Source organism: Eubacterium sp. 1001713B170207_170306_E7 (genome assembly GCF_015547515.1).
Lineage (GTDB): Bacteria > Bacillota > Clostridia > Eubacteriales > Eubacteriaceae > Eubacterium.
This window is the reverse complement of sequence record NZ_JADMVE010000001.1, coordinates 361014-591699: the sequence shown is the minus strand read 5'-3', so window position 1 is coordinate 591699 and position 230686 is coordinate 361014. Positions and strand designations below refer to the sequence as shown.

The following is a 230686-nucleotide window of genomic DNA, read 5'->3' as shown; positions in this document are numbered from 1 at the left end:
AATATACTATATTGTAACCTTGTATAAACGTCCCTTTCCACAGGGTACCTGTTTTTACAAAAAAAGAAGCAGCATGCATTCAGAGAGAACTTCATATTGTATAAACGTCCCTTTCTACAGGGTACCTGTTCTGACAGCACCCCTCCAGAGCCCGCATAAACAGGGGCCTCAGAGGTGCAAAAAAATGAGCGATTGGCGTTTTTTGTTCATTGGATCGAACAAAATGTAATTATTTATGTAAACTAAAAAGACTCTAATTTATTGTGCTTTTTATCAAATTATCAAATTTAACTTTCATCATTACATCATTAAATTAAGGATCGTCGTAGCTGTTTGAATAATGTTAATTTCACAGTTTGCATACGTTGTATAAAATGAATTATCTAAAGCCTGAATATATCCTTTATTTGTGTAAACAATACAGTATATTCGTTTTTTATCACAATAATTACAAATCAATTTACATAACTCGAAGTCCGCATTTTTAACTTTTTCCAATTCTTCATTATATTTTTTGTCTTTATTTTCTCCGGTTTTACGGTTCGGAATCTCATAGATAACAAGATCATGTCCATCCAGTATTTTCTCAATAGCTTCTTTATATTTGTTTGTAATATCATCTTTTATTTCAAGATCATTTTGCGATGTAATTTCTATACAGTCTTCATAATCGAGTGTCCATGTCTGGGTGTTTTCCTCTTTAACAGGAAGGTGATTTAAAAAGGTATTGACATATAAGTAAGTTTTTTTGGGGTCTTCAAAATAAATTTCCCCAGGATTTTGATTATTTTTATTCGTCATTTTTAATTCTCGATAATTGGTTTGAAGAAAAAGAGTTTGTGCCTTTTGAGCTTTTCGCTCTCTCTCAATGGCTTTTTCAAGATATTGCCGATTTTGATTGCCGCCAATATAGTGATTGATTCCAGACTCTGAAATATCCAACTCCTGCTTAGCAATCGTATCTTGTATTTCAGCTCTCGTTCTAAAACCAAAAAATCCAAGCAGAAAAATGCCGATTGCACCGATCAAGGAGATCAACCACACAAGATGCTGGCGCTGTGTCTCAATGAAATCCTGGTGCCGCACCATCTCGTTTTCTATAAAATTCAAATGGGTTTGCTCCAAAGTTTTATTTTCATCTCCAGAACTTTCGATGGCTGTTATTTTGTTTTGAACAGATTCTATTTCCGATTCCGTTTTTTCCATGGATGTGAGTAGGCTGAAGCCAATCACGATAAATACTGTCAGTAACACCAAGCAAAATACAAAGGTAAGTCTTTCCATATGTTCTGCTGTATCATTTAATTTATTCAACTTCATTTTCATTTCCTTTTAATCAAAATTAATATGTACGCCGCCCATTCCAAGGGTTGTTTTAATACCAATACCGGCAAAGTTCGCGTAGTGTAGCAAAAGATTTCCAAGCCGGACGATGCTGTCTGGGCCATCCAGTTTTAGCACGGCTTCGCCGCTAAACCCTTTTACAAAGCCTTTTCCAATTTGCAAGCGGTTTGTCCGCAGCCGATACTCAATCACCTCTGTGCTTTCGGCCAGCTCATAAATGATCTCCCGATCATAGACTTTTAATGGGCCGGAATAGGCGTCCCAACGGGATGCCAGATTGTGAAAAAGCATGTGCATTTGAGGAAAAAGAATATACTTCTTGTCTGATCGGAAGGCCGTCACAGTTTCAAAGGTAATCTTGACGACTCGCTTTGGCTTTTGTGTTACGAGACACTGATCCAGCAACGCTTCATAAGTGGCTGGCTTGAACTTTTTGACCGACGCCACATCTGCGGTCAGTCCGTTATACTTTAGCTCAATCTGCTCTAAAGATAGCAATGGCTGCAGAAGCTGCTCGTAAGCTAACGCATCAAGGGTTGACACCTGCCACGTAGCTTGCTTGGGATCTCTGTGCATCCGAAAATACTGACTGAAGGGCTTTAACTGGTTCTCGTGCAGAAAAACACCATAGTCGCTGCTCACACGCTCCATTAAGAATCCATGGAACAAAGACCCCATATGATAATTAAAGGGGAGTTCGGACTGTAAATGTAATTCAATATGGTTAAGCATTGTCTCCGACCTCCAGCTCTAATTTACAAATCCCCATCATCTTATCATTTGCCAGTTTAATGGTGTGGGGAGCAAAATCTTCCTCGCCGCGTCTTTTGACCATATCCAAAATATTGTGTGTCACTCTTTGAAAGGCATCATCGTTATTAAAAAGGGCAGCTAACAGAGTTTTCGTATGAAAGCCTGTACCCCCTCCCAAAAATAAGAAAATTAAACTTTTTCGGTTTATTATAGCTGGCGGAATAAATTTTTTTATCTCATCATAAAATTTGGAATAAATCCCATCTTCATCCAACAATAGCTGTTTTTGTATTCTAAGCGCATTTTTTAAATCTTCGAAATTGTCAATTTCTGTGATTCGATCAAAATCAAAGCGCGCTTGAAATGTAAACTCTATTTTTTCACAAAGGCACTCGCGATAAAATGGCAGCCAATTATCTTTTCCATCAAGATTTTCGCTTAGGATATAATCATGCTTCTGATAGATCTCTAACTGGCTTTCTTCTACATGATTGGAGTCACTGATTAAAACAGGCGATGGTAAAAACGACTTCGTGTTAAAACCTGAAAAAAATCGTTGCTCAAGATAAGCGTCCAGATCATCTCCAATTTGGGTTAACGTCTGTTTAATTTTCGTTCCTCTTGCATCACTGTTTTCTTCGAAGACGTTTATTATTTCCTGCCGTTTTTCTTCAAAATAAACTTTATCACTTTTGTTGTCATTGTTTATCAAAAAATGACATTTCAACACATTATTAATTGCGCCTTTCAGGGAAGTGCCTGGGATGTAAGGTTTTCCATATGCGTCGCGGATAAAGGCAGCCACGGAACCTATTCTTCTCGCATTTCCAATATCTGTATTTGCAGTAACTGTTCGGCTTCCCACTATTTGCAAGAATTCGTCCTGCTGTATCTCCTGTTCATTTAACCAGTGATAGAGTAACGCGCTTTTACCTGCTAAATAGTCACTAAAAGTCTTACTCTTTTTATTTTCATAAATCCATTGCTCCAATTTTTTCTGATTCACAAAATTCAGATTGCTGCCTCTGCTATTTGCCATAAAATCCTTGTTTGATGTAAAGCTCTTTCCTGAGCCAATGAACACGGGCGTCACTGTTTTTAACTTAATGGTCGCTGTCATTTCGTTTTTTCCGGATATAATCATATGCCTAAACCTAAGTAAAACCCTTTCCCATAACGATATACTTTCTGAATGCTTCGATCCTCTCCGACCTGATCTGGCGATACATCGGCCAGTGTTCCTTCGATTTTTTCCTTTAGAATTGAGCCGGTTTGTATCATTGTGACGGACTTTCTTTTTAGGCCTATTGGCTGCACAAAGCCCTTTCTTTCAAGCAAGCTGATATAACAATCTTCATCTAAAATTTTCTTAATCTCTTCTGGCTTTGGCAGAACCAGCGAGAGGTTCATGAAGGGCCCTTCTTCTTTGCTGATCCGCCGGTACAGGATCTTTTCAGTTTCTAAAGCAGCGGTTTCAGTTTCGACATGGCGTTCAACGTCAAATTGGCCATACCCAATGCTGCGCTTGCCCCCCAGTCCTGTGGTCTGAAGGCTCTCCATGACTTTTAATAATTCTGCCCTAAGGTTTTCTGGTATATCGACCAAAAAATACAGACCGGCATTTTCCAGAAATTCATAGGCAGAGACCAGATAGGGTCGGGAATGCGTTCCTTTGGTATTGACCTTGGTGTTGCTGTAATCCAAAACGAAGCGCGGTTTGGTGTAGGTAGATAGTGGGTTATCCGCATTAAAAATTTCCCTGAGGTATTGCTCAAAATCTTCCAGTGACAGATAGTCTAATTTCTTTACCTGTTTGAAGGTTTCTGGAGGGATGGTCTTTTTTAAGTACAGGCCCTCTGGCTTTGGCAGATAGCATTTTTTCTCTTTATAAGGCAGCAGGTCGGAGATGCGAAATTGATTATTGTGCACACTGCTGAACAATTTTTCTAATGACGCTTCACCATTGATCTTAATCCATTCATTACAAATCGCACTGAATAGTGTGTCCGAATGGCAGGTAAAGGCTGCACGGTCTAAACTCCCTCGGTCATAATCGCTCCCCCAACGGACAGGGCTTGTAAAACGCAAATAGTATATTTCAACGGACATGGTGTCACCTTCTATTAATCCCGCGATTTTCCATCGAGAATCTCATTTAGCTTTAACTCTATAAGCTCTTCAGCGCTTTTTTTATACGCTTTTATTTCTGTTTGTCTATTTTCGATTGCGAGCTGTCCATAACCTCTTGTCCCTGAACTTCCGAGGTAGTCATATTCCAGCGTATCAAAGGCGTCACATAAAGTCATCATATCCTCATTTATCTCATCAATGTTTTCAATATTATAGATGATTTGAAGGTCAAATTGTGTGCCGGCGGGTACACGCTCAAACTGTCGGGGATTGGCAATACCGGTTACCCGATTAATGGTGTTTTCAAATTTAATTTCCGTTAAGTACAAATCTGTATCCAACTGTTTCAACTGTTCAAGGCTTTCTTTTTTAATAAAGCAATCGGAAAACTGGAGCCGCGCCGCAATGGCCATCTCCTTATCACTTGTCCCAAAAAGGCGTTTTATAACAACGGGCTCGTTTTTCATGAACGCATCATATTTCTGATTAAAACTTTCCTGTTTTTCTTCTGCTTTTTTCCCTTCAGTGTTTTCTGTTTCCAGGTTGCTTTGTAATTCAGTAACTTCTTCTTCGTTGTCCCAGCAGTAACGCCGTTCCAGTAAATGGCGCAGTTTTCCCTTGAGTGTACTTCCTGGAATGATGGGTTCTCTTTTCAAGGGATCTCTTATGACGACCTTATCAACGGTTCCAATGGCTGAAAAGTCTGATCCCCCTCCAATGAGCATTCCTGTCTTGAGCGTTATTGTTCCGCTTATAACTACTTTCCCCAGCAATGTTATATATCGTTTCATGTTCTCTGCACTCATCATTACACCTTCTCTGACTCGTAATATTTATGATAGGCAATCAAGGCCTCAACATAGTTCGCTAGAAGATAAAAATTTTTCGCAATATCTTTGCCGGTTGTATTTTGGCTGCTTGCATCCTCGGCACTCTTTTTTATGATTGTATCAATCAGGTACACCAGATTTGCTTTTTTCATCAAGTTCTTTAGATTTCCATTATTGCGGGCCGCCTGATAGACCAAATGCATCTTCAGACTATCCAGCTTTTTCATCATATCCTTTACTAAAGACCTACTGTTTGCAGTTTTTTTCCCCTCTTCCTGACCCGTTTTGTTAGATTCCAATTGATTTCGAATGGATACCATATCGGTTAAAAAATTTCGAATCTGGTTCGCTGTGGCTTCTTTCTTTTCGTCATTGATGTCTTTTATTACTGCTTCTGCAATGACGCTGATCTGTTCTTTTTCTAATCGTTCAAGGGTTATTGACGTCCCGATTGCGACATTTTGCTTTTTTGAGTTTTCGGACTTTTTCTGGGCTGTTTCACTCATGTTCTTTGTTCCCTCCTCCTTCTGGTTTCTCCCGATGTAAAAAGATAAAGATGGTCACTGCTGTGATAAATTCCTTACGATCCCAATCGTTCTGTATCCACTGGTATATTCTCTCTCTGAAGTCGTAATAGGTATCCCTGAGGGGTTTTGGGGCAGCGGCGGATGGCTTGCGCCTTCCGATCTCATAGGCCAGCCTGGCAATGTTAATATTCTGGGGACTGGCGGTTTCAAATAGATTTTTCAGACGATAGATGAAGCTGTTTCCTGCTTCAAGGGGCTGCCCATTTTTGTCAAGTCCCTGGACAAACCATTCGGTCAGGGCTTTGAATTTATCGGATAGGACATATTGTTCAAAATCGGGCCAGGTGTAAATATGGTTCTGCCGATCCTCTGGGGTTCGCTCTCCGAATAACGCGATGTTGTTCTTGTGTGGAATGCGTTCTCTTTCTTCAGGACGCCGCCAGTGATCCCATTCTTTTGCTTCGCTCTCGAGCACTTCGGTATCCTCGGCCATCCTGGAAACAGGATAGGTGCAGTGAAAGAGTCCGATGCCTGCGGAAAAGCTTAGCTTTCCATGTGTGTAAGCTTCAAAGGCTTTCTGCAGATCCAAACTGAATTCGATGGTGTCTTCCCAGGTACCGATGACAAACATATCATCCCCTCCAGAGTAGACGATAACTAAGCGTCTTTTTTCAGGATTTACTGATTTTCCCGGTAGCTGGGTGGCTGTTTCCGCTTGGCTGTCCTGGCAGAGCGTATTGACTTTTTCTTTGAAGAATACGGACAGCTGCCGCGACAGGGCGGCGTAACGGACAATACTCACCTCACAATGGGGTGTTTGGCCACGCGGTTCTCTGATAAAGCCATTTACAAAGGTGGCTCCAAGGTTATCCACGTCTGCGCGCATCACTGCCAGCCGTTTCGCGCCTTCACTGCGATTGGCCAGCTCTTCAAACTCGATTAAATGGCCTGTTTCGTCCTGTGAGGGGATATTATAGTTGGCGAGCAATAGTCGGTAGCAGTCTTCAATGTTGAGCTGATACGCATTTGCCGCATAGATGTGATGGTAAGTCTTTGGATTTTTCTGATCAATGAAAGATTTCATTGGTTCGATGTCCAGGATGTATTTTTGTTCGGGCTCCAGCGTTGGAAGAAAAATGGCTTCATTATCTTTTTCTGTATCTGGATAGATGACAATCAACGGTGTGCGCGCCTCATCAAACCGCACAATATGATCCCCTAATTGGATAAAGTTGGCGCAGCTTTTGCAGATTTCACCCTCGCCTTCTTCCCACGCTTTCAAATCTTTTGTGGATCGGTGGCATACGTTACACTCTCTGCCATCCTTTTGGTTTGCGTTCAGACTGCTGTCGGGATCAAAAAGGGCTTTGAGGTTTTCTTCAGTATAACGATGAAATTTTGCTTCTGACAGCTTTTTATTGACCCGGTCATAGAGTGCGCCGGTTTGGTTTTTTCTTGCTTCATCTGTAAACCCATTGGCCAATTCGACGGATGAACAGGGCACTGCAGCGATGGCAAGATACATTGACAGGCCATAGCGCTCAAGCAGCTGGTCATTGATGATGGCCTGTGCTTTCTCGATCCATTCATTGGCTTCCTGGGTATTGGGGAGCAACAGGTAAAAATGGCCGCCGCCTGTGTACAGGGCGTTAGCTCTGCATAAGGACAGCTTTTCAAGCAGATCATCGATCAAATTTTCCACGAGGATCTCCAGGAAAAAGGATCGGCCACGGAGTGATTTCATGGCTTTGGTGCTGCTGATGGTATAAATGAATTTCTGTATGCCGAAAATAGTTCCTGACACGAACAGAAACTTATTGACCTGACGCTCATGGTCGTTTGCGAGCTCAGCACACTCCAGTGTCTGACTATCTTCATGGTAGGCGTGTAGTGCTGTCGCGATGGCAGTCGTCATTTTGGTATAGTCATAGACTGAAATATCCTGCTGCCCGGGTGTATTTGTCAGCAACGGCACTTCGGCCGCCACACGTTCTAAAACCTGGAGTAAGCCATTCGGCGGGAGCGCTTGTTTCTGCAAGGTTTCTAAGCCTGATTTAAAAGCTTCGATGAGGGCCGCATAATCCGGCGCTTCTGCTTTTCCCCCTGGAATGGGTTCTCGTTCATTGGCCAATGTATCAAAGACACTTTCAAGTGATGCAGCCGGGTTTTGGACTGACAGATTTTCCTGAAGCAGCGTATCGCTTGCCAGGGCGATCTTTCCCGCTTCGCTGATCAATTGGTAAAGGCTCCTGTCTGGTGACACAGATGCTTCTATTTTCTCATTATTCAAAGCGATTGGCGCCTCGGCCAGCACTCGCAATGACTCCTCGAGTTGTTCATTTAAAAAGGCGATACCGCTCTCAACTGGGGTATGTGTCCCTTCGGCCCGGCTCACCAGCAAACCGATAGTGTGCAACAGAGCCAGCTGAAGGATTCTTTTATTATCTTTTTCCATATATTGGGATGATACCCGTTAGGATATCCTTCCGCACCTCCCCTTTTACCGCTTATGATGTTGCGGATAACTTCTATAATTATTAGAACACGTTTTCATCTATTGCGCAAGGATAAAAATTAGCACCTGACAGGGTGCTTTGTAGAAAAAAAGAAGAACCACCCATTGAATGCCTGGGTGGTTCTTCTGAGTGAATATAAAAAAACTTAAGATGGCGACCCTTTCTACAGGGTACCTGTCCTGACTTTAATTGAATGTTTAGATTCTTTAGAATATTTAATTGTATAAACGCCCCTTTCTACAGGGTACCTGTTCTGACGAATACAATTTTTACACAGTATTAGAAAGACAAATGTATAAACGTCCCTTTCTACAGGGTACCTGTTCTGACAGCACCCTTCCAGAGCCCGCATTAACAGGGGCTTCAGAGATGCAAAAAAATGAGCGATTGTCTTTGGTGTTTTGACGGCCAAAGGTGTCTAACATTTTATAAATAATGGTGCTGTTTTCCAGCACTAACTTTTCTATTAATCAGATTTTAGGAATCAATCTTTCGATCAGTTCGCCCACTATTTGTTCGAACCAGATGATGCACTGGCTGGTTATGAAATGAACCATTGCTGTAACAACAGCCGTGCATCCTGGGATGCGTGTGATCAGCCAAACCAGGGCGAGCAGACCTAAACGTATTCCCCAATGCAGTCCCGACATTTGCTCTTTATCTGCATCAATTGATATTCCGATGCCGCCTGCAAGCTTGAAAGCGATGCGGTACAGCAGCTTATCGGTCCAGCACATCAGGATCGTGGTTAAAATTGTCCCAATAATGTACTCGGAATCGCTTGTGTAGTCAAATTGATAATTGATGTACAGGCTCCATATGAGGTAAACACCCCTTAGAATTTGATTTACGCTTATGCACCCTTTCTTTTTGAGATTACTTGTTCAGTTTTCGAATGCTTTTCTGCCGTCCCTCTCTGCAGGGTACCTGTTCTGACAACTTGAGCCAAGGGCAATGGCTAAAGTTAACGGCTGTATAAACGTCCCTTTTCACAGGGTACCTGTTCTGACGTGAACATTTAGTAGTGGATCCAAGCTTTGCTATCGCAGTATAAACGTCCCTTTTCACAGGGTACCTGTTCTGACCCAGACAAAGATTTTATTCGCGAAAAGGAGAAATGGTATAAACGTCCCTTTTCACAGGGTACCTGTTCTGACAGCAACCTTCCAGTGCCCGCATGAACAGGGGCTTCAGAGGTGCAAAAAAATGAGCGATTGTCTTTTAGCACTCTTTGACCCAAGGTGCCTAACATTTTATAAATAATGATCTTATTTTCTGGTACCGGTCTTTCTGATTATTGACACAGCACTTCACTCTAGGTTTTGATTAAAGGGAATGTTATGGTTAAATTGATGCTTTATTTAAATTATACACTTAAACTATTTTTTTAGCAAATGTATAAGCTTCTACTTCTGGTCTCAATGATTTGTAAAACAGCGATCTGAGAACCGATAAAAAAATCGTTGAATTATTCTACTCTCAGGAAACTGACAGCTGGCAAATAACAGGTAAGAATTCAAATATTTCAAATATTCCTTGATAAATAACATACAACACCATATCCCAATCATACACATTGCCATAATAAGCCTATGTTTACTCGTTAAGCGATTAAATGTATTCTAGACAATATTTATTCAATAAAAAAAATTTAATCGCTAATAACGGCAATTTTAGTCTAAAAAACGGAATCTAATCAGACCTTCCCTTTCTAAATACAGCACATTAGTCGATAGTTTTAGAATCCTCTCCGCTTAAACTCATCTAATCTACTTAATATTTTATTTCCATAAAAAATCTGTGTTATCCATATGAACTTGACGTGTAGTTCTTTTATTAACGCGATACTTCTTCAACGCCTGATCTGCTGCTTCTTTGGAGGTAAATCTTCTGTATAATGCATTCTGATAACCTTTGATCTGAGCCATACAGGATTCCCAATCACGAAACACCCCCCGTTGTCTTCCTTCAAATACAACAAAAAAATCTCTTGTTTGAGAAATCGTCTCTGTCTTTATCTTTATTTCTGCTTTCCTGTAATCCGGATTGTCCCATGTTTTTATACTTGATTTTTGGCTAAAAATGCGATTCAAGATGCTTGATGCCTGGGCTTTAGTTAACTCTTTGGTATCGAATTCCGGATAATTTTTTTTGATCCATTTTATTTGCTTTTCAGATGCAGGTGCCTTCCCCCATGCGTTCACCTTTTTTTGATTCCAAATTGCCTCGTCTTTAGAATACTCGTTAATCAGGCACCGGTGTAAGGAGTCAATCGCTTCCTGAAATGACACTCTTTTCTTTCCGCATAGAACCTGTCCGCATTCGTCCGGCGGTGGAATAAGGTATCGCTCTTTAGGCAGTGTCAGGAGAAGCCCGCCATCTGGCATTCGGAAGAAATTGATGTTCCGAAGGTTAATTTTCTGTTGCTGTGCCCATAAATTAACTAGTTCAGCATTGTCTCGCCATCTTAAAGGTGTATCGGCAAGTCCCAGGGCTTTTTGTGGAAGATCTAACAAATCGCCCTCCAGCAAAATTCTTTCATTTTCTGGAATCTCTTCTAGACTAATGCCCAGAAGTGAAGGTGCTGAGCATAGGTTGAGTTCTCCTGAAACGCCGATCATATCAATGAGGTTCAGGGCTTCTTTACCAGGATACAAACGGGTTCCTCTCCCAACCATTTGAGTATACAAAGTTTCACTCTGTGTTGGCCTGGCAACAATGATCGTCTCGATATTAGGAATATCCGTTCCTTCTGTAAAGATCATGCAGTTTACCATGCAGTTACATTCCGGATCGGTTTGAAACTGATCAATAATTTTCTGCCGATCTTCGGTATCGCCAGTTACGGAAACCGCGCCTGGTATCGCTTCGGCAATGGCTTCAGCATGTTTAACGGAAACTGCGAAGATTAGTGTCTTCCCCTTGGCCATATTGTTATAGACATCCGCAATTTCCTGGATGATTTTTTCACTTGTCATGGCAGCTTCTAAATCGTTTATCTGAAAGTCTCCCATACTGGTGCGCAAATTGCGCAAATCACAGGTCATTTTGGAACGATAGCAGTTAATATTGCTGAGATAGTGGTTTTCAATCCCCCATTTAAGATCACGGTCAAAGACGATTCGTTCATAAATATCATCTAACCGTTGGTGATCCCCTCGGTTCGGCGTTGCGGTTACGCCTACGTGTAACCGCGGTTTAAAGTAATTAAAAATTTTTTTATAGCTTAATGCCGCTGCATGATGCGCTTCATCTGTTACCAGAATATCGAAATCGTCTGGAGAAAATTGATCCAGCCGTCTCACCAATGACTGTACTGACGCAGATACGACTTCCTCACCTTGACTGTGTTCCGGGCCCTGTTCAATTCCAAAAGAACAATCAAAATACTTTTGGGGTTGTCGCACCAGTTCCTTTCGATGTGAAAGAATTAGCATCCTCCCACGGCGGGGAATCTGTGAAAACATAACGGTCTTTCCCAGCCCCGTCGCCATACGGACTAAAACAGCACCTTCTTCCGGTAACACTTCGATGCATTCTTTTTGATAGGGCCTCAATGTGTATCCATTCACTTTTCTCCCTCCCAGCTCTTTCCTCTTTTTCTTTCATTATATCCTATCGATCCCTACTGTAAAGGCTTTTTAGTGGTTTTCTTCCAGGTTTAAGGTTTGTAACAATCTCTGTATACTATGTATATATATACAAAAGCATATAGGATGAAATTTTCGTTTCACTCAAATTTCTCCAATTGGATCATCCCAACAGTGTTTTTTTCCTTCGTCAAAAACACCCCCCCTAAATATCACGAAAAAAAATTAAACTTATATTACTGTGCTAATCAATGATATACATAAGTAATGCTATATGCTTTTTCGTGTTATTTAGGTAAAGTGTCTGGACATTTTTTGTTTTATTAAGTCGAACACCCGCTTTGCTTCAACAGAAAGTATCTCTCCTTCTTTCCTCCACATCAGCAACCCACAAGAGATCCCGCCCATGCTTTTAAATCATTTCAGATTTGGATGCATTCTCCTACGTCATTCTTTGCTTAAAAGAAAACTCATGTCAAAAGATGCTACGTACATAAAAAAGAGAAAACCAATGTACGGACTGAGTGACGGGCAATTCTCTGCATGGGCTTGCCAAACCCCGATGGCTGTTCTTTTTATCTCGGCAACAGCATTGCTCTGGAACCCGGGTTTACCACACAGAAATGCCCGGTGCAAGCCAATTTTCTTAAAATTGGCTTGCACGCTATTGACAGATTTATACATACGCTATATAATAACTATAAGTAACTATAGCGTATTTGTTTTTTTCTGTGTGATAAAACAAATATTAAGTTGTCGCCGCTGTTCCAGCAGCGGCTTTCTTTTTTTAGGTGGTTTTTCTAGTATTTCTAATTCCTATTTGTTCACCTCCATCTATCATTTCCTTCTTATTGATTAACCTTTTCTTGATTAATCGAACAAACCTGAACACCTGCATATTCTAAGGCACCATTCCACGAACCAAACCGTCGAATAATTGTCCAATATCTTGCAACCTCTCGGCATTTTGGCGTTCGACCTAGCTCTTCAGCTTTAAATCTCAAAATATTCAGCAAACATTCGTCACTATACTTTTTTTCTCTCCGCATATTAATCTTTTCCTTAATCAATATTTCATTAACAAGTATCTTATTCGTTTTTCTGCCCAATCTTCTGCCCGAATAATTTTTTTACGCTCAAATTTACGCTGCCTAAATATTGGCATAAAAAGAAGGGCTTCAGAATTATTCTTCTAAAAACCCTTTTAAAACTGCGCTTTTTACGCAGGTTGCTTGTATTATACAATAACTTGTCAATTCAGGAAGGTTTATCAAATAATACATACCACCAAAACATTGACATTTGTATTCCTCCTTGATAACTTATTTCTTTCACTTGTTATCAAGTATACCCATGTTATGCGAAAATGTATGTTGCTTTAGCAACATTTTTGACAAAAACAGTTTTTTAAGGATTTTTATGCAGTGCACTTCCAGGCATTAGAATAAGCTCCCCTTCACGCGGGCAATTTATTATTTTGCCGTGTCGCGAGGAGAGCTTTCTAAATTTATTATTTAGACTGGCTGTTTCTTTTTATCCTTCAAGAAGCATCAAAATAAAATACGCCTGCATGGCTTCAATCTGTTCTTCTGACTCTAAAAATTGCCCCCATACTCTTGTCTTAACCAGCTCCATCAGTTGTTCCATCTCTGTTTGTTTCATTTTTGAGTTTTCCTTTCTACCGTTTTATTTGTATACCGCGTAATCATGAACAAAATCTGTGACTGCTTTTAAATTCTCTGGTTTTCCATCATTGGCGGAAAGCATAACCTTGTCAGCGGCAAAAACATAACCGCCGCCGGGCGCCAGGTCATCAATCAGTGATTTTGCAATATCAATGCACTGCTCCTTGGTTTTATACTGCAGGTCTGTCGTCTTTATACCGCCGCCAATACAGATGGTATCGCCAAAAACTTTCTTGGCCTTTCGGAGATCGTCCTCCTCAAAAAGCCCCAGAATACAGTTTTTAGGCAATTCTGTCAGATATTCATACAAGTGTTCCCAGTTTTTCTCGAACAGGATCATAAATTTATAGCCCTGACCCGCAAAATGCTCAACATAAGCCTTAAAGGAGGGCCAGTAGACTTTTTCGAAATCCTTTGGCTTGAGATATGGCGGCAAATGCAGGAACACGCCGAGGTACCGGTCCTCTGCGGGCTGCGGCAGTACTGCGTAGGTGGCCATAATATCATATTGAACCAGCTTCATGCAGGCTTCTGCCAGCGCGTCAGAATTTCTTCTTACGTCCATCATTGTGCCCTTGAAATCCCTCATATAGTCTAAGAACAGGTCTCCGGGCATAAAGGGAACAGCCGCGGTGCAAACAGGAAGACCGTGGTCAGCCTTATAGCGTTCTGAAAGAGCCTGTCTGCTCTGCCCAAAATTACTAAACTCATTGATTGTATTCATCAATCTGGAGAACTTTTCCTCAACGGTGCCGTCCTGAAAAATTCCGCATTTTCGCGGTAAAATCTTATTGACGATAAACGCCATCGGATCCTTGATAAACTCTGGATATTCATCTGCGCTCATGATCTCCGATTTACTTGTAGCGATCTGGATGGTTTCTGTGTTATTGCTGTAAATACCGCCGCCCAGTGATTCTGCAAATTTCAGGGGAAAGGTAATACCCTGGAACGCGCCCATATCGTACTGAAAATCGGTCAATGCCTTGGAGTATGCCGCGTACTCAATTTCAATATTCTCTTTAGCCTCACTGAGGGTCGTTCCGTAATAAGAAAGCGCCCAGTTGTCAACCAGTCCAAAAATCGGCACCCGGTCATTTTCTTCATGCCGGATGGCTCTTCCCATACGTTTTACCCGTTCATCGTACAATTTTAAATTATCCATTAGCTTTCCTCCTTAAAACGTTTGTATTTCTTAATTGCTATTATATAGATCATGATCTATGAAGTCAATCTTTTTTTGATCATGATCTATATAATCCAGTAGCCATTTAAGAATTAACGTGGTATAATCTGTTGGGAGGCCATATTTATGAAAAAAAGTCAAAAAACAAAAGAGCATATTTTAAACACCGCAAAGCATTTATTTTATACACAGGGTTACCAAAATACAACAACGCGTCAGATTGCCGAGAAATCTCAAATTTCGCAGTCTGTGCTTTTTTATCACTTTAAAAACAAAGAAGACATTCTGCACATTCTGGTTCGTATCTATTACCAAAATCTGAACGCCCAGGTTCTTGATACTGACCCCAGCCTTTCTAAAATGGATCTGCTTCTGGCATATTTCTACGTGCAGTTTTTTTCCCTTTACTATAACCGGCGTTTTAAAGATCTCATTCTTCAGTCTGAGGACACCGTGGTCGATATCCTTTACAATGACTACTGTAAAACGCTTTTTCCTTCGCTAAAGGATACCCCCACTCCGGAGGACCAGCCGCTGATCGACATCACCATTTTCATCGCTTCACAGAACGCTGTTTTGCGTCTGGCGGATAAGGAGGGGCTTAATCTTGGTTTTGAGCGTCTCATTGAAATTCTTTTAAATCTGATGAAATCCTATCTTGCCCTAGATCCCGCCAGCATCGAAAAAGCGCGCCCAAAAATTGAAAATACCGCGAGAAAAATTGATTACAGCAAACTGAATATTTTTTCGGATGATTTCTGGATTTCCTTATGAGCGATAAAGGGGACGCCATCGGCTTCCCTTTATCGCTTTTATTTTTTTGCGTTATCTTTTCCAGGCGCTATTTCATTTCTACTGGCTTTTTTGTTTTGATTGTAAGCAAGGGCTTCAGAAAAATATAAAAACACCAAAATTTTTTGTCGCTTTGTCAGAATTTGGGCATTATAATCGTATTATAGGTAAGTAACGTTACTGAAGCAGGCCAGCCAGGCCCTTATGAAGGAGTTGAGAAACCCATGAAAGCATTTGAAAATGACGAGGCTGAGCGGATTGTACAAGCCTATTCCGACCTGATCCTCCGTCTCAGCTATACTTATCTTAAATCAACACAGGACGCGGAGGATATCTGCCAGACCGTTTTGTTAAAATTTATGACCAGCGGAAAAGTCTTTGAGAGCGCAGAGCACGAACGGGCATGGATCATCCGGGTGACTGCCAATACCTGCAAAGACCATCTACGCAGGCTCCAGTACCGCCACACAGTCTGTCTGGAGGCTGTCGCCGAGCTGCCCGCACCGCCGGCGCCCGAAAGCGATGTCCTGGACGCGGTGATGGCTCTGCCGGTGAAATACCGAGAAGCCATTTATCTCTACTATTTTGAAGGCTACACCACAAAGGAAATCGGAAAAATGCTCGGCCGGAGCATTGCTGCTGTCAACGCACATCTGAGCCGGGGCCGAAAAAAATTGCGAACGCTATTAGGAGGCGAGTATTGTGAAAAAACCATTTGAACATGAAAAAGAGTATAACGACACTTTGCAGGCGCTTCATTTTTCACAGGAAGCAAAGAAACGCATAACAGAAAAACTGATAAATACAAAAGAGCAGCTCCCTGCCAGGCAAAAAAAGCAGCGTGCGCACCGCTTTCCAAAGCTGGCTGCAGCTGGCCTTGCCGCGGCCCTGGTCCTGTTTGTCGGCGTCAACACCTATGGTGTCCTGGATGCCGGTGAGGCGCTTCGCGGTGTCTTTGGCCCGACTGCAAACACCGAGATTATCGATAAGCTCGGCCGTCCCATCGGTGCATCCGATACGGACAACGGCGTCACCATCACCGCGGACGCGATCATGAGCGATGGCTATAATTTTGCGATCACCTACTCGATTGCCCGAGACGATGGAGAGTCCTTTGACATTGATCCTCTGGAGAGATCCGATGGCAGGCTGGACGCCTTTTTCGACCAGGCCAGCACGAACCTAGGCCTGTTTAGCGATGCACATGGCGGATCCTATTTTTATGATGTTAATCCGAATGACCATACCATTCAATACGTTGAAAAATTGTCCTATAACGACCTTATTAAGCCGGGCAGAACCGTTAAAGTTCAGTTCAGTAATCTCACTGCTTCCGAAAATACGGCGGACGGCAGCAGCGGTTACCGCCTGATCGCTGAGGGCACCTGGAACCTGAAGTTTGAGCTGAACTTTGAAACCCTCTCGGCAACCCCGCAGGCCGGTCAGACGCTGACATTAAACGGCATGACCGGAACCATTGATTCAGTCATGGTATCCCCGCTCGGCTACCGCTTTGAGTATACACTCAATGACCCGTCATCCTTTGAAGCTGCCCCGGACGGGCAGTCTCCGGATCAGCATGAACAGGAATGGGCCAGATTTAATACCTCCCCCTCCATTCATCTGGCTGACGGCTCTGTGCTCGACCTGTCTGATGGTGGCGGCAGTATGCACACCCGGGACGGTAAGACGGTCTGTGTCCGCAGCGGTGTATTCGACGAAATTCTTCCGCTTGAAAGCATCACATCCATTGATATCGGCGGTGTGGAAATTCCGGTTCATCCATAAACGAACACCCATATTCTCCATAAAAAGCGGACCGGCCGGAAGGGTAATCCTTCCGGCCGGTCTTATATTCCAGACACAAGCGCTGTCACTCAGCTTCTGCCAAACAGCTCGACTGCTTTCTGGGCAAACTGTTTGCCATATAAAGAAAAAGCTTTTTCATAGCTTTCGAGCGCACTGCCAACCGCTACTGGCCCGAAGTGAACACTTTTGGGCGCATAGACAAGCATATTTTTAACCAGCATATGCTGCAACATCGTTAAAACCGCCATCTCAGCGCCGCCGGAAACACTCTGCTCTGTGGCAAAGGCGCCGCCCAGCTTTCCATCCAGCTTGATACGGATACTGGTATCAAACCACTGCTTCATTTTCCACTGCATATTTCCAAAATAGACAGGCGAACCAAACACCACCGCATCGCTTTCCTGCAAAAAGCGGATGTCATAGGTCGACCTGTCGGTCATATCCATCCGTCGGATTTCAATTTCTGGGCTTACTGTTACCATTCCCTGTTCGATATACTGGGCAACAGTCGCTGTTTTTTCGGTTTCACTGACATATAAAATCGTGATCTTTACTTTTTTCTCAATCACATCTTCCTGGCTGTCTTGCTTCAGACAGCGGATCAGCCGTTCTGTCGCAATGGCTGCCAGCACGCTGACATCCTCAGGATGTGTCCAGTCCTCAATGGTGGATTCAAACAAAATGGTACAGGCTGCAGGGAATTCCTCATCGGCATCATAAAAAACATATTTGAGCGAGATTGCTGGCAGAACAGGTATAATATAGGCCGCGTCACCCTTGCTTTCCGGCTTTCCACCTAACTTCTCACAGGCCTGACGAAAGGCGTCCAGCTTACCGGAGAAGGCTGCCTCTACCGGACGGGCTGCCTGCTTCTGGCAGCTTTGCTCTAAAAGAGATGCCTCCTTCAGCTCTCGGATCGTACACCATTTCCCGCTATGCTGGGCCTCCGCTTTGCTAAAGCACAGATGATGCATGATCAGCAGCTTTTCCTTCACGTTAACGTCAAAGCCCTCTGGCGTAGTAATCTCACCACTCTGCCGGTCGATACGAACCCTCTCGTTAAACCAGGGCACTTCAATGTCCCTACCAGTGATCGTGAGGCCCAGCCGTCCGGCTGTTTCCTCCTGGTCAATTTTCAGAAATTCCTTTCTGTAGTGCTCAAAAACCTCTGGATAATTTTGCTCTTTCATCTTTTCCCCTTAATATATTATATTTTACATTATCTCACTATCTTGTAACCTTATCAGTTACATGCCAGGGTAAAAAAAGACATTCTAGGACTGTGTCTTTTTCAAAATCTCACCCGCAATCGCCGCGAGGGTATACCCGCTCAAGGTCTTCTCCAGGGCAGTTTGCGCCTCCTCCAGAGGCCCCGACAATGCCGAATGAATATTTTTTCCAATCCAGCATTTCTGTGAAGGATTGGGATGCAGGTCAAAAAGCAGCTTATCCTCACTGGTCTGAACCGCACGGTAAATTTCTAAAAGTGTGATCGTCTCAGGCTTTTTGGTCAGCCCTGTTCCCGCTACTCCGGGCTGTGTCGTTACAAGTCCTGCGCTTTTGAGCTGAGAGATCAGGCGTCTGATCACCACTGGATTTGTTCCGACACTTTTGGCAATCAGCTCAGATGTGCTTGGCCTGTCCTCCTCCTTGTTAAGGGCAATTACCGACAACGCATGTACGGCCATCGGAAAACGTGTATTGATTCTCATTTTGTCACCTGCAATGCTTTTCTTTACTGCCAGGCCTGCGCTCTCACGCTAAATCCGCGGTGGTCAGCGCATTTCCCTTTTCCGCCGTGGTAAGCGGATGATCCTGGCGTCCTGGTACCTGGTTTCCTTTGCTTTTCCAGTAACTATTATGGTTACATCTTAGAGGAAACCGGCTGGGATGTCAAGCTTTTATTTATTCTCTGGAAATCTAACCGCACTGCGCCTCTTGACATTACGCTTTGGAATCGGTATGCTTATAAATTGTGGTGTTTGACATTTTGTGAAACATCTGTCAGGAAAAAAGTTATTAAAAGAGGTTTTAGGAAACAATGGAAAAGAAAAAAGAAAAAGCCCAAAAATATGAAATGGATATGTGCAGCGGTTCTATCCTGAAAAAGATGCTGATTTTTGCCGTCCCTTTAATGTGCTCCGGGGTACTGCAGCTGCTTTTTAACGCCGCGGATATCGTGGTGGTTGGTCAGTTTGCCGGCAGCAATTCGCTGGCCGCGGTAGGCGCGAACACCTCGCTCATCAATCTGCTGACCAATCTTTTTCTGGGAATGTCCATCGGGGCAAACGTACTGGTTGCACGCTATTATGGCGCCGGACAGCAGAGCCAGCTGTCCAAAACAGTTCATACTGCCATTGTGCTCAGCATTGGAAGCGGCGTGATCCTGACCTTTCTTGGGATATTCGGCGCAAAGCAGATTCTGATCTGGATGCAGACCCCGGCAGAGGTTCTGGATCTGGCCGTGCTCTATCTGCGCATTTACTTTATCGGCATGACAGGCACCATGCTCTACAATTTCGGCGCGGCCATTCTGCGGGCTGTCGGGGATACCAAACGGCCGCTATATTACCTGATGGGCGCCGGGGTCGTCAATGTTGTCCTGAATCTTATCTTTGTCATTGGGCTCAAAATGGACGTTGCGGGTGTAGCCGTGGCGACAGCCATTGCTGAGTGTATCGCGGCGACACTGGTGATCCGCTGCCTCATGCATGAGCAGAGCGGTATCCGCCTGATACCCAAAAAGCTGCGCATCGACCGAAGCAGCTTCATCAAGATTTTACAGATCGGCCTGCCGGCCGGATTTCAGGGGGTCATCTTTTCCCTCTCCAACGTGGTTATCCAATCCTCCATCAACCTGTTCGGGCCTGTGGTGGTCGCGGGCAATTCGGCATCGGCCAATATTGAGGGCTTTATCTACATTGCCATGAACGCTCTGCACCAGGCAACTATCTCCTTCACCAGTCAAAATCTGGGGGCCGGCCAGTACAAGCGCCTTGACCGCATTGTGGTCACCGGCGAGGCGTGTGTGCTGGTGGTCGGGCTTGTTCTCGGAAATCTGGCCGTATTCTTTGGCAACAGCCTGCTTCGCATCTACTCCTCCAACCCTGAGGTTATTCAGGCCGGTATGCAGCGCCTTCTGGTCATCGGCACTGCCTATGCCATCTGCGGGATGATGGATGTCATGGTGGGCGCGCTGAGGGGGATCGGCTACTCAGTCGTCCCCATGATTATCAGCCTTATCGGGGCCTGTGGCCTGCGGCTTTTATGGATCGCTACGGTCTTTCAGATACCGCAGTTTCATTCGCCCTCGGTCATTTACTACTCCTACCCCATCACCTGGGTCATCACCCTTGCCGCGCTGATTGGCTGTTACGCCTATCTGAGGCGGAAGATGAATCAAAAGCTTGCCTATACTGCTCATCAGACGGCAAAGGAGCCTGCGTTTTAAGTGATAAAACGCAGGCTCTGAATTTTTATGCTCTTATCCTTTTTTCTTTTCTTTCTTTACACGTTCATGCTTATCCTTGTAAAATAACAGCACCGCAAGGGCAAAGACAGAGGCGATGGCCGTGGTCATATAAACCTGCTTAAAACCAGTTTCCATGGTTTTCTGATAGATGGTCTGAATCTCAGGCCCCATGGCCTTTACCTCATCCAGATAGTTCTGGAAGCCCTGGTTTATTGCATTTGGAAGTGCGTTTTTCAATTCTGTCATCTGCGATACCATCGTACCGGCTCCCTGGGCTGCCTGAGCCGGAACATCCGGCGAGGCTGTCAGCCTGGAAAGACCGTCAATACCGCTCTGCACACCTGCTTCAGCTTTTTCGATGACCATGGGCTTCATGGTGTCTGCCAGATAGGCTGTCATATTATCCACAGCCTGATCAATATTCGTGACATCGGCGTCAGAAAGCTCTTTAGTCAGATTTGCGGGCAGCTTCATCTCACCGGTACCGCCGTGGGCATTGAGTGAGATTTTTTCCATGGCCTGAAAATCTGGAAATTGAACCGATGAAAGATAGGTTTTCCCAAAATCAGAATCCTTCAGCGCTGTGGTTTCATCGTCTAACTGCTCAACATAGGGCAGCGGCGGCAGCACCAGTTCCTTTGGCAGCTGTGCGTTGATGTTTGACTCTGCGGTTATACCCGCATGGGCGATGAAGCCGACCATGACTGCCGGGGCGATGGCGGTGCCCACCGAACGGATCAGGGACAGGGTGGCCAGCGCCGAGTTGGAATCGGCTTTTTTTGTATTGTCAAGCATCATGTAGTTGAGCGGTGTTCCCATGGTAAAGCCCATGCCCAGGCCAATGAGAATCAGACAGACAGCGACCGTGAGCAGGTTTGGATAGCTGGTGGTGATAAGCACCAGGAACAACGAGCCGATGATGGAGAGTAAAAATCCCGCGCCCATAATCAGCTTTGGTCCGTATCGGTCAATGAGACGTCCGGAAACCGGCGCGCCGACTCCTGCGAAAATCCCAAGGATCATGACAAAATATCCGCCGCTCCCCTGCTGCATGCGCAGCGCGTTTTCAGCAAACTGCGGTACAAAGACCATCCCCATCATAATAACACCCGTGATAAAGGAAATGATCAGCGTGATGACAATGGGGGCTTCCCTGAAATAGTCGAGGTTCAAAATCGGGTCAGCCGCCTTCTTTTCAGCAAAAATGAAAAAGGGCAGCAGCACAATAAAGATAATCAGGAATGGATAGACATTCGTGCTGGTAAAGGATTTGATAAAGTCAAAGAAATCAATATTGCGCAGCCCGTACAGCAGGGACAGGATCATCAACACCAAAAACAAAGTGCCCCACTTGTCAATCGGTTTTACATCGTCAATCTTGGTATTAGGCAGAAAAATAAAACCACAGATAATGATAAAAAGTGAGATGGGAATATTGATAAAAAAGATAAAGCCCCAGTTCTGAAGGCCAAAGGCGCCTAAAATAGCGCTGCCGAGCGAACCGCCGACAACCGTGGCGATGCCGTAGACCCCGCCGACCATGCCCAGAGCCATGCCGCGCTTATTCTCGGGAAAGGTCGTCCCAAACTCAGCTGAAGCGATTGGCATAATGCCGCCGCCGCCGATGGCCTGAATGGCCCTCGCCATTAAAAAGAATCCAAAATGGCCGATATACTGTGACAGCCCTGCCAGCAGGGAGCCTGTTCCGAATAAAATAATACAGATGAGATAGATGGTTTTACGGCCCAGCCGGTCCGCCAGTTTACCCATAATGGGGATACTGGAGGCATAAGCCAGCGTATAAATGGTGATCATCCAAATGCCCGTCTGATCGCCAACGCCCAGACCGTTCTGAATAACCGTCCGCGCCGGGGTCACCACGCTGGTATCAATGGCGCCCATAAAAATACCGCACAGATAAATGACCATGATCAGCCCAAAATGCAAAGGCTTTGGATTGGTTGCTGTTTTAGCTTGCATTGTCTGCTCCTTTCATTGCAAAATACAACTTTCATTAAACTAGAGAAAGTTATACCCAAAACAGCCGCCTTCAAAGCAATAAAAAGGAGATACGTCGAAACAACGTATCCCACTCATGCTTTAGTTTATTTTGTATTGTCGATGGCATATTTTACACCACTCCAATATACGCGGTCACGCACCACTGCCTTTTCCGGAAGCTCGACATCCTTAAAGGCCCACTTTTTCCACTCCTCAAAGCCGGTACGGTCAATGATATAGCCGATGTGCTCCTTTCCGCCCGGCGCGTCCAGGTCAATGTATTCCTTCACATAGTCATAGGTATTGAGAATAATTTTGATAATGCTTTCCTCATCAGCCCAGATAATGAAATCCTCACCCAGACGGGGATTTTTCTTGCCGGTACGGCCCATAATGGTCAGGCGGTAATACTTCTTTTCACTTCTGCGCCACGCGCCTACCGGGCAGGCCAGCACACATTCACCACAGCCGATACATTTGCTCTCGTCACGGACGATCTTATAGTTTTCCATGCGCAGAGCGCCCGTGGATTTTTTGGTGCATGCCTTGACACAGGCATTACAGGATACACATTTGTCCTTGTTGTACTGCGGCTCAGTCATGCCTATAATCCCAAAGTCATGCATACGGACCTTCATGCAGTCATTTGGACAGCCGGTCAGGGCAACCTTAAAATGCAGATCATTTGGGAAAATGGCTTTTTCGATCTTTTTGGCAAAATTTGTCGTATTGTAACAGGCGTATGGGCACACATTATTCCCAATACAGGCCGATACGTTGCGGGTGCCAGAAGCGGGATAGCCCGTTCCCGGGTCGGTCTGGTTGATATCCAGCTTTTCAATAATAGGCTGGAGCAGAGTGTTGACCTGATCCATGTTTTTCAGGTCGATACCTGGAATTTCAAAGCCCTGACGCGTGGTCAGATGGACAGTGCCATTACCGTAGGTTTGTGCAATCTCCTGAATCTGCGATAGAAGCTCGGCGTTCAGGTAGCCGCCGGGCACACGCACGCGTGATGCGGTTTCACCGCGGTGCTTTGATACACGAAAAGCGTTCTTTTTAAGTTTTTTTGTATTAATATCCATGAAAGCCTCCTAATCCACCAGATTTTTGCCAAAGCTGTAATTAAAAACCGGACCATCCAGACAAACATAGGTGGCGTCAATCTTACAGTGTCCGCATTTTCCCAAACCGCAGCACATTTTGCGCTCCTGGGATATCCAGATCTTATCCTCAGGTACCTCCCGCTTCAGGAATTCCGCCACCGTAAATTTCATCATGATTGGCGGCCCTACGGCGATAACCGCCAGATTATCCTTATCGCCAAGAACAAGGCCCGGGATGTATTCCGTGACAAGGCCCACATTACATACATAATCGTCGCTGTCACAGTCGACGGTCAGCACAACATTAATGGTCTTTTTCCAGCGTTCAATATCATCCTTAAAGAGCACATCCGACGGCGTCTTAAAGCCCGCGATCAGCGTGACCGAAGCCGCTTTGTCTGGGTGTGCGGCAAAATAATCAACCACACCACGCACCGGTGAAAGACCTGTACCGCCTGCGATCACGATAATGTCCTTGCCGCGGTATTCATCAAGGTCAAAGCCGTTGCCATAGGGGCCTCTTAAAAAAAGCTTTGCGCCCACATAATTTTTGAAAATCTCGCCCGTGACCTTCCCAACCTTGCGGATGGTCAGATCCACTGTGTCTTCCCCAATACCGCTGACTGAAATAGGCGCTTCGCCAAATTTGGGCAGGGATACTTCAAAAAACTGTCCGGGCTTTACCTCGCCAGTATAGCGCATCCGAAAGGTATACTCGATTTCGGTGTGTTTAATCACTTCTACAATTTCCGATAAAAACGGGACATACTCATTCTTCATTTTGGGCCTCCTTTTCTTTTACAGCATCGTTCAGCCTGTTAATACAGTTTGAAAAAGAAATATATTCCGGGCAGATATCATCACAGCGTCCGCAGCCAACACACATATGCTCGCCAAACCGTTTTTTATAATCGTTCACCTTATGCATGACCTTAAAGCGCATCCGTTCTGCCTTGCTGTTTCTGAAGCAGTGCCCGCCGGCCATCTCGGTATAGCCATCGACATGGCAGGAAGCCCAGACGCGGCGGCGTTCACCGACCCACCCGTTTTCCTGGTAGAAAATATCCTGCATGGTAAAGCAGGTACAGGTTGGGCAGACAAAATTACAGCGGCCGCACGCAATACAGCGGCTGTTGTATTCTTCCCACATCGGCAGGCCCAGCACCTGCTTCAAATCAATGTCTTCCGAGATTTTAACATGCACAGGATTTTCCATGGCAAACTCCGGCGCAACTGAAACCGCCTTGGATTTATTCTCCAGCCTTTCGTTCAGCTCTTCCCAGCCGCTGTCAACCAATACAAAGTCTTCGTCCGCCTTGACATAAGCGTCATAGGTGTCGCAGGTGTTGGTGCCCATATCCACACAGAAGCAGTTTTCAAAGCTCTGCGGACAGCCCATCAGCACAAATTTTGTCTTTTCACGCAGCCTCGCGTAATAAATATCCTCAAAGCCGTTTTTTAAATAGATTTCGTCAAACCGGCGCACTGCGTGCAGATCACAGCTTCTCAGAAAAATAATATTTCCCTTTGGCTCCTCACTGGCTGTTTTAACCTCATCCTCTGTAAAGTAAAACAATACCTCAGACTGGGGGAACAACACTTCCTTAAATGAAAAATCGCTCTTTTGGTCAAATTCTATGTCCCCAACACTGCCAACCTCACCGTACTCCACACGGTCTGTGTCCGAAAACGCTCCGGCCCCCCGATACAGGCGCGGCGCAAAAATCCGGTAATGCTGAGACAGGTCTTTTAAAACCGCATCAAAATCCTCTGTTTTTATCTGGTAACCCATATTAGCCTCCTTTGGATCAACTCGTTCTTTACGTTAATTTTATAACGAAATCGAAAAAGACACCGTGACGATGATCACGATGTCTTAAATTTATACCCCTATTTTCGATTTCCATCCGCATCAAAGGTATTTTCCAGCGCTTTTTCCACAGAAAAAAACGATAAAATCAACAGCACATCCTGAGAAATCTGGATATAGAGCGACACCTCTGCATACTGTTCTCTGAACAGCAGCAGGGCAAGCCCCAGTACCATCAGCATGACCAGTCCCATAATCAGCCAGATTTTCCCGGCAACTGTATGCGCAAATTTCCAGGTATCTTCGTTCTTCATAGCGCGGGACGTGCGGTAACCATACAGGCCCTTGATATCCTTAGGCGGATGCCATAAAAAGAGGCCGCCGAAAACTGTACAAAGGACCGGTATTAAAAAGGTAAATGGTGTTAGGTTCATTGGTTTGTCCTGCCATTACTATTTAATGAAAAAATTATCAATTTTCATATTTTGATCAAAGCCAATGGTAAATTGTGCGGTGCCACCTGTGTATTCTGCAATGGCTACCACTAAAGCGTTTTTGTTATTTGGCGCTATTTCTGTCTGTTTGACTCTGCTGAACTCACCAAGCTTTGGCATGGTTTGCTCCCAGGCTTCCTTTAAAACATCAGCAGTCAGCTTATCCTTAACATTATCGGCTGCGTCCGCTGCTATGGCGTCAAAATCCTGATTGTTCCATTCCTCAATAACCCTTTCCGCCTCCTGTTTCAGGGTATCCTCATTAAAAGCAGGGTCAAGCTCCTGATTGGAGGCTGATCCTCCCGAACAAGCCGACAATACCGTCAAAAGCATTAAAGTAACCAACCCAATAGCCATCATTTTCTTTTTCATCATAAGTTCTCCTCTCCATATATAAATGCCGGACGTATTTTTATCGTCCAGATCATTAGCCCTGCGGTCGCCAAGAGCAGCACAGCTTCTATCCAGATACTGGATAAACCAAAGGCGCCTGGCAGAATAACAATGGCAGCATCTACAATGGTATGAATGATTAAAGCGTACACCAGATAACGCCATTTTTTCGACCGCACACAATAAAAGACCAGCATCGAAAGGCCGACCTGCAATGCCATGGCAAGGACACGCTCAAAGATTGCTGTAAAAACAGATGCATAGCTCAGTTGTGCAGCAATGACTGGCGCCAAAAAAGACTGCCCGTCCTGCAAAACAATCAAATTTGCGATATTATTCACACCGATAAGCAACATAGCCTCTATGCCGCCATGCCCCAGCCCATAAGCAATGCCGTCTGCATAACGTCGATTCTTTTTAAGCAAAAACCGAACAGCAATATAGCGTCCCAGTTCCTCTGCAATGGCGGCTGTCCCGCCCAGAAACAGGCCATATAGCCATGGATTTTGACTCATCGCTAAAAACCAGGCGGTCTGGGGCAGCGCCAGTTGTATGATGGGCAGGCGGATCACAAACTGAAATACAAAGAAAACCAACATACCAATAATGAAAGGCCTGATAACATGCTTCTTCCTGACACTTAAGTAAATAAGTCCACCAATCGGGATGGCAAAGCACAAAAAAATCAACACGACCATGCTAGCGATAATTCCTGTATCAACCATCATCCTTTACCTCCATTTGAACTGGAATGAACAGGCTGACCTTAAACGCATGATCGCCTGTTTCGATACGCAGATGTCCATTATACTTTTCAAGGGCGCGTTTTACATTTTCAAGTCCATAGCCCTGATGACGCTCTTTGCTTGATCTCAGCCGCCCTTCGTTTAAAGCCAAATTATTTTCCATACTGTTCTCAATGGAAATCACAATGAATTCCCGCACATTATCGGCCCTCAGCTTTGTCCAAGGCTCCTTGGATTCACCGGCGGCCTCAATGGCATTATCCAAAAGATTGGCAAAAATGGTTGTAATATCCATCTCCTTCATAAATGACAGATCAATCTGGTTTAAGGCACAATCTAAGGGAATCCCTAATAATTTGCCACGCTCGGCTTTATCATTGATAACAATATTCAGAACTCGGTTGTCTGTATAATAGTCCTGGCTAAAACTGTTTAAGAGCTGTCTTAAATCATCACCGTATTGTCTGCCTTTTTCTTTTTCACCGGTCTGGTACAGCCGTTCCATGGCCTGCAGATGGTTTTTGATGTCATGAACCGTTTTTCTGGAATCCTCCAGCTTGCTCTCCATTTTCTGGTAGTAGCGGTATTGAAGGTCTGACGCCTGGTCGTACAGGGCCAGCTGCTTTTTCATCTCATTATTTTGGACCACCTTATTAAAAAGATAGAATAAATACAAGTTCAGAAAAGGGATCAAAAGAATATCGCAAAACACACAAAACTTTATAAAAGGCGGCAATAAATAGGTCGATATAAAAATCATCAGGACAATATTAAACACACTAAATACTGGCAATATGATAAAGCTAAACACTCGTACACTGCCATTCAGTATAATTTTTTCTTTATGGAACCGCCATATAACTATACGATAGCAGCTAAAAATAATCACCTGATTAAAAATAATACCCAGTCCATTCTGCCATGGATTAAAAGGAATAATGGCGATAAAGTAACTTATAAGCATTGGGACAAAGGCGTCAAGTAAAAATTCAAATAACCCCAGAAAACAGCTGAAAGCAAATATATAAAATAATTTTACTTTTTTATGTTCTCCGTACAAAACAATGAACAAGGGGGCGCTGAATATAAGCATTGCAAATATTTTAACAAAGGGAAAAACGTAACAGCTGGCCACCACCAAAATAATTTCGTATAAAACACCAACAAGCATGCTGCCCATACGACTCAATTTAAACACTCCAAAAAGCTGTTTCATAAAGTCAAAGGTTATGTAAACCGTAAAAAGATTAAATATGATTGCAAATCCAATATAAATCTGCATGTATTGTCCAGTCATTTTCTGCCACTCCCCCTACCCGATCAAATGCTCCAGATAAACATTCAGCTGCTCTCTGAACATCGCGGATTTCTTTTGTGACAACGGCACCACATCACTGTTTGTCATCTGGATATCGTAGCCCTTGATGGCCTTGACGTGGAAAAGGTTCACACAAAAGCTTTTGTGGGGCTGGCTGAAATCGTAAGGCTTCATCTGTTCCGCAACCTCGCCCATTTTCCGGCGCAGATAGAAGGTACCGTGCTGGGTACACATACGGATTCTGCGGTCAAGATACTCAAAATAAAAAATCTCCTTTACATCAAAGCGCAGAATTCCTTCTTCGGTCATAAATTCAAGAAACAGCGGCTGCTCTGTTTCCTGCTTATATTCCTCCACCTCCCGAAGAACTGCCTCAATATCCTTTTTATTGACGGGCTTCTCAAGATAACCGAAGGCATGAACCCCTAAGGCGTACTTCTGATAGTCGGGCAGGTGGGTTACATAGACAATGTAGACCTGCTTATCCCATCTGCGGATTCTCCGGCCTGTTTCAATTCCATTCATCCCCTTCATGTCAATATCGAGGAGCACCAGGTCGTAATGGCCGCGCTTTTGAAGAAAGGCCTCGCCGCATTCAAAGCAGTCGAGGGCTTCCACACTGGGATGGCCCTTTAAAAACTCACAGAGTGTTTCCCGCATTTCCTTTTCATCGTCACAAATCGCCACCCTCAGCATGATGCATTCTTCTCCCTTCGATGTAATTTTATTATACGTTCTTTCCTGCGCAAAAGCAATAATTTCCGCACAACAGACGGATTTTCAGTCTGAAAGACAGCAAAGGCAGGCCAGGGCCTGCCTTTATTGTTTAAAATAATCCGATAAAGCATCCATATTTACCACGGTGATCCGGCTCTTATCCTGCCGGATAAGCCTTTGTGTCTTTAAAAGCTTTAAAGCCCTTGAGATCGTTTCCCTCGGTGATCCCATCAGATCGGCCAGATAGGTGATACTGATATTCATGTCAATGGTGCGGCCATACGGGGTATCGACGCCGTAATCATTGGCCAGTTTCCACAGCTTGGCGGCCACACGCCTTTCCATTTTCAACACACCGGTCGTGTTTTTAAGCTGACGGTACAGACGCCGAATCTTTCGGTTCGCCGCATCCAGTACAATCTCGGTCAGCGCAAAATCCATTTTCATCCATTCTTTGAGCCTGTCCTTCTCAACACAGAGCACCTCCAAATTTTCAAAGGCCTCACAGCTTACCGAGGAGGTGGTCTCAGGATGGATATCCTCATTGATCAGCTCGCCGGGTCCCAGTATGAAAGCGACCTTTTTCTGCCCGCTCTCTCCAATTTTATAAAGGGACGCCTTCCCGGACAAAATTACAAACACAAAGGGCGTTGCCTCACGGTCTCTGAAAAGATGCTCGCCCTTGCGGTAGCAGCGCAGATTTTCAGACGCGGTCAGGTGCTTCAGCGTATTTTCGCATACCCCCTCAAAAATTCCAGCGATCCTTTCATCCATCAATCTTCTCCCTTCAGCGGTTTTAAAATCACACGGTAGGCCTGCTTTAATTCCTCATATTTGAGGCGGCAGTTGGCCGGGCTGGTGGATGGCAGTAAAATAGACGGCACGCCAGTGACAGGGTAACTGTATTTTTTATAGAGCGCCGTGGCCTTTGCCCCAGTGGTATAAACCGCCTTGATCTTTCCCCTGCCCAAAACCTCTGTAAAATCATTGGGAACAGGGTTTTTGATACTGCTGTCGCTGGCTCCGTCAATATTACAGGAGGCCAGGACATCCCAGAGCGCAATCTTATTTCTTTTCAGAAATTTTTTCTTTTCTTCGTTGGTCTCTGGCCTGGGCTGCTTTAGAATGTCGGACAATACACGCCAGAACCGGTTTTGGGGATGTCCGTAATAAAAGCCAAACTCCCGAGATTTAGGCGATGGTATTGTGCCTAAAATCAATATCCGCGCGTCTGGCGGACAAAAGGGTTCAATGGTATGGGTTACTCGATTATTCATTCAGGCTCACCTTGTTTCTTTAGCATACTGCTATTATACCAAACTTTTATTCCATCGGGTAAAAAAAAGAGCTGTATAAAACAACTCTTTTTCATATCTGTCAAACCTCATGGCAGCGCTGCTTTGGCCCGCAGTCCGCCTTCTGTATTTCTGCTTCATTTTTTTCCAGATGGATATATTTATTTTCTTTAAGGGTTTCCAGAAAACGGATCAGCCGCTCGTAAAGGGGTTCGGCTTTTGCGCCAAAACGCTCCTTCATCAGGCAGGCCAGCGCCATCACATCTCTTTTGCCGTCCATCTGCTCCCAGACATAGCTGCCATAGGCATCCAGACGAATGTAGCTGATTTCCGGCATCCCGAAGAACCGCTGGGCTATCCGGTTGATCCATCCGGTGTTTGGCACTCGGATAGTAACCTGTCCCTGTTTGTTTTTTGTGTAGATATACACAGTATTGCGTACTGGAATGTAATCCAGATAGTTATCTTTTTTATGTGTGTGTCTTTGCTTGATTTTTAAAACCTCCCATTCATTTTTATTGCGGGGCCTTTTTATCCTTGTTCCAGATCGAGAACTTAAAGATGGATAAAATTAAAAGGATGAAAAAGACAATGGACCCGATGCTTCCCAGAGAAAACCGTTCGGAAATGTTCAGAACATCACCAAAATAGCCGGAGCCAAAAGGAATCACGGCAAACACAGCCAGCAAAATGCCCACAAGCCCTTCCCCCGCGATCATGCCTGAGGTATAAAGCAGGCCTTTATTTAAAAATTCCTTGCGTGTGTCTTCGGTCACCTTTTTCTTCTTTTCAAAGAAAAGGCGCACCAGTCCCCCAACCATAATGGCCGCGTTTAAATGGACTGGCAGGTACAGTCCAACCGCAAAGGGCAGTACCGGCACACCGAGGATTTCAACCACCACCGCAATCCCAGCGCCGATAAAGACAAGGGTCCAGGGGAGATTCCCATCCATAACGCCTTCCACCACTAATTTCATCAAGACAGCCTGTGGTGCGGGAAGCTCGGTGGAGCCATAGCCCCAGGCCGAGTTGAGCAGGTAAAGAATGCCGCCGATGGCCAGCGCGGAAATGATTACGCCCAGCAGCTCGCCGATCTGCTGTTTTTGAGGCGTTGATCCGACAATATAGCCTGTTTTTAAATCCTGTGAAGTATCGCCGGAGATGGCTGCGATAATAGCAATGATTGATCCCACGGCGATGGCGCCAGTCATACCCGCCTGCCCGGTCATACCAATGGCCTTAAAGATAACCGTCGCGATAAGCAGAGTGGCAATGGTCATTCCGGAAACAGGATTATTGCTGCTTCCCACCAGGCCAACAATCCGCGAGGCAACCGTCGCAAAGAAAAAGCCAAACACTGTAATGATCAGCGCGCCAAAAATATCAACCGGGATAGCCGGCACCAGCCAGATTACCAGAATAATCACCAAAACCATGGCTGCGACCAGCTTCATATTTAAATCCCGGTCTGTACGGATCTGTACTTCCGGTCCGCTGTTACCCGAGTAGCTTTTCATCGCCTGCTTAAACGTACTGACAATGAGGGGCAATGATTTCACAAGGCTGATGATTCCGCCGGCTGCCACCGCACCCGCGCCGATATAACGGACATAATTACTCCAGATACCAAAGGAATCCAGCGTTGAAATCGGCACTGTCCCCGGGAAAATAACCGCGTCACCAGCAAACATGCTGATAAGGGGCATGATGACCAGCCAGCTTAAAACACCGCCAGAAAACATGTAAGACGCGATCTTCGGGCCGCAGATATAACCGACGCCCAGAAGTGCGGGCAGCACATCACAGCCAAAGGCCGCGCCTTTGTAGCCCTTAATCTCCCATGAGATTTCGGAGGGAAACAGCTTGAGGCCATCGGTGATAAATTTATAAACGCCGGCGATGCCAAGCCCCGCAAACACAATGGACGCCTTAGAGCCACCCTCCTCGCCAGCCAGTAAAACCTCGGCGCAGGCTGTACCCTCCGGATATGGCAGAACGCCATGCTCCTTGACGATCAAGGCGCGCCGTAACGGAATCATGAACAGTATTCCAAGGAAACCGCCGCAGATGGCAATGAGAGCGATCTCAACCAGCGAGGGGCTGGCGGTTCCCCATTCCTGGCTCCACATAAACAGCGCCGGCAGCGTAAAGATAGCGCCCGAGGCTACTGATTCACCCGCCGAGCCAATGGTCTGCACAATATTATTTTCCAGGATAGAGTCTTTCTTCAGAATAAGGCGGATAACCCCCATGGAGATAACCGCCGCAGGAATAGACGCCGAGATGGTCAAACCCACGCGCAGGCCAAGATAGGCGTTGGCAGCACCGAAAACCACAGCCAGAATCAACCCCAGGATAATGGAGGTGGCTGTAAACTCCGGCATCACCCGGTCCGCTGGGATAAAGGGCTTAAATGCTGATTGGTCCTTCATTACAGACCTCTTTTCGATACACCAAGAGCGGCCAGCGCACCCGCAATAATCTGAAGATTGACCATCATATCCTCAACGCTCCAGTATTCATCCACCTGATGGCACATGTCCGGCTCACCCGGAAATAACACGCCAAAAGCTACAGCGTTGTCAAAGGCCCGGGCATAGGTACCGCCGCCAATGGCGATGGGCTCTGTCCGGTCACCGGTTATATCGCGGTACACGCCAAGCAGTGTCTGTACCAGGGGGCTGTCTTTTTTCACATAGAGCGGCGGAACCATCTGCATTATGTCCGCCTCGTAACCGATCGGGTCAACCGACTGGCGGATTCGGTCTATAATATCGTCCACATCTGCGGTTACCGGATAACGGATATCACATTCCAGCCTTGAGCCCTGTTCATCAACTCTGCCAATGGCTGGATTAATGGTCAGCTCACCGGAAACTGTATCGGAAATGGCAATATTGAAGCCCTCCAGATTTGCCTTGTCCAGCAGCTCTAAAAAGGGATGCTGGATACCGGCTTCTTTAAGCTCGCGCCCCAGCTTCAGCAGGGCATTGTCGCCATTTTGTGGTTCCATGGCATGGGCCGGCCTGCCCTTTGCTGTATACCTTTTTCCTTCCACCTCGGCCTCGGCAAAATCGGGCACAATATTGATCTGTTTTCCGGCTTTCAGGGTCATATCCTCCCCGGTAACATCTGTTTTGTTATGGATCTGAACCTTCAGGATACCCTTTTCCGCAAAGATAACCGGATAGGACGCATCGGGTGAAAAAGCATAGTCTGGTATGATCTCGGTTTCCTTATAACGGTCCATACAGCGCCAGGTTCCACTCTCCTCATCACCGCCGATGATGAGCCGGATGCGCTTATTTACAGGCACACCGCTGTCCTTTAACGCCTTCATGGCATACAGGGCCATGATCGCCGGACCTTTGTCATCGTTGGTCCCTCTGCCATAGATTTTTCCATCAATAATGGTTGCGTCAAAGGGATCAACACGCCAGCCGTCACCGACAGGCACCGTATCGATGTGCACAAGCACGCCGATCATTTCCTCGCCCTTTCCCATATCAATAATACCGCAGCAGCCATCCAGATTCTGGGTTTCAAAGCCAAAACGCTTTCCGATGGCCAGCATATAATCAATGGCAGCGTTAATATTTTTGCCCAGCGGCGTCATCTCGTCTATGGGACCGGCATCCCCGTTGGTGCTCGCAATGCGCAGCAAACCCTTCAGGTCACGCAGCATTTGTTCTTGATCAACCTTAAAATTCATTGTCAATACTCCTTCCCATGTATCGTTTATAAAATATTTTTAAAAAAGCTTTAAAATAAATAAAACACCATTTTGTTATACCCAAAACGGTGTTTAAAAAACATAGAGATGACCAAAACGCCATAATCCCATTATATATTTTCTTTAATTGCTGCTATTCTGCCAGCGCACTGCTCAATGGCCCGTGTGTCAATTGACGCCATCGGATGTCCGCTGCCCTGAGACTGGCGCGCCACTGTTGCCGCGATCATCCGGTCTGACCCGGTTAACCGCGCGAGATCCATTTCGCCGCCGAAGTTAAAGCAGCCCAGCGTCCGCTTCCTCAGCTTTTCGGAAATATTATCCTTATAATACTTTTCCTTATTCTCTGGAAAGGCACAGTTAATAAAATAAATCACCTTTTTCTGTTCCAGAATCCCCTCAAACTTTTTAAGGGCCTTGCGCACCGGGCGCGTGTACATTCCCATACGGATCGCGCCGCCGATAACAATAAGATCATAGGCCTCAAAATCTGGTGTCTTTTTCTTAAGGTCAGCCAGTTCTGCCTCTCCCACCTGTTTTAGTAACAGCTGGGCACATTTCTCAGACGTTCCGTTTTTGCTGTGATACGCGATCAATATTTTCAATTCAAGCTCCTCCATCCATATTTCAAAGCACCTCTGCCTCTCTGACCCGGATCATTATAACATATGTTTGATCCAAAAATGTGTTCTGCCTGTAAAATTTGTTTTCTTCCGGCGTAAAAAAGATGCGGCGTAACGCCGCACCTCTCTGTTCTCTGCCTAAATCTTTTCGTTCTTCAGCGTCCCAAACTTTACAGCCGCTGTCGTTTTTCCCAACAACCGGTCATCCAGAAGGCTTAACCCTTTGGTCACCAGCGTTACCAGTCCAATCAAAGCCGGCGCCACAAGCAGCCAGTACCAGGGATAGGGTATCTGGTTTATCACCGGCACACCGTGTGCGCCCAGCATCAGAAGATAGTTTTCATTCAAGGCATGGGACATGATAAACGCGATAACAGCGATGATGGCAAGGCCCACCATCGGCTTCCAGGCTCTACGCACTTCAGGCCTGTAATCCGCCGCGAAGGGCATGGTCAGCGCGATTAAAACCATGAGGCCATGTGACACCATACTCTGTACGGCCATGGTGTGAATGCCGCCGTAATCATAAAAAACCCACAGCGGATAAATCAGAACCATAAGCCCGCCCATTACTGCCAGAACGTCAATATAGGGATATGCTTTTTCCCACTTAAACAATACGATCAGCGGCAGGGCAATACAAACCTGATTGCACCAGTCAAAGCGGACATTTCTGAGGTCAAAGCCAAAATAATAGGTTCTCCAGCTGATTCTGAAGATTTCCAGCGCCAGCATCACGGCTGCCAGAACCCGGATAAGCTTCTGACTGTAGCACCGGTCATGTTTTTTGGTCTGTATGACCATAACTGCCACAATAAAAATCATCAGCAATGATGACAAAATAAGATGCTCTGGTGAAAAAATACGGTTATGCGGCTCAACATTCTGCGGAGCAAAGTAATGTTCGTAAAAATAATCCATGCTGCTTCCTTCTCTATTACATAATGTGCACAGTATAACATACCCCAAAAATAAATTCATTAAAATTTTAATCGGTCTGTATCAGAAAAACCTCCGGTACCTTAGTACCGAAGGTTTTTCTGGTTATGATCTCCTACTCAATCCCATAGGTATGGGCAAGCACATCAGCCATGCTCTTTTTACGGCAGCTCTCACAAAGGGAATTGGTCTCCACACCTGCCCTTTCTCCCGCAAAGCGAAGCTCAGCTTTTGTACTTATAATATTACCACAAGATGTACATTTTGCCAATGCAAAATTTTGTCCCCAAATCCTCCTTGTTTCGCCGTCTTCCGACCACTCGATGGCTCCGGTAGGGCACACCTGGGCACAGCTTGTGCAGCCTATGCAATCAACTGACGGGTTTTCATAGGGCGTCGCAACTTTTTTAGTGACACCGCGGTTAATGGTTGAGATCGCTCCAGTGCCCAGAGCCTCGCAGGCTTTGGTACAAAGCCCGCACAGAATACACTTTTCACCCTCCACGGGCTTCAGCCTTGACGTTTCAAAGGCACCGTACTTATCGCACATCGCCTGTATTTCTGCGCTGGCTGGCGCTCTTGTTTTTAGCAGCATTAAAATAACTGAGCGTTCCTCTTTGATTTTTTCACTGTCCGTATAAACCTCGCAGGGGCGCTCCAGCGGATAAACACAGGAGACGACCACTTTGCTTCTTCCATTTTCCACCACCTCTACAATACAAACCCTGCAGCACCCCTGCTCGGAAAGGCCAGGATGATGACACAGTGTAGGAATATCAAACCCATTACGTTTCGCAACTTCTAACAGGAATTCACCCTTTTCGCAGGTACATTCCTTTCCGTTGATACTAATTTCCATTATGCTTCACCCCTTTTCACTGCGACCACCGCATCAAAATTACAGGCTTCACGACAGCTGCCACACGCGATACATTTAGCCGGATCAATTTGGTGGGGCTTTTTGACCTCGCCGCTCACCGCGCTGGCTGGACATGCCCTGGAACAGCGCATGCAGCCACGGCAGGCTTCCTTATCAATCACAAAGGCTGTCAGCTTCGGACAAACGCCGGCTGGGCAGCGTTTTTCATTGATATGTGCTTCATACTCGTCTCTGAAATATTTGATGGTGGTCAGTACCGGATTCGCCGCACTCTTACCCAGACTGCACAAGGATGCATCCTGCATGGTATGGGCGATTCTTTCCATCAGCTCAATATCGCCCTCCTGGCCCCGTCCCTCACAAATGTCGGTCAGAATGGTCAGCAGATGGCGCAGGCCTTCGCGGCATGGCGTACACTTGCCGCAGGATTCATCGCATAAGAACTCAATGTAATAGCGGGCGACCTCAACCATACAGCTTCGGTCGTCCATGACAATCACACCGCCCGACCCCATCATGGCACCATAGCTGGTGAGGGTATCAAAATCCATGGGCAGGTCTAAAAGCTCCGAGGGAATACACCCTCCTGATGGACCGCCGGTCTGCACAGCCTTAAATGGCCGGTCTCCCGGGATTCCTCCGCCAATGTCATAAATCAAATGCCGCAGGCTGCTCCCCATCGGTATCTCTACCAGTCCCGTACGTTTAACATTGCCGACCAGGGCAAAGACCTTTGTCCCGCTGCTTTTTTCGGTTCCTGATTCTTTGAATTTCACGCCGCCATCCTGGATAATTCTCGGAATGTTGGCCAGGGTTTCAACATTGTTCAAGACAGTTGGTTTATTCCAGAGCCCCCGCTGCACAGAACGGATATATTTTGCCCTGGGCTCACCCACCCGGCCCTCTACCGACGCCATCAGCGCAGTGGACTCGCCGCAGACAAAGGCGCCGCCTCCACGTACTATCTGAATATCGAAAGCTTTGCCGCTTCCCATAACAGAATCGCCCAAAAATCCCTTCTCTCTGGCCTGCTGTAATGCGATTTTGCAGTTTTCCACAGCCAGCCCATATTCGTCACGGATGTACATATAGCCTTCCCCAGCGCCGATGGCGCAGGCGCAGATAATCATTCCCTCAATAACGGAGTGGGGGTCCCCCTCCAGGATTGACCGGTCCATAAAAGCACCCGGGTCGCCTTCATCACCGTTACAGGCCACATATTTTACATCCGAATCATATTTCAATGCCTGCCGCCATTTGGTTCCGGTTGGGAAACCAGCTCCGCCACGACCACGGATTCCTGAGACTTCCACCTCTTTAATGATGCTGTCCGCATCCATAGCCAGCGCTTTTTCCAAAGCTTTGTAGCCGCCTCTGGCGATATAATCATTGATATTCGTCGGGTCGATCTCTCCGATATTATGCAACACCCACTTTTTCTGTGGCGCGTAAAAGGGATTTTCATGCTGTGACCGCACGCGTTTTCCATCATTTCCCTTGTACAGGAGCTTGTCAATGACTTTACCTCCCAGGACGGTATCCTTTATAATACTCTCCGCATCCTCAGGCTTGACTTTATAATAGGAAATATCAGCCGGCTCAATTTTAACGATCGGGCCGTTTTCACAAAAGCCGTTGCAGCCAGTGGATTTGATCAGCGGCGATACCTCTATGTCGGATTTATGCTTCCTGGCAGCTTTTTGCAGAGCTTCTAAAACCAGCAGGCTTCCATTGGCCCGGCACCCGGTACCACAGCAGACTAAAACGGTTTGCTTCATGCTTCTGCGCCCCCTTCCGAAAGCTCCTTATACTGGTTTAAAATTTCCGGCAGCTTTTCGAGCGTTACCTTGCCATAGTACACACCGTCGATCACCATTACCGGTGCCAGCGCACAGGATCCGAGACAGTTCACGGTTTCCAGCGAAAAAAGACCATCCACGGTGGTCTCACCCGGGCCAATATTCAATTCGCGCTTTACGCCGGTAATCAAATTGACCGAGCCCCGAATATGGCACGCGGTTCCGTCACAGAGCTTAATAATATGCCTGCCCTTTGGTTTCAGACTTAACGCCCTGTAAAAGGTCGCCATTGAGTACAAAGCGGATAACGGGCATTCCAGATATTCGGCCAGTGCCTTCATTCCCTCCTCAGGAATATAATTGAAATGATGCTGCATGTCCTGCAGCATTGCCAGAGAATGACGCTGATCTCTGGGATATTCCGATAAGATTTTGTCGATTGATTCTTTTGTTATTTCCTGCATGGGCTCACTCCCCTTCCTCATCCTCCCGCAACAACGGGAAAAATTGCCACAGCACTGTTTTCGTTCAGAGGTGTTCGAAGCCCCTGTAAATGCTCGATATGGCGACCGTTAACCATTAAGATAATCTCATCTCCCGGCGCCTCTCCGTCTGGACTCAGAACGTGATTTCTGAAAGCATCGCCATAAGTTTCAGAGAGGGTATGCAGAAGTGTGTACATATCCTTGCAGACCGGCACATCCGTCTGACGGCAGCCTGTATAATCCCGGATGGTAGCGAAAAATTTTACTTTCATCATATTCTCCTCTTCACGTGATCATGGTTGAAAGGAGACAGGGTTCTGCCCTGTCTCCTTTCTCTGTTATTTAAAGTCCAAGCTCCTGAACTTTTTCCTCGGTGGGCACACCTTCTGTGCTCCAGCCGCGTACTTCATAGTATTCCTTCAGCATGACCTCAAGCTCTGCTACCTTACCCTTTGCCGGGCCTTCCGGCAAGGCTTCACGCAGTAGTCTAGGAGGCAGTGTGTCCTTCTCAACACCTGCTGCGATATTAAACTGCTTTTCAATGTTCCAAATCCGTTCTCCCTTTAACAGGAATTCCTCATCGGTTTCATCTGAACCTACGGCTTCACGGTATTGTGCCGCAATTTCAGGCAGGCCGATACCAAAGGTCGTGAACAGACAGATACCGCTGGAATCCACTGCAGCTGTAAGGTCCTGGAAGGTTTTGAGCAGCGGGGCCTTTCCTTCTGTCAGCAATGGATCTGTCTTCAGCGGGATCCCTAGAACCTCAGGAGAGGTCAGGTAACCGCGGACATGGCAGCCCCCCCGGTTAGAAGTGGCGTATTCAAGAGCCATCCCCTGAACCGCACGTCCATCGTAAGCTGGCATTTCCTGTTTTTTAACCGACATGGACAGTTCCGGCGCGCCGTGCTTTTCTGCCAGACGGTAAGATCCCTGAGCCAGCTCGATACCAAAGCCTTCCATTTTCCCGGTAAGCTCTGTCAGATCAACGATGGCCTGCGCATCGCCAAAGGGCAGCGGACGCCCGATTTCTTCCTCGCTCAGAAGTCCCTTTTCATAGAGCTCCATCGCACAGGCAATGGTGGAACCCAGGGTGATCGGATCCATACCATACTGGTTACACAGGAAATTAGCTTTGCAGATTGCTGCCAGGTCATTGACGCCGCAGTCCGCTCCGTAAGACCAGCCTGCTTCGTATTCAGGGCCTTCTCCCATGGATTTAAACGGCCCGTCCGGTATTCTGGTAACACGGCCGCAGCCAATAGAACAGCCAAAACAGCCTTTGTTTTTGATCAGATAGGAATCGACCAGCGCTTCACCAGAGGTATCGTCCGCTTTCTCATAGACGCCACCGTCACGCCAGTTGCGAAGCGGCAGGCCCCCGACTTCATTGATAAGGTTAACCAAAACCTCTGTCCCGTAGGTGGGCAGGCCCCCGCCGGTAACCGGATGCTCCTTTAGCTTGGCACGGGCGTCAGTTATGGCTTCCATGAAGCCCTCTGGCCTGGCAACCGTTACGCCCCCGCTACCACGGACCACTACAGCCTTCAGCTTTTTACTGCCCATCACTGCACCCATACCGCCGCGTCCTGCCGCACGGTGCTTATCATTCATGATGGCAGAATACAGACAGCCCTGCTCACCAGTCGGGCCGATACAAGCTACCCGTGCGCCTTCTCCGCAGGCCTCCTCGAGTGCTTCGGTCGTCTCATAAACGTCCTTGCCCCAGAGTGCTGAGGCGTCTCTGAGCTCCACCGTGCCGTCATTGATATACAAATACACCGGACGGTCACTCTGGTTCTCAAAGATAATGCCGTCATAGCCTGCAAATTTTAACTCTGGGCCAAAATGCCCGCCTGAATTTGAAGCGCCGATGGTCCCGGTCAGCGGAGCCTTTGCCACGACTTCGTAGCGCCCGCTGCAGGAGGCGGCGGTGCCCGTCAATGGCCCTGTCATAAAGATCATTTTATTATCCGGGCCAAGCGGGTCTACCTGTGGGTCTACCTCGTCGCAGAAATATTTTGTCCCAAGGCCCCGGGCGCCGATAAAATCACGGGCAGCCTGCATGTTAAGCGGTTCCTTCTTAATCATCCCTGCTGCCAGGTCAACGCGAATTAATTGTCCCATCCATCCGTTCATCGTTATCCCTCCAATCCATAAACGTCTTTCAGCTGATCCGCGATGGCCTTTTTGCGTTCCATTTCAACCGCTTCGCCATAGACAATGGCGCCGGAAGGACAGAACTTGGCACATTTTGGATCACCGTCACACAGATCGCATTTAAACACTTTTCTCTTAACCGGATTAAAGCTGATGTTGCCGAGCGGGCAGGCGTTCATACACATCTTACAAACGATACATTTTGCTTCATCCATAACAAACGCACCGTTTTCATTCCTTGAGATCGCACCCACCGGACACACCTTCATGCAAGCTGGTTCCTCACATTGCATACACATCACAGGAATGGTTACGGCTGCTTTTTCATAATCCATCACCGTTACATTCGACAGTTTTGGATTAAACTCCTGATAGTGCCCAAAGGAGCAGACCAGTTCGCAGGTTCTGCAGCTTATACACTTTTCAGGTTTGATCATGAGTTGTTTGCTCATACGCTTCCGGATACCGCTGACGCGGTACCCTTGCACCTCCTTTGTGGTAAGTTTACAAAATGAGAATCGCTTTGTGTCCTGGAATTCAGGAAAACACAAAGCCCGCAGAGACAGACTCATACCGTGTATAAGCTGTTTCTGCGGGCTCCTTTGCAAAGATGGCAGATAACAGGGTTGCCCCTGTTACCCATTGGCTGGAAAGGCCCCTGAGGGGTCTTTTCAGCTTCAGAGCAATTCTATTGTTATTATTATCATAGCATATTTCAGAATCCTTGTAAACGTTCTTAAACTTTTTTAAAGATTTTTTATATTTTATTTGACAAATATTATTGTCAATGTTAAACTATTTTTGACAATAATATTTGTCAAGATGACAAAAATAATATGCAAAGGAGGTCTGAGCATGCCCCTCGAAAACCGACTAAAAGAGTTCCGGGCCCGGCATAAAATCAATCAGTCAGAGCTTGGCAAGCTGGCCGGTGTATCCAGACAGACCATCAGTTTAATCGAACGCGGTGACTACTCACCTTCTGTAACACTGGCGCTTAAAATCGCAAAAATCTTCAACACAACAGTTGAGGATATCTTTACCTATTCAGAAGAGGAGGAAAACTGAAATGAAAGCAAAAGATGGCAAACACATCTATCTTAAATTCTTTACCATGATAATCATATGCGGCTTTTTAGGCGGACTGGTCGGCTTCCTGCTAAACTTTCCGGGCTTTAACGTCGTCGACGCCGTACAGCTGCTTCAAAACAATATCCTGATTCACGGCATTTATATTTCTTCTGCCGGATCGGCGCTTTTAATGCTCATCACCCTGCTGTTTTACCTTTCAGCGAGAAACACCTGTAAACAGCTGGAAACCAACGACTCAGATGAGCTCTATGAAAAAGCCGACCGCCTCTGCGACACAGGGATAATTTTTGCCAATATCACGCTGATTTTTTCCTTTGCCTTTTACGGCATTAATGTGAGCGGCACCGCACAAAATGACAGCTCCACCTCCCTTTTATGGAGTCTCGCGGCCTTTTTGCTGCCAATTATTTTCTGCGTTGTCCTTCAGATTCTCTTTGTGAACCTAACCAAAAGAATAAACCCAGAAAAACAAGGGAATCCGCTGGATTTAAACTTTCAAAAAGTCTGGATGAAAAGCAGTGATGAAGCGGAAAAATTCATTCTGTACAAAGCCGCTTATAAAACCTTCCAAATTATGCAGATGGCCTTTCTCATTGTCATGATGCTGCTTATGTTTGCAGCCCTGACCACCCCCATCGGCGCTTTTCCCTTTATTATTATCGGGTTATTATGGGGATTACAGAGTACCTTGTGCTGTGTTTTTTCCATGAAGCTCCAAAAAAACAGAAAAATCGGCAGTGATGACTGCTAAGATAAAAAGGAGGTACGGCGAAACGACGTATCTCCTTCTTTAATTCCAGTTAAGCTTTCACAGCATTTTTTATGCTCAGGTCCATCCATTTTTTTCGCTTCCAGCGCACTAGAAACATTGCGGCTCTCAAAATCTCATCACAGGCCATGGCGATCCAGATGCCGGCAAGGCCCCAGCCCAGGAAAATGCCTAAAACATAGCATAAAACTACCGAAACAAACCACTGTGAGCCTATCCCAAGTGCGATGGGAAACAGAATATCATTGGCAGCCTGAAGCGAACGGACCATGACCATGTTAACCGCCCGGCCAAGCTCAAGAAAGATATCGATGAACATAACCTGCTTGCCCAAAGCAATGACCGCAGGATCGGATGTGAAAAAGCCAAAGATCTGATCGCTGAATAAAAACAGCAAAAGGGCTACGCAGAAGGAGACCAGCACAGAGGAACGAAGCGTTGCCCGCACACGCCTGTCTGCGCTGTCATAATCTCCGGCGCCGATCAGGTACCCCACTAAAACCTGTGAGGACTGGGAAATCGCATTGCTGTAAAGGTAGGTGATCATGGCAAACATCACCGCGTAGACGCGGGTTGTTATGACCACCGCGCCGCAGAGATTCACAAATCCCATTGTCACAGTCTGGCTCAGAGTCCAGGAAAGGGTCTCACCACCCGAGGGGATCCCGATAAACAAAAGCCTTTTGAGCATTGCGGCCGGGAAAGGCCGAAGTGTTTTCAGTGACATACCCGGCTTAATTTTTCGGATGAACAGTCCAACGACAATCACCACACCAATCAGCTTGGCGATATTGCTGGAAATAGCCGCTCCTGTCACGCCAAGCGGTGCTGGCAGTCCAATGCCATTGATCAGAATATAATTGACGCCGATATTGACCACATTCATAATAATTGAAACAAACATGGTTTCCTTCATCAGCCGGTTACTTCTGAAAATAGCGGAAAAGGTCAGAAATACAGCCTGCAGAAAAAGGCCCGCACCGATGATCCGTGTGTACGTCACGGTTTCAGGCATGATGATGTCTGGCACCTGCAGCATATGGTAGATAGCTTCTGTAAAAAACAGCAGAATCGCGCTGATAATCACCGAAAAAATCAGGTTCACGATCAAAGCCAGCGTATAGATCGTCGAGACATTTTTATAATTTTTTGCACCCATATTCTGAGAAACCAGAATCGTGGTCGCCAGCGAAATGATGCTGAACGAAATCAGCAAAACATTGATAATCTGGTTAGCGTTACCGATGGCGCCCACACCGGTCTGCGATACCTGGCCAACCATCATCTGGTCGGTATTGCCCACGAGCATTTGCAGAAAAAGCTCTACGAAAATGGGCCATGTCAGCTTAAAGAGGGATTCCTTATTTGTATTTTCCGGAAAAGTTGCGGTCATTTTTACTCCTGTCATATAATAAATTGCTTTACTATTATAGCATAAACAAAATTCTGATAAAGCTTTCCGTTTGAAATTGTGCACGTTTACGATTATTAAATTATCAATTTTCAACCGTCATGTTTTTTCTTTTTATTTTTCTTTCATTTCAGCACAAAATATTTTCTTTCTTCTGTCCCTGTAAAAACGCTTTCCCTTTACGGATGAAAACGTTGATAAGATTTTACATTAAAAGAACATTAATCTATCTTGAGAATTTTACGAAAAACAACTAAAATAATGCTAATATTATTTGTTAAGGGAGATTACTATTATGGCAAATCGATTCGTTCTAAATGAAACATCCTATCACGGTAGCGGAGCAATTAATGAAATTGCAGCCGAAGCAAAGGCCCGCGGCTTTAAAAAGGCTTTTGTTTGCTCTGACCCTGATCTGGTAAAATTTAATGTGACAAAAAAAGTGACAGACATTCTTGATGAAGCAGGCCTGGATTACGAGGTTTACTCTGAAATCAAGCCAAATCCCACCATCGAAAATGTACAGACCGGTGTGGCGGCCTTTAAGGCTTCCGGCGCTGACTATCTGATCGCCATTGGCGGCGGCTCCTCTATGGATACCGCAAAGGCCATTGGTATTATCATCACCAATCCTGAATTCGAGGATGTCCGCAGTCTGGAAGGCGTTGCCCCGACCAAGAATCCCTGTGTTCCGATCTTTGCCGTTCCAACCACTGCCGGCACTGCAGCGGAAGTCACCATTAACTACGTGATCACCGATGTTGAAAAGAAACGTAAATTTGTCTGTGTCGACGTCCATGACATTCCGGTCGTTGCTTTTGTGGACCCGGATATGATGTCCAGCATGCCAAAGGGCTTAACCGCCTCTACCGGTATGGATGCCCTGACACATGCCATTGAGGGCTACACCACCCTGGGTGCCTGGGAGCTGTCCGACATGTTCCACCTAAAATCCATTGAGATCATCGCGCGTTCCTTAAGAGGTGCTGTTGAAAACACCCCTGAGGGTCGCGAGGATATGGCTCTTGGCCAGTATGTCGCCGGAATGGGCTTTTCCAATGTTGGCCTCGGCATTGTCCACTCCATGGCCCATGCCTTAGGTGCGGTTTATGATACGCCGCACGGTGTCGCCAACGCGATCCTTCTGCCAACCATTATGGAATACAACGCTCCTGAAACCGGCGAAAAATACCGTTTCATCGCTCAGGCCATGGGTGTTGAGGGTACTGAAAGCATGTCTCAGGAAGAATACCGCAAGGCCGCAGTAGACGCAGTGCGCCAGCTTTCAATCGACGTTGGTATTCCTCAGGATTTAAAAGAAATTGTTAAGGAAGAGGATCTTCCTTTCCTGGCCCAGTCTGCGTTTGACGATGCCTGCAAGCCCGGCAATCCAAGAGATGCCAGCCTTGAAGATATCATTGGATTGTATAAATCTCTGATGTAAATCTGTTTACCATCCTTTCTCCAACATATACCTCATTAAAAGAGCCCGGCGGATCATCCCTCCGCGGGCTCTTTTTTACATTACTTTATTTCTTTTTAAGCCGCGCCAGGCCAAGTCTTAGGGGGCGGTTGCCCCAGCTAAACAGCTTTTCTCTCAGGGTGACCGGCCTTTCTCCATTGAAAAAGATCATATCTCTTGAAATAAACCTGTCGTAAAACAACTCCCGCTGCTCACAACCTGCACAGGGCTGACTGCATCCGGCCAGCAGCTCATGGCATTTATGCTGTTTCGCTTTAGCCTCGTCTACTTTCAGCTCCTTCAATAAAGCAGTATTGCAGTAAATGATGTCATAGGTTTTTGCATTAATGATATAAACAAAGCAGTCCAGCTCATCCAGAATCGCGGTATCCATATTAAAATAAGCGTGCTGCTTCTGGAGCTGTAATGCGTGGTAGACCGCATAAGTATTTTTGCCGCTGCACTTTGCCACATACAGGGCAGCATCGGCGTTTTGGTACAGGGTTTTAAAATCCCTCTGCCCTTCCTCCACAAAGGCAACACCGACCGATACGGTAATGCTTTTGCCATGAGTTTGAAGCCGGTTCATTTTATCACAGAACCTTTGCGCTAAGCCGCAAATATCACTCTCGTAGTCCTCGCCAGTCACATAAATCAGGAATTCATCACCACCCAGGCGGCCTTTAAACGCTTTATCTCCGAAAACCTCCGGGATAATTCGGCCGATTTCCTTTAAAATACGGTCCCCCTCGATATGGCCAAAGCAGTCATTAATCTGCTTGAAATTATCGATATCTGCCATCAGCACAGCAGACACCCCTTTTTTCGAAATATCCTCAAGGTTCTGGCTCACCAAGCCTTCGATGGTTTCCCTGTTGTAAAGTCCTGTTAGAAAATCCTTCTGTGCTTTGAGCATCAGCTTATCAATGCGTTTTTGTTTTCGTTTTTCTTCCTCAATATTTTCTGATGTGCCAATGGCTTTCATCGGCTGGCCGTCCTCATCCCATACGACTGTATAGGTGATGCGGTACCAGCGGTAGCTGCCGTCAGGTTCTTTTATCTGAACCTCTGCCGTTGTCTTTTGCCTGCCGCTGCGCATATTCTCATAGAGACGAAGGTACTCCTCAATGGATTCAGGATGTATATAGCCCATCCTGATGCTTTCATCCGGCATATCACCGTACACAAGGCGCCGGCTGTCAGCCTTATTCCACTTGGGCTCTTTTAGCAGGGTCTTTGTTTTGGTGTCATATTCCCAGATACTGATATCCAGATGCTCGATGGCTGCTTTAAAGCGTTCTTCGGAAAGCCGCAGCTTTTCTTCCTTTTGCTTGAGCTCAGAAATATCCGTAAAAATGCCATGGTAGACTACGGTCGCCTCGTCGGTTCCATAAAATTCCGCTGACAAATTTATCCAGCCGAATCCACCGCTGCTATTTAAAGCTCTGAAATCAATATTGATGGGCCGCTGCTTTGCGGCGCTGTCACAGATCGTATTGAAATAGAGCGCTCTGTCCCTGGCGCAGATCAGTCCAAGGCCATCTTCCCGAGCCAGCAGTCTCTGATATTCGTTTTCTTCATAGCCCAGAACCTTTGCCAGCCCGAAACTCATATACCGGGTCTGTATATTTTTCCCGTTAATCCTGAATACAACAATATCGCCCGGCGTACTGTTAAGTACCGTTTCGAGCTCGTTCTGAAGCTCTACCTGTTCGGTAATATCAATACAGGCGCTTACAATCGCCAGTCTCCCGTCCTCCGCGCGTACAAACCGCCCCCGGTCAATGACCCAGAAACAGCTGCCATCCTTACGCAGCGTACGGTAGCGTACCGTATACTCATCGCCCTCCCTGTTATTCGTTTCAACCACCTGCGAAACATGGGCTAAGTCATCCGGATGAATCGTGTTACTGACTAAACCGTCTGTGCCCTTGATAAAATCATCATAGGACGCATAGCCCATGATTTCAAGCATTTCCTTGTTGATGAAATAAAGTGGAAAGTCTGGCTCGCAGTAGCCTCCGATCAGGCCGCTGGGCGACGCTTCACCCAGCAGTGACAGCACTGCCTGTTGGTTTTCTTTTTTCAGATTGGACAGAGACTTTTCTTTTTGCAGAATCTGGTGCTCCATCTCCTTTTCTTTAGAGATGTCCTCAACCAGCCCCACTGCTCTCACTGGCTTTTGACTAGCGTCAAAAATATTGGTCAGCGTAATCCTGTTCCAGAGATAGCTGTCATCCTTCAGTCTGACCCGGACCTCGCAGCTGGCTTTGGTCATCCCCTCAAAAATGCTGCGGTACATCTTTAAAAAAGGTTCCTTTGAGTCCGGATGAATCACCTTTTCATCCAGCAGACTGTCCGGCACGTTGACTAAATGGGTTGTCAGGCCATATTTTCTTGCAAAATAGTCTGAATAATCAATGGTTCTTTTCTCAATATCGAAATCAAAAATCGCATTATTGGTCGCTTCCATGGCAATTCGGAACCGCTGCTCTGAAAGGCGGAGCGCCGCCTCTGATTCTTTCTGCTTTGTGACATCAATGATCGACGCATAAAACAGCTGCCGTCCTCCCTTATCCGCCAGAAAAAAGAGCCGCATATACATCCACATGTACGTGCCATTGCGGCGCATTCTCCTGAACTGGATGTCAATCCCCTTTTCGGGAAACTGGGGCGCCCGCTGCAGCGCTTCGAGGACAAGGGGTCTGTCCTCATCGGCGATACAGTCTAGAATATGGCGTCCGTTAACTTTCAGGGATGCCTCATCACAGCCCGTAGCCTGGTAATAACCTTCATTGACTCTTAAAACCTCAAGGTTACCCTGAAAATACTCGTAAAAAGCCACGCCGCCAATCAGGTTGTTCAACAGGGAGCGGGTCATGCCATCCGAATGTGCCAGCTCATCATAGCTGATCATATTGCTCTTTTCTTTTTCCATGCCGGAAAAATCAAGATTGTTAGCGTTTTGCAGCAGAAGGGTCTCGAAAGCATCGACCGGCATGGGCTTGTAATAATAGTATCCCTGAGCGTAGTGACAGCCAATATTCAGCAGAAAATCAACCTGATCCTTTGTCTCCACTCCCTCGGCAATCACACCGAGGTCCAGCCATTTTGCCATACGGACAATGGATTCCAGTATATTGCCAGCTCTGCCCTGCAGGTGCTCCATATCTGAGAGAAAGCGCATATCAATTTTCAGCACATCGACATTGATATCCTTCAGAATATTAAGGGACGAATAGCCGCTGCCAAAATCATCCATCAGGATGGTAAAACCCTGGTCACGAAGCTTGTTCACAAGGCTCAACAGCTGGTCAAGGTTTTTAGTATAGGCGCTCTCGGTGATTTCCAGCTCCAGCAGATTGGGCGGAAGCGCATATTTCTTCACCAGGCCAGATAACAGCTCGCTCAATCCCTGATGGTACAGATTTACCCTCGAAACATTCACAGAGGTAGGGATGGGCTGATGTCCTCTGTCCATCCAGTTTCTTATCAGGCGGCAGACCTCCTCCCATACGTAAGCATCCAGCTTCAAAATAAAGCCGTTCCGTTCAAAGACCGGAATAAAGGCCTCAGGGCTGATAATCCCCTTCTCGGGATGAACCCAGCGGACAAGCGCCTCACAGCCTACGATTTTGTTGGTGCGCATGTCGCATTTTGGCTGCATATACACCTGAAACTGGCGGTCTGCCAAAGCATGCGCCATCTCATTGACGATTTCCTGCTCCTCAATCAGAGAGCTGCGCAGATGGTTATCATAAACCGCAACACGTTTCAGATAGTTTCCCTTTACAGAATTAAGCGCCAGGATTGCCCTGTCGCACATCCGGCTGACGGGAAGGCTCAGATCGTCAATATAATACAAACCCGCAGCGACTGATATTTCCATATCCAGCGGGTATTGCTCAAGTCCGCGCGTCAGCCTCTGGACAATGCTGTCCGCAGACCCCTGCACCTCCGGCAGTAAAATCGCAAAAACATCGGCCACAATACGCCCGGCTATGCCGGCCTTTTCCTCGGCCCAGGCATTCAACTCACGACCAATATACTGGAGCAGCCTGTCTCCTGTCTCTGCACCGAATAAATCGTTGATGACCTTGAAGCGTTCTATGTCAAAGCAAAGGATCGTATAGGTTTTATCCAGGTAGCCCATTAAAATTTCATGTACTTTTTTGTAAAAGGTATCCTTATTCAACAGTCCTGTGAGCGAATCGTATTCTTCCAGTGTCTTCAGATTGATTTGAAGCGAAGTATTCCGGACACGCTGTCTGATTATCCTGGGATCAAGAGGTCTGGGCAGAATATCTGTCGCGCCGAGCTTAAGGGCCTGCTCCTCCATGACCGGATTGTCCGCATCTGTCAATACCAGAACCCCTGTACCCCGCGAAGCCTGTACGTTCCACAAAGCAGTGCGGAGCATCGGCGGCATTTTTTCAAATAAATCAAAGCTGAAGATAACCACTGCCACCAGTGACTTGTTTTGCTGCAGCAGCTTCATGGCGGTATCGTTTTCTTTTGAAATAACCACACGGTAGCTTTTATTTAAAACAGTATCCAGCATCGTGCTTTCAGCAGGATTTTCATCGACCACTAAAATTGTATTACCAATCATATGCTTACCCCCGGCGTCAATCATGCCATAAATTTCAAATACTACCTACATTATAGTATAAATATTCTTCAAAATAAAGTTAAAACAGGCTTTATATCTGACATATCTTAATTTTTGCTGTTATTCCCTTATCTGCTGTGTTAAAATAATGTACAGATTTTAATTTCTAATATTGACAGGAGTCTTTTAAATGAAGTCTTTTAAAGCATCTGTGACACTTGATCTTCAGGATCTGTTGCTGCTCAATAAAAAGTACAACCGGTGGAGCATGGGGCCTTCCGAGCTGCTGCGCATTGTAAGCTATTTTGTTCTTATCTATACGGTTTATACCCTTTTCATGGTTTATCTGCAGATCAGGCTCTTTACCGGAGGATATTTTGTCTATCCTGGTCTGTTTGCCTTCCGCCTGATCAGCGGCGTGCTGGGCGCGCTGCTCTTTCTCGGAAAGTTTAATCCGCTGCTCATCCGATTGTCGGCTCATTTCTGGCCAGACCGGTACTTCTCAGAAAGAGCCTTTACCTTTACAACCAAAAAACTTGAAATTTTCTTCCGCGATAAAAAGGTAATCTTTGCCTATGGTGAAATCATTAAATGTGACATCACCGAAAGCCTTGTTACACTGCAGACAAAGCACCAGAACTTTACCATACACGAAAACGACATGACCCAGGGCACCTGGTCCGAGTTCAAAAGCTTTCTGAAGGGCAAGAAGGATCAATTCAACAAAGATCCAAAGCTGTTCCGAAAAGAAGCATTAAAGGATTTATAAAAAAGCCGCTGGTATTTCCGGCGGCTTTTTTACCCCAGCAGCAAGCCAAGCGTGCCGCTTTTCAACAAGATGTAAAGTCCCAGCCCGATGAATACAACGGGTATGAGCACATCCTTATATTTTTCAAGAAACGCCCTGATCAGGGGATACTGGCCTATCTTTATTCCTAAAAAGCACCATACACCAATCAAAATCACAAAAATCACGATGATCGTTACGATCTCCACAGTGCCCAGATTCGTGAACAAGGGGATATAGATGCTCACGTTGTCTGCCCCGTTTGCCAGCGTCAGGAAGTAAACATACAGGATATCTGCCGGGAATATTTTCGTAAGCAGCTGTTTTAGACTTCCAGAGTTCTCCTGCGTTGCTTCAGTCTCTGCTTTTTTGTTATTTTCCTTATTTCTGAGCTGCCACACTGCCCTTAGCCCAAGCAGAATCGGAATCAAACCGAACAGGCCAATATATACGTGAGGCACAAAGGAAATGCTGTAGCCAAAGAAAAGGCTGAAAAAGGTCAGTGTCAGAACCGCCAGATACTGGCCAAGGACAATTCTCCACTTATCCGCCGCTGACCCTGCTTTTGAAAAAAGCAGGGTCAGAATTAAAATATCGTCGATATTCGTCCCCGCAAAGGACAACAGCGCAGTGATAACAATGGACATATTTCCCTCCCTCATCTATAATATCTTTTTATTTCACTATTTTATCCTTTTTCACACACAAATGAAAGTGCTCCTGCTGAAAGGAATATCGTTCAAGCTTTTTTTCTTTTTAAAGTGTACAATAAATTTTAGCAACCAAAAAGGAGACTGAAAATGAACTTGGAAAATGAAAAAAGTGTTATGATTATTGATGAAGAACTCCCTCTGGGTATCATCGCCAATACCGCCGCTATCCTAGGAATCACCCTTGGCAAAAAAAGGCCGGACATTGTGGGCTGTGATGTCACAGACCAAAATGGAAACACGCACCTTGGCATTATCGCCTTCCCCATCCCTGTCTTAAAGGGAACGAAAGACAGTATCCGGGAAATCCGACAAAAGCTCTACGGCGCGGATTTCAGTGATCTGACCGTAGTGGACTTTTCGGATTTGGCCCAGGGCTGTAATGACTACGATGAATTTATCGGTCTTATGGCCAATACACCAGAGTCCGGGCTTCAGTATATGGGCGTTGCCATCTGCGGCCCCAAAAAGAAGGTCAATAAGCTTACTGGCAGTATGCCGCTTTTGAGATAAAGAAAGGCCGTATGGATGTAATCCTTCATCCATACGGCCAATTTTTTTATTCTGCACGGTCTTTTAGTCTGTGTGTACCATTACCTCCCAGAATACCGGCATCCCGGAAAAATGGCCGGTACCTCGGCAATTCGCCGTGCATCCCCGGCAATCGTGCCCACAGGTATTGACACGTCTCAAATAACCAGCCTGTTCCAGAAATTCCATCTGGCGGTAGATATCCTCTGCCTCAGTATTCAGCTGACAGGCCAGCTCTTCTACCGAACGCGCCTGTCCGTCTGACATCAGTTTTAATAGCTTTACCATTTCTATGCCTCTTAAAAAATAAAGATTCCAATATGATAGACTACAAAGGATAACAGCAGCGCCATGCACACGTAGTACAGCGCGATACGGAAAGTCCATTTAGCCGAGTGCGTTTCCTGATAGGTGGATGCCAGCGCGACAACACACGGAATGTTAAAGGTCACCGCAAAAATAAAGGCCAGAGCCTCCGCCGGAGAAATGTTTGCCACCAGAATATCACCCAGATTCGCTGCCTGGCCAACTGCCCCGACCGTTGAAGCGAAAATACTGCCTGTTCCCGCGTAAAGAGAGCTCAGGACTCCAAGCGCGGCTTCCTTGCTGACGGCCGACGATATAAAGGCCAAAAATGTCTGCCATCCCATTCCAAAGAAGCGCGTGACAGGCTCGATAAAGGTTCCAAACCTGTAGATGATACTGTTACTCACATTTCCATCTGACGAGTAGGATAACAGCCAGAATACCAGAGAAATAAGTAATATAACCTTCAACGCGCGGAACAGAATATCCTTTGTACGGCCAAAAACATAGCGCAGCAGGCTTCCCCATTTTGGTTTATGATACGGCGGCAGTTCCATGATCATCCCGGTACGCTCACTGTCCTTGACCAGATGTCTGCCAAAAATTTTTGAGGTAATCCACATGTGCAGCAACGCCACAGCAAAGATCGCCACAATCACAACTGGTGCCCAGAGGCCAAAGAACACGCTGGAGATCATTGGCACGATGGCCCAGGTCGCGGCGCAGGGGACTGCCCAGGCCAGCGCGATGGTCAAAATGCGCTGTCCCCAGTTATCTATGACACGGGTTCCTGCCGCGCCGCCGATGGTACAGCCAAAGCTTACCAGAAAGGGCATGATGGATTTCCCCTGCAATCCGAGCTTAGCCATTGTGTTATCAAAGACATAGGAAATGCGGGCCATATAGCCGATCTCCTCGATGAGCCCGAATACCAGTGTAATACCAAACACAAAGCCGATCATGGAGATGGCAAAATAAACCGCATTGACGCCCACATCGCAGATAAGGCCAACGATAAACGTTGGTATCCCAACACTGCTTAAAGCTGTGTTTAAAATTGGGCTGAGCGACGAAATCATGCCGCCGACAATCATAAAGGGCGCTGCCGGAATAAAGGCAGCCACCAGCCCGAGCAGGATAATCACCACTGCCAGAGGCTTACCCCAGCGCTTGCTCGTGGCGATACGGTCAAATTTGCCAAGCGACGGTGAGCCCTTTTTTCCCTGGACCGCGCCTTCCAAAACCCCGTCGATCCATTCAAATTTACATTCTCCTGTGAGCAGGGCTCCGTTTTGGAACTGCTTAAGCATACTGTTGACAGGCTTCCACGCTGTATCTCCCAGAAGCTCGCATACCTTTACCCCAACGGGCACATCCCCCTCGATCAGCTTGGCCGTTAACCAGAGCGGAGTGTAGTCGTCAATGCTCTTACCGGAAAGATGGTCATAGAGTTCACTGAAGCCTTCAATTTTCCGGTATTTTTCTGCCAGCGTTTGGGTGTTCAGCGTCGGCTTTTTCCTGAGCACATCCTTCAGCACCTGATAAAAAGCATCGTAGCGCTTAACGTCTGTTGCTGAGAAGGGTAAAACCGGAATGCCCAGGCGTTTTTCAAGCTGCCTGACATCAATGCTTTTGCCCTGATCCTTCGCCACATCAATCATGTTAAGCAGCAGAAAGGCCGGTGTTTTTATCCCTGCAAAATCCGCCAGCATGAACAGGCTTCTTTCCAGCTGAGAGGCGTCTGCCAGAATACAGACCGCATCGGCCTGCCCGCTGGCAATGTAGTCTCTTGTAATGATTTCCTCATCCGAATTGGCCGACAGGCTGTAGGTTCCGGGAAGGTCCACCACCGTGTAGCGCGTTCCGTCTTTTGTAAAATAGCCTTCTCTCTGCTCAACCGTTTTACCCGGCCAGTTTCCCACATGCTGCCGTAGGCCGGTCAGTCCATTAAAAAGCGTGGACTTTCCCGAGTTGGGCTGGCCCAGCAGCGCAATGACCGGGGTTTCTTTGTGAACTTCTTTCATAATAAATCTCCTCCAAATTGAATTTTATCGCTTTCCTCCCGGTTTAGAGCAATCATGGTGTCCCGGCTGTAGAGCAGGACCGGTCTCTTTTTCTCGTTTAGTATGACTGTTACCGGACAGCCTGGCGTTAAGCCAATGGATGTGATCCTGCTGAGAAACCGTGTATCGCCGTCTATGGCTTTGATGATTCCCCGTTCTCCACTTTTCGCTTCTGATAGTTTTTTCATTTAATTCTCCTTATACCTGAAATGATGATGGTTCAGCCTTCGGAACTCCAAAGGCGTAGCACCTGTGATTTTCCGGAATGCAGCGCCAAACTTGCCCTGATTTTCATAGCCGACCATCGCCGCAATATCGGCAATGCTTATCTGGGTTGTGCTCAACAATTTTTGCGCCTGCTTCATACGCTTTTCCCGTACATAAACCGAGATGGGCTTTCCGTAGATTTGTGCAAAGTATTTTTTCAAAGCGCTGGGACTCACCCCCTGTTCCTCCGCCAGCTCTGTTATGCGGTGTTTTTTAGAAAGGTCGCTGTTCAACTTCTGCTCCACATGTATTGCGACAGCGCGCTGGCCCTGGGTTAAAAATGCCTGCTCTGCAGCCGGCATAGAGCAGCTGCCCTTTTTAAGCAGATAGAGCAACTCCGCCGTCCAGAAACGGTAATCTTCCAAATCCGAATCGCCTTTTGTAATCCGCTCTGCCAATACCCCTGCTTTCTGTCTCCACTCTGGAGTCGCAAGACCGAGCCAGCTTCCCTTCTGGCCGGAGAGCAGGGCTTCTGCCTGACACAGCTCCAGGCCGTAATCCTTCCAGGCGGCTGGCTGGTTCTCTTTAATCACGGACAGATCAATTAACAGTACCAGTCCATGATACCTGGCTGTGGGAAGTGTCACCCAGCCAAAAGCAGGGTTCAGGTCAACGCTCACCCGGCTATCGCTCAGGTAAACGTACCGGTTGTCCGGCAGCTTTACCTCACAGCGTCCCACTAGGCAGCAGTTCAGCTTTAGATAATGGTAATCCTCTATTTGGGGCATCCAGATTTCCTGCATTTTAAAATCATTAACCCAAAGCTGGACTCCTGGATAGAGCTCTAACAAGAAAATGAAGCCTGTTTCATTTTTGTATTCAAATTCCATACAACGTACCAGCGGTGAAATAGAGCGCTGCCGGACAAAATACCGCGTCATCAGTATTGGATCGACCTGCTGTTCCATAACATTCCTCACCTCCCTCTTAGTTAGACCGACCTAACTACATTTTATAGAATACCACATGGTTTCATACCTTTCTACTCCAAAACGTTAAATTTGCTCCATCGGACACGTAAATTTCATCTAAAACCAAAAATTCATCAAATAAAAAAAGCAGTGCGTTATTACACTGCTTTTTTTAAGTTCAAAAGCTTATCCCTTGGAGACAATGGCGTTTACCGGGCAGTTATGATAACAATTACCGCATTCGTCACACCGGCTGCCGTTGATCTGGTAAGGCTCACCCTTCTCAATCGCGTCAAAGGAACAGATTTCAGCGCATTTTCCGCAGCCTGTGCAGGCGTCTGTGATCGTGAGGCCTGGCTCGATAAAAGACATTCCGCCATAAGCAAATCGTTCGCGCTCCATTTTATGATCCCGGTTTTCCTTGGCGTAATCAAAATCATAGCGCTCACCCCAGGCCCGATAAAGCACAAAAATACGTGTTCGGGGATATTTTTCGATATCATAGACCGCCACGTTAAAGTCCCGGCTGCCTTTGGCCTTTTCCGCCACCTCGTCCATTGTAAGCTCCCGCATGTCACCTGTAATCCGCATGGTATAACCTGGCACAAAAGAGGGCAGGTTATTTTCGTCATGGCTCACCTGACTGCTGGGGTACATACCGCACACGCTGACCTTTCCGGTCTGCTTCAGCTCTTTGTAGAACGGCTTGACATCCATGGTTCTAAAATAAATCCCATCCGCGTCACAGGCAAAAAAATGGGCAATACGGGATTCCACATAGCCATTCTCCGCCAGGGTTGAAAAAGTCACACAGCCGATCCGGTCAAAATATTCATAAATTTCTTTTATTGTCATCATTTCTTTTCTCCATTTCTCTGTAGCGTTTTACAATATAGGCGGCTGTCTCCCGCATCAGATCAAAGCCAAACATCACGGTGTTGTCCTCCGACGCATTGGAGACAGCGTTCACATCAATAATATAAAAATTCTTCTCTGTTTCAATAATGTCAAGACTCCCGAACTCAATGTCGAGAAGCGACAGGACTCTTACTGCCGTTTGCCTGACCTTTTCAGGACAATCGGTATAGTGGGTATAGACAGAACCCAGATGATAGGCCGACAAGCCGTCCGCTGTCACACTGCGTTTTAAAATGAGGCGGCATTCTCCGCCGATTACCTCGACCCGTGTGATATAGCCATGGACAGGAGGGATGTATTCCTCTGCGATCATACGGATTGCTGGTGTCTGCGCCATCGCTTCTGTCAGCTCCCCGGCGTCATGGACAATGTAAGTACAGGTGGTCCTTCCTCCGCAGTCCGGTTTGACGACGCAGGGATAGCTGAAGCTCGCCGGATCAGCCTCCTCAGGAAAAAACACTCCGTATACATCTGGAACCGCAATGCCCTTCCACTTGAGAAAGGCCGTACTGAGCGCTTTACTGGTTTCATAAAAGTGCGCCTGCGGTGGATTAATCATCGGAATGCCTTTATGCGCTGCCTGTCTGATAACCTTCGGCATACGCTCCAGTGACCGCTGGTGCTGTCTGAACTGAGCGCTGGCAAACACCCGGCTGACAAGCAGATCACAGCCGTTGATCGATGCAACGGCATTGTCCTCCTCAAGATTAATAAGCCGGGCTTCAACCCCAAAGGACTGAATTTCCGCAAGAAGCTTGTGGCTTGACCATTCCTCCGACTCGTACAAAATACCAAGCATGTTTTATCCCTCCTTTCTTAAAAAAGCGGCCAGCTTATCTGTCTTGGGTGATTCGAGCAAATCTGTTTGCCCATGCTCAAGGATTTCACCCTGATCCATAAACACAAAATAGTCCGCGAACTGTTTAAGGAAATCAATCTCATGTGTGACAAAGACGCAATCCTTGCCCAGGTGTTTAAGGGCTGTGACTGCTTCAAGAACCTCCCCGGTAAGAATCGGGTCAAGGGCTGCTGTCGGCTCGTCCAGGAAAAGCAGCTCCGGCTCTGTACACAGCGCTCTGGCAATGGATGCCCGCTGTGCCTGGCCGCCTGACACATGGCGCGGCAGCTTATCCGCCTGCTCTGCCAGGTGAAACTGGTCAAGAAGTACGTCTGCTTTCTGCCCCGCCTCCTCTGGATCCATCCGTTTAATCTTTTCAAGAATGAGCAGTAGATTCTTTTTGAGGGAGAGATGTGGAAAAAGATTATGCCTTTGAAACACAACACCGATTTCCCGCTGGTATGCGCGGGCTTTTTTCCGGGTAACCGCTGTTTCGTTTATCATGATGCTTCCCTCTTCCGGAAACTCGATCCCTGCCAGCTGCCGCAGCAGCGTAGACTTACCGCTGCCTGAGGCGCCCATAATGCCAACTGCCTTTTTGTCCTCGATTAAAAGATTCAAATCCTTTAAAACCCTGGTATCATATTTTTTGTCACATGTTTGAGTGCAATTTTCACCGTGACAGCCTCCTTCCAATAAGCTGAGCTAAGAGCGACAGCGGAATCGTGACCGCCAGATAGGCGATCCACATCACCAGATAGCCTTCTACCGATGCCCAGTTTTTAGCCGCGATCACTGTGATTACATAGGCGATTTCCGGAAAGGACACGACCTTCAGCAGGGCGGAGCCCTTGATGATCCCTGAGAGGTGATTGATGAATGCCGGCAATAAGGGCCTTGCCATCTGAGGCAGAATGACGTAAAAATACTTCTGAAAGCCTGTAAAGTGATAGAGCTCCATAACGACATACTGATCCTCATCAATCACCTCCACGGCGCTTTGGTAGGAGTTGGCCACATAGGGCGCTGTGTACAGGGTCAGGGCCGCGATACCCAGCACAAATTTGTTACTGATGTGCACAGCCTCGCCCAAAACATAAACAGCCAGAAACACCATGACCAGAAGCGGCGTCCCCATGACGATCTCTCTGAAAATGATGGCTGTTCCTTTCACAAAGGGCAGACGGCTTTTCATCATCAGGTAGAGCACAAAGCCCAGCACCGCGCTCAGAACAAGAGTAATGGCGCTTACCAGCAGCGTGTAGCCCACGCCGCTTAAAAGCAGAGGCCACTGGTCAAGAATCAGATGATAACGGGGATGCTCCGTGGTGTTGCCCAGAACGTAGAGGATTAAAAGCAAAAACAGGGCCCCGGCAGCCAGATACTGCAATGGTCTGCTGTATTTTCTTACCATATGTTACTACTCCCTTTCCTTTACTGCGGCGGATATATGATAAAATCAAGGCCCAGACGGTCGTCCTTCAGATAATCATGGATGACCTGGTCATATTTATCTCCGGCTGTTTTGTAAAAACCGCCATCCTCATACATGGATTTCACAAAGGCATTGGCCTGATCAAGCAGCGGGGTATTACCCTTTTTAACTGCCATTGCGGACTGGCTGTATTCTTTAATGCCCCAGTAAATTTCGGTGGTGTCGGCATAAGCGTAATGATCGCCAATGATGGTGTTTGCGCCCACCAGCACATCGGCGGTTCCGTTGTTTATCTCCATCAAGCCGCTGGCCACATCGGTAATCTCCCCAACCGGGACCCCGTAGCCCTGGGGAACCGATACGGAGATCGTCCCCGCCAGCCCAACGTATCGAGCGCCCTTGATGGCAAAGAATTCCTCTGGCTTCATTTCTTCTGTGACGTTGTTTTTTTGAGCGAAGTCTTTGCCCACCAGCGCCAGCGTACGGCCGTACAGATAAGGCTCTGAAAAGTCGACCACTTCCTTACGCTCCTCGTTGACGGTCATATCGCAGATGACAATGTCGGCCTCTCCGGTTTCCAGTGCTGGAATAAGCATGGAAAAATCCGTGTTGACGATCTCGACCTCACGTCCGATGTAATCGCCAAAGGCGTTGGCGATATCCACCTCTATCCCTTTGGGATTACCCTTCTCATCCATTTCTGTAAAGGGCGGAAACTTCAGATCCATCGCCACCTTGAGCGGGGCTTCTCCCATTTGGATTTCACCGCCTGGGTTAGAACATCCCACAAAAATCAAGCAAAGCATTAAAACACTCACAAACAGTCCTGTTATTCTTTTCATTGTCTACTCTCCTTACGTTTTTATTTCTTAAAGACGCCAGAGCCTATACCGCCTCAGCGTCAATACCGTCGCAGCTTTTGATTTTCAACAGTATTTTACCAATATCACCGTCAATACAGACGGACCGCTTCGCAATATCCAGAGGACAGATCGCTTTGCCCAGATTGATACTGGCATAAGCTGCATCTGGGTTTTCCCCTGCCATTCTCCAAAATGGATATTTGATAATCATAGGGGTATTGCCGCCAACTCCCAGCTCTAAAAATAAGAGCTTCATGTTTTTATGACGCCGGATAAAATCCTCATATCGGCTGTGCGCCGCGTACCAGCCCGCATCCTGGACAAAGGTGTTGTCACAGCGGAGATTCATCGTCATCGGTGCGCCGCACACAGTGCACCGCGGCACAAGCCCGGATGGAACCCTCCGGTTCCTCTGCACGGCCACCATTCTTTTAACTGCGATCTCGTTGTCCCAGGTTTTATCACAGCAGGGTTTTGAGCACTGCCACAGCCCATAGTCCCCCTGGGTATAGAACAGCTTTTTCTTATCAAAGCCTGACAGCTGGAACTGGTGGTCTACATTGGTGGTTATCACAAAATAATCCTTATGGCTGATAAGCGTTGAAAGTGTCTCGTAGGGCTCACGGCTCTGGGGTTCATAGCGGTTATGGTAAATATACCGGCTCCAGTAGCCCCAATACTCCTCCGGTGTGGCATAAGGATAAAACCCCGCCGAATACATATCCGAAAAGTGGTAAGCCTCGATAAAATCGGGGAAAAGCGTCTCAAAACGCTGGCCCGAGTAGGTCATGCCCGCAGAGGCCGACAAACCTGCTCCAGCTCCAATCAGCACAGCGTCCGCTGTTTCAAGGACTTTTCTCAGCCAACGGATTTGAAGGGCTTCATGGTTTCTTTTTTGGGTTGTGTTTTTTAAAAACATCCGGTCACCTCAATTCATATTGTCTGTTTATTTTTTATGATTTCTTTTTATGCTACTATCATAAATCAAGGTCCATTATCTGTGAAGAAGGCACAATATTGTGGGATAGTTTCCAAAAGGTAACTATTGGGAATTTAAGGGCTTCTCTCTTCAAGATTCCCTTAAGATTTATTTTAATAAGACCAAATAAAAAAGACTTTTCATGATCCTGTTCCAATCATGAAAAGCCTTTTTACCCAGCGTTTCTTGCTATGCTTACAACATGTCAAAAATCCGGATAATTTCTTTTGTTACCTCATCCACAAGCTCAAACTGCTCAGGGGTTAAATCTTTAGTCGAAACTACGCTGTTATTCAGCGCTGTCCTTTTTCCCAGAAGCGTCTCCACATCGACCGCTCCTGCTACCGTACCGCTGTATTTTTCAATGGCGCGTCTGGCACAGCATCTGCTGCAGCCATCCACTGATATGGTCGGATGATTTTGAGCAAAGGCACGTTCCTGCTCACCACCTGCAATGAACAGGGGCAGACACAGGGTGCTGACCTCTCCAGGTCTCAGTTCTTCCATCATTTTGCGGACTGCCAAGCGTGAAAGGGTTCCTCCCAGACATTCCTCACCACTGCATGCGATTATTCCAATAGTCTGCTGACTCATCGCCTATTCTCCTTTCATTACTGCTTTTACTTCTTCTGCCATAATCCGGGCCAGCTCATCGGCAAACCTCCAGCCGTCCTCTGTCAGACGTGTGCCGCTGCCGTGCTCCTCACCCCGGTGCGGCTTTATAAAATCAATCACACGGTGCTGATGACAAATATTTCCTCCAGCGGCTTCCACACTTTTCTGCGCACAGCATTTAGCGCAGCCGTCAAGGGTGATACAAGACTGTCCCTCTATCTTTGCAATCACCTCGTCATCACCAGTGACGATATGGGCCAGACACAGGCTTTCTGTTTCTTCTGGCAGCAATTCACCGGTCACCTCCAAAGCCGCTTCACGGGCAATCAGCCCAAGCACCTTTCCGATCCCGCTACATGGAATAATCTTTACTCTAGAGTTCAATCTCATCCACCTTCCTTTTTATGATTTCATAATACGCCTCATCACGGATGAGCATCTGGGTATCCTCCTCCCAGTGAGTCAATCTTATCTCTGCGATCCAGCCCGCTTCATAGGGGCTTTCGTTGACAAGCTCAGGCGACTGCTCCAGTTCTGTATTAATGGCTGTAACCACACCGCTGACCGGTGAAACCAACTCAAAGATTGATTTTCCAGACTCCACTGAGCCCACATCGTCAAACTGCTCAAGCGCCCGCCCAACCTCTGGAAAATCGACGAACAAAATATCAGACAGGTTCTGCTGGATAAAATCCGTTACACCCACACGGGCGATCCCGTTTTTCACAAGGGCCCAGCAGTCATTCTCGTTAAAATAGTAATGGCTTTCAGGCACCTTAAAAATAAACTTTCCTTTGAAAAAAGTTTTATAATGGATGGGAGCTGGCATTTCAAAGGCCGAGACTTCACCCTCATCAGGCTTTTCCTGAAAACTCTCGGCGAGGGTATTTACAAAAGCCTTGGCGGACTCATCCATTTCCAGATAATCGGTTAACAAGAAGCCCCTTTCCCTGGCGCTGTCACTCACATTGATTCGTTCTGCTACCTTCAAATGCTTCTCGACAGCCAGTTTACTGGCGCATTTCGTACTACAGCCGTCGATGACCAGCAGAGGCTTTTCAGTCAGCGCCTTCCGGTAACGTTTCTCTGCGGCGTGGTAGAGCACCGGGCAGATCAGCTCATGGTCGCCATCCTCCAAAAGCCTGAGGGCGACCTCGCGGGTCAGTGAGCCCGCAAATTTGTCCAGTCCATTACAGGGAAGTACACAAAAATCTTTTTTCATGATTTCTTATCCTCCCTGCGCATGGCTTTTATGGCCTGGATTGTCGCTGCCTTATCTGGAAATATGATGGCGTCCGGGCCACAGGTCTTTCCGCAGGCGCGGCAAAAGACCACGCAGTTGTCCGGATTTTTTACCGCCAGCTGATGGACGCTCTCCTCCTGTTTTTCAAATACCTGATGCGGGCAGAAGTCCATGCAGTCCATACAATCGTTGCATTTGCTGTAATCAATGCGGGGCGACCAGTCAATCCGATTTCGTTCCACTCCCATAAATGTTGTATCATTCATCCTTAAACCTCCAGCCCCATGGCTTCGAGCGCTTTTTCAACTTTTTCAAAGGCCTGCTCATTTGTCATATTGCGAATATCCAGCATAACCGCGTCCTTTTCGATATCGAGCCCAGCCTCCTTAAAGGCCTCTTTAAACATTTTGCGCTGCATATTCGGCGCACAGGCGCCAATCACAAGCTTTCGGTTCGTTTTTAAAAAATCTGCCCAAAAACGGTCTCCATCCTCCTCACACAGCTGCGGATGAATGAGGGCATACTCTACCGGCAGCTCTACACGCACTTGATTAATAAAATCCCATATATCCATCGCCTGGAATCCTGGACATTTTCCTGTGCACACACACATGATAAATCCTGGTCGTTCTCCTCTCATATTAGCACCTCTTTATATAATTATTTAATTATATATTTATAATATTACGTTTCTTTGGGAAAGTCAAGTGGTTTTATGACCAATAAAATGATATTTCCGCTTTTATTAATCCGGTAAGGCACTTGTTTTTTAAACGGACATCTTATATAATCATTATATAACAGATCAATTATATCATTATAGAAAAGAGGCTTATTATGGATATAGAAACATTATCCGTCAAAATATTAAAGGCAATGGGCCACCCAATCCGTTTGAAAATTGTGAAATTTTTACTGGATAAGCCCCATTGTGTCTGTGAACTGAAAGAAAACCTTGAGTTCAGCCAGCCCAATCTTTCCCAGCACTTAAAAATATTGAAAGAAGCGGGTATTATCGAAAGCGAAAAGGTTGGTGTCCAGACACACTACCACGTCGCCTTAAAAAACACCGCAGCGCTGATTGCCGCGGCAGAGGCTATGAGCCAGGAATATCTGGGCCAGTTTAAATAAACAAAAACGCAGCGGGTACACGACGCTAAGTACCCGCTGCGTTTTTTACGTTTTACAAGCTTTCCCTCCACTAAATTCCCGATATACACACCCTGCGTTTCAGCTCATCTGAATAAAACACACAGACTCTTTCCTGATAGAGCTGTGTAAGGGACGGCTCAGTGAGGATATGCTCCGGCTCTCCACAGTGCAGTCTCCCTTGCCGGTCTAATAGCGCAACGAACCCACCAGTATAAAAAACCTGATCGGGATTATGGGTTGTCATGATAATACCAAATCCATTTTCAGACAGCTTTTTGACAAGGCGCATGGTCTTAATCTGGTTGCCAAAATCCAGGTGAGCTGTCGGCTCATCCAAGAGGATAAAATCCGGCTCCTGTACAATGGCTCTGGCAATGGTTACCAGCTGTCGCTCGCCACCGCTGATCTGTGTATAGGGCTTTTCAATGAGATGCGTTATGCCAACCATATCCAGGGCCCGTTCTACCTGCTCATAGTCGGTATCGCCCGGGGAACGCGTCTTTCCAAGATAGGGCGTTCGCCCCATGACCACAAACTCCCTCACGGTGTACTCGTAGGTGGGAACATGTATCTGCGGCACATAGCCAATTCTCTGGGCTACCTTTTTGGGGGGCATTTTATCGACATCCTCGCCATTCAGCCGTATTTTTCCCTTCTGCGGTGTGATCAGATTTCCGATACAGTTCAGCAATGTCGATTTCCCTGCGCCGTTCGGCCCTAAAATGGACAGTATCTGACCTTTTTCAAGCTCAAAATTCACTTGTTCAAAGATAACGCGGCTGTTTAAATATTTAAAACTGAGATTATTGACTTCCAGCTTCATGAGAGGTTCATCCTTTGTTTTTTTAGAAGGTAGAAATAGAAGGGCGCACCGATCAGCCCAGTTAAAATGCTCAGGGGCAGCTCGGCGCTTGTCAGTGTTCGGGCGATGGTATCCACCACCAGCAGAAAAATCCCCCCGACCACAAAGGAAACTGGCAGCAGCTTCATGTTATCCGGCCCGACCAAAAGCCTGCCGAGATGCGGCACCACCAGACCAACCCAGCCAATGGTCCCGCAAATACAGACAGAGCAAGCTGTCAGCAGTGTCGCGCAGACAATCACGATCATCCGTGTGGTTTTAATGGTGATCCCCAGGCTTTTGGCCTCTGTCTCTCCGAGGGACAGCACATTGATCCGCCACCGCATGGCCATCAATACCAATGTAGAGACCAGCACCGCAGGACAGATCATCAGAAGGCTGTTTGGCAGAACTTTTGCGATGCTGCCCATCTGCCAGTAGGTAATTTCCGCCAGCTGTGTCTCGGGGTCGGCAATGTACTTGATGATTCCCATAATGGAGTTCATGAGCCCTGTAACAATAATGCCTGCCAGCACCAGCATCATATTGGAGTTGTTTTTGATTACCCTTGGAATAGCGGTTGTGATCAAAACTGCGATAATGCCGCCGATAAAGGCACCGACCTGCACACCAAAGGTGCCAACGCTGAAAAGAATGGCGAGGGCAGCGCCGATACAGGCTCCGGAGGATACCCCCAGCAGATCCGGCGCCACCAAAGGATTTTGGAAAACACCCTGGTAAACCGCGCCGGACAGAGCCAGAGAGCCGCCCACCAGAATCGCTGCCGCTACACGCGGCAGCCGAAGGGTCATAACGACACTTTCTGTGTTGGTATCCCAGCTTCCCGAAATCGGGAAAATTTTGGACAGAAGCACCTTAAGCACATCTGGAAAGGGTATCCAGTAACGCCCCAAACACAGGGCCAGAAGCCCGAATAAAACCAAAATGAGGGTCAGTCCAGCGAAAACAGCATAACATTTTTGGTTGATTTTCTTTTTAAGTCCCGCTGTATTCATATTCTCTCCCCTTCAAATTTTACTGGTTTACTTTCACATTATAAATGGTGTCAATCTCTTCATCGGTTAAATTGTAATCAAAAAACTTTTTATAAAAATCCTTAATATCACTTCGGATATCATAATCTGAGAAGATTTCCGGCTGCTGGATACTGCCCATCCACTTGAGCATCAGCGGCGTTTCCACACAGGGGGCATCCCAGCGCAGAATCCCCACCGGGGTTTTGTAAACACGGTGGTTTTTGACCGCGTCGATATTGCTCCAGTCCTGGCCCTCGATTTTGTTTTCATACAGGTCCTCTGGCATGGTGTCGTCAAAATTCGAGAGGTAAATAATCTCAGGGTTCCATTCCATAATCTGTTCCATATTTACTTCCGCCCACTTCTTCTCCAAACCTGCGGCAACATTACGGCCGCCTGTCAGCTCAAGCAGGTAGTTATTAATGTTTTTGGAACCTGCGACGCTCAGCTTATTATTTTGCAGATAGAGGACGCTCTTTTGATCTGCCGCAGCAGCCTGATCCTTTTTATTGGTAAAATAGATCTCGGTATCGTCGTGGTAATTGATGAGCTCCCGGGTAAAATCCTCCTTATCCAGAACCTTTCCCACCAGTGTTAAATCCTTTTTCAGATTCTCAAGGTTTTCGGCGTAGTTTAACATAACAGGCGTAATGCCAACCGCCTTCAGCTTTTCGGCCTCAGCCTCCTGGTCATTCCAGATAAACGCTACCTCTGGCGAAAGCTTCATGAGCTCTTCAATATTAATGGAAAAATCCTGGGAAATTTCTCCTGTTGAAATCTCTGCAAATTCCGGCGCCAGCTTGGTCATAAAGCTTTTTTTATACTGGGCCATCGCGCTGGGGTTAATGGACACAATTCTGTCGCTTCCCCCGTCAATCGTCCACACAGCCGATGCCCACGGAATCGGGGTGATGGCCACTTTGGTGATCTTTTCCGGCAGCTCTACCTGGTTACCGCCCTCATCGGTTATGACACGCGCCACAGCTTTGTCGGTACTCTCCGCGGTTTTTCCGCTGCTTGCACAGCCTCCAAAAATCAAACTGACAGCCAGGCACAGGCCTGCTGCTTTTAACCATGTTTTTTTCATTTTAAACTCCTTTATTTTTAATTACTTAAAAAACTGTTTTAAATACTGACGGCCCTCTCGACCGATAATACAGTAGTCCCGCTTCACATAACGGTTTCCGCTGAGGGCCGGGAAGGGTAAGGGCACCTGAACCGCCGCGTTTTCAGGAAGATACTGAAAATACAGAGGGTCCGCGACAACATAATCCATTTCTCCGGCCAGGCCAAGCTCTAAAGGAAGCTTTTCGGCGATGGTGCACTCCACATTAAATTCATTTTTCAGCACCACACTTATCTGGCGGTTCAGCTCATGATCCCCTATCATCACTGCGTTTTTTAGTTCCTGTTTTAACGGCGCTGTATCCTGGGTCTGGAACACGGCGTCCCCAGTTATGCTCTCCAGAGCTTGACAGGCAGCCCTGACGCCGCTCACGCTGACAGGCATCTGATAAAACCACGGCGTGCCATACTGTTTCTCCATCCATTTCGCCAGTTCAAGGCCCGCTGCCGAGATAACCCAGTTGACCCGTGCTTTGGGCGCGTCTCTGAGTTCGGCGCGCTTTCCGCCTCCCAGCCAGCAAACAGCATATCCCAGTCGGGCAAGCTCACACACCAGCGCATCAAACTGCCGTTGATTTCCGAAAACAAAGGGCGTATACCCAACAAGATTGATCTGTTTTTGGGTGAGCTCACAACGCCGCATCTGCTGTCTTGAAGCAATGGACAGCGCCTGCTTTGTTCCCTCAAGGGCGTCCTGAAAGCCGTTGGTCTGGATGAATACTTTTTCGTTAAGCGTGGGAAAAGAGCTGTCGTCGAGGCCTGTCATGGCAGTCAGCGGTGTGCCTACAATGAACGCAGACTGTCTCTTGTCCTCCTGCATGGCGGCATCTATGCCCTTCTCAATGCTCTCAGCCGAGCCAAGTGTCACCTGGAGGTCGTTCATTCTTGAATACCAGAAAGGCTGTTCCCTGAAATCATCAATGGACCGTGGACAGGAGGCACAGCCCGCGCCTGTTACCAGACAGGCGCAGATCGAGTGGTCCCCTTCAAAAGCAGTCAGCGCGCCGCTGTAATCTGCTGCCAGAGGCGGAAGCGGACAGAGGCGCTCCTCTTTTCCTTCTTTGTGGTTTTCCTGAGCGTGTCCAAATCCCTGAATGATTTCTTCAAGCCGTTCCACAGACTTTTTCTTCCGTTTTTCCATAGGACCCCGTCTGAAAACAGCGACCGGCACATTATAAGGATTATCCGCTTCTGATATCAGCGCCTCAAAATCGGTCTGTATCAAAAGATCTGGACAGGAGACATAGAGCACCACGCCTTTTGTCCCCTGGGTCATGAGAAGCTCCTCGATCATCCCGCGGACTCTGTGTGCGTAGCTACCAAGGGTATACTCCAGCCTGGAAACTGGACAGAGCCTCAGACGGCAAAGCGCTTCCTTCTCCATTGCCCTGAAATAAAGAATACGGAGGCAGGCAGGCGGCCCTACTGCCAGAACACGCACACCCCCGGTTTGGAAAAGAAGTCTGGACAGCGCCTCATCTCCCATGCCTGGCTGTGCCTTCTCAATGGTTGCTGTGTCCATGATGGTTCTCCTTCTCGAGCTGATAGAGTGTTTTACCCAGGTTGTCCATCTCCGCATCGGCAAGAGGTTTCGGAAGTGTCCCGGCTTCCTGACGGGCGATGGCTCTGGCCAGTGTCATAAAGCTTTTTTGCAGTGCTTCACCCTCGTCCTGTTCAAAAACAGTTGTTTTCTGATAGTCGGCAAGCCGAAGTGTATCACTTTGGCTGACAGAGGCCGTAATCAGGCTGCCTGTCCGTTCACCAAAGCGCTCGACCGCCTGATGGTCGGTACCGGGCCGGGCCCGGTTATGGATCAGTCCGCCAAACAATGGCTGCGCCCCAGCAGAATACCGTACAATGCTCTTCATAATATTATTGGCGGCATAAAGCGACATCAGCTCAGAGGAGGTGACGATATATACCTGATCCACACACCTTTTTCTCATAGGCATTGAAAACCCGCCGCAGACCACATCGCCTAAGACATCATAGGTGATTAAATCCCAGCGTTCTTCAAATATTCCTAACTTTTCAAGAGTCTCCAGGGTCGTAGCAATCCCCATTCCCGCGCAGCCAATGCCTGCCTCCGGCCCTCCGGCCTCCACACACGCCACACCCGTCTCACCCATAAACAGGATATCCTGTATGGTCACCTGCTCCCCTTTTTCATTCAGCCTTTGAATGACTGTGGGAATCCGCTTTCTCATCAGGCACCGGGTTGAATCGGACTTGGGGTCACAGCCGATGTGAAGCACCCTTTTTCCCATTTTGGCGAACGCGGCGGAAACATTGGCCGCAATGGTCGACTTTCCAATGCCGCCCTTTCCATAAAACGCGATTCTCTTACTGCTCTTTTCCATTATCTCTCCCATTAAAAAAACTCTTCTGACTGATTCATCAGAAGAGTTCCTCAACACAAGCAACACCCTCTCCCAATGATCCGTTAGGTTAGGTATAGACAAGAAATGTTGAAGTATCCTGACTTGGGTTCATTGCCAGCTGTAACAACTTCCCAGAGAATACTCTCCAGTGTTGATAAAACATACAGCGGCTCCCCCTTACAGTGGCGGCACCGTACCGGATTCTCACCGGTTTTCATACAACAAGTCTTCTATGTAATTTTGCTATATTATATCACGATATCTGATAATTCACAACCACTGCAATTAACTCAATTTTTGATTGCCAGCTATCGTATTTTTTGATAGTATATTTAAAACAGAGGAAAGGAATCGTATCAATATGATCTCTATGCAAAACATGAAATACATTGTCGAGATCGCAAAGCACCACTCGATCTCTGCTGCCGCCAAGTCTCTTTTTGTCTCACAGTCAACGCTTTCCACAGCGGTACGCGAGGTAGAGCAGCAGCTTGGCATCGCAATTTTCAGCCGAAATAATCGTGGCATTGAGGTTACCTTTGAAGGACAGGACTTTCTAAACCACGCCAGGGATATTGTGGAGCAAAGCGAATATCTTGAAAGGCGGTACAAGCACCGGAAAACCCTGCCCATGCGTTTTTCCGTTTCCACCCAGCGGCTTCCCTTCTCGGTCATGTCCTTTATACAGATCGTCGGGGACCTTGAGCTCAGGCATTATGACATCGCCATCCGTGAATGCCCAACACATGAAGTCATACACGATGTGGCGTCCAGACGGAGTGAGCTCGGCATTTTATGCATCAACGAGCACTACCTCAACACCATGCAGAAGCTCCTGGATTCCAGCAATCTGACCTTCTACGAGCTGGGTCAGCTCACCACCTATGTTTTCCTGCGGAAAAAGCACCCCCTGAGCGGCAATGCCTCCCTGACACTGGATATGCTCAAAGAATACCCCTTTGTAACCTATGACCAGGGTGAGGACAGCATGCTGCATTTCTCTGAGGAGATCCTGTTCAATGAAATCTGGGATAAAAACATTCATGTCATTGACCGCTGCTCCAAAATCGCCCTTGTCCGCGGCACAAACTGCTTCAGCATTGGTCCAGACCTGACCAACAGCGACGCTGACCGTATGCATTCCAACATGAGCGAGGTGAGGGCTGTGCGTCTTTTGGATAATGACCAGCGTCTCCACGCCGGATACATTCTCAGGAACGAGCACAGCTTGAGCGCCATCGGCGAAAAATACATTAAAGTCCTGACCGAAAAGATCAAAGCCTTTGAGCGATGGGAGTAAAAAAGGCACAATAAAAAGCCGTATCCTGCACAGGGATACGGCTTTGATTTTTATGAAACCCGACGGGCAATTACGGCTAAACGTCCATCGTTCAGACCGACATTAAAGATACAGGTGGACAGCGTAAGAATCTCGTCACCCGGTTGTACATTCACATCGCTCGCGACAATACTCTGGTTCTTTATGTTCTGGTAATAGGCCAGAAAGCTTTCATCATCGGCAAATTCCAGCTGTCTGTAATCATAGTCCTGCTCCTCCACCAGCACGGCAAAGATTTCCCATACGCCGTCACCGCCCAGCTCCGGCGGTCTTCTGTAAACAATTTTGTTATGCTCTTTGATAAAATCAGGATTCTGATAATAATAGAGCAGATCGTCAAACATGACGTGCACGCCGCTGCGCATGGTGCTGTGCCCATAGATCAGAGAATTCTGGCTTCTGGGCTGCCATTTATAATTCATATCGATAAAGGGAACGCCCCTTTCGTCGGACTCGCCATTAAATGAAGTGTACAGATATTTATCATTATCCGTTGTCTGTACCACCGGGGTATCAATATTGGTTCCTTCAATGCTCAGCCAGCCAACAGTTTCCGGGTTCACCTCACGCAGCGCTGCCCAGTCGATGCTGTTATCCTCCCGGTTGGTAACCTGCATTTTGAGGAGCGGCGTATTATTGGGAAAAAACTCCTTGTAGAGCATCCATCCCGCCGCGGCCAAAAGGGAGAGGATGATCAGAATGATGACGATATCTCCCACAACGCGCACGGCGCTTCTTTTCTTCTTCACTTTCTTTTTTGTCATATTTATATTTATGATCCTTCAGGCTTACAGTCCCTGCGTATTTGTAGGACAGTCTGTTTAGTGCTTCCAGGCCCAAAGGCATTACACCTCCTTTTATGGTTATTCATTATATCAAATCTTTCTCAATTGATAAAGACTTAAATGATAACAAAAAGGATTTTATACCGGTCTTAAAAAAGAATAAAGCTAAAATACGTCAGGGTTTCCGGGCCGTGGGTGTAACGCAGACCGGTTTTGACCACAATGTCCATTACGATGATCCCATAGCCCTCCACCGAGGGAAAGAGCTTGTCTGGATATCGGCAGGGCTCGTGGGGGTAGGTGCACACATCGCAGACCAGGCACCCTTCGGTCGATAAAACAAGGCTCTCGGGCCGGTGTGTCCGAAACTGCTGAGCCACCTTTGCCGTCACTGCCTCATGCCGGATACGCGCTTCCTGCCAGCCCCTTGCGTTGTAGCGCCCCTTCAAGTCTGCCACGGTGGAAAAGACCATCACATTTTTATAGGAGAGGCATTTCATCACACAGTGTTCATAGCTTCCCACAGCCGGGGGGCATGCCCAGGTCGCGTTGAACTGCCCGCAGCTGTTACGCTGGCACAAAGTACGCGTCTGGTCTGAAAAAAGCAGCTGGTCGGTCATTGAAAAGGCGCATTCCTCTACGCCGATTTCCTGAAGAGATGGATGCCTGAATACCGAGGGAGGATTCATTGTTTTTTTATCCGCATGACATACTGTTCTCAAATTATCCATTTTTACCTCAAATTTTAAAGCGCCCTACACGCTTATGCTGTCTTGGGCCTCAGAACAGGCCACTGTTTCCAGTGTCTCCTTGCAATGGGCGCTGCAAAAATGACAGAGCGCATCCGGATTTTCCAGCTCTCTGGCCTTCTGCGGACAATAATACTGATCAAACTGCTGCTCCAGAAACTGGCCGTCAAAATGACTTCCCACCGGGTGGAGCGGCTTCTCCTCGATAAACGCCAGATAGGTACACGCAAGCTTGATCATGCTCTTCTGCAGCTCGCCCCCAAGCACGTAATCTTCCAGATATTGATCCAGCAGTGTCTGGAAAGCATACAGCCTTTTCTCATGGATACCTTTTAATGGATTGTCCTCCAGCACCGCTGTCTTAAGACTGATCAGGGCAGTTACATTATAAATGGTATTGAGCATGGTCTGGTGGGCCAGGGTTCCCGGTTTAAACTTTACCTTCTGTACCTCCTCACGTTGCTGCATCAGGACTTCCAGATCAAACTTTTCGGCCTCCTCCTGAAGCTGAAGGACTAAATCATACTTTGTCATTTTTCTCCTTTCCGGCTCCTCTGACCACAAAAAAACCTTCTCTGAATTAGAGAAGGTAAAAAGACATATCATTGCCTGTGGTTTGTCCTATTACTCTAAATCGGAGCTTTAAGAACCTGTTTCTGAGTCGGTCTTCTGGCTTTGCAATATCATCCTTCTCCCTTCCCGCCCGGAGGCAGTGGTTCCTGAGAGGCATTTTGCATTACAGCTGCGATTACAGCAAGGGAGTCACACCCTTTTCCCATTACACAGAACAGTTTCACGATTAAATTTTCTCTATCATATCGCTTTCTGCTGTCTTTGTCAAGAAAAAGCGTTTTAGCTTTTTCGGGTCTTAAACGAATGCTGAAAGCTGTTGATCCAGCTTTTGCCCATGCTCGTCCGAGTCGGCGCTCACAAGCTCCAGTGTCAGGTATTCGGGAGCGATTCTCTGTATCAGCCCATTTACCTCAGGATGGATAAATGGCAAGTGGGCGTCAATATTAAAAATATGCTCCGAGCACTGCCAGAAACGGTCCCAGAAGTCTTGCTTTAAATCCGGCGGGTTTTGAAGAATTTTCTGAACATAGGCCCCTGTGAGTGACTGCTGGAGGTGCATCCCGCAGATATAATCGCAAAGCGCACCGTGGGCGTCAAGCATCTTATGGATATAGTCAATGCCCTCCTTTTCTGTCTGCAGCGCTAAATTAGTGTGCAGTAAATGGCCGGTATCAAACATGATTCCCTTATTCTCCGTATGGATTCCGTTCATGAGCCGTTCTGTCATCTCTGGCCGGGTAAGGGTCAGGCCGGGCCACCAGAGATTTTCGACCAGGAATTTAAAGGTATAATTTTTACCGTCCAAAAGCGTGTTGATCACTTCACAGCTGGCGTCAATCACGGCCTCGTCGCTGTAATGAAAAACTCTGTGGTAAGTTTCCGTAAAACGGCAGTCCGAGACATGGAACACCACATACTCCGCATTCAGCGTCTGTGCTATTTCCAGCTCCTTTTCCAAACGGTTGAGGATACAGGTTCTGTCCTTTCCCTCATAATATACCTCCCAGTTTTCCGGCTTATCAAACTCACTGCGTAAAGCCTTTTCATTATTAAACCAGAGATCCATCCAACTGGGAAACATTCTCAGGTGTATGCCCACCACATCCTGCCGGGGTATCTTCTCTGGAAGACGCTCATTCCACAATACCTGAAGCTCCAGGCCGTCCAGTCCGCGCGATCTGTAAAAATCCTTCAGGCTGCTCCGGTTCTTAAACCGGTCCATATCATGGCTGAACACCGTCATATTGATGAGTTTTTTCATATTATCTGCTCCGCTTTTCCTGTATTTTCAAAATTTTAAAGTGTTTGATTTTTCTTTATCATAGCTTTCACGCTCAGTTTTGTCAATCGTCTCTTAAATTCCGTCAGTTTTAAACCGTTCCTGAACAGGTGAAGGTTTTTTAAGAATTGAATCTTTTGCAGCTGTTCTGTATAATAGTTTTAATAGGAAACGCTCGCATTGATTACTGAAAGGAGGTTTTACAATGAAACAGCACCGTTTTTGGGCTTTTGCCGCACTTTTCTGCTTTGCCATGACCATGCTCACAGGCTATGAAAGAAAATAAATTCACACTGGATGCTCCGGGTTCAATGTGTTATGACTGCTGCAAAAGCATTGACACTCGCTTAAGAATATGATAAAGTTTTGATAGTTATACGACTGACGGAAGTGGAATAAACCACATGAAGTATAATAATCAAGAGCCGACCGTCTGGGCAAAAGAGTCCGGATTTGTCGGCTCTTTTTATATGACATGGAGGATGATAAAAATGAAAGAACTGGAATTAAAGTATGGCTGCAATCCCAATCAAAAGCCTGCCCGAATCTTTATGAAGGACGGCGAGCTTCCCCTTCAGGTGTTAAACGGAAAACCCGGCTTCATCAACCTGCTGGACGCCTTTAACAGCTGGCAGCTCGTGAAGGAATTAAAAGAAGCCACAGGCCTGCCCAGCGCAGCAAGCTTTAAGCATGTCAGCCCTGCCGGCGCCGCTGTGTACGTTCCCCTGACCGATGTCGAAAAGAAAATGTACTTTATCGAGGATATTGAGCTCACGCCTGTTGCCACAGCCTATATCCGGGCGAGAGGCAGCGACCGGATGTCCAGCTACGGCGATTTTATCGCCCTGAGCGACGAATGTGACGCCGCCTGTGCCCGTTACATCTCCATGGAGGTCAGCGACGGCATCATTGCCCCTTCATTCTCAGCGGAGGCCTTAGCCCTGTTATCGGAAAAGAAAAAAGGGAAGTACGTTATTCTCCAGATTGATGAAGGCTATGAACCTGAAGCTCTGGAATATAAGGATGTTTTTGGCATAACCTTTGAACAGTCCAGAAACAATCAGGCTATTACCGAGGCGCTGTTTCAGAAAATTCCGACCAAAAACCAGACCCTCAGCCCATCGGATAAGCTCAATCTCCTGATCGCGCTGGTGACCTTAAAATACACCCAGTCAAATTCCGTCTGCTATGTCAAGGACGGACAGGCCATCGGTATTGGCGCCGGACAGCAGTCCCGTGTTCACTGCACACGGCTTGCGGGTAATAAAGCGGACAACTGGGCGCTTCGCCACCACGAGAAGGTATTGAACCTGCCCTTTAAGGAAAACATGCCGCGGGCCAACCGGGACAATGCCATAGACGTCTATATTTCAGAGGATGCCGAAGACATCCTGAACGATCATGTATGGCCTGAGTTCTTTACAAGCAGGCCAGAGCCTTTTTCCAGAGAGGAAAAGAAAGCCTGGCTGTCCCGGGTAAGCGGCGTCGCCCTGGGCAGCGATGCTTTTTTCCCCTTTGGCGACAATATTGAGCGCGCGCATAAAAGCGGCGTTACCTGCATTGCCCAGTCCGGCGGCTCGATCCGGGACGACCTTGTCATCGAAGCCTGTGATCAATACAATATCGCCATGGCCATGACCGGAATCCGTTTGTTTCATCATTAAAAATAAAGCTGAGCGGCGGCGTCTTTTCGAGACTGCGCTGCTCAGCTTTTTTTCTATTGTCAATAAGATAAATCCTTAACATTTCTCCATTATTGAATTTTAATCATTGACACTTATTTAATTACTGTGCTATCATAGATACGAGGTGATAAAATGCGAGTATCAAAGGACCCGGATATCCGAAAACAGGAAATTTTAGATGTTGCCATGCGTGTTTTCGCGGAAAAAGGCTATGAAACCACAACCATGAAGGATATTGCCAGAGAAGCCGGTGTTGTAGCTGGGTTATGCTACCACTATTTTCAAAATAAACATGCGCTGTATCAGGAGGCCCTCACACAGTATGCCAAAGCTTGCAGCAAGCCCTTTGCAGATATTTTTAAACAGATCGAGCTGCCTTTAAACAAGTGTATCGACATCCTGGATAAAATATCTGAAAATGAAGTGGAAAACTATAAATACCGCGACTTTTTTGACAAAGACGGCAATGAGCTATTTCATGCCCAGCTGGAAGTATATATGTCAAAGGAGATTTTTCCGCATCTCGAAACCTATATTAAAAGTCTGATGGATCGCGGCGAAATCGAAAAAAATGACGCGCATCTGCTGGCGCATTTTATATGGGGCGGCCAGATGGCAGTCACTAACAACGCCGCCGGACCGGTTAAGGAAAAGAATCTTTTTTTAAAGCAGATGCTCACCCTAATCCTAAAATAAACCTGTTCTGATACCCGTCTCTTTGGGCGGGTAAAAAAATACCCATTCATTGAATATCCGTCAATGAATCATGATCAATGGAGGAATCATTTATGAAAAATACCAGAAGCACCAAACAGACAACCATCGACTATTTTAACAGCACCGCGGAGGATTATGATCAAAGCTCTGATGGTAAATTCGTCCGCTGTATGTATGATGATATCGTGGAGCGCGTTCTTGATCTGAAACCAAAAACCGTTTTGGATCTGGGCTGCGGCAATGGTAATATCATCGCCCGCCTGCAAAAGCTTTCAGACGCCGATTATTATGGTTTAGACATCTCAGCGGCCATGATTGCCCAAGCTGAAAAACGACTGACCGGCGTTCATTTTGTGGTAGGTGACGCTGAAAAGCTACCCTACAAAGCTGATAAATTTGACGTAATTGTCTGCAACGCTTCATTTCACCACTATCCCCGTCCAACAGCAGTTATCCGTGAAATACAGCGTGTTTTGAAAAAAGATGGAACGCTCATTTTGGGCGACCCAACAGCCCCTTTTAAACTGCTGACGGGCTTTTTAAACAGCGCTATGGCCCACAGTCATTCCGGTGATCACCACATCTACCATAAATCTGAAATCATCGGTCTCCTCAGCCAAAATGGGTTTAAAGTCAGCAGCTGGACCAAGCCCAGCTATAAAACCTTTATTTTAAACGCAAGGCTTTCGTAGGCAGATTAAAAATGTTTAAAAAATAAAAAGTAAAAATCGAACATTAACAAATCTTTCGTTTTTTACAGGTATGCCATTTACAAATTTAAAGTTGTTTTGGTATTCCTACATTTTTTACTCCTCATCCTCACCGGAGACAGTAATCTTATAGCCTTTTTTCACGGGCTCATCCTCATCATCCAAAGAAAGGCGCACGGGCTTTTTGATCTCTACCAGGCTCATTTGGCTGATCTCGCGTTTGACGGCCCGGTCGATGGCGGCACAGGTTCCTTCAAAATCGGTGTCAATTTCACGGTAGGTGTAGGCAATGCGTTTTAAGCCTAAATCTCTGAGCGCATCGCCCTTTTTCCCCAGTGAGCCGCTGCTGCTGTCCCCAAACTGCTTAAATTTTTCCAGCTCCACCACCAGTCTGGCGGATGGACAGAAGAAAAGAAAGCCATCGAAGCCTGGCAGTGCGCTGCGCTTAAAGGGTTCGGGATAGGTTTTAAGGTACTCGTTCCACAGCTTCTTTTCCTGGGGTGAGGTTCGTTCTTCAAAGTCTTTTAAGGTTGGTTTTTTCTTTTCGGTCTGTTTATAAGCCATGGGTTCCTCCTTTAAAAACGCTGGCCTGTTATAAAATAGCAGGCCAGCGTTTTTGTTAATTCATCATTCTATTTTTCTTTCATCTCCAGTGCAGCCTGCGCAGCGGCTAAGCGCGCGATGGGCACACGGTATGGTGAGCAGGAAACATAGTTAAGGCCCGCACTCTGGAAGAAGTGGATGGACTTGGGATCGCCGCCGTGCTCGCCGCAGACACCGATCTTGAGATCTGGTTTTGTTGTACGGCCAAGCTTGACGCCCATTTCGACCAGCTTGCCAACGCCATTGACATCAATACTCTGGAACGGGTCGTTCGGCAGGATGCCTTTTTCCTTGTATTCGCCAATGAATTTGCCTGCGTCATCTCTGGAGAAGCCGTAGGTCATCTGAGTTAAGTCATTGGTACCAAAGGAGAAGAATTCTGCTCTTTCGGCAATTTCATCTGCGATCAAGGTTGCTCTTGGGATTTCCATCATGGTCCCTACTTTATAGTCAATGTCGGAACCCTTTTCTGCCTTGATCTTTTCAGCGGTTTCCCTTACAACATTTTCGACATAGTCCAGCTCTTCCTTCATACCGATTAACGGGATCATGATTTCTGGGACGATGTTGTAGCCATCTTCTTTTTTCACTTCGATGGCAGCTTCCATAATGGCTCTTGTCTGCATCACCGCAATTTCCGGAAAGGTGACTGCAAGACGGCAGCCCCGGTGTCCGAGCATCGGGTTGAATTCTTCGAGGCCATGGATCGTGCTCATCATTTCATCCATACTCATATCCATATCTCCCGCTAAAGCTTCGATATCTTCCGGTTCAGTTGGCAGGAATTCATGCAGTGGCGGGTCCAGCAGACGGACGGTTACCGGCAGATCCTTCATGGCTTTGTAGATACCCATAAAGTCTTCCTTCTGCATTGGCAGCAGCTCGGCCAGATATTTTTCGCGCTGTTCTTTGGTCTTTGACAAGATCATACGGCGTACACTCGGGATTCTGTCTTCGTTGAAGAACATGTGCTCTGTACGGCAGAGCCCAATCCCTTCTGCACCAAAGCCTACCGCTACAGCGGCGTCTCTCGGGGTGTCGGCGTTTGTGCGCACGTTCATGGTTCTGCAGGCATCGGCCCATTCCATGAGCTGTCCAAAATGTCCGGAAAGCTCAGGTTCCTTTGTGCCGATGCTTCCCTTATAAACCTTACCGGCGGAGCCGTCTAAGGAGATATAATCGCCTTCGTAGATATATTCTGTACCAACTCTGAACTGCTTGGCGTCCTCATCGACCTTGGCTTCTTCACAGCCTGCCACACAGCATTTACCCATACCACGCGCAACAACGGCTGCGTGGGAGGTCATACCACCGCGTGCGGTCAGGATACCATTGGCAGCGTACATGCCTTCGATATCTTCGGGAGAGGTTTCTTTTCTTACGAGGATTACTTCCTCACCGTTTTCTGCCGCGGCTTTTGCTTCTTCTGCCGTAAAGTAGACCTTACCGGTGGCAGCGCCTGGAGAGGCTGGCAGGCCGCTGGCCAGAACGACCGCTTCCTTCAGCGCGGTTTCATCAAAGGTCGGGTGGAGCAGCTGGTCTAAGGATAACGGCTCAATACGCATAACAGCTTCTTCTTTGCTGATGAGGCCTTCTTCTTCCATTTCCACTGCGATTCTGAGCGCAGCCGGGGCGGTTCTTTTACCATTACGGGTCTGGAGCATGTACAGCTGGCCCTTTTCAACGGTAAATTCCATATCCTGCATGTCTTTATAATGTTTTTCAAGGAGTTCTGCGGTATCGTGGAACTGCTTGTAAACTAAAGGCATAATTTTTCGGAGTTCATCGATTTCACGAGGGGTACGGATACCTGCAACAACATCTTCGCCCTGGGCATTTACCAAAAATTCACCGAAGAGCTTGTTTTCGCCTGTGGCCGGGTTTCTTGTGAAAGCAACGCCGGTACCGGAGTCATCGCCCATGTTGCCAAATACCATTGACTGTACGTTGACAGCTGTACCAATGTCATGCGGAATATCATTCATATCCCGATAGACAAACGCACGCGGGTTGTTCCAAGATCTGAATACGGCTTCAACCGCCATTAACAGCTGTACGTTCGGATCCTGTGGGAAGGGCTTGCCGGTTTCCGCCAGAACAATTTCCTTATAGCGTCCTACCACTTCCTGCAGATGATCGGTTGTGAGCTGTGTATCAATCTGGAAGCCTTCACGGTCTTTAATTTCATCCAGAACATTTTCAAATTTATTTTTGTCAATTTCCTGCACAACATCACCGAACATCTGGATAAAACGACGGTAGCTGTCATAGGCGAAACGTTCGTTGGCTGTCTTTTCAGCCAGACCTACAACGGTTTCATCATTAAGGCCGAGGTTTAAGATGGTATCCATCATACCAGGCATTGAGATGCGCGCGCCGGAGCGTACGGATACCAGCAAGGGATTCTCCTTATTGCCGAATTTTTTCTTGGTAATGTCCTCCAAAACCGACATATGGCTGTTGATCTGGCCGATCATTTCATAGGTCAGCTTGTTTTCCTTCAGATACTCGATACACGCTTCGGTTGAAACGGTAAAGCCCTGTGGCACTGGCAGGCCGATTCGCGTCATTTCCGCTAAATTGGCGCCCTTTCCACCTAACAGGTTCCGCATGTCCGCATTGCCATCACTAAATAAATAAACCCATTTTTTATCCATATTGACTACCTCCTCATAATGGTTGCAAGTATGAAATTCGCAATTTCTTCAATTGCTTTGGATGTAACGTCGATAACCGTACACCCTAATTTATCAAAGAGCTCCTGAGCCTTGTCCAGCTCATATTCCACTCTTTTTAAACTGGCATAATTTGAATCTCCGGTAAGCTTCATGGTTTTTAAACGCTCTTCTCTGATGCTGACAAGCTTATTGGGATTTAAAATCAATCCGAATATCTTCTGATTAGATATCTCAAAAAGTTCTCTTGGCGGCTCCACCTCAGGCATGACCGGTATATTGGCGACCTTGAAGTTATTGTTCGCCAGATAAACGCTGATCGGTGTCTTTGAGGTTCGTGAAACCCCCAGCAGAATAATGTCTGCCTTGTTAAGATGATCCATGCGTTTTCCGTCATCATATTTAACGGCAAACTCGATGGCCTCCACCTTTTTAAAATAATCCTCATCCAGCCTGCTTCGGCTGAAGGGGTCAAGGTTCGGTTTAACACCTGTTAAAATCCTCAGCTCATCCATAAAGGGATCCAGCACATCGTAAACCGGCACCTGATTTTCCTTTGCTTTTTCTTTAACACATTTCAATAACTCCGGCGTTGTGATCGTACACACAATCAGGACATTTTTCCCCTTCGCCTCAGCTAAAATCTGATCAATCTCTCTCTTTTCGTGGACGAAGGAAAAAACCCTGACATCCTCAATCGAGTCCTCGAAATGGCCTCTCCCCGCCTTTGCCAGTACCTCGCCCGGTTCACCTAAGGAATCGGAGACCACGTACAGGGTTAAGGGCTTGTTGTCATTCATTCGTATCATCGTCTTTACCTAAGTTCACAACATAACGTGTAATATTGGTACGGGAAACCTTTCCGAGCAAGATTAAACGCAGGTTGTTTTTTTCATCCATTTCTTTTTTTACAATGGGCAGCGATTCGACTTCGTACTCCATGGTTTTAACCGCAGCGTCATAGACTGATTCGTGCTCCTCCAGATAAACAATATTGGGCATTCGGGTCATAATAATCGGAATCGGCAGGGTTTCAACATCCTTCCGGCCGATCATCGACTTGATGAAATCCTTACGCGAGACAATGCCGGACAGGTATTTTCCATTGACCACATAGAGCGTTCCCGCGTCTTTCGTAAACATAGTGATTATTCCGTCATAAATCGTCGTGTCTTCCTCGACAATTGTTGGCTCGGATTGAATGTCCATAACACTGATCGTTTTAATATAGCTGCCCATAACATGCAGCAGCGAACGCCCTGTATAATTATAGCCAACCTTCCGTTTTGCCTCCAGGATGCCCATCATGGTAAGCACCTTTAAATCAGGCCGGATCGTCGCCCGGTTGACGCCGAGCTGCTCTGCAATCTCAACACTTTTTACGGGCTCCCTCGCCTTAACAATTTCTACAATCTGGTTTTGTCTTTCTGATAGCTCCATTCAACCACCTGCCATTAATGTAACTTTTATATTATAAAGTATAACACATATGGCCAAAAAGTAAATAACTAATCCTGATACTTTTCTGTCATTTCATCTTATTATTTTGTTAAAACTTTGTCAACCTTTTCACAAACTCGTAAAAAAAATGATTTTCATATGGTGATGGCGTCCTTCAGCTTCTCAAAAACCTTGTCGCCGATGCGGTCAACCTCCTTTAAATCCTCAAGGGATTTAAAGAGACCGTTTTTTTCCCGGTAATCAATGATATTCTTTCCGATGGCGTCGCCGATTCCGGGCAGTGTTTTAAGATCCTCCAGGCTGGCGGTATTGATATTTATTTTACCCGCCGGCGCCACGCCGCTGACCGTACCGGCTTCTGAAACCTCATCTTTAGTATAAATATGGATTTTATCCTCATCCTCCAGCACTGACGCAAGGTTCACACTGTCGGTATCTGCGTTTTCGGCCAGGCCGCCCAGCTGTTCGATGGCGTCGATCAGTCTTGAGCCCGGGGCCAGCTTGATGACGCCGGGATGATTGACCGCACCGGTAATATGCACGTAGATCTCGCCGGTATTCGCCGCACTGTCCTCCGTATTGGCAGACGCTGTATCCGGAGCTTTCAGAACCGCCTTTTGCCGGCTGTCCTCCTGAAAACAGAGCCACAGGGCAAAAACAATCAAAACCGCTGCCATCACGCCGATATAGCCCCATTTTTTCAGGTCCTTATGTTTCTCATCCATGTCGCTCAGATCCGTTCCTCGGTCCAACTGCCCTTTTTTCGCACCATAATGGCCCTAAAACCGATTTTTTTTATCAATTCTAAAACTTCCTCGTATGCGTAATGAATTCCTTCTGTCGTATGTGAATCGCCGTTTAAGGTGATTGGTATTTTCCGCTCCTGTATTTCCGCCATCAGCCACGCTTCAGGGTAAAGGCACCGGTCACCGTAACGGATCATGCCACCAGTATTTATCTCGATGATTGATCCTGATGCTGTAATTTTGTCAAGACAGTCTTTTACCGCTTCCTGGTACCAGCTCTCCTGATCGTCAAAAAAGCGGTTATCTGTATTGTTTTTTTTGATGATATCCATGTGTCCCACAATGTCCGGCTTAAGCTTGACGGCCATATTTCCAAGCGCCTCATAATAACGCTGGACAAAGGTCTCAACCGAGCCGCCAAAACAGTCTCTGATCCCTGCCTCAAATATCTCGGGGGTGTAGTCAATATCCGCCACCGATCCATCTTTCAGCCTTCCGATGGTGTGGATCGAGCCGATAAAAAAATCCAGTTCCGGAATAAGCGCTCTGGAATCGCTGCTGATGTCCTCGTCCCACATAAAATAGTCGATTTCCATTCCCAGGCTGATGTCGATCTGTTCCCGGTACTTTTCTGCCAGAGCACGGACCTCATCCATATAGCTGCGGACCGTTTCCTTTTTCATCGTCCAATCGTTTTCATAGGGCAGCGGCGCGTGACCTGTAAAGCCAATGCTTGTCAGCCCTGCCTGAATGGCGGCCTGCACCATCTCTTCCAGTGAATTTTTGCCGTCGCAGTAGTTCGAATGAATATGATAATTTGAATGTACCATAACGCCTCCTTTAGAACACAATCTGTGAAACGCAACATCTTTAATATTGTAGCATAAAAAGAAGTATAAAAAAAAGCCCCTGGGGGCATTTTTTGAAATACATTACAACGCTAAAGAATTTTATTCAGGAAGCTCTGTGTCCGTTCTTCCTGTGGATTGAGGATAACCTCCTGAGGGGTACCCTGCTCACAGATCACGCCCTCATCCATAAAGATGACACGGTCTGCCACCTCACGGGCAAAGCCGATCTCGTGGGTTACGATCAGCATGGTCATCCCTTCATTGGCCAGCTGCTGCATGGTGGCGAGCACCTCGCCAACCAGCTCAGGGTCAAGTGCTGAGGTCGGTTCGTCAAAAAGCATAATCTTGGGGTTCATCGCCAGGGCCCGCGCGATGGCAACACGCTGCTGCTGTCCGCCGGACAGGCGCACCGGGTATTCATCCCGCTTATCCGCCAGGCCAACCATGTCCAGGAGCTCCAACGCCCGTTTTTGTGTTTCACCCGAATCGGCCTTGCGCACGATTCTGGGGGCGATTGTAATATTATCAATCACCGATAAATGCGGAAAAAGGTTAAAGTTCTGGAAGACCATCCCCAGGTCGCAGCAGAGGTTCTGCAGTTTTCCGGGATCGATTTTTTCCAGGTCCTTTCCGTTTTGACGCTTTTCCATCAGCTCGTCTTCGATATAGATTTCGCCTTCTGTAATGCGCTCCAGACGGTTCAGGCAGCGCAGCATTGTACTTTTGCCGGAGCCGCTGGGTCCGATAATACAGACTACCTCGCCGGAGGCAACTTCAAAATCGATTCCCTTCAAAACCTCAAGGGAGCCGAAGGATTTTTTTACATTGACTAATTTTACCATACTCATTGTTGTTACCACCTATCTCTTTTCATATACGCCAAGTTTATTTTCCAATTTATCAAATACCACCTGGAGGATGGTTGTCAGGAAAAGATAAATGACGGCCGCATAGATATAGTAGACCCAACTACCCGTGGCACTGGCCATGGTTTTGACTGTCCTCAGCAAATCGAACAAAGCGATTGTGGAGACAAGGGAAGTATCCTTCAGGAGCATGATCAGTTCGTTGCCCACCGGGGCTACCAGCCGTTTAAAGGTCTGGGGAATAATGATCTTACTCATCGCCTGCTTATAGCTCATTCCTAAAGCTTTCGCGGCTTCCATCTGACCATGGTCGATGGATTCGATGGCCGCACGGATAATTTCTGCCAGATAAGCTGTAGAGTTCAGGGAAAACGTAATGAACGCACAGATCATCGGGTCAATCTCAAAGGTTGCTCCGGTCATATCCAGATAAACAATCGGCACCGCATAAAAGATAATGAATAATTGCAGCAGCAGTGGCGTTCCTCTGAAGAACCAGATATAGAACCACGAGAGTCCATTCAGGATTTTATTCTTTGAGATTCTTCCCAGGGCTATAATCACCCCAAAAATTGCACCGAAGATAATCGCGACAACCGCAATCTCAAGGGTTACAATCGTTCCGTCAAAAATCGCCCACATCTGGGTTTGGTTTAACAAATTAATCGCTCCTTCTTAAGTAATAAGTCCGGCAGGCTGTTCTGCCGAACTTATTACCGTTTTTTTCTATGGATTATTCAATGACTTTGATTTCGGAGTTGATATTATTTGTCATATCTTCCCCAAACCATTTCATGGAAATCTCTGTCATTGTACCATTTTCTTGTAATTTTTTCAATGTTTCGTTTAATTTTTCGGTAAACGCATCTTCACCTTTACGTACAGTAACCGCAATTGGTTCATTGGTTAAAACTTCAGATGTTACTTCAAACAGCTCTGGCTTTTGAGCCACATAGTACATGGCTACGCCAACATCGGTCATAACATTGTCAATCTGTTTGCCTTCAAGGGCAGCGAAAGCATCCAGCATACCGTCGTACTGTTTGATCTCAACATTCGTTCCGGTCTGTTCCTTCAGCTTATGAGCGCCGTTGTCCGCGGTGGTCGCCAGCTGAACGCCAACCGTTTTGCCGGCAAGCTCTTCAAAGGTTTTTACAGGTGCGGCATCCTTGCGGGACACGATGACAATCCCGTTGGATACATAAGGATTTGTCTGGTTAAAGCCTTCCTGACGTTCCGGTGTGATACTGGTGCTGGAGATAATGGCATCATACTGTTTAGCGTTTAAGCCATTAAAAATACCATCCCAGGCAACAGTGGTAAAATCAACCTTTACACCAAGGTCTTCGCCAATGGCGTTTGCAAGGTCCACATCAAAACCTACCAGATTGTTCTGGTCATCTCTGAATTCCATCGGAAGATAGGTATCATCAACCGCAACGGATAAGGTACCATCGGCAATCGGATCATCACTCGAGGCTGAACCGCCTTTACCGCCACCGCTGCAACCCGCCAGTGTCACGGAGAACACCAGCATAAATGCCAAAGACAACACCAAAAATTTCTTTTTCATCATTTCCTCCTTTTATATACGAAAATTGATTAAAAGCATTATATCGCATATTGTATACATACACAAGTATTTTTTATAATAATACCTTGTTTTTTTCATTTTCTGCATGTTTATACAATTATTCGGAGGCAGATTGGGATTATCACGAGAATGTTTGTATAAAAATACCAATAATGTTCAGGCTGCCCGTTATGTTTCCAATGGCACAGCCAACATTCGTCAAAATAACCACCAGCAGTATCTTTGTCACCTTATTGTGCCAAAGGCCCTTAAAAGAGCCCAGATCCTTGGGCAGAGACTCAAAATCCTCCACCTTAGGCTTTCTGAAATGGGCTTCCGTGATACCTGAAAACCATCCAGCTGCCAAAACAGGACTCAAAGCGGAAATCGGCGCCGCGACAATGGCCGTGAGAATCGAGAGAATATGCCCTCCAGCCAGAAGCGCGCCAATTCCGGCCAGCGACGTGGTCCACAGAAGCCAGTTGCGCGTTTGCTCCCAGCCGGATCCGGGGTTGACGGTAAAAGTCACCAGCACCAGAAGGACCAGCAGAACCGGGATAGACCAGCCAATGATCTTTCCGGCTTTTGACTTAGGCGGTAAGGCTTCGAGCTCTGTGATGTCCTGCTCTTTGTAGAGCTCCTCTTTGATCCCGGGTACATGTGCTGCCCCCAGAACCGCAACCACCTTATTCCCCGGAGCGTTTTTAATTTTGTAGGCCAGGTACTGGTCCCGCTCATCGACCAGGTACTTCTTTACACCCTTAAAGGAATTGCCAAGCTCAGACAATGCCGCTGAGAGCATATCCTCTGTTTTCAATTCCTCAAGCTCTTCCTCGGTGATTTCTTCATCATCAATGATGCTCATGATGATTGTGGTCAGCAGCTTCATTTTTTCCCACAGGCTGCAGCCCTTCCAGATACGGTTAAAGGTAACCTGGATGCTGCGGTCTGCCAGCACCAGCTGAGCGCCGCAGTTTTTAGCAGATTCTATGCCCTGCATCATCTCCTGGCCGGAGCGGATGTCAAACTGCTCTGCCAGCTTTCTCTGATAATTGGACAAAATGATATTGGCGAACAAAAAGCCCGCCCGTCCATCCTTTATCACCTTTATAATGTCGGCATCTGCCCACTGCTCCTTCTGGTTCATCGACTCATATCTGCCGGCATCCAGCTCGATACAGACCGAATCGGGACACTCGGTCTCGATAAGGTTTTTGACCTCCGCCACACTTGTGGGGGACACATGCGCCGTTCCAATCAAAATGATCTCTTTGCCATTAACCTGGAGGCGCGTTATATTTTCTGATTCCAATCGTCCACACTCCCTAGCAAAGCATCAGATCAATGAATTCATCGTCTGACATACCATTGATATAATCCGACAGGCCGGTATCCCGCAGCACACGGCGCAGAACGCCTTCCTCGGGCTTTAAGCCGATCAGCTGCTCTTCAAGCTTTGTGATGTCGCCATTGCCAAAAAAATCACCATAGAAGTGTATGTCTTTAATAATACCCTTATCGACCGTCATTAAAACAGTTACGAGACCACAAGGGTATTTTCTTTCCCTTCTCAGGTTATACTCCGGAGACTGTCCATAATTCCATTCCCAGGTCGCATACTTTTCTTCCTGAAGCTTTTTAATGGCCGCGATATCGGCTTCGGTGAGGCTCCGTTCCTGAAGCTCCCCGTCCTCAAACATATAACTGACAAGGGCTTTCTTGAAGTCTTCCAGTGTAAAGCCCGGCTCCAGGTAGCTGACGATATTGGTCACCCGGCTTTTAACAGATTTTACACCCTTAGACTCAATTTTATCCTTTTTCACCTTCAGGGCACTCTGGACCGTGTCCAGCTTTGAGTTGAACAGAATCGTTCCGTGGTGGAGCACTCTGCCCCGCTTCGCGTACTGGGAATTGCCCGAAAACTTTTTGCCGTCGATGGTGATGTCATTGCGCCCGTTAAACTCGGCATTGACACCCAGACTCTGCAGGGCCTTGACCACCGGCTTTGTAAAGGACTGAAAATCAAAGGGTTTGCCGGAGTCGTTGTTGACGATAAAGGTAAAATTCAGGTTTCCCAGATCATGGTAAACCGCGCCGCCGCCGGTTAAGCGGCGAACCACCTTGATGCCCTGTGCTCTCACAAAATCCTGGTTGATCTCCTCGATCGTATTCTGGTGCTTGCCCACGATGATGGCATGATCATTCTGCCATAGCATAAAATAAGTTTCATTCTGGTCCATGGATTCAAAGACATATTCTTCAAATGCCAGATTAAACGTCGGGTCTGTGCTGTAGGTATTGTTAATAAAAATCATTTTTATATCCTCAAATACATGGATCGGCTGCCATAAAGACAGCCGAAAGCTCTTTTTTATTCACTTTTTAAATCTTTAACAGAATTGCGCATGAGCATTTCATAAGGAACAAAGACGGTTTTGGTTTCCCGTTCTTCCTTTTCGCACATTTTGATCAGCATTCTTGTGGCGATGGCCCCGATATCGTACATCGGCTGGCCAACAGTTGTGATCTGCGGTCTGGTCCATTCGGCAATCCAGAAATTGTTAAACCCGCAGATGCTCACATCGTCCGGAATAACCTTTCCGTTATCCTCAGCCGCGCGCATGGCGCCCAGAGCAATCTGGTCATTAAAGCAGAAAACATTGGTAAATTCTTTTCCGCCGGCCAGGGCTTCTTCCATCATGTGATAGCCGCCCAGTGTGCTCTGGCTTCCGAAGTAAACGAGGTCGTCGTCCAGCTCAACATTCCATTCGCCAAGGGCTTTTTTAATCCCCTGAAGGCGTTTCTGGTTAATGTAGCCTTCTTTATATTCATCATAGAAAATCGCAAACTTGGTATGGCCCATCTTCAGGCATTCAATGGTCAGGTCATAAGCCGCTGTTTCGTTGTCGATCAGAACGCCGCTCAGCTGTCCAGATTCGTCCGGCACACAGCCCAGGACAATTTCACTCGGCGCGTCAATCAGATCGTCTCTCAGCTCATCGGTCAGATGCTTGCCCACATAGATGATCCCATCACACTGCTTTTCAACAAGAACGCCCAGGGAGTTCTGTTCCTTTTCATGATCAAAGTCTGTATTACTCAGAATGATGTTGTAATTATAAATACCACAGACATCTTCCGCGCCACGCACCATTTCGGTATAGAAAGGGTTGGTAATATCCGGAATCATGATTCCAAGGGTATTGGTTTTCTGGATTTTCAGGCTCCGCGCAATGGCGTTAGGCTTATACCCTGTCTTTTTGATGGCCTCTAACACACGTTCCTTTGTCTCTTCGTTAACCAAAGGAATGTTGTTGACAACACGCGATACGGTTGCCACCGATACATTTGCTTCTTTTGCAACATCAACAATTTTTACTTTCAAAATAACACCTCCGTTTATTTGTTTTTAGCATCCCGCTACTTCTTTAATGGCGTCTAAGATCAGCTGCGGCGATTTGCGGCATTTTTCTTCCGATACGGCACATGGCGCAAAGCGCAGGCCCTTTGCCAGAGCGACAATGAACACATTTTTTTCCATCAGCAGATCGCTGACCGCCTTTGGATCTTCACAGGGGATGCTGATAAAAAATCCATCACAATAATTACAGAGCTTCAGCCCGATTTTTCCGGCTTCGTCTAAGAAGGCCTTTGCGCGCTTTTGTAAAATCGCTTTGTGGAAATCCTGCTCTGCGACAAAGCGGTCGCGCAGATTATCGTCTGTCATGATGTCTGCCAGCGTCTGCATGGCCCCTCTGGTTCCATTGGACCAGGTCCCGCGGTTTGAGTAGGCACAGGCCGCCGCAAATTCCTCGGCGATTTCCTCTGTGGGCGCTACACAGATAATGGCGCCGTTTCGCAGTCCATACATGGTAAAGCCCTTTGAGGCACTGTAGGCATAAAGCGGCAGAACATTTTCCGGCAGTCCGGAAAGCAGCGGCATAAAGGCCCGTGCGTCCTCACCCTTGCCGGCGAAATCGATATACGCGATATCGCAGAGAATGATGATTCGCGCGTCAGGATTGGCTTCTGCCATTTCGGTATAAAACGCGGTCAGTTCTTTCCATTCATCCAGCGAAATACTGTAGCCCGTCGGGTTGTGGGCCGGTGTGTTGAGAATGCTCAGCACTCTGTTCTGCTTTTTTAGCAGCTCTGTGAACGCTGCCTTATAGGCTTCCATATTAAAATTACCCGCCTCGTCAAACAGCTCAAAGGTGGTCGTTTTACGTCTGTTTTCATCGGCGATGGTGCTGTAGGGCGCCCAGTACCAGTCCGGAATCAGAATCTGGTCACCAAACTCGGTATAATTGCACACCGCGTGGCGCACTGCGCCGGTTCCACCCGGTGTCGCTATGGCGCGGATGTGGCCTTCTGGCCGGTAGGACTTAAAGCAGGCGTCCACTACCTTATCTAAAAATTCAGGAATCCCGGGAATGCCTGCGTAATCGCAGATCTGTTCGTCCGGCAGGCCCTTTAAAACGTCAAAAACGGATTTAAAGGCCACCAGATCGCCATGATCATCCATCAAAGCCCCAATCGTCGAGTTGATCACCGCCTCGGTTCCCAACTCCTTTGTTCTCTGCGCAGCTTCACCTGCGACTCTGAAAATCGGATCTGTTCCAGCCTCCCGGACAGAACTTTCAATAACCATACGTGACATTTTCTATTCCTCCTAATCAATAAATTTATTAGCGTATTTTTGACGTTCGGTTTCGTACAGGTTGTTTCCCTTGGAGTCAATGACCACCAGCGCCGGAAAATCCTCTACCACCAGCTTACGCACCGCCTCGGTTCCAAGCTCCTCATATGCCAGAACCTCAACCGATTTTATACAGTCCTGCAGCAGCGCGCCGGCGCCGCCAACACAGCCAAAATAAACACACTGGTGAATCATCATGCTGTTGATGACCAGCTCTCCGCGGTTTCCCTTTCCGATCATGCCGCGCAGACCATTCTCCATCAGTGTGGGCGCGTAAGCGTCCATGCGATGGCTGGTTGTCGGCCCGGCAGAGCCGATAATCTCACCCGGCTTTGCAGGACATGGCCCCACATAGTAAATAATCTGATCGGTAAAATCAACGGGCAGTGTCCCGCCGGCTTCAAGGGTTTCAACCATTCGCTTGTGTGCCGCGTCCCGCGCTGTATAGATAACCCCGGAGATCAAAACCTGGTCGCCGGCTTTTAATTTGGCGGCATCCTCTTTTGAAACCGGCGTTGTTAATCGTATTACACTCATGTAAGCCTCCTACAGTGTCCGTTCCACATGACGGTTAACATAGCAGCAGATATTGACAGCAACCGGCAATCCGGCAATATGCGTTGGGAAAACATCGACATTGACACTCAAAACCGTGTTGATCCCGCCGAGCCCCATGGGCCCGATGCCCAGATTGTTACACCGCTCAATCAGTATTTCCTCGAGGCCCTGGATATGCTGTCTGGCATTGCGCACGCCGATGGGCCGGCTCAGGGCCTCCTTGGCTAAAAGTGCTGCCTTTTCAAAGGTGCCGCCCACTCCCACGCCCACAATAATCGGCGCGCAGGCGTTCGGAGCGCCCTTTTCCACTGTTTCCACCACAAACTCCTCAACACCCTTGATCCCGTCCGATGGCTTGAGCATCTTCATGGCGCTGGTGTTTTCCGAGCCAAAGCCCTTTGGCATTACCTTGAGCTGAAGGGCGTCACCCGGAACTACCTTATAGTGGATAATGGCCGGGGTATTGGTACCGGTATTATTTCTGATAAAGGGGTCATCCACGACCGATTTTCTCAGATAACCCTCGCGGTAGCCCTTTTCGACACCATCCTGAATGGCGTCCTCCAGAGAACCTCCGGCGATCTGCAGGTCCTGCCCCATGGTGACAAAGATAACGGCCATTCCCGTATCCTGACAGATGGGAATCTCCTTCTTCTCCGCCACCTCAAAGTTTTCAATCATCGTTTCCAAAATGGAAATGGCGCTCGGGGATTCTTCCCTTGCCAGCGCAACCTCCATCTCTTTGAGAATATCATCCGTAAGTACCGTGTTTGCTTCAATGCACATTTCTGCGACGGCGTCTCTGATGTACTTAACATCAATTTTCTTCAAATTTATCTCCTTCTTTCGGCTGTTCTTTCGCTTTAAAAGATTCTTCCAGCTCTTCCTGTTTTATAACGTGTTCAATGTCCAGGGCGTCTGTCCGTGTCATTTTTTTGTATTCCCTTTTGCCCATGATGACAGACCGCAGGGAAAGGAAGATCCCACCAAACAAAATGATAAAGTAAAAGGTGATAATCCGCCACAGTATCAACGCCACCGACATGTTAACCGCTCCATAAATCGGCCCGAACAGCAGGGCGAAGCCCGCTTCGGCGCCGCCGGCGGCCCCTGGCGTAGGGATGAAGGCAACTGCCACATAAAGGATCGCCTGCATGGATATGACCAGAAAAGCACTGGAGCCTGTCAGCCCCAGCGAGCAATAGACCCAGTAGTTTATACTGTAAAAAACCAGGATCTGCACAATGGAGACCACGAAAAGCCTGAGCGTTTCCAGCTTGTGCTCCTTGAGCGCCGTGATGGCCTCGGAGTATTCGCCGATAAAATGATCGACCTTGGCATAGTACTTGTCCGGATCTTTAAAAACCCGGATAAACAATAAAAACCGGACGACACCGTTCATGATGCCCCGGGCCATTCTCGGGCTCAGCGCCAGAATAAAAACGAGAATAACACCCGCGATATTGATCAACAGCCCAAAGGCGATCAGCCACCGCGCCGCGGTCAGGCCGCTGTTGATCTTGGCCAGATTCAACAGCGTGGCCAGAATGGCGAGAAGCGTGACCGTCACCTGGTATAACGCGTATTTCTGAACCAGCACCGCGGTTCCTGTGCCCATGCTGTAGCCCCGGCGGGACATCTCGTAGAGCTGGAGCGGCTGGCCCCCGGAGGAACCGGGTGTGATCAGGTTATAATACTGGCCGATAATGGTGACGACCATCGCGAAGGACAGCTTCTCCTCCGGGTAATCGCGCTGCATCAGCTTCAGGAGCATATACCCCTCCAGAAGCCAGTAGATAAAAACGCAAACGATTCCCAACAGAAGAAAACCGATATTCGCCCGGCGCAGCGTATCCGCGAATTCCCTGAGGTTAACCTGCGTCAGGATTACAACGACGGTTGCGCCGATTAAAAAAATAAAAAAGATATAGTTCGAATATTTTTTCCAAAACTCAGAAAAGCGGTGCTTCGCTTTCCCACTGTTGCTGTCATTCATAGTCACCTGCCCGTAAACGTTCCTCAAGACGAATGACGAATCGTTTACTTTTTCATTCAAATATTATAACACAGAATCAATGGATTTTAGAACCCTTTTTGAAAATTTTTTCAGTTTTTTTCATTGTTTTTCATACGCCGCGGCGTTAGGCCTACACCAGCTCCGGGAAGCCCTGCTGCCTGAGCGCTTCGTACAAAACAATATTGACCGAATTTGAAAGGTTAAGCGAGCGGGCCCGCTCATGGTTTTTCATGGGAATTCTGAAACGGTGGTCCGGGTAGGCGCTGTGGATCGCCTCCGGAAGGCCGGCCGTTTCCCGCCCAAACAGCAGGTACGCGTCCTCAGCATACTCGATATCGGCATAGAAGGCCTTTGCGTGGGTGGTGAGGACATAGATTTCGGGATCGGGATTCTGGGCTAAAAAATCCTCAAAATCATCGTAAACCGCCAGATCCAGAAGATCCCAGTAATCCAGTCCGGCCCGTTTCAGATGCTTCTCGTCCAGCGAAAAGCCCAGTGGCCTGATAAGGTGCAGCTTTGTGTTTGTCAGCGCACAGGTTCTCGCGATGTTTCCGGTGTTTTGTGGTATCTCTGGCTGGTAAAGTACAACATTCATTTTAATAATACCCTCTTTCCTTTTTAATGCTCTTTGATTTATGTTAAAACCATAAAAAAAGATAAATCTCATTCCGAACACTCAGAACGTCATGAAATTTATCTTTATAGCTATTTCAAAGTGGTCTTTGGCAGTACAATCGTAAAGGTGCTTCCCTGATCGGGCACACTGTCAATTTTTATTTTGCCGCTATGCTGCTTCACGATCATATCCGCAATGCTCAGCCCCAGACCAACGCCGCCTTTTTCGCGGTTTCGCGCATCGTCCACGCGGTAAAAACGGCTGAATATTTTCTTTTTCGCTTCCTCTGTCAGACCGACACCCGTATCCTTAACCGCGATACAGACATTTCGCTTTGTCACGTTTAGAGAAAGCGTCACGGTTCCTTCGCCAGGCGTGTATTTAATGGCGTTATCGACCAGAATACGGATGGCCTGTTTTATCCGCTCCTCATCGCCTTTATAGTCGATGCCCTCTGCGATATTGCCCTTGAGCGCGATCTCATTCTCTCTGGCGACGTCAAACATCAGGTCGATAATTTCAGCGCAGAGCGCGCTGAGGTCAAAGACTTCCTTCTTCATGATGACCTTTTTGTTGTCCGCCTGGGCAATCAGCAGTAATTCCGACACCAGGTGGGCCATGGTCTCACTCTCAAGGCTGATGTTGTTGAGCCAGCGGATATTATCCTTGAGTACCTCGTCTTCCTTTAGCTTCAGGACCTCCACGTTGGTCTGGATAACCGTCAGCGGCGTTCTGAGCTCGTGGGAAGCGTCCGCGATGAATTTCTTCTGGTTCTCAAAGGTTTCCTTGATCGGCTGTAAAGACTTCCCGGCCAGAAAATAGCTGATCGGGATCAGCAGGAGGATGCCCCCGCTGCCGATAAAGAGCAGGAAGGAAATCACATAGGTAATCATGGAGCGTTCCGTTGTAATCTGCTGAAACACCTCCAAAGTGTGGGATTCATCCCCACGGCTGAACCGTGTCACATAAACTCTGTAATCTGCCCCGTTAAGATTAAAAACCTTAAAATCATTGTTAAAGCTCTGATCCATTGCCAGTTCGTAGCCATGCATGATCAAATCATTATCCTCGACCTTCATACTGACAGTCTGGTTATTCTCATCCCATTCAATGTATTCATAGCCCATTTTGTCATGCATGGAATTATTATTGAAAATACCGTCGCCCTTTTCCGATTCCGCCGAATTATTGATGATGCCCTTGGCAGTATCCATCAGATAGACTTCCCCGGTAAGCCCCAGGCTCCATTGAACAAGAAAGCCCAGCAGTAAGATAAATAAAAAAAGAAAAGCAATGAGAATCAAAGTGTTGAACAGCGTAATCTGCCTCTTGATCTCTTTAAACATTATTTTTTACTCAAAGTGTAACCTACACCACGGATTGTGTCAATCTTAACGTTTGTATTGGCAAGCTTTTTACGGAGATTATGGACATAGATTTCAATGTTATTTTCATTGACTTCCTTATCGAAGCCCCACACCCGGTCTAAAATCTGTTCTCGGGTAAACACCTGATTCGGGCGTTTCAGCAGCATTTCAAGGATTTTCGCTTCCTTCACCGAGAGCTTATACTCGTTTTCCTGCGTCTGCATCATATTCTTCTTGGTGTTAAAGCTGACGTCCTCGAAGGAAATGATCTCACCTTTTATTTCATGGTCGGGGCGTCTGCTCAGCGCGCGGATTCTGGCAAAGAGCTCCTTGGCCGAAAAGGGCTTGATCAGATAATCGTCCGCGCCCAGGTCAAGCCCCTTTACCTTGTCGTCGACTGTGCCCTTGGCGGTCAGCATCAGAACCGGCGTAGTGATGTCCCGGTCCCGGACCTCCTTGAGAATTTCGAGGCCGCTCTTCATGGGCAGCATGATGTCCAGCACAATGACGTCATAAATCGGATTCAGGGCAAAGAGCAGCCCCTCCTCGCCGTCATTCGCCACATCACAATCTATATTTTGGATTTTACACAGCTCCTGAAGAGCGTCTGTAATTTTCACTTCATCTTCTATAAATAATATGCGCATTTTATTCTCCTATTTTTTGGAATTTTATTAATATTAAGTATATAGTCCAATCCTTAAATTTGGATAAATTCAACGGCTAAAGGGCCTGAGCAAGCGAAATTCATTGCATCCAGGGCCCATAATCCTTATAATAAAGAGAGATAACAGAAGGAGGGTTCCCATGGATTGCATACTTATTGTCGAGGATGATAAAAAAATTTCCCGCATCATCGAGCTTCAGCTGAACCACGCAGGCTTCAAAACCGCCAAGGCTTTTAACGGCCGCGAGGCCATTGATGTTTTCAACAATACCCCGGACATCGACCTGGTGCTGCTGGACATCATGCTGCCGCAGCTGAACGGCTACGAGGTTTTAAAATACATCCGCAGCCAGTCCCCTGAACTGCCCGTTATTTTTCTCACGGCCAGGGATGACACCGGCGACGTGGTAAACGGCCTCAATCAGGGCGCGGACGACTATATTACCAAGCCCTTTATTTTCGATGAGCTTCTGGCGCGCATCAAGGCGAACCTCCGCAAAAAAGCTGCTCCTTCGGCCCGAAACAGCGTTGCCTTTGAGGATCTGTCCATCGACCTCGACACCTTTATGGTCACGCGCGGCGGCCAGAGCATTGAGCTCTCAAAGACAGAGTTCGACCTGCTGCATTACCTGGTGCTCAACCACGGGCTGGTACAGTCCAGAGAGCAGATTCTGGACCAGGTGTGGGGCTTTGATTATTTTGGAAACGACAATATCGTGGACGTCTACATCAAATATCTGAGAGATAAGATCGACAAGCCCTTTGAGCGAAAGCTGATCCAGACAGTGAGAGGGCGCGGCTATGTCATTAAATAAGGTTCAGGAACCAAAGCCGATGAAGCTCTACACGCGCATCGTCCTGTTTTTTGTCCTCGCATTCTCCATTCTGCTGATCATTTCCTTTATGATGGTATTTTATTTTTCCCAGCAGATCGTTTTAAACGAAAACCGGAGCAATCTCATAAAGTTCAACAGCTATATCATCAACGTGATCAAGGAAAATGAAGCGGCCCTGCTGTCACTTCCCCCCGACAGCCGTCTGGACTTTATCTCAGAGAAAATATACCCGAATGTCAAGGATAATACCCTGATTTCCTATAAAATTTCGGATAATTACGGCGATGTCTACCTGTCCTCCGAGGGGGTGGAGGACCTGCTGAACCAGGATAACTTTTCAGAATACAACATTGATATCTTCAAGCTGCACATCGACAACCCGGCCGACGAGACCGAGGACAGCGTGGACGTTGACTCCTTCCGCTACCATAAAACCGAGTACTATTACCTTGGCTCAAGCTACCTTGTCAGCGACGACTATACCATCTACATCCAGGTCGTAAAAAATCTGAATGACAGCTTTGTCTATATGACTGCCCTGTTCAGCATTCAGATCGCCATCAGCATTGTCTGCCTTGTGATCATTATCTTCTTGGGCATCTACGGGACCAAGCGCTCCCTGAAGCCGCTGATTCAGATAGCGGAAACAGCCAAAAACATCACCGAGAACAACCTGAACACCCGTATCCGGGAAACCGGAAATAACGACGAGCTGGATCAGCTCATCAAATCCCTTAACCAGATGATCGGCCAGCTTGAGTCCGCCTTTGACGCCCAGAAGCAGTTTGTCTCAGACGCCTCCCACGAGCTTCGGATCCCCCTGACCGTCATTCAGGGCTACGCCGATATTCTCTCCTCCTGGGGCAAGGATAACCCTCAGCTTCTGGAGGAATCGGTCGATTCGATCAATGAAGAAATAAAAAACATGAAAAAACTGGTCGAGGAGCTGCTTCTGATCACCCGCCTCGAGAACAACTACTTTACACAGAAATACGAGCCGGTTGATCTGGGCGGACTGATCACAAAGGTCTACAGCGAATGCGGGATGATCGATACAACACATTCCTTTGAGCTGGCCCGCGCTGACCACTGCATTGTAAAATGCAACGAAGCGCTCATATTGCAGGCTTTAAGGGCACTTGCCGACAACAGCATGAAATATACCCCGGTGCAGGGAAAAATCGCTTTTAGCTGCACTGAGGCCGCAAATCGGTGCATTCTGTCTGTCAGCGATACGGGCATCGGTATTCCCGAGAGCGAACTCGAAAATGTGCGGCGGCGTTTTTTCCGGGTCGACAGCGACCGCTCAAGGGAAACCGGCGGCACTGGCCTGGGCCTCTCCATCATTGAAAGCATTGTAAAGCTGCACCGGGGAGAGCTTGTGATTGAGAGTACCCTGGGGCAGGGCACCACCATGAAAATCTTTCTAAACAAGTAAAATAGAAGAGACGCCAAAAGCTTGAGGGGGTGACAGGGTCACCCTCTCTCTTTGGTTTGGTCTGGTTTGGTCTGGTCTGGTTTGGTTTATATAATGTGTCCGGTTTGCTGTCCGGTTTGCTACCCGGTTTGCTATCCGGAACCATAACCGGAACTGTGTCCGGAACCGTGTCCAAACCTTCATGCATTTAAGCCTGGAAAGTCCGTGTGTTTACTCCGCCACCCGGATCAGCTTACCCTCATAAAAGACACAGAGGCTTCCCCTGCCCGGCTCAGTGTCCAGATACCGCTGGGCAAGGTCGAGGGCATTTTCCTCAAAATACTGAAAAAAGACCTGCTTGATCACCTGCTTGGCCGGCTGTCCCGAAAACATGGGCAGGCAGATGTCCACAAAGGCTTCATCCTTCAGCTGTTCAAAGGCCGCAGTTTTTGAAAGCGTCCGGTTTTCAAAGAAGCCGGGCAGCGAGCGGTATCCCTGCCTGAGATAATCCATTTTGATCAGCTCGCCGAGGGTTTCCCTGTGGGGCGGCTGTATGCCCAGCGCGGTAAAATCCTGTAATACGCTGTAGAGCTGCTCCTTGGATTTTCCAACCTCATAGCAGCCCTTGTCCCGCCAGTGGGCCGATAAAGCCTCAAAAAACTCAAAGGGCGTACCGCAGCACTGGTTTTCAAAAATATATTTCAGGCTCAGAAAAAAGGCGCCGGAGTTGTAATAACGGTCTACGAGCTCCTCGATGTCCTTTAAGCGCAGCAGCTCTTCCGAGGTGATAAAATCATTGCTGATGACCTCGTAGGGCGGAAAGCTCGCGTAGCGGTAGTAGAACTTATCTGCTTCCCGCCGGATTTTAGTGCCCTTCAGCAGCTTTAAAAATCCCAGCTGCAGCATATCCGGCTCAATGGCGATGGTTTCGTTAAAGGATTTTTTGAAAACCGCGTAGGTTTCCTTGGGCAGCCCGGCGATTAAATCGACATGCACATGACAGTTTTTAAACCCAATCAGGCGCTTTACATATTTCCGGATTTTGTCCAAATCGGTCTTTCGGGTGATGGCCTCCAGGGTTTCATCATTGGTGCTCTGGATGCCAATCTCAAACTGCATCAGGCCCTTTGGCGCTTTCGCGATCATTTCCAGAAGCTCGTCGTCCAGCAGGTCCCCCGCAATTTCAAAATGAAAATTCGTATCACATTCTTTCCCTGCCAGATAAGCGATGATGGCCTTGGTGCGCCGGATATCGACATTAAAGGTCCGGTCCACAAATTTCACCTGCTTTACCCGGTGGCTGATGAAAAAGTCCAGCTCCCTGAAAACACGCTCAAGGGGCAGAAACCGCACACTCTGCAGGGTAGATGAGAGGCAGTAGGAGCACTGAAAGGGGCAGCCGCGCATGCTCTCATAATAAATGATTTTATCCGAAACGGACCGGATATTTTCTTCATCATAGGGGAAGGGCAGCGTGTCCAGCGCCTCGACAATGCCGACTTTTTCGCCGCTGGCAGGTGAACGGGACACATCGCGTCCAAACCAGTTTACATTGTCCATCTGCAAAAGCGGGGTTTTGTCTCTGCTCTCCAGCGTTTTAACAAACGCCGGAAAGACCGTCTCCCCCTCACCCGAGATGATGTAATCAACAAAGGGATGGTCCTCCAGAAGGGTGCCGCTGTCATAGGATACCTCTGGGCCGCCCCAGAACACAACGCAGTTGGGCCGGCTCTTTTTCAGCACCTCACTGATTTTTGAAACCATCTCCATATTCCAGATATAGCAGGAAAAGCCATAGTAATCCGCCTGCAGCCGCAAGAGCCTGCCAACCACCAGATTGAGCTGATCGTTGATGGTGACCTCACAGAGCTCCACATCCGCCCCGGGTGCGGCTGCCTTCAGGGACCTTATGGCCAGGTTTGTATGCACATATTTCGCGTTGACGCCCACTAAAACACATTTACTCATTTGCTTCCTCTTTTACAGAAAAATCCCGAAACATGCTGCACCACGTTTCGGGACAATTTTTATTATACATTAAACCGGAAAAACGTTACGTCACCATCCTGCATGATGTAATCCTTACCCTCGATCCGGGTGATTCCAAGTTCTTTGGCCTTCACGTCTGACCCGGCCTCCACCAGCTGCTCATAGGTTGTGATCTCTGCACGGATAAAGCCGCGCTCTATGTCGGAGTGGATCTTTCCCGCGGCCTGGGGCGCCTTTGTGCCCCGCCTGATGGTCCAGGCACGTGTTTCCTCTGGTCCTGCGGTCAGGAAGGTAATCAGCCCCAGCAGCTTGTAACCGGCGCGGATAACCTGATCGAGGCCAGAAGCCTCAAGCCCAAGGTCCTCCAAAAACAAAGCCTTTTCCTCATCGTCCAGCTCCGCGATCTCTTCCTCGATCTTCGCGGAAATCTTGATGACCTCGCGGTTGTCACCCGAGACCTTTTCCTTCAGGGCCTTAACCATGGCGTTGTCCTCAATCAGATCATCCTCAGACACATTGGCAATGTAAAGGACTGGTTTGGTGGAAATCAGCTGTAAGCCAGAAATAAAGCTCCATGCATCTTCTGAAAAATCGGTTTCCAGCGGCATCTTGCCTGCCTCCAGAATGGCCTTCAGCTTTTCAAGAAGCTCAAGATTGGCCCTCTCGGCCTTGTCGCTCTTGGCAGCTTTTCTTGTTTTTTCAACCCGGCGGTCCACCATTTCCAGGTCGGCTAAAATCAGCTCGAGATTGATGGTCTCCAGATCGTCCAGCGGGTCGATCTTTCCCTCAACGTGAACCACATTCTCATCCTCAAAGCAGCGGACCACATGGGCGATGGCGTCGACCTCACGGATGTGGGACAAAAACTTATTTCCCAGCCCCTCGCCCTTGCTTGCACCCTTAACCAGGCCGGCAATGTCCACAAACTCAATGGTGGTGGGCACCACCCGCTTGGACTGATACATCTTTTCAAGCACTTCCAGACGCTCATCCGGTACGGTCACCACGCCCACATTCGGGTCGATGGTACAAAAGGGATAGTTGGCGGATTCTGCGCCAGCTTTTGTTATCGCATTAAAAATTGTACTTTTACCGACGTTTGGTAATCCGACAATTCCAATTTTCATCTGTATACCTCTCTTTACAATTCGGTGTTCGTTAACTTTATAATTATACAATAGGAAAAGCATAATCGCAAGCGGTCAGCCTCATAAACAAAGAAAAAAGGACCGAATAAGTATCCGGCCCTCAGATTGTAAAAAGCCGTGAAGCGAAGCTTTTTACCTAAGGAAAAAAAAAGTGTTCTGCGGGCATTGACCGCGCGCCTGCAGCTTCTTTACTAAAATGGTTTCTATATCCCTCCAGTGTCCGGCAGCGCCGGTAAAGCGCCTCGACTCCCAGCCATTTGCCCAGCGCCTGGACCTTTTGGCTTATCTGGATAAAAGGCGCAGTCTCAAGCTGCGCCACCGCTTCGACAATCTGAGGGGGCAGATAAATATCCGGCCCTTTGCTTATTCAAAGGTAGATGGTCGTGTGCCGTCTTTCCAGAGGCGTTCCAGATTGTAAAACTGGCGTTCCTCCGCGTGGAAAATATGGATGATCACGTCATAATAGTCCAGTAAAATCCAGCGCGCTTCCCGTTCACCCTCGATGCTCTTCGGGGTAATGCCAAGCTGCCCGGCCTCATACTCGATATTATCGGCAATGGCCTTTACCTGGCGCTCCGAGCTGCCGCTGGCAATGACAAAATAATCGCCCAGGGTTGAAACCTCTGAAATATCAATGATTTCAACGTCTGTGCCATTTTTAGCGTCAATCCACTCTTTTACTTTTTCTGCAAATTCTTTTGGTTCGATATCAATCACTCCTTTTGGTTTTTTTCACGATCCATTTTTTCAAGGATCAAATAGTTGCGTGCCGAGACGGTTCTTTCGTGAATCAAACCGCCGATTCCGCTGATATAGCGGATGGTATTCGTCAGCGCCTGGATCATGGCGTCGTCCAGATCTTCAAAAGCCAGCTTTCTGAGCTTGTCGACTCCCGGATAGCTTCGCCCGGGCTCGATAAAATCAGCCAGATAGATAATTTTTTCGAGAACGTTCATGTTTTTCCGACCAGTTGTATGGTATTTGATGGCGCCCAGCACTTCCTTGTCCTCAATGCCATATTCGGTACGCGCCACCAGCGCGCCCACCGGGCCATGCAGCAGCTGCGGCTCACGCCTGGTGATCTCATCAACCTTCAGATAATGCTTTTCGGCTGTTTCCATCAGCTGCGCGTCGCTGTAGTTTTTAGCGCAGTCGTGCAGCAGAGCTGCGTACTGCACCTTGTTGGCGTCGCAGGGGTAGATTTCCGCCAGCTTCATGGCGGAATCGACCACATTCAAGGTGTGCTCGTAGCGCTTGGGCTTCAGTTCTTTTTTTAATTTCTTTTGAATTTCCGCGTATTTCATTCTGCATCTCCCAGGTGCTGTTCTGCTAAATAAAGCCGGTTTTCACCAATATACTGCTCCACCGTTTCCGGCAGAAGGTATTTAATGGAATAACCGTTCTTCACTCTTCCCCGAATATCCGAGGAAGCGATGTCCATTTCCGAGGTAAATAGTTTGTAAATTCTGGCGCCGTAAATTTCCTGAAGCTCCTCAATCCGCGCGTCCAGCTTGTTGTGGGAATAGCCCGGCCTGAAGGTCGTGATGAAATTAACCGCTGCCAGAAGCTCTGGCGCGCCCTTCCAAAGCGTGATTTCAAACATGATATCCGCGCCGGTGATAAAATAAAACTCACTGTCCGGATAGGTTCGTTTGATCTGCTCGATTGTATCGACCGTATAGGTCATTCCCGGCCGGTCGATCTCAATGGACAGCACCTCAAAGTAAGGGTTGGACTGGGTCGCAAGCTCTACCATTTTCAGGCGGTGCCTGCGGTCGATCTCCTTGTCCATCTCCTTAAAAGGATTGTTGCCGGCGGGGATAAACAGCACCTTATCCAGACCATACTGGTCTCTGGCCGACTCTGCCAGCAAAAGGTGCCCGGTATGAATCGGGTTAAAGCTCCCGCCTAATAAGCCTATTTTTTCCATACTTACCTCTTTAAAAGCTACCGTTTATTTTTCTTCTTCAGTGTCTTTGAATTTTTGGACGGCACTTCTATTTTTGTTTTCAAAAGATTCTTTTTATACAATATGAATTTGTTGCCGATGGTGCAGACCACCTCTGCCTTTGCCGCTCCGGCCAGTGTCCGGGCTGCGTCCTCGACCTCTTCCATGGAATTCTGCTGGATTTTTCCCTTTATCAGCTCTCTGGCCACAATGGCGTCCTTTGTCTGCTGGATCACCTCTGGCGTAATCCCGTCCTTACCGATAAAAATAATATCGGGGATATCCATGGCAAGCTTTCTCAAATAGCTTCTCTGTTTACTTGTTAGCATTTTTCTCTCTTTCTATTATAGCATATCTTGCTCAGTTTTATTTAAAATATTCAAATTCAATGTCCTGAAGCCTGACGACCTCTTCGTCCTGAATGCCCATCTCCTCAAGTTTTTTGAATATGCCCTTGTCCTTGAGCACTTTCTGGAAATAACCGATGGAGTCAAAGTCCTCAAAGTTGACCGAATTGATCAGACGTTCAAAGTCCCCTTCCACCACGTAGACCTCGCCTTCCTTATGAACGGTAAAGGGCTCTTCGTCGAAATCAGCCTTGTATACCACGTCCTCGTCGGCTTCCACCTCAAAGATCGGCTCAACCTCGCCGATTTCATCCAGCAGCTGAATCACGCGGCTCAACAGGGCGTCAATGCCCTTTCCTGTCGCTGCGGATATGGGGAACACCTCGTAGCCCATCGCTTCAAATTCCGACACCAGAAGCTCCAGCTCCTCTGGATCAGAGATCAGGTCCACCTTGTTCAGGGCTACTACCTGCATTCTCTGGGCCAGACGTTCATTGTATTCTTTTAATTCCTCATTGATGGCTTTAAAATCTGCCAGAGGATCCCGTCCCTCACTGCCAGAGGCGTCCAGCATATGGATCAGAAGCTTTGTCCGCTCAACATGGCGTAAAAACTGGATTCCCAGACCGGTGCCCTCGTGAGCGCCCTCGATAATCCCGGGAATATCCGCGATGACAAAGGGGTCGTAATCCTTCCATGCTGCCACGCCAAGGTTTGGCACGATGGTTGTGAAATGATAATTCGCAATCTTAGGCTTGGCTGCCGTTACCATGGAAAGAAAGGTTGACTTTCCAACATTCGGGAACCCCAGCAGGCCAACGTCTGCCAAAAGCTTTAATTCCAGCACCAGTGTTCTTTCCTGGCCCTTTACGCCGCCCTGGGCAAACCTCGGAGCCTGTCGGGTGGCTGTCGAGAAATTCATGTTCCCGAGGCCGCCCCGGCCGCCCTGGGCTACGATACAGGATTCGCCGTCCTCGCTCAGGTCACAGAGTATCCGGCCTGTTGTTTTATCCTTGATCACTGTGCCCACCGGTACCTTGATAAGCAGGTCCTCACCGGATTTACCGGTCGAGCGGCCCCCGGTTCCATTGCCGCCGCTCTCTGCCTTGTATTTTTTACGATATTTAAAAGCCAGCAGCGTTCTCAGTCCATTATCGGCCTGAACGATCACATTGCCGCCTCGGCCTCCATTGCCGCCGTCAGGCCCGCCGTTTGGCACGTATTTCTCACGGCGGAAGCTCATTCCGCCATGTCCGCCGTTTCCAGCGGTTACATATATCTGCGCTTGATCAACAAACATTATAGCACCTCATTTCCAATGTTTATATACCCACATATAAGAAAAACCTCTTATCATAAAATTACAATAAGAGGTTTTTGATATTATTCGACTGTCGTCCTAATAGAACTACATTGCTTCTCGAGGATAAATGCTGACCTGTTTCTTGTCTTTGCCTTTACGTTCGAAAGTTACGACACCGTCACACATCGCAAATAAAGTATCATCGCCACCGCGGCCTACGTTCTTGCCGGGATGAATATGAGTTCCTCTCTGTCTTACTAAAATGTTACCAGCCAATACGAACTGACCGTCTCCTCTTTTAACGCCTAGACGTTTGGATTCACTGTCACGACCGTTTCTAGAACTACCTACCCCTTTTTTGTGGGCAAACAGTTGAAGGTTCATTTTAATCATTATTTTCACCTCCTGTTAATTATCAATTATTTTAACATAATCTCTGTAAGCGGCTTCTGTGGCACACAGCCCCAGATGGAACGTATCCATCAAGGCATCTGCCTGAATTTTTTGCACCGGGTCTTTGATCTCGGGGATTTCAAAGGACGTATAGCCTTCATCCACCTGGCGGTTTAAGTCTTTTAAACCGACGATCTCACTCAAGCCATTCAATATGCTGATGGTTAAGATCGAGACCCCTGCGCATACAATATCCTCGCCCGAATCCGCATATTCTCCATGTCCGGATACCTCTACTTTTCGTATCGTATCACGGTCTCTTTCAAAAGTTACTGTAATCATTACGCTTCGATTGCTGTAATTTTAACTTTCATAAACGGCTGTCTGTGGCCCTGTTTTTTACGGTAATCTTTTTTAGATTTGTATTTATAGATAATTACCTTTGAAGATTTAGCAACTTCTAAAACTTCGCCTTTAACCACTGCATTTTCAACAACCGGAGTACCAACGGTTAATTCACCGTCTTTGTTCACTGCTAAAACATCGCTGAAAGAAACTTCTTTCGCGCCGTCTTCAAGATTGAGTTTTTCAATTTCGATTACGTCGTCCTGCTGAACGCGGTACTGCTTACCACCTGTTTTAATGATTGCGTACATAATAAAAACACCTCCTCATACCAGTCTCGCCACGAAAGGTGCATTTCTGACTTATAACCTTACATGTGCGGCTTCATAACTCGTTAATCATAACACATGCCCAAAGTCCTTGTCAATCACAAATAAAATTTTTTTCTTTTAAAAAACAGGGTCTTTCTTTTTAAGCTAATTATGCTAAAATAAAGCCGTTATTATTTTTGACAAAGGAAACCGTAATGAGCCAAAAACCAAAGAACAAAAATGAAAAGACACATAACCGGATCATCAACAGCCTCTGCGTAATCGTCATTATCGCCTCACTGGCCGGTTTAATCTGCTATAGCCTGCCCTATATCCGGAATTCCCTGAAAAAGGAAGAGGTGGCAAGCATGGCCCAGCCAACCGCCGAGGACACCGGAATTGATTTCGACGCCTTAAAGGCCGTTAACCCGGATACTGTGGGCTGGATAAAGATAGAAGGCACCTCGATTGATTATCCGGTGGTCCAGACCGATAATAATGACCGGTATTTATACACCACCTTTGAGGGTGAGGAATCCCAATGGGGCGCTGTTTTCCTGGATTACACCTATAATTTCAACCGTACGCCAAAGGCCCAGAACAGCGTCTTATACGGACACAGCCATAACATACAAAAATCCTCCACCTTTGGAGACCTCCACAATTATCTGGACGAGGGCTTTTTCAACACACACCAGACTGTCGAATACGACCGTGTCGGCGACCCGGGAAAGTGGGAAATCTTCTCGGTTTATAAAACAGAAGCCGATTACGACTACCGGCGGCCAGATTTCGCAGACGAAGCAGATTTTCTTTCTTATTTCCAGCGCATCCAGGAACGGAGCCTCTATAAAACCGACGTGGTTCTTGAGCCTGACGATGAAATCCTGACCCTCTCCACCTGTGTATTTGACATGGATGACGGCCGGCTGGTCATCACCGCCAGAAAAATCAGATAAATAAAAAATCCCGCCGGCAACTGAGTTACCGGCGGGATTTTTGGTGCGTCTATTTCTTTTTAAGCCGTCTGGCTTCCTTCTCCGGAATCAGGATTGTTTTCTGATAGTCAAAGCATTCCTGCGCAATCACCTTGTTAAGCACCAGCAGACAGATAAGATTCGGAATCGCCATCAGCCCATTCATGGTGTCTGAGAAGTCCCACACAATCTGCAACGCTGTTGTCGCGCCAAAAAATGTGACCACGGAAAAGACAAACCGGTAGATTTTAACCGCCACAGTCGACGGAATCAGATATTCCAGCGACTTTTCGCCATAGTATTCCCAGCCCAGTATGGTCGAGAAAGCAAAAAGCATAATCCCGATGGTGACAATCAGAGCCCCGACCGGCCCAATGGCGGACTCAAAGGCCCGGATGGTCAGATTTGCTCCGGTATAGATCTCGCCCGCCGCATTGGTGGTTCCGAGAACACCGGAGGATGCGATTACAAGGCCCGTAATGGTACAGACAACCAGCGTGTCAAAAAAGGTGCCGGTCATGTTAATGTAGCCCTGTCTTGAAGGGTGGTCTGTCTTGGCCGCTGCCGCCGCGATCGGGGCAGAACCGAGACCCGCTTCATTTGAGAATACCCCGCGGGCAACGCCCCAGCGCATGGCCGAAAGCATACTCGCAATGATCGAACCGCCCACACCGCCGGCAACTGCTTCGGGTGAAAAGGCCATGCGGAAGATCTCAACAACTCCCGCCGGGACATTGTTAAAATTAATGATAATTACAATAATTCCAGCCACAAAGTAGAACACTGCCATAATCGGAACGATAAAACCACAGACACGGCCAATGCTTTTGATACCGCCCAGAAGGACGATCAACGCCAAAACAGTCAGGATAACACCAGTCACCCAGGTGGGTACCCCAAAGGTATTTTTCACTGCATCGGAAATGGAGTTCGCCTGCGTCAGGTTACCGATACCAAAGGACGCGATAACCGCAAAAAGTGAAAATAAGAACGCCAGCAGACTTCCCAGCCATTTGATTTTAAAGCCCTTTTTCATGGCATACATCGGCCCGCCGGCCATCTCGCCCGACGAGTTGGTCTCACGGTATTTGACCGCCAGAACGCTCTCGCCATATTTAGTGGAAAGCCCAAACAGCGCGCTGATCCACATCCATACCAGCGCCCCAGGACCGCCCAGCACCATGGCTGTGGCAACGCCGACAATGTTACCGGTACCGATGGTCGCGGCCAGGGCTGTCATCAGAGACTGAAACGGCGAGATATCCCCGCTGTGCTCCTCAGCATTTTCATCCTTAGGCGGCCGGGTAAACACCGATCTCAGCGCGTACCCCAGATTCCGCCACGGCAAAAACTTCAGCCGTATGGTCAAAAAGACACCTGTACCCACCAGCAGCACAAGCATGTATTGTCCCCATACAAAGTCATTGACCACGGCAATAATTTCAGAAAAACTCATTTTCTCCCTCCCTTTTTCTAAATATATTTGTCTATTTTACCACATTTCACGTTAGTGCACAAGTTGCGGGTACAAGTGTCCTCATTGTGCGGTCTTTTTGATTTTTAAAAAAAGATCAGGCGGAATACTCCCAATCTACCTTAGACATTTCGGCCCTGTCCTGGTTTGTGATGGAATGGATATAGAGCTGTAATGTCAGCGCTGCGTTGGAATGTCCCAATATCCTGCTCAAGACAGAGATCTGCATGTTTTTACTGGCCGCGATGGTGGCAAAGGTATGCCGGAGGGCATGGAAATTGACTGCCTTCACCTTCGCCTTTTTTAAAACGACTTTAAAATACTGCTGGTATACTCTCGGATCAATGAAGCTCCCCGACTGATTTTGGAAAACAAAGGTGTTTTCATTGATGTTTCCCCACGACTCAGCTACGACCATGCGGTAATAGCCCTTTAAATACCCGTATTGCCCGTTGTTCATGGGAATATCCCGTACCGAATTGGTCGTTTTTGTCTCTGAAACGACCAGCTTTGTTTTCGGCCCGTCAGGATCAAAGGTTTTAACCCGCTGTACTGAGTGCCTGACATGAATCATCCTGTTGGCGAAATCAACATCCCCCCACTTGAGGGCCGCCAGCTCCCCAAGGCGCATGCCGGTTTTCAAAGCCACCAGAATCGCGACAGATTTAGGGTTGTCATCGGTGTGCAGCAGCACGTACTCCAACCGTTTACACTCATCCGGCTCCAGATAAACCGGCTTATGGAAGCGTTTAGGCGGCAGCGATAGCTTCCTGCAGGGATTTTTGATCATGAGCTCCTGGTCTACTGCCAGCTCCAGCGCGCTTTTTAAAATCATCATATAGCTTCTCACCGTTGCGGGTGACAGGCCTGTGCCATCATTCTTTCCCATTTCACACAGATACTTGATAAATTTCTGGATGATTTCCGGTGTCAGCTCCAGCAGATTATAGCTGCCGATCTGCGGAATGATGTGCTTGTAAATCACATTATAATACCGCATGTACGAGGTTTGACGAATCGTATTTTTCTTGTGCCCCTCCAGCCACTCGACCATCCACTCCTGAAGCGTCAGTGTACGGACCACCTTCAGCATCTCATCGTGGCTGAGGGCTCTCTGCAGAATCCCGGTTGTCTGCTGCTGTGTCTTCTGTCTGCGCAGCAGACGCTGCAGGTCAACCTCCTCCCGCACCCTTTCCTCAGCCTCTTCCAGAACTTCAACCGCTTCCTCATAGGTATGGGCGTAAACCGACCGGTAGATGGCCTTACCATACACCTCTTCGTACCCCACGATGTAACGCCCTTCATAACGATTGTCTTTCCGCTTGTAAATGTTTCTTCTCTGTTCTTTCATGATTTCCTCCATATAAATAAAATTTCTATATCATTTTATATTTGAAGATGAAAATCGGCTGAGATTTTTTGGAACAAACTATGTTTATTTGTTTTAAACCTCTCTTTTATGCAAAAATAAAAAGAACCTGCAGACTTACCTTCTCTGCAGGCCCTCGTTGGTCATAGACTTAAGGGTTTACCGGATGTACTTCAGCACACTTTGCTTAAGCAGCTCCGCACTGTTCTTTCCGCATTTGCTTTCATAGTATTTCTTAAAGCGTTGGTCTTCTGTGTACATGTGAACCAGTCCGCGGTGCGTCTCTGTGTTATAGCTACCCCACGCCAGTGTAATCCACTGCTGATGGAGCCGGGCCAGCTCCTCCCCTTCCGGGCTGTCGATGCTCCCCAACCGGGTTACTTCCTTTAAAAGAGTGAGGATCCTTTCTTCCAGTCCGGCAAACGCCTTGTATTTTTCCGGCGACATTTCTTTAAACTGAGCATTACTCCTGTCAACCGCCTCATCACCATATTTTTCCCGGATTTCCTCACCGTAACGCTCCTCATTTTCATCAAGCTTGTCCTGGATAAAGCCTTTGAATTTTTCGTGATCTTCCATAATTGTTTCTCCTTCTTTGGTTTCAATCGTCTTTGTTACCGTAGCAATCAAATCGTCAATCTGGCTCTTTTTTTGAAGGAGCTGCTCTCTGTGAGATTTTAAGGCGGCCAGACTGTCAAAGTCCGGGGCGTCCAAAATCTGTAGGATTTCTGCCAGCTCGATTCCCAGCGCACGGTAAAATAAAATCTGCTGAAGGCGGTCGACCTCACGCCCGCCGTAGATCCGGTAGCCCGAGCTGTTGATACGCGCCGGCTTCAGCAGCCCAATCTCATCATAATAGCGCAGTGTTCTCGGCGAGACTCCGGCCATCGCCGCCAGCTTTTTAACTGTATATTCCATATTCTGCTCCTCCTGTCATTTATTATAGAGGTTGACGCCGCGTAAAAGTCAAGGCTTTTTTGATTTGCTGTAAAAAAATATTTAAGCTATAATAGATGATAATAATACAATCCCATAAGATCAAAGGAGTTCGTATGAAACAGCATCCCTATCTTCCTGATTTAGATACCCCGGTCGACTACAGCCTCACTCAGAACTGGCTGTGTCTGCCTAAAAAAATAGCCAAGCCTGACAACAAGCCCGTCGATATTTTCTATCTCTACCCCACCGCCTACTATAAGACACCGCATGGTCCCAATATCTGTGAGGTAACCAACGAGGCCATGCGCATCCGGGCTATGGAGCATCTCCAGACAAAGGCATCAGTTTTTTCGGCCTACGGCAATTTTTATGCGCCCGCCTACCGCCAGGCCGCCCTCGAGTGCCTTCTTGACAATACGCCGGAAAATAACCTGCTTTTCACAAAAGGACCTGTCGCCTGCGTACTGTCCGCCTTTGATTATTACATCCGCCATCACAATAACGGCCGTCCTTTTATCCTGGCGGGTCACTCCCAGGGCTCGCTTCTGCTCCAGTTTATTCTCAGCCTCTATTTAAAAGAGCACCCCGAGGTTCAGGAGCGAATGATCGCCGCCTATGTGATCGGCTACTCTATCACCCGGGGCTACCTAAAATCGAATCCCCACTTATCCTTTGCGCGGGGCGCGAAGGACACAGGCGTCATCATATCCTATAATACCGAGTCCCCAGGCGTCACTGGCGATAACATCACCCTGCTGCCAGACGCGGTATCCATCAATCCTATCACCTGGACCCTTACCGATAAAAAGGCCGAAGCGGCCCAGAGCCTTGGCTCACGCCTGGTCATACGCGACAGCGCCGGCAAGCTCGTTGGCATGCAGGATCTTCCCCATTATGCTGACGCGACCCTTGATCTGGATCGCGGCACTGTGATCTGCAGCACCGCTGACCCGGACGCCTTTAAGGTCATCGGCCAGGAGGACGCCTTCCCCTCCGGCGTTTTACACACCGGCGACTATCCGCTCTATTACTATGATCTTCAAAACAATGTCAAGACACGCATAAAAGCCTATTTTTCAAGCCATGTACAAACTGATAAAAAATATGCCCTTTAACAGGAAAAGCTCCCTCAGATTGAGAGAGCTTTTTTCTTATTTTACTTCCTTCATCCAGGCGTCATAAACCGCCTTGGCAACCGCCGGAGCGACACGCTTGTCAAAGGGACTTGGCATAACATAGTCCTCATTCAATTCCTCGGCGCTTACGAGGTCAGCGATGGCATAGGCTGCCGCCACTTTCATGCCTTCAGTGATGCGGGACGCTCTTGCGTCCAGCGCGCCTCTGAAAATCCCCGGGAAGGCCAGAACGTTGTTGATCTGGTTTGGAAAATCAGACCGGCCCGTGCCAATGACACGCGCGCCGGCTTTTTTAGCCAGATCCGGCATGATTTCAGGAATAGGGTTTGCCATGGCGAAAAGAATGGCGTCTTTGTTCATGGACGCTACCATTTCCTCTGTTACAATGCCAGGGCCAGACACGCCGACTAAGACATCAGCGCCCTTGATGGCATCCTCCAGACTGCCGGTAATGTGTTCCTGATTGGTATGCTCAGCCAGCCAGAGCTTGTGGCCTGCCAGGCCGTCACGGCTGATATCAATGATGCCAGTGCGGTCGCACATCACGATGTTTTTTACATTTAAGGACATCAGCATTTTTGCAATGGCTGTCCCGGCAGCACCCGGACCGCTGATGGCTACCTTGATTTCAGAAATGTCCTTTTTAACAATTTTCAGAGCGTTGATAAGCGCAGAGGAGACGACAATGGCCGTACCGTGCTGGTCATCATGGAAAACCGGAATATCAAGGGCTTCCTGAAGCTTTTCTTCAATTTCAAAGCACTTTGGCGCAGAGATATCTTCCAGGTTAATCCCCCCAAAGGTCGGCGCGATGTTGATGCCTGTCTGGATAATCTCATCAGCATTCTGTGTGCTGACACAGATGGGAAACGCGTCGACATTGCCAAAGGACTTAAACAGCACAGCCTTGCCCTCCATAACCGGCATTGCGGCCTCGCCGCCGATATTGCCGAGCCCCAAAACAGCCGAGCCATCTGATAAAACCGCGACCAGGTTTCCTTTGGCGGTGTATTTATAGACATCCTCCTTGTTCTCCGCGATTTTACGGCAGGGTTCGGCAACACCCGGTGTATAGGCGATGCTCAGATCATCTTTATTTTCAAGTTTCATCTTAGAAACGACTTCTACTTTACCTTTGCACGCTTCATGGGCTTTCAGCGCTTCTTTATTGTAATCCATATTTTCCTCCGGTTTCTACATTTATGTAATGAAATAACGGCCTTATTATAACACAACCCCATGTTGGTTTAAAGCCGATTTACAAGAAACTTTCAATATCAACAGCTAAAAAAAGAAAAGGCCCGCTTGGGGATGCGGGCCTTTTCCGGGTTAGAACAAGTTATGAATGGTAAAAATTCATAAAATCAAGGAGTATAGTTGGAGTTAGAAAAATAATTTGTTATGTTTATCTAACTTTAAGTCTATTATAGAGTCTTCCGCTGTCTTTGTCAAGTCTATTTTAGAATTTTTTTAATTTAAATTTCAGCTTCTGATGAAAACCTTATTGTTCATTAATACGGCCCGTTTTTTCTTTTTCTTTTAATCAACTTCTGCTATAATTGATAGAAGCAAATAAAACACTTTTGATGAGAGGACACATGAAAAAGCGATTACTTGTATTGTTAATGATTGTTACCACCCTGTTTGCGGCAAGCGGCTGCGGCCAATCCGAACCGCTGGTAAGGTTCGACGAGGGCAGCGGACTTTTTATCACCTACGGATTTGTCCCCGTCGATGATAAAAACACCCAGATCATCAGTACAGCGGTTAACAATTCGGATTATGAGATCACGGATCTGAAGGTGACCTACGGCATTAAGGATTCTTCCCATACCATTGAGGAGAGCACCGACAGTGTCAGCTCTAAATCAAGCCGTGACCTTTCAAAGGTCACACAAAGCTATGTACACTCTCTGGATGAGGGAAAGCTCTACATTACTCAAATTGACTACACGGTAAAAAAGGACAAGAAGACTCAGAAAATCACCTATCATCCGGAGTCTGACACCTATGAGCTGAACTGAAATACCAAAATAAAACAGGCGCCTGGACGCCTGTTTTATTTTTATTCAAACTGTTTTTTAAATTGACGGAGGTCTCCGTTGTAAAGGTCCATGTCAATAAAGCGTTCCTCACCGCTGTAGCCGTTGAGGATTTCTCTCTGGGAATACTGCCAGAACAGCCACTCGTGCCCCCCCTGCAGGTCTGGCTCCTGATCTGAAATGTCGCAGATCCAGATCGGAATTTCTGCAAAGGCGTCTGAAAGGTAGGTGTTATAGGTGTTATAATTTGTGTAGATGATCGGTGTCTGTTCATAATAATCTTTGAATCGGACGATCATGTCATTGACGATGGCCTGAACCTTGTTCTTGTCCATTGGCTTGTCCAGATAGTCGCCGTAAAGCTCAAGGTCGATTACCGGCGGCAGGCTGTCATTTTCCTTTGGAACTGTATTGATAAAATGATCGGCCTGGGTTTTCCCGTCCTGGTCAAAATTCACAAAATGATAGGCGCCGACCTTCAGATGGGTCTTGCGGGCTTCCTTCCAGTTCTGCTCAAAATTTTTATCCACATGATCCTTGCCTTCTGTCGCCTTGATAAAAGCAAAGTATATGTCCTGGTCGGCCAGCTTTTTCCAGTCAATGTCACCCTGATAGGCCGAAACGTCCACACCCTTTACATGGTTTCCGCTGTTTCGCACGCTGTTAATCGCAAAGAAAAGGACCACTGCCACCAGTATTGCCGCAGCCGCACCGGCAACGATGATCAGGCCCTTCTTGCTTAAAAATGTTTGTTTAAATTTTTCCATAGAACCGCTACTCCTTTAAATTCTGCTTTACAGTATATCCATTCATCCTTAATATTAGCTGGTAAAAGCCCGCAAACGTCCCGCATCCGGCTTACCAGCGCCGGTGCCTGCGGTCTTCATCAGCTTCATTGTCATTATCGTTGTCGTCGTCCTTATGCTTATTGCGGTAAAAAATCGCAACACAGAAGCATAACAGCACAACGCCCCACATCCATGCTGGCAGCTGCATTTTCCGCCTCCTCAGAACTCACGGTGCTGGCTCTCGTCAATGGCGATGGCCTCCAGCTGTGTTCTCAGCCAATGCAGATATTCTGCCTTATTGGGGTCTGTCTCCTTGCGCTCCGCATGATTGACCACCATTATCAATTTATCAAACTGCATTTGTATCTTAGGGAATTCTTCCACTGCTCTGCTTCCTCCTGTTCTCTGTTTCGGCTCTATTGTAACATAAGTTTCTCAAAAAACAAAGAAGATGTCACCCCTTGATGACACCCTCTAAGTAACTAACGGTTCTTTTCGCAGGCGGCTTTCATTTTCCGGACATATTCCTCAATGGCCGGTCCCGCAGCTTCGCCGTTTGCCTCGATCAGTTTTACAATCGCGGAGCCCACAATCACGCCGTCCGCGTACGCGCTGATGTCCTCTGCCTGCTCTGGCGTGGAAATCCCAAAGCCGACGGCCGCCGGGGTATCTGTGTTCTCCCGTATCACCCTGATCATTGACTGGAGGTCTGTTGTGATCTGAGCCCGGACACCGGTGACGCCCAGGGAGGATACTGTGTAGATAAAGCCCGAAGCGTCCCTGGCGATTTCCCCGATGCGCTGCTCAGAGGTTGGCGCGATCAGCGAGATGACCTCCACGTCATATTGGCTGGCAATGGGCTTAACCTCTTTATTTTCTTCAAAGGGCAGGTCTGGAATGATGAGCCCGTCGATTCCCACCTCCTGGCATTTTGCGCAAAACCGTTCAATACCATAGGTAAAGACCGGATTGATATAGGTCAGAAACACCAGCGGCACCTGAACCTTATCCCGCACCCGGGCCACCATGTCAAAAATTTTGTCCGTTGTGGCACCCTGGCTAAGGGCGCGGATATTTGCACGCTGGATCACCGGCCCCTCTGCGATGGGGTCAGAAAAGGGAATCCCCAGCTCAATGAGGTCCGCTCCTGCCCGTTCCATACCAAGGATGAACTCCTCTGTCTTTTCAAGGGTCGGATCACCCGCTGTGATAAAGCTGATAAAGGCTTTGCCATGGTCAAAGGCCTTTGCGATACGGTTGTTACTCATGTAAATCCACCCCCTTATAGCGTGCAATGGCCGCCACATCCTTGTCTCCGCGCCCCGATAAACAGATGATCATGCTCTCATCCGCTGGCATGGACGGCGCCAGCTTTCTGGCATAAGCGACAGCGTGGGCGCTCTCGACCGCCGGGATAATCCCCTCGGTTCGCGAGAGGTACTCAAAGGCCTCGATGGCCTCATCGTCGGTGACTGGCACATACTCGGCTCTGCCCAGATCGTGCAGATGCGCGTGCTCCGGGCCGATGCCAGGATAATCCAGACCGGCGGAGATCGAGTATACCGGGGCGATCTGGCCGTAGACATCCTGGCAGAAATAGGACTTCATACCATGAAAAATGCCGGGCGTGCCTCTGGCGATGGTCGCTGCGTGCTGGCCGGTATCCACGCCTTTTCCTGCCGCCTCACAGCCAATGAGCCGGACCTCCTGATCTTTTATAAAATGGTAAAACATTCCCATGGCGTTGCTGCCGCCGCCGACACAGGCCACCACCGCCGCTGGGAGCTTCCCCTCTTTTTCCAATATCTGCGCTCTTGCCTCCTGGCTGATCACAGACTGGAAATCACGCACCATCATGGGAAACGGGTGCGGCCCCATCACTGAGCCCAGCACATAATGGGTGTCAATGATCCGGCTGGTCCATTCCCGCATGGTTTCGTTGACAGCATCCTTTAAAGTCATGGTGCCGCTGGTAACCGAGTGAACCTTTGCGCCGAGCAGCTCCATCCGGTAAACATTCAGGGCCTGGCGGTCACTGTCCTCCTTTCCCATGAATATTTCACATTCCATATCCATGAGCGCCGCGGCGGTGGCGGTGGCAACACCGTGCTGCCCTGCGCCTGTCTCTGCAATGACGCGGGTTTTGCCCATTTTCTTTGCCAGGAGCACCTGGCCCAGCACATTGTTGATTTTGTGCGAGCCGGTATGATTCAAGTCCTCACGTTTCAGGTATATTTTCGCGCCGCCAAGTTCCTTTGTCATCTTTTCGGCATAGTATAATAACGACGGCCTGCCCGCATAGTTCAGCAGCAGGCTGTTCAGCTCAGCGTTGAAAGCCGGGTCGCTTTTGTAATGCTCGTAGGCCTCCTCCAGCTCAAGCACCGCATTCATTAATGTCTCGGGGATATACTGCCCCCCGTGCTGTCCGTAACGTCCTCTTGTCATTGGTCTGATCTCCTTATTTTTTTGATGATTTCCTCTATTTTACCGGGGTCCTTACACCCATTTGTCTCCACACCGCTGCTGATATCCACAGCGAAGGGTTTAACCGTCTTTATGGCTGCTCCGATGTTTTCTTCGTTCAGCCCGCCAGCCAGAAAAAAGGGCTTTTGAATGGTGCTTTCCCTGAGCAGCTCCCAGTTAAAGGCTCTGCCGGTGCCGCCATAGCTGTTTTTATTATATGCGTCCAGTAAAAGATAGTCGGCCTGAGCATAATCCTCTAATGCCTCAAGGCTTTCTGCGTCTTTAATTCTCAGTGCCTTTACTACCGGACAGCCTGTCTCACAGCGCACTCTTTCGGCAAATCCGGGGGATTCGTCCCCGTGCAGCTGAACAAGGTCCAGAATACCCTGACGGGTAACTGCCTGGATCGTCTCCAGACTGGCGTTGACAAAAACGCCGACGCTTTGAATCTCCGGGGTAAGCTGCCGCTTCAGCGCCAGAGCCTGCTGTGGTGTCAGGCGCCGGCTGCTCTCGGCAAACACAAAGCCAACGTAGTCCGGTTTGGCCGCATTGACTGCCTCGATGTCCTGGGGCCTTGTCAGGCCGCAGATTTTAATCTTTGTCTCCATGCTAAACACGCTCTCCACGCAGCCTTGCCAGCTCCCCGGCCTTGTGGGCGCTGCGCATCAGGGTTTCGCCGATCAGCACTGCGTCTGTGCCGTTCTCCCGAAGGGTCTGGACATCCTCAGGGGTTTTAATACCACTCTCCGAAACAAAGATAATGTTATCGGGAACCAGACGCCTGAGCCGTTTGCTGTTGGTAATATCAACCTCAAAGGTTTTGAGGTTCCGGTTATTGACGCCGACCACCCGGGCGCCTGCGGCCAGCGCTGAATCCACCTCCGCTTCATCGTGGGCCTCCACCAGCGCTGTGAGGCCCAGGGCGTCGGCAATTTGGATATACTCCCTCAGCGTCGCTGTGTCAAGGAGCGCACAGATCAGCAGAACCGCGTCTGCACCGATGATTCTGGCCTCGTAAATCTGATAGGCATCAACGGTAAAATCCTTTCGGATCACCGGGATGCTCACCGCTTTTCTGACAGCGCTCAGGTAGTTGTCGCTGCCTAAAAAATATTCGGGCTCTGTGAGGACTGAGATCGCGTCTGCACCGGCGGCCTCATAATCTCTGGCAATGTCCACATAGGGAAAGTCCGGGGCGATCAGCCCCTTTGAGGGTGATGCCTTCTTGACCTCGCAGATAAAGGTGATGTCTGCTTTTTTCAGGGCCGCCTCAAAGCAAAAGGGCTTCTCGGGCACCATGGCCAGCGCTTCTTCTCTTACCGCCTCCAGGGGCTTTCCTGCCTTTAAGCGTTCGACCCGCGCTCTGGTGCTGGCCGCTAGTTTATCTAAAATCATCTCTACACCTCATGGGACAAAGCGATGAACCGGTTCAGCTGTTCCATGGCTTTTCCGCTGTCAATCAGATTTTGGGCATAGCGCACACATTCCCTCAGCGTCATCTGGTTATAGGTCATATACAGGCAGACCGCCGCATTTAAGAGCACCACATCGCGCTTGGGGCCATGGACACCACCCAGGATTTCCCGTGCGATCTCGGCATTTTCCTGCGGGCCGCCTCCGACTAACGCCTCCGGCGCACAGCGTTTCAGGCCCAGCTGCTCCGGTGAAAGGAAAAAGCTGTTGAGCTGGCCGTCGTTTATCTCGCAGATGGTGGTGGTGTCGCACAGGGTAATCTCGTCCAGGCCATCGTGTCCGTGAACCACCATTCCCCGCTTGACACCGAGGTTTGAGAGCACTCTGGCAAGGGGCTCTACCAGGTTCTCGTCGTAGACGCCCAGCAGCTGCATATTGGCCCCCGCAGGGTTGGCCAGCGGGCCCAGAATGTTGAAGATGGTGCGCACCGCGATTTCTTTGCGGACTGGGCCTGCGTACTTCATGGAGGCGTGGTATACCGGCGCAAACATAAAGCAAATACCAAGCTCTCTGAGCATCCGCGCGTTCTGTTCAGCATTCAGGTCGATCTTAACCCCCAGAGCCTCCAGGCAGTCGGCGGCGCCGCATTTGCTGGAAACACTCCGGTTGCCGTGCTTGGCCACGGGTACGCCGCCGGCGGAGACGACAATGCCTGAAACGGTGGAGATGTTAAAGGTATTGGCTTCGTCTCCTCCGGTGCCCACGATTTCCAGCACATCCATCCCGGGGTCGAGCTTTGTGCATTTTTCACGCATCACCGTGGCGCAGGCAGTGATCTCCTCAATGGTCTCGCCCTTCATCCGCATGGCCGTGAGAAAGGAGCCGATCTGCGCGCTGGTGGCCTTTCCCTCCATAATCTGGTTAAAGGCTTCCTTGGTGGCGTCCAGATCAAGGTTCTGTCCGTTTAAAACCGTATAGATTGCGTCCTGTATCATTGTGCTTTTCCTCCTAATGCTAAAAAGTTTTCAATGATGGTGCTTCCCTTTGGCGTCAATATGGATTCGGGGTGAAACTGGAGCCCGTAAACATCATAGTCCTGGTGCTTAACGCCCATGACCTCGTCGGCATTATCCTCCGCGATGATGAGCAGCTCATCGGGCAGGCTGCTCCGGTTTACGGCCAGAGAATGATAGCGGGCCGCGTCCATAATGGGCGGCAGGCCTTTAAACAGCTGGCTGCCATTGGCAATGTGAATGCTGCTCTTTTTCCCGTGGATCAGCTCGCTGGCGTAGGTGATTTCTGCGCCAAAGGCCTCACAGATGGCCTGGTGTCCCAGGCATACGCCTAAAATCGGCAGCTTGCCCGCAAACCGTCGGACCACGGCCTCGCAGACGCCGGCGCCGGCAGGCCGCCCGGGGCCTGGCGACAGAATGATATGGGATGGGTGCAGCGCCTCGATTTCGTCCAGGCTCAGGGCGTCGTTCCGGATGACTTTCAGGTCAGGATTTACCCTGCCCACCTGCTGCACAAGATTGTAAGAAAAGCTGTCGTAGTTATCAATGATTAAAATCATCAGTCCATTACCTCCACAGATTGTTTTACGGCTTCAACCACAGCCATGGCCTTGTTGATGCTCTCCTGGTATTCCTTTTCCGGGTCGCTGTCTGCAACCACACCGCCGCCGGACTGAACGTAGACCAGGTCATTCTTCTTGACGGCTGTCCGGATGGCGATGCAGACATCCATATTGCCCGTGAAATCAATGTAGCCGATGGCGCCGCCGTAAATGCCGCGCCGTATTCCCTCCAGCCCGTTGATGATCTCGCAGGCTCTTATCTTGGGCGCTCCCGAAAGCGTGCCCGCGGGGAGCACTGCCGCCACCGCGTCAAGCTGGTCCATATCCTCTCTCAGCTGCCCGGTTACCACGGAGGTGATGTGCATGACATGGGAATACTTCTGGATTTTTAAATACTCCTGCACCTCTACGCTGCCGTACTTGCTTACCCGGCCAAGATCGTTCCGCCCCAGGTCCACCAACATGTTGTGCTCTGCCAGCTCCTTCGGGTCTTTGAGCAGACGTTCCTCAAGCTCGGTGTCCGCCTCACTGGTCACGCCCCTGGGGCTGGTGCCCGCAATGGGGAAGGTTGAGAGCTGACCATCCTGAAGCTTTACCAGTGTCTCAGGGGACGCACCGGCGATCTCGAGGTCGTCACAGGCAATGTAATACATATAGGGAGATGGATTGATGGTCCTCAGCACACGGTAGGTGTTGAACAGGCTCCCCTCCATCTCGGCGGTCAGACGGTTGGAGGGCACTGCCTGAAAAATGTCGCCCTCTCGGATATAGCCTTTGGTTTTTTCCACGATCTCACAGTAGGCCTCCCGGTCAAAATGCGGCCTGAAATCACTGAGCAGCCTCGGCTTCTCCCGGTTCTCCGGGACATCGCTTCGGATCAGGCTCACTAGGTAATCCAGTTCTCTGACGGCGTGGTTATAGTTCACGGCCAGATTATCGGTTTTGATGGTTACCATGATCACAATTTTCTGCCGCAGCTGGTCAAAGGCAATGACCTTTTCAAAGAGCATGAGGTCCAGATCGTCAAAGCCCGCGCTGTCGTCACCGTCAAAGCGCAGGGATGACTCGCTGTATTTCAGATAGTCGTAGGAAAAATAGCCGACAAAGCCGCCGGTAAAGGGCGGCAGCCCGGCCACTCTTGGGCTTCTGTACTCAGACAGGATACGCCTTATCTCCTGTCCCGGATCATCGGTCTTTATTTTGACCGAGGTGCCGTTTTTGATTTCCATAAGGCCGTCCTTACACTTCACCTCGACCACCGGGTCGAAGCCGAGGAAGGAATACCGCCCCCACTTCTCAACCCCCTCGACGCTTTCCAGCAGATAGCAGCGCGCGCTGATGCTCTTTAATATTTTCAGCACCTGAATCGGTGTCTTGATGTCCGCAAAAATTTCGCAGCTGACAGGAAACGCCGCGAAGCCTTCTGATTGTTTCTGTACGGTTTCTAACGATGGTATTTTCATAGGTTGCTCCTTTTATAGTGATGATAAAAATTGGACAGGCAGGGTTCACAAAGCATTGCCGAAATAATAATCCAGAATGGTGAATTTCACCAATGCTTTGCGTTCGTTTTGTTACCGGGGTAACCGCTAACGCTCCTTACCCCTGCCAATTTTTTTAAAAATTGGACAAAACATCAAAAAACACTCGCCCTAAAATAGACGCAAATGCGTTTATTAAAGGACGAGTGCTGTAAGTTCTGTGAAAACACCCGCGGTGCCACCTTTATTCACGGGAAACAAAAAGATCCCATGCTCTTTGCAGCGGTCCATCAACCGCCTCTTCAATAACGCAGAAGGTGCGTCGCAGAGTAATGGGAGCTTGCGCTCTGTTCACTGCGCCCTCGGTGATCCATTTAACAGGCTGCGTTCTGCCAGGCTCTCAGCATTCCCGGCTCTCTGTAAGTGCACGAACTGTTTTTATCTTCACGTCAATGGTTTTTAAGGCAAGTATTCAGTTGTCATTTTAATTGTGCTTTATTTTAGCACTCAAGATTTAGGCTGTCAAGCTTTTATGGGTTAAAGTTCTTGTTCTTTTTTTAGAGCAATTGAATGCCGGGCCTGTTTATCTGCTTTGATCCCATCTCTACTCATTGTAGAAATATTTCCTGAGCCGTTCGCATTCACTGGCCGGCCCGCGTTTAAATTCCCCTGTCAAAAACGCGTTCGGTGTTTGTTTTTTGTCCTGTGTTTCGTAGAGATACAGTGTGTCTCCTTCAACTTCGAAGTAACGCTCAAGGCGGTCTGGATACTTCTCTTCTACCTCCTGATAATTTCGATCCGCGTATTTTTCATCACTGCAACGTGATGAGCTGCCAGAAAGCGCAAAGATCAGCTTGTTTTCTGTAGCGCCATAGGTTCCGGAGGGCCCATAGCCATAGTAGTCGCGGACGCCAAACACATGATACTCGAGGGTATTGACAACGCCATCGTCTTTAAATTCAATGGTCATACTCTCCAGAGGCAGCGTGTCACCGCTTTCGGTATGCCATAATCCGACCAGCGGGGACTGCCTGGCCTGACAGCCTGACAGGGCAAAAATCAAAATCACAGCCGCCCCACAGGCCAGCAGGCGCTTCATTCCACGCTGTTTTCCGGCATATCTACCGGACAAAGTGGTATTTTCCATTGACCATACTACCTTTCTCCAGATTGACCTTCGCACTGATAATGTAAAGATGGTTTCCAGAAATCCGATAATAAAACCGCTGGCTATCCTTCATCGCGCGCATTGCCTGCAATTCCATTTCCCAATCATATTTTCCGGGAGGCGGCGTGAGGCGTGGTCCGGCATACTTCTTTTTATCCATTTCGCGATCGCTGATCTCAGTCCCGTATTCCGTTTGCCGGTACACCTCAAAAGCTGAATCAAAGAGTGTCACCCGGCTCAGCGTTAAACAATTCTCGTAATTCCCGTAGCTCCCGTCAAAATACAGCACCTGGTAGCGGCCATCTTTGTTGACACCCCGCCCGTCTGAGAAGGTTCCGTCATCATTAAAGGTGATGACATGGTTCTGCATATCATCCTCTGCCGGACAGGTCTTCTCAAAATAATCCTCCTGCCAGCTCCCCACAGGGCTGTCCGCCTGCCCGCACCCTGTCAGAACGGCGCAGGCCAGCACTGCCATCAGTATCGCCCATTGCTTTTTCATCAACCTCACCTCTTCCTTTTCCTCATTATAACACATTTGAAAACGAACGTCATTCTGCTTTTAATGAAAATTAATCCATTTTCAGGTATAATGTGCTTTACGATATAAGGAGAATTCATGACTCAATGAAAAACATCACGAAATTTGATCTTAAAATATTGAAAAAAATACAGAAAAACCTCTGCTCACCAGCGCTGGACAAGGTGATGATCGGCGCGACGAAGCTCGGGACTGCCGGCGCTGTCTGGATTGGCATCGGCGGGCTGATGATGCTCTCAAAAAAATACCGCCGGTGCGGCTTTACCCTCGCTGCGGCGGTATCCTTTGACGTTGCCGCCAACAACATTCTGGTTAAAAACATCTTCCGCCGCGCGCGGCCCTGCGACGTTGACCACACCGTTTCTTTGAAGATCCAGCGTCCCTTTGGCGCTTCCTTCCCCTCCGGCCATACGCTGACCTCTGTGACTGCCGCCACGGTCCTGACCCTGAACAAAAAAGCCTTTGGCCTTGGTGCCATTCCGCTGGCTGCGCTCATCAGCTTTTCCAGAATGTATCTTTTTGTCCACTATCCGTCGGATATTGCGGCGGCTGCCGCTCTGGGCATTGGCATTGGCTCGGGTGCCTGCGCCCTTGAGACAAGGCTGCTGCCCGCCCCTAAAGAAGTCTCCTGAGCTTCTGGGCCCACAGCGCGTAGGCCGGGGCTGTCAGGTGCACGCCGTCCAGGGTGTATGCTGGCAGCAGCTCGCCGTTTTCTGTCAGAACATCCCACAGATCAATGCATTCGGCGCTGTATTTTTCTGCCAGCCGCTCGATTTCCCAGTTGAGCGCTGTGACCCGGCGGTTGTCAAATACAAAGAAGAGCTTCTCGGGGTTGCAGGGCAGCGCCTTATGCACATAGACAGCGCTGTCCGGCGACAGCGCCCTGATTTTCTGAAGGATGGCCTCGTAGTTACGGGCGGTAAAGGCGGTTGTCTCCCCGGTGATGATGTCGTTCACCCCGACCATCAGAAAGATTTTATCCGGCCTGCGCTCCAGGCTTCTGCCAATGCGCATGAGCACCCCCTCGGTGGTGTCGCCGCCCATGCCCCGGTTGATAACCGCTTTTCCGAGCAGGGTCTCCCAGTCCCCGTACTCGATCAGGCTGTCGCCGATCATTAATATTTCATCGCTTTTCATTTTTCACCTCCGAATTTATTATCCGCAGCGCTGCCGCTATACAGTATGACAAAAACCCAGCAGACGAAGCCTTTTACCTAAGGAAGAAAAAGGCGGCCTGCGGGAACCAGAGAACCCAAATTTGTAATTTGGTGTGAATCGGTTTCGCAGATGTTATCGATTTGTTTCGTATGAAATACGAATCAAAACAAACCGTGGATCATCTGTGTTCCTTTTGGTTGCTACCGCTTCGCAGTAGCATTGAGAGCGCCAGTCGCTCTTGCTCCCGGCTTGCGTGTCCACGGCGCCTGGTCCCTTTTTCTTATCTGGATAAAAGGCGCAGTCTGCGCGCGTCTGCTGTTAAAAGTTTACCCTACCCTCTGCCGGCCGTCAACCTGCCACTTACCCTCTGTCTGCGACCACTTAGCGAAAAAACCTTGCGTCCGGGCTGATTTCACGTATAATTAAATCAACCGTTAACGGAAACATCAAGGAGGCTTTTCAAAATGGATGTTGAAATCAAAATTGACCCTGCGCTGCAAAAACCCTGCGTGATCATCTGCACAAACGCTCTGACCGCTGAAATCTCCGCTCTGGCCGAGCGCCTTTCGGCCAGCCATCCCAGCATGATCACCGCGGTTTCCGGCGGCCGGATTTACCTGCTGGACCGGAAGGAGATTTTCCGTTTTTATACGGAGGATCAGAAAACCTTTGTCCGGTGCCGGGAGCAGACCTACCGGGTAAAGCACCGCCTTTACGAGCTGGAGGATCTGCTCTCGGGCAGCAGCTTTGTTCGGATTTCCAACTCTGAGATTGTTAATTTCAGCCATGTCACCAGTCTGGATACCAGCATCAGCGGCACCATCAGCCTTCGGATGACTAACGGGGACAAGGCCTTTGTCTCCAGGCGCTATGTCTCCAGGATTAAAAAATATTTAGGATTGTGAGGTAACTGAAATGACGGTAAAAAAAGCACTGGGCTTCGGCCTTTTGGGCGTGCCCATCGGCATTGCCATCTCTGCTACGATCTCTCTGGCCATCTCTCTGATTGCGGGCAGCTATTCCCCGGTGTCCCCTGAGCTCACGGACATGATGGGCAGTGTGCTGGACGCGGCCCTTTTCCAGTATCTGGCCAGCGCGGCCCTTGGGTTCATCTGCGGCTTCGGGGGAGCTGTCTGGGCGGTGGAGCGGTGGAGCCTTTTAAAGAAAACCATCATCCATTTTCTGCTGCTGACCTTTACCCTGCTGCCCATCTCCATTGCCTGCCGCTGGGTAAGCCCTGGTTTCATCAGCATACTGATTTATTTCGCGGTTTTCGCGGTTCTCTACCTGATCATCTGGATTGTCCAGTACCTGATCATCCGGCATAAAATTTCCAAAATGAATGCCCGGCTTTATGAAAAAAGGCCTTAAACGTGTTATAATAAAGGCACTGAATTTATCGAAACGAGGTGTTGAAATGAAAGTGGCATCCTTTGTGCTCAGCATTGTAGCCCTGGCGGCCGGCACGACCGGTCTGGTGCTCAGCTGCGTGGCCCTTGGCAAATCCAAATTGTAAGCGCATAAAAAACACGCAGGCAGCGGTGAGGCTGTCTGCGTGTTTTTATTTTCGGGAATAGACGGTAATTCCGTTAAACAGATATACGTCTGAGGTGATCATGGCGTAATCCATGAGGTCCGGGTCAAAGGGATTGGCGGTAAAGACGCCGTGGGTCCAGTCGTAGTCCTTGAAGGCCTTGAACTCACGGATATCGCTGCAGTTTTCCACAAAATCGTCATAGGCTTCCATGGTATAGGGCTTATTGCTGTACAGGCAGTCGCCCAAGAAGATGCGCTTACGCTGCTCATCCACCGCCACAATATCCACGGTTTCGTCGTTTTTATTCCAGAATGTGCCGATACGGTCGATTTTGAAAGGGATTCCCCCCTGCTTACAGGCCGCGGCAAAAATCTCTTTACAGACGCTTTTAAACCAGAACTGAATGTAGCCTGGAAAAGCGCGCTTGATGGTTTCAAAAATCTGAAGCTCCTGCCCTGCCTCCAGATGCTCTTTATTCTCAAAAATGAAGGTGTACCAGAAGTCCATAAAGGCATCGGCAAAATAGTACTGAACCTTACGGTTGGCCGATCCGGCCTTTTTTTCGGTGATGGGCACTCTGGCCTCCAGATATCCCAGTGTGGCCAGATTGTTCAGGCAGTGGTTCACTGCGCCGGGCTTCATCTCCAGGTACCTGGCAATGTCGGCCGGGCGGTGGTAATCGTCGGCCACGGCCTTCAGCACCGCGTTGTAATAGGCCGGCTCCCAGACATCCCGCTCGATGAGGTTCATGGGCTCCTCGTATAAAAAGCTGTTGAGCCCCAGCATGTCCTCCCGGACCACGCCCATGTAATCGATGGTCTTTTCGCAGGCGGCAAAGAACTCCCAGTACTTGGGCACACCTCCGGCGATGGCGTACAGGGTCATAAGCTGATTGAAATCCTGGTGGGGATAGTCCTTGAGCATCTCCACAAAGCTGATGGGCTTCAGCTTGAGCTGGGTGGTCACACAGCTGATCAGTGTATTGTTTTTGCTCTCCAGGTTTACCAGGAGGCTGTTGTTGGGCATTACCACGATCAGCATGACAGACGCCTGCTTGAAGTAATGCTCCCACGCGTATTTTAATGCTCTCGCAAAGGTTGGGTCCGCCAGCATCAGGTACGCTACGTTGTCGATGACCAGCACCTTTCTGGAGGTCTCTACCCGCTCGGCGAAGGCCTTGAAGATTTCCTTCCAGTCCGGCAGCTTTGCCGAGGAGCTGAGGGTCTCTCCGCAGTATTCCGCAAAGCTTTTAAGGAAGCGCCGTCGGCTCAAAACATCAACCTCTTCTTTCGCGGTAAAGTAAAAAGCCCGCTTGCCCTTCAGAAAATGACGGATCAGGGCGGTTTTACCCACACGGCGCCGTCCGTTGACCATGACAAAGGCGTTTTTACTGGTATACGCGTTTTCAAGAAGCTGAAGCTCCTGCTTTCTGCCTATAAAAGGTCTCATATTCGATGCCTCCTAACAAAAAATTATCCTAATTATAATTATACGCTTAAACCGACAGAGGTTCAAGATTTTTATGGAATCTGACGGCTTTTTAAGAGAAATACAAGCAATTCAGCCTTACTTGGCGGGATGAATTTTACATCTTTTTTACTAAGTGGGGCGGCATTATGATATAATAGAGCTGCAAATAATGATTATTCGAGGTGACACGATGAAAAATATTAGTATCATAGGCTCTACGGGGTCAATCGGCACGCAGGCCCTGTCGGTGGTGGATGAATTTCCTGAGGAACTGAACGTTGTCAGCATTTCCTGCTTCAACGAAATTGACGCCATGGAGGAACAGATCCGTAAATACCAGCCCGAGCTGGTGGGCGTCATGGACTCGGACGCTGCCTTTAACCTGAGAAAGCGCATCCAGGTTGAGTTTCCGGACATTGAGGTGCTCTCAGGCATGGAGGGGCTCATCGCCGTTGCGACCTGTGACCATACGGAAATGCTGCTGACCGCGGTCTCCGGTATGGTCGGACTGCGCCCCACCCTGGCCGCCATCGAGGCCGGGATCGACATCGCCCTGGCCAACAAGGAAACTTTGGTGGCCGGCGGCTCCATTGTCATGGACGCGGTGGCGAAGAAGGGCGTGGCCCTGCTGCCCGTGGACAGTGAGCATTCGGCCATCTTCCAGTGCCTGATGGGTAACCAACACGAGGAGCTGAAAAAGGTGATCATCACTGCTTCCGGTGGCCCATTCCGCGGAAAGGACCGTGCTTATCTGGAGCAGGTAACCCTGGCCCAGGCGCTGAAGCACCCCAGCTGGTCCATGGGCCCGAAGATCACCATCGACTCTGCGACCCTGATGAACAAGGGGCTGGAGGTCATCGAGGCCAAATGGCTCTTTGATCTGGAGCTGGATCAGATCGACGTGGTGGTCCACCCCCAGAGCATTATCCACTCCATGGTTGAGTACAGGGACCGGGCCGTGATGGCCCAGCTCGGCCTGCCGGATATGGCCCTGCCGATCCAGATCGCGTTTTTCTATCCCTGCCGTGTTGAGAACACCAAGCCTTCTCTGGATCTCGCTGAGGCCGGCACCCTGACCTTTGAGAAGCCGGACAAGGACACCTTCCGCTGTCTGGCGCTGGCCTATGAAGCCCTGAGGGCCGGCGGCTCCATGCCTGCAGCCCTGAACGCCGCCAATGAGATCGCGGTGGCCCGTTTCCTGAAGGAGGAAATCTCCTTTTTAGATATTCCGAGAATCAACGAGGCGGTCATGCACCAGCATGTTCCGGTCAAAGCCCCGACCCTTGAGGACATTCTGGATGTCGACGAGTGGGCGCGAACGGTGGCGAAAAGCCTGTAAAGCCAAAGAACAAAAGCCCTGCTTCACATGCCCTTCCGGCTGTGGAGCAGGGCTTTTTTAAGAACCGGTTTGGTGCTAAAGCAGGCCCTCGTCCCGGATAAAGGACAGCAGCCGGGCAGCTGCCTCCGGCGGCTCTTTCCGCACCATTTGCCCCTGCCGTCCGCGCTGACGGTTTACCAGTGCTTTCACACAGAGGGCGCTGTCCTCTCCCTTGTATTCAATGCGCCGAAGCGGCTTGCCGTAGGCTCCGGTTATGCCCATAAAGGTGGGATACCGCGGCTCTGCCAGCTTGTCTGTCACCGTGACCAGACAGGGCAGGGGCGCTTTGAGAAGGGCCTCCCGGCTGCCGAAGCTGCACCGGGCGGCGGCCTGCCGGCCCGTCAGCGACAGTGTCCGGGCCTGGGTGAGCTGAGGCAGGCTCAGCGCCTCTGCCAGCAGTGGCCCTGTCTGGGTGGCGGTGCTGTCAAGGGCCTGGCCGCCGGTGAGGATCAGGTTGTATGTCTTGTCTTTCAGGGCCTCTGCCAGTGCCTTTGCGGCTGTCTCTGCACACAGGCAGTCTGGAAACGGCACTGCGGTCAGGACGGCCTCGTCACAGCCCATGGCCAGGGCTTCTCTCAGTATTTCCACTGAGGACTCCGGCCCGGCGCAGAAAACCGCCACATCGCCGCCCTCTGCCTCCTTCAGCCGCAGGGCCGCCTCCACCCCGGCCTTATCGTCCGGATTCATGGCCACAGGCCCTGGCCGGGCCGACAGCCCTTCCCCTGCCGGGCCGGCCTGCACGGGGGTACTGTCTGAAAGCGGCCGGATACATACCACACAATGGATCATCGCAATGTTTCCTTCTTTCTTTTTTCTTTAATGCTAATATTTCGTACGCTAATTGTCAAGTCTTTTCAGGGATTGGCTGCAATGATGTAAAATAACCGGCAAAAAGCCGGAGCTGTCCGCAAAACGGGGCGCAGCTCCGGCTTTTTCTTTTCTCTAAAACAGGGTATCATCCTTCAGCGTATCCGCGATGGCAGAGCGGCAGATAATCCGGCCGCCGGCAGCGTAGGCCAGCCCGACTGCGGCCAGAACCACTATGGCAAAGGCGGCCAGCGGTATCAGGGGCATGCTCTGGATAAAGACCGCCGGGGCGAGCTTGCTGGCGTTAACGGCAAAAATGATAAACAGCACGTTAAAAGGCAGGCTGATGAGTATGGGCCTCAGCCCGATAATCAGCGCCTCCATGGACAGCACCCGCCACACGCCGCCGGGCGTCATGCCCACAGACAGGTAGCGGGCAAACTCCCTTTTTCTCTGGCTGATATGCCCCAGAACATTGGCAAAGACATTGGCGATGCCGATAAAGGCCATGAGCCCGCACAGCACGCCCATAATGACGTTGAGGGCGTTTCTGGCCGCGGTGTTATAGGCCTCATCGGCCTGCCTGTTTTCAATGCGGCAGGCTGAACCTGTCTGATCCAGAAGGCCTGCCAGCTCGGCCTCGGCTCCGGCGATCTGATCCTCCGAAGCTGTGAGAAGGCTGATGTACAGCGCTCCGCGCTCAAAATTCCCGGCGATCCGGGCAAAGGTGCTCTCCGGCATGACCTGCATCAGGGCGAAGTCCTCATACTCCTCCCTCAGCTCTGGCGTCTGGTCTGTAAAGGCTGTGGTCTCGAGCTGGACAGATTTCCCCCCGGGGCTGTAAAGCGTCAGGATCTCCGCGTCTGCCTGCCGGATAAAGGGCTTGTAGACAGGCGCTCTGAAATGGCTGCTGGTATTGTCCCATATGCGGTTGACGGTGACAGCCGGCGGCGCCGCGGATTCATCGGCGCGGATACCGGCTTTCTCACAGTAGGCCTGAAAGCTGGCGTCGTCCAGCACAAGGATGGGCGCCTGGACCCGGTAGCTCCCGTTTTCCACCGTGATTCCCGTATCCTTCAGGGCCTCGGGGCCTCCAAGGGCTTTCAGCTCATCGCTGAGCAGCTCCGGGGACAGGGTTGTGGTAGCGTCCACCTTCCGGTAGGCGGTGCCGCTCTCAACGCCAGGGATCTCCCGTATCCGGGCCAGCAGCGCCGGGTCGGCCGCGTCAGCCTCCTCCAGCGTGGCCAGCAGGTCCCATTTATCCTTATAGCGTTCAAAATAGGTCTGCTGGGTACTGATATCCGACAGGGTCATAAAATTCAGAAAAACACTGAACACCAGAAAGGACAGGGTCAGGGACACAGTGGCGGTACGGAAGGCCTTTCTGCGCACATAAAGCGATTTCCCGGCCAGCTCGCCCTCCAGGCCGAACAACCGTGACAGCAGCCGGAAGGATCGGACCTTTTCTACTGCCTTGCTGTCTCCGCCGCGGATGGCCTCCATGGGCGTCATGCGGCTGAGCCGGCGGGCCGGCACCCAGGCCGAAAGGCCCACAGTCAGCAGGCAGGCGGCCAGGGCTGCCAGAAAGACCCAGGGACTGTAATCAAAGACCGCAGCCTGGCGCTGCACCTCGCTCCCGATGAGGTTGGAGAAGTGCACAAAGGCGGCGTTAAGCCCGATACCCGCACCGATGCCGAGAAGCATGGGCAGCAAGGACAGCGCAAAGGCCTCCTGCATGAGGGCTGCCCGTATCTGGCGCGGCGTGGCCCCGACGCTCTGCAGAATTCCGAGCTGGTGAAGCCTTGCGTTCATGGACACGCTGAAGGCGTTGTAAATAATCAGGACCAGGGAAAAGCAGAGCACCACCAAGACACAGAGGTAAAAGCCAAGCAGCAGCGGCGGGTCTTTTTTCTCCTGGGGAGAATAGATAAAGTACTGGGTCAGCAGCAGGTTGTTGTACTGCACCGCTGACGGGTCCTGGCTGTCGATACCGGCCAGACCGGCAAGGGCCGGCAGGTCCTCGTAGGTGGTCCGGGGATTCTTAAGGTAGATCCGGGCCGCCTGGCGGCCGTCGGCCGCGGGTGCCTCCAGGACTACCCGGTCCACGTTCGGCGCACGCTGGACAAGGCTGAGGCTGTCCTCTGTCCACTGGGCTGTCAGCGTGCCCTGCCAGTCCCCCTCGGCCGCGATGGTCCGCCGGATATTATCTGTCCACAGGTTGTAAAAAATGCCGCTGATCAGTGAGATAAAGGCGGCTGAAATAAGCACCGCCGTGATGATGGCAGCGCTGGCCGCGCGGTTGTTCTTCACCGCGCTCCGGGTATAAGCCTTCCACATGATTAAGCCCTCCCTTACCGTTTCAGCGGGCCGGCGCATCGGAAACAATGCGGCCGTCCTCGATCCGGATGATCCGGTCAGCGGCTTTGGCGACCAGCTCATCATGGGTGATGACCAGAATGGTCTGCTCGAGCTTTCGGTTAAAGCGCTTCAGCAGGGCCATGATCTCCCGGGAGTTCTCCTGGTCCAGATTGCCTGTCGGCTCGTCCGCCAGCAGCAGGGCCGGGCGGTACAGCAGGGACCGGGCAATGGCGGTGCGCTGCTGCTGCCCGCCGGAAAGCTGGCTGGGCAGTGCGTTCAGCTTATCCCCCAGGCCCAGGGTCTGGATCATGGCCTCAAAGCTTTTGGGCTCGGGCTCAGTTTTGTCCAGAAGCAGGGGCAGCTTGATATTCCGCTCCACCGAAAGGGTGGGGATCAGGTTGTAAAACTGATAGATCAGGCCTACCTTCCTGCGCCTGAAAAGCGCCGCCTCACCTGGGCTCAGGGCCGAGATTTCCTGCCCGCCGACCCAGACGCTGCCCCTGGTCGGGCTGTCCACCGCACCGAGAATATGCAGCAAGGTTGACTTTCCCGATCCCGAGGCGCCGATAATGGCGGCGAACTCTCCCTTTTCGATGGTTAAATCAATGCCCCGCAGCGCGTGTACGGCATTTTCGCCCTTGCCGTAGGCCTTTGTGACACCTTCGCATCTTAAAATTTCCAATGATTGCCTCCTGTTTTGTGCTCACAGGCCTGTCACCGCGCCCCGGCAAGGCGGCCGTCACATATTTCGACGCGCCGGTCTGCCTGTCTGGCAATATCCTCGTCATGGGTCACGATGATGATGGTCTGCTTGTATTTTTGTCTGGAAATTTTAAAGAGCCCCATGATTTCCTGGCTGCCTCTGCGGTCAAGGCTGCCGGTGGGTTCATCTGCCAGCACAAGGACCGGAGCCGCTATGAGGGCCCGGCCGATGGCGGCGCGCTGCTGCTCGCCGCCGGAAAGGGCTCCGGGCAGCTGCCCGGCAAGGTCCTGGAGCTTTAAAAGACACAGCAGCTCCTCCAGATAATCCCGGTTGACCCGGCGCCCGTCCAGGCGCAGCGGCAGTAGAATGTTGTCCTCGACGCTCAGGCTTGGGATCAGGTTATAAAACTGGTAAACCAGCCCGATCTGCCGCCGTCTGAAAACGGCCAGCCCGGCTCTGGTTTTGCGGTGAATATCCACACCACCGATATGGACAGTGCCCGCGGTGGGGTCTTCCACGCCGCCGATCAGGTGCAGCAGGGTCGACTTTCCTGAGCCGGACGGTCCGGTGACAGCCACCAGCTCGCCCTTTTCTGCCGAAAGGCAAACATCTCTCAGGGCCTCTACCCTGCCGCTGCCGTTTTTGTATACCTTGTGCAGATGCTCTGCTCTCAAAATTTCCATATTTCACTCTCCGCTTCTTTAGCATAGCACAAGTCCGGTGACATGGCCGTGACCCGTTCGTGACAGAATTGTCACTTTTGGGGGCTGTCTGCCCAGCCTTTGTAGATTTTGATCCGGAACAGGGCTCCGCCGCCTTCGGGGCTCTCAGCCGTTATACTGCCGTTCTGGCGGCTGAAAATGGTCTGGGACAGGGCAAGGCCGATGCCGGCGCTGTCTCCCGCGGAATCCTTTCCCTTATAAAAACGCTCAAACAGGTGCGGCCTGTCCTCCGGCGCGATGCCGGGCCCGTTGTCGGCGATGAGAATCTCGGTGGCCATGGGGCTTTCCTGGGCGGTCACGGTAATCCGGCCGCCCCGGGGGGCGTGCTCCATACAGTTTTTCAGGATATTGCCAACCGCCTCCACCGACCAGTAAAAATCCCCTGCGAAGCTCAGGGTCTCATCCACTGCGACACAAAGGGTCTGTTCCCTCAGCTCCATGGGGATCTCCAGCGGGGCGGCGGCGCTGGCGATCAGCTCGGAGACGGACACGGGCTCTTGCTTAAAGCCCACGGTTCCGGCCTCCAGTCGGGACAGCTTGAGCAGGGCGTCGATGAGCCACTGGATACGGCCCAGCAGGCTGCCGGCCTCTCCGGCCAGGCGGCAGCGGCTGTCGTACCCGGTGTCCGCACTGCACAGCCGGGGCACCAGCAGCCCCAGGGTGGTGAGCGGGACGCGGAGCTGATGGGAGATATCGGCCAGGGCGGCGCTGAGGGCGGTTTTATCAGCCTCCAGAGCCTCTGCCTGGTCCCGCAGGCGCAGGGTCATCTTATAGAGCGCGCTCTGCAGCACGGCCAGCTCGCCCTCCTCGTCGGGGATTTCGCACAGGGCGCCGCCGCCGTGCAGGATACGGTCCAGCTCCAGGCTCAGGGCAGCCAGGCGGCGGTAGCGTCTGGCCGTAAAACGGTAAAAGAGGATGCCGGCCGCCGCGCACACGGCCAGCACATAAAGGGCGCAGAGCGGGCTGATCCACCAGCCGCCAGCCGCCGCTAAAAGGGTGAGCAGGCCGTAAAGCCCTGCCAGCCTATGCACTTCGGGATTTCTAAACAGCTCCATCTCAGCCCTCCACCTTGTAGCCCAGGCCCCGGACGGTTTTGATGATCTGCGGATCGGCCGGGTCGGCCTCGATCTTCTCCCGCAAGCGCTTGATGTAGACGGTCAGGGTATTGTCGTTGACAAAATCGCCGGAGGCGTCCCATATTTCCTGGAGCAGGCGGCTCCTGGACAGCACCTCGCCCCGGTGGTTCAGCAGGGTGAGCAGCAGTCGGTACTCGAGGGCTGAGAGCACCACCTCCTGGCCGTCCCGGCGCACTGCGGCCCCGGCGGTGTCCACGCTCAGGCCGCCGAGCTGAAAGACGGACTGGGCCCTGCCGCTCCGCCGGAGGCTGTTCTTAACCCGGGATACCAGCTCCATGGGCTTAAAGGGCTTGGTGATATAGTCGTCGGCCCCAAGGTCGAACCCGGTGACAATGCTGGCCTCGTCGTCCATGGCGGTGAGGAAGATCAACGGCGTGTCCTCCCGGCGGCGGATCTCGGTGCACAGGGCATAGCCGCTGCCGTCCGGCAGCATCAGGTCCAGGAGGATCAGGTCAAAGGGCTGGCGCTCCAGGGCGTCCTGAGCCTCGGCCCGGGTGGCTGCCCCGGTCACCGAGAAGCCCTCCTCCTCCAGCAGTACCCTCAGGTGCTTCACAATGTCCCGCTCATCCTCTACGATCAATATTCGGCGCATATTTTTTCCCCCGTTCTCACTGAAATCTAGAATTTCATTTTACCTTAAAACCCCGGGCGGGACAACCATTTAAGCATCGCCTCCCGGCACTGCCCTGGCTTTTTGAGAAAACGACATCTGTGTCGCTTTAGTGCATTCTTCCCGAACCCTCCTGTAATCAAGGCTTTCCTGAAATACATTGACGGCACACGAAAAAAAGACGCTGTCCGCACAGCGTCTGAGTGTCTACAAAATTGTTCATGAGATGCAAAGTAAATGTCTGAGACAATACAAATGGAGAATTGAGAATGGACAATGGAGCATGCCGGTGGGCTTTCACCGGGGCTCAAGCCATTGAGATGGCGGCCTGCGGCCGCGTCATATCAAAATGCGGACGCATTTTGCTCCTGTAATTCTCAATTCTCCATTCTGCATTTTCCATTCAAAGCTTGCTTTTTAACCCTTTATCTCTTGCTGACACCGTTTGTCTACAGCCTGATCTTACAGGCCGCCAGCCCTGCCCCTGCCTATTCTGACTGGAGGATGTCCCTTATTTTCCTGTAGAGCAGGCTCACGTCCAGGGGTTTGGAGATGTGGTCGTTCATTCCGCTCTCCAGGCTTTTGTTCACGTCGTCGGTAAAGGCGTTGGCGGTCATGGCGAAGATAGGCACTGTGGCGCTGTCGGGCCGGTCCAGTCCCCGGATGCGGCGGGTGGCCTCGTAGCCGTCCATTCTCGGCATCTGAATGTCCATGAGGACCAGATCGTAGCAGCCAATGCCCGAGGCCGCGAATTTTTCCAGGGCCTCCTGGCCGTCCTCGGCCGTGTCCACCACGGCTCCGGTGATGCCCAGCAGCTCGCAGGCGATCTCACGGTTGATCTCGTTGTCCTCTGCCAGCAGGATACGGTATCCGCTGAAATCCCAGGCTTCTTCGGCCTCCTGTCCGCCGCTGCCTGTCCCGGCGCCGCTCAGAGCCTCGGCAATTGTGGACGGGAACAGGGGCCGCAGGATCACGCCGGTCGCGCCGGCGGCGGCAGCTTCCTTTTTCAGCCCGGTCATGCGGCTGGCGGTCAGCAGGTAAACCCTGGCTTCGGGCCCTGCCAGCGCCCTCAGGCGGCGTATGGATTCCAGTATCTCACGGCTCTGAAGCCGGCCGTCCACAAGGTAGAGTGAATAGGCTTTTCCCTGAGCCGACAGGGCTTCGGCTTCCTTCAGGCTGGCGGCGGCATCGGTCTGGATTCCCAGCTTTTTGAGCACCAGGGCGATGTGGCCGCTTACCTCCGGATCGGCCGCCAGCAGCAGGGCGCTCATGCCCTGGCCGTTAAAGCAGAGCTCGGGCTGGCCGGGATTGCCGAAGGGCAGCCGGACGCGGAAAACGCTGCCCCGCCCTTCCTCGCTGTCCACGGTCACGCTGCCGCCCATGGCTGAGGCAAAGCTCCGGACAATGGACAGGCCCAGGCCGGTACCGCCGTAGTTGGCGCTGATGCCAGCGTCGGCCTGCTCGAAGGAGTCGAAAATATGGCTGATGCTCTCCCGGGCGATGCCGCAGCCGGTGTCGGAGACCTCAAAGCTGAGCCAGATCACTGCGTCGTCGGCGGACATCTCGGACACCCGCAGCTCGATCCGGCCGCCGGCCGGGGTGAACTTGCAGGCGTTGGAGAGCAGGTTGCCCACGATCTGCTTGAGGCGCAGGGGATCGCCGGTCAGACACTCGGCAATGCTGCCCACGAGCACGGTCTCGAACTGCACGTTCTTTTCCTCGGCCTGACCGTAGTAGATATCGCAGATTTCGTTCAGAACGCTCTTAAAATTAAAGGGGATCTGCCGGAATTCCACCTTGCCGCTCTCGATCTTGGACATGTCCAGAATGTCGTTGATCAGGGACAGCAGGTGCCTTGAGGAGGACTCGACCTTTTCCAGGCAGTCGGTGGTTTTTTCCCGGTCGTCCACGTTCTGCCGCGCGATGGCCGCCATGCCCATGATCCCGTTCATGGGGGTGCGGATTTCGTGGCTCATGCGGGAGAGGAAGTCGGACTTGGCCCTGCTGGTCTCCACGGCTTTTTCAAGCTCGAGGCGCATGACCTTTTCCTTGGTGCGGTAGAAATTGAACACCAGCAGCACGGCCGCGGCCAGGGCGATGATGCCCACGCAGATGCTGATCACCAGCACGGGGCTGCCGTAAACCACGGATTTCAGGCTCACGGGGCCCTCGTGGATGGACAGGCTGCTCTGCTGGCGGATGGTCTCCCGCTCTGCGTCGCTCAGGCTGTTGATGGCCTTGCTGAGCACGGAGTATAAGGGCACATTGACGGGCTCCGGCAGGGCCAGGGTCAGCTCTTCGGGCGCGCTCATATCCGCCATGAGGTAGACGTTGGGGTAGTAGTTTTTGGCGTACAGATCCTCGACAAAGGCGGCGGGAATGCTGGTATAATCGGCCTCGCCGCGGTCCACGGCCTCCATGCACTGGCTGTAATTTTCATAGTAGCGCACGCTGTCCTGTCCGCTGGCGGGCTGGTTGTCCATGCCCTGCGGCAGCGCCATGACCTGGCCGGCTCCGGACTCGGAGGAGCGCTTGTTCCTCAGGGTCACGGTATCCAGGGAGGCGAAATCAGTGGTCCTTACAAGGCCCAGGCCGGCGGCGGAGGGGTCGCTGTTGGTAAACCAGCTGGCCATGTCGGCCTTTCCGTCTGCCACAAGGTCCAGAAGCTCCTGGTAGTTGTCGCCGTAGACGTATTCAAAGGACAGGCCGGTGCGCTGGCTGATCAGCTCGAGGCAGCTGGGGATAATGCCCACATAGGTGCCGTTTTCTTCATAATGCAGGGGGTATTTGTCCCGGACGACGGACACCCGGATGGGGCCGCTCTGCCCGATAAAGCGCTGTTCCTCTTCGGTAAAGCTGATGGTGTTGACATAGGCGTCGGGAAAATACTGTGCGTACACCTCTTTGGCGAAGTTGGGGTTGGCGTCGTATATGGCCTCCATGGCGGCTGAGAGCTCGTCGCACAGGGCGGGCTCGTCTTTGGCGGTCACGATGTAATAGGGCTCGCTGTCGAACTTGGCGGCCACGTTGTACCCGTCCTTCATGTAGACCTCGCCGCCCAGCATCAGGTCAACCTGGCCGGTTTCGAGGCAGTCTGCGTAGGCGTTGTAGCTGTCGTAATGCACCAGCTCACAGCTGAGATTGTTGAAATCCAGGTATTTCTGGAGCCGCTCGATCTTGGCGGCGGCCAGATCGTACACGCCGATGCGCTTGCCGTTGAGGGTGGTGTTGTCAAAGCCCTTGATGGTGGTGTCGTCGTTGCGGTAGATCAGCAGGGCGCTGTTGGTGCCCATGACGTATTTGGGATAGTTATAGTTCTGCGCGTCGCCCTCCACCTTATACATGCCGCCCATGAGGTCGTATTCTCCGGCCACAAACCCCTCCAGCAGCTCGGTAGAATCACCGGTGACAAACTCGTATTTCCACCCGGTGTACTTGGCGATCTCCTGAAGCCAGTCGTACACGCAGCCGCCGTGGGTGCCGTCCTCGTAGGTCTCGTTGATGCCCTTGCTCTCAGGAAAGGCCACCCGCAGCACGGTCTGCCCGGCCTCGTTCTGTCCGGCGGCGCTCACGGCCGGGCAGAGGCACAGCAGAACCAGCAGCGCGGCGAGGCATCTGGATATAATTTTTTTGGCTTTTATTTTCATTGCTTCCCTCTCGTCTTATCATAAAAGAGCGTCTTTTATCGCGTTTCTTAGTATAATCAACGTTTATATTTTACCATATTTGTGCCGTTTTTACCACTAATTTCTAATGAAAAAGCGGCATTTCAGGCCGGAGGGCAATAAAAAAAGCCGGTACGTGGTTTGGGCGTATCGGGTTCTGAGGCTTCGTCTCTGATGGCTTTCAGGTTAAAGCAGGTACACCGTTTCGACGTATCTGGGTCCGGGACTGCGCTTTTTATCCAGATGTGAAAAAAGGCTTTCTCTCTGGTGGTTTTACAGATTAAAGCCCGTGCGTGGTTTGGGCCGGGCTGTTCTGTTCATCATAAAGCAGCAGAGATGATACGGCGTTTCGCCGCATCATCTCTGCCGGGTTCTTATTCTTCGTCTGGGGCGTCAAAGCGGAAACGGTCGTCCTTTTCGGCGTTGACATCGTCGCCGGGCTCGGGGTCGAGCTTTGCGCCGAAGAACACTTCGTCCTCACGTTCGCGCGCATCCTCGGATTTCTCCTCGCGCTGCTCTGCTTTTTTCGCCTCGGTGGCGGTCACGGGCGCTCCAAAGCGGAAGGCGTCGTCCTCCTCGGTATTGACATCGGCGTCCTGCTGGTTCTGGTGAACCTTTGCGCCAAAGAATATTTCATCATCGCGTTCGCGTGCTTCTTTTTCAGGGGTGTTGTTTTGATCCTTCATGGTAAATGCTCCTTTTCGTTTTGTTTTTTCCTATTTACCCGAAAGCGGCGGCTTTAACCAACGCCGCCTGAATGGCTTTCCGGTGGTTAAAACCTCATAACGCAAAATTGACAGCAGGCTCCCTGCGTTATGAAAAACCCCGGAAACCCGCATCAGCAGGCGGTTTGCGGGCTCTCAAAACACATAACACCCATAACGCACCCAGCCGGGGCCGTTCTCAGGCGGGGCGGTCCTCCGACTGGGCGATCCACTTGGGATTGACGCTGTACCGGTAGAAAACGCGCTTGCCGCTCTGGTCCCGCTCTATTTTCAAATAGCCGTAATCGATCAGGATATTCAGGAAAACCTCGGCGTCCGCACCCTTTTTAAAGCCGAGGCTGCTCAGCTTGCGGGCGGCTTCGTAGGCGGTAAAGTCTGTCCAGTTTTTCTGGTCAAGGGCCTTGAGCAGTTCTCTGGCCTTTTCCATGTTTTTGTCCGCCCCCATGATCTGGTGGGCGTGGCGGGCATGGTCGATATAATAGCCCCAGGCCAGGCCGCAGGCGTCCTTCATCACAAAATAGTCCACGGGCATTTCGCCGGCCTCGCTGCGGTAGGTGGCCACGTGCATGAGCCCTGCCAGGCGCAGCACCTGTCCGGGCAGCTTGGAGGTCCACTCCTTGAGGTTGGCAAGATCGCCGTCGCTCCGTTCATCCGCGGCTTTTCTGAAGTCTTTGAACAGGACAGCCGCATCCTCGCTCAGGGTCAGGATTTCGCAGGTATCCTCCTCTGCCTGGGCAATCAGCTCCTCCAGCAGGTCGTTATAGCGTTTTCTGACGGCCATGTCGAGTTTGGGCGCGCCATCGATTTTGCGCTTGCCCATCCGGCTCTCCGGCAGACTGAACAGGAAACGGGCCGGCAGGCCTCTTTCCAGCAGGGTTTTGTTTTTTACCACCCGGTCCAGCACATCGGGCTGAACCATGAGGTTCATGGTCAGGCGGGGATCATTGATATACTCTCCGGGGCGGCCGACCCGGTCCACGATGATGGTATCCCCGGAGTAGGCCTCGAGGTAGTTGGTGAAATTGGGCTGGCTGTCGTAAAGGCCCGCGATGTTGGAAAACACGGCGCCCTCGGCGGAGATGATGCTGATCCGTCCCTTATTCTCCTGGAGCAGGCCGGCCAGCTTCTGGGAGGTGACGTCATTGGCCACCAGCCGGGGCGGCGCGGATTTCTCCAGCGCCTTGATTTCACGCAGCTTATCCTCCATCTCAATGAGCTTGGCCTCCTGCTGATCCCCTTTCAGGCTGGCGCACTCCTTGCGCAGGGCCTCGTAGGCGCTGCGGGCGATGTCAAGGCGCACTTCCACGGTGATGGCCTTGTCCGCATAGGCCTTGAAAAGCCGGGTCTGATGCTCAAACAAAGGGTTGGTGACGGCCTTCATGAGGTGGCTTTTGCCCTCTCCTGGGCGGGCGACGCCCAGCATAAAGAGGCACAGGGGCTCCTCCCACCCGGGCTCGGGGCTGATGATGTAGCGTCCGTGCAAAAGGGCGGCCAGGGTGCCCAGCATGGCGGTTCCGGCCAGATCGGCGGACATCTCCATGGATTCGGACAGGTTTTTGCAATACTCTAAAAGCGGCAGGGGCAGGTTCTCCATGGGGAACCTTGGCAGGGTGGTGTTCTCCTCCAGCGGGCGCAGCGGCCTGAAGCCGTCCTCCTTGGCCTGCACCTGCCGGATGGCTGCGAGCATCTCGTCGTATTCTTCCTTTTTAAGCTCCCGCCGTTCCCCCTCATAGTAGATTTCTGCGGGAAAATCCTCAACGGTTGCCTCGCCGTAGCGGTAATGGGTTTCGCCGTTCTCGTCCACTTCTTCGATGATGGGCTCGCTGGTCAGCCTTTTGGGCGGCACCAGGGTGATGCCGGCCTTGTCCTTCCACCGTTCGCGCTCCTCTGCATCATCGTCGATCAGCACCACCTCCAGTGCCTTCTCTGGCGGCTGCTCCGCTGGCGGCTTTGGCATTGTTTCCAGGTTAACGTTTTTTTCATCCATTTTCATTCTAATTTCCTCTCTCTAAAGAACGCGCCGCCCTGTGTGCGTTATACGCGTTATGTTTTTTGACAGGCTTCAAAGCGCCTGTTCATGCGGGTTTCAGCGTTTTTTCATAACGCGCGGGCCCTTTTCTGAAAATGGCGTTATGAGAAAAAACCGTCTATTTTCCGGACTTTTGCGGCCTGCGGGCCTCACAGGGCACGGCAGTCTGGCACTTGCCGCAGCCGTAGCGGGGTGAGAACAGCTCCAGGGTGTGGTCTAAATAAGCGGCGCAGGGTCTGTGCGCCTTGCCGCCCTCCAGGGTGATGGCTCCGGCCGGGCAGCGCTGCACGCAGGCGCCGCACTGGGTACAGTCCCCGTACAGCCCGGTATCGGGCCGCGGGCTGGGTGTGAGGACAAGGGTGGTGACCACGCTGAAAAAGCGTCCGGCCATGCCCCTTTCGGTGATGATGCCCCTGGAAAGGCCAAAGGTACCCAGACCGCAGGCGTAGGCAGCGTGCCGCTCGGACCAGCTGCTGGTAAAGGCGAGACCGCCCGGCTCCTCTGGCCCGTCCGCAGCCGACCAGGATTGAAAGTCCGGGTCCAGCATGGGGGCGGCCACTTCACCGCCCTCGGCCCGGAGTGCGTCCATCAGGGCCCCGCACAGGGGGCCCTGGATCAGCTGCTGGCCCTCGATCCGGCCGATGAGCCAGGCCCTGGCCGGCAGGGCCTTATCCTCCCGGTTGGCGGCCCGTACGGCCTCGGTGTAGGGCAGAAAAACCGACACGACGCTCCTGGCGCCGGGCAGCCAGTCTTTGGGCAGCCGGTGGTGGGGCCCTACCACGCCGGGCTCCTGAAAACGCCTGAACAGCGGGTCGTCCGCGGCGGCCACGCCCACCAGAACCGGGTCGAAGAGCTGGAGCGCGTCCGGGCCTTGATCCGGGGCGCCGGTTTCAGGGCTGCGGCCATTGAGGCCGCTGTTTTGCAGGCAGTTGTCGATTACTGCTTTAAGTTGGTTGGATTCCATTGGTTCATGCCTCCTGTTGGAAATGTGTTTTTTCGGAATGGGCTGCTTATTGCAGCTGACGGCTGACTGAGCGGCAGAGGGCGCAGGGCGACGCACAGGCCTCCGGGCGCACCGTTATGCCCTGCTGGGCGGCGAAGGTGATCAGGCCGCTGATCCCCTGCTCGAGCAGGGCCCGCATGGGGGCATACCGGTAAGGATCATAGCCTTTCAGGATGGCCGCCATGGTCTGCCGGTGCAGGTTCCCGATGGCAAAGCCGCACACCCGCACGCTGCCGTCCGGGTCCACCGCCAGAGCAGTGGGCGCGTCCAGACGCTGAGTGTAAGCTGTCGTGCCGCACTGAAAATCCATGTCCAGGGGCTTCTGCTCAAAATACCCAAAGAGGTGGACCGCAGCACTGCCCCCCGGAAAGACGCGGTTCCCCTCCCCCACAGGCAGCCTGAGGGGCTCAAAACGGCTGAGGAGCGCCACAGTCTCCCGGTCGTAGGGATTCCGGCCCCTGAGCCCGTCGATCCACGCAGGGTGCAGGGTGGTGGCGCTGCCCAGCCCGGCAGCGCACAGGTCCCGGGCAAAGCCGTACTGCCCGCGGAGGGGCAGGTGCTCGCTGTGAAAGGCGTCCACGGATAAAAGGATTACATTTACGCCGCTGGCTTCCAGACGGTCCGCCGTGTAGGCCCGCAGGGCACGGTCATGGGTAAAGCAGCCGCTGGTGATCAGCTCCCGGCTGTGCACGTCAAGGGCTTCAGCCCTCTGGTGCAGGGCGCAGACCGTGGGCACGCACAGCAGCGGCTCGCCCCCAAAGGTGCGCACTGAGAGCAGCGAACAGGCCTCGTAAGCGTCCTCCAGGGCCGCCACAGCCATCTCAGGCGTCAATTCCCCGGCAGTCCGGTCTGTACCCAGGGCGCAGTGCCGGCACCGCCCCTGGCAGCGGTGGGTCACGCTGAATTCAATCCGGCTGACATTCTTCAAATAAGGATTCATGTTCTTCTCCTCCCACGCCCGCTTACAGGCGCTGCTACACGCCGTTTTTCCCCCTCAGGGCCTGAAGCCTGGCCCTCCCGGCGGTTTTGATATAAGAAATTTTCTGCAATATAATAATTTTTTATGGTTATTATATCACTCATTTTCTTAAAGGTAAAGCTTTATTTTAATTGATATTTTTTTAACTTTCTCATTCCACGATTTTAAATAAAAAAAGAATGCCGGGAGGCTCCTTTCAGTATGCCTATAATTCGAGTAATGGAGCCGTTTCCCCATCGCCTGGCCCTTTTTTCCGCTCTGGATAAAAGGCGCAGTCCCGCCCGCGCTGCTTCCTGACCACCAAAAAAAGAGCCCGGAGGCTCTTTCTAACGGACTTCGCAGTTTTTGGGCAGGGTCACCTTAAAGGTGGTGCCGATTCCGACTGAGCTGGTCACCTCGATGGTGCCCTTGTTATTCTGGACAATGTGCTTGACGATGGCAAGGCCCAGGCCGGTGCCGCCGTTTTCCTTGGAACGGCTCTTATCCACACGGTAAAACCGCTCGAAAATGCGTGGAATATCCTCCTCAGGAATGCCACAGCCCGTATCCTCTACCAGGATGCAGAAATGCGCGCCGTTTTCGTAGACCGACACGTCCACCCGGCCGCCCTCGTCGGTGTATTTGACCGCGTTGTCCACCAGGTTGATCATCATCTGCCTGAAATCATCAGGGTTGATGATGACGCTGATGTCGCCCTCCTTCTGGTAGCGCAGCTCGATGCGCTTGGCGTCAGCAGTCATTTTGAGAATGTCAAAAATCCGCAGCATCTCCTGGTTCACACCGATGATCTCCCGCTTGTCCTCCCCGCTGCGCTGGTTGTTTTCCAGGTGGGAGAGGATTAAAATGTCATTGACCAGGCGGGTCAGGCGCTCGCTCTCATCGGCGATGATGGTGTAAAAACGGTTCAAAGTCGCCTCGTCGGTGATGTGGTTTTCCTGAATGGTCTCGATGAAGCCGCGGATGGTGGTGATGGGGGTCTTGAGCTCGTGGGACACATTGGCCACAAAGTCACGGCGGATATTTTCAAGCCCCTTAATCATGGTAATATCCTCTAAAATAATGATATTGCCATTGTAGCTCTGGTCGCCCTTGTCCACGATCTGGGAGCTGGTCACCTTGTAGATGCGCTCCTCGATGCGGGTTTCGTAATCCAGCCGCCCGTCCTCGGTCTCTGCCAGCTTGTCCTGCAGCTCGTACACAAAGGGATCGCGGTAAACCTCCAGAATGTTCTTGCCCTTGATCTCCTTTTTCAGGTCGATTTTGAAGATTCTGCGGGCCGTATCATTGATGAGAATGATCTTGTTGTCCCGGTCCACGGCGATGATGCCCTGGTTCATGCTGGACAGCACGGAGGACAGCTCAACATTCTTGCGGTTGATCTTGGTAAAGGACGCGTCCAGCTGCTCGGCCATGGTGTTGAGAGAGTCGACCAGATCGCCGATCTTATCGTCCCGGATCATGGTGAGCTTGGTCTTATAGTCGCCCCGGGCGATCCTTCTGGCGAAGATGGTGACCTCATCCAGGGGCCGGGTCTCGTTGTTCAGCAGCAGGGCAAAGATCACAATGGCGATCAGAATACTGGCCAGGGCCACGAAGATCAGGTTGTTGATAATGCTGTAGCTCACGTCCTCCATGACGTCCAGGGGCACGGCGATTCTGACAATGTGCGTTATCTGCCCATCCTGATAATAGGGGGCGGCCAGGTAGAGCATGTTCTTCATAATGGTGTCGGAGTAGCGCACCGAGGTGGCGGCCTGCCCCTCCATCGCGCCCTGAACCTCGGGCCGGCTCAGGTGGTTGTCCAGAGAGCCGATACCGCTCAGGGACTCGAACAGCACGTTTCCCGCCACGTCGATGATGTTGATGCGCTGGTTGGTGCTGTTGGCATAATGCTCCAGCCCGGAGACGTCCCCGGTCTGAATGTAGGCGGGCATCAGGTCCTCGACAATATACTCGCTGTTGCTTTTCAGGTTGCCCTCGGTGGATTCATAGTAGGCGTTTTTGAAGATCACATAGGAGAATACCCCGGAGAAGGCTGTGACCAGCACGATGAGTACAGAAAAGACAATGGTGATGCGCTTTTTCATTGATCGCTTCCCAGATTTTCCACCAGGCGGTAGCCCACGCCGCGCACGGTCTCGATGTATTTTTCACGCTCGTCCTCGATTTTTTTACGCAGGTAGCGGATATGCACATCCACGGTCCGGGTTTCGCCATAGTACTCGTAGCCCCAGATTTCGTCCAGCAGCTGGTCCCGGGTCAGGACCTTGTTTTTGTTGTTGGCCAGGTACAGCAGCAGCTCGTACTCCTTCAGGGTCAGCGACAGCTTCTTGTTGTTTTTGTATACCTCGAAGGCGCCGGGCAGGATGCGCAGGCTGCCCACCACCAGCTCCTCTGTGTCGGAGCTTCTGATCATCTCTGTCCGCCGCAGAACGGCCTTGACGCGGGCGTAAAGCTCCTTGACGCTGAAGGGCTTGGTCATATAGTCGTCCGCACCCATCTCAAGACCCAGGACCTTGTCGAACTCCTCGCTCTTGGCAGTGAGCATGATGACCGGGATGTAGGACAGGTTCTTATCGGCCCGCACCTCGCGGCAGATGGTGAGCCCGTCCTTGCCCGGCAGCATCAGGTCCAGGATGATCAGATCCGGCCGTTGCTCCACAATCTTCTCGACCGCGCCGGTGCCCTCATGAAAGCCCGCAACCTCAAAGCCCTGGGCTTCCAGATTGAATTTAATCAGCTCAAATATATTAAGTTCATCTTCTATAATCAGAATTTTCTTCATTTTCGCTCCAATCTTCGCTAACTTTTAACATCATTAACATAATATGATTATAGCATATGTTGTGTTAAGAGCATGTAAAATCTGGATTAAATTTAGCTGCAAGAGCCGGGAAGGCAACCTATATCTGTTAAAAAAGCGGCGCAGACCGAGACTGCGCATTTTATCCAGATAAGAAAAAAGGCCCAGACGCTGCGGCAAGCGGCCAGGTTTCGTGCCACCTTATCAGAACAGCCGGACAGCGCCAATCTGCATCCAGCTGCCGCAATCCTTTGACATCTCCCAGCATACCCGTCACTGCCCTAGCTCCCGGAAATGCTGTCCGTGAATCCCGATATGCCCGACGCCCAAAAGCACCGCGAACGCCACCATCAGAAAGACCCTCCCGTAGATCCCCAGAAACAGGAACGCGGCCACCGGCAGGGTCGCGCCGGCCAGGGGCACCCCGCAGAAGCCCGTGTAAAAATCCTCCAGCTTCCGACCGCTCCTGAAATACCGGACCCAGTAGCCCTCATACAGCAGCATCAGCCCAAAGGACAGCACCAGCCACAGGCTCCAGGGCGTCAGGGGCCTCAGGTTAAAATCCGTGAAGATCAGGGCGCAGCCACTCACCCCCACCTGCCCGATGCGCTCGCACCACAGCAGCCCCTTATTCTCATTTCCGAAATCATAGCCCTCAGGCTGATGTTTTGTCCAGATCAGGTTGGGGATAAACAGCATCAGCAGATACAGCATGCCGACGTATGAAAAACCAAAATGTCCCATTTCTTCCTCTCTTTCTCCCACCGCAGCCGCCTTCAACTCAGGCTTTTTATTTACCGGGCTGCCAATAAGGCTATTATAGCACGCTTTAGCCCATAAAAGAAGCCGTTGGGCGCACCGGCCCGCCCGATTTTTCGATTAAATCTTTTACATTTTTTCTTGACACCCCGGACAAATGTGATATGATAATAAAAAAGCATAAAACATTTCAGGTGCTGCATGGCAGATAATAGGGAACTAAGTGAGATTCTTAGACGGGCCCGCCGCTGTAAGTGGATTGCCCGGCTCATCACCACTGTCTGAAAGGATGGGAAGGGAGCCCGGCGTTAATCCTCAGTCAGAAAACCTGCCTGAAGTGTGTTGACGGTCTTTATCTGAGCGGTGGAGGCCTGTGGGAATGATGGAAAGTTCGCACCTTAGATTAAGGTCGGGCTTTTTTTGTTTGAAAAAATAAGGAGACTACCAATGAAAGCAGTTGTATTAACAGGCCCCGGCGAGCTAAAAATGACCGAACGGGCTGTTCCGGCCTGCGGCCGCCACGAAGTCCTCGTCCGGGTCAGGGCCTGCAATTTATGTAAAACCGATCTCAAATGCCTGACCATGGGCCAGCGCGACCTGGTGTACCCGCGGGTGCTGGGCCACGAAATCTCCGGCGTCATCGCCGAGGTGGGCGCCGCGGTCACAGGCTACCAGAAGGGACAGCGGGTCCAGGTGCATCCGGGCATCGCCTGCGGGGCGTGCGCCTATTGCCAGGAGGGCTATGACAACCTCTGCGACCATGTGCGGATCATGGGCTTCAATTACGACGGCGGCTTCCAGGAGTACCTGGTGGTGCCCGAGGAGGGCGTCCGCGGCCAGATCATCAACGTCATCGAAAACGACGCCCTGAGCTTTGAGGAAATCTCCTTTATCGAGCCCCTCTCCTGCTGCGTCAACGTTCAGGAAAATCTGGACCTAAAGCCCCAGGACACCCTGCTGATCATCGGTGCGGGCCGGATGGGCATCCTCAACCTGCGGGTGGCAAGAGCCCTGGGCGTGCAGAAGGTCTTTCTGGTCGAGACCGACCCCAGGCGGGCAGAGCGCGCCGAAAAGCTCGGCTTTGACGCCGTCTTTGAAGGCTACGAGGCCGCCGAAAAGGCCCTGCCGGCCCTGACAGAGGGCCAGGGTGTGGACGCGGCCATCCCCTGCTGCGCGGCGCCGGAGGCCATGAATCTGGCCTTGTCGGTGCTCCGGAAGCGGGGACGCCTCGGCCATTTCAGCGGCATGATCACAGACGGCAGCGCACCGCCCGAGATCAACCATATCCACTACAAGGAACAGACCATGGTAGGCGCCTACGGCTGCGGCATCGCGCACAGCCGCCGGGCCAAGGAGCTGCTGGAGGACGGCAGCCTGGTCGTAAAGGACCTGATTACCGAGCGCATCCCGCTTGAGGCGCTGGAGCAGGGCCTTGAGCATGTGCGGCAGCTCGAAACCCTGTCGACCATCGTTGTTTTTGATTAATACATCATATGGAGGAATAAAAGAATGGAAGCAGTAACGATGAAAGAATACGGCCAGGTAATCACCGGCCTCATCAACCGTGAAAATCTGACCAAAGAAGAATCCAAGGAAATGTTTATGGAAATTCTGGGCGACCGCCAGACGCCCATGCAGCAGGGCGCGTTCCTGGCCGCCCTCAGCGCCAAGGGCCCAACCGCCGCCGAGGTGGCCGGCAGCTTTGAGGCCATCTACGAGATCGACACCTGCAAGGTCACGCCCGAAACCGCAGTGCCCGTGGTGGAAAACTGCGGCACAGGCATGGACACCTTTAAGACCTTTAACATCAGCACCGTGGCCGGGATCATCGCCGCCGCGGACGGCGTGCCCATGGCCAAGCACGGCTCCCGGGCCCTGACCTCTGTCTGCGGCACCATCGACGCCGTGGAAGCCCTGGGTGTGGATGTGGACTGCAGCGTGGACGTGGTCAAGGCAAGCATTGAGACCGCAGGCATCGGTATCTTTAACGGTATGAGCCCAGAGGTTCACCCCACCGCCCTCGGCCGGGTGCTGTCCCAGATTTCCTTTGGCAGCGTCTTAAACATCTCCGCCTCCCTGGCAAACCCCGCCCTGCCCAAACACGCGGTCCGCGGCGTCTACTCCCTGGACATGCTGGAATTTGTCCCGGACATCATGCACGAAATCGGCTATGAGCACGCCCTGGTGGTCTATGGCGAAGCCGGCAGCGGCTGTATCGACGAAGCCTCCACCGTCGGCCCCACCCATGTGGCTGAGCTGATGCCCGACGGCACCGTAGAGCGCTACACCCTGACCCCGGAAAGCCTTGGTATTGAGCCAGGCAATCTGGACGAACTGGCGCCCTGGAGCTCTGTGGACGAGGCCGCCAAAGGCATCATTCGTATCCTGAAAGGCACCTCCACCCCCACCCGCGCCAACATCGTCTGTCTGAACAGCGCCCTGATCCTCTACATCGCCGGAAAATCCGCCAGCATTCAGGAGGGCTACATGCGCAGCCATGAGCTCATCGCAAGCGGCGAGGCCTACAAGGCATTGGTAAAATGGGTCGCCACCCAGAACCGCGATCCCCAGGCCGGGCTCGTGAAGCTGAAAGCCGCCGCCCAGGCCGCGGAGGTCTGAAATGAACCTCTACGCCCTTAAATCCGACAACGGCTACCTGAAAACAGCGCCGGACGGCTCCTACACCCTGGTGGGCATCAATAAAGCCAGCGTCTTTGATGACAGCCGGCTGGACAGCCTGAAGGACCAGCTCACTGCCCTGAAGCCCGAGCTCCCGAACCTGAGGATCGTTAAGCTGGTGCTTGAGGAAGTGGATTATTTTTGGAAGTAAAAAACGCCCTGTTCAATGAACAGGGCAACCGATGAATGCAGAGATCGCCATTCGTATCTCTACATTCATCCTTTTTCCCAAAGGCTTTTATCCTCATCGTCAAACTGAAGTGCTTCCTCATTTAGCAGGGCATACTGCCGCACGATCGTCTCACAAAAACCTCTTAATATTGGAATATCCTTTTGTATTGTTTCCCATACTTCAGACACATCAATGCTGCCGTAATCATGTGCAAAAATATTGCGCATTCCCCTTATTTCCTTCCACGGAATCTCAGAATGTTCAGTTCTAAACGCCTCGGTCAGATGTTTTGACAGTTCTCCGATTTGTAACAGGCACATACAAACCGCATTGCAATAGGCTTTATCCTCTTTGAAAATAAGTCTGTCATTGCCAAAACGCTGAATGAGCTCATCAATATCATTACAATATCCTGAGATATGCTCTATGATCGAAATATTCCTATTCTTTGCACTCATATAATAGAATTTCCTCTTTCGCGATTTCCTTTTTCACGTTTTCATACAGACCGCCCTGAGTTACTAAATCTACAGGTTTACCCAGCTGCTCTCGGATTTCCAAACGCAGCCCTGACAGCGCAAAAAGGCCGATTGGATGATCGCCATTATCAACCTTTAAATCAATATCGCTGTTTTGTTCAGCTTCTCCTCTGGCATAGGAGCCAAAAAGATAGATTTTTCGGACCCCATATTTTCGAGCTAAAGGTACGACAACATCCTTAATTCTGTTCACATCTAACACCTTTTTCAACTCCTTCACAGAATAATGATATCCATTGTGCTTCTCTGCTTTTATTATAGCACAATCTGGAGTTGAAAAAAAGCGCCTGCATTTTGGTGTTTATTCATACTCCACAATATGCTCAAGACTCTCGGGAATATCTATAATATGCTTTTTAATAAAGGCTGGATAAAGATAAGCTTTTAGTACCTCTGCAAGAGGTATCCATGAGAAGGAATTCACTTTGCCCTCTTTCTCCCTGACTGAAAAGACGTTTCATTTTATCCTCCCTGTAAAAAAGGCCCGCTCCACCGCAGTGAAGGGGCCTGTATTCCGGTTAATCGTTCCGCTCACGCACAAAGAAACGAATGGGGGTGCCGTCAAAATCAAAGGTCTCCCGGATTTTGTTTTCCAGATAGCGCTGATAGGAAAAGTGCATCAGCGTCGCATCGTTGACAAAGACCACAAAGGTCGGCGGGTTGACGCCAGTCTGAGACGCGTAGAAGATTTTCAGGCGGCGGCCGCTCTTGGTTGGCGGCTGCTTCATCATGATAAATTCTGTCATAGCCTCATTGAGCTTGCCGGTGGTAATGCGTTTTTCCGCCTGGCTTTTGACATAATTAATGGTTTCGTAGATCTTGCTGACCCGCTGCCCGGTTTTGGCCGAGATGAACAGAATGGGCGCGTAGTCGATAAAGGACAGGGTGTCGCGGATTTCCCGCTTCATCTTATCCATGGTCTTGGTGTCCTTTTCCACAATGTCCCATTTGTTGACAATGATGATAGACGGCTTGGCGCGGTTATGGGCAATACCGGCAATCTTGGCGTCCTGCTCGGTCACGCCCTTTTCCCCGTCGATGAGCACCAGCACCACATCGCTCCGGTCAACGGCGGCGATGGCGCGCACGATGCTGTAGCGCTCAATGTCCTCGTATATTTTCTTCTTCTTCCGCAGCCCCGCGGTGTCGATGAGAGTATAATCCTGGCCGTTGTAGCGCACCTCGGTGTCGATGGCGTCGCGGGTGGTGCCCGGCACATCGCTGACAATAAGGCGGTCATGGCCCACCATCTTGTTGATCAGGGTGGACTTGCCCGCGTTTGGCTTGCCGATCACCGCGATTTTCAGGTTGTCGTTCTCCTGCTCCTCCTCGTCATAGACCTTTTTGACCCGTTCGATCACCTCGTCCAGAAAGTCGCCGAGGCCGAGGCCCTGTTCGGCGGAAATGGCGATGGGCTCGCCGATACCCAGGTTGTAAAATTCAAAAATATTGTTTTCCAGCTGCTGGCTGTCCACCTTGTTGACGGCCAGCAGTACATTTTTGCTGTGCTTGCGGATCATGTTCGCCACCTCTAAATCTGAGGCGGTCATGCCCTCGCGCCCGTCCACCAGCAGCACGATCAGGTCTGCCATGTCAATGGCCAGCTCGGCCTGAACACGCATCTGCAGTAAAATATCATCCTTGGTGTGGGGTTCGATCCCACCGGTGTCGATGAGTGTAAAATGGTGGTTCTGCCATTCCGCATCGGCGATGATACGGTCTCTGGTAACGCCGGGCGTGTCCTCCACAATGGCGATACGCTCGCCCACCAGCTTGTTGAACAGGGTGGATTTGCCCACGTTCGGGCGTCCCACCACTGCGACAATCGGTTTTGCCATAGTATTCCTCCTTATTTCATCGCTTCCAGAAAGGCCGCGCCGTCCACGGGGACAATGCGCACCTCTGCCTGAAGCGCCTTTTCAATATCTTCTGTTGTCAAATCGTCCAGCAGGTCATGGGTATGGCTGCGGACCATGTTCTCCGGAATCAGGTAGCGGTCAGCCCCCTGGGGCACCTGGCGGATAATATCCTGCCCGGTGACCAGGCCGGACACAGTGATGTCCCCGCCAAAAAAGTCGTTGACTACCGGGTAGACAGCAGGCTCCGCTCCGCAGACAGGGCGTACCTTCCCGGCACATTCCCGCATAAAATCTGCAGCCAGCCGTCCGGTGATAATGCCGACCCTGCGGGGTGCGTCGTTTCGACGGACCTGCCCGGCCTGGCTCAAGGCAGCCTCCAGCCCTTCCTTAAAATCTGTCATCATGCCCACGCCGTTTTCAATCTGCGGAAAGCCGTCGTAATAATCCGAATCCGGCAGGGCCTGGCCGGCCAGCAGGAAAAACTCGTCGCTGGCATAAACAAAATTGGTGCCGTACCGGCTGTGCATCCGGGCCTGAATATCCCCAATGATGGACAGGGTTTCCCTGGCGCCCGCCGTGTCAAATTTGTGAAGCTTTGCCAGCCCCTCCCGGTATTTGGAAAGGCCCACAGGCACCACGGATACCGAGGCCATCTGGGGGTAAAAGCCCATGAGGTCAGTCAGCGTCCGCTTCAGCTCATGGCCGTCATTGTAGCCCGGGCACAGCACAATCTGGCCGTTCATGCCGATGCCGTTATCGGCAAAATACAGCAGGGATTCCATAATCGACCCGGCAAAACGGTTGTGCAGCATGGCGCAGCGCAGCTCCGGGTTTGTCGTATGCACCGAGATGTTGATGGGCATGATCCGGTAGCGCACAATGCGCTCCATTTCATCCTCAGTCAGGTTGGTCAGGGTAACGTAGTTGCCCAGCAGGAAGGAGAGGCGCTCGTCGTCATCCTTCACGTACAGGGTTTCCCGCATTCCGGGGGGCATCTGGTCGATGAAGCAGAAAATACAGTTGTTCTTGCAGGTCCGGGTTTCCAGCATATTCTCATCAAATACCAGTCCCAGGTCCTCCTCAAAGTCCTTTTCCACATCCAGCTCCCAGAGCTCGCCGTCGGGCTTTTCGACCTCGATCAGGAGCTGCTCGTCCGCCTGCAGGTAACGGTAGTCCATGATATCCGCCACAGGCATTCCATTGATGGTGAGCAGTGCGTCGCCCTTTTCAATTTCCAGTTCTTCAAAAATGCTGCCCGGGGCAACACCCTCTATTTTAAATTTACCCACTATTTTTCTCACTTCATCTATTATTCTTCTGGGCTGAGGCATCGTTCAACAGCCTATAGCGCAGTTTTTTATTATATCATACTTTGCCCGGAAAGGGAAAGCTTAGTTTTGCTTCTGGAGCATAAAATGGTCGATGACCTCCTGCCGTTCTTCCTTGAGCCCCATATAAAAATTAGCGAAGGTCGCGTTCAGATAAGGCCCCACCACGATGATGGCAATGCCCAGGGTCACAATAACCAGGAGCCACCAGCCGATAAAGGTCAGGCACAGCAGAAAATACTCCAGCTTGTAATCCCGCATCATCAGCTTGCTCAGAGTAATGGCGTCCATAAAGGACAGCGCCTCATAATCGTTCAGCAGGTAGTAGGTCTGGGAATAGCTGATGGCCGCGATAATCCCCGGAATAATGAGCAGCAGCGCCCATAAAAAGGTGAAGATACCCATGGCCAGGTTGGCCAAAAAGCACTTGGCGAAGCGGTTAAAGCCCGTAAACAGGTCTGTTACGCCCGCCTCCCGGCCGTGGTACAGGTTCATGTAAAAGCGTGCAGCCCCATAGGACAGCGGCCCCGCCAAAATCAGAGACACAAGGTTGGATACCCGGTCATAGATTTCCGCGTCCAGATCCACGTGAAAAATCACCTTTTCCAGCAGCAGCATGATGGTCGGCACCCCGGCAATGGCCAGCCATGTGATGAACATGATCAGAATGGCCGGCCCCCAGTGCCCTTTAAGCTGTACCTTAGCGGACAGCTTCATGTCCTGGCTTGTCATATTTTTCAATTTCTTTTCCTCCTAATCCTCTGGCAGGTTCTTCCTGAAATGCGGGCAGCTCACCATGCACAGGCCGCAGACCGAGCCACGGCCAATGTGCTGATAGGCCGCCTTCATGTGCTCGCTGCAGCTGTGGGCGTCTATGAGCTGGCTGCGCTCCATGCCCGGCTCCCAGAGTCTTCCCTCAATGGACATGGACGGGCAGGCCTTTTTACAGGCCTGGCAGCTGCCGCACCTGCTCTTCGGCAGGACGGCCACCGTGTCCAGCGGCGCGTCAGTGAGCACCGTGCCCAGCCGAACTGCCGGCCCATAATCGTTGTGGATAAACAGGGCGCTCTTGCCGATCCACCCCATGCCGGCAAGGACAGCGGCCGTCTTGTGCGCAAAGAGCCCGCGGTAAGGGTTTCCGCCCTTTACAGACGGCAGCGACTGGGAGGCCGGAACCGCCACCGCCATTGCGCCCCCGGCCTCAAGGGCCAGCGTTACCCTCAGGGTAATCTCGTCGATCAGGCGGTTGACAATGCGGTAATGGCTGAAATAGGTGGCCGTAGGCGCGCCGTCCATCTGGGCCAGAATCCCCCTTGACAGGCGCACCACCACTGATACGGCTGACGGGTAGCCCAAGCTCAGCCCGCCGGGCAGGCCGCTTAAATCCGCGAAACCGACCTGGGCCGCCCCGAGCCCCCTGGCCAGCGCCTCTGTTTTTTCATTTAATGGATTCATAAAAATCTTCTCCTTTTACCACATTTGTTTTTGAATCTATGCTATAATGATAGGGTAACTTCAATTTTTCCAAGGGAGGTTCATCGCGTGCTTAATACTCAACATCAGGCTGAAGATAAGCTTATTATACTATACGTACTCAATAAAATCAAAACCGGCATCACCCGCGAGCAGGTGGCTTTTATCATTATCGAAAACCTGCAGATGAGTTATTTTGACATTCAGCTCTACATCGACAACCTCATCGAGGATGATTTTATCCGTCTTTACCAGATGGATGATGATAAAACCGTAGTCGCCATTACCGCCAAGGGCCGGGAGACCCTGAATATTTTTGAGAAGGACATCCCCGCCTATATCCGTGAAATGCTGGAGCTTTACATTTCGCAGAACCGGGACCGCATTTTCAGAGAGGTCAAGGTCATCGGCAATTATACCAAAAACACCGACGGCGATTACCAGGTGCAGCTCAAGCTCCATGAAAACAACATTGTCCTGATGGAGCTGAACATCAACACCCCATCCCAGAAGCAGGCGCTGAACATCTGCGACAACTGGAAAAATGACACGCAGAACCTTTACGCTTCCATCATCAAGCTGCTCACCCAGACCAATTAATTCAAATCAAAAAGCCCGCAGACCTTTGCCGTCTGCGGGCTTTATTTTTATTTGTCCCGGCGGATAAGCCGGCCGATAAGCTTGGTGATTTCCACCACCAGCAGCGGCGCCAGCGATGCGGCTACAATGATCAGCCATTCCTGAGGATTCAGGAAGGTCACACTGAACAGCGGGTGGGCCGCCGGTATCAGAATAACGGACAGCTGCAGCACAGCCGAGATCAGAATCGCACCCCACAGGTACCGGTTGGTAAAGAACTGTCTGCTGAATACCGATTTGCTCTCAGACCGGACATTGAGCACATGGGTCAGCTGAGACAGGCCCAGCACTGCAAAGACCATGGTGCGGCCCTCGTCCAGGCCAAAGTGGGAGTAACCATAATTAAAGACGAACAGCGAGATAGCAGCCAGCACAACGCCCTGGAAAATAATGCGTCCGCCCAGACCGTGGGCAAAGATGCTCTCCCTGGGGTCTCTGGGTTTCTTGGTCATGATGTCCTCGTCGTTCTTTTCAACCCCCAGAGCCAGCGCAGGCAGACTGTCCGTAATCAGGTTGATCCACAAAATATGCACTGGCAGCAGGGGCTGTATCCAGCCGATGAGCGTGGCGATGAACAGGATCAGGATTTCGGCGATATTACAGGACAGCAGGAAGTGAACCGCCTTTTTGATATTCTCATAAATGCCCCGGCCTTCCTTGACCGCAGACACAATGGTGGAGAAATTATCATCGGTCAGAATCATTTCCGCCGCCTCCTTGGACACGTCGGTGCCCGTAATGCCCATGGCGCAGCCGATGTCGGCCTTCTTGAGGGCCGGCGCGTCGTTGACGCCGTCGCCGGTCATGGCGACCACAGCGCCCTTTTTCTGCCAGGCGTCCACAATCCGCACCTTATGCTCAGGCGACACACGGGCGTACACGGCCACATGGTCGATCTTTTTCTCCAGCTCCGCGTCGGTCATGTTGTTGAGCTCGGTGCCAGACAGGGCAATGCTGTCCGGGCCGTAGATGTCCAGATCCTTCGCGATGGCCACCGCGGTATTTTTGTGGTCCCCGGTGATCATAACCGTCTTGATCCCCGCCGTATGGCACTCGTGGATAGAATCCTTGACCTCCACGCGCGGCGGGTCGATCATGCCCGTCAGGCCCACAAAGGTCATATCGTTTTCCAGCTCTTCCATGGTCACCTCAGGCTCGCTGTCATAGCGTTTAAAGGCAAAGCCCAGTACCCGGTAGGCATCGTCGGACAGGGTTTCATTGGCCTCTTCGACCGCCGCTCTGGCCGCTGTGTCAAAGGGCAGAGCCGCGCTCTCATAGGGAATGCTGCCCATACCCTTGAGGTAATTTGTACAGCGACTCAGCAGCACGTCGGGCGCACCCTTGGTAAAGCTGTAATAGTGTCCGCCGTCCTTGTGCACAGTGGTCATGAGCTTGCGGTCCGAATCAAAGGGGATTTCATTGATTCTTGGGTATTTCTCAAGATACTCGTTTTTCTGATAGCCGAGGCTGGCCGCGTAGGCCACCATGGCGACCTCTGTGGGATCCCCGATCTCCTTGACGCCACTGTCGTCCGTCACGATGGACGCGTCATTGCAGAGCAGGCCGATCCGCACCACCAGGCGCTCGCTGTCGGTAAAGCCGTCGTCCTTGATATCCTCAGCGTCCACAATCCCGTCATTGGCGTAGACCTTTTTAATGGTCATTTTATTCTGCGTCAGGGTTCCGGTTTTATCCGAGCAGATCACCGACGCTGCGCCCAGGGTCTCAACCGCGGGCAGCTTCCGGATAATGGCATGCTTGGCCACCAGCCGCTGGGTGCCCATGGCCAGCACCACGGTAACGATGGCGGGCAGGCCCTCGGGAATGGCGGCCACTGCCAGGCTGACAGCGGTCATAAACATTTCCAGCATATCGCCGCCCCGCACCAGGCCGATAAAGAAGATCACAATACACGCGCCCAGACAGCCCACTGCCAGGATTTTGCCCAGCTCCGTCAGCCGTTTCTGCAGCGGCGTCTGCATGGATACGGTGCCCTGGATCATGCCGGCGATCTTGCCGATTTCCGTGTCCATGCCGGTTTTAGTCACAATGAACTTGCCCCGCCCGTAGGTTACCGTGCTGCTCATATAAACAGCGTTGAGCCGGTCGCCCAGCGGCGTTTCAGGGTTGCTGATGTCGGCGAGATCCTTCTCTACCGCCACCGATTCCCCCGTCAGGGCCGATTCCTGTATCTGCAGGGCCGCGGACTCGATGAGCCGGCCGTCTGCCGGCACATTGTCCCCGGCGTCCAGATAAACCACGTCCCCCGGCACCAGATCCTCGGCCTTAATGACCGTCTGCACGCCGTTTCTGAGCACCTTGGCTTCGGGTATGGTCAGCTTTTTCAGCGCCTCCATGGAGTTCTCAGCCTTATTTTCCTGCACCATCCCAATGACGGCATTGAGGATAACGATGATTAAAATTAAAACAGCGTCGCTGATTTCTCCCAGAAAGCCGGATATGACCGCCGCCGCGACCAGTACCAGGATCAGGAAATCCTTGAACTGTTCCAAAAACATCCGCAGCAGCGATTTCCGCCTGCCCTCTGCCATCTTGTTCTTGCCGTAGGTTTCCTGCCGCTGCGCTGCCTGGGCGTCGGTGAGGCCCGTGCGCGCGTCGGTGTCGTAGACTTTTTCGGTCTCCGCTGCCGACAGCAGAAAGGGTTCCCTTGGCTTGTTGCTTTCTTCGTTTGTCATTCTGTCCTCCTTGATTTATGAATAAAAAGACCCTTATCTCTAGATTACCCCGCCTGCCCAAAGACAAACGCGAAATTAGAAATAAAGGTCTTACTCTCAAGTATAACGCTTGATGCTTAGCCGGAGCTTTCGCTCGAAATGACGACTAAGCAGCTCCTTAATGGTTGAGTTACTCCCCTTTTGGGTGCTTTTTATTTAGTTGATTTACTCTATTTTAGCACTTCAACCACAGGAAGTAAAGATAAAATTTAGTCCCTGGTATCAGGACTCACATTTTACAGAGAAGGTCTTTATTCAAGATCAGAATCCTTTCTCTGCAAAATGCGTTTGCTTCGTTATTCGTATCGCAGCGCCTCGATGGGGTCAAGCTTGGCCGCCTTGTTGGCCGGGTAGTAGCCAAAGAACACGCCGATGGCCATGGAGAAGCCGACCGCCAGGGCGATGGAACCGACCGACGGCACGACCGTGGTCTGGAGCAGCAGCCCGCCGAGGGCGCCAAAGCCCGCGCCCAGCAGGATGCCCAGGATACCGCCGATGATACAGATGATCATGGACTCAACCAAGAACTGTATGCGGATTGCGCTATTAGGCGCACCCAGGGCCTTGCGCACCCCAATCTCACGGGTACGCTCGGTGACGGATACCAGCATGATATTCATAACCCCGATCCCGCCGACCAGCAGCGAGATGCCTGCGATGACCGCGATGGCCATGGATACCTGCGACATGGCGCTGTTCATTTCCTTCATGATGCTTTCCATGCTCTGCGCCTCTACCTTGCTGTTGCTGTTTTCAGGATAGAATTTGTTGAAATAGGCAGCTGCCTTGGTGGCCAGCTCTGTCGAGCTGACATTCGGCGAGGCCATGAGCATGACCATGCTGTAGCCTTTGGTGGTGTCGTTTGTGATGCTCTTGGCCGTTGTATAGGGAATGTAAGCCGTGGAGCGGCCGCTGCCGCCCATTGCGGCCATCATGGCGCTCTGGGTCGCGTCCTCCATGGGGTCCTGGTAAACCCCTACGACGTAAAAGCTCTCTGTCCCGTAGGTGGTCTCCACTTTTATTTCCTTCCCGATGGGGTCGCTGTTCGCGCCGTACAGGTTCTGCTTCATAATACTGGAGATAACAATAACGTTCTTTTCACCCTCGACATCCCGGTCGCTGATGGCGCGGCCCTGGATGATCTTGACATTCTCAACCGTGAAGTAATCATGGTTCGCGCCGGTGATTTTCATCTCCTGCTGCGGGATCACATCGACGGTTTTGGCCGCCCCGACGTTATTGCTGATCTCAAGGCCCTCAATCTCATCGCCGTAGCGCTCTCTGAAGCGTTCGATCATCTCGTCGGTAATGTTATCCTCATCGCTGTTGGAGTAAGTGCCGTCCACGTCCTTAGGCATGACGTACAGCTGAATGTTGCGCCCGCCCACGTTGGAGAGGGTCTCATTCAGCGTATTGGACATGGCGTCCCCAAGGGAGGTAATGGCAATGACTGAGGCAATCCCGATAATGATGCCCAGCATGGTCAGCAGCGCCCGCATTTTGTTGGCGCGCAGCCCCTCCAGGGCCAGTTTAATATTCTCAAGCAAGTTCATTGTGTCGCTCCAATCTCACCCCGGTACCTGCCCGGGTGCCGACGATGCTGCCGTCACTCAGCGTGATAATCCGCTCGGTTTCATCGGCCAGCTCGGGATTATGGGTGATCAAAATAATGGTTTTGCCCTGCTTTTCATGCAGCTCATGGAAAATATCCATGACCATCCGTCCGGTTTTACTGTCCAGCGCACCGGTGGGCTCATCGGCCAGAATGATCGACGGGTTATTGGCCATGGCACGGGCGATAGCGATACGCTGCTTCTGTCCGCCGGAAAGCTCATTGGGACGGTGCTTGGCCCGGTCCGACATATCCACCAGCGCCAGCAGCTCCTCTGCCCGCTCCCGGCGCTCCGCCTTGGGCATGCCCGAGTACAGCATGGGCAGCTCCACATTGCTGAGGGCCGTGGAACGCGGGATCAGGTTAAAGGTCTGGAACACAAAGCCGATTTTCTGGTTTCGGATCTTTGAGAGCCCGCTGTCCTTGATGGTACTGACCAGCAGCTGGTCCAGATAGTATTCGCCTTCTGTGGGCCGGTCAAGGGCGCCGATGATGTTCATCAGCGTGGACTTGCCGGAGCCGGATGCCCCGATAATGGATATAAATTCGCCCTCTAAGACTTCCAGATCAAGGCCATGAAGGATTTCAAGCTCATTGGGCGAACCCACATAGAAGCGCTTCACAATGCCCTTCATCTCGATGATCTTATTGCGCATTGGTGTCTCCTCCGGCCGTATCGGTCTGAACCGTCCCGTCGCCGCCCGACTGCTGCAGGGTAACGGAATCGCCGGCCTTAACCTTGTCGATGTCGGTGATGATCTGCATGCCATCTGTCAGCTGATCGCCTGAAATTTCAATGGCAAAGTCGGTTTCGGTACCCGTGGTGACCGGCACCTCCTTCACCGTGTAGACGCCGTCCTTGGGGTCTGCGGCCACCAGCACACAGCTCTCATTGTTGGCGTTGGTGGTCAGCACGTCAAAGGGAACGCTGTAAACACCGTTCCGTTCTTCAACGATGATGTTAAGGCGGGCCTTCATCCCGATCAGCAGGCCGCTGATATCAGAGTCAATGCTGACCCGGGTTTCAAATTCCGGATTCTGGCTGCCCGAAGAAGCGGCCGCCGCGCTGGTACCCGAGGCGCTGGACTGCTTAACCGCTGTGGGCGCAATGCTCTGTACCGTACCGGTGTATTCCTTGTCGCCAGTGGCATCGGTTTTGATGGTTACCTTCATTCCCGGCTGTACGGTGCCCACGTCTGCTTCCTTGATGTTGGTGATCACACGCAGGCTGTTGGTATCTTCGATGGTAAAGAGCACACCATTGGCCGGCGCGCCGTTCTGGGCGTTGATGGCTGTGATCGTGCCGGAGGTCGTGGCTTCCACCCGCTCCCAGGTATCACTTTTTTCTTCGTACAGGCGGCAGAGACGGTCGCCCTTTTCAACCCATTCACCGACAGATACGTCGATATCCCAAACCGGAATACCGGTCATATTGCTGACCTGCTCAACGTAGGTGCTCTCCACTGTCCCGTTGCTCGAAACCGTTCGCTGAAGATTGGTCTTCTCAAGGGCTGTGGTTTTGACAGCGGCTGCCTGCGGCTGGCTGGTGCGCGAACAGGCCCAGACGCCCAGCGCCAAGACAACGACTGCCAGTATGACAAGCGTAATAATGATACTTTTTTTCTTATTCATGGTGCCTCCATTAATTGTTTTGTTGTGAATCATTTTAACATAAAAACATGAAGAAATTCGGGATGAAATCTAAAGATTTTATTAATATTCATCATGTAATCGTCCATCATGTGTTCTTTTTGCGGTGCAAAGCAAAAAAACAAGCTTAAGCTGTAGGGACACAGCGTTTCGGCTAATACAGCGGCAGCGTCCAGATCGCCACAAACTCACCCTTCTCAATCCAGCTCTTAAAGGACCCCTCATGGCGTTCCGCGATCTTTTCACAGGTTTTCAGCCCAATGCCGAAGCTCTCGACGCCGCTGCTTTTGCGCACCTGGTTGGTCTGGATAATGCGCAGGGTATCCGGCTCCAGCATCACGTCAAAGCAGATGGGCCACCTGGGGTCGGCGTATTTCAGGGCGTTGGAGCAGAGGTTGTCAAAAACGCGCCGGAACTGCTGAATATCCACATTGATGGCAAAGCCCTGCTCGATGCTGTCCTTCACCTCGACCTTCAGGCCCTTTTCCTCCAGCAGAAAGACACTTTCGGATAAAACCTGTGCCAGCAGCTCGTTGCCGTCGATCAGCTCGTAATGGAACATGACCTCCTCATTTTCTGCCACCGAGTGGGTGAAAAGGGCGGTGGAAAGGTTTTTAATCTGATAGGCCTTTTCCAGGGCGTTATTGATATATACGGCCTCCTCCTCAGCGCTTTTGACCTTGCCGTCCCGGATCAGGTCCAGATAACAGATCACTGAGGTCAGCGGCGTCCGGATATCGTGGGATATGGCGGTGACCATCTCGTGGTTCTCCCGGATAGCTGTTTCCCGCTCGTCGATCTGCTTCTGCAGGGTCCGGCGCATGGCGTTGAGCTGGATGGCCAGAGAGGTCAGCTCATCATTGCCCTCCACCGGAATGGGGTACTCCAGCCCGCCGCCCTCGATGATCTCAATGCCGTGCTCCAGAGTATGGATATAGCGGATTTTTTTATGGAACAGCTTCAAAAACACAATAAAGAGCACTGCAATGGTGACCATGTAGGCAAAAAGCTCTACGGTTTCGCCGGAGATGCCATTCTCCCGGATGAAGCAGGACAGCAGCAGTGTGGTGGCAACGCCCGAGGCCAGAGCGATGACAAAGGCGATGCCAAAATATTTCATGACGGTCAGCCCAAGCCTGGAGCGGAAAATGCTCTCCTCCTGCCTAGTCAACATAGTAGCCCTTTCCCCAGGCGGTCTTGATATACTGCGGCTCCTGGGAGTTGTCCCCGAGCTTTTTGCGCAAGTTCCGGATATGCACCATGACTGTGTTGTTGGCCGAATAGAAGTAAGGCTCGTTCCAGATGCTCTCATAAATATTCTGGGCTGAGAACACCTTTTTCCGGTTGTCCATCATCAGCTCCAGTATCCGGTACTCAATATCGGTCAGCGTGACAATTTCTCCGGCGATCTCAACATTCTGCGCGTCCTTATCCAGCGCCAGGTCCCGGATCACCAGCCTGTTGCTTTTCTGCTCCGGCGCGCTGCCCTGATAGACGTAGTACCGGCGCAGCAGGGACTTGACCCGGGACACCAGCTCGGTGTAGGAAAAGGGCTTTGACAGGTAGTCGTCGCCGCCGACTGAGAAGCCCATTACCTTGTCGGAATCCTGGTCCTTGGCGGTTAAAAACAAAATGGGCACCCGTGTCTTTTCCCGGATCTCAGAGCAGGCCTTGTAGCCCGATTTCTGTGGCATCATAACGTCCAGTATGATCAGGTCAACGGAGCTGTCCGTTCTGTCCACTGCCTCCTGCCCGTTTTTGGCCTGGACGACCTCAAAGCCCTCCGCTGTCAGCAGAATCTCCACCAGCTCGCAAATGTCCTGATTATCGTCTGCAATCAAAATCCGTTTCTTTCCTTCCTCGTTCATGGGAACTCCTTTCATTTAGTCGGCAATAAATACAACTTTCCTCTAAAGAAAAAGCGGAAGTCTCCTTCCGCCCTGTTCTGTTTTATTTTCTTACTTGTTGTAATAGGCTAAACGTTCCAGCACCTTATCCAGCATTTCCTGGTATTTGCGCTGCTTTTCACGCTCGCCCTCCACGACCTTCTCAGGGGCCTTATCGGTAAAACCCTTGTTGGACAGCTTTTTGTCCACACGGTCCAGCTCTTTCTCAAGCTTGGCCTTCTCGCCGCTCAGACGCTCGATTTCCTTTTCCTTGTCCACCAGCTCGTCCATGGACAGGAACAGCTCTGCGTCTTCGACGACAGCGCTCACATAGTTTTCCTGTACCTCCTCCTTGACAATGGCAGAGATACCGGAGACAGAGGCCAGCTTTTCAAAATAAACGGCGGACTTGAGCATCAGCTCATTGTGTCCGGCATTGCCGGTGATGACAAAGAGCTGCGTTTTCTTGGCGTTTGGCACATCCATCTCGGAACGGATATTGCGGATGCTCTTGATACAGGCCATCAGGAATCGGACGTCGTCCTCATCCTGCGAAAAATGCAGCGCGTCATCGTATTCCGGCCATTCGGAAACAATGATGGCTTCGCCCGCACCGGGCAGGTAGCCGTAGATTTCTTCGGTGATGAATGGGATAACCGGGTGCAGCAGCTTGAGAATATTGGTCAGCACCACGTTCAGGGTATACTGGGCCGCTGCCTTGGTGGCTTCGTCGTCGCCGTACAGTCTTGGCTTTACCAGCTCGATATACCAGTCACAGTATTCGTTCCAGGCAAAATCGTAGATCTTCTGGGCGGCGATTCCCAGCTCGTATTTATCCATGTTCTGTGTCACATCGCGCACAACGTCGTTCATGCGGCTCAGAATCCATTTATCGGTATTTTCCAGATTGGCAAACGCAGTGTCCTGCTGGTCCATGATGTTTTCATCCAGGTTCATCAGCACAAAGCGGGCGGCGTTCCAGATTTTATTCAGGAAGTTTCTGCTGGCTTCCAGCTTTTCATCCTGCCAGCGGATGTCGTTCCCCGCGGAGTTCCCTGTGATGATCGAGAAACGCAGAGCGTCGGCTGAGAACTCTTCGATGATTTCCAGCGGGTCGATGCCGTTGCCCAGGGATTTGCTCATCTTACGCCCCTTGGCGTCACGGATCAGGCCGTGAATATAGACATCGGAGAAGGGAACCTCGTCCATTATGTGCAGACCCATAAAGATCATGCGCGCAACCCAGAAGAAAATAATATCGTAGGCTGTCACCAGCACACTGTTCGGGTAGAATTTCTCCAGGTCCTGGGTTTTTTCCGGCCAGCCCATTGTGGAGAAGGGCCACAGTCCGGAGCTGAACCAGGTATCCAGAGCGTTTTCGTCCTGTGTAAAGTGGGTTCCTCCGCATTTCGGACAGACTCCGGGCATTTCCTTGGCTACGACCATTTCGCCGCAGTCATCGCAGTAGTAGGCAGGGATCTGGTGTCCCCACCACAGCTGGCGGGAAATGCACCAGTCACGGATGTTTTCCATCCAGTTAAAGTAAATCTTGCTGAAACGGTCCGGCACAAACTGGGTATCGCGGTTTCTGACGGCCTCAATGGCGGGTTTTGCCAGAGGCGCCATCTTTACAAACCACTGCTCAGAGGTCATGGTCTCAACCGTGGTGCCACAGCGGTAACATTCGCCGACGTTATGGACATGGTCTTCGATTTTTTCAAGCAGTCCCAGCGCCTTCAGGTCCTCCACAACAGCCTTGCGGCATTCGTAACGGTCCATGCCGGCATATTTGCCCGCCAGCTCGTTCATGGTGCCGTCCTCGTTCATGACATTGATCTCTTCGAGGTTATGGCGTTTTCCGACTTCGTAGTCATTGGGATCGTGGGCCGGGGTCATTTTAACCACGCCGGTTCCAAATTCCATATCCACATAATCATCGGCAACCACGGGGATTTCCTTGTTCACCAGCGGCAGGATAACGGTTTTACCCACCAAATCCTTATAGCGCGCGTCATTTGGGTTCACCGCCACGCCGGAATCGCCCAGCATGGTTTCCGGACGGGTGGTGGCAACAGTCACGTAGCCGTCGCTGCCCGCGATGGGGTAACGGATATGCCACAAATGGCTGGCCTGCTCGGCGTACTCGACCTCTGCGTCGGACAGGGCGGTTTTACAGTCGGGGCACCAGTTGATAATACGGCTTCCCTTGTAGATCAGCCCCTCCTCGTACAGACGGACAAAGGTTTCCTTGACGGCCTCGCTGCAGCCCTCGTCCATGGTAAAGCGTTCACGGTCCCAGTCGCAGGAGGCTCCGAGCTTTTTAACCTGCTCACGGATACGGTCTTTATAGGTTAAGGCCCAGTCCCAGGCGCGTTTGAGGAATTCCTCACGCCCGAGCTCTTCCTTGGTTTTGCCTTCCTCGTTGCGGATTTTTTCAACCACCTTCACTTCAGTGGCGATGCTGGCGTGGTCCATACCCGGCACCCAGAGTGCCGCATAGCCCTGCATTCTCTTGAAGCGGGTGAGCACATCCTGAAGGGTATCGTCGAAGGCGTGGCCCATGTGCAGCTGTCCGGTAATGTTCGGAGGCGGCATCACAATGGTAAAGGGCCTGCCGTCGGGGTGCACCTCGGGTTTAAAATAGTCCTTTTCCTGCCACCAGGCATATATACGGCTTTCTACGTCCTTGGGGTCATAGACTTTTGACATTTCTTTTTTCAATCTGCTTACCTCTCTCTATGCTCATGTTTTTATTAAACTGCGATCAATTTTTTCGATATTTTATTATTATACCAAACCATCGCCTATTTTAAAAGGGCGGACTGAAAATTAGTTGTAAAATAAGCGTTTGACAATCGGGCCTTTCTGTCGTATATTTAAACAGACATACTCCCTTGTAATCCCAGAGGAGGCATCTGCGGAAAGGAAACTGGAAAATGGATAAAGCAATCGCTGTCATGGAAAGCATGGTGTCATCACCCTTAGGCCTCATTTATATCAGCATTCTATCGGATGGATGGCGTTTTTCAAAAAAGGTTACCCGCTGGCTGGTGCTGTTCTTCATTGCCCTCTTATTTCTTGCCGATATCCTCATTGTATTCAATGTTGAGACGACCCAGTCCGCAAAATCGTCGATCTCAATCTTTAACATTATCGCCTGCGGCCTCTTTTACTTCCTGATTTACAGGCACCTTGGCGGGCGGATGCTGTTCAATTTTTTCAGCGCCTGCCTGTTTATCTTTATCAGTGACACGCTGAGCGACAGTGTCTTTTACTCAACGGCTCAGATTCATGTCCTTATCAAGCTGTTTGTCTTTCTGTTTATCGCGCTGCTGCTGTACCTGTTTTTCAGGAAACCCTTCCTTGAGGTTTTCAGAGCTATCCGGGGTGAATGGTGGTGGCTTATGACGATTCCGGTGTCGCTCAGCTTTGTGTTCGCAATGATCATCATGCTCCCCGGCCCCTTATACCAGCATCCGGAAATGCAGCCGCAGGCCCTGTTTATGTGTGTGGCTGTCGTCTGTGTCTATGTCGCCTTCTATATTGTGTTCCGAAATATGAACCGCCGTAACCAGATTGAGAAAAGCTACGAGCTGCTCCAAATGCAGATGTCCTTTATCGAGAAGCACACTGCGACGCTCCAGAAAATGGATGAGCAGGTCAGAATGTACCGCCACGACATGCGCCATTATGCCCAGCTCATTAACACCTGTGTCACAAACCGGGACTGGTCCTCCATTCAGAAGGTGGTCGACTCGATGGACACTGGTCTTAATGCCACTCAGAACAGCGGCCAGCTCCAAATATATACCGGAGAGATGATCGTGGACGGGGTGCTTTCTTTTTTCACAGAGAAGCTGGAAAAGGAACAAATTGACTATACCATCCTGTTGGAGACGCCGTCTGAAAAGCGGATCGACATCACAGAGTTCTCTGTTATGCTGTCAAACGCCATCGAAAACGCCTGGAACGCCTGCCGGGCAATGGATACCGGCGTTCAAAAAAGCATCCGCATTACCGGCAGGCAGCAGCACTCCCAATACTTTCTGGAAATTGATAACACCTGCGCCAACGATGTGGTCTTTGACGGGGACGGAATGCCGGCCGGCTCGAAAAAAGGACACGGCTACGGCACCCAGAGCATCGCAGATTTCGCATCGCGCTATCATGGTTTCCTGAAGTTTACCTGTGCGGACAACTGCTTCCGGATGCGCCTGATTTTACCCTGTCCAAAGGAAAACTAGGCCGGCGGACAAAAAGAGAGGGCCATTCCCCATATCATCGGGGAATGGCCCTCTTGCATTACTGCTGAACCGCGAACATCAGCTCACACTTTACGGCTTTTTCGCCATCGACGGTTGCCAGCGCGTCGGCAAAGCCGATACCTGCCCGGAAGCCCTTAAAGGTGACGTCCAGGGTCAGCTTGTCTCCGGGAATGACCTGGCGGTGGATACGAGCCTTGTTGATGCCCGCAAACAGCGCGATTTTGCCCTTGTTTTCCTCTTTTGACAAAAGCAGCACCGCGCCCGCCTGCGCCAGCGCCTCAATGACCAGAACGCCGGGCATGACATGCTGCTGCGGGAAATGCCCCATAAACTGCATTTCATTGGCTGTGACACATTTAACGCCTACCACATGGTCTCCCTCCATCTCAATGATCTGGTCTACCAGTAAAAAGGGATAGCGGTGTGGAATGATTTCCTGTATCTGATTAGAATTGAGCAGCATCTTAGTCCTCCCATTTCGCGAACGCCAGGGTCGCGTTGTGTCCGCCAAAGCCAAAGGAATTGGAAATGGCACAGCGAATGTCCTTTTTCACTCCCTCATTGGGCACGACGTTCAGGTCGCATTCCGGGTCCGGCACCTGATAATTCAGGGTTGCCGGCACAAAGCCGTCCTGAAGCGCCTTGACCGTGATTACGGCCTCCACAGCCCCGCTGCCGCCCAGCAGATGGCCTGTCATGGACTTGGTGGAGGAAATCATCAGTTCTTTGGCATGACCGCCGAAAAGCGCCTTGACCGCGGCTGTTTCACCCTTATCGTTCAAGGCTGTGCTGGTCCCGTGGGCGTTGATGTAATCCACAGCCTCAACGGCCAGCCCTCCGTCCTTCAGCGCATTATTCATGGCTTTCACCGCGCCGCTGCCGTCCTCAAGGGGCGCGGTAATGTGGTGGGCGTCACAGCTGGTGCCGTAGCCCACGACCTCGGCGTATATCTTCGCGCCTCTGGCCTTTGCGTGCTCCAGCTCCTCCAGCATCAGGATACCTGCGCCCTCACCCATGACGAAGCCGCTGCGCTCCTTATCAAAGGGGATGGAGGCGCGTTTGGGGTCGTCGCCGCTGTAAAGCGCGCGCATGGACTGAAAACCCGCAATGCCAAGGGGCGTAATGGTGGATTCGCTGCCGCCGGCCGCGATAACATCCTCGTAACCGAAACGAATGCGGTGGAAGGCCTCCCCGATGGAATTGGTGCCTGAGGCGCAGGCCGTCACACTGCTGGAGCAGATACCCCTTGCCTGCAGATCAATGGCAATGTTGCCCGGCGCCAGATTGACAATGGCCATGGGGATAAAGAAGGGCGAAACCCTTCCCGGCCCACGGCTGTTCAGGGTCTCGGTGGATTCCTCAATCTTGCGCAGTCCGCCGACGCCTGAGCCCACAATGACGCCGAAGCGGTCGCGGTCAAGCCCGGATTCCTCCAGCCCCGCGTTCGCATAGGCCTGCTTGGCCGCAATGCGGGCAAACTGGGTAAAGCGTTCGTTAAACTTCATCTCCCGCTTGCTGAAATACTGCTCTGTGTCCAGATCCTTAACCTCTGCGGCCAGCTTAACCTTATAGTCGCTGGTATCAAAGGCGGTGATTTCTCCCACGCCGCAGCGGTTTGCCCTTACGCTCTCCCAGGTTTCGTCAAGGGTGTTGCCAATCGGGCAGACAATGCCCATGCCTGTTATCACAACGCGTCTCATATGTTCATACCTCCGTCAATGCTGAATACCTGTCCGGTCATGTAATTGCTCTTATTCCCTGCCAGAAAAACGGTCAGGTCTGCCACGTCCTGAGGGGTGCCATAGCGTTTGAGGGGAATCTGGTTCATGATTTCCTCCTGCACCTTTTCGGACAGGGCGCTGCTCATATCGCTCTCGATAAAGCCTGGCGCAATGGCGTTGGCGGTGATGTTTCTGGACGCGAGCTCCTTGGCGGTTGTCTTGGTCAGAGCGATGACCCCTGCCTTGCTGGCCGCGTAGTTCGCCTGTCCGGCGTTGCCGCCAATACCGACCACTGAGGCCATGTTGATAATCTTGCCCTTCTTTTTCTTCAGCATCACCTTGGATACGTGCTGAATACAGTTAAAGCAGCCCTTGAGGTTGGTGTCGATGACTCGGTCAAAGGCTTCCTCCTTCATGCGCAGGATCAGCGCGTCGTCAGTGATGCCCGCATTGTTGACCAGCACGTCGATGGTTCCAAGCTCAGCGGCCACCTGATCCACCATCTCCTTGACCGCGGCGTTATCCGCCACGTTGCACTGGCAGGTCATGGCACGGACGCCAAAGGCCTCACATTCTTCTTTAACAGCGGCTGCCTTTTCGGCGTTCCCGTTGTAGTTGATGGCTATGTTATAGCCCTCCTTCGCCAGATTCAGAGCAATGGCTCTGCCGATTCCCCGGCTGGCACCGGTGATCAATGCTGTTTTATTTTCCATTTTTATCTCCTGATTTAACGAAGCGCTTCGCACACGGCTTCGTAAGTCTCCATATTTTCTACGTTCATCACTTTAACTGACCGGTCGATCTTTTTGACAAAACCGCTGCAGGCTTTACCCGGGCCCACCTCGATGAAAGTGTCCACACCCATATCAATCATGCGGCGGATCCCCTTCTCAAAATAGACGGATGAATGGATCTGCTGCACCAGCACATCTCTTACCGGTCTTGTCTCAACCTCTCCGCTCACGTTGGAAACAACCGGGATCGACGGCGTTCTGATCTCAACCGTATCCAGCAAATCCGAAAGCTCCTTCGAGGCGTCAAGAAGCAGTGAGGAATGAAAGGCGCCGCTGACATTGAGCGGCATGACACGGCGTACACCGCGCTCAAGAAGCAGGGCTCTGGCCTTTTCCACCGCCGGGGTCTCACCGCTGATTACGATCTGCCCCGGGCAGTTATAGTTCGCCACCTCGCAGATACCTGAATCAGAAACATCTGCGCAGGCCTGCTGAATGGTTTCAGCGTCAGCCCCTAATACCGCTGCCATCATACCCGTTCCCTTGGGCAGGGCATGTGCCATGAGCTGGCCCCTTTTGCGCACGATTCTCAGGGCGTCCTCCAGCGTAAATGCGCCGCCGTAGGTCAGAGCTGTGTACTCGCCAAGGCTCAGCCCGGCTGTAATGTCCGGGACGATGCCCTCCTTTTTCAGGCAGTGCGCCATCACATAGGATGTGATCAGCAGACAGCTCTGGGCATAGGCGGTATCATTGACTCTGTCCTCCGGCCCTTCAAAGCAGCATTGTGCCAGATCGAAATCCAAGTCGTTATTCGTATAGAAATCCCGGACCTCTGGAAAGGCATCGTAAAAGTCCTTTCCCATGCCCACCTTCTGGGCGCCCTGTCCGGCAAATAAAAATGCAGTTTTCATCTTTCCTCCATTAATCTACTGGCTTCATTCATACAGCTTTCCATGATCTCCCGGACGCTGGTCAGCGTCTTCATGCGATGGGCGTTGGTTCCGCAGAAGAACAGGCCTTTGTCCGCGTCGCCCTCTACCGCGGCGATCAGCGCGCTCTGAATACAATAAGGTGCCTTGGCCGGGTCGCAGGGCTTCAGACAGTCCACGCATTTTGCCGGCGGAATACGGCCCTCCTGAACCAGTCGGTCGATCAGGGCTGTTTTTACCGCTCTTCCCGGAAAGCCGACCGGGCTTTTGACAATCTGAATGTCTTTTTCTTCTGCGTTCAGCAGCACGGTCTTATAGGCGTCTACGCCGTCGCATTCATGGGTGCCGATAAAGCGGGTCGCCATCTGCACTCCGTCCGCACCCAGCTTCAGAAAGCGGGCAATATCCGCTCCGTCGTAGATGCCGCCCGCTGCAAAGATGGGGATTTTCCGCCCGAATTTTTCTTCAAAGACGGCGGTTTCCCGCTTGACATCCGCGAGAATCGCTTCAAGAGAAGGGCATTTGCCCTCCAGCAGGTCGCTTTCCTTGAAGCCAAGGTGTCCTCCGGCCAGAGGACCCTCGATCACAATAAAATCCGCGGTACGCCCGTAATGCTTGTCCCAGGCTCTCAAAATAAGTCTGGCAGCCCGTCCGCTGGACACAATGGGCGCAATGGCCACACCATCATCCTCTACGTATTTGGGCAGCTCCAGTGGAAGCCCGGCTCCGACGATGATGGCGTCCACCCTGGCATCCACCGCGGCACGCACATAGGCCTCAAAATTTTTGAGAGCCGCCATGATGTTGACGCCGAGCAGCCCTCTGCCGCCGGCGATCTCACGGGCCTTTTGAACCTCGCCTGCAAAGCCGCGCACATTGGCGGCCAGGTTGTTTTCCAAAAAGTCCGGCTCCCGATAGCCCGGATGGGCCATGGATAAAACACCCATACCGCCGTTTTTCATCACGCTGCCCGCCAGATTCGCAAGGGAAACGCCAACGCCCATACCGCCCTGGATAATCGGGATCTCCAGCAGCTTGTCCTTAATCTTAACGCTCTGTATCATAGATCAGTTCCTGGCTTCTTTTCTCAAAGGCCTTCTTCTCTTCTGCCGCTTCTGCCAAAAGCGTGTCGATGATCTGTGAAAAAGGCTTAACCTCTTTACACATGGCGGCCACCTGGCCCATCATCAGAGAGCCGTTTTTCACGTCGCCCTCCACCACGGCTTTTCTCAGAGAACCCAGCGTCAAGCGTTCCATTTCTTCCCGTTCAATGCCTTCGCGCTCGATTTTAAGGTACTCGGTCGTCATGGCGTTTTTCAGAACACGCACTGGTGCGTTCAGGCTTCTGCCTGTCACAACGGTATCGCGGTCCTTTGCCTTGATGACAGCTTTTTTGTAGTTTTCGTGGATCGTGCATTCCTCGGCCAGAAGCAGACAGGTTCCAATTTGGATTCCCTCCGCTCCCAGGCAAAGGGCGGCGTTGAGCTGGCTGCCGGAAGCGATGCCCCCGGCCGCGATCACAGGCACATCCACCGCTGCGGCGACCTGCGGGACGAGCGACATGGTGGTAATATCACCGATATGTCCGCCGGATTCCGTTCCCTCTGCGATGATGGCGTCAGCTCCGTTCTGTGCCAGCCGTTTGGCCAGCGCCACGCTTGCCACCACCGGAAAGATCTTCACGCCGGCTTCCTTCAGCGCGTCCAGATATTTGCCCGGATTTCCTGCGCCGGTGGTTACTGCCGCGACCTTCTCTTCGATTAAGACTGCCATGATGTCATCGGAATAGGGGTTCATGAGCATGACGTTAACGCCAAAGGGCTTGTCGGTCAGCTCACGGCAGCGGCGAACCGCCGCCCGTGCTTCCTCCCCGGTCATGGAGCCGCTCGCGATGATGCCAAGGCACCCGGCATTGGAGGCTACCGCCGCAAATTCCGGGGTGGCGATGTTCGCCATCGCGCCCTGGATGATGGGATATTTTATATTTAACAATTGATTAATCAAAATTCTGTACTCCTTGTCGCTTCTTCATTTATACCATTCTATACTTCTATTAACGCTCCGGCCCAGGTAAAGCCCGCGCCAAAGCCTGCCATGATCACCTTCATACCGGGCTTCAGCAGACCTTTTTCAGCCATCTCCGCATAGGCGATGGGAATGCTGGCGGACGAGGTGTTGCCGTAGCGGTCAATATTGACATAAACCTTGCTCCGGTCGATTCTGGCCTTTTTGGCTACATAGTCGATAATACGGATATTGGCCTGATGCGGAATGATCCAGTCAATGTCGGCGATGGTAAGTCCGGATTTCTCCAGGGCTTTATCCACGGCCTCCGACATGGCTTTTGTGGCAAAGCGGAAAACCGCGTTGCCGTCCATGGTTACCGGCTGATGCACCGGCAGCGATTTTGTCTCCAACGCACCGGAGGAATCTCCTCTGGCTGCCGCGTAAAAGCAGGTCTTTCTGGCGGCGTCCGCCTCCAGCACCATGGCGCCGGCGCCGTCGCCAAAGAGCACGCAGGTGCTCCGGTCCTTCCAGTCCAGCACATTGGAGATCACCTCAGCCCCCACCACGCAGGCGCGTTTTACCTGTCCGGTCTCCAGCAGGGCCGAGGCCACATTCATGGCATAGAGATAGCCCGAGCAGGCCGCGTTGACATCAAAGGCCATAATGGGCAGCTCCTTTATCCCGAGCTTTTCCTGAATCAGGCAGGCGCAGGAGGGCGTGAAATTTTCCGGGGTAAAGGTCGCGGTGACAATGCAGTCAATATCCTCTGGCTTCAGCCCGGCGCGCTCAATGGCTCTGGCGGCCGCTGCGCATCCCAGATCAGAGGTGGTTTCACCTTCAGCGATAAAGCGCGCACTGATGCCGGTCCGGCTCTTGATCCACTCATCGCTGGTATCCACCCTCTTAGCCAGATCGTCGTTGGTCACACAGTTTTCCGGTACGGAAAAAGCGCTTGACAATACTCGTATTCCCATTTCTACGCTCCTATTCTCCGGAACTTTTCATAGCGCTCTGCTGTCAGCTCCGCTGTTTTCTTACGGCTTAACGCCTTCAGGTCCCGCCCGATCAGGGCGTCCATCTGTGAAACCACGAAATCCATACACTGCTCTACACCATCTGCTGGTTCGCTGATGATTTCATCCACAATGCCCTTGCGGTGCAGATCCGAAGCGGTAAGCTCCATAACCTCCGCCGCCTCCTGCACGCGGGAATCGTCCTTCCACAGGATGCTCGCAAAGCCTTCGGGGGACAGCACGGAATAGACGGCATGCTCCATCATATAAATCCGGTCGGCCACACTCAGGGCCAGCGCGCCGCCGCTGCCGCCCTCTCCGATAACCAGACAGAGCACCGGCACTTTAAGGTCTGAAAAAGCCCTGAGGCATTCGGCAATGGCCGAGGCCTGTCCACGCTCCTCCGCGCCTTTACCCGGGTAAGCGCCCGAGGTGTCCACAAAGGTGATGACCGGCCGCTTAAACTTTTCGGCCTGCCGCGCGAGGCGCAATGCCTTGCGGTAGCCCTCCGGGTTCATCATCCCAAAGTTACGGTCAAGGTTTTCCTGTAGGTTGGTTCCTTTATTCTGGGCCAGAATCGTAACCGGCTGACCGTGAAAAAATCCGACGCCTGCCAGTAATGCATGGTCATCGCCGTACAGACGGTCGCCATGCAGCTCCATAAAGCCGTCAAACAACGCGTCCACGTAGGCCTGAGCCCGTGTGCGTTCCGGCCGTCTGGCCATCATCACCTTATCCCAGGCGGTCAGTTGTCTTTTTTCTTCTGTCATCAGCCTCTCCTCTCATGCAGGACCAGCAGCTTTTCGATGGTTGCTTTCATCTGGCTGCGGTGCACAATGGCGTCAATGGCGCCCTTTTCCAGTAGAAACTCCGCCTTCTGGAAATTGTCCGGCAGCTTTTCCTTGATGGTATTCTCAATCACACGCTTGCCCGCAAAGCCGATGAGGCTGTCCGGCTCGGCGATGAGAATATCCCCCAGGGTCGCAAAGCTGGCGCTGACGCCGCCAGTGGTCGGGTTGGTCAGAACACTCAGATAAAAGCCGCCGGCTTCTGCAAAACGCTCAAGGGCGGCGCTGGTTTTAACCATCTGCATCAGCGAGACAATTCCCTCCTGCATCCGCGCGCCCCCGGAGGCGCAGAAGATCACAAGGGGCAGCCTCTTTTTGGCGGCCAGCTCGATCAGGCGCGTGATCCGTTCTCCCACGGCGCTGCCCATACTGGCCATCATAAAGCGGCTGTCCATCACAGCCACAGCGGTTTTTCTGCCGCCGATTTTCCCGACGCCGGTCAGCACGGCCTCGGACATGCCGGTCTGGCGCTGACAGGCATCCATCTTCTCTGTATAGCCTGGGAACGCATCGGTATCGGGGTTGACCACGTTTTTGTCAATGGCTGAAAAGCTTCCCCCGTCGCAGACCTGACGCACCCGTTCTCTGGCGCTGAGCTTATAATGATAGCCGCATTCGGGACAGACGTACAGGTCATGCATCAGCGCCTCGGATGGGGTGCTCGCCTTGCATTTCGGGCAGGTGATAAACACGTTGTCCGGTATGTCCCGGCCCTGCTTATCCTTGATGGCGTGGCGCAGTGTCTTGAACAGCGTCAGCTTGTTTTTTCTTTCCTTAAACGATTGTTCCATTATCCTTCAGCTCCTGTACAAAGGTATCGACATAGCCGGTATCAAAGCGGCCCTTAATAAACTCCGGTTCGTGCATCAGCACGTATAAAAATTCCACATTGTTGGGAACACCCTCGACGATCAGCTCCTCCAGGGCAATCCGCATTTTCTTAATGGCCTCCAGACGGGATTCGCCGTTTGTGATACATTTTAAGATCATGGAATCATAGTAGGGCGGGATGTCGTAGCCGTTGTAGATGGCGGTATCCACCCTCACCCCTCTGCCGCCCGGAAGGTTGAGAAAGCTGATGTGCCCCGGCCGCGGGGCAAAATCGGCGCTCACATCCTCAGCGTTGATCCGGCATTCGATGGCGTGGCCCAGGCAATGGATGTCCTCCTGGCTCAGGCCGCACTTCTTTTTATCCGCAATGCGTATCTGCTGTTTGATCAGGTCGATGCCTGTAATCATTTCGCTGATGGTGTGCTCGACCTGTATCCGGGTGTTCATCTCCATAAAATAATAATGCTCCGCGCCGTCCCACAGAAACTCAATGGTTCCCACGCTGTTATAACCCACGTACCGGCAGGCTTTGACCGCGTCGGCAGTCATGGCCGCCCTTACCTTTTCGGGCAGGCAGCAGCAGGGCGCTTCCTCAACGATTTTCTGGTTGCGGCGCTGGAGTGAGCAGTCCCGCTCATAGAGATGCAGGACATTGCCGTAATGGTCGGCCAAAAGCTGCACCTCGATATGCTTGGCGCCCCGCACCACCTTCTCGACATAGACCCCGTCGTCGCCAAAGGCGGTCCGGGCCTCTGCCCGGGCGGTGGTGTAGGCGTCGATAAAATCCTCCTCGGTTTCTGCGACACGCATGCCGCGTCCGCCGCCGCCGCTCCGCGCCTTGATGAGCACCGGAAAACCGATGTCTTGGGCAACCCGGAAGGCTTCGTCCAGCTCTGCAATGCCTCGGGAACCGGGAATAACGGGCACGCCGGCCTCGATCATGGTTTCCTTGGCTCTTGCCTTATTGCCCATCATCTCGATGACATCGGCGTCCGGGCCAATAAAAATAAGCCCGCATTGTTCAACCAGACGCGCAAAGGCTGGATTCTCGGATAGAAACCCAAAGCCCGGATGGATCGCATCGCAGCCGGTGAGACAGGCGGCGCTTAAAATACGCTGCATATTCAGATAGCTTTCGTCAGACCTCGGGCCTCCGATGCACACCGCCTTGGTGGCGTACTGCACATGGAGTGCGTCCTTGTCTGCTGTCGAATAAATCGCCACGGTTTCGATGCCCATTTCCTTGCAGGTCCGGATAATACGGACGGCGATCTCTCCCCGGTTGGCGATTAAAATACGTTCAATCATCGGGCCTCTCCAATACAAATGATCTTTTCATCATATTCCACCATGGTTTCATTGTCCACATTGATGGCGGTAATGGCGCCGTCACGGTCGCTGCGGATCTCATTCATCATTTTCATGGCCTCAATGATGCACAGAAGGTCTCCCTTCCTGACGGTATCCCCTATATTGACCAGAGGCTCTCCGTCCTTGATGTTGGAACGGTAGAAGGTGCCTACCAGCGGCGATTTTACCCAGTGGCCGCTGGCCTCCCCGCTGACTTCATCCATGCTGGCCTCCGGCACTTCCGCCGGAACCATGGGCTGTTCGACAGCCGGTGCGGCAGCCGCTGCGGCGCGCTCCATTCCTTTTTCGAGTTTTATCGTAACGTCCCCGCTTTGCAGCTCCATTTTTGAAAGGTCGGAGCTGTCAAAAATCTGGACTATTTTTTCAAGTTCATTAATGTTCATCCATTTACCTGCCTGTGGGCGCCGGGGATCTTACTCCCCAGCACCTTATTTATTTTCAACGATATTCAGAATATCCTGAACGGTTTTTAAATTTGCCAATGCGTCGTCTTCGATACGGATATCAAAGGCGTTTTCGAGTTCCATGGCCAGTTCTACGGCAGATAATGAGTCAATGCCGAGGTCTTCCTGCAATTTTGCTTCAGGCACGATTAAGTCCTCATCTACATTGATCGCTTCTACAATAATTTCTTTAACCTGTTCTAACACAATTACGTCCTCCTTAAAATTACTTACAGGTTAAAAGTATATCCGAAATGCTTCCAGTTGTAAATAGTTTTATATTAAAATATTTTGAGGTTACGATTTCATCACAGATTCTTAAGAATCCTTAAGGTGCCTGGAGTGTCACCACCTTGGTGGCAACATGCTCCATAAACATACGGTCATGCTCCACAAAAAGCATGGTGGGCTCATACTGGCAGATCAGGTTCTCGATCTGGACACGGGACAGCACATCAATGAAGTTCAGAGGCTCATCCCAGATATAAAGATGGGCCGGCCGGCACAGGCTTGCTGCCAGCAGCACCTTCTTTTTCTGCCCGCTGCTGTAGGCCTCCAGTCCCTTGTCAAACTGCTCTCTCGAAAAGCCCAGCTTTCTGAGAATGGCTTTAAACAGGCTTTCATCAAGGCTGTTATCACGGATATAGGCTCTCAGGCTCCCGGTTAGAAAAGCGGTGTCCTGGGAAACGCAGGAGCATTCGAGCTGGGTACCGACCATGAGCTCACCGCTGTGGGGGATTTCCTCGCCCAGAACGGCTTTCAGGATACTGGATTTTCCGCAGCCGTTCCTGCCCTTCAGAGCCACACGGTCACCCTGATTCACATCAAAGCTCACATTCTCAAAGACCGGCGCAGCACCGTAGGCAATGGACAGGTTCCGGACCTCAACCAGCCGGCTTTTCGGATAACTCAGGGTTTTGATGGCGAGCTCGCCGGCCCAGTCAATATTTTTCAGCAGCTTTGACTTTTCCTGAACAGCCTTCTCCTTTCTGGCCTCTGTGGCCTTGGAGCGCTTCATCATTTTGGCGGCCTTATGGCCCACATAGCCGCGGTCCGGCTTCAGGCCTGCTACCAGCTTTCGGCTCGCGCCCTTTTTGGTCTTCTCCACTGCGTCCGACCATCCGGCGGTCCGTCTGGCTGCCGTGGTCATTTTCTTTATTTCTTTTTTCAGCTTCTCATTTTCCCCCAGCTCATACTGGTCCTGGCGCGCCTTATTCTCCATCCATGAGGAGTAGCTTCCACGCTGCACCTCAATGCTTGTATTGTTGATGGACAGAATATGGTCCACACACTGATCCAGAAAATAGCGGTCATGGGAAACCAGGATAAACCCGCGCTTGCTGTTCAGGTATTGTCCTACCAGCTCTCTGGACGCCATATCCAGATGATTGGTGGGCTCATCAATGAGCAGAAACTGGTTTTCCCTCAGAAAAAGCACGGCCAGCAGCACCTTGGTCTGCTCTCCCTGGCTTAAGGTGCTGAAGGGCCGGTACAGGACATCATAATCCACCTCCAGCATGGAAAGCTCCCGCTGAAGCTCCCAAAACTCATAATTTCCGCTCAGGGCATCCACCAGCTCGATGGTGTTACGCTCTTTCTGTTTTACCTCAAATGGAAAATAGGAAAACTCAACCGATGCGGCGATGGTGCCGCTGTATTCGTACTGGCCCATCAGCAGCTTTAAAAAAGTGGTCTTTCCCTTACCGTTGCGCCCGGTAAAGCCCAGCTTCCAGTTGGTGTCAAGCTGAAAAGACACTTTATCAAAAATTGTATCGTAGCTGCCGTCATAACCAAAGGTCAGATTGGATACGTTTATTTGTGACATTGTTTTACCTCCTGTCTGCTTATAAGGATGACATGATGCGGAGAAAGGTCTTTCCTTCTTATTCAGAGATCTTTCACGCTATCGTGCGTCGGTTTCGTTGCCGTTCGTCCGCTGGCGCTCCTTACTCGCTGCCCGGTTTGCTCTGGCAAATCGGGACAAAACTTCAAACATCAAAAAACCGCAAGAAAGTACAATAACCTTCTTACGGTTCAAAAAATGCGCAGATATCATCAGGAGAATATCCTGACATACCGAGACGGGCAGAATATCCCGTTCTCCTCTATCTGTATTTTATGAGCGATCAGATCGTTATCTTTCTTGCTGCGAAGCACACCAAAAAGACCCGGCAGGCCGGACTGGTACACTTCCATATTAAAATACCTAGCAAGAAAAATTGCGCATCTTCACATCTCCTGTTCTTTTTTAGATTTCGTGGTCATTATAACAGCATTTTGGGCTGCTGTCAACACGGCCTGTCAAATTCCAATAAGCCCTTCGGCGTTTTCGTGGCAGATCAGCTCCTTTTCATCCGGAGCCACACCCACAGCCTCAAGGAACGCCATATCCTTTCCTCCGTCGCCCCAGGGGTTGTCTGTGGCAAAGATGAAGCGTTCGGCGCCGTAAATATCGAGCAGACGTCTGTAGGCTTCGGGCTCAAAGGTATAGGAGGCAATGGCCGTATCAAAATACACGTTGGGCGTGTCGAGGTAAATGTCCTGCGGCGGGTTGCCAAAATACAGGCCGCCGGTGTGGGCGGCGATAATAGTCAGCTCTGGAAAATCCCGGGCCATTTCCACCACTGCCTCCGGGGCGGCGTGAATACAGCCGGGAGAGATGGGGTCGTAGCCGGTATGGAAAACCACCGGCAGCTTTCGGTCGCTGATGGCCTGATACAGCGGGTACAGCCGCTTTTCATTGATAAAAAAGCCCTGGTAATCGGGGTGGAGCTTAATGCCGTGTAAGCCCATTCCCACGATACGGTCCAGCTCGTCGATATAATCCGGCGCGTCGGGGTGGACTGTGCCAAAACTGATAAAGGCATCACTGTGATTCTGGACATACCCGGCAAAATCATTGACGCTTTTCTGCTGCTGCGGATTGGTGGCGATGGGCAGCATGACGCCCAGATCCACGCCCCAGTTTTTCATGTTTTCTTCCGCGCAGCCCAGGCTCCCGTCGCCGTAATAGGTGAGATGGTGGTTGGGGTCGGTCTCTGCCAGCTTTTCAATGGTCCGCGGGCAAAGCTTGTCCGGAAACAGATGGACATGTGTGTCTATTAACATAACTTTCACCTCTGCTAATCTTTTCTACCTATTATAACCTTGATTTTTCCTTGCTGCAATCCCAATATTTCTTACAGTTTTTTAATTCTCCTTGACCCGCACTCTTTTAGCGTTTAAAATGAGACTATAACAAAGTGAAGGAGTGAATCTTATGAACCTGATGACGATTCCGTACCGGACATCGCATATTATGATGAAAGGTGTATTAAACGTACTCAAGCTCCCCATTCCGCCAAGCCTGGTAGGCCCGGGAATGGTCAAACGTTTCCCGGAAATTATTTCGCTGTGTGATGTGCACAAGGCGCTCGTTATTACCGATAAACCTTTAATGGAGATGGGCCTGCTGGACGGCTTCCTCGAAGCCCTGAAAAAAGCCGGCATTGACTACGCTGTATTTGACGGCGTTCAGCCCAACCCCACCTTTGAAAATATCTACGATGGGCTGGAAGCCTACTATACCGAGAACTGTGACGGGGTCATTGCCTTTGGCGGCGGCTCCTCCATGGACTGTGCCAAAATCGTGGCCGCCAAGGTCACCAACGACAAGCCGATTCCCAAAATGAAGGGCCTGTTCAAGCTGACACACCGCCTGCCGCCGTTCTTTGCTGTTCCCACCACTGCGGGTACCGGCTCTGAGGCCACTGTCTGCGCGGTAATTACCGACACCTCAAACCATGAAAAATTTGCTATTAACGACCCCAAGCTCGTGCCGCTGGCGACCGTACTGGACCCTGAGCTCATGGTCGGCCTGCCGCCGGCGCTCACTGCCAGCACAGGCATGGATGCGCTCACCCACGCGGTTGAAGCCTACATCGGCCACTATGACGCGCCCTTTGTCAAGGAAAAGTCTCTGGCCGCCACCGAGGTGATCATGCGTGATCTGGAAGCGGTCTACAAAGACGGCTCAAACCTGAAGCTGCGTCAGAACATGTCCGTCGCCTCCTTTGACGCAGGCCTTGCCTTTACACGGGCCTATGTGGGCTATGTCCACGCCATCGCCCATAATTTAGGCGGCTTTTACGGTGTGGCCCACGGCTTTGCCAACGCGGTTATCCTGCCGCATATTCTGGAATTCTCCAGAGAGGCCGCTCAGAAAAAGCTCTCGGAGCTTGCCCTGTGCGCCGGCCTTGGAGAGCCCTGGGACAGCGAGGAGATTCTGTCCTACCGCTTTATCGACCGGATCAAGGAAATGAACGCCAATATGGGGATTCCGGAAACCATCGACGCGCTTCGCATCGAGGATATTCCTGAGCTTGCTAAGCGTGTGCTCAAGGAAGCCAACCCAACCTATCCGGTTCCCAAAATCATGGATTATGACGAATGTGTCGCCATGCTTGAAGAGCTGGTTACTCCTGAGCAGCCAGACTAAGGAAACAAATGTGAGCAGGCATATAAATTGCCTGCTTTTTTATTGCTTTTTTCTAAAGCGTTAAATAAATTACAGCTTTTTACAAGCTTTTGGGCGTAAACTAGACCATAAAAAGGGAGGAGGCGCGGCATGGCAAGGCTAAAAGCATTTTTAAAGGACACCAATGGTTTCTATCTTCTGTTGATAACAGCCTGCTCGCTGCTTTCTGTTACGCTGCTCCTTTCGTGGTGCAACAGCGTATCCCCCTCTCCCGCTCCCGGCTTCTGGGAATTTCTCGTGAAATACCGCGTAGCCCTGATCCAGTTGCTGGCCGTAGCGGCCGGTCTTTCCTGCGCGTTTGTCATAAGCCGTATTGATTATCACCGTATGACGCCGCTCTGGATTGCCTACACTGCGGTGATCTGGCTGCTGGTGCTGCTGACCTTTCTGCGCACCGGTCCTTTTGGCATAAGCCCCGGCGATACCGGCGCCTACTGCTGGATACGCCTGCCCTTCGGCCTGGCCCTTCAGCCCACTGAGCTGGCGAAATCAAGCTTTATTCTGACCTTTTCCCTTCATCTGTACGCCGTGCGCCATACCGATGGCCCTTTGGCGGTCATTGGCCTTATGGCCCATCTGCTGGCCCCTGTTATTCTGATTCACTTTCAGGGTGACGACGGCACCGCGCTGGTCTTTTTTGTCACAGGTCTGGTCATGTTTTTATCGGTTAAGCATAAGCTGCGCTATTTTATCGGTACGGCCACGGCAGGCCTGGCGGCGGCGCCGCTTGTCTGGCACCTGATGGCCGGTTACCAGCGGGCCCGTATCCTGGCGATTTTCGCGCCCGGCCAGCTGGACAGCCTGACTCTGGAGTCCATCCTCTACCAGCAGAACCAGGGACTGGCCGCCATTAAGGCAGGCGGCCTCTTTGGCCTGGGCCTTTTTATGCCGGACAGCACCTACATTCCCGCCGCCAACAATGATTTTATCTTTTCCCATCTGGCTGAGGTCATGGGCCTCGCGGGCTGCGGCGTCCTGCTTTTGCTGCTGGCAGGTATCCTGTATAAAACCCTGTCCATCGGCGTGAAAAGCCATGACTTTAGAGGGCGCACCATTGCCGTTGGGGTCTTTACTCTTTTTCTTGCCGAGGCGGTGATCAACATCGGCATGAACCTTGAGCTGATGCCGGTCATCGGTCTGCCCCTCCCCTTTTTCAGCAGCGGCGGCTCCTCGCTCATGGGCGCCTTTCTCTGTGCCGGCCTGATTCTGAGCGTAAAAAGAAACAGCTTCTCTGAAAAAATCTGAGAAGCTGTTTCTTTTTTATTGTAAACATTCAAGGTAGTAAAGGACTTTTTTATCGGGCAGGGCTGTCTTTAACGCCGCATAGGCAAAGGGCTCAAAGACGACAATCTGCTCTGCTCCGGCTTTTTCGATATCTGCGAGGGCGTCTTTCTGAATACGGTCTGCCATCCCGGCGTCAAAGCCGATCAGGTGGTACTCCGCGCCAAGGGGTTTCTGCCAGATATTTAAGACATTGACACGCTTGTCGGCCTTTAGCAGCGGTAAAAATTCCATACTGGTGGCGATTGGTGTCTCGTCATTGTTAATGGCAAGGGCGTTGAGGGCCTGGCCGTTTCTCAGGAAACGGCAGTTAAAGCTGCCGCCATAGAAGTAAGAAGGGGTCTCGATTTTTAACAGCTTCAGCTCGTCGGGGAGGTAAACAACCTCGAAGGGAACGCTGATCCCCAACTTTTCTGCAAACTGAGTCAGCAGATAGGCGGTTTGGCCTGAAAGGGTATATACCACTGTAACGCCTTTTTCCTGAAGCCCGGAGATCAGGCCTTTCAGATAATCAATCCCTTTCTCCACCATACCGTAGGCGAAGTATTCCCAGCCCGCAAAGACCGGAGCGATTTCGGGCTCAAAGGCGATGCCCCGCCCCCTGAACCATTCGCCCAGACCTGACGCGCTGTCAGCTGCGAGCGCTGCTGTGGCGTCGTCCAGAAAGAGATAGTTACCGCTGCCCTCAAGCGCCGGGATAGCCTCCTGCCACTGTCTGAGCTCTGCCGCGCCTGTTTGCAGGATATGGCCGCCGCCTGCTTTCAGAGTATCCTCAAGCGAATCGGCTATTTGGGTTCCGAAGCCCTTTTCCATCATCAGCTCGCGGCCGAGGATCATGACATCTGTCAAATCCTCAGGGTTTTCGCCGAAATTCTGCCAGCGCTCGCCCTGGCGTGACAGAATACTCTGGAACACCAGCTCTGCAATGTAGTCGTTGGGCGCCATTTCGTCCTTAAAGACTGCCCGTGCCAGTTGAAGCCTGCGGGAGGGATAGTCGTGGAGCATGTGGCTCGCCCGGAATTCCGGACAGTAGCACACAGCCTGGTCCATATGGATCACCTGGTGGTTCAGCTTGTCTTCGTAATGTTCTAATGTAAATTCTCTCATAATCCCAGTACTCCTTTGTTCACTAATCCCTTGGGGTCAAGGGCGTCCTTGATTTTCTGCATGACCTCAATCCCTGCTTCGCCGTGCTCCAGCGGCAGGTATTCAGCCTTGGCTTTGCCGCTGCCGTGGTGATGTGAGACATTGCCGCCGTATTTGAGGCTGGTGCGGATCGCGGTATCCAGACATTCCATATAACGTTTTTCACCGTCAAAGTCGTCACCGCCGGTCTGGGCGTGGAAGATGACATAAACGCTGGCGCCGGTATGGTACACGTGTGAAAAATGGCAGTCAATACTGGCGCACATGGGCTCAAGGGCCTTGCGCATTTCACGCCATACATTGGCAATGCAGTCCCAGGGGGCTGCCACCTCGATGGCGTCGGCTGTGCCGCCCTTCATGGCGTCATGATCCAGCATTTTTTTCGTGGAAAAGCGTGAGTGGAACCAGTCATAGCCTGGCTTCGGCCCCTTGGGCACGCCGCCGTTCAGGCCACAGTAATGGTGAACGTATTCCCGTTCCAGATCCACCTGCTTTTCCAGACCCTCATAGCCAATGACCAGAAAAACATGGCCCTTTTCAAAGCCGTATTTTTCCATCTTTGGAATGCTTTCATCTTCATCGTAAAGGCGGACCACTGCCGGGTGCACATTGTTCTGGACAAACTGGCGGATGGCTTCCAGGCCGTCCTCGGTGCGGTTAAAGGTAAAGGCCTCGAAATAGCGCTTCTCCGCCACTGGATAAATCTTCATTTCCACCTTGGTGACTACCCCGTATACACCCTCACTGCCCAGGAACAGCTGGTCCAGCTCTGGTCCGGTTGAGGCCTTGGGGGTTTTGTGCGTTCTCAGCACGTGGCCGTTTGGCAGAACGACCTCAAGGGAGTTGACCATATCGTCCATTTTACCGTATTTGGTGGAGAAGGTTCCAATGGCGCGGGTGGCGACCATGCCGCCCAGCACGGCGCTCTGGAAGGACTGCGGATACTGGCCGCAGGTATAGCCCGCTTCGTTCAGCATGTTTTCAAAATCCGCGCCGGTCAGGCCCGCGCCGCCCATGGCAGTGCAGTTGACCGGATTGATTTCAAATTCCCTGAGGTTTTTAATGTCCAGCATGACCTCATGGTTTTCCGCGATGCTGCCACCGACGATACCGGAGCCGCCGCCAAAGGGAATAACGCCGACGCTGTATTCCTGGGAGAGGGCCATAACCTGGCTGACCTCTTCGGTGTTTTCCGGTATGAGAATGGCTTCGGGCAGAACCTTATAAGGCCCCTGAAGCAGCCACTTGTACTCTCTGGGATAGCATCCATGGGCATAGATAAGGCGTTCCTCCTCACGCCGGAGCACGGTGAGCTCCGGCAGCGCTTCCTGAACTGCTTTCAAAAAACCTTCAATATTTTCTTTCATTGTTCTCTCCTTATTTTGCTTTAATGTCGCGTGCCGCTATAATGTCAACACCGGTATCCAGAATATTGCCTGCAACCACATCGCCAGCTCGGACCGGCGCTTTGACGGTGATGCCGTAAAGGGCGTGGATACAGTCCTTAAGCTTTGTTTTGCTGACCTCCTCACTGCTGACCACAGGCAGCAGGTTAAAGATGCCGTTCTCTATTTTGACCGTTGTGGTCAGCATCCGTTTGGGGTCGGTGTACTCGTTGACCGCGTATTTTTTTCCGTTATTGCAGTCAAAGCCTGTGGTTTCATAGGTTCCGTCCTCCTTGATGGTCAGCTCTCCCTTACAGCTCTTGGGGCAGACAATACAGGTATAAGTTCTCTTTTCCATTTTCCATCACTCCTTTGCCACGCTGATGCAGATGGGGCCGTCTGTTGTCTGGTCAAGGTCAATGACCTCGCAGACCATTTCCGGCGGCTTGACCACCGCGTGCTTTTTCAGCTTCCGGGACTGCCCGGTCTGGCTGAGCATCAGCCTTACCTTTTCGTCGGGCTTTCTGACCCGCATAAACACCGGCACCTCTCCGGAGGTCCCGCTTATCTTCTGGGGAACCACAAAGCTGATGTTGTCGCCGGCCTCCACAACCCGGCAGCGTTTATCCCCAAGCTCACCCTTCAGATAGCGGACGGCGCCGCGGGCTGCCATCTCCCCGGTCTGGGAGACATAGTCCACCAGATCGAATACGGTGACCACATTGCCCGCCGCAAAGATACCCGGGACAGAGGTCATCATCTGCTCATCCACCACCGGGCCGCGTGTCCTCAAATCCATTTCAATGTCCAGCTGCTCGCTGAGCTCATTTTCAGGGATAAGGCCCACAGAGAGCACCAGAAGGTCACAGTCAATCGTTTCTTCGGTTCCAGCGATGGGCTTCAGGTTTTCGTCCACCTTTGCCACGGTAACGCCCTCGATCCGGTCTCTGCCGTGGATTTTGGTCACGGTGGTGCCCAGGTGCAGGGGGATGTCATAATCCTCCAGGCACTGGACGATGTTTCGGGTCAGGCCGCCCTCGGTGTGCATGATCTCATAGACGCCCTTCACCTCAATATCCTCAAGGGTCATACGCCTTGCCATGATGAGGCCAATGTCGCCTGAGCCTAAAATCACGGCCTTTTTACCCGGCAGGTAACCCTCCATGTTAATGTAGCGCTGAACCGCTCCGGCGGTCAGCACACCGGCGGGGCGCGTGCCGTAGATCATGACCTGTGAGCGCGTGCGTTCACGGCAGCCCATGGCCAGAATAATGGATTTGGCCTGGATCTCCAGCAGACCATCCTTTTCGTTGACCGCGTAAATGGTCTTGTCCGGCTTTATCTCCAGCACCATGGTGTCCAGCTTGACCCCGATCCCTTCGGCCTCTACCTCGTCGATAAAAGCCTGGGCGTACTGGCCGCCGGTCATGCGGCGTTTAAACCGCAGCAGGCCGAAGCCGTCGTGAATACACTGCTGCAGAATGCCGCCGAGGGAAAGGTCCCTTTCAATGATCAAAGTGTCCAGCCCTGCCTTATGCGCTTCTACGGCTGCTGCCAGCCCCGCGGGGCCGCCGCCGATGATGGCGCAGTCTGTCTGTATCCGGTTCATTCTTCCTCCCCCTTTCTGGACGCTGTGGTCAGCATTTCTGAGCCCGCGCCGCGCTTGGTTACTTCCTCAGGCGCGATCCCCAGCTCCCGTGCAATAATCTCCACGACCCGTGGGCCGCAGAAGCCGCCCTGGCAGCGCCCCATGCCGGCTCTGGTACGGCGCTTCACCGCGTCCACCGTTGTGGCGGGTATTTTACCGTGTATGGCGTTTACGATCTCGGCCTCGGTGATAGTTTCACAGCGGCAGATCACATGGCCGTACAGCGGGTTTTCAGCAATAAGCGCTTCCTTTTCTTCCAGGCTGCAATCCCTGAAGGCCTTGTGCTCTGGACGGATGGGGTCGTAATCCTCACGCACGGCGGCTTCTGGGTGAAGCGCTGTGTAAATCCCCTCCACCCGCTCGGCGATGGCGGGTGAGGACGCCAGCCCAGGCGACTGGATACCCGCGGCGTGGATGAAATTGTCCAGCACCTCAGACGCTTCGATGATAAAGTCCTCAATATAGTTCGACGCCCGGCAGCCGCTGAAATAAGTGATAATATCCTTTTCGGAGGCGCCCTCGGTCAGGTGCTTGCCCTTTTCCATGACAAAGCGCACATCCTCCTCATCCACGGCCAGATCGTCCTTTTCCGGCACCTCAATGGCCGAGGGGCCCCAGAGCGGATTGCCCTCGGGTGTCTGGGTGGGGCCGCCGCCCTTGGTAAAGTTTTTAGGCGGTGTACCGATAAAGCATTTGTTGGTGGTTTTACCGATTTTTTTGTCCAGAATCACCAGGGTGCCCCGGCGCGGATGAATGGTGTAAAACCGGTCACCTGCCAGCTCTGCGATTTCGTCGGCATACAGGCCTGCGGCGTTGATAACACAGGCGGCTTCGATGATGCCCTTGTCGGTAACTACGCCGCTTATCCGGCCGCCCTGTCGGTTAAAGCCCAGCACCTCGGTATTCAGCATGAGCTCTGCCCCGTTGTCAATGGCGTTTTCCATGAGGGCTTCAACCACCTCGTAGGGCTCGACATAGGCGGCTGAGGGGGTCCACAGGGCCTTGACCACGTCGTGGTTGACGGCCGGATCGATGGCTCTGGCCTCGTCGCCGCTTAAAATGGCAATGCCAGGCACACCGTTCTTTTTTCCCAGCTCATAGTACTGCTCCAGATAGGCGTCGTCGGATTCGTCAAAGCCCACGACAAAGGAGCCGCAGCGGTTCATTTTAAAGTGAAGCTCTTCCTGCCACTGTGTGTACATGGCATTGCCCTTTACATTGAGCAGGGCCTTCAGGGAGCCTGCCTTTGAGTCGTAGCCGGAATGGATCATCCCGTTGTTGGATTTGGAGGTTCCCTCCGATACATCCGAGGCTTTTTCGACTACGATGATGCGCTTGTTATATTTCGACAGGGTTCTGGCAATCCCGCTGCCGGTTACCCCAGCGCCGATGACCACAATATCGGCCTGGCCGATCACACCGGCTGCCTCAGCCTTTTTCAAAGCCTCTGTCCGGTCTTTCGGAGTCGTCCTCTGCCCCTTGACGGTCAGCCTGTTGACAACCCCCTTCACGCCGCTCTTTCCAGCCGCGTGGCCGATGTCAACCACATGCTGCCAGACGTCCACCTCGCCCGTCAGGGTGATGACCCCGCGCGCGTCGGCGTTGGCTTCGATTTGGTAATGCTTTAATGACGGATCGTCCTCTAGTTTCTGATAAAATTGTGCAACACAATCGGACACGATTGTCTCTCCTTTCTGCTTTCAGACAGAGGGGCGGGGCAGGCGGACAGGCCGCCTTTTACCCCTTTTACCTCTTCCTGTATTTATTCTGCTTTAAACGAAGCTATGCCTGCTTACGCCAGCCGATGGAGCGCTCGATGGCTTCACGCCAGCCTGCGTACAGCTCTTCGCGTTTTTCCGGTGTGATGGCCGGCTCAAAGGACTTGTCGATTTCAAGGGATTTGTCGAAATCGGCTTCGGTCCAGAGGCCTGCTGCCAGGCCGGCCATTTCGGCGGCGCCCAGACTGGTGGCTTCGACGGATAACGGACGGTCGACACGGGCGTCGAGCATATCAGCCATGAGCTGTGCCAGCAAATCGTTCATGGAGGCACCGCCGTCAATGCGGATATCGGTCATTTTTACGCCGGATTCCTTTTCGACAACGTCCAGAATATCCTTTAAGCGGTAAGCGACCCCCTCCAGCGTAGCCCGTACGATATGGGCCTTGGTGGTTCCGCGGCTGATGCCAAAAATGGTGCCTCTGGCGTAGGGATCGTGATAGGGTGCGCTGAGGCCTGCCAGTGCGGGAACAAAGTAAACCCCGTTGGAGTCCTCAACCGACCGTGCCAGAGGCTCCGATTCACTGGATTTGCCGATGACCTGAAGGCCGTCGCGCAGCCACTGAACCGCTGAGCCTGTCACAGCTTCAAAGCCTTCCAGAGCATAGTTGATCTCGTCCCCGATCTTCCAGGCGATGACGGTGTTCAGGCCCTGGTCTGAGACGACACATTCGTCGCCGATGTTGATATCTAAGAATGAGCCGGTGCCATTGGTGATCTTACAGGTTCCCTTGGAACGGCAGCCCTGGGCGTAGAGGGCGGCATGCTGGTCGGCGATGGCGCCGCAGATGGGAATCTCCGCACCGAAAATATCCGGGGCTGTGGTGCCGTAGTTGCCGGAGTCGTTGACAATTTCAGGATAGATGTCGGTTGAGATGCCCAGATAGTCTAAAAATTCGGTGTACCACTCGCCTGTGCTCAGATCCAGGCTGCCCATGACGGAAGCGTTGGAATAGCTGACCACATGGCTCTTTCCGCCGGTCAGCTTCCAGATCAGCCAGGTGTCAATGGTGCCGAAAAGCGCGTCGCCGGATTCGATTTTTTCCTTGATCTCCGGCACATTTTCAAGATACCAGTGCAGCATCAGAGAGGAATAAACCGGCGCTACTGTCCAGCCTGTGGCCTTACGGGCCTTTTCTCCCCATTCGCTGTCGTTGATTTCCTGACACAGGGCCGCGGTGCGGTTATCCTGCCAGACGATGGCGTTGTACAGCGGCACGCCAGTGTTCTTATCCCATACCAGACAGGTGGCCCGCTGATTGGTAATGCCGATGGCAGCAATGTCACTGCTGGCGATCTGCGCTTTTTCAATGGCTTCACGACATACTCCCACGCTCTTGGCGTAGATTTCCATAGCGTCGTGCTCAACCTTGTCCTCGCTTGGTGTGTACTGTGTAAATTCTTCATAGCACTGGGACACAATATTAAAGTCCTTATCAAAAATCAGCGCTCTGGTACCAGTTGTTCCTTCGTCAATGACTAAAACATAGTTCTTCATTTTTTTACTCCTTTACTCCTCAAAAAATGATTATTCAGTTGTCTTCCTTATGCTCAGCCCCGTTGTCAGAAACCTCCTTTCCCCCTTCGCTTGTAAATGCTTTACATATTCACTTTTTATGTATTTTGTATTGACTTTATGTTAATATTATATGCTTTTTGATGGTTTGTCAACTGATTTTTAAATTTTGTAAATTTTACAATAAAAAAGCACACTGGTCTCCAACAGTGCGCTTGAATTCTGTTAATGGCGACAGAGCTGTACGGCGGTCTCGGCGGCGCTTCCCGCGTCCTTGGCAAAGGCGTCGCAGCCTGTTTTATCGCAGAAATCCTGGGTGATGGGTGCTCCGCCGATCATAATCCTAAACTGCTCCCGGACGCCCGCGTCCTCAAAGGCCTTAACGATTTTAGGGATTTCGGGCATGGTGGTGGTCAGCAGCGCAGAGCAGGCCACAATGTCCGCCTTTTCCTGTACAGCGGCCTCCACAAAGCGTTCCTCAGGCACGTCGATGCCAATGTCCACCACCTTAAAGCCACGGCCCTCAAACATCATTTTTACCAGGTTTTTACCAATGTCGTGCATGTCTCCCTTTACACTGCCCAGCACAATGGTTCCGGCGGCTGTCTGCTGGTTTTCGGTGAGCAGGGGCTTCAGCACCTCTGACCCATTCTGCATGGCGTAGCACGAGCACAGCACCTCCGGTATGTAGATCTCTTCGTTTTTAAACTCCTCTCCCACCATCTCCATGGCGGCCATCATGGTGTCCAGGATACGCTGTGGCCCGATCCCCTCATCCACCGCCGCCTGCACGAGGGACGGCGTATCGTCCTCTAAGCCCTCGTAAACCGCGTTTTTAATCTGTTCCAGTATCTTCATTCTTGTCTCCTCTGTTTTCTCATTTTAATGCCAGCTTCACCAGCCGCTCATAGACGTCTGCCTTTCTCAGCGCCTGGTAGGCATCCTTGTAAATTTCAAAATAGTCATTGTACAGCGCGTGCCGCTGCATATCCGGCTCACAGACCGCCACGATCTTGACCATGTGGGCCACGGCCTCGTTGACATTGGCGTACAGCTCTGCTCCCAGAGCCGCCAGAACCGCCGCGCCCAGGGCTGTGGCTTCCTCCACTGCCAGAATACTGCAGGTCTTGCCGTAGATATCTGCCTGGATATGGTTCCAGACGTCAGATTTTGCGGCGCCGCCGCTCAGTACAATCTCATCTACCTCCACGCCGTTTGTGATCATCTGGTCGATGATCTCACGGGTTTCGTAGGTAACGCCCTCCATGATGGCCCGCGCCATGGCCTGACGGCTGTGGCCCAGGGTCAGGCCGATAAAGGTTCCGCGGGCAAAGGGATCCCAGTTCGGCGCGGCCGAGCTGGCAAAGTATGGGATACAAATCAGCCCGTCGCTGCCCGGGGCGATGGCCTCGACCTGTTCGTTGATCAGGTCGTAGGGGTCGATCCCCAGCGCCTCTGCCTTTTCAATTTCTGGTACGGCAAATTCGTTTCGGTACCATTTCAGGGAGCTTCCGGCCGCGTTCTGCAGGCCTTCGGTTTCCCACTTGCCCGCTACCGTATGGGCCGAGCATGGCAGGCGCATGCTGCCGTCGTAGATGGGCTCGTCCATATAGGCCAGGGTGACGCCTGCGGTGCCGATGGTCACCTCGATGGTTCCCTTCTTCACCGCGCCGGCGCCAATGCCGGCGCACTGCTGGTCGCCGCCGCCTGAAACCAGGAGGGTTCCCTCGGTAAAGCCGGTGAGCGCGCTGCTCTCTTTGGATATCTGCCCCACGACCTTGCCCGACGGCACCAGGGTCGGCAGCTTGGATTTATCCAGCTCCAGGGTGTCGATCAGTTCATCGCTCCACTCAAAGGCCTTGATGTCCATCAGCCCCTGCAGGGACCCGTTGGACCAGTCCTCAAAGTAGCCCTCTGCGCCGAGCTTGTTTAAAATACGCTCTTGATCCATGGCAAACTTGTAGGTTTTTTCGTAAATTTCCGGCTGGTGTTTCTTGATCCACATGATCTTGCTGACCGACCAGGTGGTGCCCACGGGCAGGCCGGTGATCTCGTAGTAACGCTCCGCGCCCACCAGTTGGCTGATCTCCTCACATTCCTCAAAGGAGCGGCTGTCCTGCCAGGAAATGGCGGACCGCAGCGGCATGCCGGCTTCATCCACCGGGGTAAAGGTACAGCGCTGGGTGGAAAGGCCGATGGCGCGGATAGCCGATGGGTCGATGCCCGATTTGCCGATGGCCTCCTTGGTGGCCTCGCAGGTCTGCTGCCAGGTCATTTCTCCGTCCTGCTCTACCCATCCCGACTGCGGAAAGGTACAGGGATATTCACGGTAGGCACTGCTGACCGTATTGCCCTCTGTATCGAAGATAATCACTTTTACGCCGGTTGTTCCGATATCGATTCCACTGATATAATTTTTCATCTCTTACTCTCTCTCCAAAAATTATTTTTTATTCGCTTACAATTGAATGGGATAGACGCCGAATGCGTGGGCACATTCGATCATGTGTACCAGATTTTCCGCGCTCACATCGCTCTGGACATTGTGGGCCGGTGACAGCAGAAAGCCGCCGCCCGGCGCCAGCGCCTTGATGGCGTCGCGCACTTCCTGGGTGATCTCATCCTTTGTGCCAAAGGGAAGGACCTTCTGAATATCAATGTTGCCGTGAAAGACGATTTTATCGCCGAATTCCTGCTTCAGCTCGTAACGGTTCATATGGTTGGCGCCCGGCTGCACCGGGTCCAGAATGTCGATGCCGCAGTCGATGAGATCCGGGATAAATGGGCGGATCGAGCCACAGCTGTGCAGCATAACCCTGCCGTTGGGATTCTTCTTCAGCAGCTCTGCCTTCGCGCTTACCCAGAGCTCCTCGAGATGGGGTTTTACCACCTTGCGGAAGGTTCTCGGTGAAATGAGCGGGCTGTCCTGCGTGCCCAGATCCTCGCCGCTCAGGCGCAGAATATCCACGTATTCACCCACCGCGTCGATGCAGACACGGTCGATTTCCTTCTGTATCTTGCAGACCTTGTCCAGCAGCGCGTGGGCAAATTCCTGATTGTTGATGAGGTCGCGGTACCAGCGCTCGTGGCCCCGCATATAGGTGGCGACCTCAAAGACGGCGCCGGCAAACTTGGCCAGAATGGCCAGATCACTTTTGTCGCGCACCATCTGCATTTCTTCCCGCAGGCCCTGGTAGCGCGCCGGATCGGTGGGATCAGGCCAGTCGTAGCTTTCCAGATCCTCAATAGTGGCGTCGGCCAGAGGCGGGTTTTGCAGCTCAAAGTAAAAATGTCCGCCGTCGATCATGGTCTTCTTCCAGTAGCAGCCCCACTCGTCGGTAAAGCTGCCGTCCTCAAACTGTCTGGAGTGGGCGGATTTGGCCGATCTCGGGGAAATGTAGTACATATCCAGATCCAGTGCCTGGATCATCTCCAGCGGCATCTGAACGTCGGTCCAGTGGCCCATTCTGGGCGTGTCTGGAAGATGGTCCATCTTCAGCAGCCTTTTCATATCTCTGTAAACATCAATGGTCAGGACCATGTCCACTGGCACCCGGTCGGGCTCCTGGTGGCTGGCCGCTGCCATCACACGTTCTCTCGAATTCATTCTTGTCTCTCCTTTTTTACAAATTCCAAAGCGTCTCGCAGCTGCACACAATGTTCATGGCGCCTGCCTGTATCATGGTCTTGACATCGCTCGCCTTTGAGATCAGCCCGCTGGTAATCACAGGCTGTTCGAATTCATGGCTCACCTTACGCACGATCCGCGGGATCAGCCCCGGCGTCAGCTCGATAATATCCGGCTTCGACGCCTTAAACAGGTTGATGCCGCTTTCCAGCGCCTGGTTGTCCATGAGGAAAATCCGGTGCACAGTGATCAGGCTTTCCCTGGCCGCCAGCTTCAGAATATGGTTCTTGGTTGAGATGATGCCGTCGATGCCGTCGTGCTCCACGGCGTAGCGTATCCCCCCAACATCTCTGCCAATGCCCTCGATCAGGTCCATGTGCAGGAATACCAGTCCATTTCGCTCTTTAAATTCCTTAATCAGATTTTCCGCCTTAAAATAATCGCCTCCCACCATAAACAGCACCCGCACCTTTGAGTCGAGGGCCTGCCTGAAATTCTCCGGCGTCCGCACTGCGGCGATAACCGGGTATGCCTTAAAAGTCTTCATTTGTTCCTTAGTGATCATTGGAGTGGCCTCTTTCCAATGATTTAAGATAGAAAAAAACCGCGATAAATAAACGGAGCACGCTCCCATTTATTTACTGCGGTTTCTACAATCTCAAACCAATACGTATTAATTTATTCAATAATACCATGTTTGTAAATCGATGTCAATAGTTAATTCTGATATTAAAGATATTTTTACGAATTACAGAATCTCAATCCCGTTGTTCCGGGCGTATTCCCTGTAAATTTCCGGTTCTTTACCATCAACGATAAAAGCCTCAAAAATATTGAGGTCAAACATCTTGGCCAGGGAGATCTTGTCAAACTTGGTGTAGTCGGCCATGAGGTAGCACTTCTGGCTGATCTCGGCCAATGTCTGGTTGACCTCGATCTCCTCCAGGGAGCTGTGGGTCACACCCTTGGGAATGGAGACGGCCAGTACCCCCATAAAAGCCTTGTCGATGTTGAACTTCCTGAGGAAATCGTCCGCGTCCTTGCCGTAAAAAGCGCCGGAGATACTGCGCAGCCGGCCCCCGGGCATAAAGACGTTCACGCCCTTTACAGTGGAGGCCTTGAGGGCCACATTCAGCGACAGGGTGATCACGTTCAGGCTTTTCATGTCCTCCAGATAATCGAGAACCAGCTCCACCGTGCTGCCGGAATTCAGGGCAATGGTGTCCCCGTCCTTGATCAGCCCTGCTGCCTTCTGCGCGATGATCCGTTTTTCATCCAGGTTCTGCAGCTTCTTCTGGGCAATGTTCATCTCCACGGTGGTCTGGCTGGCCAGGCTATCCCGGGCGTAGGCGCCCCCATAGGTCAGCTCGATGCCGTACGCCTCTGCCAGGTATTTCAAATCCCTCCGGATGGTTGGTACGCCCACCTCGTATTTTTTGGCCAGCGCGTCGGCCTTGACGGAGCCTTCCTTCAGGATTTTATTGAGTATTTCTTTTCTGCGTTCTACATGCAGCATTCATTTCACCGCCCTTTTCTACCAACACTATACCATTTCTTTCATGGCTGTGCAAGGGGTTCAGCCGGCTGCTTACTGCCATTCACGGCGCAAAATGCTGTAAATCGCCGCGTCGCAGAGCCCCTGGTTGCTTTTGTTGTATTCCCGGAGCACGCCCTCCTTTGTCATGCCACATTTCTGCATAACCCTGCCCGAGGCCGGGTTTTCCACAGCGTGTACTGCCTCGACGCGGTTGGCGCCCACTTCCTCAAAGAAAAAGCGGATCACCGCTGACAGGGCCTCCGCCGTAAACCCCTGGTTCCAGTAGGCGCGGCCAACGCAGTAGCCCACCTGCACGGCTTCGGCCGCCTCATCAATATGGACAACGCCGAGACTGCCGATGGCTTCACCGGATTCCCTCAGTGTGATACACCAGTTATAATCGTCCAGCAGAATGGCGTTGTTCTGCCACGCCTCAATGACCGCCCGGGAGGCTTCGGCGCTTTCGTGAGCCGGCCAGCTCATAAAACGGGTGACCTCCGGATCTCCTGCCCAGCCCAGGTACATGGCCTCTGCGTCGTCAATGGAAAACTGGCGCAGCACCAGACGCCCGGTTTCAATTCTGCGCGTTCCCTGATGGTTCATATGAATCCCTCACTTTCTTTTAGCTTATTATACCACGTTCAAAAGCCTGAGTGTCGATTTTCTTTTACGTTTTAAAGGTCCAATTTTCAAAGGCTTTATGGTATAATAGCCCTGAACTTTATGGAAATTAGGAGGTTTTTACATATGCTGACATCAACCACGCGCGCATTTGGCTCCCCCAGCCGCTACATTCAGGGCTGCGGCGAGCTTGAGCGCCTTCAGGACTATACCGCCGATTACGGGAAAAGGGTGCTTGCCATCATCGACCCATTTTTCTACGACACCCTTTCCCCTGCCTTAAAGGCGCAGTTTAAAGCGGCCGGCGCCGCCATCGAATCCGTCAAATTCGGCGGTGAGACCACCCTCACAGAGCTCGAACGCCTGGCAGGCATCGCCTCCGGCCACGGCTGCGACGTTGTCGTGGGGATCGGAGGCGGCAAGACCATCGACGCCGCCAAATACACCGGGATCAAGGCCACGGCTGCCATTGTCATTGCCCCGACCTCAGCCGCCACGGACGCGCCCACCTCGGCCCTTTCAGTCACCTACACCGAGGAAGGCGTCCACGCTGAGACCATCTATTTCAAGCGCAACCCCGACCTCATTCTGGTCGACAGCAAAATCGTCGCCCAGGCGCCAATCCGTTTGCTGGTATCCGGCATGGGCGACGCCCTGTCCACCTATTTTGAGGCCCGGGTCCATCTGGAATCCAATACCGCCAACCGCATTGGCAGAGGCTACCGCACCACCCTGGCCGGCATGGCAGTGTCTGAGCTGTGCTACCGGGTGCTGCTCGAGGACGGCCTGAAGGCCAAGCAGGCCGCCGAAGCCGGCGCCTGTACCGAGGCCCTGGAAAACATCATCGAAGCCAACACCCTGCTCAGCGGGCTGGGTGTGGAATGTGTGGGCTGCGCAGGAGCCCACTCCCTGAACAGCGGCTTTTCCGCCGTTGAGGCCTGCCGGAATTACACCCACGGTGAGATCGTAGCCTTTGGCACCCTGTGCCAGCTGGTGCTCGAGAACCGCCCAAAAGAAGAAATCGAGGAGGTTCTGGGCTTTTCGACCAGCGTGGGACTGCCCGTCACCCTTGCCGAAATCGGCCTGGACGCCAGCATGGAGCCAGAGCTGCGCCTGGTGGCCGAGCGCGCCGCAAAGGCCAGGCACATTGTCGCCGAGCCCGTCACCGTCAACCCCGAAATCCTCTACAACGCCATTTTGGCCGCTGACGCCATGGGCCGGGCCTGGCGGGCTGAACGCTGATGGCTGCTTTTTCAGACCGCTGCATCCAATCAAATATGCAAGGCATATTTGCACCTGAACTCGCCACTTTCAACTTTCAACGATACCGCCCTTCTTTTTAACACATTATCTCTTGAAGATAACTTTTACAGCACATTTCGACCGCTCTACGCGGTCTTTTTTTATTATATCCAGTTTTTTTTACTTTTTTTACAAAATCTGGTAAAATTTGCTTCCTTTTTTCCATTGTATGTATAGAGACCTCTACATGTGAACTAAGGGAAAAGACAAACAAAAGTTGCCCGTTTGGCATTAAATCATTTCTATTCTTTTATTACGATTGAAAATTTCATTTTATTTTTAATTTCGTTAAACAAACCGTTGATATTTTTGTCAAAAAAAGTATGTATGTAGTAGAAGCGTCTCAAAGGAGGAAAAACATGGATTATCTCAAACAGCTCAACGCCTACCGGAGAAAGCGACTGGCCAGCCCGCTCTCATCAAACGCCATTGCCCTTTATACCATTCTTCTGGAATACGCCAACGACCTGTATTTTCCAGACCGCTTTACCGCGGCCAATTCCGTGATCTGCGGGCTCAGCGGCCTCAGCCTGACACGGATGCAGGCCGCGCGGAAGGAGCTCTGTGATGGCGGTTTTCTGGCTTATACCAATGGACGCAGGGATCAATGCGGTACCTACCAGCTCATTGATCTGGCACAAGCCGGCAGCATATCAAAAAAGGCTGCGAAGCCAGACGGCAAACCGGATAGCAAACCGGACAGCAAACTGGATAGTAAATCGGACAGCAAACCGGCCATATTAAACAAACCAAACCAAAGCAAACCAGACCAACTCAAAGAGTGCTATGGCGACTTCGTCACCCTCACCCCCGATGAACGCGCAAGGCTCGGCGAACGTCTGGGAGAACCCGACACCCTGCGCTACATCGACCGGCTTAACGAGTACATTGGCCAGATTGGCCCAAAAACCGCCAACAAGCGCTACAAAAGCCATTACCATACCATTCTCAGCTTTTACCGCCGGGACGCGGAAAAACGCCAAAAACAGCCAGACAGCCCCATTCCAGATTACACCGCAAGCAAAGGAGAAAGCCTGTGAATTTTGAAGCCACAATCCCCAACCCCAACGCCGGCAGCCAGGAATTCTATGAAGTGGACGGCCTTAAGCACTGTCCCCACTGCCACACCCCTATGGAAACCTGGGTGGCCTTCGGCCCGGTCACGAAAAAGATGCCCTGTCTGTGCCAGTGCAGGACCGAAGCCCGCGACCAACGCGACCAGGCCTTTAAGGCCCGTCAGGAGGCCGAGCGACAGAAAAGCCGGAGGGCATCCCATATTCAGGACCCCGCCCTGCGCAAAATGACCTTTGAGGCCGACAATGGTGCCTGCCCCGGCGCCATCGAAAAGGCAAAGCGATACGTCGCCCAGTTTGATAAAAGCCGCAGCGAAAACATCGGCCTGCTGTTTTACGGCGATGTGGGCACCGGAAAGACCTTTACGGCCGGCTGTATCGTCAACGCCCTGAACGACAAAGGCTACAATGTCCTGGGCACCAGCCTCACCCGCCTGAGAGACGACCTGCCCGGCGAGTTTGAAAGCGACCGGAGCCGGAGCCAGTACTACGACCGCCTGGCCGCCTACGACCTGGTGCTGATTGACGACTTTGGCATCGAGCGCCAGAGCGAGTTTACCCTGGAGCAGATTTACAACCTTATCGACGCCCGCTACAAAAGCGGAAAGCCCACCATCATCACCACCAACCTGACACCCGGGCAGCTCAAAAATCCCAAAAACATGGCCCAGCGCCGAATTTATGACCGCATCGACGGAATGTGCAGCCCCATGCTCTTCGAGGGACAGAGCCAGCGTCCCGTCCGTCAGAAGCAAAAGACCGAACTGGCGCGTAAACTGCTTTCTCCGGAAAGCAGGGGCTGAGCGCGCTGCAAAATTTTTCTTGACAAACCCTTCACGCGAGTATATACTGTGTATATCGTATATATACAGTATAACTTTCGAGAGGACCATCCATGGATATTATTATCAGCAACAGCAGTGGAAAGCCCATCTATGAGCAAATCACCACGCAGATTAAAAATAAGATCATCACAGGCGAGCTGAGGCCCGGCGACGCGCTGCCCTCCATGCGCGTTCTGGCCAAGGAGCTGCGCATCAGCGTCATCACCACCAAGCGGGCCTACGCCGATCTGGAACAGGACGGCTTTATTGAGACCGCCCCGGGCAAGGGCAGCTTTGTCGCCCAGAAAAACACCGAGTTCATCCGCGAGGAAAACTACCGTCAGATACAGGAGCTTCTGGAGCAGGCCGTTGCGCTCTCGCAGGGCTGCGGTCTCTCCCTTTCCGAGCTCACCGAACTCATCACATTACTTTACAAAGGAGACAGCTAATGGACACTCAAAACGCCATTGAAATCAAAAACCTCAGCAAGCACTACAGCGGCTTTTCACTGAAGGACGTCAGCTTCAGCCTGCCCTCAGGCAGCATCATGGGCTTTATCGGGGAAAACGGAGCCGGTAAAACCACGACCATCAAGGCCCTGCTGGGCCTGATCCGCCCCGACAGCGGCACCCTGCAGATTCTGGGCAGAGACACCTCGAAGGATGAAAAAGACATCAAAAAGAATCTGGGCGTTGTTTTCGCCGATCAGAATTTTCCCGACGACCTCCGGCCGCCCGAAATCACCAAGATCATGGGCAACATCTATAAAACCTGGGACAAAGCCCTGTTTGAGAATTACCTCTCCCGCTTCAGGCTTCCTCTGGACAAGCGCCTCAAGGATCTCTCCAAGGGCATGAAGATGAAGCTTTCCATCGCGGCGGCCCTGTCCCACAGGCCAAGGCTGCTGATTCTGGACGAGGCCACCAGCGGCCTGGACCCGGTGGTGCGCAACGAAATTCTGGATATTTTCCAGGAATTCATCGAGGATGAGGATCACTCAATCCTCATGTCCTCCCATATCACCAGCGATCTGGAACGCATCGCGGATTACATCACCTTTATCCACGACGGGCAGATTCTGTTCAGCGAGCCAAAGGATACACTCATCGAGGATCACGGCATTGTCAAGTGCAGCCCCGGCCAGCTCGAGGCCCTTGCCCTCACCGACGTGGTCGGTATTCAGCGCTCCAGCTTTGACGTCCAGGTCATGATCAAAAACCCGGCGGCATTCAGAAACCGCTGCCGGGAGATCATCGTCGATCTCCCCAGCCTGGAGGAGATCATGCTGTTCTATACCAAAGGAGACACAAAATGAAAGGCTTAATCATCAAAGAGTTTTTAGCGATGCGCCGCTATCTTAAGCTCATTGCTATTCTGCTTGCCCTGTATATTGTCATGGCCTTTCTGACACGATCCGCCTCTTTCTTCTCAGCTGTCAATGCGCTTTTGGTGGTATTCTGTGCCTTCAACAGCTTTAGCTATGACCGTTATAACCATTGGAATGAATTTGCCGTTTCCTTACCGGTGTCCCGCCGGGAGATGGTTCGGAGTAAATACGTCTTTCTGCTTTTGTTGGCTTTGGCATTTACGCTGATCCTTCTGGTTGTCAATGTGATCCTGAATGTTTCTGCCGATAACGGATTAAGCGCGGTGATCAGAAATGCCCTTGCTTCGGTCAGCTTTGCGCTCATATACCTTTCGATCACCACCCCGCTTATCTATAAGTTTGATTTGGAAAAAGCGCGGTATGTGATGATTGTCTGTGCATTTGTTCCTTTTCTGCTGTCGTATATCGTTTCATCGCTGGCCGGAAACAGCATCGTCGTTTTACCCAGAAAGGAGAGCCTTATCTCAATGTCCGTATATATGACACCAATCCTGACCGTTGTTTTTTTTATTGGCTCTTACTTGATATCCAAGCTGATTTTTCTAAAAAAAGATTTATAGGAGACACAAAATGAAAGGCTTAATCATCAAAGAATTTCTCGGCCTGCGCCGGTATTTCAGGCTTCTGTCGGCACTCATGGTGCTGTATATTTTCATGGCCATTGGCATGACCTCCATCTCGATTTTCTCGGCCATCAACGCCATTCTGGTCATGATCTGCGCACTCAGCGGCTTCAGCTATGACAGCTATAACCACTGGAACGAATTTGCCATGACCCTGCCGCTGAGCCGGGCCGACCTGGTAAAAAGCAAATACCTTTTTATCTTACTGCTGTGTGCCTTCGGCACCGTGATCACACTGATCCTCAGCCTTGCCGTGGGACTGATCATCCACGTGCCCATGCAGGAAATTTTCATCGGGGCCCTGTGCTCGGCGCTGGCCGCCCTGTTCCTCGGTGCGCTGACCACTCCGTTTATCTACAAGTTCGGCGTCGAAAAGGCCCGGTATATCCTGATCATCGTGGTGATGATCCCCACCCTTGGCTTTGTGAGCTTCGGCAGCTACCTGTCCGGCCTCCAGCTGCCCTCAGCCCAGACCCTTACCCTTCTGGCCTGGTGCGCCCCGGCGCTGGTGCTGGCCTTTGTGTTCCTGTCCTATCGGATTTCCCGGCATATTTTTATGTGTCAGGATTTGTAATGACGCTGCAAAGCTGTTGAAAGGAGTAAAAATGAAAGGGCTAATCATCAAAGAGTTTCTCGGCCTGCGCCAGTATTTCAGGGTGCTTGGTTTTCTGCTGTTTGCCTATATCATCATGTCCTGGTGTCTGAGGACAACGGGCATCTTTCCGGCCATCAATGCCTTTTTGATTATGATCTGCGTGCTCAACAGCTTTAACTATGATGAGCTGAACCACTGGGAACCCTTTGTTCTGACCTTTCCCCTGTCAAAAACCGATATGGTGCGCAGCAAGTATCTCTTTATTCTGCTTCTCTGCGCGGCCAGCACGGTCATGACCCTCTTGCTGAGCCTGACGGTCGGTTATTTTCTGCACACCTCCCTGTCAACGGTCATTATCGGTTCGGCCGCGTCCATTTTTGCAGGCATGTTTCTGGCCGCTCTCTTTACTCCGGTTATCTATCAATACGGCACCGAAAAGGCCCGCTACATCATTGTCGCCATCATCATGGTGCCGACTTTTTTGCTTATGACCTTTGGCCGCTATCTGAACCCTTACCTGCCGCCAGGCCCTCAGGTCCTGACGCTGCTGGCCTGGGCCCTCCCGGTGCTTGTCATCTTTCTCTTTTTCCTGTCCTACCGGATTTCAAAGCGCATTGTCCTGAAAAGGGAGTATTGATTCTTAAATAAACATTTGATCATTATTTCCCGGTAGGTTATAATAAAGTACAAACAGGATGTCCAAACATCCTACTAGATGACCTTAGGAGATTTGAAATTATGCCAAGCGACAGAAAAAAACCGGCAAATGCCCTTTCACCCATTGATAACTCCTCCATTGTTGACAAGATTATCGACCGGATCGTCAAAGCCATTTCTACCGGGCAGTTTAAAGTAGGGGAAAAACTCCCCAGTGAATTTGAGCTCATGGAAGAGCTGAACGTGGGGCGGAACTCCCTGCGCGAGGCCATGAAAATTCTATCCGCCCTGGGCGTGGTAGACATCAAACGCGGCGACGGCACCTATGTGTGTGACCACATTGCCCCCACGGTGTTCAACCCCATTATCTACAGCATCATCTTCCAGGCCGAAAGCGACCCGGACATGGTGGAATTCAGGGAGTGCATGGAGGAAATGGTCCTGCGCACAGCCATGAAAAAGGCCACTGACGGCGACATCGTCCACCTGAGCCAGATTATCAAGGAGATCCGCAGGGCTTATGAGAGCGGCGACAAGGAAAAGGCCGCCTATCTCGACTATAAGTTTCACGTCACCATTGCCGACATCTGCGGCAACCCTTATATTTCCAAGCTGGTCAACGGGATCTATGAGATCTTTTCCCTGTCCATTGAGGATACCATCAACACCCGGGAGCTCTTTGACAAGGCCGAGGGCTACCACAAGGAAATCCTGCGCTGTATTCAGGAAAAGGACGTCAAAAGCATTGACGCCGCTGTGGAAAAGAGCATGACCTTCTGGCACGACAAGGACGCTTAAACCAAAATGACCGCAAACAAATAAAAAAGAGCCCGAGGGCTCTTTTTGTGTTAGTCTAAATCTGCAATAACGCTGACCTGGCTGCTGTCGACGCCTGCGATGCGCAGCGGAGCGGCAACAACAAAGTTGATCTTGCCCTTTAACTCGGACAGGTTCATGTCTTCAATGGCTGTGATGAATTTTTCAGTGTTCAGGCCTAACAGGTTCTGGTGCGCCGGAGCGGCCAGATCATTACACGGTGAGCCGATGGCCAGGAAGTCAAAGCCCACACATCTCAGGTCCTTATAGGTATTCACCATGTACAGGCAGGTTTCCGGTGTCAGGAACGGGCCTTCCATCTGGTATTTTTTAGGATCGGTTTTGCGCACTTCGCCGAAGCCGGTACGGATCAGCAGCAGGTCTGCCTTCTGGATTTCGTCCTCGTGCTTCTGTAAATCCTCGATGGTTACGCCCTCGCAGGCATTTTTCGGAATATCTAAAAGCAGTACTTTTTTGAACACGAAGTAGTCAATGGGCAGCTCGGTGATTCTCAGTCCGTCTGGATTAAAGTGCTTTGGTGCGTCGTAATGGGTGCCGCAGTGGTTTGGCAGCTCGGACATAAAGCTGTTGAACGGGGTTTCATCGCCGATTTCTGTGCACTGTCTTACTTTGATGACCGGTTCGCCTGGCCATGCTAAATCGTTCGGGTCCAATGGATAGGATAAGAAAATGTTCATAAAGTTCACCTCATATAAATTTTTTATTTTATTAAGCGGAGACTCTTTCCGCCAATAATCTTATGGTTGCGATTTCAACAAAACGTCTTTTTCAAGGCGCCTGTCCGGTATTTTCACCGGACAGGCTGCCCGAATCATACACCCATCAGGGTTTCAACTGCTTCTCTCAGTGTGGTATTGGTGCCCACATTGCCCGGGAAGATCACATAGGGCAGTCCCGGGAATTTACTTTCCTCCCCGGTCATCCATACCGGAATCCCCGGCTTGATCTGGCCCATGACATTGGCCTTCTGTACCCGCAGCGCCTTGGTGCCAATATCACTGGAGGTAATGCCGCCCTTGGCCACAATAAAGTTGGGCCGTACGGACAGGTTCGTAATGATGCTGGTCACCGCGTCCGATATTTTAACTGATACCTTGAGCTGTTCGTCCTTGTCGTCGGTGTCCAGGTCGAAGCGGTCCCGCCGGGTATAGACGGCCACGGTCTTGCCCGCCTTGATGTCGGCGTCCACAATGGCGACGACCCGCTCCACTTCCTGCTCCAGCCCGTTTTCTTCCAGGACCCGGTGCTGGTTGAACTCGATAAATTCAATGGGCCGGCTTGAGTTTTTCAGCTCCTCGAGCTGGGCGGTGGTCTTGTTGACATGGGAGCCGACAACGATGATGCCGCCATTTTCGTTTTCGGTCAGGATCAGCTCGTCGTGGCTGAGAATCGGCTTGTCCGGCACGCCGCCCAGTACCTTGGTGATGGCCGCGGCTGAACGGAATATAAAGTTTTTACCCTGATTCATGGCTTTTACCAACGCGATGGCAAAAACCTTAACATCGGCGTAGTCGATGGAATTGACCACAATCTTATTAAAATCTTTGACCTGCATGAGCTGATCTGTAATCTTGTCAATTTCCAGATTTCTCAGGTCCTCCAGCGCGATAAAGGTCACGTCCTCCGCCTTGTATCTGCCGCCGGATTTTTCCTCACACCACTCGCCCAGATGGGACGCCTTGTAGCCAAAGGACTTGTCCTTGGCAAACTCGGTTTCGCCCGCCGGTACCAGCACATCGCCTTCCTGCACATAGTGCACGTTGCCGATGGTAAAGCGGCCGCCCTCTTTAAAGAATGGATAGATGATTTCGCCGTCGATTTTCTGGTCTGAGCCCGCCTCGATAACGTCCTTTAAGATTTCAGGCTCCAGCGGATAATGCCCGCGCAGGGTCGAGTCACTCCGGCTGATCACCACAAACGGCTTACCGGTTTCCTTGGCGACCTGTAAGATGTTCTCAGCCATTTCCCTGTGGGCTTTTGTGGTTTCCTCTACGGTCAGCCCTCTGGAGTTGGTCAGGATAAAGAACATGCTGTTTTCCTCGTCAAAGCCCTTACGCATGCTGTCGACTGACCAGTCGGTGTAAACGGAAATATCGTGTACGGTCTGCACCCCGGTGGGGTCGTCGTCCAGAACCACGATCTTGCGGTCAAAGCCCTTTAGGGCTTCGCTCAGCTGTGCGGTAACCTCTTCTTCCGGAATGGGCTTAAAGGTTGTTAAAATGGATGCGTCAAGTCTTTCTGTCATAGTATTCACCTAGTCTTCCTTGCGTTTTACTTCGACACCGGCCAGCTTTTCAAAATACTGTACAATGCCGCCGTGGTCATCTTCCAGATGGCCGTCTACCTTCAGGGCCTGCATGATTTCCAGCAGCTGGCTGCTCATGGGCAGCGGCACGTCGATGTCGTGGGCGGTTGCCATGACATTCTTAATATCCTTGAGGTTAATGGAAATCTTGCCGCCGGGCACAAAGTTACGGTCAATCATCAGCGGGGCCTTGGCGTCAAGCACGGTGCTTCCGGCCAGACCGCCACGGATGGCCTTGTATACCAGCTCCGGATCGGCTCCGGCCTTTGTGGCCAGTACCAGCGCCTCCGATACCGCCGCGATGTTCAGGTTGACAATGACCTGGTTGGCGAGCTTGGTCACAGAGCCGCTGCCGGTTCCGCCGACCAGCAGGGCCGATGCGCCCATGATGTCAAAGTATGGCATCATCTGGTCAAAGGCCTTCTGACTGCCGCCGACCATAAAGGCCAGTGTTCCGTCGATTGCCTTGGGTTCTCCGCCGCTTACCGGCGCGTCCAGGAACATCACGCCCTGTGATTCCAGCCGGTCTGCGCAGATTTTGGATTCGGTCGGTGTCACTGAACTCATGTCCACGACCACGCTGCCCTTCTGAATCCCCTCAGCCACGCCGTCCGGGCCAAACAATACCGACTGAACAATGGTGCCGTTGGGCAGAATCGTGAAAATAACGCTGCATTTTTCACCGATTTCCTTTAACGTTCCGGCCTGGGCCCCTAAATCGGTCAGTTCCTTTACTGCCGCTTCATTCAAATCGTTTACCAACAGCTTACAGCCACCCTTGACCAGGTTCTCAGCCATTGGTTTCCCCATAATACCTAGTCCGATAAAACCAACCATTTGATCCATTTCAGTACCTCTTTTCTGTTTTCTTAGTAGGTCATCCTACCTTTAAGTCTAAAATTTTTAATAGGACATCATTTGTTAAATGTGTAACGAAGAACGTCCTATGTATTGCTTTTCATATCCCTATGATAAGACCTTCACCCCGTTTTTGTCAAGCTCTTTTTTAAAATCTTAAACAAATTGCAAATAAAAAGAGAACACGACAATGAATCGTGTTCTCTTAAAGCATGGCATAGGGCCGCTGTGAGCCATGGCCTAAAACATGCTCATAAAGCTCATCTGGTTGGAATCCGGCAGGCTGTTGAGACAGCCGAACTGTTCCAGCTTTTCGATGTTGGATTTATTGACCTTGGCGCGTGTCTGCAAATCCTCTTTGGAGATAAAGGGCCGCCTCTGGGCCTCCTCGTAAATCTGCATGGCCGCCTTGTCTCCCAGGCCGTCGATGGCGTTGAGCGGCGGAAGCAGATCGTCTCCGACAATTTTAAACTCGCTGTAATGGGACTCGTAGACATCGACGTTTTTAAAGCCGTAGCCACGGCAGTACATTTCCAGCGCCAGCTCCAGCGAGGTCAGAAGCTGCTGGTCCTTGTTGCTGGCCTTATTGCCCTGGGCTCGGATTTCCGCCAGGGTTTTCTTGACCGTTTCCTTGCCGTTGGTCATCTTTTCCAGGTTAAATTCTTTGGCCCGGATACTGAAATAGGTCGCGTAATAGGCCAGCGGGTAATAGACCTTGTAGTAGGCAATGCGGAAGGCCATCATGACATAGGCGGCCGCGTGGGCCTTTGGGAACATGTACTTGATTTTTTTACAGGAATCAATGTACCAGGCCGGCACGTTGTTTTCCTTCATATAGGCTTCCTCATCCTCGGTCAGGCCCTTCCCCTTACGGACATGCTCCATAATGCTGAAGGACTCCTTGGGCGCCAGTCCCATTGAGATGAGGCCGAGCATGATATCGTCACGGGTACAGATAACGTCCTTGATGGTCGCAGTGCCAGAGCGCACAAGGTCCTGGGCGTTGTTGGTCCAGACGTCGGTCCCGTGGGAGAGGCCGGAAATACGGATCAGGTCTGAAAAGGCCGTAGGCTTGGTGTCCAGCACCATCTGGCGGACAAAGTTGGTTCCGAACTCGGGGATCCCGCAGGTTCCCAGAGGAATATCGAAATCATCGTCCTTCAGATCCAGGGCGCCGGTGCCTGTAAACAGGCTGATGACCTTTTCGTCGTCCAGGGGAATCTCCTGGGGGTCAAGGCCGGTGATGTCCTTGAGCATGCGGAGCATGGTCGGATCATCGTGGCCCAGAATATCGAGCTTCAGGAGGCGGCCGGAAATGGAGTGGTAATCGAAGTGGGTGGTCATGGTGCCGCAGTCCCGGTCATCGGCCGGGTACTGGATGGGCGTAAAGTCGTAGATATCCTTATCCCTCGGCACGACCATAACCCCGCCGGGGTGCTGGCCCGTGGTACGTTTAACCCCGGCGCAGCCCTCGATCACGCGCTCCATCTCAGCTCTCGGAGCCGTAACGCCATTTTCATCAAAGAAATTTTTCACATAGCCAAAGGCCGTCTTATCCGCCAGTGTGGCGATGGTTCCGGCGCGGTAGACCTTGCCCTCGCCAAAGAGCACCTCGGTGTAATGGTGCGCCTCGGGCTGGTTTTCACCCGAGAAGTTAAGGTCAATATCCGGCTCCTTATCGCCCTCAAACCCAAGGAAGGTTTCAAAGGGAATATCAAAGCCGTCCTTGTTCATGGGATGGCCGCACTTTGGGCAGTTCTCATTGGGAAGGTCAGGCCCTACCCCCACCTTTGTGCTGTCAAAGAACTCATAATGCTTGCAGTTCGGGCAGACATAGTGGGGCGCCAGCGAGTTAACCTCAGTGATCCCGCACAGCATGGCCACCAGCGACGAGCCGACCGAGCCTCTGGAGCCGACCAGGTACCCGTCCTCCAGAGAGTGGTGCACCAGCTTCTGGGCGATCAAATACAGGACGGAATAGCCGTTGCCGATAATGGAGTCCAGCTCGCGCTTCACGCGCTGCTCCACAATGTCGGGCAGCGGATCGCCGTACATCTCATGGGCCTTTTTATAGACCATATCCCGGATCTCGTCATCTGAGCCCTCAATGATGGGCGGGAAGGTGCCGTCGGGTATGGGCTTCACGTCGTCGAACATGTCCGCCACCCTGCGCGGGTTGGTGACCACCAGCTCATAGGCGGTCTGTGGGTCCAGGTAGGTGAACTCGTCCAGCATTTCCTGGGTCGAGCGGTAGTAGAGCGGCGGCTGCTCATGGGAATCCTTATAGCCCTGTCCGGCCTGCAGAATCTCTCTGAAATAGGCGTCGCTGGGATCCACAAAATGGACGTCCCCGGTGGCGACTACCAGCTTGCCCTTTTCCCGGCCAAGCTCGACGATCCGCCGGTTAACATCGGCCAGCTCCTCCATGGCGTGCACGGTCTCGTTGCGCAGCAGGTATTCGTTGTTTCCCAGGGGCTGAACCTCAAAATAATCATAAAAATCGGCAATTTCATCCAGCCGGTTCTTGGGCACGTTCTTCAGCACTGCCTTGTACAGCTCTCCAGCCTCACAGGCGCTGCCGATGATGAGGTTTTCCCGGTGGGCCGCCAGCAGGGACTTGGGTATTCTGGGACGGCGGTAGAAATAATTGATATGCGCCTCGGAAACCAGCTTGTACAAATCCTTCAGGCCTGCCTGGTTTTTGGCGTAGATGATAATATGGTAGGTATCGCCGGATTTTATGATCTGTTCGACATCCATAAGGCCGTTGAGCCCGGCGACTTCCTCCACTTCCCGCTTCTGGGCCAGCTCCATGAGCTTGACGAAAATCTTCGCCGAGCATACCGAGTCGTCCAGAGCCCGGTGGTGGTGCCCCATGTCCACCTTAAAGTAGCTCGCCAGCTTTTTAAGGTTATGCTTGTTAATGGTGGGAATCAGCGTTCTGGACATGGCCAGCGTATCAATGTAGGTGATGTTGTTTTCGAGGCCGTGCTTGTCCAGGGCAATCTCCATAAAGCCCATATCAAATTTTGCGTTGTGGGCCACCAGAATGAGATCGCCGCAGAATTCATGAAAGGCTTTGACCGCGTCGGCCTCTTCCTCGCCGGCCTCAACCATCTGATTGGTAATCCCGGTGAGGTTGGTGATAAAGGGCGGAATGGGCCGGTGTGGGTTGACGATCTTGGAGAAGGTATCCACAATGTGCTTGTTTTTGATTTTGACGGCCGCGATCTCGATGATGTTGTCCTTGCCCGGGATCAGTCCAGTGGTCTCAAGGTCAAAGAAAACAAACTCGCCCTCAAAGCTTTCATTCTGCTCCCCGGTCACGATATACTGGTCATCGTCCACCAGGTAGCCCTCGACGCCGTACAGCACCTTAATGCCGTATTTTTTGCTCAGAGCCATCATTTCCGGATAGGCCTGAAGCACGCCGTGGTCGGTAATGCCGATGGCGTCATGACCAAAGTCGTTGGCCTGCTTCATGATTTTGGCCACCTTGCTCACTGCGTCCATGGAACTGTACTGGCTGTGAAGGTGAAGCTCCACCCGCTTTTCCTCTGCATTGTCACGCCTTACCGGCGCGGCGGCAATCTCCATATTCTTGGGCGTCAGCACCTTTTCGTGGGAGTACTCGTCATAATTGATATTGCCCTCCACCTTAAACCAGCGGTCTTTTTTCAGATTTTCCTTGATCATGCCCACGTTCTTTTTCCGGGCGAAAATCTTACAGGAAACACTGCCGTGCTCATCGGTAATGTTAAAGGTAAAGAGGGTCGTTTTATCGGTGATTTCCCTGGAGTCAATGCCAAAGACCCGGCCGCTGACCACGATGTTAGTGCTGTCAAGCACCGCGCCGGTGCTGAAGTCAATTTCTCCCATGGACTGGGCCGGGCGCTTGATCTTGTCGCCCATAACCACCTCGCCGACGCCCAGCGTCCGGGCTTCCACCTCTTTGCCGTCCTTTTTACCGGACGCGCCGCCGCTGGTCTTAGCCGGCGGTGTATCCTTTATGACCTTCAGGCGCTTATTCAGCGCCTCCTCTTTCTTTTTGGCCAGCGCGTCATAATCCACATTTTCCATGAGCTTATGGACCGGTTTCTTAGATACGGTTCCGCTGCTCTCCGCGGCCTCCGGGGCAATGATGACGCTCAGGCTTTTGGTATAGTCAAAAATATCCACAAGCTCCCGCTGCACCGAAATACTGTCGCACTCGGGTATACGGGTTTTAAAAGTAAAAACCAGCTCCTGGCTTGCAGAATTCACCTCGACCTTCTGAGGCTCCAAGCCGTATTTTTTGATGAGTTCCACCAGATCATTCTGTTTGTGTATAATCGGATTCAAGGCGTTCACCTACATTCTTTCGATTTCTTCCATCAGGGCATCGATGATTTCATCCTCTGCCACTGTTTTAAAGATTTCCCCTTTTTTAAAAAGAACCCCTTTTCCTTTTCCACCGGCAATGCCGATGTCCGCTTCCTTTCCCTCTCCCGGGCCATTGACCACGCAGCCCATCACCGCGACCTTTAAGTCCTTTTTAACATGTATGAGCCGGCGGTTCATTTCCTCCGCGATGCCGATCAGGTCAATCTCTGTGCGGCCGCAGGTCGGGCATGAAACCACCTCCACCATGCCTTCTCCGCTCTGGTACAGGCCAATGGATTTTAAAATATCCCTGGCCACGTAGATTTCGTCCACCGGATTGCCTGTGATGGATACCCGGATGGTATCCCCGATCCCCCTTAACAGCAGATAGCCAATACCAATGCCCGACTTAACCGCCGAGGTCCGCAGCACGCCGGCTTCCGTAATGCCCAGGTGCACAGGATAATCGTATTTTTCTGAAAAAAGCGTGTAGGCGTCTATGGTAAAGCGCACGTCCGAGGCCTTCATGGATACGACAATATCGTTAAAATCCAGCTCCTCGAGATAAGCGATGTGCTTCTCTGCGCTTTCCACCATGGCTTCCGGCGTGGGATGCCCATATTTTTCAAGGAGCTCCTTTTCCAGCGAGCCAGCGTTCACCCCGATACGGATGGAAATATTGGCCGCCCTGGCGGCCTCCACCACCCGGCGCACCTTCTCCTTATCCCCGATGTTCCCGGGATTGATCCGGAGCTTGTCCACGCCGCCCTTAATGGCCTCCAGGGCCAGCTCATAATTAAAATGGATGTCCGCCACCAGTGGGATGCGGATCTGTTTTTTGATGTCCGCGATGGCTCTGGCGGCCTCCATATCCGGCACAGCCACCCGCACAATATCGCACCCGGCTGCCTCCAGCTCCTTGATCTGGCGTACGGTCGCCCGGACATCTCTGGTATCCGTATTGGTCATGGACTGGATCAGTATGGGGTTATCCCCTCCGATCATCCGGCTGCCGATGGGCACCTCTCTGGTTTTATGACGTTCTATTTCCATATTTCTCACCTTACTTATTAATATTTTCAAAATTAAAAGCCCCAATTCACAGCTGCTTCATTGGGGCAAAACGTAATTATACTTTACTTCTAACACAGGCCTGAGATAAAAGCCAGATTACGGCAGCGCCGTTTCCTCCACTGCCTGTCAGCCGATTATCCGCATCACGTCATTCACCGCAATGACCACAGCCAGAAGCATCAGGGCCATAAAGCCGATGTAATTGATCATGTTTGCTTTTTTAGGATCAAGATCCCGTCCCACCAGCTTTTCGATAATGATGATCATCATCTGTCCGCCGTCAAGGGCTGGCAGCGGCAGTAAATTGATGACCCCTAAATTGACTGAAATCAAAGCCGTAAAGGACATCAGCGCAATGATTCCGTACTGGAAAAAGTCGTGAACCATGCTGACCATGCCGATGGGGCCTGCCACATCGTTCATGCCCACCTGTCCGGTTACCAGCATGTAAAGGCTCTGGTAAATGGTGATCCCGAACTTGCCCGTGGTTTCCAGGCCAAGGCCTAAGGCCTGTAAAATGTTGGCCCCTTTAAACAGATAGATCAGTACCAGCAGCACAAAGGCGAACACAATGTTCATGGCCGCGCCGGCCACTAAAATGATGAAGCGTTGTCCCTTTGTTTTGTTGGAGAAGCTTCTGGGGTCGTCCGGGGCAATCGGTTCACGGACCTCAGCGTCCTGTGCCGCTGTGTCCTCATCTGCCTCACCGGTGTCGCCTTCGCCGCGCATTTTACAGAAGCCGCCCAGCGGCAGCGCCCGGATCGAAAACTGGGTTTCCTTCCCCTGCTTTGAATAAAGCAGCGGTCCCATGCCAATGGAAAATTCTTCTACGAAAACGCCGACCTTTCTGGCGGCGATAAAATGGCCCCATTCGTGAACCACTACCAGTATGGATAAAATAAGCAGTGTCAGCAGAACCATCAATACATTTGTTAATATTGTCATATTTTAATACCTCACGCAAGTCCAGCGGTGTAGGTCGCGAAAATATAAACAAGGGGGATGATAAAAAGAATGCTGTCAAAGCGGTCTAAAATGCCGCCGTGTCCTGGCAGTATCTTCCCAAAGTCCTTAATTCCCATCTTACGCTTAATCATGGAGGCTGTCAAATCGCCGCACTGCCCCGCAATGGAGCCCACAAAGCCAATCGCCGCATACAGATAAACCGGCAGGTCCATCTGAAAACCAAATTTCATGATAACGCCGTAGAGCATCATAAAGACTGCCGCGGCCATCAAACCGCCAACCGCTCCGGCAATGGTCTTTTTGGGGCTTATCTCTGGCGCCAGCTTTGTTTTGCCAATGGCACGGCCCACAAAATAGGCCGCTGTATCGGTCGAAAACGCGATGACAAAAACCATCCACATATAGTAGATGCCCAGCTTAATATTTTCAAACATCATCAGATAACCAAACAGCACTGGAATGTAAATCAATCCAAAAAACGTTACAATCCCACGGTAAATATCGGTCTTTCCGTTTAAAATCTCGAAACAGAATACAATGATCATCACCACCATCAGCGTTGGCACCAGCGAATAGTAGTCCAGCTTCATGGATACCAGAATAATCACACTCAAAATCTCAACAAAGGGCAGGCTGATCTTATTTTCAAGCTGCCGGTTAAAGGCGCCGGAGAACTCAATGAGAGCCACTCCAGAAAGCACGAGACAGGCCACAAAGAGAAAGTAGCCACCCAGATAGAGCAAACCGAAAAGAACCGGCAGTCCAACAACCGCCGTCAATACTCTCTTTTGCATCTCAACCTCCTGCCTAAGCCGTACCGAAGCGTCTGTTGCGTTGCTGATAAGCCTCGATCAGCTTATAAAAGGCGTCATCGTCAAAATCAGGCCACCAGATATCATCAAAGAAAAACTCCGTGTATGCGTTCTGCCAGAGCAGAAAATTGCTGAGACGGCTCTCCCCGCCGGTCCGAAGCATGATGTCCGGGTCTGGCAGGTCTCCTGTATACAAATGGGCTGAGATCATCTCCTCAGTCACATCCTCAGGCGCTGTCCCCTGTTCCATGATCGCCCTGACTGCATGGACAATTTCATCACGTCCGCCGTAATTTAAAGCGACGTTCAGAATCAGGCCATCGTTATCCTTTGTCAGCGTCTCAGCGTTATCCGCTGATTTCCGGACATCCTTTGGCAGCCGGCTCTTTTCACCGATAATCCGGACCTGTACATGGTTACGGTGCAACTCCGCGATTTCCTTCATAAAATATTCGACAGCAATCCGCATCAGGCCGTCAACCTCTTCCTGACTGCGCTTCCAGTTCTCAGTGGAAAAAGCGTATACTGTCAGTATCTTAATTCCCATATCAGAAGCCAGGTGCACCGCATTGTGTAATGCCTTCATTCCGGCATTATGGCCAAACAGCCTGGGTTTTCTGCGCTGCTTTGCCCAACGGCCATTGCCATCCATAATAATGGCAACGTGCTCCGGCATATTTTCTTCTGATATATTATAATCTTCTATTCCCATGTCACACCTCATTCATTGTATCTTGTAACATTATAATCTATTTGAACCTTTTTGTAAATTGACAGTTCAGGCAGATTGATAATTTATCTTTTGTTTAAGCTTCAAAATAAAGTTAACATTCAAAGCCAGCCTCCTATATAGAACGAACCTTATTGTATTAAAGCTATACTTAATAAAAAATATGTTATTTTTTATCGAAGAGCCCTTTACATTTTTCGTAAAACGTGCTATATTATATATTATAATTCTCATTTTCACACATTTCCCAAAGGCCTCTGGTATTATACCAGGGGTTTTTACTTTATCAGGCACTAAAAAAATGCCCCGAGAGGCATTCTTTTACCTGCTAAAAAATTGGACCGTTTAAGTGCAGGCCGCATTCTTCGTTTTCGCAGACCCAGTCCTTTCCGTTTCCATTGACCTTGGCGCCGCATACCGGACAAATGCCGACACCGCCCTTGGGCCAGGTAAATTCAGTGAGCTCCATTTCCAAAAATTCGGTTGGCGCGTCCTCACCCTGTACCTTGACAAATTTCAAAATCGGCTTCTTTCCTAACATATTAAGCATCTCCTCACTAAACAAATTTATAAATTAAGTGTAGCATAAACCCCGTACCGATTAAAGATAAAATGTAAGCGTATTATGTGTTTTTTTTATCTATCGTTTCCGGCTGCGCCCTCAGAGCTTCACTTTTTCTCCCGGCGGCGCAAACCTTCGGATAACGGCTTCGGCCACACGAAGGCCGTCGCAGGCAGCGCTGGTGATCCCTCCGGCGTATCCCGCTCCCTCGCCGGCAGGGTAGAGCCCCTTAAGCGCGCTCTCGTAAGCATCGTTTCTGAGAATACGCACCGGCGACGAGCTTCGGGTCTCCACCGCTGTAACACGCGCGTTGTCAGCGTCAAAGCCCCGGATCCGCTTGCCAAAAACCGGAATGGCTTCCCTCAAGGCTTCCACGGCAAAATCCGGCAGGCACGCCGCAACCTCCGGCCCTTTCCCGGTATTGTCGCGAAACTCCGCGAAGCTGCACCTTGGCGGAGCAAACCGGCCGCCGCCATTCTCAAAGGCACGCCGCTCCCAGTATTCCTGAAACGCAATGCCCGCCAGAACATCCTCCGACGGAAAGTCCTCTGTCCGCACATCCACTAAAATCCCGGCATTGGCCGTGCCGCTGTCACGTTTTCGGTTGCTCATGCCATTGACACAGACCATGCCCGGCTGTGTGGAGGCTGTCACTACCTCGCCGCCAGGGCACATGCAGAAGGAATAGACCCCGCGGCCGTTCTGCGCGCGGCAGGAAAGCTTATAGCTCGCTGGCGGCAGGCCGGGCTGACCGCCATACTGGGCCTGATCGATGATACGCTGGGGATGCTCCAGACGTACCCCGATGGACAGCGGCTTCTGCGCCATCGGAACCCCCAGCTCCTTTAAGGCGCGAAAGGTATCCCGCGCGGAATGCCCCAAGGCCAGTATAACCGCGTTGGTGCGGTGCTGCCATATTTTCTCTCCGGTTCTCAGCGTGGCCGACGCCAGCGCTCCTTCCGCATTTTGTTCAAGGCCTGTCAGCTGGGTATTAAAACAGATTTCCCCGCCTGCGGCTTCTATGCGTTTGCGCAGCGCTACGACCACCCCGCGCAGAATATCGGTACCGATATGGGGCTTTTGCGCATAGGCGATGTCCTCCGGCGCTCCGGCTTCCACAAAGGCGGTGAGGACCTGATGGATGTGGGGGTCCTTGATTCCTGTGGTCAGCTTGCCATCGGAAAAAGTGCCTGCGCCGCCTTCCCCAAACAGCACGTTGGATTCAGGGTCAAGCCTTCCCTCCTGCCAGAAGGCATCCACATCGGCCACACGCCTTTCCATGGGGCAGCCGCGCTCTACAATAATGGGAGCATAGCCCGCCTCGGCCAGTGACAGCGCGGCAAAAATACCACAGGGGCCAAAGCCCACCACCAAAGGCCGGCCGGTTAACGGCGCGTTTCCAGGCATCGTGGCCTCTGGTCTTAGGTCCGGAGCTTCGGTCACCCGTTTCCGCCCGCGGGCGGGCAGCTTTCCTCGGTATTTAAAATCAAGGGTGACCACCCTGTGAATATCCTTTTTCTTCCGGGCATCCAGCGATTCCTTGCGGACCGCTATGTCCGAGGACGCGAGTGTACCCAGACGCAGGCCACAGGCCTTTTCCACCTTTTCGGGCAGGACGGACCAGTCCTGGTCAAGCTCCAGACGAATATTGGCAATTCGGTAATTATACATGCTGTTCTCCTTGCAGGACCGCGGCTGCCGCTGCCTGGGCAGCCCGCTGCCCGGTACGGAAAGCGTGGTCAAGATTATAACCGCCGCAGGGGCCGTCGTAGTCCAAAATTTCTCCGGCAAAATAAAGCCCTGGCACTATTTTTGACGCCAGTGTGTCCTCATCCACTTCGTTGTCCGCAATGCCGCCTGCCGTACACTGGGCCATTTTAAAGCCCATGGTCGAAACTGGCTTAAAGCACAGACGGTGGAACTGTTCATCCAATCTGGATATTTCATGCGCTGTCAGCGCTGACAGCTTTTTCTCTTCCTGCAGGCCAGCCTGTTTAAGCAGCAGCGCCGCCAATGGCGGTCTGACAATGCCCGTCACGGCTGCCAGACAGCTTTTTTCACCGAGCACGGCATCCTGCTGCCAGGCAGAAAGCATGGGCGCAAAGCTTCTTTTGGGCGCGAGATCAACCGCAATGGTGTAGGGCGTAAGCTTTTCATCGCCCAGATATTTCAGATAACGGCTTAAATTAAAGACGCAGATTCCTGAGAGGCCATAATCTGTAAACTGGACTTCCCCGTACTCCGAAAAGACCGTCTCACCATGGCATGCCAGGCTCAAATTCCCCTTCACACGTATGCCCTTCAGGGCCTCTGGCATCTCCTCGCAGCAAATCCCTGTCAAAACCGGCAGCGTTTTTGTCACATGATGGCCGAGGGCCTTTGCCATAGCGTACCCATCGCCGCTGCAGCCATAGGCTGGCCCCGCCTTTCCGCCGGTTGCCAGAATGACAGCCTTTGCCCTGAACGGCTTTTTCTCTCCCATTACCACAAAGCATCCATCATCTGCCGAGAGCCTTTTGACCGGTGTGCTCATGCGCAGATGAACCCCGAGGGCTTTCAGCTGACTGGCAAAAACCTCGGCCACTCCCGGCGCGCTTTCCGAAAAAGGATAGACCCTGCCTTCGTCATCCTGCCGTGCCGGGATTCCCAGCGACTCAAAAAAAGCAATGGTCGATGGCGCTGTATCCAATGCGGTGTTTGTAATATTGCAGCGGCCGTTGCCCGTTGCCCGCAGCTTTTTGCCGGGAGCCTCCTTCTTTTCAAGCACAGTGACCCGCAGAGACGGCGCCGCCCGTTTGGCTGTAACGGCTGCTGCCAGTCCGGCAGCTCCGGCGCCGATAATAATAAGGTCGTCTGTATAATTCTCCATATTCGTTCCCCTGTCTTTAATAATGTAATATTATATCTGTTTTTTTGAGACGGCGCAAGGAAACCCCTGATCCGATTTTTAAGATAAAAAGCCTCAGCGCGCCCGGGGACATGCTGAAGCTTCTCCATCTCTTTTTTAATTTCAGATTTCATCCACAAACCGGTAGCCCACACCCACCTCCGTTAAAATATACTTGGGCTCCGCAGGGTTCTGTTCGATTTTCCGGCGGATGTTTGCCATGTTCACCCGAAGTGTCTGGTTTTCATTGGTATAGGGGCCCCAGATATCCTTGATAATTTGATCGTAGGTAACCACCTTTCCGGGGTACTGCGTCAGGATCTCAAGTATCTTGTACTCGATGGGGGTAAAGTGGACCGGCGTATTATTCAGGGTTACCAGCCGTTTGTCAAAATCAATGGTCAGATCTCCGACTGAGAAAATGGTCCGCTCCGGCACTTCCACGGTTACCTGCTGATGGCGCATGGCTGTGCGGATACGGGCCAGCAGCTCTGACGTCCCGAAGGGCTTGGTGATGTAATCGTCCGCCCCGAGGTCAAGCGCCTCAACCTTCTCGCGTTCATGCCCCCTTGCCGAGACGACAATGATCGGTATACCCGACCAGCCCCGGATGGTTTTCAAAACTTCGATGCCGTCCATATCCGGCAGGCCGAGGTCCAGCAGAATTAAATCCGGACAGCGCGAGGTGAAAAGTTCCAGCGCCTCTTTCCCGTCTCTGGCCTCCACGACGCGGTAATTATTCACATCGAGAACCGTGGAAATAAAATTCCGGATTCCCTTTTCGTCTTCAACTAAGAGCACTAATGCTTTATGACTCATGATTGTCATCCTCCTCTACAGGCAGCTCAAAACTGAATTCCGCTCCGCCTTCTTGTTTATTTCTTGCTTCCAGCGTACCGCCGTGAGCATCGACAATGGATTTACAGATGGTCAATCCGATTCCCATGCCCCGCCGCGAATCGCTGCTTTTTTCATCGTCTCCCATGTAGCCTTCAAAAATGTGCGGCAGCATGGCCGGGGAGATTCCCTCCCCGTTATCGCCCACCATAAAGCGGGCTTTTGTCCCTGAATTCTGCACCTTTACATCCAAAACGGGATGCGCGCCCGCATACTTGATGGCATTTTCCATTAAATTGATCATTACCTGCTCGATCAGCGTGCCGTCCATGGACACCATCAGAAGGGTATCCGGCACCTCAACCTTAATATCCGTATGGTCGAAGCGCTTGCGGATTATGGCGACGGCTTCGCCGACAATTTCCTCCACCGCCTCAGGATGCTTTTTCAAATCGACCTTTCCCTCACCGATACGTGTGACAGAAAGCAGATTCTCAACCATGCGGATAATCCATTCCGAATCGTCCTTAATATCCTTTAAAAGCCGCTTCTGTGTTGGAATGTCCAGCTCTCCGATATTTTCGAGCAATGCTGAGCTTGAGCCTAAAATCCCTGTCAGCGGTGTCCGCAGATCATGGGAAATGGCGCGGAGAAAATTACTCCGCATTTTTTCCTTTTCTGTTTCCAGCCGGGCCTTTCCCTGTTCATCCGAAAGGCGCTGCCGCTCAAGGGCCATGGCAACCTGCGAGACAATCATTTTCAAAAACGCCCGCCGTTTAGGCGCAAGCATTTCCTCGGCGCAGGAGACGCCGATCACACCTAAAACATGGCCCTGTGAGACCACCGGCATGTAAAAGCCCCTGGAGCCCACCAATGTGTCGGTGCCGTTGCCCGCGGCCTTTTTGTTTTGGAAAACCCAGTGCGCCACAGCCGCTTCCTCCTTGGACTGCATAAAAGCGCCGCTTGTCTGCTCCGGCCCCTGCATAAAGCTTCCCCGGTACTTTTCATCCGGGTTCTGCGTATAGAAAATAACCGAACGCTCAAAAATAGAGGTCAGGGATTCGTTTGTCAGAGCCACGATGTTTTCAAGACCCCGGGTAATCAGCAGCTTTTTGCTCAGCTCATAGAGAATCTCGGTGCGCCGCTCATTCATCACCGCCATTTTTGCCTGAACCTTAATCCCATTGGTTAAGGCGCTGGTCATCAACGCTACCAGAAGCATCACAATAAAGGTGACCGGGTAGGTTGGGTTGGTGGCGTTAAAGGTGAAGTACGGCTCTGTAAAGAAAAAATTAAAGAGCAGCACCCCAAAAACAGAGGCGCACACCCCATATAAATAGCCGACGGTTAACCTGGAAATCACCAGAATCGAGAGAATATAGACCATTATAATATTCTGATCGCCCAGATTAAGCTCCCTGAGCCCAAATGAGATGGCTGTTGCCAGCACAAGCAGCAGGGCCGTTTTCCCAAAATCCTTCAGCGAGAAGTGCAGGCTCAGAATACGCTTGTTTATCCAGCTCAGCCGTTTCTTCGGAAGGCCGCCGCCGCTTTTTTCTGTCTGGCTGTCCGGCACAATGTGAATCTCGATCCCCGGATTCATGCTCAGCAGCTGATCCTCCAGGTCCTCCTTAAAGGGATTGGGCTTGTTCCTGCCCTTGCCGATCACAACATTGGTGATGCCGGACTGTTTGATGTATTCCGATATTACCATGGCCATATCATCGCCCTGCATGGTCACAATCTCTGCGCCCAGCTGCTCTGCCAGATTCATGTTATCCTGCAGGTTTTTACGCTCGCCGATGTCCGCGTAGGTCCGGTCTGAGGTTTTGACATACAGCGCCACCCACGGGATATGAAAAGCGTCGGCGATTCTGGCCGTGGTCCGGATACAATGTGCCGAAGACGGCGAGGGCCCGACGCATACCAGCATCTTGGAAAAGGGCACTTTTTTCTTCTTGGCGCCGGCGCCGCTGACAATGCGGTCTGCGGCTTTACGCATGGCAATCTCACGCAGGGCGTTTAGGTTCTCAACGGTAAAAAACCGCCTTTTAGCAAGATCAGCCTTTTCAGGCGCGTAGACCTTTCCCTCCTCAAAGCGCTTCAGAAGCTCCTCGGGGTCTATGTCCACCAGCTTGATTTTGTCCGCTTTATCAAAAACATAGTCCGGCACACGCTCGTGCACAATAATGCCGGTGATGCTGCTGACCACATCGTTCAGGCTTTCGATATGCTGGACATTGACCGTGGTATACACATCAATCCCCGCGTTCAGTAGCTCTTCAATATCCTGATAGCGCTTTTTATTGCGAAAGCCCTCCGGGTTTGTGTGGGCAAACTCATCGACGATAATGACCTTGGGCTTTTGCTCCAATGCTTTGTCCAGATCAAAATCCTTAAGGCGGATCCCCTTATAGTCCACTGTCTGGGGCGGGATTGCGGGCAGCCCCTCGAGCATTGCCATGGTCTCCGGACGGGTATGCGGCTCCACATAGCCGACCAGTACATCCACACCCTTTTTATAGAGCTGCTGCGCCTCCTCAAGCATCGCGTAGGTCTTCCCCACACCCGCGCAGTAGCCAAAAAAGATTTTCAGATGGCCGATCCCCTCTTCATCCTTTCTGCTGCGCCGTTCTTCTTCGTTTATTTCTTCCAGTAAGCGTTCCGGATTTGGCCGTTCATCCCGAAAATCCATATTTTACCTCCATCATGACATTGTTTATCCATTGTCCAGCAACAAAACCTCCAACGTCTCAAAGGATAGAGCTCTCTCTATCCTTTAATACTATCACAGACGATTATTCTGTTTCAATACCATCAAGCGCTAAATTTACTCTGAGCACATTAACAGTCGGTTCGCCCAGCACGCCAAAGGCACGGTCTGTCGTATTGGCCGCGATGATTTCTCTTACCTTTTCCTCAGGGATACCGCGTTCTCTGGCGATGCGCGCTGTCTGGTACTCCGCCCCGGCCGGCGTAATATCCGGATCATAGCCGCTGCCGCCAACCGTCACAAGCTCCATTGGAATATCCGCGGTGTTTTCCGGGTCCAGCTCATGCCACCAGTCAATTCTCTCCTGTACCAGGGCTGCCTGCTCATCCCCTACTGGGTTTAAGTTTGTGGGCGCGCCGTCATTCCAGGGCCTGCCGATCAGATACTGGGGCTCTGTAAAGGGCTGCGCCAGAAATTCAGAGCCATACGGAACCTCCTGGCCGTCCACCTCGCCGGTAATCATGCTTCCGTTTACCCGATGGTTAAATAAAAGCTGTCCGATGCCCGTACAGACAAAGGTATAGATAACACCAGTGATCAACGCCAATATCAAAAACCCGACAAGGGCAGGTCTTACTACAGATTTATTTTCAGTCATCTTCATCACCTCACGCCAGACCGCAAACGGTCAGGATCATATCAATCAGCTTGATGGCTATAAAGGGCGCGACGAGCCCTCCCAGCCCATAGACAAGCATGTTGCGCCTCAGCAGCTTTCCGGCCGGCTGTTCCTGGTATTTTACACCTCTTAAAGCCAGAGGAATCAGAGCGACGATGATCAGCGCGTTATAGATAATGGCTGAGAGCATGGCGCTGGTTCCGCTGGTCAGTCCCATAAAATTCAAGGCCGAAAGCTGCGGGTAAATGGCAAAGAACAGAACCGGGATAATGGCAAAGTACTTGGCCACATCGTTGGCAATGCTGAAGGTCGTCAATGAGCCCCGGGTCATCAGCAGCTGTTTTCCAATCTGCACCACCTCGATGAGCTTGGTGGGGCTGGAATCCAGATCCACCATATTTCCAGCCTCCTTCGCGGCCTGTGTCCCTGTATTCATGGCTACGGCCACATCGGCCTGGGCAAGGGCCGGTGCGTCATTGGTACCGTCACCGGTCATGGCAACCAGATACCCCTTGGACTGGTAATCCCTGATTAAATCCAGCTTGGTTTCCGGCGTCGCCTCTGCCAGAAAATCATCCACGCCCGCTTCGGCCGCAATGGCCGCAGCGGTCATCGGGTTGTCGCCAGTGATCATAATGGTTTTAATACCCATTTTTCTCAGATCATCAAACCTTTCCTTCACGCCGTTTTTGATAATATCCTTGAGGTGGACAACCCCCAGCACCTGTCCGTTTTTGGCAACGACCAGAGGCGTCCCGCCCTGGTTTGCAACAGTTTCGACAATCTTCTCACATTCATCCGGATAAGGGTAGCCCTTAACCATCACGTAATCTTTGATCGCGTCAGCCGCGCCTTTCCGGATCACATTATTGTTATAATTGATCCCGCTCATGCGGGTTTTGGCTGTAAACTCCACAAAATCGGCGTTGAGCTTTTCCATATCCCGTCCGCGGATATTGAATTTTTCCTTAGCCAGAATCACAATACTGCGTCCCTCGGGTGTTTCATCCGCCAGCGAGGCAAGCTGCGCCGCGTCGGCCAGTTCTTCTTCACTTATGCCCTTTACAGGCAGAAACGCGCTGGCCTGGCGGTTGCCGAGGGTGATGGTGCCGGTTTTATCCAAAAGGAGCACATCCACATCACCGGCGGCTTCAATGGCACGGCCGCTCATGGCCAGTACGTTGGCCTGGTTTAAACGGCTCATACCCGCAATCCCAATGCAGGAAAGCAGTGCGCCGATGGTGGTCGGTGCCAGACAGACCAGCAAAGCCACAAGGTTGGTGATGGAAACCGCTTCCCCCTGCCCGGTCTGTGCCGCGGCAAATCCGGAGAAGGGAAACAGCGTGATGGTGATGGCTAAAAATATAATGGTTAAGGTTACCAGCAAAATCTGAAGGGCAATCTCATTGGGTGTTTTTTTCCTGGACGCGCCCTCCACCATGGCGATCATCTTGTCCAGAAAGGTTTCTCCAGACTCGGCCGTCACACGGACAACAAGCCAGTCCGAGGCCAGCGAGGTACCACCCGTCACAGCGCTTCTGTCTCCGCCGGACTCCCGGATTACCGGAGCCGATTCGCCGGTGATGGCGCTTTCATCCACCGATGCCGCGCCGATGATAACCTCGCCGTCCATAGGAATCTGTTCTCCTGCTTTTACCAGAAAGAAATCGCCTTTTTTTAGTTCAGAAGCCTTCACCTCTGTATAATCTGCGTTGGCGTCGGCTGTTTTCAGCTTTCTCGCCATTACATCCTTCCGGCTGCTCCTCAGGCTCTCTGCCTGAGCGCGTCCTCTGCCCTCTGCCAGCGCTTCGGCGAAATTGGCAAAGAGAACCGTCAGCCAGAGAACAATGGCGATGGTCAGCGTGTAGCTGCTCTGAGCATCGCTGATGCCAAGCAGTGACAGCACGAATAAAACCGATGTGAGTATGGCTCCAAGATATACCACAAACATAACAGGATTTTTGATCTGCACGCGCGGTGTTAATTTTTTTATAGACTGGATGAGAGCGTCCCTCATGATGTCTTTGCTGAACATACTTTTTTTCTTCATTTTTTCACCTTTTCACATCATAGCATGGTAAAGAAATCGGCAATTGGCCCCAGAGCCAGCGCCGGCAAGAAGCTGAGCGCACCGATGATCAGAAAAACACCGATCAGCAGCCCCACAAACATTGGGCCTGTGGTGCTGAGCGTCCCGTCGCTTTGGGGCACTGCCTTTTTTGACGCCAGATTTGCCCCGAGGCGAATAACCGCAGCCATTGGAATAAAGCGCACCAGCAGCATTTCCGAACCGATCATCACATTGTTAAACACGTTATTGGCCGCGTAGCCCGCAAAGGCGCTCCCGTTGTTGGCCCCGCCGGAGGTATAGGCATAAAGGATTTCCGAAAATCCGTGAGCCCCGCTGTTTGTCAGCCAGTCAGAGACCTGCGGCATCATGGTGGCAATGGCCGTTCCGCCCAATATGAGCAGCGGCGGAACCAGAATGATCACACAGGTCATCTTCATATCAAAGGGCTCAATCTTTTTGCCAAGATATTCCGGCGTACGCCCAACCATCAGCCCGGCGATAAAAATCGCGAGGATCGCAAAGGCCAGCATCGCGTAAAGCCCAGAGCCGACGCCGCCGAAGATAATTTCTCCCAGCTGCATCATAAACATCAGAAGCATGCCGCCCAGCGGTGTAAAGCTGTCGTGCATGGAATTGACCGATCCATTGGAGGCCGCCGTTGTGGTAACGCCCCAAAGCGCCGAACCGCCCGCTCCAAACCGGACCTCTTTCCCTTCAATGCTGGCAGAGGCCGCCACATTATTGAACTGCGGTCCTAGGTTGTATTCGCTCATGGTGGTCAGGGTCAACGCAATAATAAACACCAGGGTCATGGCGGTCAAAATGCTCCGGCCCTGTCGGCTGTCCTTTACGGCTTTACCAAAAGTAAAGCACAGGGCTGCCGGAATAACGATGATCGCCCAGCATTCCACAAAATTGGAAATGGCCGTCGGGTTTTCCAGCGGAAAGGCTGAGTTAACGCCAAAGAAGCCGCCGCCGTTTGTGCCCAGCTGCTTGATGGCAATCTGGCTGGCCGCCGGCCCCAGAGGAACCACCTGAGAACCGCCGCCCTCCAGCAGCGCGGCCTGAGCGTATGGCGCCAGCGTCTGCACAACGCCCTGAGACATCAGGATGATGGCAACAATCAGGGATAAGGGCAGCAGCAGGTACAAAACCGTTCTTACAAGGTCACACCAGAAATTTCCAACGGTTTTTGATTTCTTAAGAATGAACCCTCTGATCAAGGCAAACAGAACCGCAATCCCGGTTGCCGCCGACACAAAGTTCTGAACCGTTAAGCCCAGAAACTGGGACAGGTACGAGAGTGTTGTCTCACCGCTGTATGCCTGCCAGTTTGTATTGCTCACAAAGCTTGCCGCTGTGTTATAGGCCAGATCCCAGCTCAATCCCGGTAATCCTTCTGGGTTAAAGGGAAGAAAGCCCTGGCACATCAGCAGAGCGATCAGAAAGATCAGACCAAAAAGGCTGAACAAGAGGGCCGCAAAGACATACTGCCTGCCGCTCATCCCCTTGGTTTCATCAACGCCCATTGCTTTGTACACACAAAGCTCCACAGGTCTTAAAAAACCTAAAAGGCGTATCTTACCGCCCTCCATAATTTTACAGGTCAGCTTTCCGATCGGAATCCCCAGTCCTATAACCGCGGCCAGAAAGATCACATCCTGAACAACCACGCTGCTCATAGGTTTTCACCTCTGAACAAAACATAGAACAGGTACCCCATTAAGCCTAAGCCGAGAATACCTGCGATGATGGCTATCATTCCCATAACACGTCTTCACTCCTTCCGATGTCTGAATTATACCTGTGCAGAAATAAAGATAGTGTAAAGAAAGTATATACCGACATTAATGTTTCGTTACGATCGCCCCGCCACATAAAAAAGAGAGATGAAAACCGCTCTTTTCATCTCTCTTTCTCAGGCTGTCAAAACGCTGCCGCTTTTCTTATTTACCGAGATAACCGCCTGCTCCAGGATCAAAGTGACCATGCCGATGACCTTCCCATCTTTACAGAGCACCTCCGCTCTGTATCCCGGTCCGCCCGACGTTCTTTCCGCCAGTATACAGGCATCCGGAAAGGCATGGCCCAGGGCCAGAAAATAGCAATGCACAGCGTCCGGGCTTCCCTTCCTTATGATGCTTCCGTCAATATTCACACCACTCAGGCCTGTCTTTTCATTATAAGCCACCGGTCTGCACCCAGCGTTCTGAAAAAAGCCGGCCGCATTGGGGTAACGCCGGCACACCTGTTTATAAACCGCCTGTCCTGTTTCACTGTGGTCATGCTTATAGCACAGAGCCGCTATGGCGGCCAGCTCGTCCGCCTCTGTCCCGGCAAAGGACTGGCAGCTCAACTGCCATTTGCCTGTTTTCTCTGTTATCGCTTGTTCTGAAAATCCCGCATTCATTTATTTCCTCTTTTCCACCACGTCCGGTGGCTTCTTTTTTATGCTTTTATTATATTCAAAAGCTCATAAAGGTTTTGTAAATAAATGGGTGTTCAGAATCAAGGTTCTGTAAATTCCAGTGTATACTGGCTGCCATAGTGCTGCTCATCAAAGACAAAAGCATCTTCCATTCCTTTTGTTCCCACAATGCGGTTATCCTCTGTCACAAAAACAGCCTCAATGCCCTCTGTCCCGCCGATATAAGCCATGGCCTGATCGAGCCCCATCACGAAGAAGGAGGTTGACAGCGCGTCCGCTTCGGCAGAATGACCGCTTGTGACCGTCACCTGGTGCAGCCCGGATTCCGCAGGATAGCCGGTCTTAGGGTCCAGAATATGGTGGTATCTTTTACCGTCTGGGCCGATAAAGTAGCGCTCGTAATCCCCTGAGGTGACCACGGCGTTATCCCGCTCTTTTAAAACGCCAAGGGTGGAGGCATTGCTGATACTGCCATTACTCAGCGGGTCTTCAGGATCTGCCAGGCTCACGGTAAAGGGCTCACGCTTCGACTTCCCGCCGATCAGCACCACGTTGCCGCCGAGATTAATAATGGCCCGCTCCACACCTTCCGATTGCAGAACCGCCTTTACCTCATCACCGATAAACCCTTTTGCGATGGCACCCAGATTAATCTTCATTCCCGGTTCTTGCAGAAATACCGACTGGGCGGCTTCATCCAGCACCACCTTCCGGTAATCCACAAGGGCCCTGGCCGCGTCAATGTCGGACTGCTCAGGTACAGTACCTTCCCCCGGCGTCTCTATTTTCCATAAATCCACAAGGGGACCGATGGTGATGTCAAAGGCCCCGCCCGACTTCTCACTGTACTCCAGCCCCTTTTTTACCGCGTTAAAGGTATCCTGAGATACCGCCACAGGCTCCTGGCCGGCCGCAGCGTTAATTTTAGAAATCTCACTGTCCTCCGAAAAAGCGTTCAGCTTATTATCAAGCTCGCGGATCCGGTTAAAGGGCTCTTTTAAAACCGCTTCATCCGACTGGCCATAGACCGCGATGGTGATCACCGTGTCCAGCGCGAAATCGGTGCGGGTCGCGACTTTTTCTTTTCCGCAGCCCGCCAGACTCACAAATGCCATACACACAGCCAGCACCAGTCCGGCTAATTTTAAGTATTTGCTTCGCATACACCCTCCTAACTCAGGCTCAGCTCGTCATAATCTTCGTTAAAGCCTTCGCCCAGCACCTCATGGACATCCCCGATGATTAAGAAGGCTCTGGGATCAATGGCGGTCACAATCTGGCGCAGCTGGACAACCTCCTTCTGAGAAACCACCACCATCAGCATTTCCTTTTCCTCCTCAGTATACATTCCCTTGATGGGAATTCCCGTGTTGCCGCGGTCCAGATACTCAAAAATCGCTTCGGATATTTCCTTGCTTTTATCGCTGATGATCAGAGCCTCCTTGGCAAAATGAACGCCCTCCAGCATGCCATCAATGATTTTAGAGCAGACATAAACACTGATAACCGCGTAGACGGTCCGCTCTGGTCCAAAGATAAAAAAGCCCAGTGCAATAATGGCCGCGTCGATAAAAAAGATGAGCTTGGCGATCGGAAAATGCGGGTGGATGAATTTGACAATGGCCGCCAGCATTTCTGTCCCGCCGGTGGTTCCATTGACACGCATCACCATACCGATGCCAACGCCGGACAGCACGCCGCATGCCAGCGCCGCCAGCAGCAGATCATCCTTAAAATCAAAGATGTTGGGAATATACTCGACCACCCATAAAAACAGCGTCATCAGCAAAACCGCGTAGATGGATTTTTGGATAAAGCCAAAGCCCCTCTGCTTCAGGCTGATCAGGTACAACGGCACATTGAGAACAAGGTTCGTGACCGCAAGGGGCACCGCAAAACCAAACCAGCTCTCCGTTACCGCCTTCACGACAATGGCGAGACCGCTGATTCCTCCCACGACCAGGCCTGCCGGGTCTGCAAACCAGCTGATCCCCAGTGAAAGCAAAAAGGCTCCGACTGCGATCATGCCAAAATCCTTCAACGAGCACCCCCCAAAGGGTATTTTTTTATTTAATTCTGTCTTCATCTTACTGTCTCCTTTATTCTGAACTCACTGTCCTCGATTATAACATTTTACCCGAAGCGCGAAAACCCCATCAACCTAAAGTTTTCTTCACACCGGCTTCTCTGTAATAAAAAAGAGACGAGGTGTTTCACTCATCTCTTAAAAAATCACGCTGTCCGGGCCACTGCGCAGAGTGTTTTGCTGACCTCCGACAATGGCTTTCCACATACGTCGTCAAAAAACATAACCGTGTCAACCCCCGCGCGTCTCAGCTCATTTTCCATCGAAGCTCTTGTAAAAATCTGATTCCAGATATTAAAGCACTGGCACGCATCATCTGTGATGATAATACTCTGCTCCAGTGTGTTTTTGGTTTTGGGATAATGCATATTTCTGCTCAGGCACGCGTAAGCATCTGGTGACCAGAACCCGCCATCCTCATAAGATATCTCCTGCTTTACAGGCACCTCCTGCCAGAATTTTTCTGTAAACCCATCCACTATAAAGAGTCCACCGGGCTTTAGCGCCCTTTTTACCTTTTGCAGCAGCAGCCCCCGGTCCGCTGGACATAAAACCCCGTAGTCACAATAGATGAGCGTAATCACGTCAAAGGCATCTGCATAATCAATCTCCAGATAATTTTGATACAGATATTCGATCTTTTTCCCTTTTAAAGCCGCCTGAGCTTTCGCGTAATCAATGGAGCGGCGCGAAAAATCAATGCCTGTAACCTTGAACCCGCTGGAGTGAAACAAATCGGTGTACAGGCCTGGTCCGCAGCCAAGGTCCAGCAGACTACTCCCCTCGGGCTGCCTTAACTCCGCGATCCATTCGGCCGACGTTTTGATAAAATGATGATTTCTGGACGCAGAGTCCACCTCCGGCTCCAGATGAGCCTTGAGCATCTGCCTGGAAATGTGCGGGTCGTCCCAAAACTTTGAGGTGCACGGCGCGTAAACCTCTGGCCTCTGCCGGATAAAATTCAT

223 protein-coding genes, 1 CRISPR repeat array and 4 riboswitches (1 of these 228 running past the window's edge) are annotated in these 230686 nt (G+C 50.9%); of the genes, 39 read left to right on the top strand and 184 right to left on the bottom strand.

Features of this window, described 5'->3' with window-relative positions; all coding sequences use genetic code 11:
- Positions 1–300: 300 nt before the first annotated feature.
- The 11 genes from I2B62_RS02965 to I2B62_RS02920 all read right to left on the bottom strand — a co-directional run bounded on the left by I2B62_RS02965 (position 301) and on the right by I2B62_RS02920 (position 14540).
- Positions 301–1320, bottom strand: a complete 1020-nt coding sequence (locus I2B62_RS02965; RefSeq protein ID WP_195267478.1) for a hypothetical protein — start codon at positions 1318–1320, stop codon at positions 301–303.
- A gap of 12 nt (positions 1321–1332) precedes the next feature.
- Positions 1333–2076, bottom strand: a complete 744-nt coding sequence (gene cas6, locus I2B62_RS02960) for a CRISPR system precrRNA processing endoribonuclease RAMP protein Cas6 (protein ID WP_195267477.1) — start codon at positions 2074–2076, stop codon at positions 1333–1335.
- Positions 2069–3217 carry a type III-A CRISPR-associated RAMP protein Csm5 gene (gene csm5, locus I2B62_RS02955; protein ID WP_195267476.1) on the bottom strand — a complete coding sequence of 383 codons (1149 nt, stop codon included), beginning with the start codon at positions 3215–3217 and terminating at the stop codon, positions 2069–2071. Before csm5 ends, cas6 begins: the two co-directional genes overlap by 8 nt.
- A 20-nt stretch (positions 3218–3237) precedes the next feature.
- Complete coding sequence (gene csm4, locus I2B62_RS02950; RefSeq protein WP_195267475.1) at positions 3238–4206, bottom strand: type III-A CRISPR-associated RAMP protein Csm4; 969 nt, start codon at positions 4204–4206, stop codon at positions 3238–3240.
- A gap of 14 nt (positions 4207–4220) precedes the next feature.
- Entirely contained in the window at positions 4221–5036 is an 816-nt protein-coding gene (gene csm3 / locus I2B62_RS02945) for a type III-A CRISPR-associated RAMP protein Csm3 (protein ID WP_243259396.1), read from the bottom strand.
- Complete coding sequence (gene csm2 / locus I2B62_RS02940; protein ID WP_195267474.1) at positions 5036–5563, bottom strand: type III-A CRISPR-associated protein Csm2; 528 nt, start codon at positions 5561–5563, stop codon at positions 5036–5038. Before csm2 ends, csm3 begins: the two co-directional genes overlap by 1 nt.
- Positions 5556–8039 carry a type III-A CRISPR-associated protein Cas10/Csm1 gene (cas10, locus tag I2B62_RS02935; protein ID WP_195267473.1) on the bottom strand — a complete coding sequence of 828 codons (2484 nt, stop codon included), beginning with the start codon at positions 8037–8039 and terminating at the stop codon, positions 5556–5558. Before cas10 ends, csm2 begins: the two co-directional genes overlap by 8 nt.
- A gap of 531 nt (positions 8040–8570) precedes the next feature.
- Positions 8571–8837, bottom strand: a complete 267-nt coding sequence (locus I2B62_RS02930; RefSeq protein ID WP_195267472.1) for a hypothetical protein — start codon at positions 8835–8837, stop codon at positions 8571–8573.
- 163 nt (positions 8838–9000) lie between these two features.
- A CRISPR array of direct repeats spans positions 9001–9257; the repeat unit is 37 nt; unit sequence GTATAAACGTCCCTTTTCACAGGGTACCTGTTCTGAC.
- A 624-nt stretch (positions 9258–9881) separates the two neighbouring features.
- Positions 9882–11672, bottom strand: a complete 1791-nt coding sequence (locus I2B62_RS02925; RefSeq protein ID WP_195267471.1) for a viroplasmin family protein — start codon at positions 11670–11672, stop codon at positions 9882–9884.
- A 1551-nt stretch (positions 11673–13223) separates the two neighbouring features.
- The gene (locus tag I2B62_RS20605) at positions 13224–13352 is read right to left on the bottom strand and encodes a hypothetical protein (RefSeq protein WP_279354764.1); all 129 of its coding nucleotides are present in this window, start codon (positions 13350–13352) and stop codon (positions 13224–13226) included.
- A 24-nt stretch (positions 13353–13376) separates the two neighbouring features.
- Entirely contained in the window at positions 13377–14540 is a 1164-nt protein-coding gene (locus I2B62_RS02920; RefSeq protein ID WP_195267470.1) for a uroporphyrinogen decarboxylase family protein, read from the bottom strand.
- Between the two features lie 147 nt (positions 14541–14687).
- Here I2B62_RS02920 and I2B62_RS02915 point away from each other — a divergent pair, with 147 nt between their 5' ends.
- The 3 genes from I2B62_RS02915 to I2B62_RS02905 all read left to right on the top strand — a co-directional run bounded on the left by I2B62_RS02915 (position 14688) and on the right by I2B62_RS02905 (position 17141).
- A complete protein-coding gene (locus tag I2B62_RS02915; protein ID WP_195267469.1) occupies positions 14688–15335 on the top strand; it encodes a TetR/AcrR family transcriptional regulator in 648 nt (215 codons plus the stop codon).
- Between the two features lie 242 nt (positions 15336–15577).
- Positions 15578–16072 (top strand): RNA polymerase sigma factor, encoded by a 495-nt coding sequence (locus I2B62_RS02910; RefSeq protein ID WP_195267468.1) that lies wholly within the window; start codon positions 15578–15580, stop codon positions 16070–16072.
- A complete protein-coding gene (locus I2B62_RS02905) occupies positions 16056–17141 on the top strand; it encodes a DUF4179 domain-containing protein (protein WP_195267467.1) in 1086 nt (361 codons plus the stop codon). The genes I2B62_RS02910 and I2B62_RS02905 overlap by 17 nt, the downstream gene beginning before the upstream one ends.
- A gap of 89 nt (positions 17142–17230) precedes the next feature.
- On the opposite strand, the gene I2B62_RS02900 is transcribed toward I2B62_RS02905, so the two are convergent.
- Together I2B62_RS02900 and I2B62_RS02895 are read right to left on the bottom strand one after the other, a co-directional pair.
- Positions 17231–18352, bottom strand: coding sequence for a DUF3786 domain-containing protein (locus tag I2B62_RS02900; protein WP_195267466.1), 1122 nt, complete (start codon positions 18350–18352; stop codon positions 17231–17233).
- A gap of 84 nt (positions 18353–18436) precedes the next feature.
- Positions 18437–18874, bottom strand: a complete 438-nt coding sequence (locus I2B62_RS02895) for an Rrf2 family transcriptional regulator (RefSeq protein WP_195267465.1) — start codon at positions 18872–18874, stop codon at positions 18437–18439.
- 329 nt (positions 18875–19203) lie between these two features.
- Here I2B62_RS02895 and I2B62_RS02890 point away from each other — a divergent pair, with 329 nt between their 5' ends.
- Positions 19204–20613 (top strand): MATE family efflux transporter, encoded by a 1410-nt coding sequence (locus I2B62_RS02890; RefSeq protein ID WP_195267464.1) that lies wholly within the window; start codon positions 19204–19206, stop codon positions 20611–20613.
- A gap of 33 nt (positions 20614–20646) precedes the next feature.
- Here the strand turns inward: I2B62_RS02890 and I2B62_RS02885 are convergent, their stop codons facing one another.
- The 22 genes from I2B62_RS02885 to I2B62_RS02780 all read right to left on the bottom strand — a co-directional run bounded on the left by I2B62_RS02885 (position 20647) and on the right by I2B62_RS02780 (position 41585).
- Positions 20647–22614 (bottom strand): MFS transporter, encoded by a 1968-nt coding sequence (locus I2B62_RS02885; protein WP_195267463.1) that lies wholly within the window; start codon positions 22612–22614, stop codon positions 20647–20649.
- A 125-nt stretch (positions 22615–22739) separates the two neighbouring features.
- The gene (asrC, locus tag I2B62_RS02880; protein ID WP_195267462.1) at positions 22740–23720 is read right to left on the bottom strand and encodes a sulfite reductase subunit C; all 981 of its coding nucleotides are present in this window, start codon (positions 23718–23720) and stop codon (positions 22740–22742) included.
- Between the two features lie 9 nt (positions 23721–23729).
- Entirely contained in the window at positions 23730–24521 is a 792-nt protein-coding gene (gene asrB / locus I2B62_RS02875) for an anaerobic sulfite reductase subunit AsrB (protein WP_195267461.1), read from the bottom strand.
- Entirely contained in the window at positions 24511–25533 is a 1023-nt protein-coding gene (gene asrA, locus I2B62_RS02870; RefSeq protein ID WP_195267460.1) for an anaerobic sulfite reductase subunit AsrA, read from the bottom strand. The genes asrB and asrA overlap by 11 nt, the downstream gene beginning before the upstream one ends.
- Positions 25534–25631: 98 nt before the next feature.
- On the bottom strand, positions 25632–25985 hold the full coding sequence (locus I2B62_RS02865) for an SdpI family protein (protein WP_195267459.1): 354 nt from the start codon (positions 25983–25985) through the stop codon (positions 25632–25634).
- An 18-nt stretch (positions 25986–26003) separates the two neighbouring features.
- The gene (locus tag I2B62_RS02860) at positions 26004–26420 is read right to left on the bottom strand and encodes a DUF3887 domain-containing protein (protein WP_195267458.1); all 417 of its coding nucleotides are present in this window, start codon (positions 26418–26420) and stop codon (positions 26004–26006) included.
- Complete coding sequence (locus tag I2B62_RS02855) at positions 26417–27166, bottom strand: YhfC family glutamic-type intramembrane protease (RefSeq protein WP_195267457.1); 750 nt, start codon at positions 27164–27166, stop codon at positions 26417–26419. The genes I2B62_RS02860 and I2B62_RS02855 overlap by 4 nt, the downstream gene beginning before the upstream one ends.
- Positions 27156–27815: an ATP-binding protein gene (locus tag I2B62_RS02850; protein ID WP_195267456.1), complete on the bottom strand. Its 660-nt coding sequence runs from the start codon at positions 27813–27815 to the stop codon at positions 27156–27158. Before I2B62_RS02850 ends, I2B62_RS02855 begins: the two co-directional genes overlap by 11 nt.
- Positions 27816–28496: 681 nt before the next feature.
- Positions 28497–29198 carry a LytTR family DNA-binding domain-containing protein gene (locus I2B62_RS02845; RefSeq protein ID WP_195267455.1) on the bottom strand — a complete coding sequence of 234 codons (702 nt, stop codon included), beginning with the start codon at positions 29196–29198 and terminating at the stop codon, positions 28497–28499.
- A 123-nt stretch (positions 29199–29321) separates the two neighbouring features.
- Positions 29322–29993 (bottom strand): Crp/Fnr family transcriptional regulator, encoded by a 672-nt coding sequence (locus I2B62_RS02840; protein WP_195267454.1) that lies wholly within the window; start codon positions 29991–29993, stop codon positions 29322–29324.
- Complete coding sequence (locus tag I2B62_RS02835; protein ID WP_195267453.1) at positions 29993–30496, bottom strand: DNA-deoxyinosine glycosylase; 504 nt, start codon at positions 30494–30496, stop codon at positions 29993–29995. Before I2B62_RS02835 ends, I2B62_RS02840 begins: the two co-directional genes overlap by 1 nt.
- Before the next feature lie 100 nt (positions 30497–30596).
- Entirely contained in the window at positions 30597–30899 is a 303-nt protein-coding gene (locus I2B62_RS20435; protein WP_347707786.1) for a PqqD family protein, read from the bottom strand.
- A gap of 130 nt (positions 30900–31029) precedes the next feature.
- Positions 31030–32946, bottom strand: a complete 1917-nt coding sequence (locus tag I2B62_RS02825; RefSeq protein ID WP_195267452.1) for an oligopeptide transporter, OPT family — start codon at positions 32944–32946, stop codon at positions 31030–31032.
- Positions 32946–34226, bottom strand: a complete 1281-nt coding sequence (locus I2B62_RS02820) for a Sapep family Mn(2+)-dependent dipeptidase (RefSeq protein ID WP_195267451.1) — start codon at positions 34224–34226, stop codon at positions 32946–32948. The genes I2B62_RS02825 and I2B62_RS02820 overlap by 1 nt, the downstream gene beginning before the upstream one ends.
- 131 nt (positions 34227–34357) lie before the next feature.
- Entirely contained in the window at positions 34358–34852 is a 495-nt protein-coding gene (locus tag I2B62_RS02815; protein WP_195267450.1) for a flavodoxin domain-containing protein, read from the bottom strand.
- 156 nt (positions 34853–35008) lie between these two features.
- Positions 35009–35791, bottom strand: a complete 783-nt coding sequence (locus I2B62_RS02810) for a YwaF family protein (RefSeq protein WP_195267449.1) — start codon at positions 35789–35791, stop codon at positions 35009–35011.
- A 133-nt stretch (positions 35792–35924) separates the two neighbouring features.
- Positions 35925–36668, bottom strand: coding sequence for a 4Fe-4S dicluster domain-containing protein (locus I2B62_RS02805; protein ID WP_195267448.1), 744 nt, complete (start codon positions 36666–36668; stop codon positions 35925–35927).
- Positions 36668–38467 (bottom strand): NADH-quinone oxidoreductase subunit NuoF, encoded by a 1800-nt coding sequence (locus tag I2B62_RS02800; RefSeq protein ID WP_195267447.1) that lies wholly within the window; start codon positions 38465–38467, stop codon positions 36668–36670. The genes I2B62_RS02805 and I2B62_RS02800 overlap by 1 nt, the downstream gene beginning before the upstream one ends.
- Positions 38464–38952: an NADH-quinone oxidoreductase subunit NuoE gene (gene nuoE / locus I2B62_RS02795; protein WP_195267446.1), complete on the bottom strand. Its 489-nt coding sequence runs from the start codon at positions 38950–38952 to the stop codon at positions 38464–38466. The genes I2B62_RS02800 and nuoE overlap by 4 nt, the downstream gene beginning before the upstream one ends.
- A 17-nt stretch (positions 38953–38969) precedes the next feature.
- Positions 38970–39248, bottom strand: coding sequence for a MoaD family protein (locus tag I2B62_RS02790; RefSeq protein ID WP_243259395.1), 279 nt, complete (start codon positions 39246–39248; stop codon positions 38970–38972).
- A 67-nt stretch (positions 39249–39315) separates the two neighbouring features.
- Positions 39316–41112: an aldehyde ferredoxin oxidoreductase family protein gene (locus I2B62_RS02785; RefSeq protein WP_195267445.1), complete on the bottom strand. Its 1797-nt coding sequence runs from the start codon at positions 41110–41112 to the stop codon at positions 39316–39318.
- Positions 41113–41114: 2 nt separating this feature from the next.
- Entirely contained in the window at positions 41115–41585 is a 471-nt protein-coding gene (locus I2B62_RS02780; protein WP_058694865.1) for a 4Fe-4S dicluster domain-containing protein, read from the bottom strand.
- A 403-nt stretch (positions 41586–41988) separates the two neighbouring features.
- Between I2B62_RS02780 and I2B62_RS02775 the strand changes: the two genes are divergently transcribed.
- Positions 41989–42201, top strand: a complete 213-nt coding sequence (locus I2B62_RS02775) for a helix-turn-helix transcriptional regulator (RefSeq protein ID WP_195267444.1) — start codon at positions 41989–41991, stop codon at positions 42199–42201.
- A gap of 1 nt (position 42202) precedes the next feature.
- On the top strand, positions 42203–42976 hold the full coding sequence (locus I2B62_RS02770; protein ID WP_195267443.1) for a DUF3169 family protein: 774 nt from the start codon (positions 42203–42205) through the stop codon (positions 42974–42976).
- Positions 42977–43025: 49 nt separating this feature from the next.
- On the opposite strand, the gene I2B62_RS02765 is transcribed toward I2B62_RS02770, so the two are convergent.
- Positions 43026–44387, bottom strand: coding sequence for an MATE family efflux transporter (locus I2B62_RS02765; RefSeq protein WP_195267442.1), 1362 nt, complete (start codon positions 44385–44387; stop codon positions 43026–43028).
- Between the two features lie 313 nt (positions 44388–44700).
- Here I2B62_RS02765 and fucO point away from each other — a divergent pair, with 313 nt between their 5' ends.
- Positions 44701–45849 carry a lactaldehyde reductase gene (gene fucO, locus I2B62_RS02760; protein ID WP_195267441.1) on the top strand — a complete coding sequence of 383 codons (1149 nt, stop codon included), beginning with the start codon at positions 44701–44703 and terminating at the stop codon, positions 45847–45849.
- Between the two features lie 85 nt (positions 45850–45934).
- On the opposite strand, the gene I2B62_RS02755 is transcribed toward fucO, so the two are convergent.
- Positions 45935–50479: an EAL domain-containing protein gene (locus tag I2B62_RS02755; protein ID WP_195267440.1), complete on the bottom strand. Its 4545-nt coding sequence runs from the start codon at positions 50477–50479 to the stop codon at positions 45935–45937.
- A gap of 190 nt (positions 50480–50669) precedes the next feature.
- On the opposite strand from I2B62_RS02755, the gene I2B62_RS02750 reads away from it, so the two are divergent.
- The gene (locus I2B62_RS02750) at positions 50670–51248 is read left to right on the top strand and encodes a hypothetical protein (protein WP_195267439.1); all 579 of its coding nucleotides are present in this window, start codon (positions 50670–50672) and stop codon (positions 51246–51248) included.
- 29 nt (positions 51249–51277) lie between these two features.
- On the opposite strand, the gene I2B62_RS02745 is transcribed toward I2B62_RS02750, so the two are convergent.
- Complete coding sequence (locus tag I2B62_RS02745) at positions 51278–51913, bottom strand: cadmium resistance transporter (protein ID WP_195267438.1); 636 nt, start codon at positions 51911–51913, stop codon at positions 51278–51280.
- A gap of 153 nt (positions 51914–52066) precedes the next feature.
- Here I2B62_RS02745 and I2B62_RS02740 point away from each other — a divergent pair, with 153 nt between their 5' ends.
- Positions 52067–52489: a DUF2000 domain-containing protein gene (locus I2B62_RS02740; protein WP_195267437.1), complete on the top strand. Its 423-nt coding sequence runs from the start codon at positions 52067–52069 to the stop codon at positions 52487–52489.
- A 63-nt stretch (positions 52490–52552) separates the two neighbouring features.
- Here the strand turns inward: I2B62_RS02740 and I2B62_RS02735 are convergent, their stop codons facing one another.
- The 15 genes from I2B62_RS02735 to I2B62_RS02665 form a co-directional block, all read right to left on the bottom strand.
- Positions 52553–52795 carry a hypothetical protein gene (locus I2B62_RS02735; protein ID WP_195267436.1) on the bottom strand — a complete coding sequence of 81 codons (243 nt, stop codon included), beginning with the start codon at positions 52793–52795 and terminating at the stop codon, positions 52553–52555.
- Between the two features lie 11 nt (positions 52796–52806).
- Positions 52807–54837 carry a ferrous iron transport protein B gene (gene feoB, locus I2B62_RS02730; protein WP_195267435.1) on the bottom strand — a complete coding sequence of 677 codons (2031 nt, stop codon included), beginning with the start codon at positions 54835–54837 and terminating at the stop codon, positions 52807–52809.
- Positions 54834–55064: a FeoA family protein gene (locus tag I2B62_RS02725; RefSeq protein WP_195267434.1), complete on the bottom strand. Its 231-nt coding sequence runs from the start codon at positions 55062–55064 to the stop codon at positions 54834–54836. Before I2B62_RS02725 ends, feoB begins: the two co-directional genes overlap by 4 nt.
- Complete coding sequence (locus I2B62_RS02720; RefSeq protein WP_195267433.1) at positions 55065–56051, bottom strand: helix-turn-helix transcriptional regulator; 987 nt, start codon at positions 56049–56051, stop codon at positions 55065–55067.
- 189 nt (positions 56052–56240) lie between these two features.
- Positions 56241–56912, bottom strand: a complete 672-nt coding sequence (locus I2B62_RS02715; protein ID WP_195267432.1) for a 4Fe-4S binding protein — start codon at positions 56910–56912, stop codon at positions 56241–56243.
- Positions 56887–57771: an ATP-grasp domain-containing protein gene (locus tag I2B62_RS02710; protein WP_195267431.1), complete on the bottom strand. Its 885-nt coding sequence runs from the start codon at positions 57769–57771 to the stop codon at positions 56887–56889. Before I2B62_RS02710 ends, I2B62_RS02715 begins: the two co-directional genes overlap by 26 nt.
- A gap of 3 nt (positions 57772–57774) precedes the next feature.
- The gene (locus tag I2B62_RS02705; protein ID WP_243259394.1) at positions 57775–58431 is read right to left on the bottom strand and encodes an ATP-binding cassette domain-containing protein; all 657 of its coding nucleotides are present in this window, start codon (positions 58429–58431) and stop codon (positions 57775–57777) included.
- Positions 58432–58483: 52 nt separating this feature from the next.
- Positions 58484–59224 (bottom strand): ABC transporter permease subunit, encoded by a 741-nt coding sequence (locus tag I2B62_RS02700; protein ID WP_195267429.1) that lies wholly within the window; start codon positions 59222–59224, stop codon positions 58484–58486.
- A 20-nt stretch (positions 59225–59244) separates the two neighbouring features.
- The gene (locus I2B62_RS02695; RefSeq protein WP_195267428.1) at positions 59245–60087 is read right to left on the bottom strand and encodes a transporter substrate-binding domain-containing protein; all 843 of its coding nucleotides are present in this window, start codon (positions 60085–60087) and stop codon (positions 59245–59247) included.
- A 43-nt stretch (positions 60088–60130) separates the two neighbouring features.
- Positions 60131–61027 carry a Sir2 silent information regulator family NAD-dependent deacetylase gene (locus I2B62_RS02690; protein WP_195267427.1) on the bottom strand — a complete coding sequence of 299 codons (897 nt, stop codon included), beginning with the start codon at positions 61025–61027 and terminating at the stop codon, positions 60131–60133.
- Between the two features lie 255 nt (positions 61028–61282).
- Positions 61283–61681, bottom strand: a complete 399-nt coding sequence (locus tag I2B62_RS02685) for a putative zinc-binding protein (protein ID WP_195267426.1) — start codon at positions 61679–61681, stop codon at positions 61283–61285.
- 3 nt (positions 61682–61684) lie between these two features.
- Positions 61685–62092 carry a putative zinc-binding protein gene (locus I2B62_RS02680; protein WP_195267425.1) on the bottom strand — a complete coding sequence of 136 codons (408 nt, stop codon included), beginning with the start codon at positions 62090–62092 and terminating at the stop codon, positions 61685–61687.
- On the bottom strand, positions 62076–62924 hold the full coding sequence (gene gcvH / locus I2B62_RS02675; RefSeq protein ID WP_195267424.1) for a glycine cleavage system protein GcvH: 849 nt from the start codon (positions 62922–62924) through the stop codon (positions 62076–62078). The genes I2B62_RS02680 and gcvH overlap by 17 nt, the downstream gene beginning before the upstream one ends.
- Positions 62921–63211, bottom strand: a complete 291-nt coding sequence (locus tag I2B62_RS02670; protein ID WP_195267423.1) for a ferredoxin family protein — start codon at positions 63209–63211, stop codon at positions 62921–62923. Before I2B62_RS02670 ends, gcvH begins: the two co-directional genes overlap by 4 nt.
- Positions 63212–63213: 2 nt before the next feature.
- Positions 63214–63585 carry a hypothetical protein gene (locus I2B62_RS02665; RefSeq protein ID WP_195267422.1) on the bottom strand — a complete coding sequence of 124 codons (372 nt, stop codon included), beginning with the start codon at positions 63583–63585 and terminating at the stop codon, positions 63214–63216.
- A 197-nt stretch (positions 63586–63782) separates the two neighbouring features.
- On the opposite strand from I2B62_RS02665, the gene I2B62_RS02660 reads away from it, so the two are divergent.
- Complete coding sequence (locus I2B62_RS02660) at positions 63783–64076, top strand: metalloregulator ArsR/SmtB family transcription factor (protein WP_195267421.1); 294 nt, start codon at positions 63783–63785, stop codon at positions 64074–64076.
- A 70-nt stretch (positions 64077–64146) separates the two neighbouring features.
- Here I2B62_RS02660 and I2B62_RS02655 read toward each other — a convergent pair whose 3' ends face one another.
- The 5 genes from I2B62_RS02655 to I2B62_RS02635 are packed head-to-tail and all read right to left on the bottom strand — an operon-like array spanning position 64147 to position 69460.
- Positions 64147–64920, bottom strand: coding sequence for an ABC transporter ATP-binding protein (locus tag I2B62_RS02655; RefSeq protein WP_195267420.1), 774 nt, complete (start codon positions 64918–64920; stop codon positions 64147–64149).
- Positions 64917–65954, bottom strand: a complete 1038-nt coding sequence (locus tag I2B62_RS02650; protein ID WP_195267419.1) for an iron ABC transporter permease — start codon at positions 65952–65954, stop codon at positions 64917–64919. The genes I2B62_RS02655 and I2B62_RS02650 overlap by 4 nt, the downstream gene beginning before the upstream one ends.
- Before the next feature lie 19 nt (positions 65955–65973).
- Entirely contained in the window at positions 65974–67062 is a 1089-nt protein-coding gene (locus I2B62_RS02645) for an ABC transporter substrate-binding protein (protein WP_195267418.1), read from the bottom strand.
- 21 nt (positions 67063–67083) lie between these two features.
- Positions 67084–68622, bottom strand: a complete 1539-nt coding sequence (locus I2B62_RS02640) for a nitrogenase component 1 (RefSeq protein ID WP_195267417.1) — start codon at positions 68620–68622, stop codon at positions 67084–67086.
- Positions 68603–69460, bottom strand: coding sequence for a nitrogenase iron protein NifH (locus tag I2B62_RS02635; RefSeq protein ID WP_243259393.1), 858 nt, complete (start codon positions 69458–69460; stop codon positions 68603–68605). Before I2B62_RS02635 ends, I2B62_RS02640 begins: the two co-directional genes overlap by 20 nt.
- A gap of 92 nt (positions 69461–69552) precedes the next feature.
- A riboswitch (cobalamin riboswitch) is annotated at positions 69553–69730 on the bottom strand.
- A gap of 112 nt (positions 69731–69842) precedes the next feature.
- Between I2B62_RS02635 and I2B62_RS02630 the strand changes: the two genes are divergently transcribed.
- Complete coding sequence (locus I2B62_RS02630) at positions 69843–70781, top strand: LysR family transcriptional regulator (protein ID WP_195267415.1); 939 nt, start codon at positions 69843–69845, stop codon at positions 70779–70781.
- Between the two features lie 50 nt (positions 70782–70831).
- Here the strand turns inward: I2B62_RS02630 and I2B62_RS02625 are convergent, their stop codons facing one another.
- From I2B62_RS02625 to I2B62_RS20370, 5 genes are all read right to left on the bottom strand, one after another.
- On the bottom strand, positions 70832–71584 hold the full coding sequence (locus I2B62_RS02625; protein WP_195267414.1) for a class B sortase: 753 nt from the start codon (positions 71582–71584) through the stop codon (positions 70832–70834).
- A 170-nt stretch (positions 71585–71754) separates the two neighbouring features.
- Positions 71755–72336 carry a DUF2284 domain-containing protein gene (locus I2B62_RS02620; protein ID WP_195267413.1) on the bottom strand — a complete coding sequence of 194 codons (582 nt, stop codon included), beginning with the start codon at positions 72334–72336 and terminating at the stop codon, positions 71755–71757.
- Positions 72337–72360: 24 nt separating this feature from the next.
- Positions 72361–72888 (bottom strand): DUF2115 family protein, encoded by a 528-nt coding sequence (locus tag I2B62_RS02615; protein WP_195267412.1) that lies wholly within the window; start codon positions 72886–72888, stop codon positions 72361–72363.
- Positions 72889–72995: 107 nt separating this feature from the next.
- Positions 72996–73173: riboswitch (cobalamin riboswitch) on the bottom strand.
- A gap of 49 nt (positions 73174–73222) precedes the next feature.
- Entirely contained in the window at positions 73223–74188 is a 966-nt protein-coding gene (locus I2B62_RS02610) for a TIM barrel protein (protein ID WP_195267411.1), read from the bottom strand.
- Between the two features lie 93 nt (positions 74189–74281).
- Positions 74282–74461: a hypothetical protein gene (locus tag I2B62_RS20370; protein WP_207735926.1), complete on the bottom strand. Its 180-nt coding sequence runs from the start codon at positions 74459–74461 to the stop codon at positions 74282–74284.
- Positions 74462–74573: 112 nt separating this feature from the next.
- Positions 74574–74652, top strand: a riboswitch (ZMP/ZTP riboswitch).
- 45 nt (positions 74653–74697) lie between these two features.
- On the opposite strand from I2B62_RS20370, the gene I2B62_RS02605 reads away from it, so the two are divergent.
- The 3 genes from I2B62_RS02605 to I2B62_RS02595 all read left to right on the top strand — a co-directional run bounded on the left by I2B62_RS02605 (position 74698) and on the right by I2B62_RS02595 (position 77300).
- Entirely contained in the window at positions 74698–75870 is a 1173-nt protein-coding gene (locus tag I2B62_RS02605) for a phosphoribosylaminoimidazolecarboxamide formyltransferase (protein ID WP_195267410.1), read from the top strand.
- A gap of 153 nt (positions 75871–76023) precedes the next feature.
- Complete coding sequence (locus I2B62_RS02600; RefSeq protein WP_195267409.1) at positions 76024–76587, top strand: TetR/AcrR family transcriptional regulator; 564 nt, start codon at positions 76024–76026, stop codon at positions 76585–76587.
- Positions 76588–76679: 92 nt separating this feature from the next.
- Entirely contained in the window at positions 76680–77300 is a 621-nt protein-coding gene (locus tag I2B62_RS02595; protein ID WP_195267408.1) for a class I SAM-dependent methyltransferase, read from the top strand.
- A 114-nt stretch (positions 77301–77414) separates the two neighbouring features.
- Here the strand turns inward: I2B62_RS02595 and I2B62_RS02590 are convergent, their stop codons facing one another.
- The 19 genes from I2B62_RS02590 to I2B62_RS02500 form a co-directional block, all read right to left on the bottom strand.
- Positions 77415–77882, bottom strand: a complete 468-nt coding sequence (locus I2B62_RS02590) for a hypothetical protein (RefSeq protein WP_195267407.1) — start codon at positions 77880–77882, stop codon at positions 77415–77417.
- A 68-nt stretch (positions 77883–77950) separates the two neighbouring features.
- A complete protein-coding gene (ppdK, locus tag I2B62_RS02585) occupies positions 77951–80578 on the bottom strand; it encodes a pyruvate, phosphate dikinase (RefSeq protein WP_195267406.1) in 2628 nt (875 codons plus the stop codon).
- A 5-nt stretch (positions 80579–80583) separates the two neighbouring features.
- Positions 80584–81405: a pyruvate, water dikinase regulatory protein gene (locus tag I2B62_RS02580; RefSeq protein ID WP_195267405.1), complete on the bottom strand. Its 822-nt coding sequence runs from the start codon at positions 81403–81405 to the stop codon at positions 80584–80586.
- The gene (locus tag I2B62_RS02575; RefSeq protein ID WP_195267404.1) at positions 81389–82036 is read right to left on the bottom strand and encodes a helix-turn-helix transcriptional regulator; all 648 of its coding nucleotides are present in this window, start codon (positions 82034–82036) and stop codon (positions 81389–81391) included. The genes I2B62_RS02580 and I2B62_RS02575 overlap by 17 nt, the downstream gene beginning before the upstream one ends.
- Before the next feature lie 155 nt (positions 82037–82191).
- Complete coding sequence (locus I2B62_RS02570) at positions 82192–82782, bottom strand: helix-hairpin-helix domain-containing protein (protein WP_195267403.1); 591 nt, start codon at positions 82780–82782, stop codon at positions 82192–82194.
- Between the two features lie 5 nt (positions 82783–82787).
- On the bottom strand, positions 82788–83633 hold the full coding sequence (hisJ, locus tag I2B62_RS02565) for a histidinol-phosphatase HisJ (protein ID WP_195267402.1): 846 nt from the start codon (positions 83631–83633) through the stop codon (positions 82788–82790).
- A gap of 110 nt (positions 83634–83743) precedes the next feature.
- Complete coding sequence (locus I2B62_RS02560) at positions 83744–84502, bottom strand: amino acid ABC transporter ATP-binding protein (protein ID WP_279354763.1); 759 nt, start codon at positions 84500–84502, stop codon at positions 83744–83746.
- Positions 84503–84514: 12 nt separating this feature from the next.
- Positions 84515–85180 carry an amino acid ABC transporter permease gene (locus tag I2B62_RS02555; protein WP_243259392.1) on the bottom strand — a complete coding sequence of 222 codons (666 nt, stop codon included), beginning with the start codon at positions 85178–85180 and terminating at the stop codon, positions 84515–84517.
- 73 nt (positions 85181–85253) lie between these two features.
- Positions 85254–86093: an ABC transporter substrate-binding protein gene (locus I2B62_RS02550; RefSeq protein ID WP_195267401.1), complete on the bottom strand. Its 840-nt coding sequence runs from the start codon at positions 86091–86093 to the stop codon at positions 85254–85256.
- A 142-nt stretch (positions 86094–86235) separates the two neighbouring features.
- Positions 86236–87405 (bottom strand): TraB/GumN family protein, encoded by a 1170-nt coding sequence (locus tag I2B62_RS02545; RefSeq protein ID WP_195267400.1) that lies wholly within the window; start codon positions 87403–87405, stop codon positions 86236–86238.
- A 13-nt stretch (positions 87406–87418) separates the two neighbouring features.
- Positions 87419–88408, bottom strand: coding sequence for a lipoate--protein ligase (locus tag I2B62_RS02540; protein ID WP_195267399.1), 990 nt, complete (start codon positions 88406–88408; stop codon positions 87419–87421).
- Positions 88409–88464: 56 nt separating this feature from the next.
- Positions 88465–89478 carry a LacI family DNA-binding transcriptional regulator gene (locus I2B62_RS02535; protein ID WP_195267398.1) on the bottom strand — a complete coding sequence of 338 codons (1014 nt, stop codon included), beginning with the start codon at positions 89476–89478 and terminating at the stop codon, positions 88465–88467.
- Positions 89479–89502: 24 nt separating this feature from the next.
- The gene (locus I2B62_RS02530) at positions 89503–90753 is read right to left on the bottom strand and encodes an aminotransferase class I/II-fold pyridoxal phosphate-dependent enzyme (RefSeq protein ID WP_195267397.1); all 1251 of its coding nucleotides are present in this window, start codon (positions 90751–90753) and stop codon (positions 89503–89505) included.
- A 12-nt stretch (positions 90754–90765) separates the two neighbouring features.
- Complete coding sequence (locus tag I2B62_RS02525) at positions 90766–91329, bottom strand: Fe-S-containing hydro-lyase (protein WP_195267396.1); 564 nt, start codon at positions 91327–91329, stop codon at positions 90766–90768.
- Positions 91330–91338: 9 nt separating this feature from the next.
- Positions 91339–92181 carry a fumarate hydratase gene (locus tag I2B62_RS02520; RefSeq protein ID WP_195267395.1) on the bottom strand — a complete coding sequence of 281 codons (843 nt, stop codon included), beginning with the start codon at positions 92179–92181 and terminating at the stop codon, positions 91339–91341.
- Positions 92168–93346: a lysylphosphatidylglycerol synthase transmembrane domain-containing protein gene (locus I2B62_RS02515; protein WP_195267394.1), complete on the bottom strand. Its 1179-nt coding sequence runs from the start codon at positions 93344–93346 to the stop codon at positions 92168–92170. Before I2B62_RS02515 ends, I2B62_RS02520 begins: the two co-directional genes overlap by 14 nt.
- Positions 93347–93497: 151 nt before the next feature.
- Positions 93498–93968 (bottom strand): tRNA (cytidine(34)-2'-O)-methyltransferase, encoded by a 471-nt coding sequence (locus tag I2B62_RS02510; protein WP_195267948.1) that lies wholly within the window; start codon positions 93966–93968, stop codon positions 93498–93500.
- Between the two features lie 104 nt (positions 93969–94072).
- Positions 94073–95329, bottom strand: coding sequence for a HAMP domain-containing sensor histidine kinase (locus tag I2B62_RS02505; protein ID WP_195267393.1), 1257 nt, complete (start codon positions 95327–95329; stop codon positions 94073–94075).
- Positions 95329–95997, bottom strand: a complete 669-nt coding sequence (locus I2B62_RS02500) for a response regulator transcription factor (protein WP_195267392.1) — start codon at positions 95995–95997, stop codon at positions 95329–95331. Before I2B62_RS02500 ends, I2B62_RS02505 begins: the two co-directional genes overlap by 1 nt.
- Before the next feature lie 160 nt (positions 95998–96157).
- Between I2B62_RS02500 and I2B62_RS02495 the strand changes: the two genes are divergently transcribed.
- Together I2B62_RS02495 and I2B62_RS02490 are read left to right on the top strand one after the other, a co-directional pair.
- Positions 96158–96832 (top strand): response regulator transcription factor, encoded by a 675-nt coding sequence (locus I2B62_RS02495; RefSeq protein ID WP_195267391.1) that lies wholly within the window; start codon positions 96158–96160, stop codon positions 96830–96832.
- On the top strand, positions 96819–98291 hold the full coding sequence (locus I2B62_RS02490) for an ATP-binding protein (protein ID WP_195267390.1): 1473 nt from the start codon (positions 96819–96821) through the stop codon (positions 98289–98291). Before I2B62_RS02495 ends, I2B62_RS02490 begins: the two co-directional genes overlap by 14 nt.
- A 210-nt stretch (positions 98292–98501) precedes the next feature.
- Here the strand turns inward: I2B62_RS02490 and I2B62_RS02485 are convergent, their stop codons facing one another.
- The 10 genes from I2B62_RS02485 to rplU form a co-directional block, all read right to left on the bottom strand.
- Positions 98502–100238, bottom strand: coding sequence for a B12-binding domain-containing radical SAM protein (locus I2B62_RS02485; RefSeq protein WP_195267389.1), 1737 nt, complete (start codon positions 100236–100238; stop codon positions 98502–98504).
- A gap of 62 nt (positions 100239–100300) precedes the next feature.
- Positions 100301–101386 carry a redox-regulated ATPase YchF gene (gene ychF, locus I2B62_RS02480; RefSeq protein WP_195267388.1) on the bottom strand — a complete coding sequence of 362 codons (1086 nt, stop codon included), beginning with the start codon at positions 101384–101386 and terminating at the stop codon, positions 100301–100303.
- A gap of 384 nt (positions 101387–101770) precedes the next feature.
- Positions 101771–102124: a ribosome silencing factor gene (rsfS, locus tag I2B62_RS02475; RefSeq protein ID WP_195267387.1), complete on the bottom strand. Its 354-nt coding sequence runs from the start codon at positions 102122–102124 to the stop codon at positions 101771–101773.
- The gene (gene yqeK / locus I2B62_RS02470; RefSeq protein WP_195267386.1) at positions 102121–102711 is read right to left on the bottom strand and encodes a bis(5'-nucleosyl)-tetraphosphatase (symmetrical) YqeK; all 591 of its coding nucleotides are present in this window, start codon (positions 102709–102711) and stop codon (positions 102121–102123) included. The genes rsfS and yqeK overlap by 4 nt, the downstream gene beginning before the upstream one ends.
- Positions 102708–103337 carry a nicotinate-nucleotide adenylyltransferase gene (gene nadD, locus I2B62_RS02465; protein ID WP_195267385.1) on the bottom strand — a complete coding sequence of 210 codons (630 nt, stop codon included), beginning with the start codon at positions 103335–103337 and terminating at the stop codon, positions 102708–102710. Before nadD ends, yqeK begins: the two co-directional genes overlap by 4 nt.
- A 17-nt stretch (positions 103338–103354) precedes the next feature.
- Entirely contained in the window at positions 103355–103684 is a 330-nt protein-coding gene (locus I2B62_RS02460; protein WP_195267384.1) for a YhbY family RNA-binding protein, read from the bottom strand.
- 37 nt (positions 103685–103721) lie between these two features.
- Entirely contained in the window at positions 103722–105002 is a 1281-nt protein-coding gene (gene obgE, locus I2B62_RS02455) for a GTPase ObgE (protein WP_195267383.1), read from the bottom strand.
- Positions 105003–105110: 108 nt separating this feature from the next.
- Entirely contained in the window at positions 105111–105398 is a 288-nt protein-coding gene (rpmA, locus tag I2B62_RS02450; protein WP_013379990.1) for a 50S ribosomal protein L27, read from the bottom strand.
- Between the two features lie 15 nt (positions 105399–105413).
- Positions 105414–105740: a ribosomal-processing cysteine protease Prp gene (locus I2B62_RS02445; protein ID WP_195267382.1), complete on the bottom strand. Its 327-nt coding sequence runs from the start codon at positions 105738–105740 to the stop codon at positions 105414–105416.
- Complete coding sequence (rplU, locus tag I2B62_RS02440; protein ID WP_195267381.1) at positions 105740–106054, bottom strand: 50S ribosomal protein L21; 315 nt, start codon at positions 106052–106054, stop codon at positions 105740–105742. Before rplU ends, I2B62_RS02445 begins: the two co-directional genes overlap by 1 nt.
- Before the next feature lie 215 nt (positions 106055–106269).
- Between rplU and srtB the strand changes: the two genes are divergently transcribed.
- Positions 106270–107013, top strand: a complete 744-nt coding sequence (srtB, locus tag I2B62_RS02435; protein ID WP_195267380.1) for a class B sortase — start codon at positions 106270–106272, stop codon at positions 107011–107013.
- A 49-nt stretch (positions 107014–107062) separates the two neighbouring features.
- Here srtB and I2B62_RS02430 read toward each other — a convergent pair whose 3' ends face one another.
- The 3 genes from I2B62_RS02430 to I2B62_RS02420 form a co-directional block, all read right to left on the bottom strand.
- The gene (locus tag I2B62_RS02430; RefSeq protein ID WP_195267379.1) at positions 107063–108487 is read right to left on the bottom strand and encodes a sodium:alanine symporter family protein; all 1425 of its coding nucleotides are present in this window, start codon (positions 108485–108487) and stop codon (positions 107063–107065) included.
- Between the two features lie 115 nt (positions 108488–108602).
- Positions 108603–109856: a tyrosine-type recombinase/integrase gene (locus I2B62_RS02425; protein ID WP_195267378.1), complete on the bottom strand. Its 1254-nt coding sequence runs from the start codon at positions 109854–109856 to the stop codon at positions 108603–108605.
- 177 nt (positions 109857–110033) lie between these two features.
- Positions 110034–110792 carry a MerR family transcriptional regulator gene (locus I2B62_RS02420; protein ID WP_195267377.1) on the bottom strand — a complete coding sequence of 253 codons (759 nt, stop codon included), beginning with the start codon at positions 110790–110792 and terminating at the stop codon, positions 110034–110036.
- Between the two features lie 134 nt (positions 110793–110926).
- On the opposite strand from I2B62_RS02420, the gene I2B62_RS02415 reads away from it, so the two are divergent.
- On the top strand, positions 110927–111928 hold the full coding sequence (locus tag I2B62_RS02415; protein ID WP_195267376.1) for a DUF3089 domain-containing protein: 1002 nt from the start codon (positions 110927–110929) through the stop codon (positions 111926–111928).
- A gap of 36 nt (positions 111929–111964) precedes the next feature.
- Here the strand turns inward: I2B62_RS02415 and I2B62_RS02410 are convergent, their stop codons facing one another.
- Positions 111965–113128, bottom strand: coding sequence for a malic enzyme-like NAD(P)-binding protein (locus I2B62_RS02410; protein ID WP_195267375.1), 1164 nt, complete (start codon positions 113126–113128; stop codon positions 111965–111967).
- A 419-nt stretch (positions 113129–113547) separates the two neighbouring features.
- Here I2B62_RS02410 and I2B62_RS02405 point away from each other — a divergent pair, with 419 nt between their 5' ends.
- Complete coding sequence (locus I2B62_RS02405; protein ID WP_195267374.1) at positions 113548–113973, top strand: hypothetical protein; 426 nt, start codon at positions 113548–113550, stop codon at positions 113971–113973.
- Positions 113974–114014: 41 nt separating this feature from the next.
- Here the strand turns inward: I2B62_RS02405 and I2B62_RS02400 are convergent, their stop codons facing one another.
- The 12 genes from I2B62_RS02400 to I2B62_RS02345 form a co-directional block, all read right to left on the bottom strand.
- Positions 114015–114758 (bottom strand): GH25 family lysozyme, encoded by a 744-nt coding sequence (locus I2B62_RS02400; protein WP_195267373.1) that lies wholly within the window; start codon positions 114756–114758, stop codon positions 114015–114017.
- A 91-nt stretch (positions 114759–114849) separates the two neighbouring features.
- Positions 114850–114987 carry a hypothetical protein gene (locus I2B62_RS02395; RefSeq protein WP_195267372.1) on the bottom strand — a complete coding sequence of 46 codons (138 nt, stop codon included), beginning with the start codon at positions 114985–114987 and terminating at the stop codon, positions 114850–114852.
- Positions 114988–114998: 11 nt separating this feature from the next.
- Complete coding sequence (locus I2B62_RS02390) at positions 114999–115163, bottom strand: hypothetical protein (RefSeq protein WP_195267371.1); 165 nt, start codon at positions 115161–115163, stop codon at positions 114999–115001.
- Positions 115164–115261: 98 nt separating this feature from the next.
- Positions 115262–116047: a tryptophan synthase subunit alpha gene (gene trpA / locus I2B62_RS02385; RefSeq protein ID WP_195267370.1), complete on the bottom strand. Its 786-nt coding sequence runs from the start codon at positions 116045–116047 to the stop codon at positions 115262–115264.
- Positions 116040–117224: a tryptophan synthase subunit beta gene (trpB, locus tag I2B62_RS02380; RefSeq protein WP_195267369.1), complete on the bottom strand. Its 1185-nt coding sequence runs from the start codon at positions 117222–117224 to the stop codon at positions 116040–116042. The genes trpA and trpB overlap by 8 nt, the downstream gene beginning before the upstream one ends.
- Complete coding sequence (locus I2B62_RS02375; RefSeq protein WP_195267368.1) at positions 117221–117850, bottom strand: phosphoribosylanthranilate isomerase; 630 nt, start codon at positions 117848–117850, stop codon at positions 117221–117223. Before I2B62_RS02375 ends, trpB begins: the two co-directional genes overlap by 4 nt.
- Before the next feature lies 1 nt (position 117851).
- A complete protein-coding gene (gene trpC, locus I2B62_RS02370) occupies positions 117852–118637 on the bottom strand; it encodes an indole-3-glycerol phosphate synthase TrpC (protein WP_195267367.1) in 786 nt (261 codons plus the stop codon).
- A gap of 2 nt (positions 118638–118639) precedes the next feature.
- Positions 118640–119650: an anthranilate phosphoribosyltransferase gene (gene trpD, locus I2B62_RS02365; protein ID WP_195267366.1), complete on the bottom strand. Its 1011-nt coding sequence runs from the start codon at positions 119648–119650 to the stop codon at positions 118640–118642.
- Positions 119647–120228 (bottom strand): aminodeoxychorismate/anthranilate synthase component II, encoded by a 582-nt coding sequence (locus I2B62_RS02360; protein ID WP_195267365.1) that lies wholly within the window; start codon positions 120226–120228, stop codon positions 119647–119649. The genes trpD (I2B62_RS02365) and I2B62_RS02360 overlap by 4 nt, the downstream gene beginning before the upstream one ends.
- Complete coding sequence (gene trpE / locus I2B62_RS02355; RefSeq protein ID WP_195267364.1) at positions 120228–121694, bottom strand: anthranilate synthase component I; 1467 nt, start codon at positions 121692–121694, stop codon at positions 120228–120230. The genes I2B62_RS02360 and trpE overlap by 1 nt, the downstream gene beginning before the upstream one ends.
- A 622-nt stretch (positions 121695–122316) precedes the next feature.
- A complete protein-coding gene (locus I2B62_RS02350) occupies positions 122317–122859 on the bottom strand; it encodes a hypothetical protein (RefSeq protein ID WP_195267363.1) in 543 nt (180 codons plus the stop codon).
- Positions 122834–123382 carry a hypothetical protein gene (locus I2B62_RS02345; RefSeq protein ID WP_195267362.1) on the bottom strand — a complete coding sequence of 183 codons (549 nt, stop codon included), beginning with the start codon at positions 123380–123382 and terminating at the stop codon, positions 122834–122836. The genes I2B62_RS02350 and I2B62_RS02345 overlap by 26 nt, the downstream gene beginning before the upstream one ends.
- Before the next feature lie 125 nt (positions 123383–123507).
- On the opposite strand from I2B62_RS02345, the gene I2B62_RS02340 reads away from it, so the two are divergent.
- A complete protein-coding gene (locus I2B62_RS02340) occupies positions 123508–124053 on the top strand; it encodes a phosphatase PAP2 family protein (RefSeq protein ID WP_195267361.1) in 546 nt (181 codons plus the stop codon).
- Here the strand turns inward: I2B62_RS02340 and I2B62_RS02335 are convergent.
- Complete coding sequence (locus I2B62_RS02335; protein WP_195267360.1) at positions 124037–124558, bottom strand: GDSL-type esterase/lipase family protein; 522 nt, start codon at positions 124556–124558, stop codon at positions 124037–124039. The two genes, I2B62_RS02340 and I2B62_RS02335, sit on opposite strands and share 17 nt — an antisense overlap.
- Positions 124559–125043: 485 nt before the next feature.
- Here I2B62_RS02335 and I2B62_RS02330 point away from each other — a divergent pair, with 485 nt between their 5' ends.
- Positions 125044–125484: a LytTR family DNA-binding domain-containing protein gene (locus tag I2B62_RS02330; RefSeq protein ID WP_195267359.1), complete on the top strand. Its 441-nt coding sequence runs from the start codon at positions 125044–125046 to the stop codon at positions 125482–125484.
- Between the two features lie 10 nt (positions 125485–125494).
- On the top strand, positions 125495–125950 hold the full coding sequence (locus I2B62_RS02325) for a DUF3021 domain-containing protein (protein WP_195267358.1): 456 nt from the start codon (positions 125495–125497) through the stop codon (positions 125948–125950).
- A gap of 190 nt (positions 125951–126140) precedes the next feature.
- On the opposite strand, the gene I2B62_RS02320 is transcribed toward I2B62_RS02325, so the two are convergent.
- Entirely contained in the window at positions 126141–127565 is a 1425-nt protein-coding gene (locus I2B62_RS02320) for an ATP-binding protein (protein ID WP_195267357.1), read from the bottom strand.
- 211 nt (positions 127566–127776) lie between these two features.
- On the opposite strand from I2B62_RS02320, the gene I2B62_RS02315 reads away from it, so the two are divergent.
- On the top strand, positions 127777–128925 hold the full coding sequence (locus I2B62_RS02315; RefSeq protein WP_195267356.1) for a 1-deoxy-D-xylulose-5-phosphate reductoisomerase: 1149 nt from the start codon (positions 127777–127779) through the stop codon (positions 128923–128925).
- A gap of 75 nt (positions 128926–129000) precedes the next feature.
- Here the strand turns inward: I2B62_RS02315 and I2B62_RS02310 are convergent, their stop codons facing one another.
- From I2B62_RS02310 to I2B62_RS02245, 14 genes are all read right to left on the bottom strand, one after another.
- On the bottom strand, positions 129001–129753 hold the full coding sequence (locus tag I2B62_RS02310) for an electron transfer flavoprotein subunit beta (protein WP_195267355.1): 753 nt from the start codon (positions 129751–129753) through the stop codon (positions 129001–129003).
- Between the two features lie 153 nt (positions 129754–129906).
- The gene (locus I2B62_RS02305) at positions 129907–132108 is read right to left on the bottom strand and encodes an ABC transporter permease (RefSeq protein WP_195267354.1); all 2202 of its coding nucleotides are present in this window, start codon (positions 132106–132108) and stop codon (positions 129907–129909) included.
- A gap of 22 nt (positions 132109–132130) precedes the next feature.
- Positions 132131–132811, bottom strand: a complete 681-nt coding sequence (locus I2B62_RS02300; protein ID WP_195267353.1) for an ABC transporter ATP-binding protein — start codon at positions 132809–132811, stop codon at positions 132131–132133.
- A gap of 32 nt (positions 132812–132843) precedes the next feature.
- Complete coding sequence (locus I2B62_RS02295) at positions 132844–133515, bottom strand: ABC transporter ATP-binding protein (RefSeq protein ID WP_195267352.1); 672 nt, start codon at positions 133513–133515, stop codon at positions 132844–132846.
- A 71-nt stretch (positions 133516–133586) separates the two neighbouring features.
- On the bottom strand, positions 133587–134609 hold the full coding sequence (locus I2B62_RS02290; RefSeq protein ID WP_195267351.1) for a HAMP domain-containing sensor histidine kinase: 1023 nt from the start codon (positions 134607–134609) through the stop codon (positions 133587–133589).
- 1 nt (position 134610) lies between these two features.
- Positions 134611–135282: a response regulator transcription factor gene (locus I2B62_RS02285; RefSeq protein ID WP_195267350.1), complete on the bottom strand. Its 672-nt coding sequence runs from the start codon at positions 135280–135282 to the stop codon at positions 134611–134613.
- Between the two features lie 506 nt (positions 135283–135788).
- On the bottom strand, positions 135789–138947 hold the full coding sequence (locus I2B62_RS02280; RefSeq protein WP_195267349.1) for a response regulator: 3159 nt from the start codon (positions 138945–138947) through the stop codon (positions 135789–135791).
- Positions 138948–139339: 392 nt separating this feature from the next.
- Positions 139340–139651: a hypothetical protein gene (locus I2B62_RS02275; protein WP_195267348.1), complete on the bottom strand. Its 312-nt coding sequence runs from the start codon at positions 139649–139651 to the stop codon at positions 139340–139342.
- A gap of 217 nt (positions 139652–139868) precedes the next feature.
- Complete coding sequence (locus I2B62_RS02270; RefSeq protein ID WP_195267347.1) at positions 139869–141683, bottom strand: YfjI family protein; 1815 nt, start codon at positions 141681–141683, stop codon at positions 139869–139871.
- A 154-nt stretch (positions 141684–141837) separates the two neighbouring features.
- The gene (locus I2B62_RS02265; protein ID WP_195267346.1) at positions 141838–142683 is read right to left on the bottom strand and encodes a 4Fe-4S binding protein; all 846 of its coding nucleotides are present in this window, start codon (positions 142681–142683) and stop codon (positions 141838–141840) included.
- A 46-nt stretch (positions 142684–142729) separates the two neighbouring features.
- Positions 142730–143662, bottom strand: a complete 933-nt coding sequence (locus tag I2B62_RS02260) for a radical SAM protein (RefSeq protein ID WP_195267345.1) — start codon at positions 143660–143662, stop codon at positions 142730–142732.
- A gap of 365 nt (positions 143663–144027) precedes the next feature.
- Entirely contained in the window at positions 144028–145788 is a 1761-nt protein-coding gene (locus I2B62_RS02255; RefSeq protein WP_195267344.1) for an ATP-binding protein, read from the bottom strand.
- Positions 145785–146486, bottom strand: coding sequence for a response regulator transcription factor (locus tag I2B62_RS02250; protein WP_195267343.1), 702 nt, complete (start codon positions 146484–146486; stop codon positions 145785–145787). Before I2B62_RS02250 ends, I2B62_RS02255 begins: the two co-directional genes overlap by 4 nt.
- Before the next feature lie 291 nt (positions 146487–146777).
- The gene (locus tag I2B62_RS02245) at positions 146778–147248 is read right to left on the bottom strand and encodes a hypothetical protein (protein WP_195267947.1); all 471 of its coding nucleotides are present in this window, start codon (positions 147246–147248) and stop codon (positions 146778–146780) included.
- 190 nt (positions 147249–147438) lie between these two features.
- A riboswitch (cobalamin riboswitch) is annotated at positions 147439–147614 on the top strand.
- A 96-nt stretch (positions 147615–147710) separates the two neighbouring features.
- On the opposite strand from I2B62_RS02245, the gene I2B62_RS02240 reads away from it, so the two are divergent.
- Genes I2B62_RS02240 through I2B62_RS02230 form a run of 3 tightly spaced genes read left to right on the top strand, consistent with a single transcriptional unit; the run spans position 147711 to position 150093 of the window.
- Positions 147711–148748 carry an alcohol dehydrogenase catalytic domain-containing protein gene (locus I2B62_RS02240; protein ID WP_195267342.1) on the top strand — a complete coding sequence of 346 codons (1038 nt, stop codon included), beginning with the start codon at positions 147711–147713 and terminating at the stop codon, positions 148746–148748.
- Between the two features lie 24 nt (positions 148749–148772).
- Positions 148773–149882, top strand: a complete 1110-nt coding sequence (gene trpD / locus I2B62_RS02235) for an anthranilate phosphoribosyltransferase (protein WP_195267341.1) — start codon at positions 148773–148775, stop codon at positions 149880–149882.
- A 1-nt stretch (position 149883) separates the two neighbouring features.
- On the top strand, positions 149884–150093 hold the full coding sequence (locus tag I2B62_RS02230) for a hypothetical protein (RefSeq protein ID WP_195267340.1): 210 nt from the start codon (positions 149884–149886) through the stop codon (positions 150091–150093).
- 65 nt (positions 150094–150158) lie between these two features.
- On the opposite strand, the gene I2B62_RS02225 is transcribed toward I2B62_RS02230, so the two are convergent.
- The 6 genes from I2B62_RS02225 to I2B62_RS02200 form a co-directional block, all read right to left on the bottom strand.
- On the bottom strand, positions 150159–150572 hold the full coding sequence (locus I2B62_RS02225; protein WP_195267339.1) for a HepT-like ribonuclease domain-containing protein: 414 nt from the start codon (positions 150570–150572) through the stop codon (positions 150159–150161).
- Positions 150556–150855: a nucleotidyltransferase domain-containing protein gene (locus tag I2B62_RS02220; protein WP_347707785.1), complete on the bottom strand. Its 300-nt coding sequence runs from the start codon at positions 150853–150855 to the stop codon at positions 150556–150558. Before I2B62_RS02220 ends, I2B62_RS02225 begins: the two co-directional genes overlap by 17 nt.
- A gap of 316 nt (positions 150856–151171) precedes the next feature.
- Positions 151172–152491, bottom strand: coding sequence for a ribosome biogenesis GTPase Der (gene der / locus I2B62_RS02215; RefSeq protein ID WP_195267338.1), 1320 nt, complete (start codon positions 152489–152491; stop codon positions 151172–151174).
- An 11-nt stretch (positions 152492–152502) separates the two neighbouring features.
- On the bottom strand, positions 152503–153801 hold the full coding sequence (locus tag I2B62_RS02210) for a DUF512 domain-containing protein (protein WP_347707784.1): 1299 nt from the start codon (positions 153799–153801) through the stop codon (positions 152503–152505).
- A gap of 102 nt (positions 153802–153903) precedes the next feature.
- Positions 153904–154572 carry a DUF975 family protein gene (locus tag I2B62_RS02205; RefSeq protein ID WP_243259421.1) on the bottom strand — a complete coding sequence of 223 codons (669 nt, stop codon included), beginning with the start codon at positions 154570–154572 and terminating at the stop codon, positions 153904–153906.
- Between the two features lie 21 nt (positions 154573–154593).
- On the bottom strand, positions 154594–155295 hold the full coding sequence (locus I2B62_RS02200; RefSeq protein WP_195267335.1) for an epoxyqueuosine reductase: 702 nt from the start codon (positions 155293–155295) through the stop codon (positions 154594–154596).
- An 87-nt stretch (positions 155296–155382) separates the two neighbouring features.
- Here I2B62_RS02200 and I2B62_RS02195 point away from each other — a divergent pair, with 87 nt between their 5' ends.
- On the top strand, positions 155383–155913 hold the full coding sequence (locus I2B62_RS02195; protein ID WP_195267334.1) for a DUF4364 family protein: 531 nt from the start codon (positions 155383–155385) through the stop codon (positions 155911–155913).
- 47 nt (positions 155914–155960) lie between these two features.
- Here I2B62_RS02195 and I2B62_RS02190 read toward each other — a convergent pair whose 3' ends face one another.
- The 7 genes from I2B62_RS02190 to I2B62_RS02160 all read right to left on the bottom strand — a co-directional run bounded on the left by I2B62_RS02190 (position 155961) and on the right by I2B62_RS02160 (position 166544).
- Entirely contained in the window at positions 155961–158648 is a 2688-nt protein-coding gene (locus I2B62_RS02190; RefSeq protein ID WP_195267333.1) for a calcium-translocating P-type ATPase, PMCA-type, read from the bottom strand.
- A gap of 335 nt (positions 158649–158983) precedes the next feature.
- Positions 158984–160240 (bottom strand): ABC transporter permease, encoded by a 1257-nt coding sequence (locus tag I2B62_RS02185; RefSeq protein WP_195267332.1) that lies wholly within the window; start codon positions 160238–160240, stop codon positions 158984–158986.
- The gene (locus I2B62_RS02180; RefSeq protein WP_279354762.1) at positions 160227–160955 is read right to left on the bottom strand and encodes an ABC transporter ATP-binding protein; all 729 of its coding nucleotides are present in this window, start codon (positions 160953–160955) and stop codon (positions 160227–160229) included. Before I2B62_RS02180 ends, I2B62_RS02185 begins: the two co-directional genes overlap by 14 nt.
- The gene (locus I2B62_RS02175; RefSeq protein ID WP_195267331.1) at positions 160945–161931 is read right to left on the bottom strand and encodes an HlyD family efflux transporter periplasmic adaptor subunit; all 987 of its coding nucleotides are present in this window, start codon (positions 161929–161931) and stop codon (positions 160945–160947) included. The genes I2B62_RS02180 and I2B62_RS02175 overlap by 11 nt, the downstream gene beginning before the upstream one ends.
- Before the next feature lie 172 nt (positions 161932–162103).
- Positions 162104–163123: a HAMP domain-containing sensor histidine kinase gene (locus I2B62_RS02170; protein WP_195267330.1), complete on the bottom strand. Its 1020-nt coding sequence runs from the start codon at positions 163121–163123 to the stop codon at positions 162104–162106.
- Positions 163113–163817 (bottom strand): response regulator transcription factor, encoded by a 705-nt coding sequence (locus I2B62_RS02165; RefSeq protein WP_195267329.1) that lies wholly within the window; start codon positions 163815–163817, stop codon positions 163113–163115. Before I2B62_RS02165 ends, I2B62_RS02170 begins: the two co-directional genes overlap by 11 nt.
- A gap of 90 nt (positions 163818–163907) precedes the next feature.
- A complete protein-coding gene (locus I2B62_RS02160) occupies positions 163908–166544 on the bottom strand; it encodes a valine--tRNA ligase (protein WP_195267944.1) in 2637 nt (878 codons plus the stop codon).
- 227 nt (positions 166545–166771) lie between these two features.
- Between I2B62_RS02160 and I2B62_RS02155 the strand changes: the two genes are divergently transcribed.
- The gene (locus tag I2B62_RS02155) at positions 166772–168079 is read left to right on the top strand and encodes a GHKL domain-containing protein (RefSeq protein ID WP_195267328.1); all 1308 of its coding nucleotides are present in this window, start codon (positions 166772–166774) and stop codon (positions 168077–168079) included.
- 58 nt (positions 168080–168137) lie between these two features.
- Here I2B62_RS02155 and fabZ read toward each other — a convergent pair whose 3' ends face one another.
- The 14 genes from fabZ to I2B62_RS02085 all read right to left on the bottom strand — a co-directional run bounded on the left by fabZ (position 168138) and on the right by I2B62_RS02085 (position 181105).
- Positions 168138–168563 (bottom strand): 3-hydroxyacyl-ACP dehydratase FabZ, encoded by a 426-nt coding sequence (fabZ, locus tag I2B62_RS02150; RefSeq protein WP_058694969.1) that lies wholly within the window; start codon positions 168561–168563, stop codon positions 168138–168140.
- Between the two features lies 1 nt (position 168564).
- Entirely contained in the window at positions 168565–169800 is a 1236-nt protein-coding gene (fabF, locus tag I2B62_RS02145; protein ID WP_195267327.1) for a beta-ketoacyl-ACP synthase II, read from the bottom strand.
- Complete coding sequence (gene fabG / locus I2B62_RS02140; protein WP_195267326.1) at positions 169797–170534, bottom strand: 3-oxoacyl-[acyl-carrier-protein] reductase; 738 nt, start codon at positions 170532–170534, stop codon at positions 169797–169799. The genes fabF and fabG overlap by 4 nt, the downstream gene beginning before the upstream one ends.
- 14 nt (positions 170535–170548) lie before the next feature.
- Positions 170549–171466, bottom strand: a complete 918-nt coding sequence (gene fabD, locus I2B62_RS02135; protein WP_195267325.1) for an ACP S-malonyltransferase — start codon at positions 171464–171466, stop codon at positions 170549–170551.
- Complete coding sequence (locus I2B62_RS02130) at positions 171463–172548, bottom strand: nitronate monooxygenase family protein (RefSeq protein WP_195267324.1); 1086 nt, start codon at positions 172546–172548, stop codon at positions 171463–171465. Before I2B62_RS02130 ends, fabD begins: the two co-directional genes overlap by 4 nt.
- Positions 172532–173488, bottom strand: a complete 957-nt coding sequence (locus I2B62_RS02125; protein ID WP_207735922.1) for a DUF561 domain-containing protein — start codon at positions 173486–173488, stop codon at positions 172532–172534. Before I2B62_RS02125 ends, I2B62_RS02130 begins: the two co-directional genes overlap by 17 nt.
- 38 nt (positions 173489–173526) lie before the next feature.
- Complete coding sequence (locus I2B62_RS02120) at positions 173527–174465, bottom strand: beta-ketoacyl-ACP synthase III (RefSeq protein WP_195267323.1); 939 nt, start codon at positions 174463–174465, stop codon at positions 173527–173529.
- Between the two features lie 2 nt (positions 174466–174467).
- Positions 174468–175274: an acetyl-CoA carboxylase carboxyltransferase subunit alpha gene (locus I2B62_RS02115; RefSeq protein WP_195267322.1), complete on the bottom strand. Its 807-nt coding sequence runs from the start codon at positions 175272–175274 to the stop codon at positions 174468–174470.
- Positions 175274–176143 carry an acetyl-CoA carboxylase, carboxyltransferase subunit beta gene (gene accD / locus I2B62_RS02110; RefSeq protein WP_195267321.1) on the bottom strand — a complete coding sequence of 290 codons (870 nt, stop codon included), beginning with the start codon at positions 176141–176143 and terminating at the stop codon, positions 175274–175276. Before accD ends, I2B62_RS02115 begins: the two co-directional genes overlap by 1 nt.
- Complete coding sequence (accC, locus tag I2B62_RS02105) at positions 176127–177491, bottom strand: acetyl-CoA carboxylase biotin carboxylase subunit (protein WP_195267320.1); 1365 nt, start codon at positions 177489–177491, stop codon at positions 176127–176129. The genes accD and accC overlap by 17 nt, the downstream gene beginning before the upstream one ends.
- Entirely contained in the window at positions 177488–177937 is a 450-nt protein-coding gene (gene accB / locus I2B62_RS02100) for an acetyl-CoA carboxylase biotin carboxyl carrier protein (RefSeq protein WP_195267319.1), read from the bottom strand. Before accB ends, accC begins: the two co-directional genes overlap by 4 nt.
- A 45-nt stretch (positions 177938–177982) precedes the next feature.
- A complete protein-coding gene (locus tag I2B62_RS02095) occupies positions 177983–178204 on the bottom strand; it encodes an acyl carrier protein (RefSeq protein WP_013379911.1) in 222 nt (73 codons plus the stop codon).
- 121 nt (positions 178205–178325) lie between these two features.
- Complete coding sequence (gene abc-f, locus I2B62_RS02090; RefSeq protein WP_195267318.1) at positions 178326–179822, bottom strand: ribosomal protection-like ABC-F family protein; 1497 nt, start codon at positions 179820–179822, stop codon at positions 178326–178328.
- A 476-nt stretch (positions 179823–180298) separates the two neighbouring features.
- Entirely contained in the window at positions 180299–181105 is an 807-nt protein-coding gene (locus I2B62_RS02085) for an amidohydrolase family protein (RefSeq protein ID WP_195267317.1), read from the bottom strand.
- Between the two features lie 151 nt (positions 181106–181256).
- Here I2B62_RS02085 and I2B62_RS02080 point away from each other — a divergent pair, with 151 nt between their 5' ends.
- Together I2B62_RS02080 and I2B62_RS02075 are read left to right on the top strand one after the other, a co-directional pair.
- On the top strand, positions 181257–182474 hold the full coding sequence (locus I2B62_RS02080) for an iron-containing alcohol dehydrogenase (RefSeq protein ID WP_195267316.1): 1218 nt from the start codon (positions 181257–181259) through the stop codon (positions 182472–182474).
- A gap of 129 nt (positions 182475–182603) precedes the next feature.
- Entirely contained in the window at positions 182604–183758 is a 1155-nt protein-coding gene (locus I2B62_RS02075) for an FtsW/RodA/SpoVE family cell cycle protein (RefSeq protein WP_195267315.1), read from the top strand.
- Between the two features lie 15 nt (positions 183759–183773).
- Here I2B62_RS02075 and I2B62_RS02070 read toward each other — a convergent pair whose 3' ends face one another.
- From I2B62_RS02070 to I2B62_RS02015, 12 genes are all read right to left on the bottom strand, one after another.
- A complete protein-coding gene (locus I2B62_RS02070; RefSeq protein WP_195267314.1) occupies positions 183774–184901 on the bottom strand; it encodes a hypothetical protein in 1128 nt (375 codons plus the stop codon).
- On the bottom strand, positions 184898–186307 hold the full coding sequence (locus I2B62_RS02065; RefSeq protein ID WP_195267313.1) for an FAD-binding oxidoreductase: 1410 nt from the start codon (positions 186305–186307) through the stop codon (positions 184898–184900). Before I2B62_RS02065 ends, I2B62_RS02070 begins: the two co-directional genes overlap by 4 nt.
- Before the next feature lie 10 nt (positions 186308–186317).
- The gene (locus I2B62_RS02060; RefSeq protein ID WP_195267312.1) at positions 186318–186683 is read right to left on the bottom strand and encodes a DUF1667 domain-containing protein; all 366 of its coding nucleotides are present in this window, start codon (positions 186681–186683) and stop codon (positions 186318–186320) included.
- Between the two features lie 6 nt (positions 186684–186689).
- Positions 186690–187934, bottom strand: a complete 1245-nt coding sequence (locus I2B62_RS02055; protein WP_195267311.1) for an FAD-dependent oxidoreductase — start codon at positions 187932–187934, stop codon at positions 186690–186692.
- Positions 187931–189652 carry an FAD-dependent oxidoreductase gene (locus I2B62_RS02050; RefSeq protein WP_195267310.1) on the bottom strand — a complete coding sequence of 574 codons (1722 nt, stop codon included), beginning with the start codon at positions 189650–189652 and terminating at the stop codon, positions 187931–187933. The genes I2B62_RS02055 and I2B62_RS02050 overlap by 4 nt, the downstream gene beginning before the upstream one ends.
- 103 nt (positions 189653–189755) lie before the next feature.
- Positions 189756–191249 (bottom strand): glycerol kinase, encoded by a 1494-nt coding sequence (locus I2B62_RS02045; protein WP_195267309.1) that lies wholly within the window; start codon positions 191247–191249, stop codon positions 189756–189758.
- A gap of 243 nt (positions 191250–191492) precedes the next feature.
- The gene (locus tag I2B62_RS02040; protein ID WP_195267308.1) at positions 191493–192125 is read right to left on the bottom strand and encodes a corrinoid protein; all 633 of its coding nucleotides are present in this window, start codon (positions 192123–192125) and stop codon (positions 191493–191495) included.
- A gap of 19 nt (positions 192126–192144) precedes the next feature.
- Positions 192145–193689, bottom strand: a complete 1545-nt coding sequence (locus I2B62_RS02035) for an FGGY family carbohydrate kinase (RefSeq protein ID WP_195267307.1) — start codon at positions 193687–193689, stop codon at positions 192145–192147.
- 36 nt (positions 193690–193725) lie between these two features.
- A complete protein-coding gene (locus I2B62_RS02030) occupies positions 193726–194874 on the bottom strand; it encodes a uroporphyrinogen decarboxylase family protein (protein ID WP_195267306.1) in 1149 nt (382 codons plus the stop codon).
- 16 nt (positions 194875–194890) lie between these two features.
- The gene (locus I2B62_RS02025; protein ID WP_195267305.1) at positions 194891–195460 is read right to left on the bottom strand and encodes a glycerol-3-phosphate responsive antiterminator; all 570 of its coding nucleotides are present in this window, start codon (positions 195458–195460) and stop codon (positions 194891–194893) included.
- 183 nt (positions 195461–195643) lie between these two features.
- Complete coding sequence (locus I2B62_RS02020; protein WP_195267304.1) at positions 195644–196411, bottom strand: DeoR/GlpR family DNA-binding transcription regulator; 768 nt, start codon at positions 196409–196411, stop codon at positions 195644–195646.
- Positions 196412–196483: 72 nt separating this feature from the next.
- Positions 196484–197035: a GNAT family N-acetyltransferase gene (locus tag I2B62_RS02015; protein WP_195267303.1), complete on the bottom strand. Its 552-nt coding sequence runs from the start codon at positions 197033–197035 to the stop codon at positions 196484–196486.
- A gap of 144 nt (positions 197036–197179) precedes the next feature.
- On the opposite strand from I2B62_RS02015, the gene I2B62_RS02010 reads away from it, so the two are divergent.
- From I2B62_RS02010 to I2B62_RS01970, 9 genes are all read left to right on the top strand, one after another.
- A complete protein-coding gene (locus tag I2B62_RS02010; protein ID WP_195267302.1) occupies positions 197180–198295 on the top strand; it encodes a glycerol dehydrogenase in 1116 nt (371 codons plus the stop codon).
- Positions 198296–198714: 419 nt separating this feature from the next.
- Positions 198715–199395, top strand: a complete 681-nt coding sequence (locus tag I2B62_RS02005; RefSeq protein ID WP_195267301.1) for a hypothetical protein — start codon at positions 198715–198717, stop codon at positions 199393–199395.
- Entirely contained in the window at positions 199392–200231 is an 840-nt protein-coding gene (locus tag I2B62_RS02000) for an ATP-binding protein (protein WP_195267300.1), read from the top strand. The genes I2B62_RS02005 and I2B62_RS02000 overlap by 4 nt, the downstream gene beginning before the upstream one ends.
- A 92-nt stretch (positions 200232–200323) precedes the next feature.
- A complete protein-coding gene (locus I2B62_RS01995; protein WP_195267299.1) occupies positions 200324–200701 on the top strand; it encodes a GntR family transcriptional regulator in 378 nt (125 codons plus the stop codon).
- Positions 200701–201567 carry an ABC transporter ATP-binding protein gene (locus I2B62_RS01990; protein WP_195267298.1) on the top strand — a complete coding sequence of 289 codons (867 nt, stop codon included), beginning with the start codon at positions 200701–200703 and terminating at the stop codon, positions 201565–201567. Before I2B62_RS01995 ends, I2B62_RS01990 begins: the two co-directional genes overlap by 1 nt.
- The gene (locus tag I2B62_RS01985) at positions 201564–202199 is read left to right on the top strand and encodes an ABC-2 transporter permease (protein ID WP_195267297.1); all 636 of its coding nucleotides are present in this window, start codon (positions 201564–201566) and stop codon (positions 202197–202199) included. Before I2B62_RS01990 ends, I2B62_RS01985 begins: the two co-directional genes overlap by 4 nt.
- Before the next feature lie 10 nt (positions 202200–202209).
- Positions 202210–202836: an ABC-2 transporter permease gene (locus I2B62_RS01980; RefSeq protein ID WP_195267296.1), complete on the top strand. Its 627-nt coding sequence runs from the start codon at positions 202210–202212 to the stop codon at positions 202834–202836.
- A gap of 31 nt (positions 202837–202867) precedes the next feature.
- Positions 202868–203494, top strand: coding sequence for an ABC-2 transporter permease (locus tag I2B62_RS01975; protein WP_195267295.1), 627 nt, complete (start codon positions 202868–202870; stop codon positions 203492–203494).
- 101 nt (positions 203495–203595) lie between these two features.
- Entirely contained in the window at positions 203596–204312 is a 717-nt protein-coding gene (locus I2B62_RS01970) for a FadR/GntR family transcriptional regulator (protein ID WP_195267294.1), read from the top strand.
- A 50-nt stretch (positions 204313–204362) separates the two neighbouring features.
- Here the strand turns inward: I2B62_RS01970 and I2B62_RS01965 are convergent, their stop codons facing one another.
- The 21 genes from I2B62_RS01965 to I2B62_RS01865 form a co-directional block, all read right to left on the bottom strand.
- Positions 204363–205028, bottom strand: a complete 666-nt coding sequence (locus I2B62_RS01965; RefSeq protein WP_195267293.1) for a cyclase family protein — start codon at positions 205026–205028, stop codon at positions 204363–204365.
- A 134-nt stretch (positions 205029–205162) separates the two neighbouring features.
- Positions 205163–206596: a four-carbon acid sugar kinase family protein gene (locus I2B62_RS01960; protein WP_195267292.1), complete on the bottom strand. Its 1434-nt coding sequence runs from the start codon at positions 206594–206596 to the stop codon at positions 205163–205165.
- Positions 206597–206605: 9 nt separating this feature from the next.
- Positions 206606–207502, bottom strand: a complete 897-nt coding sequence (gene garR, locus I2B62_RS01955; RefSeq protein WP_195267291.1) for a 2-hydroxy-3-oxopropionate reductase — start codon at positions 207500–207502, stop codon at positions 206606–206608.
- A 252-nt stretch (positions 207503–207754) separates the two neighbouring features.
- On the bottom strand, positions 207755–211864 hold the full coding sequence (locus I2B62_RS01950) for a PolC-type DNA polymerase III (RefSeq protein ID WP_195267290.1): 4110 nt from the start codon (positions 211862–211864) through the stop codon (positions 207755–207757).
- Positions 211865–212929, bottom strand: a complete 1065-nt coding sequence (ispG, locus tag I2B62_RS01945) for a flavodoxin-dependent (E)-4-hydroxy-3-methylbut-2-enyl-diphosphate synthase (protein ID WP_195267289.1) — start codon at positions 212927–212929, stop codon at positions 211865–211867.
- Positions 212930–213076: 147 nt separating this feature from the next.
- Entirely contained in the window at positions 213077–213895 is an 819-nt protein-coding gene (locus I2B62_RS01940; RefSeq protein WP_195267288.1) for a site-2 protease family protein, read from the bottom strand.
- An 11-nt stretch (positions 213896–213906) separates the two neighbouring features.
- Positions 213907–214710 (bottom strand): phosphatidate cytidylyltransferase, encoded by an 804-nt coding sequence (locus I2B62_RS01935; protein WP_195267287.1) that lies wholly within the window; start codon positions 214708–214710, stop codon positions 213907–213909.
- A gap of 13 nt (positions 214711–214723) precedes the next feature.
- Complete coding sequence (locus tag I2B62_RS01930; protein WP_195267286.1) at positions 214724–215440, bottom strand: isoprenyl transferase; 717 nt, start codon at positions 215438–215440, stop codon at positions 214724–214726.
- Positions 215441–215786: 346 nt separating this feature from the next.
- Positions 215787–215999 carry a hypothetical protein gene (locus I2B62_RS01925; RefSeq protein ID WP_074616129.1) on the bottom strand — a complete coding sequence of 71 codons (213 nt, stop codon included), beginning with the start codon at positions 215997–215999 and terminating at the stop codon, positions 215787–215789.
- Between the two features lie 120 nt (positions 216000–216119).
- Positions 216120–217691 (bottom strand): FAD-dependent protein, encoded by a 1572-nt coding sequence (locus tag I2B62_RS01920; RefSeq protein WP_195267285.1) that lies wholly within the window; start codon positions 217689–217691, stop codon positions 216120–216122.
- Positions 217684–218889 carry an aminoacetone oxidase family FAD-binding enzyme gene (locus I2B62_RS01915; RefSeq protein ID WP_195267284.1) on the bottom strand — a complete coding sequence of 402 codons (1206 nt, stop codon included), beginning with the start codon at positions 218887–218889 and terminating at the stop codon, positions 217684–217686. Before I2B62_RS01915 ends, I2B62_RS01920 begins: the two co-directional genes overlap by 8 nt.
- A 141-nt stretch (positions 218890–219030) precedes the next feature.
- On the bottom strand, positions 219031–219726 hold the full coding sequence (locus tag I2B62_RS01910) for a response regulator transcription factor (protein WP_195267283.1): 696 nt from the start codon (positions 219724–219726) through the stop codon (positions 219031–219033).
- Entirely contained in the window at positions 219716–222439 is a 2724-nt protein-coding gene (locus I2B62_RS01905; RefSeq protein WP_195267282.1) for a sensor histidine kinase KdpD, read from the bottom strand. Before I2B62_RS01905 ends, I2B62_RS01910 begins: the two co-directional genes overlap by 11 nt.
- Positions 222440–222542: 103 nt before the next feature.
- Positions 222543–223115 (bottom strand): potassium-transporting ATPase subunit C, encoded by a 573-nt coding sequence (locus tag I2B62_RS01900; RefSeq protein ID WP_195267281.1) that lies wholly within the window; start codon positions 223113–223115, stop codon positions 222543–222545.
- Between the two features lie 10 nt (positions 223116–223125).
- Positions 223126–225186, bottom strand: coding sequence for a potassium-transporting ATPase subunit KdpB (kdpB, locus tag I2B62_RS01895; RefSeq protein WP_195267280.1), 2061 nt, complete (start codon positions 225184–225186; stop codon positions 223126–223128).
- A 17-nt stretch (positions 225187–225203) separates the two neighbouring features.
- Complete coding sequence (gene kdpA / locus I2B62_RS01890) at positions 225204–226889, bottom strand: potassium-transporting ATPase subunit KdpA (RefSeq protein ID WP_195267279.1); 1686 nt, start codon at positions 226887–226889, stop codon at positions 225204–225206.
- The gene (kdpF, locus tag I2B62_RS01885) at positions 226886–226975 is read right to left on the bottom strand and encodes a K(+)-transporting ATPase subunit F (protein WP_195267278.1); all 90 of its coding nucleotides are present in this window, start codon (positions 226973–226975) and stop codon (positions 226886–226888) included. Before kdpF ends, kdpA begins: the two co-directional genes overlap by 4 nt.
- Before the next feature lie 150 nt (positions 226976–227125).
- Positions 227126–227617: a hypothetical protein gene (locus tag I2B62_RS01880; protein WP_195267277.1), complete on the bottom strand. Its 492-nt coding sequence runs from the start codon at positions 227615–227617 to the stop codon at positions 227126–227128.
- A 98-nt stretch (positions 227618–227715) separates the two neighbouring features.
- The gene (locus tag I2B62_RS01875; RefSeq protein WP_195267276.1) at positions 227716–228798 is read right to left on the bottom strand and encodes an FAD:protein FMN transferase; all 1083 of its coding nucleotides are present in this window, start codon (positions 228796–228798) and stop codon (positions 227716–227718) included.
- 8 nt (positions 228799–228806) lie between these two features.
- Positions 228807–229721, bottom strand: coding sequence for a YitT family protein (locus tag I2B62_RS01870; RefSeq protein ID WP_195267275.1), 915 nt, complete (start codon positions 229719–229721; stop codon positions 228807–228809).
- Between the two features lie 146 nt (positions 229722–229867).
- On the bottom strand, positions 229868–230686 hold the 3' portion of the coding sequence (locus tag I2B62_RS01865; protein WP_243259391.1) for a class I SAM-dependent methyltransferase. Its footprint extends 33 nt past the window's final position; 819 of the gene's 852 nt are visible here — the last part of the coding sequence; its start codon lies off the right edge, out of view; it ends in the stop codon at positions 229868–229870.

What these genes read in the sequence shown, in the direction of transcription:
- I2B62_RS01905 (WP_195267282.1), bottom strand. Translation starts at nt 222,439, where the DNA reads ATGGATTTTCGGGATGAACGGCCAAATCCGGAACGCTTACTGGAAGAA.
- I2B62_RS02055 (WP_195267311.1), bottom strand. Translation starts at nt 187,934, where the DNA reads ATGAACCGGATACAGACAGACTGCGCCATCATCGGCGGCGGCCCCGCG.
- I2B62_RS02820 (WP_195267451.1), bottom strand. Translation starts at nt 34,226, where the DNA reads ATGAATTTTAAGGTTGATCAAGAACAAATGCTGCGTGACCTGAAGGGT.
- I2B62_RS02710 (WP_195267431.1), bottom strand. Translation starts at nt 57,771, where the DNA reads ATGCTTGGTATTTTGTACGAGTCGGAGGAATGGTCAAGCCACAAGCTT.
- I2B62_RS02860 (WP_195267458.1), bottom strand. Translation starts at nt 26,420, where the DNA reads ATGATGAAAAAGAAAATGATGGCTATTGGGTTGGTTACTTTAATGCTT.
- I2B62_RS02375 (WP_195267368.1), bottom strand. Translation starts at nt 117,850, where the DNA reads ATGGAGACAAAGATTAAAATCTGCGGCCTGACAAGGCCCCAGGACATC.
- I2B62_RS02430 (WP_195267379.1), bottom strand. Translation starts at nt 108,487, where the DNA reads ATGAGTTTTTCTGAAATTATTGCCGTGGTCAATGACTTTGTATGGGGA.
- I2B62_RS02230 (WP_195267340.1), top strand. Translation starts at nt 149,884, where the DNA reads ATGAACCTCTACGCCCTTAAATCCGACAACGGCTACCTGAAAACAGCG.
- I2B62_RS01965 (WP_195267293.1), bottom strand. Translation starts at nt 205,028, where the DNA reads ATGAACATTTTCTTATCCTATCCATTGGACCCGAACGATTTAGCATGG.
- I2B62_RS02170 (WP_195267330.1), bottom strand. Translation starts at nt 163,123, where the DNA reads ATGTTGACTAGGCAGGAGGAGAGCATTTTCCGCTCCAGGCTTGGGCTG.
- I2B62_RS02740 (WP_195267437.1), top strand. Translation starts at nt 52,067, where the DNA reads ATGAACTTGGAAAATGAAAAAAGTGTTATGATTATTGATGAAGAACTC.
- I2B62_RS02075 (WP_195267315.1), top strand. Translation starts at nt 182,604, where the DNA reads ATGGCAAGGCTAAAAGCATTTTTAAAGGACACCAATGGTTTCTATCTT.
- I2B62_RS02155 (WP_195267328.1), top strand. Translation starts at nt 166,772, where the DNA reads ATGGATAAAGCAATCGCTGTCATGGAAAGCATGGTGTCATCACCCTTA.
- I2B62_RS01970 (WP_195267294.1), top strand. Translation starts at nt 203,596, where the DNA reads ATGCCAAGCGACAGAAAAAAACCGGCAAATGCCCTTTCACCCATTGAT.
- csm2 (WP_195267474.1), bottom strand. Translation starts at nt 5,563, where the DNA reads ATGAGTGAAACAGCCCAGAAAAAGTCCGAAAACTCAAAAAAGCAAAAT.
- I2B62_RS02045 (WP_195267309.1), bottom strand. Translation starts at nt 191,249, where the DNA reads ATGAAGAACTATGTTTTAGTCATTGACGAAGGAACAACTGGTACCAGA.
- I2B62_RS02245 (WP_195267947.1), bottom strand. Translation starts at nt 147,248, where the DNA reads ATGGGACATTTTGGTTTTTCATACGTCGGCATGCTGTATCTGCTGATG.
- I2B62_RS02800 (WP_195267447.1), bottom strand. Translation starts at nt 38,467, where the DNA reads ATGAAGCAAACCGTTTTAGTCTGCTGTGGTACCGGGTGCCGGGCCAAT.
- fucO (WP_195267441.1), top strand. Translation starts at nt 44,701, where the DNA reads ATGGCAAATCGATTCGTTCTAAATGAAACATCCTATCACGGTAGCGGA.
- I2B62_RS02260 (WP_195267345.1), bottom strand. Translation starts at nt 143,662, where the DNA reads ATGAATCCTTATTTGAAGAATGTCAGCCGGATTGAATTCAGCGTGACC.
- kdpA (WP_195267279.1), bottom strand. Translation starts at nt 226,889, where the DNA reads ATGAGCAGCGTGGTTGTTCAGGATGTGATCTTTCTGGCCGCGGTTATA.
- ispG (WP_195267289.1), bottom strand. Translation starts at nt 212,929, where the DNA reads ATGGAAATAGAACGTCATAAAACCAGAGAGGTGCCCATCGGCAGCCGG.
- I2B62_RS02530 (WP_195267397.1), bottom strand. Translation starts at nt 90,753, where the DNA reads ATGTCACGTATGGTTATTGAAAGTTCTGTCCGGGAGGCTGGAACAGAT.
- cas10 (WP_195267473.1), bottom strand. Translation starts at nt 8,039, where the DNA reads ATGGAAAAAGATAATAAAAGAATCCTTCAGCTGGCTCTGTTGCACACT.
- accC (WP_195267320.1), bottom strand. Translation starts at nt 177,491, where the DNA reads ATGATTGAACGTATTTTAATCGCCAACCGGGGAGAGATCGCCGTCCGT.
- I2B62_RS02665 (WP_195267422.1), bottom strand. Translation starts at nt 63,585, where the DNA reads ATGAGAGGAGAACGACCAGGATTTATCATGTGTGTGTGCACAGGAAAA.
- I2B62_RS01975 (WP_195267295.1), top strand. Translation starts at nt 202,868, where the DNA reads ATGAAAGGGCTAATCATCAAAGAGTTTCTCGGCCTGCGCCAGTATTTC.
- I2B62_RS02280 (WP_195267349.1), bottom strand. Translation starts at nt 138,947, where the DNA reads ATGAAAATAAAAGCCAAAAAAATTATATCCAGATGCCTCGCCGCGCTG.
- I2B62_RS02605 (WP_195267410.1), top strand. Translation starts at nt 74,698, where the DNA reads ATGAAAGAACTGGAATTAAAGTATGGCTGCAATCCCAATCAAAAGCCT.
- I2B62_RS01875 (WP_195267276.1), bottom strand. Translation starts at nt 228,798, where the DNA reads ATGCGAAGCAAATACTTAAAATTAGCCGGACTGGTGCTGGCTGTGTGT.
- I2B62_RS02460 (WP_195267384.1), bottom strand. Translation starts at nt 103,684, where the DNA reads ATGCTAACAAGTAAACAGAGAAGCTATTTGAGAAAGCTTGCCATGGAT.
- rpmA (WP_013379990.1), bottom strand. Translation starts at nt 105,398, where the DNA reads ATGATTAAAATGAACCTTCAACTGTTTGCCCACAAAAAAGGGGTAGGT.
- I2B62_RS02420 (WP_195267377.1), bottom strand. Translation starts at nt 110,792, where the DNA reads ATGGAATATACAGTTAAAAAGCTGGCGGCGATGGCCGGAGTCTCGCCG.
- I2B62_RS02645 (WP_195267418.1), bottom strand. Translation starts at nt 67,062, where the DNA reads ATGAAAAAAACATGGTTAAAAGCAGCAGGCCTGTGCCTGGCTGTCAGT.
- trpD (WP_195267366.1), bottom strand. Translation starts at nt 119,650, where the DNA reads ATGATACAGGACGCAATCTATACGGTTTTAAACGGACAGAACCTTGAT.
- yqeK (WP_195267386.1), bottom strand. Translation starts at nt 102,711, where the DNA reads ATGAAATACGCGGAAATTCAAAAGAAATTAAAAAAAGAACTGAAGCCC.
- I2B62_RS02835 (WP_195267453.1), bottom strand. Translation starts at nt 30,496, where the DNA reads ATGAATAATCGAGTAACCCATACCATTGAACCCTTTTGTCCGCCAGAC.
- accB (WP_195267319.1), bottom strand. Translation starts at nt 177,937, where the DNA reads ATGAACATTAATGAACTTGAAAAAATAGTCCAGATTTTTGACAGCTCC.
- I2B62_RS02305 (WP_195267354.1), bottom strand. Translation starts at nt 132,108, where the DNA reads ATGTGGAAGGCTTATACCCGGAGCGCGGTGAAGAACAACCGCGCGGCC.
- I2B62_RS02660 (WP_195267421.1), top strand. Translation starts at nt 63,783, where the DNA reads ATGGATATAGAAACATTATCCGTCAAAATATTAAAGGCAATGGGCCAC.
- I2B62_RS02485 (WP_195267389.1), bottom strand. Translation starts at nt 100,238, where the DNA reads ATGAGTAAATGTGTTTTAGTGGGCGTCAACGCGAAATATGTGCATACA.
- I2B62_RS02690 (WP_195267427.1), bottom strand. Translation starts at nt 61,027, where the DNA reads ATGTTTTTAAAAAACACAACCCAAAAAAGAAACCATGAAGCCCTTCAA.
- I2B62_RS02360 (WP_195267365.1), bottom strand. Translation starts at nt 120,228, where the DNA reads ATGATTTTAATCATTGATAACTACGACAGCTTTTCTTACAATCTTGTG.
- I2B62_RS01920 (WP_195267285.1), bottom strand. Translation starts at nt 217,691, where the DNA reads ATGTATAATTACCGAATTGCCAATATTCGTCTGGAGCTTGACCAGGAC.
- I2B62_RS02685 (WP_195267426.1), bottom strand. Translation starts at nt 61,681, where the DNA reads ATGAGTCAGCAGACTATTGGAATAATCGCATGCAGTGGTGAGGAATGT.
- I2B62_RS02320 (WP_195267357.1), bottom strand. Translation starts at nt 127,565, where the DNA reads ATGAGACCTTTTATAGGCAGAAAGCAGGAGCTTCAGCTTCTTGAAAAC.
- I2B62_RS02160 (WP_195267944.1), bottom strand. Translation starts at nt 166,544, where the DNA reads ATGTCAAAAGTCTATGACCCCAAGGACGTAGAAAGCCGTATATATGCC.
- I2B62_RS02070 (WP_195267314.1), bottom strand. Translation starts at nt 184,901, where the DNA reads ATGAGAGAATTTACATTAGAACATTACGAAGACAAGCTGAACCACCAG.
- I2B62_RS02240 (WP_195267342.1), top strand. Translation starts at nt 147,711, where the DNA reads ATGAAAGCAGTTGTATTAACAGGCCCCGGCGAGCTAAAAATGACCGAA.
- I2B62_RS02040 (WP_195267308.1), bottom strand. Translation starts at nt 192,125, where the DNA reads ATGAAGATACTGGAACAGATTAAAAACGCGGTTTACGAGGGCTTAGAG.
- csm4 (WP_195267475.1), bottom strand. Translation starts at nt 4,206, where the DNA reads ATGTCCGTTGAAATATACTATTTGCGTTTTACAAGCCCTGTCCGTTGG.
- I2B62_RS02600 (WP_195267409.1), top strand. Translation starts at nt 76,024, where the DNA reads ATGCGAGTATCAAAGGACCCGGATATCCGAAAACAGGAAATTTTAGAT.
- I2B62_RS02425 (WP_195267378.1), bottom strand. Translation starts at nt 109,856, where the DNA reads ATGAAAGAACAGAGAAGAAACATTTACAAGCGGAAAGACAATCGTTAT.
- I2B62_RS02915 (WP_195267469.1), top strand. Translation starts at nt 14,688, where the DNA reads ATGAAAAAAAGTCAAAAAACAAAAGAGCATATTTTAAACACCGCAAAG.
- I2B62_RS02590 (WP_195267407.1), bottom strand. Translation starts at nt 77,882, where the DNA reads ATGGCTTATAAACAGACCGAAAAGAAAAAACCAACCTTAAAAGACTTT.
- I2B62_RS02345 (WP_195267362.1), bottom strand. Translation starts at nt 123,382, where the DNA reads ATGAAAAAGCAATGGGCGATACTGATGGCAGTGCTGGCCTGCGCCGTT.
- I2B62_RS02725 (WP_195267434.1), bottom strand. Translation starts at nt 55,064, where the DNA reads ATGAAAAAACTATCAGAAGCGAAAAGTGGAGAACGGGGAATCATCAAA.
- I2B62_RS02775 (WP_195267444.1), top strand. Translation starts at nt 41,989, where the DNA reads ATGCCCCTCGAAAACCGACTAAAAGAGTTCCGGGCCCGGCATAAAATC.
- I2B62_RS02920 (WP_195267470.1), bottom strand. Translation starts at nt 14,540, where the DNA reads ATGGATAATTTAAAATTGTACGATGAACGGGTAAAACGTATGGGAAGA.
- I2B62_RS02250 (WP_195267343.1), bottom strand. Translation starts at nt 146,486, where the DNA reads ATGAAGAAAATTCTGATTATAGAAGATGAACTTAATATATTTGAGCTG.
- trpE (WP_195267364.1), bottom strand. Translation starts at nt 121,694, where the DNA reads ATGAAAATACCATCGTTAGAAACCGTACAGAAACAATCAGAAGGCTTC.
- I2B62_RS02700 (WP_195267429.1), bottom strand. Translation starts at nt 59,224, where the DNA reads ATGGTAAGAAAATACAGCAGACCATTGCAGTATCTGGCTGCCGGGGCC.
- I2B62_RS02550 (WP_195267401.1), bottom strand. Translation starts at nt 86,093, where the DNA reads ATGAAAAAGAAATTTTTGGTGTTGTCTTTGGCATTTATGCTGGTGTTC.
- I2B62_RS01870 (WP_195267275.1), bottom strand. Translation starts at nt 229,721, where the DNA reads ATGAAGACAGAATTAAATAAAAAAATACCCTTTGGGGGGTGCTCGTTG.
- gcvH (WP_195267424.1), bottom strand. Translation starts at nt 62,924, where the DNA reads ATGAAAAAAGATTTTTGTGTACTTCCCTGTAATGGACTGGACAAATTT.
- I2B62_RS02190 (WP_195267333.1), bottom strand. Translation starts at nt 158,648, where the DNA reads ATGACAAACGAAGAAAGCAACAAGCCAAGGGAACCCTTTCTGCTGTCG.
- I2B62_RS02965 (WP_195267478.1), bottom strand. Translation starts at nt 1,320, where the DNA reads ATGAAGTTGAATAAATTAAATGATACAGCAGAACATATGGAAAGACTT.
- I2B62_RS02715 (WP_195267432.1), bottom strand. Translation starts at nt 56,912, where the DNA reads ATGATGACAATAAAAGAAATTTATGAATATTTTGACCGGATCGGCTGT.
- I2B62_RS02020 (WP_195267304.1), bottom strand. Translation starts at nt 196,411, where the DNA reads ATGCTGCATGTAGAACGCAGAAAAGAAATACTCAATAAAATCCTGAAG.
- I2B62_RS02505 (WP_195267393.1), bottom strand. Translation starts at nt 95,329, where the DNA reads ATGTTTAAAGAGATCAAGAGGCAGATTACGCTGTTCAACACTTTGATT.
- I2B62_RS02640 (WP_195267417.1), bottom strand. Translation starts at nt 68,622, where the DNA reads ATGGACACAGCAACCATTGAGAAGGCACAGCCAGGCATGGGAGATGAG.
- I2B62_RS02695 (WP_195267428.1), bottom strand. Translation starts at nt 60,087, where the DNA reads ATGAAAAGAATAACAGGACTGTTTGTGAGTGTTTTAATGCTTTGCTTG.
- I2B62_RS02350 (WP_195267363.1), bottom strand. Translation starts at nt 122,859, where the DNA reads ATGGAAAATACCACTTTGTCCGGTAGATATGCCGGAAAACAGCGTGGA.
- I2B62_RS20370 (WP_207735926.1), bottom strand. Translation starts at nt 74,461, where the DNA reads ATGGCAAAGCAGAAAAGTGCGGCAAAAGCCCAAAAACGGTGCTGTTTC.
- csm5 (WP_195267476.1), bottom strand. Translation starts at nt 3,217, where the DNA reads ATGACAGCGACCATTAAGTTAAAAACAGTGACGCCCGTGTTCATTGGC.
- I2B62_RS02680 (WP_195267425.1), bottom strand. Translation starts at nt 62,092, where the DNA reads ATGAGATTGAACTCTAGAGTAAAGATTATTCCATGTAGCGGGATCGGA.
- I2B62_RS02855 (WP_195267457.1), bottom strand. Translation starts at nt 27,166, where the DNA reads ATGATGGTTGATACAGGAATTATCGCTAGCATGGTCGTGTTGATTTTT.
- I2B62_RS02625 (WP_195267414.1), bottom strand. Translation starts at nt 71,584, where the DNA reads ATGACAAAAAAGAAAGTGAAGAAGAAAAGAAGCGCCGTGCGCGTTGTG.
- I2B62_RS02895 (WP_195267465.1), bottom strand. Translation starts at nt 18,874, where the DNA reads ATGAGAATCAATACACGTTTTCCGATGGCCGTACATGCGTTGTCGGTA.
- I2B62_RS02265 (WP_195267346.1), bottom strand. Translation starts at nt 142,683, where the DNA reads ATGGAATCCAACCAACTTAAAGCAGTAATCGACAACTGCCTGCAAAAC.
- I2B62_RS02805 (WP_195267448.1), bottom strand. Translation starts at nt 36,668, where the DNA reads ATGGAAATTAGTATCAACGGAAAGGAATGTACCTGCGAAAAGGGTGAA.
- I2B62_RS02780 (WP_058694865.1), bottom strand. Translation starts at nt 41,585, where the DNA reads ATGAGCAAACAACTCATGATCAAACCTGAAAAGTGTATAAGCTGCAGA.
- I2B62_RS02750 (WP_195267439.1), top strand. Translation starts at nt 50,670, where the DNA reads ATGAAGTCTTTTAAAGCATCTGTGACACTTGATCTTCAGGATCTGTTG.
- I2B62_RS02200 (WP_195267335.1), bottom strand. Translation starts at nt 155,295, where the DNA reads ATGAATCCATTAAATGAAAAAACAGAGGCGCTGGCCAGGGGGCTCGGG.
- abc-f (WP_195267318.1), bottom strand. Translation starts at nt 179,822, where the DNA reads ATGTCACAAATAAACGTATCCAATCTGACCTTTGGTTATGACGGCAGC.
- I2B62_RS02930 (WP_195267472.1), bottom strand. Translation starts at nt 8,837, where the DNA reads ATGTGCTGGACCGATAAGCTGCTGTACCGCATCGCTTTCAAGCTTGCA.
- I2B62_RS02595 (WP_195267408.1), top strand. Translation starts at nt 76,680, where the DNA reads ATGAAAAATACCAGAAGCACCAAACAGACAACCATCGACTATTTTAAC.
- I2B62_RS02560 (WP_279354763.1), bottom strand. Translation starts at nt 84,502, where the DNA reads ATGAGTATGGTAAAATTAGTCAATGTAAAAAAATCCTTCGGCTCCCTT.
- I2B62_RS02025 (WP_195267305.1), bottom strand. Translation starts at nt 195,460, where the DNA reads ATGATCACTAAGGAACAAATGAAGACTTTTAAGGCATACCCGGTTATC.
- nuoE (WP_195267446.1), bottom strand. Translation starts at nt 38,952, where the DNA reads ATGCAGGAAATAACAAAAGAATCAATCGACAAAATCTTATCGGAATAT.
- kdpB (WP_195267280.1), bottom strand. Translation starts at nt 225,186, where the DNA reads ATGAAGAAAAAAAGTATGTTCAGCAAAGACATCATGAGGGACGCTCTC.
- I2B62_RS02620 (WP_195267413.1), bottom strand. Translation starts at nt 72,336, where the DNA reads ATGGATAATTTGAGAACAGTATGTCATGCGGATAAAAAAACAATGAAT.
- I2B62_RS02615 (WP_195267412.1), bottom strand. Translation starts at nt 72,888, where the DNA reads ATGACAAAGTATGATTTAGTCCTTCAGCTTCAGGAGGAGGCCGAAAAG.
- I2B62_RS02415 (WP_195267376.1), top strand. Translation starts at nt 110,927, where the DNA reads ATGAAACAGCATCCCTATCTTCCTGATTTAGATACCCCGGTCGACTAC.
- I2B62_RS02650 (WP_195267419.1), bottom strand. Translation starts at nt 65,954, where the DNA reads ATGAATACAGCGGGACTTAAAAAGAAAATCAACCAAAAATGTTATGCT.
- I2B62_RS20605 (WP_279354764.1), bottom strand. Translation starts at nt 13,352, where the DNA reads ATGAAACAAACAGAGATGGAACAACTGATGGAGCTGGTTAAGACAAGA.
- ppdK (WP_195267406.1), bottom strand. Translation starts at nt 80,578, where the DNA reads ATGGATAAAAAATGGGTTTATTTATTTAGTGATGGCAATGCGGACATG.
- I2B62_RS02205 (WP_243259421.1), bottom strand. Translation starts at nt 154,572, where the DNA reads ATGACAAGCCAGGACATGAAGCTGTCCGCTAAGGTACAGCTTAAAGGG.
- I2B62_RS02080 (WP_195267316.1), top strand. Translation starts at nt 181,257, where the DNA reads ATGAACCTGATGACGATTCCGTACCGGACATCGCATATTATGATGAAA.
- I2B62_RS02865 (WP_195267459.1), bottom strand. Translation starts at nt 25,985, where the DNA reads ATGAACCTAACACCATTTACCTTTTTAATACCGGTCCTTTGTACAGTT.
- I2B62_RS01915 (WP_195267284.1), bottom strand. Translation starts at nt 218,889, where the DNA reads ATGGAGAATTATACAGACGACCTTATTATTATCGGCGCCGGAGCTGCC.
- I2B62_RS02755 (WP_195267440.1), bottom strand. Translation starts at nt 50,479, where the DNA reads ATGATTGGTAATACAATTTTAGTGGTCGATGAAAATCCTGCTGAAAGC.
- kdpF (WP_195267278.1), bottom strand. Translation starts at nt 226,975, where the DNA reads ATGGGAATGATAGCCATCATCGCAGGTATTCTCGGCTTAGGCTTAATG.
- I2B62_RS02295 (WP_195267352.1), bottom strand. Translation starts at nt 133,515, where the DNA reads ATGGAAATTTTGAGAGCAGAGCATCTGCACAAGGTATACAAAAACGGC.
- I2B62_RS02005 (WP_195267301.1), top strand. Translation starts at nt 198,715, where the DNA reads ATGGATTATCTCAAACAGCTCAACGCCTACCGGAGAAAGCGACTGGCC.
- I2B62_RS02405 (WP_195267374.1), top strand. Translation starts at nt 113,548, where the DNA reads ATGAAAAAGCGATTACTTGTATTGTTAATGATTGTTACCACCCTGTTT.
- I2B62_RS02085 (WP_195267317.1), bottom strand. Translation starts at nt 181,105, where the DNA reads ATGTTAATAGACACACATGTCCATCTGTTTCCGGACAAGCTTTGCCCG.
- csm3 (WP_243259396.1), bottom strand. Translation starts at nt 5,036, where the DNA reads ATGATGAGTGCAGAGAACATGAAACGATATATAACATTGCTGGGGAAA.
- nadD (WP_195267385.1), bottom strand. Translation starts at nt 103,337, where the DNA reads ATGGAAAAAATAGGCTTATTAGGCGGGAGCTTTAACCCGATTCATACC.
- trpD (WP_195267341.1), top strand. Translation starts at nt 148,773, where the DNA reads ATGGAAGCAGTAACGATGAAAGAATACGGCCAGGTAATCACCGGCCTC.
- I2B62_RS02060 (WP_195267312.1), bottom strand. Translation starts at nt 186,683, where the DNA reads ATGGAAAAGAGAACTTATACCTGTATTGTCTGCCCCAAGAGCTGTAAG.
- I2B62_RS02400 (WP_195267373.1), bottom strand. Translation starts at nt 114,758, where the DNA reads ATGGAAAAATTTAAACAAACATTTTTAAGCAAGAAGGGCCTGATCATC.
- I2B62_RS01935 (WP_195267287.1), bottom strand. Translation starts at nt 214,710, where the DNA reads ATGCAAAAGAGAGTATTGACGGCGGTTGTTGGACTGCCGGTTCTTTTC.
- feoB (WP_195267435.1), bottom strand. Translation starts at nt 54,837, where the DNA reads ATGAAAGAAGTTCACAAAGAAACCCCGGTCATTGCGCTGCTGGGCCAG.
- I2B62_RS02335 (WP_195267360.1), bottom strand. Translation starts at nt 124,558, where the DNA reads ATGAAAAGCGATGAAATATTAATGATCGGCGACAGCCTGATCGAGTAC.
- I2B62_RS02515 (WP_195267394.1), bottom strand. Translation starts at nt 93,346, where the DNA reads ATGAATGACAGCAACAGTGGGAAAGCGAAGCACCGCTTTTCTGAGTTT.
- I2B62_RS02175 (WP_195267331.1), bottom strand. Translation starts at nt 161,931, where the DNA reads ATGAATAAGAAAAAAAGTATCATTATTACGCTTGTCATACTGGCAGTC.
- fabF (WP_195267327.1), bottom strand. Translation starts at nt 169,800, where the DNA reads ATGAGACGCGTTGTGATAACAGGCATGGGCATTGTCTGCCCGATTGGC.
- I2B62_RS01980 (WP_195267296.1), top strand. Translation starts at nt 202,210, where the DNA reads ATGAAAGGCTTAATCATCAAAGAATTTCTCGGCCTGCGCCGGTATTTC.
- I2B62_RS02825 (WP_195267452.1), bottom strand. Translation starts at nt 32,946, where the DNA reads ATGAAGGACCAATCAGCATTTAAGCCCTTTATCCCAGCGGACCGGGTG.
- I2B62_RS02325 (WP_195267358.1), top strand. Translation starts at nt 125,495, where the DNA reads ATGACGGTAAAAAAAGCACTGGGCTTCGGCCTTTTGGGCGTGCCCATC.
- I2B62_RS01995 (WP_195267299.1), top strand. Translation starts at nt 200,324, where the DNA reads ATGGATATTATTATCAGCAACAGCAGTGGAAAGCCCATCTATGAGCAA.
- I2B62_RS02630 (WP_195267415.1), top strand. Translation starts at nt 69,843, where the DNA reads ATGATCTCTATGCAAAACATGAAATACATTGTCGAGATCGCAAAGCAC.
- I2B62_RS02890 (WP_195267464.1), top strand. Translation starts at nt 19,204, where the DNA reads ATGGAAAAGAAAAAAGAAAAAGCCCAAAAATATGAAATGGATATGTGC.
- I2B62_RS02395 (WP_195267372.1), bottom strand. Translation starts at nt 114,987, where the DNA reads ATGCAGCTGCCAGCATGGATGTGGGGCGTTGTGCTGTTATGCTTCTGT.
- ychF (WP_195267388.1), bottom strand. Translation starts at nt 101,386, where the DNA reads ATGAAAATTGGAATTGTCGGATTACCAAACGTCGGTAAAAGTACAATT.
- I2B62_RS02575 (WP_195267404.1), bottom strand. Translation starts at nt 82,036, where the DNA reads ATGGAGCTATCAGAAAGACAAAACCAGATTGTAGAAATTGTTAAGGCG.
- I2B62_RS02885 (WP_195267463.1), bottom strand. Translation starts at nt 22,614, where the DNA reads ATGCAAGCTAAAACAGCAACCAATCCAAAGCCTTTGCATTTTGGGCTG.
- asrB (WP_195267461.1), bottom strand. Translation starts at nt 24,521, where the DNA reads ATGAAGAATGAGTATGTCCCGTTTTTATCGGAAATTGTAGAAGTGATT.
- I2B62_RS02840 (WP_195267454.1), bottom strand. Translation starts at nt 29,993, where the DNA reads ATGGATGAAAGGATCGCTGGAATTTTTGAGGGGGTATGCGAAAATACG.
- I2B62_RS01940 (WP_195267288.1), bottom strand. Translation starts at nt 213,895, where the DNA reads ATGACAATATTAACAAATGTATTGATGGTTCTGCTGACACTGCTTATT.
- I2B62_RS02850 (WP_195267456.1), bottom strand. Translation starts at nt 27,815, where the DNA reads ATGAAAAAGCAGCTGGCCCTGTACGACCAGGCGTCAGACCTTCAATAC.
- I2B62_RS02525 (WP_195267396.1), bottom strand. Translation starts at nt 91,329, where the DNA reads ATGAGTGTAATACGATTAACAACGCCGGTTTCAAAAGAGGATGCCGCC.
- I2B62_RS02120 (WP_195267323.1), bottom strand. Translation starts at nt 174,465, where the DNA reads ATGGGAATACGAGTATTGTCAAGCGCTTTTTCCGTACCGGAAAACTGT.
- I2B62_RS02010 (WP_195267302.1), top strand. Translation starts at nt 197,180, where the DNA reads ATGCTGACATCAACCACGCGCGCATTTGGCTCCCCCAGCCGCTACATT.
- I2B62_RS02745 (WP_195267438.1), bottom strand. Translation starts at nt 51,913, where the DNA reads ATGTCCATTGTTATCACTGCGCTGTTGTCCTTTGCGGGGACGAATATC.
- I2B62_RS02270 (WP_195267347.1), bottom strand. Translation starts at nt 141,683, where the DNA reads ATGAAAATGGATGAAAAAAACGTTAACCTGGAAACAATGCCAAAGCCG.
- I2B62_RS02845 (WP_195267455.1), bottom strand. Translation starts at nt 29,198, where the DNA reads ATGCTGAGGGTGGCGATTTGTGACGATGAAAAGGAAATGCGGGAAACA.
- I2B62_RS02910 (WP_195267468.1), top strand. Translation starts at nt 15,578, where the DNA reads ATGAAAGCATTTGAAAATGACGAGGCTGAGCGGATTGTACAAGCCTAT.
- I2B62_RS02225 (WP_195267339.1), bottom strand. Translation starts at nt 150,572, where the DNA reads ATGAGTGCAAAGAATAGGAATATTTCGATCATAGAGCATATCTCAGGA.
- I2B62_RS01910 (WP_195267283.1), bottom strand. Translation starts at nt 219,726, where the DNA reads ATGAGTCATAAAGCATTAGTGCTCTTAGTTGAAGACGAAAAGGGAATC.
- cas6 (WP_195267477.1), bottom strand. Translation starts at nt 2,076, where the DNA reads ATGCTTAACCATATTGAATTACATTTACAGTCCGAACTCCCCTTTAAT.
- garR (WP_195267291.1), bottom strand. Translation starts at nt 207,502, where the DNA reads ATGGATCAAATGGTTGGTTTTATCGGACTAGGTATTATGGGGAAACCA.
- I2B62_RS02490 (WP_195267390.1), top strand. Translation starts at nt 96,819, where the DNA reads ATGTCATTAAATAAGGTTCAGGAACCAAAGCCGATGAAGCTCTACACG.
- I2B62_RS02540 (WP_195267399.1), bottom strand. Translation starts at nt 88,408, where the DNA reads ATGATTTTTATTAACAATACCTACAGCACAGACCCGACGTTTAATCTG.
- I2B62_RS01925 (WP_074616129.1), bottom strand. Translation starts at nt 215,999, where the DNA reads ATGTTAGGAAAGAAGCCGATTTTGAAATTTGTCAAGGTACAGGGTGAG.
- I2B62_RS02130 (WP_195267324.1), bottom strand. Translation starts at nt 172,548, where the DNA reads ATGATACAGAGCGTTAAGATTAAGGACAAGCTGCTGGAGATCCCGATT.
- I2B62_RS02285 (WP_195267350.1), bottom strand. Translation starts at nt 135,282, where the DNA reads ATGCGCCGAATATTGATCGTAGAGGATGAGCGGGACATTGTGAAGCAC.
- accD (WP_195267321.1), bottom strand. Translation starts at nt 176,143, where the DNA reads ATGGAACAATCGTTTAAGGAAAGAAAAAACAAGCTGACGCTGTTCAAG.
- I2B62_RS01880 (WP_195267277.1), bottom strand. Translation starts at nt 227,617, where the DNA reads ATGAATGCGGGATTTTCAGAACAAGCGATAACAGAGAAAACAGGCAAA.
- I2B62_RS02810 (WP_195267449.1), bottom strand. Translation starts at nt 35,791, where the DNA reads ATGGATTATTTTTACGAACATTACTTTGCTCCGCAGAATGTTGAGCCG.
- rplU (WP_195267381.1), bottom strand. Translation starts at nt 106,054, where the DNA reads ATGTACGCAATCATTAAAACAGGTGGTAAGCAGTACCGCGTTCAGCAG.
- I2B62_RS02310 (WP_195267355.1), bottom strand. Translation starts at nt 129,753, where the DNA reads ATGATCCATTGTGTGGTATGTATCCGGCCGCTTTCAGACAGTACCCCC.
- I2B62_RS02255 (WP_195267344.1), bottom strand. Translation starts at nt 145,788, where the DNA reads ATGAAAAAGCGCATCACCATTGTCTTTTCTGTACTCATCGTGCTGGTC.
- I2B62_RS02445 (WP_195267382.1), bottom strand. Translation starts at nt 105,740, where the DNA reads ATGATTACAGTAACTTTTGAAAGAGACCGTGATACGATACGAAAAGTA.
- I2B62_RS02065 (WP_195267313.1), bottom strand. Translation starts at nt 186,307, where the DNA reads ATGAAAGAAAATATTGAAGGTTTTTTGAAAGCAGTTCAGGAAGCGCTG.
- I2B62_RS02580 (WP_195267405.1), bottom strand. Translation starts at nt 81,405, where the DNA reads ATGATACGAATGAATGACAACAAGCCCTTAACCCTGTACGTGGTCTCC.
- I2B62_RS02015 (WP_195267303.1), bottom strand. Translation starts at nt 197,035, where the DNA reads ATGAACCATCAGGGAACGCGCAGAATTGAAACCGGGCGTCTGGTGCTG.
- I2B62_RS02330 (WP_195267359.1), top strand. Translation starts at nt 125,044, where the DNA reads ATGGATGTTGAAATCAAAATTGACCCTGCGCTGCAAAAACCCTGCGTG.
- I2B62_RS02770 (WP_195267443.1), top strand. Translation starts at nt 42,203, where the DNA reads ATGAAAGCAAAAGATGGCAAACACATCTATCTTAAATTCTTTACCATG.
- trpA (WP_195267370.1), bottom strand. Translation starts at nt 116,047, where the DNA reads ATGAGTAACAACCGTATCGCAAAGGCCTTTGACCATGGCAAAGCCTTT.
- I2B62_RS01985 (WP_195267297.1), top strand. Translation starts at nt 201,564, where the DNA reads ATGAAAGGCTTAATCATCAAAGAGTTTTTAGCGATGCGCCGCTATCTT.
- I2B62_RS02785 (WP_195267445.1), bottom strand. Translation starts at nt 41,112, where the DNA reads ATGAACGGATGGATGGGACAATTAATTCGCGTTGACCTGGCAGCAGGG.
- obgE (WP_195267383.1), bottom strand. Translation starts at nt 105,002, where the DNA reads ATGTTTGTTGATCAAGCGCAGATATATGTAACCGCTGGAAACGGCGGA.
- I2B62_RS02035 (WP_195267307.1), bottom strand. Translation starts at nt 193,689, where the DNA reads ATGAAAAATTATATCAGTGGAATCGATATCGGAACAACCGGCGTAAAA.
- I2B62_RS02115 (WP_195267322.1), bottom strand. Translation starts at nt 175,274, where the DNA reads ATGACAGAAGAAAAAAGACAACTGACCGCCTGGGATAAGGTGATGATG.
- I2B62_RS02165 (WP_195267329.1), bottom strand. Translation starts at nt 163,817, where the DNA reads ATGAACGAGGAAGGAAAGAAACGGATTTTGATTGCAGACGATAATCAG.
- I2B62_RS02180 (WP_279354762.1), bottom strand. Translation starts at nt 160,955, where the DNA reads ATGCGCAATAAGATCATCGAGATGAAGGGCATTGTGAAGCGCTTCTAT.
- I2B62_RS02655 (WP_195267420.1), bottom strand. Translation starts at nt 64,920, where the DNA reads ATGAAGCTGGAAGTCAATAATCTCAGTTTTAAATATTTAAACAGCCGC.
- I2B62_RS01960 (WP_195267292.1), bottom strand. Translation starts at nt 206,596, where the DNA reads ATGACAGAAAGACTTGACGCATCCATTTTAACAACCTTTAAGCCCATT.
- I2B62_RS02670 (WP_195267423.1), bottom strand. Translation starts at nt 63,211, where the DNA reads ATGAATGATACAACATTTATGGGAGTGGAACGAAATCGGATTGACTGG.
- I2B62_RS02610 (WP_195267411.1), bottom strand. Translation starts at nt 74,188, where the DNA reads ATGAAAAAACTCATCAATATGACGGTGTTCAGCCATGATATGGACCGG.
- der (WP_195267338.1), bottom strand. Translation starts at nt 152,491, where the DNA reads ATGGCAAAACCGATTGTCGCAGTGGTGGGACGCCCGAACGTGGGCAAA.
- srtB (WP_195267380.1), top strand. Translation starts at nt 106,270, where the DNA reads ATGAGCCAAAAACCAAAGAACAAAAATGAAAAGACACATAACCGGATC.
- trpB (WP_195267369.1), bottom strand. Translation starts at nt 117,224, where the DNA reads ATGACAAGAGGACGTTACGGACAGCACGGGGGGCAGTATATCCCCGAG.
- I2B62_RS02495 (WP_195267391.1), top strand. Translation starts at nt 96,158, where the DNA reads ATGGATTGCATACTTATTGTCGAGGATGATAAAAAAATTTCCCGCATC.
- fabG (WP_195267326.1), bottom strand. Translation starts at nt 170,534, where the DNA reads ATGGAAAATAAAACAGCATTGATCACCGGTGCCAGCCGGGGAATCGGC.
- I2B62_RS02765 (WP_195267442.1), bottom strand. Translation starts at nt 44,387, where the DNA reads ATGACCGCAACTTTTCCGGAAAATACAAATAAGGAATCCCTCTTTAAG.
- I2B62_RS02570 (WP_195267403.1), bottom strand. Translation starts at nt 82,782, where the DNA reads ATGGATGAGAAACATAAGGACCTGAAAAAATGGGGCTATATCGGCGTG.
- I2B62_RS01990 (WP_195267298.1), top strand. Translation starts at nt 200,701, where the DNA reads ATGGACACTCAAAACGCCATTGAAATCAAAAACCTCAGCAAGCACTAC.
- hisJ (WP_195267402.1), bottom strand. Translation starts at nt 83,633, where the DNA reads ATGGTACATTCAAATTATCATATTCATTCGAACTACTGCGACGGCAAA.
- fabZ (WP_058694969.1), bottom strand. Translation starts at nt 168,563, where the DNA reads ATGCTGCTCAATTCTAATCAGATACAGGAAATCATTCCACACCGCTAT.
- I2B62_RS02340 (WP_195267361.1), top strand. Translation starts at nt 123,508, where the DNA reads ATGAAAAACATCACGAAATTTGATCTTAAAATATTGAAAAAAATACAG.
- I2B62_RS02410 (WP_195267375.1), bottom strand. Translation starts at nt 113,128, where the DNA reads ATGGATTACAATAAAGAAGCGCTGAAAGCCCATGAAGCGTGCAAAGGT.
- I2B62_RS01900 (WP_195267281.1), bottom strand. Translation starts at nt 223,115, where the DNA reads ATGACTGAAAATAAATCTGTAGTAAGACCTGCCCTTGTCGGGTTTTTG.
- I2B62_RS02735 (WP_195267436.1), bottom strand. Translation starts at nt 52,795, where the DNA reads ATGGTAAAGCTATTAAAACTGATGTCAGACGGACAGGCGCGTTCGGTA.
- I2B62_RS02315 (WP_195267356.1), top strand. Translation starts at nt 127,777, where the DNA reads ATGAAAAATATTAGTATCATAGGCTCTACGGGGTCAATCGGCACGCAG.
- I2B62_RS02720 (WP_195267433.1), bottom strand. Translation starts at nt 56,051, where the DNA reads ATGGAACAGCAGGTCGATCCAATACTGATGACGCGGTATTTTGTCCGG.
- I2B62_RS02275 (WP_195267348.1), bottom strand. Translation starts at nt 139,651, where the DNA reads ATGAAGGATCAAAACAACACCCCTGAAAAAGAAGCACGCGAACGCGAT.
- asrA (WP_195267460.1), bottom strand. Translation starts at nt 25,533, where the DNA reads ATGGGTTACCAGATAAAAACAGAGGATTTTGATGCGGTTTTAAAAGAC.
- I2B62_RS01930 (WP_195267286.1), bottom strand. Translation starts at nt 215,440, where the DNA reads ATGGGAATAGAAGATTATAATATATCAGAAGAAAATATGCCGGAGCAC.
- I2B62_RS02635 (WP_243259393.1), bottom strand. Translation starts at nt 69,460, where the DNA reads ATGGAAAAGAGCAGTAAGAGAATCGCGTTTTATGGAAAGGGCGGCATT.
- I2B62_RS02185 (WP_195267332.1), bottom strand. Translation starts at nt 160,240, where the DNA reads ATGAACTTGCTTGAGAATATTAAACTGGCCCTGGAGGGGCTGCGCGCC.
- I2B62_RS02900 (WP_195267466.1), bottom strand. Translation starts at nt 18,352, where the DNA reads ATGAAAGAGCAAAATTATCCAGAGGTTTTTGAGCACTACAGAAAGGAA.
- I2B62_RS02500 (WP_195267392.1), bottom strand. Translation starts at nt 95,997, where the DNA reads ATGCGCATATTATTTATAGAAGATGAAGTGAAAATTACAGACGCTCTT.
- I2B62_RS02790 (WP_243259395.1), bottom strand. Translation starts at nt 39,248, where the DNA reads ATGATGAAAGTAAAATTTTTCGCTACCATCCGGGATTATACAGGCTGC.
- I2B62_RS02030 (WP_195267306.1), bottom strand. Translation starts at nt 194,874, where the DNA reads ATGAATTCGAGAGAACGTGTGATGGCAGCGGCCAGCCACCAGGAGCCC.
- asrC (WP_195267462.1), bottom strand. Translation starts at nt 23,720, where the DNA reads ATGGATATTAATACAAAAAAACTTAAAAAGAACGCTTTTCGTGTATCA.
- I2B62_RS02290 (WP_195267351.1), bottom strand. Translation starts at nt 134,609, where the DNA reads ATGGAGCTGTTTAGAAATCCCGAAGTGCATAGGCTGGCAGGGCTTTAC.
- fabD (WP_195267325.1), bottom strand. Translation starts at nt 171,466, where the DNA reads ATGAAAACTGCATTTTTATTTGCCGGACAGGGCGCCCAGAAGGTGGGC.
- trpC (WP_195267367.1), bottom strand. Translation starts at nt 118,637, where the DNA reads ATGATTTTAGATAAACTAGCGGCCAGCACCAGAGCGCGGGTCGAACGC.